Source organism: Nitrosovibrio sp. Nv4 (assembly GCF_900215485.1).
In the GTDB taxonomy this organism is placed as follows: domain Bacteria; phylum Pseudomonadota; class Gammaproteobacteria; order Burkholderiales; family Nitrosomonadaceae; genus Nitrosospira.
The window spans coordinates 805,177-1,035,862 of record NZ_OCMZ01000002.1 but is presented as its reverse complement, the minus strand read 5'-3'; the positions used below and the strand labels follow the sequence as shown (position 1 = coordinate 1,035,862).

Genomic DNA, 230,686 nt, shown 5'->3' with positions numbered 1-230,686 from the left:
AGTATTGTCCACTTGCTCTTCCGCACGGCCCAGATAAGTCAACGTGGCAGCAAGGGCGCCAGGCGTGGCATAGCCTGAGGCGTTGACCGCTACCAGGGAGCCTGCATAAATCTTGACGGCGGCGGCAACGGAGACGGAAATCAGCTCGCCGTCTTTCATCGGTGTGTTGCGATCTGCTGCGAGAGCTGCCATGTGATTCTCCTTTTTCTATTGATGGATAAATGCGGCCAGCGCCGCTTCCCCGGACGCGATCAGCCTTGCGGCTGAGCCTGCAGGGTTTTCTTGAAGTCGTCCTCCGAAACGCCCATCGCCTTGCATACAGCCAGCTGCGATTCGGTTAATTGCTCACCGTCTCCGCTGTCGCCGGGTTTCTTGCCGCCGGTCTGCGTGCCACTCAGGGCCGCAACCGGTTGCGCGATGTCGAGATAGCTTTTCAGTGCCGCGATATCCTTGCCGCCCAGCCCACGCGCCCACGCTTCCTGCGGAGGCAACAAACGCCCGTCGGTCAGAGCGGCGGTAACCAGGCCATCCACCTCGCGTCCGTTCACGTCTGCCCGCAGCGTCGCCAGCTCGGTTTGCACGGCCTGCATCGCATCGATCGGCACATACTTGGCGGGATCTGGCGCGGCAGCCCTGAGTGCAACGATTTCCGTGTTCCGCGCTTCGAGCAGTGCCGGCAGGCTGAATCCAGCTGCAGCCGCTTCCGGATTACCGTTTTTGATTACATCGGCAGCCTTCTGCAGCTCCGCAGCAATCTCTTCCGGCGTTGCCAGGAGCGGCAAGTTCAAAAGCCAACGGATGTTGGCCAACAGCTCATCGAGGTTCATAGTTAAAAGCTCCTGTGTTTCAGTTGAAAAACGTGTAGCGGCAGCCTGGGCTGTCACCTCATCCATTCCATCGAGGGCAGGGTTATTGGTCAGCGCTGCGTTAATGATTGATTTGATCGCGCCGGTTTTTTTGTCGTAGCTGAAAACCGGGGAAATGTAGAGATACTCCTTGGCCTCGATCATGGCGGCTGCGCGTTGCGTCCATTCCACGTCGATAGCGTAAAGGCCATCTGCCTCGCGCCACTCCAGCTTTTTGAACCAAGCGGCGGCCGGGGCGGGTTGGCCGTTGCTGACGGCCAGCAGGGATTGATGCTCGTAGTCGATGACCAGGGAATTGTTCAGCCTGGCAATTTCGGCAATGATGATTTCGGCCAGCGCCGCATCGATATACCAGTGCGGCACATCTTTGGGGCGGCCGTCCTTGGCGCGGAATTGTCCGGCAGGCAGCAGCTGCACTTCCTTGCTCGCGGACAAGGTGAACGCGCACACGGCAATGCCGATTGCGGAACGAGATAGTTTGTGCTTGCGATTCATGCCGCCATTGTGCGGGCGGCTGGGAGAGGAGTTAAGGCGGAAGCATTTCCTCCCGGAAACGGGAGAAGAGTTAAGTCAGATTAGCATTGCAAAACATGAGTCGTCAATTGAAGGATGTGAATTTACACTCGCCTATGCTAATCACACTCCATATCAATTGTTACGCGCATTCGAATTCATTCAAGTTTAAGCAATCCAGGCCGTAATTGCTAAATGAGTTGCAGCGTTGCTATATCAACTGTTGGATAGGATCGTTCACCGAACAGACAGGGCACTATGATCTGACATGCATGCCAAAACTCATCCGTTATCGACACAAGTCATGTAAGCTACGTGTCTCACATATAGCCATGATGCCCCCGAGGGCTCTGGGGAGGGAATAAGCAAATGCAGGTTGATATCGCTGGGCGGGTAAATAATCTCCAACTCCCGCTGACTCAGCCATTCCTCCCACTGTTCGAATGTCTAGTTAATTCAATTGAGGCCATCGAAGATGCGAAGGCCGCTGATGGGCGTATCGATGTTCATGTCGAGCGAGATCTCTCCCAGGCGGCCCTACCTGGCTCTGGCTCCGAAGAGATCAATATTGCGCCGATTCGAAACATCTCCGTCTTCGACAATGGAAGGGGATTCGACGACGGCAATGCGCGAGCGTTTTTCCTCTCGGACTCTACAGGCAAAGCTACCCGTGGCAACAAGGGCATAGGACGTTTTACTTGGCTGAAAGTTTTCGATAAGGCGATTATCGACAGTATCTTCCATGACGGTGAAGCTTGGACGCGGCGTACATTTGACTTCGTAAAGACGACGAATGGCGTCGAGAACGAGCGGGTGGAGCCCTCATCAACACGCCACCGCAAGACCGCCGTGAAGCTCACCGGGCTACGCCTTGAGTATCAGAAGCACTTCCCGAAGTCGCTTGAGACCATTGGCCATAAAGTAATAGACCATTTCCTGATCCATTTCGTCAGCGGATCCTGTCCGCAAATTGCACTTCACGACAATACTGGTCACTCGATCAACCTAAACTATGTGTTCGCCGAGGAGGCCAAGCAACGCGCGCAGGACGTGGAGTTCAGCATACGTGCACAGAGATTTAAGGCAAAGATCCTGCGGTTTCAGTCCAGTTCCAAGAAACACCACACTGTCTCATATTGCGCGAACCAGCGTGAAGTACTTGAGCGGAAAGCAGCAAAATCCATGCCAGAGTTCGATGCCAGATTCACTGACGAGCATGGTCAGTCATTTGTCTTCAAGGCGTATGTTTCAGGATCTTATCTCGACGCTCGAGTTAATTCGGAACGGACAGACTTCATGTTCCTACAGGATGCGGACCTTGAGTTTCCGGGCGAGATGACACGGGCCGAGCTGGACGCTGAAGTCGCCAACGTTCTCCGCACTATAGCTGAGCCATACACGACCGCGCTTCAGCAGGAGAAGCGCCAAACTATTGAGGCCTTTGTGCAGCAGAAGGCACCTCAATTTCGGTACGTTCTGCAGGAGCGCCACAGTGCCCGGCTTGCGAAGATTCCTCCAAATCTTACTGATGAGCAACTCGACGTTGAGCTTTACAAGACGCAACAAGACATCGAGGTCGAACACCGACAACTGGCTGCGCAAATTAAGGTACCGCCTCCAGAATCCGCTACGGGCGCCCTCGAATATCAAGCTCTCTACGACCAGTATTTGCACGAAGAGAACGAATTGGGGAAGGCAGCCCTGGCGAAATACGTTGTGCACAGGCGGACAATTCTCGAAATGCTCGACAGTGCTTTGAAGCTCCAAGAGAGTGGTGCCTACGCCCGGGAAGACTTTGTGCACCAACTTATTTACCCGATGCAAAAGACGTCGGACGATGTGGAGTTTGAAAAGCAGAACCTATGGGTTGTTGACGAACGATTGGCGTATCACTGGCACCTAGCTTCCGACCTCCCGGTTAGTCGATTGAAGGTGATTAACGTCGACGGCGGAGATGAACCGGACTTGGTGGTCTTCAATACGCCACGGGCGTTCTCAGACACGCGGAGTCCCTATCAATCGGTCGTGATCGTGGAGTTCAAGCGCCCGGAGAGGAATGAATATCCTTTGAGAGAGGAGGATCCTGTCGGCCAAGTCCTGCGCTATGTCAGTAAGATCAAAGACGGGCTAGCGAAAGACAGAGATGGAAAGACTCTCAACGTTGGGGCAATTCCGTTCTACGCGTATATCCTGTGCAGTCTTACCCCCCGCATCCGCGCAATCGCAGAGAGTCGAGACTTCGTAAAAACTCCGGACAACGAGGGATATTTTCAGTATCACAAGCACTCGGGCTGCTATATTGAAATATTGTCCTATGACAAAGTGCTGAGTGATGCCAAAAAACGAAACAGGTCGTTCTTCGAGCGCCTCCAGATTCCGATACTTTGAGCAGGAGCAAGCGCGCGAGTTGCGGTCCTAGGCTGGGGTTCGCTTGTGTGGAATCCTGGCGACCTACGTCTAAAGGGGACATGGCAGTTAGGCCGAACCGTACTGCCCATTGAGTTTGCTCACGCCAGGAGCTTGGATTGGCAGGCGGCGTCGAAGGTTTGAATGCCCTTCCAAGCGAATTTAACGGGGGTCTAACGCGGGTAACAGGACATTCCCGCTACCTATGCCACCACTAAGGCGGGCCAGGCTCCAAAACCGCTTATTTTGTTTTATCGATTTTTCCCTGAAAATCCTCCGGCAGTTTCTCGATCTTCTCTGCGAGCATCTTGTCCAGGCTCTGTTGGCGCCCGCCTGGAGGGTAATGAAACGCAGGATCGACTCCTTGGGGAATTTTCTGCACCTCGCCGCTCCTCTTATTGATGTACGTGTATTGCGGCACGACAGGCGTCTCACCCACACTCAAGCCGCGCCGGTCGAGCATGCCCTGGCTCATCTGTATTACCCGACATTTGCAACCCCATGCCTTGACCGGCATGTGCGCCTGGTAGAAAGGGTCGTCGGCGGGCAGTATCAGCCCGTCCCACGCCGCATGCTGCAAACGCGCGTGCTCACTGTTGTTGCCGGAGTACTGCAGATAGGGAAAACTGGCCTTGCTTGCCTGGATGCGCTCCCACTGGCCCTCTGCGTGAGCAGTACGCAGATTGGTATCGTAGATCGTCTTTAGGCGGCGCGTGCTGCCAAGCTGAACAGCCTTAGCCTCGCCTGTGGCCGGATCGGTCATTTCCGCCTTGCCCCACCAACCCTTCTGCACCAGCAGCGGTTTCAGGTTCCTGCGGAAATCGGCAAACGTTGTGCCGTTTGCCAGAGCATCATCAACACCAGCCCGAATGTCGCGCAGGATGTCGAGCTGCATGGCCTTGGCCACCGTGAAGGCCGCCTGGTGTTCCTGCTGCCAGACATCTTCCCAGCTAAAACCAATCTTGTAGCCCTTCTGCCGGAAATACCCGATCGACTCTTTCGGTGGCAATGCCTTGAGATCAATTCCCGCCATTGACCTTGCCCCAGATACGGGCCGCGAATTGTCCCTGCGCCAGGGTTTCCGCCAGTATTGCCGGGTCCATGTCATGGATCAGTTCCGGCAGGCGCGCCTGAAATGCCTCGAAATCATCCACCTCGGCCGCCAGGGCAATTATCGGAGCAATTAGAGGATCTGTGACGCGCTCCCAGTCGCCGGCCAGCTCATCGGCAAGAACGTCAAACTCATCCGCATCGGGAGGCAATGCAGACAATGCGGCAGTAGCCATCGTGGACGGTTGTCCGGCCCCGCCCGATTCCGGACGCGCTCTGACCAGCACCGCTTCGCCCTCTGCCGGCTGCGGGATGCGCAATTTGTCGCTCACCCAGTTAACCGGGATCTGCACGCCCACGTCCACCAGGCCGGGTAGCGACTCGGCCATCATCTTGAAGTCTTCCGGCTCACGCATATCGAACACCAGGCGTGAAGCTCGGCGAAGATCCTCGACGCCGCCGACGTTAAGCGCCTGCACCGGATACACCAGATCGCGGGTTAATGTTCCGGCAAGCTGGATGGCATCCGATACCTTGAGATCGTGCCGCACCTCGTTATGCACCTGTCCCAAGGCATTGGTGCTGCTTTTGCCATCAGCTTGGCTGGTCAGCGTCCCGCCCAGGATAGCCTTGCTCTGGGTGCGCTCGCACCAGTCCATCATCGCCTGGAATGGATCATGGCTGCCCTTTGCGGCTTCCTTGAAATCGATCATCATCCCTTCCGGAATAATTCCGGCCGCGTCGTGGCCGATCTGGGTCACCGCGCGCAGCAACGTGCCTTTCTCATCGTCACTACTGCCGGTCGGATACGTGCCCAGGCGCAGGGGAAGGCCGTAGATTTCGAGGAACTCGGCCAGATCCCGCACACTGTAATTTTTGAACAGGAAGGGCCAGGCCAGCACACGGTGCAGTCCCGCGCGGGAAAGGAAGCCTGATTTGGCTTTATGCACATGAGTGATCCAGCCGAACGGCTGCAACTCGGCTCCATCAAGCGACATATCGCGCAGCCGGATCTGCGAGCGCGTTTCACGGTCGGTCTGAAACCAGCTTTGTGGGCGATGGCTGATCGTTTTTGGGAGCCACTCCCGCCCCAACATCTGCCATTGGATCTCCTGGCATGCAAAGCCGTGGCCGATGGCATCGAGCGCATCCAGGATCACATCCTCGAAATTGGGCACGTCGGTGAGCAGCTCCTTCACGTACGCGGCCGCCTTCTTTTCCCTGGCGCTGGCGTTGCGCGGCGGCACGATATCCCAATCGACCGTGAGCAGCGCGCGCTTGCGCTTGCTCATCTCGGCGTAGATATGGCCGTCCTTCTCCTCCATGTCCAGGAACAGATCGTGCTGGGCGCGGATATCGCCTTGCTCGGCGGATTCCATGATGCGCGCCAGTTTGGCGGGGGTGAGGCCACGGCTGGGGTGGCCTGCGAACTCATGTCGAAGGGCTCCAACCCTGGCGCTTTGCGCTTCCTTGATCAGTCCGGTATTGATTGGATTGCCGTTGACGTCGACGATGCCTACCATGCGCCTGCTCCCGTTAATTCATCCTTATTGCTGCTCCGCGCGCCCTGGTAGGCCATGCCCGCACCGCGCGTGACCGCCGCCATCCATAGCATGTGCAGGGCATCCGGTCCGTCATCGTGGTCGGCCTTGGGGAAATGCCTCAGCTGATCGATCAGCGTGGCTTGTGACGGATGCAGCCGAATCAGACCGTTGGCCATGTGTGGCTGCAGCGATTCGATGCGCAGCAGTTTGTCGGCGTGCGGAATCACGGGGCGGGCGGGAACCGGGATGCCACGCTTCGCGCTACGCTTGACAAGTTCCGTCCGCAGGAACTCCTGAAACTGGACAGTCTCGACCACCCATAAGCGGCAGTGATATTGCACTTGCAGCGCGATAATGTCTTCTATGATGCGGTCCGGCAGACGCTTCTTGATGAGCGCTTCGACCACGTCCAGGATGCCAGTGAGCCGGTTAAAGCCGCCTATCAGCAACGCCGAAGGGTCGCGGCTCGCGCCATGCTTACCCAGGCTAGGGTCGCATGCGCCATAGAATGACCACTCGCTCAGCCGATTCACCCAGAAGCTGATACAGTTGGCAAAGGGCGCATCCTCGCCTGAGATCGGGTCGTTCTGCTGTTCTGAATCGAAAGCCGCCCGGCCATCCCTGGCGCGTTTTACCATGAGTTTGTAGAGTGGCTGCGCAGCTGGCCAGCTCACCACGGCACCTGCTTCCATCTCGGTCGAGTGCGCCGCATAGAAAGCCCGCGCCTCATCTTCTCCGGTATTGAGCAGCAGCTCTTCCCATTTGTCCCACAGATCCATTCTGTGCGGCCATGCGATCACCGCCTTGAACTTACGCGACTTCCATAACAGGTTTTTGAGCAGCCTCGCCAAGACTGAGTCATAGTGCAGGATGGTGCCGATCGCGATCACGTCCATGCTGTCATCGGCGGGACCGAGCGATAGCACGGTTTTTTTCAACCAGGACTCCAGTTTGTCGCGCTGTTCGGGGCTACGCACGTTCTCGTCGTTTTCGAGGTCATCGCAGATCGTTAGGTCAGGGCGATGCGGTCCATGCCGCAGGCCGCGCATTTTCTTGCCCGATCCGAATGCCTGCACCTTGGCATCGTTGGCGGTAATGATCGTGCCGACCTGCCACACGCGCCCCTGACCGGTTGCCTCTGGATAATCCATCGCCAGGCGTGGATTAAACGCAAGTTCAGCCTTGATCGCTTCCAGCATTGGCAGCGCCTGGTCAAGCGCATCCATGATGATTACTGGGAAGCGCTTCCGCCCTGTAACTACACAGAAGATCACGAAGATCTGCGTGACGATGGTCGACTTGGCATTGCCGCGCGGCGCCGCGATCGCGTCATGGTCGCCCACGCCGTTGTCCACAATTTCCAACAGGCGTTTGTAGAGGAATTCGTGCAGCTGCGCGTTGGCGTGCTTGACGTAGTGCGGGAAATACGTCCGCGCGAAATACTCCAGATCGTGGTTGGCCTTCTTCACTCGCTTCTGGCGCGCAGCCGGATCAGGCGCGAAACCATCCACGCCAGCCTCGATCTGGCGGCGATACTCGGCAGCAAGATTGGCAATGCCGTCAAGGAATTCCCGGCGTGCTGAGCGATTAGCCATAGCTCTTTGCGATTTCCTCGCCAAAAGGCTCAAGAATTTCCCCGAACGCGTTGGCATGCTTGGGGTAGTGCTGCCTGACGAACTCCGCGAGTGCCTGCAGTACCTCCATGGCCACCGCCAGCTTGTTGAGCTTGGGGTTACCCTTGGCAACTGCGCTCATAGTCTTGTTGTAGGCATCGGACAAACGGCTGATCACCTCCGCCTTGGCCAAAGCTTTGATCTGTTTGTCTGCCTTTACCTCGGTCAACGTGCTCTGAAACAACAGCACGAAATCCTCCAGCACAGCCTGGGTGACCGCTTCCGCACCCTGGCCCGATAGCCGTGCCGCTGCGCGAGCACGGTCCCAGTCATCGCCATCAGCAAGCGCAGCTTTTTTCCAGCGTGCGAGCGTGCCGGCAGAAACGTTACATTTCCGCGCGATTGCGTCCATGGTTAACGCTTCGTAGACATACGCCCCTCGGGCGGCGCTTATCTTTTCTTGAGGATGCGCCATTTAGAGCCCAGTTACGTGCTTGCTCACCTCGATCACCAGCGCGACACCAACCGAAACCAGTCCGCCTGTTACAGCCCCGTTTGTCGCCGCCTTCATCTCGACATCACGAAGGCGTCCGTCCATCTTTCCCAGGCGGGTATTCGTATCCGCATGCTGAGCAATCAGCATATCCAGTTTCCCTTCGATGCGCCCCAGCGAGCGCGATTGATCATCACTCATCTCCTGCCTCTGCGTTTGATTTCAAATTCAAAAACGTTCTGGCATCCGATACAGCGCGTTATGCCGCGCGTTGCCAGGCGTCGCTCTTTCGGTATTTCATCGCCGCAATCCTCGCAGTGCGACAGCGGAGGTTTGTTTTGCTCGGCCGTCCTGGAACGTTGGCTCCGCAGGATGCTTTCCCGCTCTGCCTGTTCCAGCGCCTGCGCCCGATCGAACTGATCCACTACCACTTAGCCCAGATACCGGCACCGACAAAGTAATCCGTCCCGTTCACCACGGCGGTGCCGCTCATAGCCTGGTCGACAGATCCAATCAAGCCCAGGTGCAATCCCTTGACCTGCACGATCCCCTGCCGCGCCTGCAGCCGCACGGCCTGTTGTCCGTTCTTGATGCCTACATAGGCCCCGACCTCGCCACTGGTATCCCAAGCGAGCCACGGCAGCGGATCACGGCGCACGAATGTCTCGCTCTCGCCGGTTTCCGTATTGATGATGGTTGTGATTGTTTGCGGCCGCTCATCCGCCTTGACTTGGCTGGACGCGATGACTTCCTTGGTTGGATCGATGGTTACAACGTCCGGCAGCTTCAGTTTTTTCTTGAGCGCGCGACCACCGCTGTAGACCTGCACTGGCGCCTTGATGACAACCGGCACCTTGGGGCTGTCCTCAACCTCCGGGGCAATCTCGGCCGGCATGGAAACGTTGACTGGAGGCAAGGGCTCCAACTGAGAAACGTGCCATCCCCATAGCAGCGCCACTACTATCAGGCCAAACCCGCACAGGATTAGAGTTTTTCTCATTTACGGCACGTTGCGGTATTTCATGGAAATGAATTTGGAGACAGCGCAGTGTGAGCCGACCACGCCCAGATAGATCAATAACGATTCCGGGTCCGGCGGCGTACCAGACTTAACCACCGGATAAAGAAATGCGATGGTGCCAACCGCGTAAGCGATATTGGTCCACAGCTTGGTCTGGGATAGCTGGCCCGTGCCCGCGTCCCTGACAAGGTCAGCGAGTTTCATGGGCGGCTTGCCTCAAGCACATGTCCGGCCAATGGCGCCATATCTCCGCGAAGCCAGTCCGCCACGTTGAAGCCAGGGCAGGATTTAGCCACCTTGGGCAGATCTCGATGGCCGACTACTCGCGCCTGCGGATACCTATCCATCAGCAGCTGCACGTTGCCGCGCAGAGCGTCCCATTGCGCCAAAGTGAAGCTATCCGTACCGGCCATGCATACGCCAACACTCTTCTGGTTAAAGCCGGCCGCGTGCGCGCCAATTTCGTCGAGGTGACGCCCGGTTGCTATCGCCCCATTGATATAGACCAGGAAGTGGTAGCCGATTGCGTCAAGAGAATGGTTTTGCCGTGCGCGGAACGCTGGAGAGCGCCTGAATCCACGCTGGTAATGCCATGAGTTGACGTCTTCCACGGTCGTACGGCGACCGTTGGGCGTAGCCGCACAGTGGACAACGATTAAATTGATGAGCCTTGAGGACATGCCGCCATTCTGCTGGCGGCCGGGGAAGGAGTTAAGGTGGAAACAATTCCGCCCGGATGGGCCGGGCGGATGGGGAACAGATTATGCGGGATTTTCCCTGACGTCAACCCGGCTCATTGACATCATCATCTTTGGGAGTCTCTACCCCGAAAAAAAACCCTATCCGCTCAGTGAGTAACGCCCACAATTTCACACCGCTAACAATTTGCTTGTACGGTATTCCGTTTGGGGATGTTGTGCTTTTCTTTATCAAGTCCAGCGTAATCAGACTAGCCTCATCCTTTTCCAGATTCGGGATGACGGATCTGACGATCATCAAAGCCAAGACCATTGTTCTGGCACCCGATTCCACGGAGCCATCGCCAGTCGATATTGAGGTGACAGAAGAGAGCATTCCATCCTTTGTCACAGCGCCAATGAGTCCATTGTTTTCACCAAACTGAACATTAAAAGTATCGAATACCTCGCCTTTGCTGCTGATCGTAATATCGCCGATAGCGAACTTCATGCGCAATTCCTTAGCGACTTTATTGAATTCTGTTTTGAATTCAGCCGGAGTAATACCCAGGGAAGCTTGCTTAGGTGCAACGCGCTTATCGTCAATTACGACATTAAGGGAGGGATTGCGTTTAGCCACCAACTCTCCTGCCGCCTTGACGTCGTCTCCTGACAGGGAGCTACATTCACGATCGATATCTGACTGTGATTGAGATTCCATCGCGGCAGCACATCGCTCTTTGGGCGGAAGGCTTTCTTTTTCGCTAGCGCATCCAGATAAAAAAACAGCGATTCCTGTAACCAGCAATATCTTTAACATTTACTGCTCCTTGTTTTATTATTGATATCAGAACAACTTTTCCTGCATTTCATCAGGCTCATCCCCAGCCAGAATGTTTCGCACCTGGCGCTCTGTAAGGTTGTACTTCTGTGCCAACCGCCTTTGGCTTAACTCCGCATATTCCGCCCGGATAGCGGCGTTGCGCACGGCATTGGCAGCCGCGAGCGCTCGCGGAATATCAAAGTGAGCCTCACCCCCAAAATGCTTGATCAGTATGATTACGGCCACCGGACCGATAACCTTGACCAGCACATGATCCGGATCGAACCGCTTCGGGACATACAGCCGCACGCCACCGTAGTGCTTCACTAGCTGGAGCGTGCCAGGCAAACCGATCAGGCGCGCGATATCACGCAAGATGCCTGGCAACAAGCTTTCGTCCAGCTCAACCATGGCCCTGTCTCCGCTTGGCGTCATAACCCAACGCCGCAATAATCTTCCGCAACTGTGCAACATCGCACCAGGCTGCCTTTTCCACGGCGAACATATGCCGTGCCATACCGTCCGCGTACTGCCAAGGCCGCCCAGCCGTGTGCAGCATAGCGGCGATCTTGCGCATCAACGCCTGTTTGCTCTGCGTTGCGGATGGAGGGGTAACCCGCTTTCTATCGTTCTTCCAGCCACGGGCACGCATGTGCTGTAGCACCAGGCGCCGCCCGGCATGATCCAGCTCTGCGGACGAGCCGACGCCGGCAACCGCTTGCAACATTGCGCGGTACGTCTCATCATCCAGGCCGAGCTGCGCCTTGCCGATGTGGATCTGTGCAAGCTCGCGTTTGCGGAGATCAGGGGTTGGGCGTTTCATCTCAGTCAACAAATCCAGTTTTCACCAGTTCGATGGACTGGCATGTTTTGCGGATATGGCGGCAGAATGCTTTCGGACTGGTCCAGTATGGTTCCCACACGGAAAAGCTGCTCTCAACCATCTTTTTGTAAAAATCCTTGAGAAACTTACCCAGTCGTCGGTTGAGCAACTTCTTTTTTGCTTCACTCCGGTTCTGGACGGACCAAAGAAATCTCTTTTTCTCACAGTAAAACTTTAGGGCACGCTCATCCTTCCCGTTCATCCATTCGCCTTTAATCCAGCCATCAACATAGACCGCGATGCAGCTCTGGAGGGGCTTCAAGCGTTGTATTGATGCAGTAATCTCGTAACCGTCACAGCGCAGCTTTACGTTCCCATAAGGGCTAGATAGCTCCGTTTCGATCTTTTGCCATTGGTCTTTCGTGAGAGTGTATTTGCTGGTTGACATGGTTTCTGTTCCGTTAAAAAAACTTGATCGAAGGCGCTATGGTTAACGCCTTCTGGCAAGCATTTTTACGTGGGTTCCGACTTGCCGCCCGCCTCGCTCCAAATAAAATAGGGTCCTTCGCAGTGTGCCAGCGCACGATTCGCGTCATCTGCAATGCGGAATTTGACCTTCCTGTCCGCAAGACGACCGAGCCGGGCGGCTTCTTCACAAACGCCCCCCGCGTTCCTGTCGGAAAATGAGAGCACCTCGCGCCAAGCGCCTTTGAGGTTGACCTGTAGCTTCATGCCGTCACTTCCTGCTCAAACGGTGTAATCACAAAATCCTCGACGCCGGTAACCAACGTGATCCCAGCAACGCCACGCACCTCATCCGGTTCATTGAGGATGGCCTCTTTATTGATTTCCGCCTTCGTGCGTACGAACTTGCCGAGGCCCAGCCGCTTGAGTGTTTCAATCACGGCTTCAACACCACGCACCGAAACGCTCGCTGGCCGCTTGCGCCACTGCACCTCTCCTGTGATGAGGTTTGCGGTCTTGACCTTGCCGCCGTCCGTCAGCTCCAGCCGATGTGCTTCGCAGTAGCCTTGCACGCCATCCTGGAGGATCTGCAGTTGATTCTTGATTGCCTCCATGCGTGGCTGGAAATTTTGTGTGACGATGGCGACGGCATCATTCATTTCCGTGGCGGCACGCAGCAGCTGGCGCTGCAGGTCGCCGATCTTGCGGATATCAGCGGCAGCATCATCCTTTGTTTGCGGCACATAAGCCTGCGCCTGGGCTTTGAGTCTGGTGGCGGTTTTAGCCATGGTTTTCTCCTTCGGTTGGTAATTCGGGACGGGATTTGAATTTGTCGAGCTGCTGCCTGACGGACGTGGGCATGGCTGGGCGTTGCGTTGCGGGTTTCCTGCTGGCATCCACCAATTTCATGAGCTCGGCGCCAGCTTCGTCCACACTTAACCCTGCTTCCTTCACTACTTGCCCGCCTACTGGCGTCCTACCAGCTCGCCGGTCCTCTGACTTTGCTTCTACCTTTGCTTCTGCCTTGTCCGCATAGCCGGCAATGATCGTGAGCAGGTACCCGTGCGATTTGAGGGGCAGGGTGAGCTGGTCGCGCTTGCCCAGCATCTCTTCAAACGCCTGGCGCCAGTATTCCTGGGGAGCTGGCCAGATACGCCCACCGCGCTCGATTCGTCCCGTCTGGATCATTGGCATCAGCTCATCCAGTAATTTCACCAGGCGCGGCATTGAAAGAGCCCGCTGCGCCGGTTTGAATAGCTGCACATAGCCGATCAGCAGATCCCCGAATGGTGTGACTGAAAAAGCGCGCACCACCGCATTGCGGGCCGCGATATCGTTGATCGCGGCCTCGATCGGGAAATCGGTGTGGCAACAGGGACAGATCAGACGCACAGAAGCTCGCCTTTATCCGACACGAACTCAGCCAGCGTTTTGGCCTGCTCGCGGTCCAGCTCGATCGGTTGCGTGCTCAATCCAAACAACATGATGGTTTGGTCAGATGTAATAGCCACGCGAAAGCGAGATTTTGCGGGCGCCTCCTGACTGGTTTTAGCTGGCTCAGGCTCTGGCGCTAGCGGTGCCACAGCTTCGATCACGGCCTCACTCTCAGTGATACCGATCGGGTTCGGGCACCCTTCCAGATCAGCAATGGTGAGGTCTTCCTGTCCGCACTGAACACAAGTCCCAATAAATTCTTGGCCTAGACCTTTAGCTGATGTGCGGCGTAGAGAGTGCGTGTGGCTGATCACTTCCACAGGCGAGGTTGCCGCAGACACTGGCGTTGCACGCTTTCTTGGTGCAGGAACCAAATCCTCTGGCTTTACGCCTGGCGCAAGGCTGTAAACTTTGTCTGAGTAGCTTCCCTCGGACACTATCAAGCCGCGCTTGAAATAACCTTCCAGATACGGTTTAACGGACGCAGCACCGGAGGCCGCAATCAATTCCTTACTGGTTGCGGAACCATTTTTTTTGAGTAGATCAAGCATGATCTGGGTCTTGCTTATTGTTTGTTCCATTTGTTTCTCCTGGGTTTTTGTGATTGGGGCTTCCGCTTTGCGGTCACTCGGGGGCGGGGTTGAGACGATGTATTGCCTGCCGTAATTGATTTTCGAGATCATGCCGGTGGGCCAAAGATAGTCTTCCGTGCGGCCGTCGCGATGGATAGTCGCCCGATTGATAGCCCTGGCGTCATACAACTCCGTGAGCACGCGGAGGTAGTCGACAGCTGATAGGTCCAGCTGCAAAAACAACGCTGCCTCTGGCATAGGGTTTTGCGAGCTGCTGTCTGCTAGTAGATTCAGGATTTTTCTCTTGGCCTCCATCAACGCGCCTCCCCTTTGTCAGCGCGGACGTGATATCCGTGACCGGTACCATCCTTCGTCCATTTCCGGATCCGGTTGAGCGCCATCTTGGCGTCGATTGCGGCATCAAGGCTGTACCCGTTTCGCGCTGCCAACCGATACAACACGATCACAACATCAGCCGCTTCCTCGACCAGCTCATGTATCGGTCTGTCGCTTGTCGCTGCCCGGATCAACTCGGCCATTTCTTCATTTGCCCGGCCGACAGTGCGCGCATTGCTACCAGCTGGGCCGAATACGTGCTCGGCCCAAGCGGAGATGCTCTCTTGAGTTTCTGTCCGCATCATCAGTGCACCCCGCCTGACCCGCCTTGGGGCACCATGATTATGTTCGTGCGGATGATTTCATCGATAATCGAGTTGACGTCGCCCTTGTCCTTCTTCATGCGCTCAACCACGATTCGGGCCATACTGCTTGATATACCCATCAACACGCTCCGATGCGCATTAAACTGTTCTGACAACGTGTTTAGCTGCGAGACCAGTGTTAGCACCTGGTGATTGACGCGCTCCAACTCCACACGCAATTCCTGCTCGGTCAATGCTGCCGGGTTGGCAAGCGTCGGAAATGTATACGTGGTCATGACGATCCCCCTGGCGCAGCCGGGCGGCTGCGCATGATGCGGCCGTAGCCGCTGGTTGAGATGTACACGCAACGCAATTCTTCGCCTCCGCTCCCGCATTCGCTTTGCACCGTAGCGGCCAGCTGCTCGCCCGCCTGGGCTGGCGGGCACGTAGAGGACAAACGAGAGATTTCGTTGCGCTGCGCGTGATCGCGATCGCTGAGCACGAAGGCGCCAGCCACTACTAAACAAAGGCTGGTGAGACCTATAGCGCGGCCCAGATGGCCTGGATACCAGACTCTCCTCATGGCACCCTCCTGATAACCCACTCGACCTGGACGCCCTCTATGCTGGCGGCCATGGTGGTTTCCGTGCCGGTGTATTTGATCGGGGAGGCTTCCAGAAAGATCGGCAGCAGCGGGTGATTCTCGACCAGGACACGCGTATTCCGGTTACCCACCGCAATGTGTTTTATCGTGCATCCTGCTCGCGCAAGCCGAACGGCAGCGCGCTTTGCGCGACTTGTGGAATCGATGACGCCCTGATTTTGCTGGCCGATTGACGGCGCATTGAGTACAGGCTGTGCTGTCATGTTGCCGCCATCATGGGCACTGATGCCATTCTCCGCGTGCCGTACAGGTGGTAACCCGGACTCGGGCCGCTCCATATCCTGCGGATCAGGCGGCATATACCGGTTGTTCATAGCGGCCTCCCTTCCGATTCAAGCAACACGTGCGCAGCCTGATTCAGGGCGGCATCCCATTCTTCATCGGTTGTGGGATTGTCTTGCGCGACCTCCGCGTCGCACCGCTGCATCACGTCAGCCAGCTGCGCGATCGTGCCTAAGAGTAATTGGATTTCGCTCATGACAGACTCCTGCGCTTTGTAACCGTCCACTGGACATCGACGCCATCGTGCGACACCACCATCGTGTAATCCATGCCGCCCCGGTGCTCGTTACGGCTGATCTCCGCCACACCCAGGCTTGAGCACTCGACCTCCGGCATGATGGTGATGACCGATGCGATCGGACTCATCCGGATTTCTAGGATGCGGAACCCCCGATGCACAAGCATTAAGGCGACGCGCTTTACTCGCGCGAGGGCATCCATCATTTGATAATTCACGCCGATAGACGACGCGTTGGGAAGGGGTGGAGTTGTCATGATGCCGCTCTCACCAGTACCGATGCCGTTCTCCATGCGCCGCCCAGGGTGTAACCCAGAGCAGGGTCACTCCATAGGCGGCACGCCAGCATGATTCTTTTGATTGTTTTCATGGTCTCCTCGCTTGATTGTTGGGGCAGGTTTGGCACGCGCGCCAGTGCTTCATAGCGCGTGGGCTGCTGGTCGGCACTTGTCCCGTGTGGTAGGTCTTGCACTCGCTTAGGCTGATCTCCACCCTAAGATGCGGGCAGGTAACGCGACCATACGTCTCGATCACCTTGGTTGCGATCTTGTCGGTTTTGGCTGGATATTTGCCCGACACCACCAGGCTGATCGCGGTTCGAGAGACGCCAAGATCGCTTGCCACCTTTGCCTTATTGGTGGCGGCCACGGCGGATATCAGCAGCTCCATCCAACTCATGCCGGCCTCCCGCTGATCCGGATTTTGGCCTCGGTGTTCGGGTCATAAACGGTACCCTTGGCTACGCTCAAGACTGGCGCCCTCGGTCCCGTGTCCTTATCATCCGGCAGCCACCATCGCGCAAAACCATTGGAGGTAAGCGCTGTCCCAGCCTCTCGCCTTGGCAGTTTCATCAAATAACCGGCACGCTCCAGTCCGTGCAGGTATTTGCGGATATTGCTGGCGATGTCACGTTCGCCGCCTTGTGCTACCAGCATTTCGAGATCTGGAATGCTGAACTTGCGGCGGATGCGTATGGCGCGCCAGACTCGGGAGCGAAGGGTATCCCTGAATATCCTCGTCCCTGGCTGAGCGCCTTTCGGGCCTGCCCGCAGCGCAGTACTGCCAGCTGCAAGCGCCTCTTTGCCCGCACTGGTGAGCCGGTAGCAGCCCGGCCCCGTCAGTTCGATCAGCCCGTGGTTGCGCAGCTTGCGCTGCGCGTTGTCCACTTGCCTGACATCCAGCCCGGTGAGTGCGATCAGCCGCTCGACGGTGATACACTCATCAGGCGAATGCTTGCCGATGGCCGCTAAGAGTTGTTCGGAGATCCACGCCATTTAACGGTTCTCCTCATTGAGAGCCATGATGGTGCGCGCATGGGAATCCAGCCTTGCTGCGAAATTCAACGCGCCTTCAGGAGTGAGCTCCACATCAATGGCACCTCGTCCGGCGATCACAAAGGACAACTGAACGGTGCGCATTCCCAGATCTTCATATCGCCATACGCTCAATATTAGGTCGCCGTGAGCACCACGCTCCCCGCTCACGTGGAAAACTAAAACGTTTTCATCTATGGGATGGAGTTGCATCACCGCACCGCCTTTACGACACGGGGGCGGCGTGCTTGCCAGTCGTGGGTAAGGGTTTGGCCGGCCATTTCCTGCAGGCCAATTTTGGCGATGCCGTTGCGCTTCGCAGTACGCTCGCAAATTGCGATCGCATTCATGATTTCACGCATGCGGCCAGTGCTTTGCCTGTGGATCTCGGCAATCAATTCCGGAAGGATTTCCACCTCTGCCAACTGCCGGCATGCAAGCGCCACATCGTCAATGGTGGAAGGCTGGAACTCCACAACTTTTGCAATACGGCTGCTTATCTGGGCATGGCGCGCAATCTTTGCCTGGACCTGCTCCATGCCGACCAAAATGACCAGCACCTCAGTCAGGTCGGAAAGGTCACGGATCGCTTCCAGCACCTGAGCGTTGTCACGCAGACAATGCTCGACCTCGTCGATCACAAGCGGGGTCTGCTGCACGCCGATGTAACCGGAGATGCGCGCAAAGATATCCTTAGCACGACCGCGCGAATCGATCTTTAGATGCTCCGCCAGTTCCGTCATGAAGTAACGGGGAGTCCATTCCACCTTAGCGCGCAGATATGCGGCGCCGCTCTGTATAGCCCAATGGTCAACCGTTTCGCTCTTTCCATACCCGGCCTCGCCGGTGACCAGCATAAGGCTGGCCTCGGCTGCGCCACGATCCTCGACCGCTGTAATGCCAGTGCGGAACCGCTCATAATTGCTGGTTTTTACAAACACATTTTTCACTGTGCTACACTCCTTTTTGCTGTAGTGCGTCAAAAAGACCGTGCGGTAGCTGCAACTACCGTACGGTCACCTCTTCATCTTCCGTTCCCGAAAAGATGTCTTCCCATTCGGGGGTGGACCGATACCAGTCCAGCCATCCTTCATCTGTTGCGTTAATCTGTTCGGCGTTGGTCATCAGCCAGCGGTATTTAGCTGCATCGGTACTGAACATAGGGCGACGCTTAGGCAGGTTGACGACGCTGGCTACAGCGGTTTCGGCGACTTCCACGCCTGGCTTATCCGACTGCCTTTCCTGCTCCTCTCTGGGGTATTCAATTCGCATCGGAGCCAACTCAACTGCAGGCTGGTATTCCAGCATCTGGGGTGGGTTGAGTTCGGCCTCAGCTTCCTCGATCTTGACCTGCGCACGTTTGATGCGGCCTTCTGCTCGTTTCTGGGCGGCTTGTTCCAGGAAAGACGTCGGAAAGTAATTGCGCTTGTTGGCTTCGAACTCAGCCACACAGATCATGCGGCCTTCCTGGTCACGGACCCACACCCGGCTGGCGTCGTGGATGTCGTATCCGACGCGGACCATCTCGCCGTGGTAGGGGTCCAGATCCTGGTGGAAGTAAAGGTTGCCGAACATGCGTATTTCTGCTCGGCTGACCTTGGCTTCCTTGTAGGGGCGGAAGAGATCCTCGGCCTCATGCGCCAAAACTGGTACGGACTTCCAGCCTTCCGCTATTGCTTGCGCCCAGGCTTCGTTAGGTGTCTGATGGCGCAGCTTGCCGCCTTCGTCACGCACCTTTAGTAGGGCCCGGTGCGGCCGGCCGTTATAGTCATCGACCTGCTGCTGGCACCAACTGGTGAAGTCGTTCCAGCCCATGAGTAGTCTGGAGGTGCCGCTGGTTTTGATGTCAGCACGAGTGATCTTGTAAGCAGCCTGTTTCGCCTGGCGATCCATTGCCGCGCCCATGTAGGTCGGCAAAGATTTTGCGCCGCGTACCCAGATTGTCTGATGCGCGCGCTCGATAACACCTCGAGCCTGGGAGTTGTAAGGGAGACTATGGGTAAGCGTGATGCTCAACCGTTCCATGAAACCGGTTGCGGCGTCGGACATGGCAGCATTGCGATAACCAGAACCGTTATCGACATAGAAAATGGAGGGAATACCGCCTGTTTCGCAAGCATGGCGTAGGGCATCCAGTACTGCCCAAGTGGATTCTGCCAACCCGGCCGACCAGCCAACCGCACGACGTGTGGCGATGTCTATCACTGTCGTGATTTCAGGACGAAACGCCTTACCATGAGCCGGATGAGCCACCTCTCCATCGAAGGTGTGACCATCTGCGGTATATGCATCAGTTGGCCACATTTGAGCTGTGTCGCGTCGCACAAACGGCCGAATGGATTTAATTTCACGACTTCCCATGCGCCCGCGCTGCACGTCCACCTTGCTCATCTTTTTCAGAAACCGATTGGCGGCGTGGTAGGAGGGCGGCGTGATTGCAGATGGAAGTATTGAAGGGAGCTGTTCTATGCAGTAAGCGAGGCTTGGCTTTTGTGGCTGCTGGTACAGCTTCAAGAGATAGGGTGCCCAGACGGGCACTTCGATAGATTCGCGGGATTTCGGGGCAAGCTCCGCCCAACCTCCTTGGGCATCGTTAAGCCAGCGATAAAGGGTGCCGCGTGACAATGCGCGGTCTGTTCCGGCTTTCGCGTTGGCAATGGGTACGAGGCGCTGCAAATGCGGCGCCAGGCTGCCGCGTGCGGCCAGATCGAGCACAGAACGAATGGCTCGCTCCGTGCCGCCGACCTCGGCCAGACGGCGCACTTCGGCGCAAATTGCAGCCCGGGCCTGGGCAGTCTTCCGCTGCCAGTCCTTCAACTCGGCAGGTTTAACACTTTCTAACTGCGCTACATCAGTATCCGGCTGCAGCTGATCGATTGGCACGGCTTTAACCAGAGCCTGCACAGCCTCTTCTTTTATTCGCGTGAGCACCTTTGAAGGTACTTGGTATTCAAATCCGCCGCCACGTCCCACGCGCTCTTGTTTCTGCCATTTTTGACGTGACACCAACTCGATCCAACCTTTTTTGGTGGAAGGGAATCCGGTCAACCTCATTGCTGCCAATTCGGCACATGAGTAATGGCTTTTGAGCGCGCTCACGGCCGCTCTCCCATTACCTTTTTAAGGCGCTTAATTTGCTTGACCACTTCGTCGCGCATGTTTTCGAGCTTGCCAAGCTCCGCATTTAAGGCGTCCTTACCAACGGATACTCGCGCGCCGAGTTTGGATGCGTAGAGATTGAGTAGTGATATGTCGCTGGTCGCCATGTCGAAGGCAATGGCGGTATCCAGGGGTGGAATGTGGTCTTCCCGCGATTCAGCGGTATAGGCGTCCAGCATGTGCTTGCTGATGTCGCGGCCGAGCAACCGGCTCATGGTGGCAGAAACTTCGTAGCGGTCGTGTCCGTCCAGAGCTTCGCTCATGGTGTGCGCGATCTCTACCCTGCAGGCTAAGCTCCCGGCCGAGCGGGGAGCTGGCTGAGGGACCGTGAACATATCCTGGGTAATGATGTCGCGCTTGCGCATTACGCTACCCCCGCTTTGTTTAACGCATATACGTTGCGCGTTTTTTTAACGGTGCTACCATTCACGTTCTTGGCTTTAAAACGGCCCAGCCCGCGCTCTCCACGTCCACTGCGCGGTGTTCCATCGGCGTGATAACGGCTGGGCCAGATGATTTGAGGCGTTACGCCAAGATACTCCGCGATCAGGCGCTCGTACTTTGGGCAGGGCCCGTAAAGGGCATTGCTGAGGGCTGTGCGGCAATAGCCGATTGATAATGAGAGCTGCTGCAGGTTGGTGCCGGTTTCGCGAACCGCGCCGATGATTCGCCAGCGCTGCCAGTCTTTCGAGGCTGGTTTTTTTGTCATGTTTAACGTTGATTTGTTTATATACATGAATCGAACTGTAAACCGACTCTGTATAGCTGTCAACAAATAATTTACAGGTAACAGTTATGGTGACAGTTAGTGCAGCCATGAATTTGTCTAAGCTATTGTTTTTACGAAGTAAATACTCAAATAAAGGTACGTCTTTTTATTTTACAGTTGGTAACAGTTAGGTGACAGTTATGAGCGAAAGCGAAAAAGATCGGCGTGGAGATATGATGGAAAGCGAGCGAGGGATGATTGTGAGCAAGGAGGGAACGTATTACTCCGCAACAAAGCTTGCGGAGCTAAAGGTTCCTGGACTACCGACGACACGGGCTGGAATTTATAAAACGGCGGCTCGGGAAGGGTGGCCCCAAATTAACCGGCCTGGAAAGGGTGCAAAGGAAGGGGTTAAATTCTTTTTAGTACCGAAACAAGTTATTGATAAACTTACTGAAAAAGCTCCAGAAAAAGCGCCTGGTAACGCGCCGATAGTGCGTGATGAGAAGGATGGGTCTCGCGTTCGTTATGGTCGCCGAGCCGATGATTTCAAACATCCCCACCTGGAAGAGTTTGTCCAGGTGCCGCGACATGACCTACACGCGCGCGCCGGCGGTGGTCCTGCTGTTCATTCTGATCAGATCCTGGACCACTGGGCATTCAAGGCAGATTGGGTTAAACACAACCTGGGTGTGGCGCCCCGAGACCTGGCATTAATTAGCGTAAAGGGCGACAACATGATACCCACGCTATCGAGCGGCGATATGGTTCTGGTTGATACACATAGTGGGCGGGTTGAAAATGATGCAGTTTATGTGCTGGCGCACAACGGCGACTTGCGTTGCAAGCGTATTCACCGAAAACTGGATGACACAATGGTGGTTATGAACGACAACAAGCAGTACTCAGATGAGGTACTGGACTCATCGAGGGCCTCCACGCTGAACGTAGTGGGAAGGGTGGTATGGGCTGGGCGACGAATGTAAGTCACTACTGATTTATCAGAGTAGTTCCAAATAAATCGCAAAAGTCACCATTTTCTTATCGTTTTTTCTTATTTTGTCTCAAATGACGAAAGCGCCTTAAAATCCGCCTAAATCCTTAATCTGTGCGGTTTTCGCGCTTTTTTTTCTTCTCTCTTAATGTCTCAAACTGAACACCCCCCCACATGGGCACTGAAGGGGCACTAAGTCAGAAAACATTGCAGCTACCTCTGGCAAAAAAAAGGTTGAAGGTCAAGATTGGCTACTGCTCAAGACTTCTGCCGAGCCCGCTCGATAAAAGCCCTTACGCGCCATGACGCAAATGATTCCGGAGGTACTTGTCAAATAATCTCTGCACCTCTGTCGTGGGCAAACTATCTTCGGGCAGCTCTTTGCCATGGGACAAGTGATCACGAACGTTTTTCAGCTTACGAAAGGTCTTTATCTCTTCGGGGTTACGCTCGTCATCGAGAAACATCGAAATTACCGAGAACTTGTCTGCTAGATTGTGCTTTCCTCCCATCACTAACATGATGCGGTCAAGGTACGCGTGGAGGCCGGGGGCTTGGCTCACCTTCTGCAGTTCCGCTGCGAGAAGCTGGTGGTAGACAGGAAAGATCTTGCCGACTAGGATCTCCAGCGATGACCAAGCCGCGATGAACGAGCGATAGTTGTCGGTCGCCCGATTGAGCGATTGCGTATAGAGGCGGACGACTCGTTCGAGATTGCCGGCCTTCATGGCCGCCGGCTAAGGGGCTAAGGGGAAGACTTAAGTAAAAAAATTGATTTCGCGTTCGCGAAAATTTCCCATCCCCTGTTCCTGCTATTTCTCACTTGAATTGTTTCTCCTTGCATTCCCTTGAATTCCCGCTATTTTTAATCATGAAGCATCAGGTTATGGTCGAACGAACAGGAGACAGGGACCATGCAAACGCGACACATATACGTAAAAATCGAGGAAATACCCAATTACAGCCCGGTCGCGCCAGACGATGCGGAACATCACAAGCACCGTCTCGACTGCATGAGGAACATGGGGCATGAGGATGCCACCATTCCCCAGGCAGAGGTGGATCGGCGCACGCTCAACGCCCTGGTCTACCGGGAATACCTCGATGGAGCCTATACCATACTCAAGGACGATCCGCTCATTGCCGCCGATACCAATGAGCCGCGGGTGGAGCGGCGCATTCCGGGAACGGTGATTTACACGCAGCCTGGCGAAAGGCTCTACGTGCATGTGCTCAACGGCGACATCGAGCCGCACAGCCTGCACGTCCATGGCCTGCACTATGGCATCGACTCGGACGGATCGTGGCCCTTTGGCGTGCAGGAATATGACGGTCCCAACCGCAGCGATGCCATTTGCCCCGGTGAGCAGTGGTGCTATATCTTCGATGCCAGGGAAGATACGATTGGCTGCTGGCCTTTTCACGACCACCATATGCATATCGAGGAGGTCGTCAAGCGTGGGCTATTCGGCGGCATTATCGTCCGTGATCCCCATTGCGAGAAGGTGGACCTCGAAGTTCCCATTTTCTTCCATCGCCTTACCGCGAATGTCGATATTGCTGAAGCAGCCTTCGACAGCGATACCCTCAACCCCGGCGATACCTTTGCACACACCTTTAATGAGGAAGGCACGTTTGAATACTACTGCCGTTTTCATCCAATGCAGGGACGAGTGCGTGTCACGGCGACAGGCCCCCTCACAGCAACCATCAATATCCTCGACACACCCGCCCGTTTTGAACTGGATGACGTTACGGTGGGAGTAGGGGCGGAGGTCACCTGGAACCATGCAGGCAACCAACCGCATACCGTGACCGAGCGTGCGGGAGCGGGGCTGGAGTCCTATGCCATCAACGGCCGCACCTTCGTGGGGAATACACCCACAATCGTCGCCGAGTCTGGCAAGCGCATACGCTGGTATGTGTTCAACCTGGACATGAGCATGGTATGGCACAATTTCCATCTGCACGGGCAGCGCTGGCGTTGGGGGACGGAGTGGGTTGACACTCGCTCGCTCGGCCCTGCTGAATCCTTCGTCGCAGACACGATCGTGCCGCGCGTCATTCTCGAACCCCTTCCACTGGATTGCTGCTGCAAGCCGCGTGAGAATGGCCAGAACGGGCCCGGCCATGAACCCGAGCATGGCGCGGAAGAAGAGGGGAATCAGCAGGGAGGCCGTGCCCAACCGGCTCGTCTCGGTGCTGCGAATGCGGCAGGAGCCGGGGCACACACCCATGCCCACCCTTCCCGTTTCGAATCGGAGGCATCCGACCCATCTCCCCATTCCGGAGGCCAGCACGAACATTCGCATGAGCATTCCGGGGAATGCGACAGCGCTTATCCGGATCGGCAGAGAGAATGCAAAAGATACCAGTTGCAGGGCGATTTCCTGATTCACTGCCACGTCGAGATGCACATGATGGAAGGCATGGCGGCGATATTGCGCGCCATCCAGGAAGTGGAGTTGAGCGAGGATGAGGTGAAGCGGATCTGCTATCAGCTGCCCAATGTGCGCATGCACGAATGCCCCGAGGTGGGTCATCACCCTTGCGGGGCCGATGGCGAGGACTCCTGGGAACTGCTTGACCCCTCACCCATCTTCACGGTTCATGGCGCGCTGCTGCATACCGGCCACGTACTGCTCTTTTCCGGAGCGGCGGAAAGAAACTATCCCCTGGAAGGCCGCATCTGGGACCCGACAACGAGACAGATCATGCCGAGTGTCATTACCCTTCCGGAAGATTTTTTCTGTTCCGGCCACATATTCCTGCCGGACGGCCGCCTGCTGGTGGTAGGCGGCGATACCAACGGCGCGGGGCACACCAATAACCGCTGCTTCATCTTCACGCCGGACACGACCAATCCGGATGCCGGTGCATTCTCGGCCACGGCCAGCATGGCTCATGCCCGCTGGTACCCGACGGCGGTCAGCCTGAGCGATGGACGCGTGTTGGCTTTTTCCGGTGGCCATCCCATTGCGGCGGAAGTCGAGGTCTACGACGGCACAAGCTGGGCGCCGGTAACAGGAGTGGATCGGACCTTTGAGGAGCTTTATCCCGGGCTACACCTGTTGCCATCAGGAGAAATCTTCTACACCCGCGCAGGCTGGGCGGGCGCGACAGGAACGCAAACTGCTTACCTGACTTTGAGCGGGCCAACTAGCGGCAGCTGGACCGATTATGGGCAGGAGCAATTCTACGACCGGCAGGAGGGCATGAGCCTGCTCACAATCGACACGACTGCCTCACCGGAGCGAACCCGCCTGTACATCTTCGGCGGCGGCGTATCCGGCCCGGCCACGGCGCGCAACAATGCTACCGCCGAAGTGATCGAATTCAGCGGCGGCGTGGGAGGATCGTCCTGGCGGCGCATCGCCGACATGAATTTCGGACGAACCAATGTCAACGCGGTGGTACTACCCACCGGCCGGATACTCATCATTGGCGGCCACAGCAATGGTCAAAAATGGTCCCCCACGCCCGTGCTTCCGGTCGAAACCTACAACCCGGATACGGATGAATGGACACCCGGCGCTTCCCTGAACTTCCCGCGCCAGTATCATTCGGTATGTATTCTCCTGCCTGACGGCAGGATTCTTGCCGCCGGAGGAGTCGCGCCCGGCACGGCTGATCCCGATCAGCACACCCTGGAGTTGTATTCGCCCGGCTACCTGAGCCTAGGGGCACGTCCTATCATTTCGACCGCACCGCCCAGCGTGACCTATGGCACTACTTTCTCGGTCGAAACGCCGCAGGCAGCAAATATTGGCAGCGTCGCGCTGATTGCACCCATTTCCGTCACGCACCATACCGACGCGGGGCAGCGCTACATCAAGCTGCCCATCAACTCGCGCACGGCAACCACCCTGGAAACCGCCGCCCCAGCCAATGGCAATATTGCCCCACCGGGGTTTTACATGCTCTTTGTCGTGAACAACCAGGGCGTGCCATCGGAGGCGAGATTTGTCGCTATTTCGTGAGGATTAAATAGGACGTGAAAGGACCTTGTTCGATGGCTACTTTCCCGCATGAACTCCAGTGCCGTCGTTTCTAGCTGTGGACGAACGCCAAGCGATGATGTCTATTCCCGGAAGATTTTTTAACACTTGATACCTTCAAGTTCCTTGAGCTGCGCCTCGAAACCGGCCGTTTGATCGATAGTTGAAGTTTCTCGCGTAGCCAATGATCATTTGCTCTCACACGGATTAAAGATGATGTGATAGAGGTCCAATCAGAAGTCAAAAATGTGTCTAATGATAGGCTTTTAGGGGGGTTAAATGATCTCTCACTAGGGCTAGCCCTAGTGAGAGATCAGGTTTGTTTAACAGGCCCTACAAAGGGCCTGTTATTCCAGAGAGCTTTCGGTAGATTCTTACTGATTGAACAGAAAAAGAGATTTTCTAACTTAGCTAAAATTCCTCCTTCCCTGCTCCAAGCTTGTCGCAGACCGGGCCGATCGAGCCATCCTGTTTCTTCATGTTTCGGCAGATGCCTTTCGCATTGAGGAACCCCCAAACAAAGTCTGTTTGCATGACCAGCATTTTTGGCCCACGGTTGATATCGTTGTAAAACCAGAAGGGATTAGGAATGCCATGATGACTGCGCGCATACCCAAAATTGGTCAGGCTTCGTTCGAATACTGAGAGGGGAGGGGGATTGATTGTTTCTGCCGCTGCACCTGCTCTGGCGTGACAGCTGATACAGCTTGAGCCATCCATAAAGCCCCCCTCGGTAACCGAATTGCCCAATAGCGTCGATTGACCGACTGAGTTAACAAACTCTACTTGCGACCCCTTGAGGCGAAAATTACGCCAAGCCATATCTTCAGGATCAGGCTCAACCTCACTAGTGCTGGTGCCGGTGCCGATACTTAATTTGACAAGGAGCTCATTCCATTCTGGCCGGATCTTTTCGAGAGGATAAGTTTTTCCTGAATCGAAGATAGTACTGCTTGAATTCAACCCATCTGAACGCTGATTCGGTTTGACATAATTGGCTGCAGTCGCCGTTGGACGATTGTTGTCGCCGCTCGCATAACCGTAAGCATCATTGCAACCAGTAATATCGCAACGACCTGGCAAGTTGACGTGTTCGAAGGTGGCCCAAACCCAATTGGGAATGTCTTTTGAGGAAATATGAAATGCTACTAAGTGATGGATCCCCTCAAGGTTGCACGTCTGATCTGTCTTGCTGATGCCGAGCGCTTTCAGGTCAATCTCGGTCTGTAAAAATTTGCTAATGTACTGTTTTTGATCACTTGGCAATCCCAATGCTTTAGCCAGATCTTGGTGCAACCAGTTACTCTTGATCATTACAGCATCAGGTGGTAAATCCACCCGGTAAAGTGAACCAGGTTTTCCATCCTTAGATGATTGATTAGCACGACGGTAAGGCCTCTCCTCCTGCATATTTATCTGGTTAGCAGCGAACACCTCTAGGACGCCGTTAGCGTTATATAAATTGTTTGCGAAGAGGTAGTCATGAAATTCACGGTTACGGACCGTCAACTCAGCATTGGTCTGGCGGATGACCCTGCCAGTACTTTCCGCATCAGTGGGGTTAAATTTCTTGACGATTTCTGCTACCAGGTGTTCTGAACATGAAGTAGGTGCGGCAGTATCGCCCTTCATGGATTTGAGTCTACCGAGTCTACCAGCACGACCAATAGGTGTGAGTGAATCATGGAATGGCAAACGGGTATTACGCCGTAAGACGGGATCGCGAGCCAACTTATGCGCCTCTTCCGGTAGCCCCCGAGTCAGGCTTTTAAGTGTTGCCTCATACTGGCTACCTGGGTATACGGGACAATGAACAGAATTATTTTTAGCTCCGGCTCCGGGCATGCAACAACCAGGCTCATATGTGTCGGGGGACTGGCCAGTTTTGCAAAGCGCATAAGGCTCGCTTGGCCAATTGTTTGTCTCGTCAGCCCAGTTTGACCAAAATTTAGCGTGAATCGCCTCAGCAAAAAGTTTCCAAGAGAACATGTCTGGACAAAGCATTGCGGCATTACTCAACGCCTTGCCGGTCCGGCTGTTGATGGGAGTGAGTTCTCCCCCCGCAAGGGTCATTGAACAGTATTCAGCATCCTTAATAGCAGCCTGAAAATATGAAATAGAATCTATAGAGGTAAAGGAGTCTGTATCTTCAGCAGCATACGCAGGTAACAGCGCGCTTAAGCTAATACAGATAAAGATTAGTGCGCGAAACATTAAACCTAAAATGGATTTCATAGTTTTTCCTGTTCTTCTTGTTTAATTCAAAAGAGGGTAGTGAATTATCAAGACTTAGCTTTTCATCACATTGCCGGATTTCACTCCCCTCGACTTAGTGGGACGGGAACTGGTTTTTTTGCAATTCCCTTTAAACCTCAGCACTGTCCGCAACCGGATGGCTAGCGGCGGAAAAATATCTACTGTGCTTACGATTAATGTCACCAGTAACGGTCGTCAACTTCTCCTTCATGCAAATTCCAATTCTGCTCTTCCCTAAATCACTGCTCCATGTAAAAACTTAACATGGAGACTCACTTCAAATTGACTACCAAGATCCTAACAATCACGACAATGACATAAGACGCAGTACATTGTCGGAGATATATTGATGGAGAAATAGCTGTAAGAATTTACAGCTTGCTGAGTTTGAGTTAGAGCTTATACTCAGTTGGGCTAACGCGTCGAGTTTCCACTTGTGCTCATAAAACCAATCGCCCATGCGAAAAGGAAGGCAAACGGTGGCTCACCGTGAAAGCTTTACTTGGAGTTAGAAGGCATAACTATCTATATTGTTAAGCATTCTTTAACTGTGCAAATGCCCTAACTATCCCTTGCTGCAGCGAACATTAAATTTCGGAGCGTAATAATGTCATTAAAACCAGATAGCCCCGTAATCTCACTTCCTAAAGATCAGTATGCCCATAAAGGCGCACCCACGGAGTGGTGGTGGCACACGGGCTCTCTATTAACCGAGTGTGGACGCAAATTTGGTTTTGAGATAAATGCGACGGGCACGCCGCCTTATGGCTTCACTCAAATAGCAATCATCGATGTAGAGAGACAGTGCCACTATCAGAAAGTCAACGTTGTTGCAGCGTTGCCTTCCGGTTGGGCAGAATCCGACATCACAAAACCCTGGTATGTGAACTTGGGCGGCTCCATTGAGAAGCAGGATGATGGTGCGATATCGATGCAGGCCATCGATAACAATCCCCTAAATATGGATGTTAAGGCCACTTTTGTAGACCGTACCACTTCTACACCATGCAAACTTAATCTCCAGCTTTACCAGGAAGGCCCCCCTCTGCTTGTTTGGGGAACTGGTTGCTTTGAGGTCAACCCAGAGGGCACGACACCACTTACAAAGAACAACTACTACTATTCCCTTACTCGGCTTAAAGCCTCAGGCCTCCTTACTATCGGAGCGGAGAAATTGGCCGTCACAGGAATGACTTGGATGGATCACGAGTACGGCTTTTTTTCCAACAAAGATGGCACGCCTGTAATTTGGGTATTACAGGATATGCAACTGAGTAATGGTGTGCACCTCTCGAACTATACAAATATTGGCGTTAAGCCCATGGAAAACGTAGCAATGGGATCGAACGTTACTGTGTTGTGGCCGGATGGCAGGACCATATTTGTGAAGAGTTCTACCACGCCACTCGGATCACCTTTAATAAGCGAGAAACGCCTCGAATATTATTTGCAATTTCGAGTCGAGATTAATAGCCCCCAGTTGACCGCGTCGTTTGTAGTCACTAGCTTGATGCCGAACCAATTATTCGTAGACGATGGAGCGGATGTATATGAGGGCGTCGCAAGTTGCGAGGGCTTGTTTGATAACGATTTCGTCTCAGGCACAGCATGGTTAGAACAAAGCCTGGGTTAAGTCCTTTTAGACCATTAGGACTTTAGGCCTGGTGCGCAGGCACGAGAAGTAGCCCGCCATTACTATTCCTATAGTCTCTGCTCAAACAGGACCCGGTGCAGCAACATTCTGCTACGGTCCAGTAAAACTGGCTGTTTGCTCAACTCACGAATTTAATAACTAATAAATAACATGAATGTTACTCTTGAACTCAGAGAAGCTCTCAGAACGGCTTACTACTTAGCTAAAGTGAAGACTCCTATAATTCTTTCTCTGGAAAATAAGGAAGAAAATGGGGAAAAGTACGATGAACGCCGCGAGATTTTCAACACCAGGTTTCGGTTTATGCCAGCCGCCATTGTGCTATGTACTACTACCGAACAGGTAAGTGTGGCGGTTAAATTTGCGAGCAAGCTTGCTCTGCCCTTGCGGGTGCGCTCGGGCGGCCACGACCATGAAGGTGAATGTTCTGGTACTGATACTATTCTCCTTGATCTCTCGCCAATGAATAAAATTGGCTGGGTCGAAGTTGGTTCAAAACCTCAGGTGGTCTGCGTGCAACCCGGTACACCATTTAAGGAACTCACTACGGAACTGGCAAAAAAAGACGTCATGATTCCGCATGGTACTTGTGGCACCGTTTGCATAGCTGGTTATACGATGGGCGGAGGTTGGGGCCCATGGACCCGCAAGCATGGTATGTGCTGCGAGCGTGTGGTAGGTGCGACCGTAGTGCTTGGTGATGGCACCATACGCGAATTGCGTATGGACAGAAATTCTCATCGGGAAGAAGAACTGTCTGAGGAAGAAAAAAAACTGCTTAAGGAGGAAAGAGAACTGCTGTGGGCGATTAAGGGCGGTGGTGGTTTCAGCTATGGCATTGTTACTGAGTTTGTGATCGAAACCTTTGAGCTGCCTTGGGAGATGATCAAGTTTGAGATCCAGTGGAACGAACTGCATTATGTGCCTGAAGACAAGGTATTTGCCATACGCAGCTCAGCACCTACCTCCACTCTTACCATATTGAAAGCTTGGGAAGAAATCATTGCTTCTACCGGTCCGGAAGCCAATCAACTGGTCGGAACCAATTTGAAAATCACTGCTAAGCATGCTCCCGAAAATGCGCCATTTGATCCTCCTACCGTAAGTCACAACTGTGTGATGTATGGCTACTGGGAAGGAGATGAAAACAGCCTGACGGAGTTTAAACATAAACATTTCGGATCCGGCGGTAAGCTTGTCATTCCTGGCAGGGCCGGGAGAAAGTACAACAGTCCCAAGGGCAACGGCAACAAGCACGTGCCCTATGGTGATCACTTGATGAGCTCTTGGGATCGCTATTCGTTTCACAACGTGGATCTCCTGATGCGGGGATTGGAAGGATTGCCGTTTCCTCCTGATGAGGATCAACCAGCGCCTCATAAAATCACCTCGCGCCTCGTTGATGCACAGGGTCTTGGCGAAGAAGGATGTTATAAGCTCTTGGAGAGTCTCACCTCTCCGCTCGTACTACCCGGCAACGAAAGTTTGGGACTGTTTACCTATATTACTCTGGGTGCCATCACCGGAAACTACTATCAGCATGTGATTACCCCAGAGCAGAAAACAAAAAGCGCCTTTCCTTACAAGGATAAGCTATTCACCATACAGTACCAAACCTGGTGGAACGAAACTGATGAACAAAAGAAGAAAGACCAGAACAACGAAGTGCACACCCGTGTAAACCGTGCGCTTGACTGGGTGGATGTTTGTCGCGATTACGATATTCCCAATACCTCAGGTGCCTTTATCAGTTTCAAAGACAGCTCGGTGCCTACCAAAACCTATTTCGATAAAAGTTATGAAGAACTGGTAAGAATAAAACAAACTCATGCGAGAGATCCTTTTAATCACTTTTGTTCACGCAAAACGATTATTTAATTGGGCTAATTGGGGTAGAAGGAAACGGTCGGTCATAAAAGGAATGTGAATTAATAAACACGCCAGTAAGCTGGCTTACGCCGTAGTCGCACTAAATGGAGCCGTTCAATAAATTGTAGTAGTTCTGACCTGCTCCCAGTAATTAGCTACACGGTGCAGTAGAAAAAATGGAGATAGCGTTCGTCTAAGCCTGGGCCAACGCATTAATGATTCAAATACACATGATGGAAAACTATTTTCTTATTTGAATGCAGTTAAGTGGATTGGAAATCAAGCCAGCCATACCGATGAGTTGACGCGTGATGATATATTCGATGCGCTCGATATAATTGACCTCTAGCCTTGAATATCTATTTAGCAAGGATGGAAAACGAGTACAGGAGCTAGTAGAAACCATAAACAAGGCAAGAGGAACTGCAAAGACATGAGGCGATTCGGAATTGCCCATGCCTGATTGCTAGTTTAAAACTAATCAAGGCTAACCTAGAATGCTGTTGCATAAGGCCGATAAAAAATACGTTATCAATAATACATATTCGATATAACTACCTACCGTGGAGGGTAATCGGCGACTCCATAAGCATATGCGGAAAAATGAAAAGGCGAAGGATCTCATTTAACAAGGAATAAAACAGGTAAAAATACAGCTAAAAAGAAATAGAGAAACAGGCGATATAAGCCTGAATTGATTTCCATGTCTTTTTGAGACGCCCCTCCCGCCCCTAGATAGCGAGGTAAGCATCGGCAAACCAATGCCCCATCTGCGAGGGGGCAATGATGGGGCACTTGCCTATAAAAACCTGCAATAAAATACAATCAGTAGCAACATGCTTGATGTAATAAGCTATTGATTCAATTGTTTTGATTTGTTGCGGATTGCTGTGAAGTATTGATTGACTCCGACTCATAATCCCTTGGCCGCTGGTTCGAGTCCAGCCAGACCTGCCAATAAAACAAGGAGTTATACGCGAAGGCTTGTAACTCCTTTTTGCTTTATTGGGTAATGTAACCGTTTTGTAACCCTTAGATTCAAATCAGCCCTATTGATTCTTGATCTGTAACTCCGTTGCTCGTACATTCGGCATACTGGTCATTCATTGGTTTAAAGCCCCCGTTATATAGCCGCAACGATGAGTTGCCAAGTCGCTGGTCCAAACTGGAATCCATGGTCGTGCTTGGCATGGGATGGTAGTTCATATCCTTTTTCGACTGCTATTTCACATCCACATCCATTGCATCTATAAATTCCCGAAGCGGTAGCGATGGCGCCAGGAGCGTTCTTCAGATCGAAAAGGGGCTGACTGGATTGAATGAGAAAGCTCTGGTCTTGATATAACGCCATTGCGGTCCTTAGCTCAGCTGTGTAAGCAGTTATCACAATAGTATCGATTGGAACTAATTGCTATTGGACTGAAGTACACTTGAGAATCAGTTGGGAGACTAACTGAGGATATGGAGGTAGCCAGAGCTTGATCTAAAGCGATTGCAGGGCTTCTGGTAGAGTCTCGTCATCACTTACCCTCGTCCCATGGCCCACGGCCGGACTCCCGATGCCTTGCCGGCAGCTACAGCAGCAATAGTAGGGGTGTAGCGTGATTGCTGAGCGAGTCTCAGTTTTGTGGCAAACGTCAGAATAAGCCGGGCTTGACGCTCAATCACTGCGTGAAGCTTGCTCAGTGTCTTCAAATCGCCACTCACATCTGATAACGTCGCTTCAATCGCGTCAAACCGTATCGCCAGGGTTTCATGAGAGGGGATTGATTTAACGTAACCGGAAAGCAGCGGCGCGGTTGACTGATCAAACCAGCTTGCTGGCTTTTAATAAGAGCTGAGTATTCGGGAAAGCAAACCAAGTTCAACGCGTTGGGGGTGGACTGGAGTTTGCCCAACTCCTGGGGCAATGATTTCATATTCTGCTACTCGTGTTTTAGGAGCGTTAAGATGCGTGAACCGAGTTTGGCAGGAATATAGGTCGTTTCTGCATACCCATCGACGCCTACTAATCCAACGCGCCGTAAGATAATCAAGCGTTCTAAGATCAATAATGAAGTATTGTTAATATCTTCATGTTCATCTCATACGAAGTATGACGAGACAGTTGAGGCTTGATCTTCCGCTTAAATTACAAAACTCCTCATCTAGGACGACTCGTAGAGATTACCGTATCAAAATAAAAAAGAAAGAAGAGAAATGGGCTCAACAAATTTGAGGGAGAGGGCACATGGTCAGGTTGCTTGCTGCGGGTGCCACCGATGTAGGGCTTTGGCGTAGTAACAATGAGGATGCTTTTCTCCTCCTGCCAGAAGCCGGTCTTTTTGCGATCTCGGACGGGATGGGTGGGGCTGCGGCAGGCGAAATTGCCAGCGGATATTTTATTGAAACGGTGCAGGTCGTTCTTGGTAATCGAATTCCTTCATCCGGCCAAGTAACATGCGAACTTGTCCAAAAGGTGTTCAGGGACTCAAATAAGCGGATATCGGAGCATATCGCACAACATCCAGGTGACAAGGGGATGGGATGCACCGGTGACCTTTTGGTGTTTTCCGAAAACACATACATTATCGGCCATATTGGAGACAGCCGGGTCTATCTGCTAAGGGATGGGAGGCTGCAACAGCTCACTAAAGATCACTCCTTGGTGCAGTTGCAAGTGGATAGCGGAGCATTGAGTCCCGAAGAGGCTAAACATCATCCTCAAAAAAATATTATCCTCCGCGCCATCGGGGCCGACTCATCAGATTGCTGCGATATTTTAAACGGCCCGGTGCTCAACCATGACGTTTTTCTGCTCTGCTCGGATGGACTAACAGATATGGTGGATGATTCGGTGATCCAGGACATTCTCGCCTCTAACGAATTGATTCAACGCAAAACGAAGAGTTTGGTCGAGTCCGCGATAGCAGCTGGAGGAAGAGACAACGTCACTGTGGTTCTATGCGAGGCGGAGATATAAACAGTCATTTAATTTTCAACGGGCGAGCGGCGCCCTATGATGGGGTATCTGCAGTATCGGGCCTTGTTTCTCAGGGCCTTGTCGATCCCGGCGGGATTGCGCCCCTTCATGCAACGTCGGCAAAACTATTACGATATACTCCATTATTGAATCGCGGGGGTGGCCATGAAAATTCACGAATACCAGGCTAAAGATATCTTGCGCGGGTTCGGCATTAACACACCACGCGGCATTGCCTGCTTCAGCATTGATGAAGCGGTGACGGCAGCTGAGCAACTGGGTGGCAGCGCTTGGGTTGTTAAGGCACAGATTCACGCCGGCGGACGGGGCAAGGGCGGCGGCGTAAAATTGGCGAAGTCGCTCGACGAAGTGAAACAGTTCGCCGCGAAAATACTTGGTATGACGCTTGTTACGCATCAGACCGGCCCGCAGGGTCAGGTTGTGCGACGGCTTCTCATTGAGCAAGGGGTCGATATCGCGAAAGAGCTTTATATCGGCCTGGTGGTGGATCGCAGCAGCAGGCGCGTTTGCCTGGTAGCAAGTTCGGAAGGCGGGATGGACATCGAAGAGGTTGCCGCCGCAACGCCGGAAAAGATTCACAAGGTGTTCATCGATCCGTTGGTCGGCTTGACCGTCCAGAGTGCCGAAGATGTCGCGCGGAAAATCGGTATTGAGGACTCAGCCGTGGCAGAAACGCGAACCCTGCTGCAGGACTTGTATCAGGCCTATGACAGCACCGATGCCTCGCTGCTCGAAATCAATCCACTGATATTAACCGCTGAGGGCCGCCTCGTCGCTCTCGACGCGAAAATGAATTTTGACGACAACGCCCTGTTCCGCCATCCTGATATTGCCAAACTGCGTGACCTGGACGAGGAAGATCCGGCGGAGATCGAGGCATCCAGGCATGATCTCTCCTATATCTCGTTGGACGGAAATATCGGATGCCTGGTTAATGGCGCGGGTCTGGCAATGGCAACCATGGATATCATCAAGCTCTATGGAGGAAACCCCGCTAACTTCCTGGACGTGGGAGGCGGCGCAACCGCCGAGAAGGTGGCGGAAGCGTTCAAACTGATGTTACGCAACCCGAATCTGCAAGCAATATTGATAAACATATTTGGCGGCATCATGAAGTGCGACGTGATTGCCGAAGGGGTGGTGGCAGCGGCGCGCGAGGTGAAGCTGAAGGTGCCATTGGTGGTGCGACTCGAAGGCACCAATGTGGACCTGGGCAAAAAGATTCTCGCCGAGTCCGGATTGCCGATTATTTCGGCGGGTAATATGGCCGACGCTGCGGAGAAGGCTGTTACGGCAGCAGCATCGGCAGCGGAATCAGCGATGGGAGGAGCATAACATGTCCATCCTGATTAACCGGGACACCCGGGTGATTACGCAGGGTATTACCGGCAAGACCGGGCAGTTCCATACTCGGATGTGCCGTGATTACGCTTACGGAAAAGATTGTTTTGTCGCCGGCGTGAATCCGAAAAAAGCGGGCGAGGACTTCGAAGGTATTCCGGTATTTGCTACCGTCAGGGAGGCAAAGCAGGCGACCGGTGCAACGGTTTCCGTAATCTACGTGCCGCCGCCATTTGCTGCTGCCGCGATTGATGAGGCGGTGGATGCTGAACTGGACCTGGTAATCTGCATTACTGAGGGCATCCCGGTTCGCGACATGTTGCGAACCTGCTACAAGATGCAGGGGCGTGAGACCCGATTGATCGGCCCCAACTGTCCGGGCATTATCACACCCGACGAAATCAAGATAGGTATCATGCCGGGCTACATTCATAAGAAGGGCCGCATCGGCGTGGTGTCGCGCTCTGGAACATTGACATACGAGGCGGTGGCGCAATTGATGGGGCAGGGATTGGGGCAGTCCACCTGTATAGGTATTGGCGGTGATCCGGTGAATGGCCTGAAACACCTTGATGTGATGAAACTGTTCAATGACGACGATGAAACGGATGCCGTTTTGATGGTAGGCGAAATCGGCGGTTCCGACGAGGAAGACTGCGCCCGCTGGGTCAGGGATAATATGCAAAAACCACTGGTGGGTTTCATTGCGGGCCTGACGGCGCCGCCAGGCAGACGCATGGGGCATGCCGGTGCAGTCATCTCGGGTGGCAAGGGCACCGCGCAGGAAAAGCTGGCGGTGCTGGAGGAGTGCGGGATAAAAGTCACGCGAAATCCGGCCGAGATGGGCAAGGTGCTCAAATCAGTGCTGCGATAATGTTGCCAGCATATTTGAAAGCGAGTTGACTTGACTACAATGGCCTTTTTGCAATGACCTTTTTTTCATTGATTTTCGTTCTCCTGCTGGAGCGATGGCGTCCCGGTAGCGATCGCAACCGTATTGTCTCGCTTTTTCTCTCCTATGCCGATTCGCTGGAGGGTTATTTCAACACCGGCCTGCGCAGACACATCATCGCTGCCTGGGTCGTCGCCGTAATCCCCGTACTGCTGCTCTCCGGCTGGATCTACTATTTATTGTATAGCCTCAGCCCCCTGCTGGCGTGGGCATGGAACGTAATAACGCTTTATCTCACCATGTGTTTTCGCCAGTTCAGCTATTCATCCAATGAAATCAGCGATGCGCTGCAGAACAAGGATTTGTTTCTTGCTCGCAAGCTGTTGTGGAAGCTGCATGGGGTGGAAGCAGACGACCTCAGCAGCCAGGAAATTGCGCGAATCACCATCGAGATGGGCCTGATTTATTCGCATCGCTATGTGTTCGGGGTTATTATCTGTTTCGCACTACTGCCCGGACCGTTGGGGGCGGTCCTGTATCGACTGGCAGAACTATTGGATGAGCGCTGGGGCGCACGTCCGGACGCATTTGGGGACTTTGCCGTGAAAGCATTCAGGATCATTGACTGGCTGCCGGCAAGAGCGACTGCCATGAGTTTTGCCATCGCGGGCAATTTCGAGGATGCGATTTATTGCTGGCGTGCACAAGCGGCATCCTGGATGGACCGCAACCAGGGCATCATTCTGGCCAGTGGTGCGGGTGCACTTGGAGTCTGCCTGGGAGATCCGTTGCGAGAGGCCGGCAGCAGGCACTATCGTCCCGAATTAGGCGTGGGCGAAGAAGCCGACGCGGATTTTCTGCAAAGTACCGTTGGCCTGGTTTGGCGCACCCTGATTTTGTGGCTTGCGCTGCTTCTGCTGCTGGAGATTGCCACCTGGGCCGGGTAAGCAAAAAGAGTGGATTTTTAATCGCGAAACCGATAATGCCAAGTCGTTGAAGTCTTGTTAAACCAATCCCGAACCCATGCCAGAACCGTTGATAATTGCTCCTTCCGATAGCGCAATCGCGCTCTTGCCCCATTTTGCCAATCGGCATGGGCTGATCACCGGGGCGACCGGTACTGGCAAAACCGTTACGCTACAGGTATTGGCCGAGCGATTCTCATCGATTGGCGTGCCCGTGTTCATGGCTGACGTCAAGGGCGATCTCGCAGGCCTCTCCGTTGCAGGTGCGGTTTCGCCGAAAATGAAGGAGCGGCTTGCGCAACTCAAGCTTGATGAGCCGCAATGGATGGCGTGCCCGGTTACATTCTGGGACATTTACGGTAAATCCGGACACCCGGTGCGCGCAACCATATCGGATATGGGACCGCTGTTGCTCGGGCAGTTGTTCAACCTTAACGACACACAACAGGGCGTGCTGACCCTCGTATTCAGAATCGCAGATGATAACGGGCTATTGCTGCTTGACTTGAAAGATCTCCACACCATGTTGCAGTTTGTCGGCACTAACGCGAAGGAGTTCACGGTTCAGTATGGCAACGTTTCAGCCGCCTCGATCGGTGCAATTCAGCGCTCGCTGCTGGAGATCGAACAACAGGGTGGCGATCACTTCTTCGGCGAATCGATGCTCGACATCAATGACCTGATACAAACCGGCGCCGGGGGTCGCGGCATGATCAATATCCTGGCAGCGGACAAGCTGATGAACTCTCCGAAGCTGTATTCGACGTTTCTGCTGTGGATCTTGTCGGAACTGTTCGAGCATCTTCCCGAAGTAGGTGATCCGGAGAAGCCGAAGCTGGTATTTTTCTTCGATGAAGCTCATCTCCTGTTTAACGAAGCGCCCAGATCCCTGCTGGAGAAAATAGAGCAGGTGGTGAGATTGATACGCTCAAAGGGCGTCGGCGTGTATTTTGTGTCTCAGAATCCGCTGGACATCCCGGAGAGTGTTTTAGGTCAGCTTGGCAACCGTGTGCAGCATGCGTTACGCGCGTTTACCCCGCGCGACCAGAAAGCAGTCAGGTCGGCCGCCCAAACCATGCGCGCCAACCCCGCTTTCGATACCGAAAAAGCAATCACCGAACTCTCGGTCGGTGAAGCTCTCGTGTCGTTACTGGACGAGAAAGGCCGTCCCGACATGGTCGAGCAAGCATTCATCCTGCCGCCTGCATCGAGAATAGGTCCGATCACCGAGGCGGAACGCAGCGCCATCATCCGGTCATCCGTTATTTTCGGCCATTACGAGCAGAGAGTGGATCGGGAATCGGCGTATGAAATAATCAAAAGTCGTACAGAACTCAAACAAGATGACGGGAGCGATGCAGTACCCCGGTCGGACAGGTCGGAAAGGACGGGCGCCAGCAGCGGCATGATGGATATGCTGGGCGATATGCTGCTCGGTAAAAATGGCCCGCGCGGCGGCCATCAGCCGGGCATTCTCGATGCGGCAGCGAAAAGTGCGGCTCGCTCCATTGGTTCACGGGTCGGCCGGGAAATCTTTCGGGGTGTTTTAGGTAGTATCTTTGGTAGTGGGCGCAGGCGCTGACGGTTACAATATTCTCTCGATGTTGTATGGGTGCGGGGCCAAGCAGCTCTCGGTATTTTCGGCTACTGCGGTCGGCCTTCATGCCGACCCGAGATGACTTGGGGTTATTTGGCAATATCCCTATCAAGTAGAGGAGGGCGGCCATGCGTTTGATCGTGGCAATTTTTCTGATGATTACGTTCGCAGGTTGCACGACCACGGGGCCGAGCCAACGTCCCGCCGGACCCTTGCCGACAACCACGCGGCCCGTTTATAACCTTGCCGGCTACTCGGCCGCCTTCAAGGACGGGTATATTGATGGTTGCGAGACCGCAAAAAAAACTTCTTACGGATTCAAGGACCAGCGCCGATTTACTGCTGATGCTCAATACCGGCTGGGCTGGAAGGACGGGTTCAGCCTTTGCGGTCGCAACCGTGGCGGCAAATGACGCGGGACAAAAGCCCGCCTGACATACCGGATAACGTGTTCCCCGTGGCTGGGCTATAATAACGTTTTTTGCAGTTTTGCCATGAAACGTTGCCTTCCCCTATTGCTGTGCCTGCTTGCCTTGCCTGTGGCTGCTCAGCAATCTCAGATCCACGTCGCGCCGCAAGCGTTATCGCTGGCCGCCAAATCGTACATTCTTACTGATTTTCAGAGTGGACAGACTTTGATCGGTCAGAATGCTCACGAACGTGTTGAACCTGCATCGCTTACGAAGCTGATGACGGCATATGTGGTTTTCTCGGCCCTCTACCAGAAGCGCATCACCTTGACACAGTCTGTGGCAGTGTCAGAGCGTGCCTGGCGCTCACAAGGGTCCCGCATGTTTATCGAGCCGAACAAATTGGTAACGGTTGATGAATTGATGCGCGGAATGATCGTGCAGTCAGGTAATGATGCGTGCATAGCGCTGGCAGAAGCTGTCTCCGGCTCGGAGAGCGCCTTCGTGCAGCTAATGAATAAGGAGGCGAGCCGTTTGGGAATGAAGAACACTCGTTTCACCAATTCAACCGGGCTGCCGCATGCCGAGCATTACAGTACCGCTCACGATCTCGCCTTGCTGGCGGTAGCCATGATCCGGGATTTTCCCGAATACTATCCGCTTTATTCTCTGCGTGAGTATACCTACAATAAAATTACCCAACCCAATCGTAACCGCCTGCTGTGGCTTGACCCCAACGTGGATGGAGTCAAAACAGGACATACGGAAGCCGCCGGCTATTGCCTTGTTACTTCAGCCAGACGCGGCGAGCGGCGTTTAATTTCCGTAGTGATGGGAACCGCATCCGAAGCTGCGCGCGCTATGGAAAGCCAGCGCCTGTTGAATCACGGTTTTCAGTTCTTCGACACGATCCGCCTGTATCCGAAGGAGCATGAGGTGATTGCCATCCAGCTATGGAAAGGCGCGCAGGACAAACTCAAGACAGGGTTCGGTTATGATGTTTACTTTACGCTTCCCAAATCTGAGGCGGATAAACTGAAGGCGAAGATGGAATATAAGCAACCCTTGGTGGCGCCCATTAATGCAGGACAAAAAGTAGGTGTGGTGAAGTTCACGCTCAACGGTAAACCCGTGGCCGAACATCCGCTGGTAGCATTGGAAACTGTGAGTGCCGCCAACTTTTTTGGCCGCGCCTGGGATAGTTTGCGGCTGATATTTAATTAGCGCAAACTAGTGTGGACGCGTTTCAGTACCGATTATGAACAAGGCTCATCATGATCTATCTCAACGGTGATTTCCTGCCTATCGAGGAAGCACGTGTTCCAGTGCTGGACAGGGGTTTCATTTTTGGTGATGGGGTATATGAAGTCATTCCTGTTTATTCCCGCAAGCCTTTTCGGCTGGCCGAGCATCTACTCCGCCTGCAGCACAGCCTTGACGGCATTCGTCTGCAAAACCCCCATTCCGACAGCGAATGGAGCGACATGCTGGAACAAGTCATCGCGGGCAATGAAGGTGATGACCAGTATCTCTATTTGCATATCACCCGCGGTGTGGCGAGGCGGGACCATGCCTTTCCAAAAGGCGCCGTGCCGACCGTATTCATCATGAGCAATCCTCTCCTGGCGCCGCCGAGAGAATTACTCGCTACCGGTGTGGCGGCGATCACGGCCAGTGACAACCGATGGCTACGCTGCGACATCAAGGCAATTTCGCTGTTACCCAATGTACTGCTGCGTCAAATGGCGGTTGATGCAGGTGCAATGGAAACAGTATTGCTGCGGGAAGGTTTCATGACCGAGGGCGCAGCCAGTAATATTTTTGTGGTTAAAAACGGGATTCTGCTGGCGCCGCCAAAAAATCATCTGATGCTGCCTGGCATTACCTATGATGTCGTGCTTGAGTTGGCGGCTGCCGAAAAGATTCCATGTGAAGTGAGAGAGGTTTCGGAATATGAGGTGCGTACCGCCCAGGAACTGCTGCTTACCTCCTCAACTAAAGAAATAATGCCTATCACCCGTCTCGATGACAAACCGGTGGGAGATGGGAAGCCGGGAACGATGTTCGCACTACTGCACCGCCTCTACCAGAGCTATAAACAGACTACTATGCGGGGCGCCCCTTCAATATCGTAGGAAACGGCAACCTGTGAGTTCGTCCGACCAAACCACATTGATCGAATACCCCTGTGATTTTCCTGTAAAGATCATGGGACGAGTTGGCTCTTTGCCGGGTTCTCTATCCAGTGCCGCCACGCTGGAGCATCGTCGGCAGGATTTCACTCAAGCAGTGCTGATGATTGTGAAACACCATGCCCCCGATTTTGACGACACCAGCCTGGAGGTCAGGATCAGCAGCAAAAATAATTATCTGAGTCTCACCTGCACCGTTCGGGCCACTTCCCGCGAACAACTGGATGCGCTATACCAGGAACTGTGCGATCATCCCGCGGTGGTAATGGTACTTTAACGAATCCCTTATAATTTGGGGCTACGCTTTTCGACCATGTGCCTCATAGAGATCAAATCAGGAGCGGATACGTCAAATATCAAGATCAGATATTCAGGCGCGACGGATTATCTTGCCGCCTGGCATGCGATGCAAGACTTCACGGCGTCTCGTACGGAAATAACTCCAGATGAAATCTGGTTGCTGGAGCACCCGGCTGTTTACACTCAAGGTATCGCAGGCAAGCCCGAGCATCTGCTCTACAACAATGGGATTCTTGTGATTCGAACGGACCGTGGCGGTCAGATTACCTACCATGGTCCTGGTCAAATTATCGCATACCTGCTGCTGGACATGCGGCGTCTTAAGCTGGGCGTGCGCGAGCTGGTCAGGAAAATGGAAGGCGCCGTGGTAGACTTGCTACGTGACTATGGCATCGACGCTGAAGGCTCCGCCGATGCGCCGGGCGTGTACGTGGGCGGCGCAAAAATCGCCGCACTGGGGCTGAAAATAAAAAAAGGCTGCTGCTATCATGGACTGGCTCTTAACGTACACATGGACCTGGTTCCATTTGCCGCAATTAATCCCTGCGGCTATTCCGGGTTACAGGTAACTCAAACCAGAGATCTTGGAATAACCGACGAGCCGGGAATACTGCGTAGAAAACTTGTGGAAAAATTACAGATCAGGCTTTTGGGTAGTTAAGCTGGGTAGTTAAGTTTGGTGGCTAAGTTGGTTTAAGCATATCGCAATCCCGACAAGCCCATGTGTCGCGATCACCCAAGAATGTTCACGCGGCGCTTGATTGATATACAGGAAATATATTGCAACACTGTGTCCGGCGCGGTACAGCATAACGGGAAACCGGACTGCAAGCCGCAGGAATAAGTTTTTTCATATTGTCTATCTCTAGAAATCATACCCCTTAGCCATGACAACTGAAACCCGCCAGAAAGGCGTAGCAAAGACCGCACGCAATCCCATCAAGATCGCACCGCAATCTACCACCGAGCTGCTCCGTAAACCTTCATGGATACGGGTACGTTCTTCCAACAGCCAGGAATTTTACGAAGTTAAACGGATCCTGCGGGAGCAGAAACTGCATACAGTGTGCGAAGAAGCTTCCTGCCCGAATATCGGTGAGTGCTTCGGTAAAGGTACGGCTACCTTCATGATACTGGGTGATCTCTGTACCCGTCGTTGTCCATTCTGCGACGTGGCGCATGGCAAGCCGTTACCCCCGGACGCGCAGGAGCCGTTGCATCTGGCGCAATCAATCGCCGCCATGAAACTGAAATATGTTGTTATCACCAGTGTTGATCGAGATGATCTGCGTGACGGCGGCGCTCAACATTTTGTGGACTGCATACGTGAAGTTCGGAATCATTCGCCGCAAACAAAAATAGAGATTCTTGTACCGGATTTCCGTGGAAGGCTGGAAGTTGCTCTGGAAAAATTATTTGCCTGTCCGCCGGACGTACTGAATCACAATCTGGAAACCGTTCCACGGCTCTACAAGCAGTGCCGGCCGGGCGCCGATTATTCGCATTCCCTTAAATTACTGAAAGACTTCAAGGTACGTTTTCCGGAAATCCCTACAAAATCCGGATTAATGCTGGGTTTGGGAGAGACGGATGAGGAGATTCTTGAAGTGCTGCGCGATTTACGCGCACACGACGTCGAGATGCTCACGATCGGGCAATATTTGCAACCCGGCATCGGCCATCTACCCGTGTTGCGCTATGTGCCGCCGGAAGGGTTCAAAGAACTCGAGCGGGCTGCAATTGAAATGGGTTTCAGCAATGCTGCGTGTGGGCCGATGGTGCGATCCAGCTACCATGCGGACCAGCAGGCGCATGAGGCAGGTATCAGATAACAGCGGGTATCAGATATAAGCGAGTATCGACAACGGCTGATCGAAGTACCGGCTCTATTCAACAGAGTGATTTTCACGGCCAGTAAGCAATGGACATCCAACAGGAGCGGCTCCCATGCGTATCATTACTGTATTTTTTGTTTGGCTTTGCGTTTCTATCTCCGCCTGTGCTACGGGAAGCGACCCTCTTTCCGACGAGGATACCGCCGGTGGCCTGAAGCAAGCACTCACTCAAAGCGCCAACATAGCGGTAGATAAACTGGGGGTTGAGAACGGATTTCTCGAGAATCCCAAGGTTAAAATTCCACTGCCCGGATCACTACAGAAAGTGGAAGGTCTCATGCGCACGCTGGGCATGAGCAAGTATGCGGATGGCCTGATTGTGACAATGAATCACGCTGCGGAAACGGCGGCAGCCGAAGCTAAGCCGCTACTGATGGACGCTGTGCAAGAGATGTCAGTGGATGACGCCAGGGCGATACTTACCGGTGGTAATGATGGGGCAACACAATACTTCCGTAACACGACTTCTGAAGCGTTGACTCAAAAGTTTCTGCCGATAGTAAAGAACGCGACCGATCAGGCTGGTCTGGTTAAAAAATACAATGAGTTCGCGGGAAAGGGCGCGAAATTTGGCTTAGTGGCGGAAAAAAATGCAAACATTGAAAACTATGTCACACAGAAAACGCTCGACGGACTGTATCTCATGATGGCGGAGGAGGAGCGGGCCATCCGAAATGATCCGATGGGTCAAGGTAGCAAACTGCTGCAGCGGGTATTTGGCTCACTGAAGTAAAGATTGCAATACGTTGCCAAGAGCAGTGATTCTCCGCGCTCTATCTTTCCGTTCAGGCGTGATTAACAATGCTCCCAGGCATGGCTCTGAAATGCCTTCTTCTTCGATTCCTTCTTTTCGGCACTTTTATTGATATTCATCTGAAATTGTTTGGGCCATTCCGGGATTTTGATTTTCCCTCGGTAATTCGTTGATAAGCCAGCCGATCAGATTTCCAATCAGTTTATCGCTTGCTTCTGTGAGGGCGCGTACTGCGCCTTGGGCATTGGCTGCAGGCGCAGCCTGCTCCATACTGAAACTGCGCTGCGCCAGCAACAGACGCGTGCCGGACTCGACGAGGCTCGCACGAAATTTAATTACGGCACGGCTTTGGTCGACGGTATCGAATACCTGAGTAAATTCTTCAAGTTCAAGACGTAGCATATAATCGGCCCGCGCACCGTCGGCAGCGCTCACCACTGCGCCATCGTTGATCTCCGCAATTCGGCTCCTGATGCGCTGGGTAAGTAATATTGCAGGGGTAGCAGCCCAGCGATTGTTAGCATAAGCATGCGATTGTGCCAAGTCATGATATGCCAGACGGTAATGAATCGCCGTGCTGTCCAGCCACCCGGGTGCTGCCGCATCCGCCACAAATAAACTTGCCTTCAATCGCCTGTTCCCCGATGTTTCTGCATTGGATGCGGTTGCAAGTCGTTGCAGGCCGAAGTCATATACCGCTATTGGTGTTTGTGCCCGAGGCGTGACACAGCCTGCGAGTGCCATCAATGCAAGAACCAGCAATTTTCTCATTTCAATTTTCCCCAGGTGGTGCGAAGCCATCTTCTCCCGGACCGGGCGGCGGCGGCAGTCTGCCAAACAGCAGGCTCCGCGGCTGCTCTTCCAGTTGCAGAAGAACGCGATCAACGCTGCGGGAATTGCGCTTGATTCCCTCAGTTGCTTCTCGCAGTTTATGCATGGTGGCGGTAAGCTCTCCGGCAGTTTGAGCAAAGCTGTCGATAGTTCCTCCCTGCTGGTTCAGTTTCGCCGTTATCTGATTAAGGTCGAGTACCAGTTGGTCGGTATGCTGCAGTACTGAACTTGCGTCGGCAGCCAGTTCCGGCAACGTTTTCAGCCCAGGCTCCAGCTGACTCACGACGCCGCGTAAACGCCCGGTCACCGACTCCGTATTCTCCAATATATGCTCAAACCGTGTTCGGTTCTGATCGTTAAGAAGGACATTTAATCGCTCTACCAATCCATTCGCATTACTGAGCAGGCGCTGTCCCGAATTGGTGATGCTATCCAGTGTGGACGGACGCAAGGGGATCTGCGCGAGATCGTCTCCATCAGTTTCCAGTCTCTCAGCTTCGCCACCTTCGTCATTCAATTGCACATACGCAAGACCTGTCAAACCTTGATAGCCGAGCTGCGCATAGGCATTCTTGGTCAACGGCAGATCCCGATCCACGGCAATCCGGATGAGAATGGTATGCGGGTCTTGCGGGTCCAGCCGGATATTCTCGACTTTGCCGACAGTGACGCCGCGGTAACGCACGGTCGCTTGGGAGTTGAGACCGGTAACGGGGAATTCTGATACCAGCAGATATTTGTCACGCGTCATGGTGTCGCCGCTGAACCACATGGCAGCGACCGCCACAGCTGCGGTTAGAAGAATTACGAATAAACCCGCCGCAAGGGCATGGGCACGGTTTTCCATAATGCTACCCCTGTAAAATACCGCGATTGTTTTCTAATATCCTCTTGCCACGCTCACCACAAAAAAAGCTGGTAATAAATGGATGCTTCGCGTTGATCACTTCCTGCAGAGTTCCAAGCGCCACCATACGCTGTTCAGCTAGAACTGCCACCCGATCGGAGAGTGCGACCAGCGTATCAAGGTCATGCGTTGCCATGACGATGGTGAGTGGTAATTCGTGACGCATGCCCTGGATCAGCTTGACGAACGCATCACTCAGTTGCGGATCAAGACCGGCAGTGGGTTCGTCCAAAAACAGCAATTCGGGATCCAGTGCCATAGCCCGTGCCAGCGCAATGCGCTTGATCATTCCCCCGGACAGCTCGGCGGGCATTTTGGTAGCATGCCTGGTGTCGATATCGACCATTTTAAGTTTTAGCATTACCAGACGGCGTATTATGTCTTCGTCAAGTGTTCGCAGCTCGCGCATAGGCAGCGCTATGTTGTCATATACCGATAGTGCGCTGAACAATGCACCTTTTTGAAATAACACGCCGCAGCGGTTGCGCATGTATTGCAATTTTTTACGGTCCTGGCCATGCAGGGGTAGGCCGGAAAATCGAACCTTCCCTTGTGCCGGCGTCTCCAGACCCAGCATCTGCCGCATCAATGCGGTCTTGCCGCTGCCGGAGCCGCCTACCAGCCCCAGCACTTCCCCGCGGCGTACGCAGAGATTGATGTCTTCGTGCACGACGTGGCTGCCGAATCGTGTATAAAGTCCCTCGACCTCGATAATGCATTCTCCGTCTGCCATCAGGTTATCATTTCACCTTAATCCAACATTGGAAAAAACCACGGCGAAAATTGCATCAATAATAATAACGACGGTAATAGAGGTTACGACTGAGTTTGTCGTTCCTTCACCCAGGCTTTCGGTATTGGATTTGATCCTCAGCCCGAAATGACAGGAAATCAGCGCAATCACCATGCCACAAACAACGCCTTTCCCCAACCCCAGCCACAAATTCGCAATGGCTACGGCATCCGGCAGCTTGCTTAAAAAAAATTGATAGCCCAGCCCCAGTTGAATTTCAGCAACGACCATTCCTCCTATCAAGGCGACTGCGCTGGTCCACAATACCACCAGCGGCATCGCGATGCCGAGCGCTATGACCTTCGGCATCACCAGCCGCTGACTGTGAGGTATCCCCATCACGGTCAGCGCATCGAGTTCCTCTGTAACCCTCATCACGCCCAGTTGCGCCGTCATGGAAGAACCGGAACGTCCCGCGACCAGTATTGCTGCCAGCACCGGGCCGAGTTCGCGAATAACGCTTACACCAAGAATATTAATGATGAATATGTCCGCGCCAAACATCTGCAATTGCCTGGAAGAGAGAAAGCTCAGCACGACACCAATGAGAAATCCGACCAGCGCAGTGATACCCAGTGCCTGCGCACCGGTCCGGTATAGATTCGCGGAGATTTCACGCCATGGAACACGCGCAGGGTGACCGATCAGATACATCGCATCGAGCAATAACTGGCCAGAAAGTGCTATCAGGCCGATCAAATGGTCCCACAACAGGAAAACCGCTTTCCCAAGAACAGTGATCGGCCATAGTCGATCTCGTGCTATGGGCGCGGGGGGGGCGGGCATTTTTTCCAGGCGGCAGAACAATCTCTCATGCTCAGGCTGAAGCAGCAAGTGCCGGGGGCGGTGTTCGGCCCAGGCCCGCCACAGTAGAACCGCGCCCGCGTCATCCATTTGCGTAACCCCAGTAAGATCCCACTGTAGTTCCGGATCGGCTGCGTGCGCAGCAAGTTCACCGACGAGCGGCTGCAGTCTCTTCCCAAGAGCGGTCAGCGTGCAATTTCCGGCAAGCACCAAACGAGACGTCCCGTCCTCGCTGGTTACGCGACGCAATACTATCGATGAATTGCTGCCTTGATTCTCCGGCATCGTGATTTCCCTCTGCGCGACACTAACGACAGGATAAGCTTTCACAGCCTTGTTCAGTGTTCTCTATTCTATTCCTCTTGTGAGTGCGTTTCCGTGAGGATTGCACGAAAAGGGCGCGCTTCCCTCTTGCCCAGTCAGGGGGTTATCGCGTGCAATTGATTCTCCCACTAGTAGAACTCATTCAAGGTTTTTGTCAAGCACCGCATGTCCCAGCAGGGGTTGGGAAAACCAATATTGCGTAACTACCTGGTGCCGCCCCTTCGGCTTATCGTCTGCAGTCCACAACCACTTTCGGGGCAATACAGTAATTTTTCTTGCCTATTGGTATGGCAATTCGGTATGGCAATTCTGGTTGAAGCGCCAAGATTATGGTCTTGCGACGATGATTGCCGAAAATTCTTACACTCGCATGATGGTCATTGGAGATTTTATTACAAGCTTTTGTTTACATTTAAATAATCATATATGGCACAGTATTTGCTTTCAGTTCGAGTGGTCGCCTCATGAATGTTGCGACAGTGCCACGAAGAGAAAATGAAAAGTGGCAATGGTGGGATAGGTATTACAAGTTCTGGATTGACCGCCATCGCGACGGCATCGCCAATAACAAAAGGATACGAATTCGGGTCGCGCTGGATGAGCCGATCAGACAAACTTTGTTTCGTCCGGATGTTTCAAAGTTTGCTTGATAGTAGCAGAGGAGGGTAGTACCAATAACAATAACTACAATAATAATAAATAGTGAATCAGGGTCAGGGCGACACCTTCTGCAAATGAAGATATTGCCCTAACTCTGATTATTTTTTTGCGCTCCGATCAGCTTTACTGGCGCTGTTACGGCTGGATGTACCGGCAATTACGATTTGAGAAAAATCGGTTTTTAAGCGCTAATAGCGTCCGGTAATCTCCAGATCCCGAGGAAATACGCTCTGGAGCACCTGATCGCTGGGCAATTGTTCGCTAATGGTGAGGATGGTGCAAGGAGGGATTCATTCCCAGGGCAGCCGGTTGCTCCGTAATGCGAATTTGATAATTGTCGTGACATGCGCCGCATTTTTTCAGGGATTCACTTAATTGCTGTAGCGTGTGCTTGGGATCTTTCAAGGATTCCGCATCAACTGCTATCTGATCGAAAGCCTTGTGTACCGACATGCCGAGTTGCATGAATTCCTTCGGCAGCACTGCTTTGAGATGATCCTCGCCCTTATGGGCCATGCCCATGCCAAGCGAGCGGGCGTGATCTGCTACCGCCGCCATATCCTCCTTGTAAAGCGCATCCAGGATGTTCTGCGTTCCCGCTAGCAGAGCACGCATTTCCGTTAGTACGTGGTTTCGCTGAAGCTCACTAAGGGGAAGGATCTGGCGTTTATCAATTTCAGCCGCTGTCGCGGTCGCGGTAATAAACACCAGCGCAATTACAAGGATTTTTTTCAACTCAATCTCCCGTGTAGATTTAATGCCAGGCTTTCGCATTATTTTTTTGGTCGCCGCCTGTCGCAATGGTGCTATGAGTTTCCCTCATACCAACGCTTCCCACCGGGGTCCGCTGGCTCGGCGGTACAACTCGCAGGAGGGTTGGAACAGCAGGTTAGCCTTGCCAGTCTTGCAAGCCTTTTGCTCGCAAATCATGCTCGTTGGACCCAACAATTTCAACCTTCATAAACCCGCCTGGTTTCACGTTTTTCACGTTGCTGACATAAACCACGCCATCGATTTCCGGCGCGTCTGCAGTGCTGCGCGCAATCGCTGTGTTTTTGCTTACTTCATCCACCAGCACCGTCATGTGTTTGCCTATTTTTCTGGCAAGGCGCTCGGTACTGATTTTTTCCTGAACCGCCATGAAACGGCCGCGCCGGTCTTCTTTCACCTCTTCCGGAATGTGATCGGATAGCGCATTTGCCGCCGCGCCCTGCACTGGAGAGTAGGCGAAGCACCCCACACGGTCCAGTTGCGCTTCCTGAAGGAAATCCAGGAGTTGTTCGAACTCTGCTTCGGTTTCGCCGGGAAAGCCGACGATGAACGTACTGCGCAGTGTGATATTCGGGCATTTTTCGCGCCAGCTATGGATACGCGCCAGGTTGTTCTCGGAGCTTGCCGGGCGTCTCATTGCTTTCAGAATACGTGGGTTGGCATGCTGAAACGGTACATCGAGATACGGAAGAATTTTACCATCGGCCATCAGCGGAATCACTTCATCAACATGCGGGTAGGGATAGACATAGTGCAGCCGGACCCAGACGCCCAGTTCACCCAGGGCGCGAACCAGTTCGGTCATACGGGTTTTCAACGGCCTGCCTTGCCAGAAGCCGGTGCGGTATTTGACGTCCACACCGTAGGCGCTGGTGTCTTGTGAAATTATCAGCAGTTCCTTGACTCCCGCGTTGACCAGATTTTCCGCTTCCTGCATGACATGGCTGACTGGACGGCTGACCAGATCGCCCCGCATGGAAGGGATGATGCAGAATGTGCAGCGATGATTGCATCCTTCTGAAATCTTGACGTAAGCATAGTGTCTGGGCGTAAGCTTTATTCCCTGTGGCGGGATCAAACTGGTGTAAGGGTCATGTGGCTGCGGCAGATGCATGTGAACCGCCGCCATGACTTCCGGCAGCGCTTGCGGACCCGTCACCGCCAGCACCTGCGGATGGGCTTGTTTGACCACCTCGCCACCGTCTTTTGCGCCGAGGCAGCCGGTGACGATGACCTTCCCGTTTTCTGCCAGTGCCTCGCCGATAGCGTCCAGCGATTCCTCAACTGCGCTGTCAATGAAGCCGCAGGTATTGACGACGACGAGGTCAGCGTCCTCATAAGTGGAGGATGTTTCATAGCCCTCGGCACGCAACTGGGTGAGAATTTGCTCGGAATCCACCAACGCCTTGGGGCAACCGAGCGAGACGAAACCGATTTTGGGAGGCAGTTGTTTGAGAGACGCCATATGTAATATTGAAATGGTGAAATGAGTATCGGAACCCTGTATTTCTCGAAAACAGGAAATATCCGATTCAGGAGTGAAGGAGGCCCAAAATTTTTAAACTCATGCAGGGTGAGTGAACAGGCTGCCGGCGAGCCAGATGGAGCTGATCCCCAGCGTAATGAGCGCAACTTGCTGTATCGTGGCCCCGATTTCGGGACGCCTGTGCAGGCCGGGAATCAGATCCGACATGGCGACATAAATCATGCTTGCGGCGGCCACTCCCAGTAGCGACGGAATGAGGTGATTCATATCCTGCAACATCAAGTAGGTCGCCATGCCGCCAAGCAGAGTGGCAACGCTCGACAAGAGATTGAATAGCAGCGCCTGCTTCCGGGTGTAGCCGGAATTGAGCAGAATCAGAAAATCGCCTGCTTCCTGCGGAATCTCATGGGCGATTATGGCGATAGAAGTGACAATGCCCAATTGTACGTCCGCCATGAACGCTGCGGCAATGAGTATGCCATCGACAAAATTATGAAACGTATCGCCTAGCATGATCATCATGCCGCTGCGGCCATGATCATGCTGATCCATGGCATAGCCTATGGGTCTAGGCGGAATCGCAACGATGGTGGCGGCATGCAAAGGATCATGGACTTCGCATTCCTCTGCATGACAGTGGCGCCACAATACCAGTTTTTCGAGAATGAAGAATAACAGGATGCCAAACAGCACCGTGGCTGTCATCTGGGCAGGATCTTTCGAAAGCTCGAGCGCCTCCGGCAATGCATTGAGAAAAGCTGCCCCCAGCAGCGCGCCGATGGCATATGAAATGAGCATCTGCACCCATGATGTTCGGGTATTAAGCGTCAGCGCGGCGGCAAACAGTACACTTAACGTTCCGCCAAACAGGCTGGTGACGATGATCCAGGCAAGAATAGACATTTACGGCGAACAATGGAAAATGCGGGATTATACGCTCTTGCAAGATGCAGATTCAGGCAAATAGCGCGGTAGCAATTGGACCGTGACAGCTCGTGGCGGGAACATGAAAGACCGTAAATGACAATTTCCGGTTTGCTTCAGTCATAGTCCTGCCAATTCAAATACTGACTTATGGTACTAGCCAGATCAAACCGGCCATACGTCCGGTATGGCCATCGCGACGATAAGAAAAAAATCTGACCGGGTCGCCATAGGTACATTCGCCCCCACCATAAATCCCGGTGACGCCCGCATCCACCAATCGCTGTCGCGCCAGCAGAAAAAGATCTGCGAACCATTTGTCATTATTTCCGGGGTGTGGAAGGAAGGCGAGAGCGGCTTTCCTGTCGTGTTTGATAAAAGCCTGGCGTACCTCTTCACCGACCTCAAAATGATCGGGTCCGATTGCCGGACCGAGCCATGCCATGATAGGGGTATCCACCGCACCTATCGCCGATACCGTGTGTTCGATGACTCCCCCAGCCAATCCGCGCCAACCGGCGTGGATCACCCCAACGGCGGATCCTGCACGATCGCACAGTAGTATCGGCAGGCAGTCGGCTACCAGTACCGCACACACATTTCCTGGATGCCGGCTGAACGCCCCATCGCCCTCAATCGGGGCCGTGCAATCATATCCATCGATACTTACGGATATCGTGCCGTGTACCTGCTTGAGCCATTTGGGCTCTCCCGGCAGAAAGCGGCGCAGCAGGGCGCGGTTTTGTTCAACCGCTAATGGATCGTCGCCAACATGATCCCCCAGGTTGAGGCTGGCATAAGGTTCATTGCTGACGCCGCCATTACGCGTGGTGAACAGGGCTTTCACATTACATGGTGCGGGCCAGTCGGGTGTGATCCAATTATTCATACTGGAACCGATTTGGTCGGGAGCGGGTTTTCATCACGGCATTGGCGAAGCATCAGCAGGAGATTGTTCATATCCTGGGGCAATGCTGCTTCCCACGTCATTCTTTTTCCGTGTTGTGGATGGGTCAGTTCCAGCCTTTGCGCATGCAGGGCCTGTCTTGGAAAACGAGCAAGCAGTGATCCCGTGTTGTGTATGCTCTTTTTCGGCTTGCCCCCATATACGGGATCTCCCAGAAGGGGGTGACCGATGGAGTGCATGTGCACGCGGATCTGATGCGTGCGTCCTGTTTCGAGACTGCACTGAAGCAAAGTGCAGTCATCAAACTTTTCCAGTACCCGATAATGGGTACGCGCCTCTTTACCGCTTGCAACGACAGCCATTTTGGTACGCTGTACCGGATGCCGTCCTACCGGTGCGTCAACCCATCCATCAGTCGAAACCCGGCCCAGCACCAGTGCCAGATAATCGCGCTTCACGGTGTGGTTTTGCAGTTGTCGCACCAGGCTGGTTTGCGATTCCAGCGTTTTCGCCACAACCAGCAAGCCGCTTGTATCCTTGTCCAACCGGTGAACGATCCCAGCGCGAGGTATTCCACTCAATTGCGCGGCGTGGTGCAATAATGCGTTCAGCATGGTTCCCCGCCAATTCCCGCTGCCGGGATGCACCACAAGCCCCGCGGGCTTATTGATGACGATGAGCGAATCGTCCTCGTAAACAATGTTCAGCGAAATAGCTTCGGGCGCATGACCGGTTTCAATGGGATGATACGATGGCTTGACCTCGATCTTTTCTCCGCTCCACACCTTCTGTTTGGGAACAGCCTCAGCTCCATCCACGCTTATCCGTTTGTCGCGAATCCATGCCTGGAGGCGGGTGCGAGACCAGTCTGGCAGCAGCTGCGCCAGAGCCTGGTCGAGCCGTGCCCCGGCAAACCCCTGGGGTATTATCAGCTCGATGGTGGTTTCAGCCGAGTCAGACAGTACGGGCTTTGCGCTATAATGATCAAATCTATTTTTAGCTTCAAACGAACTCATTATGTCGCGTAGTGTAGCTCTATTTCTGGTATTGCTGCTATCAGCATGCGGTCTGTTCCCCAAGGAGGTGCAGGATTCCAAGAGCTGGTCGGCAAGCAAATACTATTCCGAGGCAAAAACGGAATTGAATGATGGAAATTACCAGGGCGCCATCAAATTATTCGAAGCGCTGGAAGCCCGTTATCCATATGGGCGCTATGCGCAGCAGGCGCAACTGGAGATTGCCTACGCGCATTACAAGGATAGCGAACCTGCCTCGGCTATTGCTGCCGCCGATCGTTTTATCAAGCTTCATCCCAATCATGCAAACGTGGATTACGCTTATTACCTTAAAGGCCTGTCGAATTTCAATGACGATCTGGGGTTGATGGGCATCGTATCAGAAAAAATTCTGGGTCAGGATATGAGCGAGCGCGATCCGAAGGCGTCTCGCGAATCATTTGAAAATTTCAGAGAACTGGTTAGCCGGTTTCCCAAGAGCAAGTATGCGCCTGATGCGGTGCAGAGAATGAAGCATCTGGTTAACGTGGTAGCGCTGAACGAAGTACAAGTCGCGCGTTATTACATGAAACGGGGGGGCTACGTCGCTGCGGCCAACCGTGCTCAATATGCCTTGAAGGAATATCCGCAGACCCCGGCAACGGAAGAAGCACTATTCATTATGGTGAAAGCCTATGACGCATTGGGAATGACTGACTTGCGCGACGATGCGAATCGCGTGATGATGAAAAATTTCCCCAACAGCCGGTTCTTCGCCGATTCCACCGGAGTGGATGGCGAACCCTGGTGGCGATTCTGGTAAAAACGGGGACGGACAGTTACCGGTTCTGGAAAGTATCGAAGTATTCCCGGGGCCAGATGCGATCCGGGGGATTCAACCTGAAGGACTGAGCGTGGCTTTCTCCAGCAACGGTTCTCTGTCCGTAACCTCATCCTGCAAACGAATTGCCATGACGTCACATTTGGCATGCTGCAGGACGTCACTCGCGGTTGATCCGAGCAATAAAGCGAGACCATGACGGCCATGGGAGCCAATAACTATCAAATCGGCATGCTCCTTCTCGGCAATCCGGACAATTTCCTGTCCAGGCACACCCCAAACCATCCATCGAAGGGTCGGTTCCACTCGTAATTGATCACCGATTTGCTTCAACTTGGATTTTTCCGTTTCCAGCAATTCATATGCTGAATTTTCATTCAGGGGAATGATGGTTCCATAGGCTGTATCCGGCATCGGGATATTGTCCAATACATGAATAATGCTCAATTTTGCATGAAATACTCCTGCTAAATACGCCGCTTTTCGGGTGACATGATTTCCGTGCTCCGAAAAATCCACTGCGAGTAAAATATGGTGATAGTTATCCATTCGTTTTTCACAGATACTATGGAGTACAAATCGGAAAAAGGAAAAGACCGGGTAAGTTACTCAAGGGCTCCAATATTGAAACCGAACGGCATGGCGCGAGCTCATGAAACGGAAAATCATCCTTTGGATAGCGCGAAATAGCGAATCCCCGTGAAGTTTCAGCCGTTGCCGGCCGCAACGGCTTGCTGAGGTTTAAGCATCGTCTTCAAGACTTTCCAGATATTCTCGACGATTTTTTCTTGCGCCTGGGCGGTTGGATGTATCCCGTCCGCCTGAAAAAACTCCCGTTTGCTCCCGAAGCCGTCCAATAGGAACGGTACGAGTTTGATCCCGTGACGTTTAGCCAATTGCGGGTAGATATCCTGAAACTTTTGCGTGTATGTTATGCCATAATTAGGCGGTAATTGCATCCCGGCCAACAGGACAATGGCTTTATTTCGCTGGCAGGCTTCAATGATGGCTTCGAGATCCTCACGGATGGATTCAATGGATGCTCCGCGTAATCCATCGTTGCCGCCAAGCTCGACAATGACAATGTCCGGGCGATGGGTTTTAAGCGCTTGCTCGATGCGGGCGCGTCCACCTGCCGCCGTTTCGCCACTGATGCTGTTATTGATCAGATATGTCTGTGGTTGCGTTTGCAGCTGCCTCTTCAGCAAACTGACCCATCCGGCATCGCGCGGCAGGCCATAGCCTGCGGATAAGCTGTCGCCAAATACCATAATAGTAGTGGTTCCGGGTGTGGCCGCCGATCCCGGCGGTGCTGCTGTGCCAGGGTTGGCGGCTCCGGCAGTTAATAGGATAGAGAGAATAATCAGGAAATTTTTCATGACAGATAACCTTGTTGTACGGCCCATTGTGCAGGCAATCGGGTTAACCAAGCAAGTAAGCACCGGTAACGAACAGCTCACGATTTTGGAGAATATCAATCTGGAGGTAAATGCAGGTGACTCTGTCGCCGTTATTGGAGCATCGGGTTCGGGTAAGTCGACTCTGCTGGGACTGCTGGCAGGATTAGATACTCCTTCGGCCGGTAAGGTTCATCTTGATGGAGAGGATATTTTCTTGCTGGATGAAGATGCGCGCGCGGCGGTGCGCGGACGCATGCTGGGTTTCGTGTTTCAGTCATTTCAACTGTTACCTGCACTGACTGCGATTGAAAACGTAATGCTGCCACTTGAACTTGCCGGCGCGAGCAATGCAAGCACCGCCGCATTGGAACTGCTTGAAAGGGTCGGACTCGGCATGCGTCTGAAGCATTATCCCAGACAACTCTCCGGCGGGGAGCAGCAACGTGTCGCTATTGCACGCGCATTTGTGACGCAACCGCAATTAGTCCTGGCCGACGAACCGACCGGCAATCTGGATTCCACCACGGGCGCACAAATCATAGAACTCATGTTTGAACTGAACCGCGAGCGTGGCACCACCCTGGTTCTGGTGACTCATGACGAGGCCATTTCCAGCCGCTGTGCATGGCGGATACGGTTGGCCGGGGGAAAGATCGTAGATTAGGGGCAGTTAAACAACTCCCAGACAATTCCCACGTGGAACCTCTGACAATTCCTCAGTGGAGGTATTGCGGCAAGGATACATGATCCAGAAGTGGACGCGCAGGTACGTTAGATTGGGTGCCGGCCGAACTCAAACGTCAACACTTTACATGATGCATCGGGATTCGTGCCTCGCCCGCTACACTTGCTTGTTCACGGTTTCCTGATATGCTCCTCCACTTTTTGCCTACCGGTTCAACAGTACCTGGTAAGACTTTTTAATGGAAGCTATTTCTCGAACAAAGCCGGCAGCACCTGCCCGGCGTCGCCTCAGGCTCGCGGCATATTGGATTTTACTCGCCGCCCTGATCGCTGGGGCCTGGGTCTGGCGCAATCCGAGCGGTGTGACCGAGGCGAAGGACAGGCCAGTTGAGGCGACACCGGTCGTGACCGCTGTGGTTGCACAAAACGATGTACCTGTCACACTTACCGCAAATGGTACGGTATCCGCTCAACAGACGGTGGCGGTACGGCCGCAGCTGAGTGCCGTGATTAGCGCCGTCCACATCAAGGAAGGACAGTTTGTGCAGAAAGGGGAGAAGCTCTTCTCCCTTGATGCGCGCACGGAGGATGCCAATGTCAGCAAGACCGAAGGGCAGCTGGCAAGGTCCCGCGCCGATCTGAGAAATGCCGAGCGCAACCTCGAGCGCCAGCTTGAACTCTTCCGGCAAAACTTTATTTCACAGGCTGCGCTAGATGTGGCGGAGAGTCAGGTCGAGGCGCTGCGCGGTCAACTTGCCGTGGATCAGGCCACGGTGCAGGCAAATCGCATTGCCCGTGGTTTCAGTGAGATCATTGCTCCTATTGCCGGACGCACCGGCGCCATTCCGGTATACCAGGGCAGTCTGGTGCAGCCGAACGATATCCTCGTCAATATCACGCAGATTGATCCGATCAACGTCAGCTTTACCTTGCCGGAACGAGAGTTTATACCTTTGCAACAGGCGCGCACAAAAGGCGAAGTGCCCGTTAATGTGGAACTAGGGGTTACGGGAAAGCAAACACGAAAAGGACGCTTGATATTTATCGATAATACGGTAGATACGGCAAGCGGCACAATTGGTCTTAAAGCCGAATTTCCCAACTCGGATAAACATCTATGGCCCGGAATGTTTGTCAGAGTAACGCTCGCGCCGCGCACGCTGACGGGGGCGCTCACCGTTCCGGTGCAGGCGGTTCAGAATGGTCCAGAGGGACAATTTCTGTATGTTATCGGTGACAATGATCAAGTAACTTCTCTTCCGGTGAATGTGCGTTTGGTACAGGATGGGCTGGCCGTAATAGAGGGAGAAATTATTACTCAAGGGATGCGGGTTGTCCTGGAAGGCGCGCAGAATCTCAGGCCAGGCAGTCTGGTAACAGAGGACGGGTCCAAGGGTGTCGAGGCTGACGCTGATGGGTAGAACCAGCTGGATGAACATATCAGCGTGCCGGAGCATCGCCGGCACGCTCCGTAGAGTGGTGGCATGAATCTATCCGAGTTGTGTATCCGCCGCCCGGTCATGACGGTGCTGCTGTCGGCTTCCGCGGTTGTGGCTGGCATCATTGCTTACGGCGGCTTACCCATAGCGGCACTGCCCAGTTACGATTCGCCAACTATTTCCGTGACTGCGGTCCTGCCGGGTGCAAGTCCCGACACGATGGCCTCTTCGGTGGCAACGCCACTTGAGCGGCAGTTTTCCACTATCTCTGGCTTGTCGGTAATCAGTTCGACAAGCACGTTGGGCAATACTGCGATTACGCTGGAGTTCGACCAGAACCGCGATATCGACAGCGCTGCCATAGACGTGCAGGCGGCATTGCTGCGTGCGGAGCGGTCGCTGCCCCTGGAAATGACCACGCCGCCATCCTATCGCAAGATCAACCCGGCTGACGCGGCAATCATTTTTCTGGCGCTGATGTCGCCCTCAATGTCACTGCCGGAATTGAACAGCTTTGCCGAAGACCTTATCGCTCCGACGCTATCAACACTACCTGGCGTAGCGCAGGTAAATATTCATGGACAGAAAAAATATGCGGTGCGCGTACGCGTGAACCCTGACGCATTGGCCGTCCGCAACCTTACACTCGATGACATCGCCAACGCGCTACGTACTGCCAACGCCAATTCTCCGATTGGGACGCTGGAGGGGCCGCGTCAGGCGCTCACTATCCAGGCGAATCGCCAGCTCAACGATGCCGCAGCGTTTGCGAAGCTGATCGTTGCGACGTCTCCCAGCGGAAACCCGGTAAGACTCTCCGAAGTTGCGCAGGTTGAAGACAGCGTGCAATCACTCAAGACCGCAAGTTGGGTTAATGGGGAGCCCGCGATTAGTCTATCGGTGCAGCGCCAACCGGGTGCCAATACCGTCGCGACCGTTGATGCTATCAAGGCAGCACTACCAGGGTTGGTTGCCCAAATGCCATCATCTGTTCAGCTTAAACTGACGAGCGATCGTTCCGTTTCCATCCGTGACTCTATCCATGATGTGCAGGTCACGCTGGCGATAACAATCATTCTCGTCCTGCTAGTGATTTTCCTGTTCCTGCGTAAAGCCTCTGCCACATTGATTCCTGCAATGTCCCTGCCGATCTCGCTGCTGGGGACAGTGGCGATGATGCACGCCCTTGATTACACCCTGGACAATATTTCCTTGCTTGGCATCACTCTCGCGGTGGGACTGGTGGTCGATGATGCCATCGTAATGCTTGAGAATATCGTTCGCCATATCGAAAAGGGTGTGCCGCCTCTGCAGGCTGCGCTGCAAGGCTCAAAGGAAGTCAGTTTTACCATCATTTCGATTTCCCTCTCGCTGGTTGCCGTCTTTATCCCTATTTTTTTCATGCCCGGTGTGATTGGTCTGCTTTTTCATGAGTTTGCTGCTGTCGTGGGAATCGCGGTTTTGATGTCGGCTGTTGTATCGCTTACATTGGTGCCTGTAATGACCAGCCGTTATCTCGCCGGGCATGACGCCGACGTCCTCAGTCTGAGATGGACGGAATGGTTCGACCGTGGGTTCAATAAAGTTCTGGGAGGATATGAACGCGTACTCGATTCGGCACTGGTTCACCACCGCGTGGTTTTGGGTATTGCATTTGCCACTTTCCTTGCCACGGGTGTTCTGTTCATGGTCTTGCCCAAAGGTTTTTTCCCCAATGAGGATATTGGTCAGGCGCTGATTACCGTGGAGGCGGTCGAGGACATTTCCTTTCCGGCCATGTCAGAGTTGCTGCAACGTACAAGTGATGTGATTCGCGCCCATCCCTCCGTCGATTACCTGAATGTCTACGCCACTGAAAGCAATAGTGCCCGCGTGTACATGACCCTCAGGCCGCGCAGCGAACGCGCGCCCCTCGAAGAAATAACGGAAGAGCTGCGACAGGATCTTCGCGCAATCCCGGGAGTAAACGTCTTTATAAACCCCCTTCAAAATCTCAGGCTTGGCGGACGCACCAGCAAGAGCCGCTATCAGTACGTCATGCGCAGCGTGCGAGCTGAAGATCTGCGCCCCGCAGCGGATGGCCTCATGTCGCGCATGCAGGCGGACCCCATCTTTCGGGATGTCACCAGCGATTCGCAATTGAGGGGTCTGGAGGCTCGTCTGAATATCGATCGGGACAAGGTCAATCTTTTGGGCGTGCAAATTGGTGATATCCGTTCCGCCCTCTATAGCGCCTTCGGCGAGCGCCAGGTCTCGACGATATATACTTCCAGCGATAGCTATTATGTGATTTTGCAGGTCGCCGCCGAACATCAGTACGACGAGAGTGCTTTCAACAAGATTTATCTGCGTGCCGCGAATGATACGCTGGTGCCGTTATCGAGCGTTGCAACAGTCGAGCGCGAAGTGGGGCCGATTGCGATCAATCATGCGGGCCAACTGGAAGCGGTGACGATAGCGTTCAATCTGGCTCCCGGTGCCGCATTGGGCGAGGCTTCCAACCGTATCGAGCAGTTCAAGCGCGAGCTTAATCTACCAGCGAGCATTCTGACCAGCTACGCAGGCGATGCGGCGGCGTTCCAGTCTTCTCAAACGAGTCAGGTGGTGTTGATCGTTGCTGCGTTGCTGGTTATCTACGTATTGCTTGGCGTACTGTATGAGAGTTACATTCATCCGCTCACGATACTCTCCGGGCTGCCTTCCGCTGCGGTCGGTGCGCTGGCGATGCTGTGGCTGTTCGATATGGAGCTCTCGATCATCGCCATGATAGGTATCCTGATGTTGATCGGCATTGTCAAGAAAAACGCAATCATGATGATCGACTTCGCGCTCGACGCGCAACGTAATGATGCCATGGAGTCGCGTGAAGCAATCCGAACCGCTTGCCTGCTGCGGTTCCGGCCCATCATGATGACGACGCTGGCTGCATTGATGGGCGCGTTTCCCATCGCCCTCGGACTGGGGGCGGGTGCCGAGTTGCGCCAGCCGCTGGGCCTGGCGGTGGTGGGCGGTCTGCTATTTTCGCAAGTGATCACGCTTTTCATTACACCGGTAATCTATCTTTACCTGGATCGCTTTTCCGGCAGCGGACCGTTGAAGCTGGAGACGGATCATGAATTAGCCCGGCGGCAGAGAGCATAGTCTGCCATGCGTAGGTTGGATAGGTTGGGGTGAGGCACGAATCCCAATCCATTGTCTATTGGAAATAAACGTTGGGGTTCCCGTGTCACGCCAGCCTTGTATGATTCAGATGTCAGTCGTAGGATGGGCGGAGCGAAGTGCAACCCATCGAAACGATGTTGGTATGGCTATGGGTATGGCCTGGCGCCTCCACCCATCTTGCGCCTAAGGATTTAGGGTTAGTTACTTCACTTTCATGCCCGGCCGCGCGCCTTCATCAGGAGAGAGCAGATAAGGCCCATCTCCGTCACCTGCGGCCAATACCATTCCCTCGGATAAGCCGAACTTCATCTTGCGGGGTGCAAGGTTGGCCACCATGATAGTCAAACGGCCCTTGAGCTGTTCCGGATCATAGGCAGATTTTATGCCGGCGAATACGGTACGGTGATCCGATCCGATATCCAGCGTGAGTTTGAGCAATTTATCCGCACCTTCGACGTGCTCGGCATCGACGATTTTTGCCACTCTCAGATCGATCTTGCCGAAGTCATCAATTGTTATTGTTGCCGCCGTGGTGCTTTTGACATCACCTTCATCTTTTGCAGGAGTGGCGGACGGGACGACAGAACTTTTTTCCATGGGTTGCACATTTTGTCTGGTTTGTGGTGGCTGCACTGAAGGCTCGAGGCTTTCCTTATTGGCATTGATCAGCATCTCGATCTGTCTGGAATCAATACGGGTCATCAGATGCTCGTACTCATTGATCTGATGCCCTTCGGGTAACAGCCGGTTTTGCGAATTGGCATCTTTCCAGGTGAGAGGTTCAAGGCCAAGAAATCGTTCTGCTTTTGCAGCAAGCCTCGGCAGTACCGGTTTCAGGTAAACGGTAAGAATCCGGAACATGTTTAAAGTAACACTGCAAACTTCATGCAATTCCCGATCGTTCTCACTATTTTTTGCCAGAATCCACGGTTTCGTCCGATCCACGTATTGATTGGCCACGTCCGCCGCCAGCATTATTTCCTTTATCGCTTTGCCGTACTCCCTGCGATCGTAAAAGTTCGCAATGGAAATATGGCGGCCGAGGAAAGTATCTCCCTCTCCGAGTTGACAGAAAAGAAATTGATTGAACCATTTTCTATTGGCTTCCGAAATGGTGTGCGTCAGCTTGCCACCAAATTTTTTATTGATGAAACCAGCGCACCTGCTGGCAATATTGATGTATTTTCCTATCAGATCGCTATTAACGCGCGCAGTGAAATCATCGAAATTGAGATCGATGTCTTCCATACTATCGTTGAGCTTGGCAGCGTAGTAATAACGCAGCCATTCCGGGTTCAAGCCTTGCTTCAAATAGCTTTCCGCAGTGATGAATGTCCCGCGGGATTTGGACATTTTTTGTCCGTTGACGGTAAGGAATCCATGGGCATAAATCTGGGTGGGCGTGCGGTAGCCGGAGAATTCCAGCATTGCCGGCCAGAACAGGGCGTGGAAGTAAAGAATATCCTTGCCGATGAAATGCACCATTTCAGTACTGCCGCCGGGCCGAAGGTATTCGTCGATCTCCGCTTGCGATCGCTGCTGTTGCTTGAAGTAATTCCTGAAGCTGCCGAAGTAGCCCACGGGAGCATCCAGCCAGACATAGAAAAATTTCTTGCGGGCAGTCCCGGGAATCGGAAAGCCGAAATAGGGCGCATCGCGCGAAATATCCCAATCCGCCAGGCCGGCTGAAAGCCATTCATTCATCTTGTTGGCCGCTTCGGGCTGAAGCCGGGGTTTCATTTCCAGGGTTGCGCCAGATTGGCTCGAAATCGATTCAAAGACCCACTCTTTGAGAAAAGCCCTGCAGCGAGGATCCGAAAGCTTGAAGAAGTGGTGTTTCGAAGCGCGGCGTTCCGGCTTCGCCCCGGAAACGGCAGAGTAAGGATCGATCAGATCGGTTGGCGAATACGTGGCGCCGCAAGCTTCACAGGAGTCGCCGTATTGATCTTTGGCGTGGCAGTTCGGGCATTCACCTTTGATGTACCGATCCGGTAAGAACATCTGCTTGACCGGATCATAAAACTGCTGAACCGAGCGTTTCGCAATCAAATCCTTTGCTTCAAGCTGGCGATAGATGTCTTCGCAAAATTCCTGATTTTCAGGCGAATCGGTGGTGTAGTAGCTATCAAAATCAACATGGAAGCCATCGAAATCAGTCTTGTGTTCCTGCCATACGCGATCTATCAATTGCTTGGGTGTAATGCCTTCCTGTTCGGCACGTAGCATGATCGGGGTGCCGTGAGTATCATCCGCACACACGTAATGCACCTCGTGCTCTTGCATTTTCTGAAAACGAACCCAGATGTCCGTTTGTATGTATTCCACCAGATGGCCAAGATGGATACTGCCGTTGGCATACGGCAAGGCGGAGGTAACCAGGATTTTTCGCTTGCTCATCAATCGGCTATAAAAGATTCGAAACGTGATTGTAGCAAACTGTAGGCCCTGACGGTCTGTTGAACTAAAGGAAACCAATCGTAAATTCGAAAGGTATGGTTCTCCGCTTCTTGCCAACGTTTTATTCAAACTGGATTGCTGACCCGCAGGACGTACTCGGTTTATCACGTCGCCAGACTCTTGGCCCCGATATTTGTTAATATTCGGTCTTCATTTGTGCCGCAGATAAAGGAGTGCAAAAGTGCCTATCACGGAGCAGCAAATACAGTCCGCCCTCAAGGAAATTACCGACCTCAGCACCGGCAAGGATTACGTGACCAGCAATGAGGCGCGTAACATCCAAATAGCTGGCGATAACGTGTCACTGGATATTGTGCTGGGTTACCCGGCCAGAAGCGTAATAGAAAGTATCCGTAAACAGGTGGAGGACAAGCTCAAAAGCATTCCCGGGATTGGCAGCGTGAATGCCAATGTCACCAGCAAGATTGTGTCGCACAGCGTGCAGGGGGGGGTAAAGCTCATTCCGGGGGTAAAAAACATAATCGCGGTGGCATCCGGCAAGGGCGGCGTGGGTAAATCCGCCACGGCGGTGAATCTGGCGCTGGCACTGTCAGCAGAGGGCGCTTCCGTCGGGATTCTGGACGCCGACATTTACGGACCCTCGCAGCCACAGATGCTCGGGATTACAGGCCGCCCCGAGTCGCCGGACGGCAAGAGCATGGAACCGATGAAAGCGCATGGCGTCCAGGCTATATCCATCGGTTTTCTGATCGACGCGGAAACACCCATGGTCTGGCGAGGACCGATGGTCACGCAGGCATTGCAGCAGTTATTGAACGATACCCGATGGAATGATGTGGACTATCTTATTGTGGACATGCCGCCTGGAACCGGTGATATCCAGTTGACACTCGCGCAGAAAGTGCCGGTAACGGGCGCTGTTATCGTTACCACCCCTCAGGATATTGCACTTCTTGACGCTCGCAAGGGGCTCAAGATGTTCCAGAAAGTAGGTATCCCCATCGTCGGTATTGTCGAAAACATGAGCACCCACATCTGTTCCCGGTGCGGCCATGAGGAACATGTTTTTGGCACTGGTGGCGGTGAAAAGATGTGCAAGGATTACAATGTAGAGTTCCTGGGCGCCTTGCCCCTCGATATAAAAATCCGTGAACATACCGATTCCGGCACGCCGACGGTCATCGCGGAACCAGAGGGACGGATAGCAGAGACATACCGCAGCATTGCCCGTCGCCTCGCAGTCAGGATCGACGAATTGGCGCTGGATCACTCAGCGCTATTTGCGAAGATTGTGATTGAGGATACCTGATTATCATCGTACACCTTGAGGAGAAAGGAGAACCAGCCGAAATGGCTGTGTTGGCGTCTGTGGGACAGAGTATGTTCCCATTTCCGACGGACATTCGCTGAGATTCTCATCCTTTAAAAAATGACAATAAAATCAGACAAATGGATTCGCCGAATGGCGACCGAATACCGGATGATCGAGCCTTTCGAGCCCAATCAGATCAAGTATGCCAATGGTCATAAAATCGTTTCATACGGGACCTCGAGTTATGGCTATGATATTCGCTGCTCGGATGAATTCAAGCTGTTCACCAACATAAACTCCGCCATCGTCGACCCCAAGAATTTTGATTCCAACTCTTTCGTCGACGTGAAGAGCGATGTTTGCCTGATCCCGCCCAATTCCTTCGCGCTTGCGCGCACTGTTGAGTATTTTCGCATTCCGCGAAATGTACTCACTATTTGCCTTGGAAAATCCACCTATGCCCGTTGTGGCATTATTGTGAATGTCACCCCACTCGAACCGGAGTGGGAAGGTTACGTCACGCTCGAGTTTTCCAACACCACACCGCTTCCCGCAAAAATTTACGCGAATGAAGGAGTGGCTCAAGTGATTTTCTTCGAATCCGATGAAGTCTGCGAGATTTCGTATAAGGATAGAGGAGGGAAATACCAGGGTCAGCATGGCGTAACCTTGCCGAAAATCTGATCATCACCCGCGCTGACAGCAAAACGTTCGCTACAACTTTCTCATCACGCGCACATCCGGTTTTTCAGCCTTAAAAAAACACAAAGTGTGCTCGATATGCTGTATTTACTCCCCAATATATTCCCACAGTCTTCTCTCAAAACCAGAAACGCCAATACGATACGGAGTCGTTTTTTTTGTCGGAACTTAAGGCGGAGTGCGAGGTCTTTTTTTCATTCAAAAAAAACGCTTGATTCCAGCGGAATCACGTCTATAATCCGCTTTTTTTTGACGTGCAATTAAATAAGGAACAGGAGGTCATCATGACAAGCAAAGCAAACTATTTCGCGCCGGCTGATCTGGTAAACATTCACACTCCCGTAACGTAGCGCCTCCTTCAGAAAGGACGACTCTCATGCAAATGCGTACCACCGCTCTACGGCGCGACGTAGAAGCCGAAGAAGTATTCGACACCCATCCCGAAGTCAGACTGGATTTTGAACATGTCCAGGCAGCCTTGAAAAAAGGCTACAGCAAGCCGTTCCTGCTGGTTGACACCGATATTATTCGCAATAAAGCCCGCCGGTTCAAAGCAGCTATGCCACAGGTGCAACCGCACTATGCGGTCAAGGCCAATCCGGATCCGCGCGTACTGAGAACGATGATCGAGGAAGGCGTTGGATTTGAAATCGCCTCGATTTCGGAGCTGGATCTCCTGCTTAGCCTGGGCGTGCCCGCGGCGGAAATCTATTACAGCAACCCGATGAAGTCACGTGCCTATCTGGAATATGCCGCGTCCAAAGGCGTGGAATGGTATGTGCTGGATAGCGTCGAGGAGTTGCGTAAAATCGCAAGCGTCAAGCCGGATGCAAAAATGTATTTGCGCATTGATACGCCCAACATCGGCAGTGATTGGCCGCTGGCTGGTAAATTTGGTACGCATACTGCCGAGATCGACGGTATCGTCAGCGAAGCGGCGAAACTCAATGCCGATCTGGCGGGCGTGACTTTCCATGTGGGTTCGCAGTGCCGTAACCCGCAGAACTGGCGAGTAGGTATCGAACGGGCCAAAAAAGTTTTTGCAGATATGCGCCGAGTTGGCTTGAACCCGCGTTTGCTCAATATCGGTGGCGGATATCCGGTACGTCATGTCAAGCCTATTCCGTCGATAGAAATAATAGCGGATGTTGTAAATGAGGCGATTGCGGACTTGCCGAAAGAAGTTCGCGTCATGGCCGAGCCAGGACGTTACCTTGTGTCGGACGCAGCTTACTTTGTCTGTCGGGTAGTCGGTACGGCAACGCGCAATGGCAAACGCTGGATGTATTGGGATGCGGGCATGTTCGGCGGCGTGATCGAGGTTACCGAGGGGCTGCGTTATGAAATTCTTTCCGACCGCAAGGGACAGAATATTCCCTGGTCCGTGGGCGGACCAACGTGCGATTCGGTGGATATTCTAATGCGGGACGAAATGCTGCCGGAAGATATCGAAGAGGGCGATTTCATCTATATCCCGAATGCGGGGGCTTATACCACCGCATATGCCAGCAACTTCAACGGATTCCCGTTACCGGACGTGGTTGTTCTGTAACGGATCCATAATGACAATTGCAAAATAATAAATGGGCGGAGGCCAACGAATGGTCTCCGCCGGGAATGGCCCTCGCCCATTTATTTTTCAGAGTGATCCGGAATAGCCGCCACGATAAGTTCCTTTGCCTGTTTCCCGATCATATACCACAAAATGGTATTCCAGCCCGTTGTCATCCCCCCAGCAGTATTTTTCACGCGAGGTTTCGCTCCATTCCTCATGGTTGAATTCGGGAAACAGCACATCACCATCGAAATCTCTCTGAATTTCTGTAATATATAATCTGTCGCATAATGGCAATATTTGCCGGAATATTTCAGCGCCCCCAATAACAAAGCTTTCAGAATCATCGGTCGTAGCATATCTGTCGGGGTTTTGTCTGTGGTCCTGGCAGACTCTTAACGCTTCCGCTATCGAGTTCACGACGATGGCGCCCGGGACTTTATATTCTGTCTGACTTGTAACGATAATACAGGTGCGCCCCGGAAGCGGCTGGCCGATAGATTCATAGGTTTTACGTCCCATGATAACGCGATGCCCCATGGTGAGCGCCTTGAAGTGCTTAAGATCCGGCGGCAACCGCCACGGCAATGTATTGTCCTTGCCGATCACGCGATTTTTTGCCATCGCTGCTAACGCGGACAGTTGCGTGGTCATACCGCCACCGGCGCCGAAATAGCTGGATGAGGATCATAACCTTCCAGCCTGAAATCTTCGTACCCGAAATCAAAAATGCTGAGGATCGCCGGATTCAATTTCATTACCGGCAGGGTTCTCGGTTCACGGCTTAATTGCTCTCGTGCCTGCGTCAGATGGTTCAGGTAAAGGTGCGCATCGCCCAATGTATGCACGAAATCGCCCGGCCTCAAGTGACAACTTTGCGCCACCATCAAAGTAAGCAGGGCATAGGAGGCGATGTTGAATGGCACGCCAAGGAAGATGTCGGCGCTGCGCTGATAAAGCTGGCAGGAAAGCTTGCCGTCCGCCACGTAAAATTGAAACAAGGCATGGCATGGAGCCAATTTCATCTCCCGTAATTCACTCACGTTCCAGGATGACACTATCATGCGCCGCGAATCCGGGGTATTCCTGATCTGTTCGATTATTTGCGTAATCTGATCAATATGGCCTCCGCCCATGCTCGGCCAGGACCGCCACTGGCGGCCGTATATCGGGCCGAGGTCGCCGTTCTGGTCGGCCCATTCATTCCAGATGGAAACTCCATTTTCCTTGAGGTATTGAATATTAGTATCGCCGCGTAAAAACCATAGCAGTTCGTGGATGATGGACTTCAAATGGCACTTCTTCGTGGTTACCAGCGGAAAGCCTTCGGATAGATCGAAACGCATCTGGTGCCCGAATATGGAAAGGGTGCCCGTGCCTGTGCGATCCGATTTCCTGTGTCCGTGGTCGAGCACATGTTGCATGAGTTCAAGATACTGGCGCATTGAGTGTAGATGAGGAGCAACGATAGAAAAGATAAGGAGCGATATTGAAAAGTCCGGATCAGCGAAACTGTATTGACGAATCTAAAAGAATCAAATGTATTATAGTATCATTTTCCATAATTGTGATTTGAGGTAGGCTGATGCTCGCGTCATTGAAACAAAATGCTTCACCCCTAGGTCCATCTGTCAAGGCAACTCATATTCTGGTCATGCTCCCGCAGGTCGGGGCTTCAACCGGGAAACCATCGGATAAGCCATCGGTTAAGCTTCCGGCTAAGCTGGATTTTCTGGGTAAAGGCGTTTTGGAAGTCCTGCTGTCGAGGCGCAAGATGCAGCCTGGAGAAATTGGCGATACCCCACTGGCAGCAAATCTCGAAAGTGGTACTTTATGCGTTTGGGTGACGGTGGACTTGAGCAAGTCCCTGTTCGAGCAACAAACATCCGTGCGCAAAGCCGTGCATTTGTTGCTGGAAGAAAATCCGGCGGAAATACATCTTGCGATTTATGGTGATAACAGTCAAAAGCGCGCCTTTGCGCAATTGGCGGTATATGCCGCATGGATTAACGGACCGGCTTTGCCTTTACGGAAAACAGGAAACAAGAACGCGCGGGCGCAGTCGCTCGCTCGAATCGTGCTGCATGGATATAAGGACCCGGATAATTTTGCGTTGCTGCATGCTAAAGCGGAAGGCAATCTGCTCACGCGTGAATTGACGATATTGCCGCCCAACGAATTGACACCGGAGCTTTATCGCAAGCAAATCAAAAAGCTGGCTGTCAGTGAAGGGTGGAAGTATCAGGATTTCGATGTCAAGGCATTGCGTAAGATGGGTGCCGGAGCATTTGTTGCTGTGGCTCAAGGCAGCGATCCGGAGGATGCTGCTATCGTGCATTTGCGACGGCGCGTCCAAAATGCGAACAAAACGGTGGCTCTTGTGGGAAAAGGCATCTGCTTCGATACTGGAGGTCATAATTTGAAGCCGGCCCGCCATATGCACGGCATGCACGAGGACATGAACGGCTCGGCTGTCGCGCTGGGCATCCTATTGGCTGCAACTCGTGCCAATCTACCGTTAAATATCGATTGCTGGCTCGCCATCGCCCAGAATCACATCAGCCCGCATGCTTACAAGCAGAACGACGTCATAACGGCGTTAAATGGCACCACTATCGAGATTATCCATACCGATGCTGAAGGAAGAATGGTGCTGGCGGACACGTTGACGCTGGCCGCAAAGCGGAAGCCCGACGTAATGATCGATTTCGCGACGTTGACCGGGAGCATGCACGTTGCGCTCGGATCGCATTACAGCGGGATATTAAGCAACCGGGAGGACTTGGTACAGAAGGCATTAACAGCGGGTAAATCCGCTGGCGAGAGAGTCTGGGCATTTCCCATGGATGCCGACTACGATGCGGAACTGGAAAGCAAGATTGCCGACGTCAAGCAGTGCACACTGGAAGGCGAGGCGGACCACATTCTCGCTGCTCGCTTTCTCAGCCGGTTTGTGGATGACATACCTTGGCTGCATATGGATCTCTCCTCCAGCAACAACAAGGGTGGGCTGGGGGCGGTGGGAAGCGATGTCACCGGCTTTGGCGTGGCATGGGGAGTCGAGATGTTACGCGAGTTGCAGGCGTAGCCCGGATAGGCAGACTGATAGATAAACCCGCAGCTGGTTTATCGCCTGATCAAACAATTTGCAGCACTATCTTGCCGGTGGTATGTCCTGTTTCTATCAGCCGGTGTGCCTCTGCAGCCTTCTCCAGTGGTAGTGCAAGACCAATATGAACCTTGAGGATGCCCTGCTCGAACAGTTTTGCTCCGCGCTCAAGTATCCGTGTCTGCATGACGCGCGCGGGGTGCAAGCCGAAATAGAGAGGGGCCGCCATTTGCACGTAACCGATACATAGATTGCGCAGCCGTGCCGTATTGGTGTGCTGGATATCGCATGAAGTCGAGAGCAGCGTAATCACACGGCCATACAACCGGGTCGCAGCAAAGGATCTGCAAAACGTTTCGCCACCAACCGTATCCATTACCAGTCTCACGCCCAGGCCATCTGTCCAGTTCAACGCAGCTTCAACGAAGTCCTGTCGGCTATAGTCGATCGCCAGTTCGGCGCCCAGCGATCGTACAAACTCCGCCTTCAGGGAATTTGAGACGGTGGTGGCGATTCGTGCATTAAAGTAACAGGCAAGCTGAATCGCAATATGCCCAACGCCACCCGCCCCAGCGTGTATCAACGTGGATTGGCCGTCCCTCAAATCGCCGCGATTTACCAACGCTTCCCACGCTGTGATCAGGGCCAGCGGTATACCCGCAGCTTCCAGCATGGAGAGATTTCCCGGCTTCAATACCAGATAGTCTTCCTGCACCACCGTGTATTCAGCGTACGTTCCCGGTGCGCCGCCCAAGCCATTGTTGAAAAAAAACACCTCATCACCTGGACATACGCGCGTGACGGAACTACCCACCGCTTCCACAACCCCTGCCCCGTCGCAACCCAGAATCGAGGGCAGCTTATCCGGATAGTACATATTGAGCTTGCGTACCTTCGTATCTATCGGATTCACGCCTGCGGCATGCAGTTTTACCAGCACGCTTGATGGACCGATCAGAGCAGGTATGGGGATATCCGCAGTTGCCAGGACATCCGGTTCCCCCGGCGCATTCATCAGGACAGCTCTCATGGTTTTCCTTTATTCTTGCGCCAGATATATCGGGTAAACCGCTGCCACCGGCTGATTGCTTGCTCGGCTTTATCCTGCGCGCTTTCCTCTCGATCACGAACTGTGCTCAGTTTTACCTGTTCATGAATCTGGCGTAAGGTCAAACCGCCGGGACCTTTTATCTTGTCGGGATCAGGTTTCTCCATTGTCGGATTATTGTGGAAATAGCGAGGTATGGAGGATATGTTAAACTTCAAGCCTTGATTTTGCGAGAAAAATAAAATGTCAGGCAATACCCTCGGCAAGCTTTTTTGCGTTACTTCTTTTGGAGAATCTCATGGCCCCGCCATCGGTTGCATTGTCGATGGCTGCCCGCCGGGGATGGAATTGTCTACTGAGGATATCCAGCAGGATCTGGACCGGCGCAAGCCCGGTACGTCGCGCTACGTGACCCAGCGGCGCGAATCAGACACGGTGGAAATCCTTTCCGGGGTGTTCGAGGGCAGGACTACAGGTACGCCCATTGCGCTGCTGATCCGCAACGAAGACCAGCGCAGCAAGGATTACAGCAAAATCATGGATACCTTCCGTCCGGGACACGCAGACTATGTTTACTGGCAAAAATATGGGATACGCGATTACCGAGGTGGCGGTCGTTCCTCCGCGCGCGAAACGGCAGTGCGGGTAGCGGCAGCCGCTATTGCCAGGAAATGGCTCCATACAAAATATGGCGTCGTAATACGTGGTTTTATGGCCCAGTTGGGACCCATGGAGATTCCGTTCAAACAATGGGACGCAGTGCGCCAGAACCCATTTTTTGCTCCCAACCCTGATCTGGTGCCCGGCCTGGAAGAATTCATGGATAAGCTGCGCAAATCCGGTGATTCCGTCGGTGCAAAAATTTGCGTAGTGGCGGAAGGCGTTCCGGTAGGCTGGGGCGAGCCCGTATATGATCGCCTGGATGCGGAGATCGCTTACGCCATGATGAGCATCAATGCGATAAAAGGTGTGGAAATTGGTGCCGGGTTCGCTGCTGTGTCCCAGAAGGGCACCGAGCATTCCGACGAGATGACACCGGAAGGATTCCTGAGCAACAATGCGGGCGGCATAGTGGGAGGAATTTCCACCGGGCAGGATATCGTCGTGAACATTGCGGTTAAACCGACGTCGAGCATCCGTCTAGGACGACGCTCGGTAGACAAGACTGGCAAACCGGCGGTAGTGGAAACGCATGGCAGGCACGATCCCTGCGTGGGTATCCGCGCGACGCCTATCGCCGAGGCAATGCTGGCCCTGGTGCTGATGGATCATGCCTTGCGTCACCGCGCGCAAAATGCAGACGTGGTGTGCACAACGCCAAAAATTCCCGGCAAGGTCGGGTCTCAAGGCAGAAGTTCGTCCAATGCCGGGGAAAAACCGGAATTGAAGGAAAACCCTGATCCCGATGAGGCCTGAGGGTTACCCTTAACCCGTCCATGTCTACGCCCGGCAGTGGCAGTTTATGCCCATTTTCCGGTTTAACCACGTATCCACCCGTTATTGCTCCAGCATTCGTGTTCGATGTGAGTCCGAATGCAAGGTCGTCAGCTTAGGTCTGCAGAAAATCCTTGAATGGCGAATCACAAGCGGGCATGGGTAATCCTATCAAAAAACCTTGTGCATAATCTATCTGCATTTCCTCCAGAATGGAGAGCGTTGCAGCGTTCTCAACGAACTCGGCCGTTGTTTTCTTGCCAAATCCTCTTGCCACATCACATAAGGCTTTTACCAGAATTTGATCGTCGGGGCTATCGGCCAAGTTTCGTATAAAAGAACCGTCGATCTTCACAACGTCAATCGGTAGTTGTCTTATGTAATAGAAGGAGGAGAAGCCGACACCAAAATCATCCAGGGTAAAACTGCAGCCAAGTGTTCTGATCATTTCCATGAGTTTCCTTGCGGCAGGCAAATCTTCCAACGCTGCCGTCTCGGTTATTTCAAACATGAAGTTCGAAGGATCGGCGTTATATTGAGTGAAGGCCTCCCTCAACATAGGTAATAACTCCGGATCATGAAATGCGTGAGCTGACAGGTTTATGGAAAAACGAACACGGTGACCCCGGTGCTGGATTTCCGCCGATTGTGCAATGGATTTCCGTAACACCATATGATCGATGGCATGAATAAGGCCGGTTTGTTCTGCTGCGGGTATAAAAAAATGAGGAGCAAGTATGGTTCCATCATCATCGAGCATGCGCAACAGTACTTCGTAATGGTCGATGGTCTTGTCCGGGATATGCATGATAGGCTGGAAATAGAACAGGAACCGTTCATGCAACAGCGCATACTCGATCTTTTCTTTCCAATACACGAGGGTATGCATGCGTTCGCGGGTCTTCTCCTCATTGGAAAACAGATGCCAGCCCCCGCGCCCTGCTTCCTTGGCCTGGTACATGGCCAGATCCGCTGCCGCCAGTAGATCATGCACGTTGTTTCCATGCTCGGGAAAAAGGGCAATACCAACGCTGGCTGAAGCTTTATGAGTTCGGCTGTTTATCGCAATCTTTCCCTGGTTCAGGCAAGCAAGCGCATTTTTCGCGACTTCTATTGCTCCCTCCGGGGTAGTTTGAGGCAGTATCACTGCAAATTCATCGCCGCCCAGCCGCCCCAGTATATCGACACTGCGAATGCTGCCATGCAACATACGGGCGACCATCTTCAGTAACGCATCACCCGCCTGGTGTCCGCTTGTATCGTTTATATACTTGAATTGATCCAGGTCAAAAAAGAGCAGTGCGCCGGAATGCCTGTAGCGTGCAGCCAGATTCAGCATCTGCTCCAGTTCTTCCTGAAAGCGGCGCCGGTTGAATAAATCGGTCAACGGGTCATGGTCGGCCAGCCAGGCCAGTCGACCCTCCGTACGCTTATGCTCGGTCATGTCCAGACCTACCGATAGCATCGCAGGATCGTCCTCGGTATGTCGCGTGAGGCGGGAATGCAGCCAGAGAATATGCCGTACCGATGCATCCTTGCACAAGACATTGGCTTCGTGACGCAATTGGTCTCTTCGTTCAGAACGTACTTCCTCCAGATGGCCGGGTAGATCGCGCAGATCTCCGTCAAGAGCAAGAAGATCGAGAAATTGTGTTCCTTGAAGCTCTTTTTCCGTATATTGAATGAGCGTTTCCCCGTGGGCGTTAAGCGTAAGAATTTCGCCATCGGCATTTTGTGTGATCACGATCACTTGCGCGATATCAAGCAGATTTGTGATGAAATCCCTCTCCTTGCTTAATTCCTCCATTTTCCTTGCCAATATCGCGGTCCGGTCGGCGACCTGATCTTCAAGTTTCTCGAGTTGATAAGACAGAGCCGCCGCTGTTTCATCGAGCATGTCAATTTCATCTTTTAGCCATCGTTTCTGGCCGACGGAATGTAGCTCCGAACGGAAGTTCTTGAAACTGCTGCGGGCCAGGAGCGGCAACGTAAAGACAATGTGCTTGAGCCGCGAGAGTGGCTGGGAAAGTATGACAAATAATAATAGCTCCGAGAGTATGAGTCCCATCAGTCCTATTATCATATTCCGCTGTGTCGAACTTTGAATAGTGTGGATGGTGGAGGTGATATCGGTGACGACTATAAACTGGGCGTTATCAGATGCGTTCATCTTTCCCAGGGAAAGCGGCTTGATTTGCAGGTACTGGTTTTCCCAGAAAACCTGGATGCCCTTTTCCAGCTGGTTAAAATCTGGGTATTGCAACGCGGCCTGATCGAGAATCGCAAGATTCATTTCTCTGCTGTGCGCCGCGATCCGGACATCCCAACTGGGAATTCTCTTTTCGTTATTCTTGGGCGTATTGCCTGGTTCCTGGATAAGCAAACCGATATCGGCCCCGGAAATATCCTTGAACCCCAGGACGGCGTCGACCAGGGGTGCGCCTATGACGACAACGCCAACGCTATTGCCCTCTACCAGCAAGGGCGCCACTATGAATTGCATACAGCTTTTCCGGCAGCTTAGCGGGCTGACAGGCTGTTCTCGGGCATTGACCTTGCGAACCCAATTCAGCATTACGTCGTCATGAGTATCAGACTCTGAGGCGCCCCAGCTCGCGAGCAGCTGATTCGAGTTGTCATAAAAACGTATCACCTCGAAGCCCTTGGTAAGCTGCATTGGCGCCCAATACGGGTCGAATGCTTCAGCGATGTTTTTTCCGTCATGCACCAGCAGGCCCGTACCCATTCCTTCCAGAAAAGGGATCAATTCAGCAGACTGATGCAAATTTCTCGAAATCTGATCTATTAAACCTTCAACCTCACTGGCATAACGCCGGTGCTGCGCATTTCGCTGGCTCTCAAAATCATCCATCAAGCTGACATAAATAATGCCAGTGAATGAAACCACAATGGTGATCAAGATCAAACTGCTTAGCAGCAAGACCTTCCATTTCAGGCTCAGAAATTTGGGTGGTCCGGAATTGCCCGTGCCGTCAAGCTGAACCGCGTTTTTATGGAGATTCTTTTCCATCAGGGTTATCGCTAGAACCGGTACGAACCGAGGATTGAAAAGAGATCCCAGTGCTGAGACCGGTCAGCGGGATTTGAATTATCCAGCGTCGAGAGCCAAGCGGTGCCATTGACGCGGTGATATTCGGCCCGCAGCATAAACGACGGCGTGATATTCCAGCGCAGGCCGACAGTAATATCCTTGGCGAATCGATTATGCGCTGGGCGTCCGTTGGCGGACGCCCATTTTTTCCCATCACGATCATCGCTATCGATGTGCAGAACATCGTAGCGAACCATCGCTTCCCATTCCGGGGTAATACGATAGGCTCCTTGAAGGTAATAGCTCTCCCCAGTGAAATCCAGGTTGAGTGGAGCTACCCCAAAATTCTTGTACTCGAGGTGGCGTCGCGCATATTCGGCAGTGAGGCTCCAGCGCTCGGCGTTATATTGAGCGGAGAAAATGAGCGGCGTGAAGCGAATAGTGGCCGCTTGAATTATATCCGCTGCCCCCGGGTTATAACCTAAATTGAGCTGCGACCCGCTGAGTGCGAAGCGAAGTTTGCCTTCGTCGAGTTCATAAATTACGCGGCCGATATACGACACTTTCGGGGTAAAGTGACCGGGAAAATCATGTCCCAGGAAGGCCACCTCGGTTTCTGCGCCTCTAACTAATGGACGTGCCGCCCCAAGCTGAAAGGAAATTACTCCCATACTGGAGCGGTGCTCACCATACAAATGTGCGCCGTCCGCGGCGATCGCGAGCTTGCGTGTGCGATCGAAATATATTGATTGCGGTAAGAGTATGCTTGGCCGCGTGAAGGGAACGTCACGCGTGTCATTGTAGAAGCCGAGCGGATTTTTCATTCTGCCCAGTCGTATTCCGAGTTGACTGGTTTCGCCAGAGAGAAAAGTGTAGTCAATAAATCCATAATCGAGCCGGATGTTGCCGGGGCTGCCTTCACCTGCCGTGCGTGATAGCATCTGTGCCGAAAACTGCAGATTGGTCAGAGGGCGCATCGAGGCGTTCAGCCCCAGTTCTCTAAAGTCAAAGCTGCCACTATCAGAAGCACTTTTTCCGAAAACATTATTCTCCGAGCTCTTTAACCATCCCTGACTCGCAAAACCGTGTATCTGTAGGTTCTGCGGCAGCTTTTCGGCTTGAGCAGCAAAACTCCACAGGAAAGCCGGCACGACAACGAGCCTGACAATCCATGGGGAACGGGCGGGGCCGCTATTTGATATGGAGTACATTGACTCTGCCATCCATCATGGATTTATTCAAATAGCCGATTGCTCCAGGCGTGCTGGCAACCCTGGCAAGCATTTCCTCGGGAGAAGCTACCGTATAGGGCGCTTGACCCGTTCCGGAAAATACCAGCCGATCCCAGGCCGAGCGAAGCTGGTACGGAAAGACATTGAGCTTTTCCTTGGAAAAGGCAGTGTGTAAAGGCGCATCATCCGGCATCACAAACACTCGGATTGCCGTACCATCTGGCCACGTATGAAGGCGCATGCCAAAGATGGCACGCAAGGAACCCTTGGAAAGCGTTTTTTCGTTGACGCCGGTGTGGGTTATAATCTCATATTGATCCGTTGCCCGAGCCATGCTTATGGCATATAGCATACTGAGCAACAAGCACACGAATACGATAAAACGGCCAGTATTTTTTTTAATTGCCACGATTTATATTATTGACCCGTCATTTCGTGAGCTGCATTGCAGCCTGGCTGAGGCACCGAGATAGCTAATAGAGTCAACGACAATCTTTGAAATGCACGGGGTTGTGATCGAGGTCGATTTGCTTCTAAGCGATCGCTACTCTGGGGTTTAGCTTCTTAATATTTTGTGCTGATAATTGTCCAATCGGCTTTGTCGGTCCTAGCCGGACCTTGCCGTAATCGGTTATCAATTCCCAAATATCGTGATTATCTACGTAAGTCCTTTCCAGCATCTTGATCAAATCGATGAAGTAAGGCCGGCGTGGACCGTGATAGTCAATCAAGGGTCCAATAGCATCAAATTGCAGGCCGTAGGGGCCCAACAATCTATTCAGTGAGGGATCCATTACCGAGAAGCAGTGTGTAATATTGTTCTGAGCGGACATGCGTATAATGCCAACAACAAGCGCTAGGAGGGGATGAGGGAAACGCCGCTGTTTTTTTCTATCGGTCCCTTCAACAGCTATTTCACTTCCAAACTTTTCGCAATCACCCCTGCGCCGACTGAACCGGCGCACAATTAGTAAGCGCGATATTTCGGCTGCATGTTGTCGAAGAAGCGTGTTGATATCAAAAAGCGCGGGATCAAACCGGGTATGCTCCTCAATGGGAAATGGTATTTCCAGATTCAGCGGAACTGGAAGTATCAAACGCGCAGTTCCTACAAAATCACCAGAGGGGCGGTGACGAAGAAGAATATGAGATGAATGATCGTCATAGCTGTCGCGTTCGTACTCTTCCGGATAGCATGAGGCGTCAAATCCTGGCAGACGCTGCTCTATACACAGCACCCGGTAACGCAGACGAAATACTTCATGCAATAATTCCGGGGAATCGGCATCAATAACTTCAAAGTATTCGTTAAAGGCGGCCACTATGTCATTCATCAGATGAGCTCAGGTAACTTTAATAGAAATCCGCAGATTTTGAAATCGCGTCGCTGTTTATCCACTTCAGTGCACTAGGCTGACCCGGAAACATCTTTGCTTGACTACCGTTTTCTCCAGTTGGAAGCGCTTTTATCAGAAGTCATTACTAGTAGAGCAGAGCAGAGCGGACCGACAAAACTACGTTGTCTTTACGTAGAAAAAAATTTAGAAAAAAACCGTGTTCCCTTGTTCCCTTGTGGAGGCAATAGTACGTATTTTTTTGGCTTGTCAAGTATAACGGCACAAACTGCCTCATCTTTTGCCGCTGGTTGCACAGCAATGGCGTTGCCTGCGTTTTCCGCTTATTTTCACCGGGCGAGTTGTGCGGCATGACTGGCCTTCTCTCTGCCATGGATCGTTGGATTCTGCATCCGCCCGCGCTGTTGCTGGCATGGCGCCAATATAACGGCGTAGCATAATGAGTAGAATGTTCGGGATAAGGGGCTTGGGAAGCGCAGGGCCGCGAAGTGCGTTGCTCATTATCGGACAGGATTGTGTTCTGAACTCAAGTTGATCAATGCGTGCCATAACGCTTCGATAGTCGGCATTTTAGTGGCCTGGAGTCAGATTGAAGCATGGACGGCATAAGCTTTCATCTCTCGGAGGACGCATGTTTTCAGCCATCTATTATTGTTGATCGGGGAATATGCTATGAGACAATGGATTGAGTTTCATGAATAGCTGTAAGATTTTACAGCTAGGAATTGCTTGAATCGGCGGTAATCAACCACTGTGGCTGATTCAGGGGAAATGCGGGATTATCCGTGCAGGATTTCTGTTTAGCTGCTAAATTGATAAAGGGCCACCCAAGACTGATGCATTTCTGCCCAAATCGAAGCTGGCACGAATGTTTTTGTCGCAGCATCGTCAGTTGCACGATATATCAGCCCACGTCGGCATGGCAGTACAAGTACTCAACTCTTATTCGATACCCGACTGTACTGCCTGCTATAATTTTAACGCCGAACTGATACCACAAATGAAAAACGGCCCAGTTCTGGGCAAATGCGGATTCCCCGAATTTGACTGGAATGCGTGTTCTGAATAGTGGTGCCCAGAAGAGGACTCGAACCTCCACAGTGTTGCCACCGCTAGGACCTGAACCTAGTGCGTCTACCAATTCCGCCATCTGGGCAATGGTGCGTCTTGTCCGGATATGGGACAGAGGCGCAATTTTATAGGAAATCATCGCTTTGTCAATTAAGAAGAAACGTAAACTCCGCGATCTGGATCCTGAGCTTGAGCGCGAAAAGGCCCGCTACGGCCATGCGCTGCCGAGCAGAGAATTTATACTCCAAATCCTGGAAGAGCAGGGCGTTCCGGTAAACGAGAAAGCGCTGCAGAGCCTGCTCGAAATCGCCGAGGAAGAACACGAAATTTTCGGTCGCCGTATTTCCGCGATGTTACGCGAGGGTCAGATCATGCGTAACCGCAAGGGCGATATCTGTGTGGTCGAGAAGCTCGATCTTATCAAGGGGAAGGTTCAGGGGCATCCGGATGGTTTCGGCTTCCTGATGTCCGACGATGGCAGTCCGGATTTATTCCTGAGCGCCAAGGAAATGCACAAGGCGCTGCATGGCGACCGCGTAATGGTGCGAGAAATCGGTGTGGACAGGCGTGGACGCAGGGAAGGAACTATTGTTGAGGTGTTGGAGCGTGCTGTCACGCAGCTGGTCGGGCGATTGCACGACGATCACGGAATTCTGTTTGTGGAGGCCGAGAACAGACGTATCAGTCAGGATATCCTGATACCCAGGGAAGAATCCATGAACGCGAAGGCGGGCAAGGTGGTGATGGTCGAAATCATCCAGCAGCCAAGTAAACACGCTCAGCCCATTGGCCGTATCGTCGAAATTCTGGGTGAATATACAGCGCCTGGAATGGAGATCGAAATTGCCCTGCGCAAACATGACCTGCCTCATCAGTTTCCGCCGGAAGTGGAAAAACGTTCCGCCAAATTCCCCGACAAAGTGCTGAAAAAAGATCTGATGGAGAGGGAGGATATCCGGCATTTGCCGCTGGTGACAATAGATGGGGAAACCGCGCGAGATTTTGACGACGCGGTGTATTGCGAGCGTGACGGAAAGAATTACAAACTATATGTCGCCATCGCTGATGTCAGTCACTATGTGAACTCTCGTGATGCGCTCGATCTGGAGGCATTCAATCGCGGTAACTCAGTCTATTTCCCTCGCCGAGTAATCCCGATGTTGCCGGAAGCGCTTTCCAATGGTTTGTGTTCGCTTAATCCGCAAGTGGAGCGTTTGTGCATGGTATGCGAAATCAATCTCGATGCAACCGGCAATTTTCGCGAGTACCGTTTCTATCCAGCGGTGATGTTTTCCCATGCCCGGCTCACGTATACCAAAGTCGCGGCCATGCTGGACAATCCCAAGGGTGAGGACGCGAAGCAATATAAAAGCCTCCTGCCGCATATCCAATTGCTCTACAAGTTATTTAAAGTGTTGTTGAAAGCGCGAGGTAAGCGTGGCGCAATCGATTTTGAAACTATTGAAACCCAGATGATTTTCAACGATCAGGGTAAAATCGAGCGTATTCTCCCCGTGAAGCGCAACGATGCCCATCGTCTGATCGAGGAATGTATGCTGGCCGCCAATGTATGTGCGTCGGATTTCTTGCAGAAGCACAAACAGCCTACGCTTTATCGCATTCACGAAGGCCCCACGCCCGAAAAGCTGGTTGCCTTGCGTGATTTCCTCAAGGAATTCGGCGTGCAGCTAAGCGGTGGCGATGAGCCCCACGCCAAGGACTATGCCAAGACGTTGACCAAAATCAAGGATAGGCCGGATGCGCAACTGTTGCAGACCGTAATGCTGCGGTCCTTGCGTCAGGCGGTTTACAGTCCGGACAACGTTGGCCATTTTGGTCTTGCATACGAATCTTATACCCATTTCACTTCGCCAATCAGGCGTTACCCCGACCTGCTGGTGCACCGCGCGATCAAGGCCGTGCTGAAGGAGACAGTATATTCCCCCGGAAACTGGCATGAACTGGGCGCGCATTGCTCCCAGACGGAGCGCCGTGCGGATGATGCCAGCCGCGATGTAGAGATATGGCTTAAATGCTATTACATGCAGGATAGAATCGGTGAATCCTTTGACGGCGTCATCAGCGCCGTAACCGGTTTTGGCCTTTTCGTGGCGTTGGATGGCATTTATGTGGAAGGGCTGGTGCATATTTCAGAGCTGCCCAGCGACTATTTCCATTTCGATGCCGCCAAGCATAGATTGTTGGGCGAGCGCAGCGGTAAGCGCTATCGCCTGGGCGACCGGCTCAGGGTCACACTGGTGCGAGTCGACCTTGAATCCAGCAAGATCGATTTTGTCCTGGCCGAAAATCGCGGACCGGATTCAGCGGATTCAGAAGCCAGGAGCTAACGATGAGGCGTCATATCGCCTCGTGTTCTTGATCGGTCAGAGTACGGCATTCTGGCCCATTCAGTTGTTCAATTGTTCTCTTTTGTATGTCCAACACTCGTTTTATATTCGGCTTCCACGCCATTACAAGCCGCTTGCGGCAGAATCCAGCCAGCATCAAGGAAATTTTTCTTGATGCTGGCCGGTATGACCAGCGTGCGCGTGATCTGGCGAAGCTTGCTGAAACCCAGGATGTGCGGTTGATCCCATGCGATAACGCAAGGCTTGCTGCAATGGCGGGCGACGCGCGCCATCAGGGGGTTGCAGCATGTGTAGACGCTTCCCGCAGTCATGTGGATATCGAAGACGTACTCGACACGCTCACCGAACCGGCATTGCTGCTGGTACTGGACGGTATACAGGACCCGCATAATCTGGGTGCCTGCTTGCGCGTGGCTGATGCCTTCGGCGCTCATGCTGTAGTCGCGCCGAAAGACCGCGCTGTCGGACTCACAGCGACAGTACACAAAGTGGCAAGTGGTGCGGCCGATGCCGTGCCCTATATTTCCGTGACCAATCTTGCCCGTACCTTGCGGGAACTGAAGCAGTATGGCGTCTCGATAATTGGCGCTACTGCCGATGCGGACAGTAGCCTCGACTCGGTCAGGCTTGGCGGACCTATCGCCTGGGTGCTTGGCGGGGAAGGGAAAGGGATACGCCGACTGACACGTGAAACTTGCGACCAGCTTGTTTCCATTCCCATGCTGGGCAGCGTGGAGAGCCTTAATGTCTCTGTCAGTGCCGGCATATGCCTTTTTGAGACACGCCGGCAACGCGGTGCGCGTACATGAAGCGCCCGGGCCCCTGAAAGTACCTTCGCAAAGCTCCCGTCCCGCTTCCTGCAGGACTTATTCGCAGTTTCTTGATGCCGCTTTGAAATATTTGCAATTGATATTCTTTTCCCGGTTGAGTATAGTACTGGCTCTTCAACCCCTTGTCTCACCGTGTTCGCATCACGGGAGGCTTTACCCATAAGGAGACTGCATGCGACATTACGAAATCGTTTTTATTGTCCATCCCGATCAGAGCGAGCAGGTTCCCGCGATGATCGAGCGATACCGCGGCATAGTCACGGCCAGGAATGGCCAGGTTCATCGCCTGGAGGACTGGGGGCGCCGCCAGCTCACCTACCTGATCCAGAAGGTTCACAAGGCACATTACGTTTTGATGAATATCGAATGTGATCAGGAAACACTGGACGAACTGGATCATGCATTCAAGTTCAACGACGCGATATTGCGTCATCTCACCATTAAGATGGATGGACCGGTCACTGCTCCATCACCGATGATGCGCGAGGAAAAGGCCAGGCCAGCTTCGCCGGCAACCGAGGAGCTTAGAGAAACCACGCTTGCAACCTGAGCTGGCAGGTTAATTGAACTGTAACCAGACTGTAATTTGCGGCAAGCTTATCGATATCAGTGGTCTGCGGTACACACCAGCAGGCGTGGCCGTAGCCGAACTCAGGATCAGTCACGTCTCGCGTCAAATCGAAGCAGGTAAACCGCGTCAGGTAGAGTGCGAGATCCCCGCAGTGGCGCTCGCGCAGATGGCTGAAACCATCGCCCGCATAACGCCGGGTACCATGGTGAAGCTGGCCGGTTTTCTGGCAAAAAAGAGCCGCATGAGTTTGCAACTGGTGTTGCATGTGAACAAGATCGATTTTATTTAAATGTAGATATCATTTAAAGGAACAGGAAAAATTATGGCTCGTTTTATATCAAGACGTAAGGATGGCAAGGACAAAGACAAGGACAAAAAGGCCAGCCGCCCGTTATTCAAGCGCAGGAAATTCTGCCGTTTCACTGCAGAAGGCATAAAGACGGTGGATTACAAGGATATCGAGTTGTTGAAAGACTTCATCAACGAAAATGGCAAAATCATTCCTGCTCGCATTACCGGCACCAAATCGCGTTATCAGCGCCAGCTGAGTACGGCTGTAGAGCGTGCGCGCTTTCTCGCATTGCTTCCTTACACCGATTTGCACTGAGGAGCGATAATATGCAGATCATACTAATGGAAAAAGTTGTCAACCTCGGCCAGTTGGGTGATGTTGTCAAAGTAAAAAACGGATACGCGCGAAATTTCCTTATTCCGAAAGGCAAGGCAAAGCGGGCAACGCAGGCAGCTATTGCCGAGTTCGAGGCAAAGCGAGCAGAATTGGAAAAAACCCAGTCGGAAGTATTGGCTGCTGCTCAGGCTCGTGCAGCTAAACTGGACGGCTTGATGGTGCAGATTACCCAGAAAGCCGGGGTAGACGGCAAACTGTTTGGTTCGGTCACTAACGCTGATATCGAGGAGGCGCTGAAAGCCCAGGGCTTCGAGATTGAGCGATCAATGATACGTATGCCGCAAGGGTCGCTAAAGCAGGTGGGCGACCATCCGGTGACTATTGCATTGCACAGTGAGGTGCTGGCAAACATTGTGGTCTCCGTTCTGGGCGAAGCCGCTTCCTGAAATCGGTTCCATTCAGCAAACGATAAAAGGGCTGTTGACAGCCCTTTTTCGTTTTTCCCATATTGTCATCTCGCCCGGATGGTAAAATCCTTATCGACTTTGTAACATCAACTGGATCCCCCATGGCTCAATTCCTCACCGCGGCCACCAACGACCAGGCGCTTGAATCCTACAAAATGCCGCCGCACTCGGTTGAAGCGGAGCAATCTGTACTAGGCGGGCTGATGCTTGATAATTATGCCTGGGACAAGATAGCTGACGTCATCACCGAGGATGATTTCTACCGGCAGGATCATCGGCTCATTTATCGCCATATCTGCAAGCTGGTTGAACACAGTAAACCCGCGGACGTGGTGACAGTCGCTGAGTCGCTCGAAATATCAGCCGAACTGCAAAACGTAGGTGGATTGGCTTACGTTGGGGTGATCGTTCAAAACACTCCGTCCGCAGCCAACATTCGGCGCTATGCAGAAATCGTGCGCGAGCGGGCAGTGATGCGCAAGCTTGCTCAGATCGGTTCGGAAATCTGCGACTCTGCGTATAATCCGGCCGGGCGATCCGCAGCGAATTTGCTGGATGAAGCCGAAGCCAGGGTATTTGAGATTGCCGAGGCGGGAGCACGGGGAAAGCAGGGCTTTGTCGATATTCAGCCACTCCTCAAGCAGGTCGTGGAGCGTATCGAGACACTCTACAATCAGGATAATCCCAGCGATGTCACTGGAATCGCTACCGGATTTCACGATCTCGACCAGAAAACGTCCGGCTTTCAGCCGGGCGACCTGGTCATTGTCGCTGGCAGGCCGTCCATGGGCAAGACCGCCTTCGCGCTTAATATCTCGGAACATGTCGCACTGATGCTGGAAAAGCCGGTCGCGGTGTTCAGCATGGAAATGGGCGGGGCGCAGCTGGCAATGCGGATGTTGGGCTCAGTGGGACGCCTGGATCAGCACAAGGTGCGTACCGGCCGTTTGCAGGACGAGGATTGGTCCAAGCTGACCCATGCACTAGGCAAGCTGAGCGATGCACCCCTTTTTATTGACGAAAGTGCGGCATTGAATGCGCTGGAATTGAGAGCGCGGGCCCGACGGCTTCATCGTCAGCACGGCGAACTGGGATTGATCGTAGTGGATTATTTGCAACTCATGTCCGCCACCGGCCAGGGCGAGAATCGGGCGACCGAAATTTCAGAAATATCACGTTCGCTCAAAGCACTGGCGAAGGAACTCCAGGTGCCCGTCGTCGCGTTATCGCAATTGAATCGCAGCCTGGAGCAGCGCCCCAACAAGCGCCCTGTGATGTCGGATTTGCGCGAATCCGGCGCTATCGAACAGGATGCCGATCTGATTCTTTTCATCTATCGGGACGAAGTCTACAATCCCGATACGCAGGACAAGGGAATCGCCGAAATCATTATAGGCAAACAGCGGAACGGGCCGATTGGGAAAGTCGACCTTACCTTCCTGGGCGAATACACCAGATTTGAGAGCTACGCCAAATCGGGGCATTATTAGGCAACGCCTGAATCAGTCCCTTGTGTATGGGCGTTTGATGGGTCATCAATACTTGGAATGAAAACCGTTACAGTACCTCCGCCGCATAATCCGCCAGCCTGGAGCGTTCGCCGCGTTGAAGGGTCACGTGCCCGCTGTGGTTCCATCCCTTGAACCGATCCACCACATAAGTCAATCCTGAGCTTCCCTCGGACAGATAAGGCGTGTCTATCTGGGCAATATTGCCCAGACACACTACCTTGGTCGCGGGACCGGCGCGGGTAATGAGTGTCTTCATCTGCTTGGGCGTGAGGTTTTGCGCCTCATCGATTATCAGAAACTTATTGATGAAAGTGCGGCCACGCATAAAATTGAGCGACTTGATTTTGATGCGTGAGCGAATCAGATCAAGCGTGGCGGCGCGCCCCCATTCTCCCGCACTGTTGTCCGTCTTGTTGAGTACATCCAGGTTATCCTCCAGCGCACCCATCCACGGCGTCATTTTTTCTTCTTCGGTGCCTGGCAGGAATCCGATATCCTCACCTACCGGCACCGTAACACGCGTCATGATGATCTCGGAGTAAACCTTGTGCTCGAGCGTTTGCATCAGGCCGGCCGCAAGCGTAAGTAACGTTTTGCCTGTACCGGCCTGTCCCAGCAGCGTGACAAAATCCACGTCCGGATTCATCAGTAAATTCAGCGCAAAATTCTGCTCACGGTTGCGCGCGGTGATTCCCCAGACGTTGTTCTTATGGTGTGTATATTCCTTGAGAGTTTGCAGAACCGCGGTTCTGCCGCTGTGCTCTTTGACCTGGGCATAGAACGGCTTGTCGTGCTCCAGGTAAACAAACTGGTTGATCATGAAGTTCGCGCATAGCGGTCCGTTCACGCGATAGAACGTAGAACCGGATTGCTGCCATGACTCCATTTCCTTGCCGTGCTTGTCCCAGAAATCTGCCGGTAATTCCTGTATTCCTGAAAAGAGAAGATCAGTGTCCTCCAGGACCTTATCATTGAAATAATCCTCTGCCGCCAGTCCCAGTGCACGCGCCTTGATACGCATGTTGATGTCTTTGGAAACCAGTGCAACAGTCCGGTTCTGATAGGTTTCGTGCAAGAACTTCACCACGCCGATTATTTGATTATCGGCACTGCCACTAGCCAGTCGCATGGGCAAAACACTGCTGATCGCCTGGGTCTGAAGGAACAATCTGCCGGTTGCGCTCTTGGTGCCATGCGATTGCAACGGAATGCCCTCGTCAATGTCGGTTATGGCACTACTGACGATCTCGTCCAGAAAACGACTGGTTTGACGGGCGTTTCGAGCCACCTCCGACATTCCTTTCTTGTTATTGTCGAGTTCTTCGAGGATAACCATGGGAATATAAACATCGTGTTCCTGAAAACGGAACAGGCTGGTGGGGTCATGCATCAGCACATTGCTGTCGAGTACGAATAGCTTGGGATTGGTTCTTAAATGCGTAATTGTGGAAACGGAAGAGGCTCGGGGAGAAGTCGGTTTTCTAGGACTCATGACTTTCTCTGGGCAAGGTTTTCACGTACTCCAGCACTTCCTGAACATGGCCGGCGACCTTGACTCCTCGCCATTCCCTCCGCAATATTCCTTTCCCATCAACTACGAAAGTGCTGCGGTCGATGCCACGGACCTGCTTGCCATACATGTTTTTCATCTTCATGACGTCGAACAGCTTGCAAGCCGTTTCGTCAGCATCGCTCAACAGTTCGAAAGGGAAACCCATCTTCATCTTGAAATTTTCATGTGATTTGATGCTGTCTCGCGAGATACCCACAATATCGCAGTCGAGTTTGGTGAATTCCGTGTAAGCATCACGGAACTCCTGGCCCTCGGTAGTGCAACCGGGCGTGTTGTCCTTGGGATAAAAATAAATTACCAGATTTTTTCCGGAGACTGTGGATAAGCGGAACGTCTTATTATTGGTGGAAGGAAGCTCAAAATCGGGGACAGGTTGATTTAGCATGGAAAAGGCTCGTTTTTAAAAAGACTTGCTTGCGGGATTTTTTTCATTTTTCATGTTAACAAAAAGATGGCATAAAGCAAATGTCAGGCATCAGGTCAGCCCTTAGCAAAGCTGCACCGTAAAACCCGTTGGCCGAACAATTGTCTTTTACCTTGATGACATAATCTGTCCTCGCACTGCATCCGCCCAGCAATTAGGTGTTTCAAACAATCGTACCTGCTCCAGTCTGAGGTGGTTCCCATAGATATCCTCATAAGCTGCATCGAGTATACGAAACGCGGTGAGAGCGAGATTTTCGGCTGTAGGCGGCGTATCCAGCACTACTGTTTTATGGTTCTCCAGAGATTGAAGGAATTCCAGCAACCTTACGTCTTCGGAATACACGAGAAATGCATGGTCCCATTTATCAACCAGCGCAGTGTTGGCAATGCGTTTGACTTCCGAATAATCCATGACCATTCCTTGCTCGGAGACGCCGGCCTTATTGATAATATTCCCCGACAGGGTAATTTCAATAGCGTAGCGATGCCCGTGCAAGTGACGGCATTTGCTATTATGGGAAGGTATGCGATGGCCGGCATCGAATTCCAGCCTGCGTGTGATTAACATTATGGGAATTGTAACATTGCAGCGAACTTCTAAACTATTGCATATCACCGACCACAGCCGTGACATTGCGGGAATGACCTATATCTATCCCGTCGTGTCGCGCCGCGCCGGCGGCGTCTCGATAGGCATCAATCTTAATCCCAACAATGCCTGCAATTGGCGTTGTATCTATTGCCAGGTTCCGGAACTCAAGCGCGGCACGGCGCCGGCGATTGATCTTGCCAAGCTCGAAACGGAATTAGGTACGTTTCTGCATGAAATTCTGTACGGCAGCTTCATGCAGACGCACGTGCCGCCGGAAGTACGGCGCATTAATGACATTGCGTTTTCGGGTAACGGCGAGCCTACCAGCGCCCGCGAATTCGAACAGGTGGTGGAGTTGATCGCGCGCATCAAAGCCGATTACGAGCTGCCTGAGGAACTTAAACTGGTGTTGATCACGAATGGCAGCCTGATAGACAGGCCCGGCGTGCAGGAGGGATTGCGCCGCATGGCGGCGCTTAACGGCGAGGTCTGGTTCAAGCTGGATAGCGTCACCCGCGAAGGCAGGCAGCACATCAACAACACCCGGATGAGCTTGAAGAAAATGCGTAATAATCTTCAACTAGCTGCGTCCCTATGTCCTACCTGGCTGCAAACATGTGTGTTTCAAAAAGATAATGCGCCGCCGACCAGGACGGAGTCAGACGCATATTTGACATTTATAGAAGAGTTTTTGCAGGAGGGAGCGCCACTCCAAGGTGTGCTGCTATATGGCCTTGCGCGTCCGTCCATGCAGCCGGAAGCATCAAGGCTCACAAAAATCAGTGGGGAGTGGATGGAGGCGTTTTCAGCGAAAATCGAGGCCCTCGGACTCGCTGTCAGGCTTAATCCGTGACTTGCAATTTTTCTTGCCTGCTCGATTCTCCAGTTGATACTCAACGAAGACGATAGCGACGCGTGGGATCGCAGCGAATTTTTGCCAGTTACTTCGCTTTGGCAGCTTTCTTCAGGCTCTTGTACCGGTCAGGATCCTGACTTTTCAGCAACGCGGCTACAGCCAGATCGTCTTTTCTGATTTTTGTGAGATCGATGTGCTCAATATGCACGAGTCGTACAAGCTCCCTTACCGGCCTTGGCATATTTCGTCCGCTCTCATAGCGGGAACCACCGCTTTGAGTGACGCCGACCTTGCTCCAGAAGTCATGCTGATTAAGACCCAATTTGCGGCGAATTTCACGAGGATTGGATATTTCTTCGAAGAGTTTCATGATCAGCTCTCAATAGGTTATTAGTTAGGGTTATGTTATAGGATTATTGCACATACATAAATTTAATTTGTTTTTTTATTCTATGCAAGTATTAGCGCCTTGCTTTCCGGTTTCTGCCAGAATTATCCCAGCTCCGGTGCTTATCATATTGCATATCCGGGAATCTCTGGATAAGGTTCCGGATATAGCGGCAATACACGTTCTATGGGATTTTGTTCGGCGGTTCCCCGATTTTCTTTTCGGTTATGAGGTAAAATCCGGATGTGGAATTCATATTTCCTCAGGCAATTATTAATTTTAGCTGCTTACTGTACTAAATTTTAGCCGCTCACCGTACTAAATTGATCCGGCATATAACCTGTTTTGCCGGACAGGTTCGTTGTTATCAACATGGAAAGCGTCGGTAATCGTGACACTTATTGTTCAAAAATACGGTGGTACATCGGTAGGCAGCACCGAGCGCATTAAAAATGTCGCCCGCCGCATAGCAAAATTTCAATCGCATGGCCATCAGGTCGTAGTGGTGGTTTCGGCTATGAGCGGAGAAACCAATCGCCTCATTGCCTTGGCGAGGGAATTCCAGGCTCATCCGGAACCGCGTGAACTCGATGTTATGGTTTCAACCGGTGAGCAGGTTTCCGTTGCGCTGCTGTCGATGGCACTGATGGATCTGGGCATCAAAGCGAAGAGCTATACCGGAGCCCAGGTGCGGATACTGACCGACAACGCCTACACCAAAGCGCGCATCCTCAGAATCGACGAGGATAAAATACGTGCCGATCTCAACGCGGGATATGTAGTGGCGGTCGCCGGTTTCCAGGGAATGGACGAAACCGGCAGCATCACGACTCTTGGCCGCGGTGGGTCTGATACCACAGCTGTTGCGCTAGCGGCAGCGCTTAAAGCCGATGAGTGCCAGATTTATACCGACGTGGATGGCGTTTATACAACCGACCCGCGTATCGTGCCCGAAGCTCGCAGACTCAAGACCGTTACCTTCGAGGAAATGCTTGAAATGGCGAGCCTGGGTTCGAAGGTGCTGCAAATTCGTTCGGTCGAATTCGCGGGAAAGTACAAGGTCAAATTGCGGGTGTTGTCCAGTTTCGAAGAAGAAGGCGAGGGCACCCTGATTACTTTCGAGGAAGAAGAGAACATGGAGCGAGCGATTATTTCAGGCATCGCATTCAATCGCGACGAGGCCAAGATTACCGTGCTGGGCGTGCCGGACCGCCCTGGTATTGCTTATCAGATTCTCGGCCCGGTGGCTGATGCCAATATTGATGTGGACATGATCATTCAGAACGTCGGCCATGATGGTTTGACTGACTTCTCGTTTACCATAAATCGCAGTGAATTCGCCAGGACCATGGATATTCTGGAAAATCAGGTGCAGGCCCACATTGGCGCACGGGGTGTCATTGGCGGGGAGAGAATAGCGAAGGTATCGGCAGTGGGTGTCGGAATGCGATCGCATGTCGGCATTGCCAGCAAGATGTTTCGCGCTCTGGCGGAAGAAGGCATCAATATTCAAATGATTTCCACCTCCGAAATAAAGATCTCTGTGGTAGTGGACGAGAAATACATGGAACTTGCCGTGCGGGTGTTGCATAAGGTGTTCGAACTGGACCAGGCATCCTGAATCACGGTGACAGGTGTTCAGCCGGACATACCATATATTGCTCGCAATCCATCGTTTGACCGAAGAGTTGTAAACCGCTATCCTAGTGTGGTTTTGCGGAGAGATGGCCGAGTGGTCGAAGGCGCTCCCCTGCTAAGGGAGTATAGGCTCAAAAAGCTTATCGAGGGTTCGAATCCCTCTCTCTCCGCCAGTGAATGCTGTAATACTCTGATATTAAATAAGATTTAATTGTATAACTTATGTTACCTACTCTCTAGCCCCCATTTCAATAGCAGGGTTCCCCGGTAAAGTCATGGCCCTCAAAGAACATACCAAGCATTAATCTTGATTAATGCCTCTGTTTCTGGCGCAAGGTTTCTCTGCTCTGCACTCCTCAAGCTCGTGTTTAGCGTCATTTCCCACTACTTACGCTACTAATCCCTACAGGAGAATCAGCTTGTCCATTGACAGGTCTGAAGTTGAGAATCTGATCGAACGAAGCGGGTTTGTACGCTCACACGAAACGAAAAAGGTTGTGGAGTACCGCTCATCTCATAACGGAAAAGTGTTTTACTTTCGAACAGAGATTGGACTTCCCGAGTACATCAGACTTGTGGTCCATCCACATGAGGAAATAGCAGGCCTTATTGCACTTACCGGCGTAACAGCAAACTCTCCTAAAGAATTTCAGCACGGCAGCAATATGTCGCGCTTCCCCAAGAAAATGAACCGAGGGAAGGATGAGATCCATTATGGCAGGGCACTTAATGTGTCATCGTTGACTGCACTCAGCGACCTTGCATCCGCTTTTCATAAGCTGTAAATACCAGAGGTTACACTATCTGGAGCGACTGCTCCCTTCCATGCCCGGTCATGCCGCAACTAGGCGCTATTGCCGCTAGAGGCCAATGTTGACCATCTGCTATCGGAAAACGGAAGTGTCTTGATCCGCCGAGAGGCGGCATGTCAATATCATGGAATGACGGCTTTTCAGTCTGCAGGTACTCTTTCAAGCTCGACTAATTAACAATAACACCTATTAGCCTAGAGGAGGTTAAGTTGCAGGACAACGACGAGGATGCTCGCCGGCCCCGACCGGAAAATATAGGGACATCGCTCGTGAAATCAATTCTTTCTCCGAACGTACTGGATATTGCGAGTGATATTACTGAACTCGTTCTTGATTCCTCTTTAGATGAGGGTGTCCTCAAGGAAATACCGGTGGTTGGTTGGGGGATAAAATTGTGGGGTGCGGCATCAACTGTAAAAGAACGTATTTTTCTCAATAAAGTCGCGAAGTTTCTTCAAGCCAGTGCGGCTATTAGCGAAAGCGGATAGGGAGGAATTTACTCAGCAGCTTGCATCAGACCCATCATTTTTGCGAAAAGTCGGTGAAAATTTAATTCTCCTATTGGACCGACACGATAATATGGACAAACCTCATCTACTTGGTAAGGTGTTTTCCGGTTACCTGAGGAAAGAGATTGGATACGAGGCTTTTTTGCGGCTCGCCGCGGTTATCGACCGGACATTCATCGGAGACCTGAAGAACCTAGAATTCCACTACCAAAAAATACAGTCGTACGATCCTAAGTTGCGCGAACCTTTTAGCGCGTTCCTGGACAACGATACCACTCAAATACTTTATAACGCTGGACTTGTACGCTCCGAAGGCCTTGCTGAAAACATCTATCACGTAAACGACCTTGGAGCAGAATTCATACGTTTAATTAAGTATTAACCCTCTGCACCTACAACGAATTACGCCTTGAACTGGAACATTTATTTAATCAACCGCTGATCCCTAGGATCTCTAGTAGGTAAGTTCAACAAAGATACGAATTGGACGGTAAAACGCCCACCGATTTTCTATACCGCCATTTATACAGGGAAAATAATGGACGAGGGGGATTTGATGTTAATCCGCGCCCAAGTATTGCACGACTTGGGTGAGTTGGCGCCGGATTACTACGAGTGGGCCGTTGGCAAGATAGGCCAAGGTCGGGCAGATTGGATGCTGGGAAGAATGCTTGCCAAGAAAAAGTCTTCAATGACTCACCGTCAAGCATTAGCTTGCCAAGTATTGCTGATGGTCGGTTTGTACCGCGTGACCGCTGATGCATTAGCTGAAAGAAATGAGTCGAGAGCCTCAAGACAAAGCCTGCCAGAGGAAAGGGCAGGTGAAGAAGCTGAATTTAGAAAATTGACTAATAACGCCCTTTTTTTTGAATATCAGCTACGGGAATATTTGACGCTATATGCAGCGCAGCTTCCAAAAAATAAAGGACGCTCCCTTACGTCACTTATCGTAATTGAGGGCTACGAACCAGGTTCTATCGCTTTGGGCGGATCAAACCATGTTCCAGTTACGGCTCCCGCAGCGGACCCCGTTGAGTCACGCCTTGCTGAGCTGTTTGATCCGTTATCGAGAGCAGGAATAGCAGCGTTGTTTAATATGATCGACAAAGAAACATGGAGGGCATATTTCGAAAGAGCCGCTCGAAATGGACTAATCTACGCTAGGCAACTAGGTCCGACGGCGATTTGCTATAACCCTTTTCATGTGGGGGAATGGCTGATCAAACACAACGCGGATTGCACACAGAGCCAAATCGATCGGAAATTAGCAAATAACCTTCCACGGCGCAGTAAGGGCATGAAAGCGCTCTTTACTGGAGAGGTTGATTGAAGACCTCCGGACGGGAATGTATTGCTGTGACAACAACAATATTGACCGAGGAATAATTTGTAGTAGTCGAGATTTCAACTGACAAGTAATGTTAGATTGACGTCACCGTTATTGATACAGAACGGACCACCATCTTCTGCAATGCCGATGCTCAAGAAAAGCTCACCCTCAGTCTAACGGCATAGCACCCCACGTGATCTCACTGCTTGCGCGTATGGATCGCAGGCTCGCTCGTACAGGCGGAAGCTCTTCTTCCCTGCCACTTTTTCTATACAGTGCTGCCATATTTTTAAGGCTCAAGGCCACATCGGATGATCAGGGCCGAGCGGCAGCCGTATTTAATTCACCCGATGTTTTCGCCATTTGTCGCCCCCTCTGCTTATTTTCTAAGCAAATTTCCGCCACGTTTCCGCCAAAACCCGCCGCTTTACGCCATTTTTGAAATCTCAATGCGAGCGACGGAAACTGCCTCTATTCCCAAGCGACACCTTGAGCTTGCTTGGTAATCTATAGGAGGCATTGTGAAAGACCAACTGAAAGAATTATGTCCCGCTATCGGTGTTCCCGTACAACGGTCGCTAACAAAGAAGGCTTCCTCTGCGCGGGAGCCCAGCGATTTTGATACTGGCAGTCCTCAGAACACTTTGAACAAAGGAATGGAAGTAACAAACATCCTCGTTCCCCCGGCCTACGATGCAGTTTACCGGATGGGCAGAGTGATCCAACTCACCGGCCTGTCGCGTTCTTCCATTTACAGACTCGAAGCTCTCGGCTTATTTCCAGCCAGGATCAAACTAGCTGCGTCAGCAAGTGGCTGGCGCAGTAAAGACGTGCATAGCTGGATTTCCAATCGCCCTCTCGCTGCTGCAACAAGGGGGATGAAATGAGAACATCTTTATACGTACCCCATCTGCTGCGCTTCACGCCTCCAGTTGCGAGACGATTTGGAATCCAGATTTACCCTGTTTTTAGCCTGTTCACAGAAATCCCAGCCGACAGGAGGATTTGCCGTGCATAACTTTATCCAAGTGCCGGAAGGCACAACGCTCCTGGACCTGCTGGGGGCAAAGCGCGAACTGCCTTCAATAGGCAAAAAGTCTCACATTTGCGCATCATGTTTTAAACCATTCAACGCCTCGCGCCGGATAGCTGGGCATTTAAGAACTACTTCGGCTGAGCTGTTTATACCTGTCATCTTCATCTATCCGCTATGTCGAGGGTGCGCAGAACAACTGAAACAAGGCGGGAAAAAGGAGGACGCAGTCCTCGCCGCTGTGGAGAAATTCATAAACGGCGAGGTATCGCAATGAGCCCATTCTTACCCCCTGCCCTGATCGAGTTCATGCACCAGCACGGATATCGGCCGAACCCGCTGAAATCAAGTGGAAGCGGATTCCTCCGCTTTCCCGTCGGCAAGGAGGCGAACGGCAATATGAGCGGTTACGTCAAACTCTTTCCCGAGAGTGAAGGAGCGGTCGTCGGTGACTTTAAATCCGGGACGCAACTCATCTGGAGCGCCAGAGATGTAAAAACGCTTCTGCCGGCAGAGCGAACCGCTCACGAGCTTGCATTAAAGAAGGTCCGTGAGGAGCTAAAGGAAGAGCGCTGCCGACTGCATGCAGCTGCGGCAGTCAAGGCGGCCGAAATCTACGCAGGTACAAATAGTGCCAAAGCCGATCACCCGTACCTGGTCAGGAAATGCATCAATCCGTGCGGCGCGATCAGGCAATCGGGAAGCCAGCTGCGCCTTCCCGTATACGTCGAGGACAAGCTTACAAGCCTTCAATTCATCGAAGAGGATGGGACCAAACGGTTCCTCACCAACGGCGAAATCAAAGGCGGCTGCTGCGTTCTGGGTACGCCTGGAGAGGTCATCTGTATCGCCGAAGGGTACGCCACTGGTTGCAGCATATGTGAGGCTACGGGCCATGCGGTAGCAGTGGCTTTCAATGCGGGCAACCTCATGCACGTGGCCCAAGCCATGCGTCAACGGTACAAGCGAGCCACCCTCATCCTCTGTGCCGACAATGACCAGTGGACGGAAGGCAACCCCGGCCTGACCAAGGCAACGGAGGCTGCCATAGCAGTCGATGCATTGCTAGCTGTGCCGGACTTCTCAGGGTGTGATATGAGCGGCAGGCCGACCGACTTCAATGATCTGCATGTGCTGGCGGGAAAGGAGGCAGTAAGCAAGGCCATCTCTACAGCCGGAAAAGTCGATGTCGGACGGGCTGATTCACATGTCGAGCTCCTCCAACATCTGGAGGCAGATCCGACGCTCGAACCATTTAACAACGCAATCGTTATAGATGAACAACAACCTGATCTCCAGTCCGGCACTGCTGCGGAAGCGGCAGCCAAATCTGTGACATCGGAGACAGGAATGCCAATGGAGGAAAAAGATATGGTAATGCAAGTCAAGGGAAACAACCTGAACCCTGCCAAACAGGAGGACGCGTCTGCCACCGAGGACTCTGGTCCCCTGGCCCCTCCTAACATGCCCGATGCAGGTTTTCCCCCGCTCATGCGTGACATCGTCGAGGCTGCATGCGACAGCAGCGAAGCTCATCCGGTCGCAGTGGCGGCAAATGAGCTGGCCTACTTCAGCGCAATGATCGGGCGAGGGATCTATCAGCGTATTGGAGATGTCGTGATCCACTGCCGGCCCTTTCCGCTTATCGTCGGCAAGAGCGGAAAGGCACGCAAGGGGACGTCAGAATCCACAGTACGCAAGATCTTCAAGCGAGCTGATGCGATCCTTTGCAAGCGAAGAGGTGTTAAAGAAGGTCTGCGCTGCCATACTGGCGGCCTCTCCACAGGTGAGGGCATTGCCTGGGCCATTCGCGATCCAGTCGAACCCGACGAAAAAAACAGGGGTAGCGACCCGGGTGTAACAGACAAGCGATTGCTGGCCATCGAGAGTGAATTTGACAATGTTCTTTCGCAGTTGCGGCGCGACAGCAACACCTTGTCGGCCGCTATCCGCAATCTCTTTGATGGCCGCGACCTTGAGCCGCTCACCAAAACCAGCCCCACACGGGCAACCCGGCCTCACGTGTGCATACTTGGTCACATCACCGGGCATGAACTGCGCGAAAAAGCGACTGCAAACGATGTCGCAAACGGGCTGTTGAATCGTTTCCTCATGCTCTATGTTTCCCGGCCCAAGCTCGTCGCTTTGCCTCGTCCTACTCCGGAGGCGAGGATTGAGGAGCTGGCGCAGCAGGTAGCGGATGCAATCATGGCTGTCACCGAAGGCAAATTGTGGGCTGATAATATGTATGAGAGTACCTTCAGCGATCCTGCCCGTGACTTGTGGGTCGAACACTACCCGGCCATCACACGCGACCGCGAGGGCAAGGCAGGAAGCCTGCTTGCGAGATCGGAAATGTATGCGCGGATGCTTGCGATGGCCTTTGCTGCAATGGACGGGCGGCTCATTATTGAGCCAAAAGATCTCCGTGCCGCTTTTGCCTGGGTGGAATACTGGAGCTCAAGCGTAAGCTACATCTTCAATTGTGGAGATGATGATGGTGCACTCGACCCCGAAGCTGCCAAGGTATTCGAGATCATCAAGGTCGAACCCGGTATCACGCTCAGCGAGTTGCAGCAACGCTGGAACAACAAGTCTACGAAAAAGGTGACGAACGCGTTGAAGGTATTGCTCGATCTGGCTCCGCCACTGATCGAAGAGCGCAAGCGGGAAACCGCTGGGCGGCCGGCCCGTACCTATTTCGTCTATGGGAAATAAGTAAGATAAGGTAGAAAAGCTTATCCATGCGGTCTGCAGCACGATTTAAGGGGTGGAAAAGGGTGAGAAAAGGATGAGAGGCAGGATCACAACAGATGGAGGTTTTTCCTCATCCCCTGCTTAATTTACCTTTTCTCACCCTTAGCAATATGGCTGAAACCCAGTAGCCATGCCTTTCTTGCCTTATTTACCTTTTCTCGCCGTATACATATAAACCTACGCTGGAAGAATGATGACCACAGCTCCTGTGATGGGGGTGCGCGGGTCAAAACTCAATGACTTTTGAGGTGGAACCCGATTGCTTAGTGAAAAAATCGGGTGCGCGAAATTGGCAGAGGGGGGGTAGGAGGGGCAGTGCGCGTTTAGAGCCGAAATCGATTTATATACTCTGTTTGCCACGGCTCTCCGCTCGCCCAATAGGCTCGTAGTTCTCCGTCTCCTTAGGGATTGACTCCACAATAAATCTTGCTCGTTCAAAGAGCTCGTCGAACGTGATGATCTCAGGCGACATTGTGTTGCGTCTAAAGAGTTCAAAGGACGAGTATTTCTCTTCGTTGATGCCATGCTCTGTTTGAAATTCAGATAGCGAGCCCACGACGATGAAGCACTTCGGCTGATAAAGGAAGAGCTGTTCGCCTGTTGGTGCTCCGCTTGAGTCTGTGATCTCTGTCCTTGATCGGATATTGGCTAACGAGACCTGTACCGACCGTTGTACCTGCCCGATGCCACCTGCGAGTTCGTCAGATATCTGCCAGCACTCTTTTCTGTATGGCGACGAGATCTGCTTTAAAAGATGAGTTGCGTGCGTCTTGATCTCGCCAAAGGATAAGGCGCCAATGAGTCCTTGTGTCTTGAGTAAGGCATCGACACGCTTGCCAGAGCCGGTTAGATCGTGGCCCTTGACTACCTGTTCGAGCTTCTCGTTGTCCAGTGGGGAGTTTAGGAAATAGTTCAGTCCGTAGCCGAATATCCAGGTGTTCTGTTCAAAGAACCGTTGCCAGACGTCTTCGTTTCTCTTTCCTTGCCCTAGCTCAGGCTTGCGTTTTAAGAAGTGGGAGTCGTCGAAGAGCAAAGACTCGAACTCCGCAACCTGTTTGCGGCGGTGACCAAGGACGGCAACATCCCGGGCAGTTATCTGATGGCGGGTCAATTCTTCAAAAAGTTGAGGTTGTTGGCTCAGAAGACGCAGCGCTTGTTCCTTTGTAAGGACTAGGCTCTCGACAAATTTGTCGTCAAGCTTCGTGCTGTGTTCGTCCTTGATAGGCAAAAATTCAATGTTCCTGAGGAAATTGTAGAGTGATGAGATTTCGTCACCTATGAAGGTGAAGTAGCATTTATGAGGTGAACCCCCCTCGACCGTATACTTTTGAATCTGTAGAGTTGCGACATCGCGCGTGTCTTCGTAGAACGTCGCTTTGATCTCCTGCCTCTGACCCTCCGTAATGCGAAGTGACACTTGCTTTCCGTCGCGAAAGAACTGGTGTGATTCAGCACAGCCGATGATTTTAGATACGATACGAAATGGACGTTCAAACTCCTCAACTTCGCCATCTGTTGTCTTTCGGTATGACTTCTGGCTTAACGACCGGCTGAGGTACACTCGGTCATCGCGCTTGTTTCGGAAGTATTCGTAGTCGTCTGTCATTCGCGTTCTCTAGCCGGTATCAATATCCAGGAGACTTCGCCAATATTCTGCAAATGTCGCGCCTGAATAACGCGTCCACTAGACCGTAAAAATCAAATTGGAATGGTGGACCATAGTTATTCAGCAGTTTGGCTTAGGTAGAAGCCCGATGGTACGCGACTTCATCGCACAGGGTCCGTGACGTTGGCGAAAAAGCGCGTAGCCATTGTTTTATCTGTTGTTCGAGGTTGCGGTGTCGAAATAACCAGACGGTGACGAGGCGGTGCATCAATCCCCAAAACGGATAGCAGCGTCCCTCGGGGGCTAAGAAATTAGCGCAGCAATTTTTGCATAGAACTCGCCTCCAGATTGTCAGCGTCGCGTCCGTAGTAGCTTCTCTATTGTGGTGGGCGCAAAGCCCAATTACGTTCTCTACCTTATCGGGCACTCTTTTCCGAGAGCAATGACGTGATGCGTCTCTAGATAGAGACGTCCACCCGCCAACTCGAATCCCGTTGCCCCAAAATACCCGTAACCACCTCTTGCCCGTCTAAGCTCTGTCGAACTTCGTCATCCCGTCGGTACCCACCACCTACTCCCTTCACACGGTCAGGTCGTTCCACGCCGGGTGGAGACAACCCGACGTCATCGATCGCACTGAAAAAAATCTTCTATCTTTCCTCTTGTACCATTAAACACTCCAGCGACGGACACTTTACCTTGAACCTAGGCTACCAAGCCGGCGCGCGTGCAATGTTACTCTGCAGTAACACGGCCGGTCAAAGAATCTAGGATTAGAACAAGTCCCCGGTTTTAACGCGTTTTTAGTTGAGTGAAAATAGCGTACGTCCCTGGTACTGGAACCGCAACGAAATACTTTTGAGTCGGATTTAATTACACAGAATGCAACAGTCACAAAAATTGCTCTTGATTTCTGATCAGTATCAGCTAATTTTAATCTACGCGCTTCCACCCAAGAATTGTAAGACCTATAAACCAGGCCTGACGAATGTTAATTTTCGTGGATCACACCGAGCGAAGAATACGAAAAAATAAAAGCTCGAGGGCAATATATTCATGAGCTCGAAAGGCGCCGACTGGGTTTCACTTATCGAAGCGAGCTACAATCTGGAAGGGTCCGATTCCACCTGGCTAAAACGGGTTCTTGATCGAGCTTCACCTCTCCTCGGCCGTGGCAATGAGCCCGTTGGCTGGACATTCAACTGCACTCCTACTTCTTTCTCCCTTGGCAGTTTTTCCGAGGGAACTTCCAAGGCATTAGTTTATGCTGCACGCATGTCACATGCACTGTCGACGGAAAAATCGCTAGATTTGACTTATCGTACGGGGGTTGTCATTGCGACCGCCAGCGAACTCGTGTTTCCCCGGTTGCCGGACATGCACAAGATGTTCATGAAACTGCTCAGAGGCCGGGTACAGGACCTGCTGGTCATCAATTGTCAGTCGGGCGAAGGGAGTGGTGTATCCGTTGGAATGCTGCTTAAGGAAACGTCGAGAGCGACCGAAGAAGAAAGACGGCGTTGGCCCCGGATCGCCGCGCATGTGGGAGCGGCGATCCGGTTGCGCACTAAGGCTGCCGCTCTGTCCGTCGATTCACCCGAAGTCGAGGCGGTACTCGATTCTGGCGGCAGACTGCATGATGCTCGCGGACCTGCTAAGGACAATGACGCCAGAGAGAATCTACGTGAAACTGTTCGCCGTATTGAGCGGTCGCGGACTCTTGACGGACGATCGGAAGTGGATGAAGCATTAGGGAACTGGGAAGGCTTGGTTAGCGGGCGCTGGTCGATGCTCGACCGTTTCGATAGCGACGGACGCCGTTTTGTCGTAGCCGTCAAAAACGATCCAACTCATCCTGATCCGCGTGGCTTGACGATACGTGAGCGGCAAGTCGCCGAGTATGTGGGGCTGGGGTATGCCTCGAAGGAAATAGCGTATACGCTGGGACTTTCAGACTCGGCCATCACCAATTGCACTGCCCGTGCACAGGATAAGCTGGGCATGGCTTCCCGCGCCGAACTGGTCGCATTCTTCGCGCCGAGCGGACTGAGGCGCAAGCTGGCCGAGACCTCGGTTGCTGGAGAACAACTGCTCATAGGTAACTATCCCCTGGTCAATACCCGTCATATCGCCAACCTGTCCGAGACCGAGCGCGAAGTGGCCGCGCTCATGATTGCCGGATCCACTAATGCCGATATCGCAAACCGAAGGGGAACGAGCGAACATACGGTCGCTAACCAGGTGCAATCCATTTTTCGTAAGCTGGGTGTCCGCTCCCGTAGCGAACTCGTGGTACGGCTGCAGGCTGCAGGCAACGGGTTGATGTTCCAATCAATGTCGTCGACATATTAAATTATGTGGACGATGTGTGAAATTAACTATTGTTGGATGCTGTTTATCGCAATAATCTGATCGCTAATTAACCGGTTTTCAGAAAAAACAGCCCGCGGAATTCGGTTCAGGATTTGTTGTATCAAATCTATGACATACCCAAGCAGTTCTCATGGGAGATTTGAGTGGAATATCAAACCGACAAAAATACCCCCAAGGGGAAAGAAGCTCAGGATGATAAGTTCTCGCTTTCCGCTCCGCAGATAAGCCTGCCCAAGGGCGGCGGCGCCATCCGTGGCATGGGCGAGAAATTCGCCGCCAACCCGGTGACGGGCACCGGCTCCATGTCGGTTCCCATAGCAACCAGCCCGGGGCGCAATGGCTTCGGCCCGCAGTTATCGCTCTCCTACGACTCGGGGGCCGGCAACGGACCTTTCGGTTTCGGCTGGAATCTTTCGCTGCCTTCGATCACCCGCAAGACTGACAAAGGTTTACCGCAGTATTTCGATGCCGAAGAGTCGGATGTTTTCATTCTCTCGGGTGCAGAAGACCTGGTGCCGATATTCAAGAAGGCTGGCGAGGAGCCTGAAGAGTGGGAATTGGATGAGAACGGCAACCACAAGTTCGATGAGTTTCTGCATGAGGGCTACCGTGTTCGCCGATACCGGCCCCGCGTCGAAGGCTTGTTTGCCCGCATCGAGAGATGGACGAACAACTTAGACCCGACAGACGTTCATTGGCGCTCGATTTCAAAGGACAATATTCTCACACTCTATGGTAAGGACAGCAATTCGCGCATCTGTGATCCGACCGATTTCCGGAAAATTTTCAGCTGGCTGATCTGCGAAACGCGCGACGACAAGGGTAATGCCATCCTGTATGAATACAAGGCCGAAGACGGGACGGGTGTCGGCTCGTCTCAAGCCAACGAGCGAAACCGTGAGCGTACGGCTAATCGCTACATCAAATACATTCGCTACGGTAATCAAAGGCCATTGCTGGATGCAGGCCGGCGCCCGCGCTTCCTGTCTCCCGAGCAAATCGGCCAAACCAGATGGCTATTCGAAGTCGTCTTCGACTATGGCGAGGACCATTACCGCATTCTCCCGCTTGATGCCTCGCTTCCGGTAGCCGCTCAACACCCGAGCGCTGAAGCTGCGGCGGAACCAGAAAGCCAACCCTGGGCAGTGCGGCCAGATCCGTTTTCCAGTTACCGTGCCGGCTTTGAGCTTCGCACCTACCGCCGCTGCCACCGCGTGCTAATGTTCCATAATTTTGCTGAGCTGGTCGTTCAGCCGTATCTCGTGCGGTCCACCGAGTTCGAGTATGCCGATCTAGATTATTCCGCCAATCCATCAGTCGAAACCGAACTCGACCACGACGGTAGCACGCGCTTTGCCTCCTTCATCCAGAACGTAGCCCAATCTGGGTACCTCATCGACGCTGCCGCGCCGGAAAATAGCGAGCCTACGGAGGATAGATACAGAAAGCATACCTACCTCAAGAAATCGCTGCCACCGCTACTATTCACATACAGCAAGGCAATCATTCAAGATGATATTCGCGAACTGGACGCAGCAAGCCTGGAGAACCTGCCTATCGGACTGGATGGCAGCACGTATCAGTGGGTGGATCTGGATGGCGAAGGCGTCGCCGGCATTCTCACCGAACAGGCGAATACCTGGTTCTACAAGCCCAATCTGGGCGAAGGGAAATTCGGACCCATGCAGCAAGTGTCACGCCAGCCCTCACTGGCGGCACTGAGCGGCGGACGCCAGCAATTGCTCGATCTGGCGGGAGACGGCCAGCTTGATCTGGTGGAATTCAGCGGGCCTACGCCAGGGTTTTATGAACGCACATTTGATGAAGACTGGGAGCCCTTTTTATCATTCAAAGCGCTGCCCAACGTACCATGGGACGAGCCCAATCTGCGTTTTCTCGACCTCAATGGCGACGGCCATGCCGATGTGCTTATCAGCGAGCATCAGGTTTTCACCTGGTATCCGTCAATGGCCGAAGAAGGTTTCGGTCCGGCGCGGCAAGTCTCACAGCCATTGGATGAAGAGGATGGCCCCCGGTTGGTTTTCGCTGACGGCACGCAATCCATTTATCTCGCGGATATGTGCGGGGACGGACTTACCGCGCTGGTGCGCATCCGCAATGGCGAGGTCTGCTATTGGCCCAATCTGGGTTATGGACGGTTCGGCGCTAAAGTGACCATGGATAACGCGCCATGGTTCGACAATCCCGACCAGTTCAGCCAGCAGCGCATTCGCTTGGCCGATATCGACGGCTCCGGCGCCACCGATATCATCTACCTGCACCGGGATGGCGTACGTCTCTACTTCAATCAATCCGGCAACCGCTGGAGCGCGCCCCGTGCCCTGCGCCAATTTCCTGCGGTCGATAATCTTTCCTCCGTGATGACTGCTGACCTGTTGGGCAACGGTACCGCCTGCCTGGTGTGGTCGTCACCCTTGCCCGGAAGCGTAGCCCAGCCGTTACGTTATATCGACTTGATGGGCGGAAAAAGGCCTGATCTACCCGACCTGATGCGCGGGCAAAAGCCTCACTTGCTAATTACAGTAGAAAACAACCTGGGTGCAAAAACGGAAATTCATTATGCCGCATCCACTAAGTTCTACCTTGCGGATAAGGCGGCAGGCACACCCTGGATCACCAAGCTACCTTTTCCCGTCCACGTCGTCGAAAAAGTGGTCGTCAGGGAGAAATGGCGGGGAACCGCCTTTGTCACTCGCTATAGCTACCATCATGGGTATTTCGATGGAGCAGAGCGGGAGTTCAGGGGCTTTGGACGGGTAGAGCAGGAGGATGTGGAAAATTACGGGGAATTCATCGGGGGCAACATCAACAGCCCCTACATAACCAATGATCGCATGCTTTACCAACCCCCGGTCAAGACCGTAACCTGGTTTCACACGGGAGCCTTCCTGAGCCGTGAGCGCATTCTCAACCAGCTCCAGCAGGAGTATTTCCCGCAACCCGATGTTTTTCTCGAAAACGCCTTGCGTGCGCCTGACCTCGCAGCACTGGATCTATCAACAGAAGAGTGGCGCGAAGCGCTGCGCGCCTGCAAGGGGATGATGCTTCGGCAGGAAATTTACGAGCTGGAGGTGGATGCGCTGGAGGATGGCGAAGAAAAACGCGTTAAGCTGTTCTCCACCGCTTATCACAACTGCCATATCCAACGGTTGCAACCCCGTGCCCAAAACCGCCATGCCGTCTTTCTCGTCACCGAAAGCGAAGCAATAGCGTATCACTACGAGCTCGATTTGCGCGATGAGGTGCCCCGGCCCTTGCAACCAGACCCCCGCATCGCGCATGCATTGAACCTCCGTACAGACAAGTACGGCAATGTGCTGGAATCGGTGGCTGTCGCCTATAGACGTCTGGGCCAGCATAACGAAACCGGTGTAGCACCGCTGCCGGACGGCACTCTGGAGCTGATCGCGAAAGTACAGGACGAGCAGCATCTGGCTTACACCGAGAATCGGTTTACCGATGACATAAGTGATTTCCTTGGCCCGGATAATTTCCGGCTGCCCCTGCCTTGCGAAGTCAAGACCTATGAACTCACCGGCATTAGGCCGGAGAGAGGGTTTTACTATTCATTAGCAGAGTTGCGGGAAGCAAACATAAAGAACGCCGAGAACGCCGTCACTGAGGATGCCGTCATTGAGATCCTCTACCATCAGCTTGCCAATGACGCCACGCCACAGAAACGTTGCGTTGAGCATGTGCGAGTCCTTTATTTCAACAACGCGCTGGACGCGGCATTGGCCTTAGGCGAACTTGGCGCATTAGGCCTGCCGTATGAAACCTACAAACTGGCGCTCACCAATGATTTGCTGGAAGCCATCCTGGGCGAAAAACTGCAAGAGTTGCCGCTGGAAGCGGGAGAAACAGACCGAGACAGGGTGCTTGACCGGATTTTGCAAGAGGGCGGCTATCATCAATTCACGGGTGAGACTGATAAGTGGTGGATCCGCTCCGGCATTGCGGGGTTTGATGACAACACTGCGGCAACTTTTTATACACCCAACCGTTATACCGATCCTTTCGGTAATACCACCGAGCTGACCTACGATAGCGATTACCATCTATATATCCAGAGCAGCAAGGATCCGATAGAAAATGTAACCGAAATTGATGCATTTGACTTCCGCGTCCTGGCACCCAGCCTGATGCGGGATATCAATGACAATCTGTCCGAGACTACCTTCGATATTCTCGGGCTGCCTGCCGCCATGGCGCTCAAAGGCAAAGGTAGCCAGAGCGATAATCTGGAGAATGTTTCCGCCGACCCGGACACCGGCACACTCATCCAATTCTTTACTGGTGGCTACGATAACGAAGGCGAAGCGGATGCCCGCGCGCTTCTGGGTAACGCCACTGCGCGCCACGTTTATTACTTTGGCGAACAATTTACGGATGGGCGTCTCACCTACGGCAGCCATCCTGCCTGTGCTGCAGGACTCAGGCGCGAAACACACTTTGCGGCCCCAGGCGGCGCCAACAGCGGACTGCAGACAGTTTTTGAGTATAGCGACGGCACCGGGCAGTTATTAATGGCAAAGGTCAAAGCCGAAGGCGGGCCTATTCCGAGATTCGCGCCGGACCCCTCCTTGCGCTGGATTACCAGCGGAAAAATGATCCTCAACAATAAGGGAAAATCTGTAAAGCAATACGAGCCGTACTTCAGCGGACATCACCGGTGGGACAACGAAGAAGCTTCACAGGCCGTTGGCGTCACGCCCATCCTGTATTACGACGCCGCAGGCCGCCTCATTCGCACTGAAGCGCCGGACGGCAGCTACAGTCGGGTGGAATTCACGCCCTGGCATGTTTACACGTATGATCAGAATGACACGGTACTTGAAGGGGGCAATGCCTGGTACGCGGCGCAAGATCCGCTCGATCCGACAAGTCCATTGCCCACTAATGTAACTGGTCAGTTGCTGGTCACACCGCAACAGCGTGCTGCCTGGTTGGCGGCGCAACATGCCGGCACGCCCGCTGCTGTTTTCCTGGATAGCTTAGGTCGGGAGGTGATCAGTGTCGCTCATAACCGGTATCAGGATGGTGACGGTGTGAGTCGTGACGAAAGATATGCCACCTATACCCATCTCGATGCCGAAGGCAAGCCGTTGTGGATACGAGATGCACGCGGCAATAGGGTCATGGAATATATCAAGCGCAACGCATCCGGTACGGGGTCGGAATATTTCCCCGCCTACGACATCGCAGGCAATTTACTGTTCCAGCACAGTATGGATGGCGGCGACCGCTGGATGCTAATGGATGCCACCGGGCAGCCGCATTACGCGTGGGACAGGAATGAGCGCATAGTCGAAGAGAGTCGGTTGCAGGAAGAAAGCCGTCTCTACCACACGGTCTACGACCCACTGCGCCGTCCCTTGGAACAGCGCTTGCGGATAAACAGAGAAACATGGCTTGTGACCGAACGATTTGTCTATGGTGAAAGCGTTTCAGAATCCGAGGCAGAAGCAAAGGCACGTAATCGGCGCGGACAGGTTTACCAGCACTACGACCCCAGCGGCTTGATCACGAATGAATTCTTTGACTTCAAAGGGAACCTGCTCGAAGTGACGCGACAGTTCGGCAGCGCCTATGCCGCTTCTATCATTCATTGGCCGGAAGATCCGCCACCGGCTGCGTTTGAGCACGAGACCTTCACCCAGCGCACCCAGTACGATGCGCTCAGCCGAATGACAGAACTGCAGAACTGGCATCGTGAAGGCCGGCCATCGGCGCTATACGAGCCGCAGTATAACGCGCGCGGGCTGTTGCAAAGCGAAGCCCTCACCGTGCAACGGAGAGTTATCCAAAACGCGGTTCTCAACATTGAATACGATGCCAAAGGTCAGCGTACCCGTATCCAGTACGGCAATGGCACGAGCACCCGTTATCATTATGACCCACTGACATTCCGCCTGATTCAGTTGCGCGCAACGCGCACGAGTCCGGGAGAAACACTGCCGATGCTCCCCAGTGGTCTGAACGACGAGAATGTGTTTCAAAACCTTTACTATGCCTATGACCCCTCCGGCAATATCACCGAAATTCACGATGATGCTTACCAGCCGGTATTCTTTCGCAACCAGGAAGTTGGGCCGAGCAGCCGCTATACCTACGACGCACTCTACCGGCTGATCGAAGCCACCGGACGTGAAAATTATCATGCAGATGGTCCGCCGCTGCAACGTCCGCCTGTACCTGCATCGGTGAATTTCTGGTTAGATGGCAACGTATTGCGCCACTACACCCAGCGCTACCATTACGACAGCGTGGGCAACATTCTGCAAATGCGCCATACCGCCGATCGTGGCAACTGGACGCGCAACTACCAGTACCACCTGCACAGCAACCGCCTGCTCGCCACACAAAACGGCAGCAGTCTGGTTTATGCACCTTACGTGGCAGCGGATGAAGCCACTCTCAGTGAGCAGTACAGCTACGATACCCACGGTAGCATGCGCCACCTGGCTAATGTGCCGGACGAATTTCGTCTGCGCTGGGATACGCGCGACATGATCCATACACTCGATCTGGGCGGCGGGGGCTGGGCCTATTACGAGTACGACAGCAACCAGCAGCGTACGCGCAAGCGCGTCGAGCGCAACAATGGCGGCCACACGGTGGAAGAGCGCTTTTATCTCGGCGGCATGGAATGGTACCGGCGCTGGCACGATGGCGGCTTGGTGGAAGAGATCGAAACGCATCATCTGTTCGTGGACGATCAGCGCGTGTTGATCATAGAGGATGTTATTGAAACGGATGCTGGCTTGCCAAAGACAGTATTGGATCGCTATCAGTACAGCAACCACCTCGGTTCGGTAGGGCTGGAGCTGGATGGCGCAGCACAGATTATTTCGTATGAGGAATACCATCCCTATGGGACGACGGCGTATCAGGCACGCGGACGGCGTGTGCAGGCTATCGCCAAGCGCTATCGCTATACCGGGATGGAGCGGGATGAGGAGAGCGGGTTGAGTTACCACAAGGCGAGGTATTATTTACCTTGGTTGGGAACGTGGGCGAGTTGCGATCCGATAGGGGTTGGAGATGGTCTCAATTTATATTGCTACTCAGCTCAAAATCCCATATCCAACAGTGATCCAAATGGACAACAAGCTCGAAGGTGGCAACGTCTCGATCCTGCAGATGTAGTCCAGGGAGAATCCTGGGAAAGTGGTGCCCCAGGAGCGGCACTTGGGACAATAATCGCAAACTGGTTGTTTGGCGATATGCCTCCTAATGCTCATGATTTTAGCGTGTTTGCTCGTGCTGCTGCAGATAGACAAATGGATAGAGCAGCATCACGAAGCCCAGCTACTCAGGTACCTGATGCAACGCCTCATTCATCAACCTCAACTTCTGTGCAAACTCCAGCCCACGTAGCACAATCTGCTGGTGTGCCTCCACCTCTTCAAAGTCCTGATGTTCCTGCTGCGACTAGATCCCCGAGCGTACCTGCGCATCCGTCAGTTCCAGACACCCAACCTTCAACTCTCCCTCCCCCTTCGCATCATACAAGATTAGATAGTAGATCTTCTCGTGATGCTTCCACAGTTCACGACGTTAGCAGCGATAGCGCTGATAGTGGGGGTGGCGGTAGTGGCAGAAGAGGTGAGCACGATGATGTGGAACCACAAGTATTACCACGAGAGCCAGTATCTGCTGAAAGCGCGTCCTCCGAGGCATCAGAGATAATGCAGAGAATAGAGTTGGTTGAACGAATGGGAGCAGTTGTTCGTGATAGTGGCGAGGTAGCAAGGCAAGCAGTAAGGTCAGGTGATCGTTTAACACTGGAGGAGCATCTTTTACCCAGTGAGGTGACCGAGATCCTAAATGGTAGGCCGCGTGCAGCAATGTTAATGGGAAAATTTGTAGAATCGCATGTTCGGCTTAGGTTTGCACTCGATCCCACAATTCAACCTCATGTTGAAGGGGGAGCTCGGTTACCTGCGAGAGGAGCCGTCCGACGCGGAAGAGTTAGAGATGGTGTGGCAGATTTCTTTGGAACGGATGGAGGACTGCTATCGAATGTGGTGATCGAAGTGACGACCATTAGAAGTCAGGCAGAGCACATGCTACGTGGATATATGGAACACGCCCTCGTTCTTACGTATTAGCGAATCACCCTGCGGGGTCCCCTACGTGAAACCGATTTTGCCGGATGGGAGCGGGAAATGATTGAGGAAGGAGTGAATGGCGATTAAGAAGGTGGATGAGGGTAACTGAACAACAACCCATGTACAAAATCGACAAGGCGGCTTAGAAGGGGGCTACCACATAGGGAGATTCAGTATGAAAGCTACTATCATATTCAAGGAGCCGACGAATAAACTCGCCATTCTCAAAGCATTCCTGGATTTCGTCCGGGACATGGACGAGATTCCGCAGCCTGTGCTGGCTCGGGGTTTGTTGTTCGAAGGGCTTAGCGCCAGCGAGGTCGGAGCACTGGAGAAAGCGCTTAAAAGTCTAAAGTATTATGACTATACCGCCAAGGAGGATTTTCTCCGGCTGATGATAGCCGACGGCACGCCCGAATATTTATTCAGACTGACCGGAGCTGACCCTGATTCTCAAAACGACTTTGCAGAGATGTTTTGGAAGCGGGGTTTCACCATTGAAAATCTTTCTTCCGATCAGGGTAGCGATTTCAAGAAGAAGCTTGATGACATCGCTACCGTCACACTTGACTCGGATAGTTCTGATACCTCCCCAGTGGTCACCTATTCGGTCAGCGGCCAAATCCGCAGACCCGACAATACCGCCTTCCTGGGGAGTGATTTGACCGTTCATGTCCTGGATGCGCTCTCCGCTAACAACTTTCTCGAGCTGGGCAGAGCTGCACCCAATCCGAAGGCTAATTATCATTTAAGCTATTCGTGGCAGCCCGACGCCCGGAAAGGTCCGAATCTCGTTGTTCGCGCCGTCACTCCGGAGGGCCGTACAGTCGGGGAAGTGCGGCAATCCGTTGCCCCTGAGTCAGTAACGTTGAATATCACCGTCAAAAATGCCGAGCCGAAGAGCTTCATCCTGACCGCAACCGTCAAGAACAAGGCAACAGGAGAGGTTCTACCTAGCGTACAAGTCGAAGCTGAGTTTCGCACGAGCGAGATAGTGCTGATGACCCAATTGGGCACGACCGATGCAAAAGGCGTTGCCTTGTTGCCTTTCGACGAGGCCCTATTTAGCAAGATTTCAGCGGGCCACCAAGTGGAAGTCACCTTTCACATTCAGCAAGCAGATAAAACCCTCGATACCCATACCACCATTTCAAATCTTCAGTCCAAGAATCAGGAAGTAGAAATTCTGGTAACCGTGCCGGAGGTCGCACCAAACGCGCCGCTGCCAGCTGGCAGCCGCTTCGTAGGGCGCGTATCCGGAACGATTGCGCTCGACTATGGTCCAGCCGCTGCCGCGATCAATGTACGAGTCTATCAGCGCGGCTTCGGCGGCGTTCGCACGCTGCTCGGTGAAGCATCGACTGACGGCGGTGGAACGTACACGTTGTCCTATACCGCTAAGGGAACGCCAAACATTGAAGTCTATGCGGTGGAGCCGAACGGGCAGGAGGTCCAGCTCTCGCGAACCAAGTTTGGCGCGAATGCGGACGAGCGGCTCGACCTCATCGCGCCGGCCGCAGTGCAGCCTGCAGCGTCGGAATTCTCACGATTGCGCGCAGCGGTCAGCCCGCAACTGGGGGGCAAGTTCGACGCACTGAGGGACGCGCTTGAACGCGGCCCACGCCACGACTTCACACTGCTTTCCAACTCGACCGGGTGGGACGCCACCGCGCTGGCGCTCGCTTCCGAGGCCGTGGATGGCGAGGCGCGCACTGGCATTCCTGCAGAGGGTTTCTACGCTCTCGCACGCTCTGGCTTGCCGACAAACACCAACGCGATCGCCCACATTTCGAAGCAGACGGTTGCCAATGCGCTGAGGCAGGCCGCGCAAGCCGGCATCGTCGATGACGCGGTCGTCAGCAAGGGGCTGGAGGCGTTCACCAATTTCGCGGCCGACTACAAGTTCACCACGGGCATCTCGGGCGCGCCGTCGAGCGCGAAAGACTTCGTTGCAAAAGCGCGCATCTCTGACGCTGATCGTGCAGCCTTTGCGAAGGTCGTGCGCGACGACGAGCCTAGGGGCCTCTGGGAACGCGCGAAAAATGCCGGAGTTTCACAGGGTGCAATCGACAAGCTGCAGTTGCAGGGTAAGCTGGCCTACCTGACTTTTAACAATGCAGAGCTGGTCGAGGTTCTGGTGGGAAAGGTCGGCGACAACGTTCTTGCCCTCATCGACCTCGGGTACGGCGACGAAGACACGTGGAAGGTGACAATTCGTGATCTCGCATCAGACGACAATGCGAAGCTCGCCGCTCTGATCCCGTTGTCATTCACCGGCCGCGATCAGGACGAGCGACTCGATGTTTATGCGGCTGAGCTCGCCCGTCGTGTGCGACAGATGGATCCTCACGCCGTCACGGTCCAGAGGATCGCGAGCGGAAAGCTCGCGGGCGTGGCGGAGCGCGACGGCATCGCTGTGTTTCTCCGGAACGCCGTACCCGTGGGGTTCCGTCTCGGCCAGACCCCTCTCAGTACGTTCATCGCGGGGAACGAAGCGGCGGTATGGAACGGCATACCTGCAGAGAAACGCGACGCCGTGCTCGGAAGCGTGAAAACCCTTTCATCGCTATACGCCGCGAGTCCGACGGATGAGGCACTCAGTGCGGTTCTCCAAGCCGGCTTTCGCTCGGCGACTGCGATTGCAAAGGCTGACTTCGCTACTTTCTCGCACCGTGTCGCGCCCTACCTTCCCAAAGGTAGCCGGACGCGCCAGACGTCGGTCAGCCAGTTCGTCTACTGGAAAGCGCAGCAGCAGTCTGCGACGGTCTTCAACGTCTTCGACGGATTGAAGCGGATGGCGACGCCGTCATACGCGCCGGGCTCCACGCCCGAAGATGTGCAGCGTCGCAGCGATCAACAGGCTGTCGCGCGCCAGAAACTCAGTGGGATGTTTCCAACGCTCGAGACGCTTTTCGGGTCGGCAGACTACTGCGAGTGCTCGACGTGTCGATCAGTGCTCAGCCCCGCGGCCTATCTGGTCGACATTTTGCATTTCATCGATCCGAATGAAGAGGACTGGGCGACTGCGAAGGGATCGTATGAAGCACGCACGGGGGCCTCCTACACGAAGAGCAAGCCGTTTGACGCACTGAACCGCCGCCGTCCCGACATAAAGAACATCGCGCTGACTTGCGAGAACACGAACACAGCGCTTCCGTACATCGATGTGGTCAACGAAGTACTCGAACAACTGTTGGTTGCTGACGGTGTGGACGTGCCGGATCTGTACGCCTACGACGTCGGTGACGCTTCGAGCGCCGATCTCATCGCCGAGCCCCAGAATATTCTGTGGAGCGCGTATGTGGGTGAATCCGGATTCAAGGGGCTGCGCGATCGGGTTTATCCGCTCGCGCTGCCGTTCGATCTTCCGCTCGAAACCGTACGTACCTTTCTGAGGCAGCTTGATCTGCCGCTTTGGCGGTTGCGGCAGTGCATCGCACGCCCGACCACACTTTTGGCCACCCGCAATGATCGTACCGATGGCTGGACTGATGTGTGGTTCGAGCGGCTCGGGCTCTCACCTGGGGACGTCGCGGCGATTATGGGCTCCGATGACTGGTTTGCGCTGTACGGATTCGGCAGCGAGGACGAAGCGCTGAAGACGGAGATGGCGAACAGTGTTTCGCGCCCCGCCGCGTCGAGCTTGCGTAATGCCAAAACACTCTCGCGGCGCCTGGGTGTATCCTACGAGGAACTGGTCGAGATCCTGCGCACGCGCTTCATCAATCCAGAGATCGAGAAACTCATTGCATTAAAGCGCGTCGGCGTCGATCCGAACACTATTGATCGCTACTTCGGCTCGGGGGACCCTCTGAATGAGGCCGACAAGTCCGGGCTCGAGGCAGATCTGCTCGCGCAGGGCCTGCGACCGGCAGACCTCGCCCCACTTCGAACGGAAGCCATGCGCAACGCGACGCTGGTGCTAAGCGCGCCTGCTGCGGGCTGCGATTTTGCTCAGGCGACGCTTGCGTTCGATCTGGCGCCGGCGGCGCCCGATGCTGCCATGGCACTTGTGCTGCTGAAGATGAACGCGTTCGTCCGGCTGCAGAGAAGGCTGAGTTGGGAGATCCACGAGCTCGACCGTGCGCTCATGGCTCTTGTACCCGGGGTCGGAGCGCTCACGATGACGTCGTTTGCAGATGCCATGCGGACCGCACTCATCTATCTCGCGCATGTCGAAGAGCTTCGCGAGCGATTTAACGATCGCGTGTCGCGGGAGGAACTGCTGCTGCTGTGGAGTGATATCCCGACGACAGGCACGGACTGCCTGTATGAGCGCCTCTTCACCAGCGCCGGCGCCATGGGGCGAAATCCCACGTTTGACAAACGCCTCGGTCAAGTGCTTCAGGACGGCACAGCACAGATTAGCGACCACGTGGACGTTGTGCGTCAGGCGCTGCAACTGGCGTACGAGGAAATAGAGCCGATTCTAAAGTCTGCACAGGCGGGGGATCGTTTGCTGTCCATCAGTAATCTTTCGATGCTCGGGCGCTATGGCGTACTTGCTCGCGGACTCGATCTTCCGATCGCCGATCTCTTGTCGCTGCTCAGCCTTTCGGAGCACAAGCCTTTCACTGCGCTGCCGAACATGCCGCTCACAGAACTGGCTCAGGACACGCCATGGGTTCAAGCTCTTGCGTTTGTAGATGAGGTGGCGCTGCTCGGCAAAGCAGGCATCGGTGTTTCGTTCTTGGACAGACAGTGTCGGCATCGCGGTGTCTCGCCGCCGCCCTATGCCGCGAGCGACCCCGCATCGCTTGCGCTCGCTTTGTTGCCGGCTGCTGATCAGGCGGCATCGGAGAAGCTTTCGGCGTTGATCGTGCAAACGCTGGCTGGACAGCTGTCCGCGCCCGTTCCGCTTGTGGAGGCGCTGGTCAGCAAGGTTCTGAAAGACGCTGGCGGCAAATTCATCAAGGAAAGTGGCTTCTCTGACCCTGAGCACACTGTCTACTCATTGCGCAAGCTGCGCAAAGCGCTTGATCTCATTCAATCGTTGGAGGTCACGGCTGCGGAACTGGATTACCTGATGAATGTACCGGGGGCCGTGAACCCGAACGATCTGCCGCTCGATGAGGTTGTAGACGACGCTCGAGCGCAGGCGCTGCGCAAGGGACTAGCCCCGTGGATCGATTTTGTAGCCATTCGAAGGAGCACAGGTCGCAGTGAGCGGCTTCTGGCAGTGCTACGAGCGGCAGAGCAACCCCTGGACGTGCAGAACACAGTGGCCGCGCGTGAGGCTGGGCTGCGTGACGCGTTCGGCGCGCTTACGGGTCTCAAGGTCGATCTCCTGCCTGCATTGCTGGTCGCCATCGGCGCGACACCCACCGCGGGGCCGACCTTCAGTGTCTTAGTAATGAAGGATCCCGCGCGGTTGCGCGAGTCGCTGGAAGCAATCAAGTGCTGCATGCGGCTGAGTCTGAGGCCCGAGGCGATTGTCGACCTTGCCACGGTGTACATTGACGAGAAGGTGGCGCAGAAGCTGCGCACCGCCGTCAAGGCTCGCTACCCGCGCTCCGCGTGGCGCAAACTGGCGCAGCCGATATTCGATAGACTGCGCAAAAAGCAGAGGGATGCGCTGGTCGTCCATCTCACTCACGTGCTAAACGCCGAAGGTCAGCCCCGCTATGGCGAGACGATGGAGAAGCTCTTCGAGCATCTGCTGCTCGACCCAGGCATGGAGCCGGTGGTGCTGGCGTCACGCATCCAGCTTGCTATCTCCTCGGTGCAGCTGTTCGTCCAGCGCTGTCTGATGAATCTGGAGCCGGACCGCGTCGACCCGCAAATCATAGACACCAAGCGCTGGGAATGGATGAGGCGATATCGGGTATGGGAAGTGAACCGCAAAATGTTCATCTGGCCCGAGAACTGGCTTGATCCAGAGTTCCGGGACGATCGCACGCACTTGTTCCGGGCGCTGGAGGGCAATCTGCTGCAGGGGGACGTGAATGACGATCTGGTGCGTGCCGCGCTGTACGAATATCTCAAGGGCCTCGAAACGATCGCACGCCTCGAAATGCTCACGATGTACTTCGAGCCAGGCATCAGTGCGGATGGCAGCATCGTGCACCTCGTCGGGCGAACGCCGAGCGCGCCTTTCACCTATCTCTATCGAAACATTTCGCACGGTATCTGGACGCCGTGGGAGCCAATCGAGATGCACATCGAGGGCGAGCATCTCGTGCTCGCTCCTTGGCGCGGCCGCATGCATCTGTTCTGGGTGACGTTTCTTGAACAGACATTGCCAATTGATCCCCCTCCAATATTCACACCGGCGAGCGACACGGTCGATACGAGGAATTTGCGTGGACCCACGTACGTCAAGGTGCAATTGCACTGGGCCGAGCGCATTGACGATAAGTGGACGAATCGAGGCTCCACATCGGGGTTCGTGGATACTGCGTTCATGGATTGCAAGGCGACCTCGGATGAGGAAAAACGAGGCTTCTTCGTACGGACGGTGGTGATCGAAAACGAAGCTGGAGCGCAGGACGACGATCTGGAGATCCACATCACGAACGAAAACAAAGGACACAAATTCGTGTTCTTCAGCAAGCTCGCGCCACCCCGCTCGGAGTCCGACTCGTCCGCGCCGACTCTGCCGCCCTTCGATGCGATTTCCCCGAAGGCTACGAAGTGGGTCTCCAACGAGCAGCAACCGTTGAGCATCACATTCGTTTCAGCCGTCTCCAAGAGCTCCGTCGCGGAGCGAGACATCCTACAGCGCGATACATCTCCCATTCTCGACGCCGCACACAATTTCTCGCTGCTATTCCCAACGAACGAGACGCTGCCGGTGCCGTCTCGCACGCCGCCAGCGGGAGTGGGCCGACCTCACGGCTTCGTTTTCGAACCGCAGAACGCGCAGCATGTGGTGTATCGCGGTGGAGACGGCAGCATCTACGATATGTTCGGCGATCGTACGGGATGGTTTTACCAGTCTCCAAGCCTTGAGGCGGCGGGCTCCAGCACGCTCGCTGACGCCGAATCCGCCGCCTCCGATCCTTACGGGTATGGAGTGGATGACCGCGGCATGCTGTGCATTGCCTATGCCGGCGAAACGCGCATTCACGAGCTTGTCTGGTCGCAACTTGACGCCGATATGGGGGATGGGAGATTTCTGGGCACGGAATGGCGCGTTGACACCCTCTATAGTGCCGTCACTGCAAACGACCGCCCGCAGGGCCGCCCACTTGGCGGCATGTACCTGCCGAATCGCGGTGTGGTGTTTCGGACCGCCGATGGCCGCTTGCGCGCTGTGGTGGAGTCTACTGCCGACGGCACGTGGGACCTCCGAGAACTCGGTGTGGGCGCGCCCAAGCCCGCGAGCGATCCGGCCGGGTTGCTGATGACCAAAACCGAGCTGGCGATGACGCGAGTGACCAGCCGCCATCTCTTCTATATAGGCGTCGACGGCCACGTTCACGAGTTGCGGAGCGACAACGCGGGACTCGTGTGGACCTACACCAACATCACGCAAGCAATGACCGGTGTGGTGATGCCGGCCCCAAACGCCTCGCTCTCGGCCTACGCATTTCTCCTGCAGAACACGTTGCATGTGGTTTATCGCGGACGCGACGACAAGATTCACGAGCTGTGGGGTTTCCCGGGCTCTTGGAACTACAATCCCATCGGTACGCCGTTCACGAAGGCAAAGGGTGATCCGTTCGGCTACGTCATCGAATGGGCTGGATCACAACACGTCGTCTACCGCGGCGAAGGCGACGAGCTTGTCGGACTACAATGGTGGCGAGGAGCGTGGTACGAGAACGTGCTTACGCATGTGGTGCCAGGCGCGCTAAAGGTGGGCTCGGACACAACCGGCTACTCATTCGAGTCCAGCAAGCAACAGCACGTTGTCTATTTCGACGAGAGCGGCCGGCCGCGGGAACTGTATTGGGATGGCTCGTGGTTCGACAGCGGCTACCCACTCAGCAACCCATTTCCGGACTCGCTCAGCGCGCTCGCTGCGCCGTTCTTCTACGAGGAGCGGGGATCTCGTCCACACACGTTCTTTGTCGAGCCTTCTGTCGTCGAAACAACCGTGCACGAGTGGACGGAGTGGATAGTCACCAGGCGCGAGCGTATTGAGTACGTGCAACCGAAGACACTCGCGCCGCTGCATCCGGAAGCGATCGCTGTGACTCCGGACCCCACCGGCATTTTGCGCAATGCGGACCGCGCCCGGAAATACGTGAACGACATTCCCGTCATCGTCCGAACCCCGCGAGGCGTGATCGATCCGCGTACCGATGTCAGCACCAAGGGCGTGGCGCGAGTCACGGCAGAGGCGTCCGCATCGCCATCCTCGCACTTCTCTCCGAAGCTGGTAGATGTGACAAAGGGGGTAAATGTACAGGTGACGCGAGACGCTGTGGATCTCGCCAGACTGAAGGGAGTCTTCCCATGAGCAACTCACGCATCTTTCACGGCGCGTTCGATACCTATTCTGCACGCCTCCCGCAGTGGCGCATTGTAAGCCAGGAGCGAAAGTACGCGCATTCCGTCCAGCATGCTCGCCGGCTTGTCTATAAGTTCAGCGGGCACACGCATCCGTACGCGCAACTGCTGATGAGCGAGTTGATCGGCAAGGATATAGATGGTTTGGAGCGCCTGGACACCGAGGTCGATCTGCGCAGAACGTATTTCCAGAGGGACTATGCGCCAAACAAGGTAATCGAGCGGGTTGATCCTGCCCTATGCGGCTCCGACGTGACGGCCGTCGTTGCCCCGCACAAGGAGGGATCCACTGTAGCTGAAGACGGGCTGCCGGTCGAGGACCTCGATTTCGACTACCAAAATGGCGCGTACTCGGTCTACAACTGGGAGCTGTTCTATCACGTGCCGTACACGATCGGTCTCCACCTCAGTCGAAACGGCCGTTTTGCCGAAGCACAACGCTGGTTTCACTACATCTTCGATCCGACCGACAACACCAATCCGGCGCAGGGGCCGAAGCGATTCTGGAAGGTGAAGCCGTTCCGTGTCGATGAGGTCGAGCATGTAGAAAACGTGCTTTTCAATCTCGCGACGGGTGACGATCCGCTGGCGCGGGATGCCACCGTACGCGCGATCGCGGCATGGCGTGACAGTCCATTCCGTCCGCATCTCGTCGCACGCACGCGCCCCACCGCATACATGTACGCAGCGGTCATGGCATACCTCGACAACCTCATCGCCTGGGGTGATTCGCTCTTTCAGCAGGACACACGAGAGAGCATAAATGAGGCGATGCAGCTCTACGTTCTGGCTGCGAATATCCTTGGACCGCGTCCGCAGCAGGTGCCCGCCAGCGGCCAGAATCGCAAACAGACCTATGCGAGTCTGAAGAACAAGCTCGACGAGTTCGGTAATGCCGCCGTCGCGCTCGAAGCCGAGATCGCGTTCGATTTGTTTCCTCCGCCCCCTGAGGCGGAGGCCCGGACGCAGCAGACCGTGCTTGAAAGCGTCGGCCGGAGCCTCTATTTCTGCGTGCCTCGCAACGAAAAGCTGATTGGCTACTGGGATACGGTCGGCGACCGGCTATTCAAGATCCGGAACAGCCTGAACCTCCAGGGCATCTTCAGGCAGTTGCCGTTGTTTGCTCCGCCGATCGACCCGGCGATGCTCGCTCGCGCGGTGGCTGCGGGCGTGGACGTCGGAGCCATCATCGCTGGAACCGCAGGTGCCATTCTGCCGGTGCGCTTTCAGGTGATCCAACAGCGGGCGATGGAGCTGGCGCAGGAGGTGAAGTCACTGGGCTCGCAGATTCTTTCCGCGCTGGAAAAGAAGGACGGCGAGACGCTTGGTGTACTGCGCGCTCGGCACGAGCTCCGCATGCTGGATCTCGGCGAGACCGTGAAATACGCGCAGTGGCAGGAGGCAATCAAGGCGCGGGAGGGCGTTACTGTCAATCTCCAGAATACCTTTCAACGCTTTCGTCACTATCACCGCCTTCTTGGTACCGACGACGGACAGATCAAGCTCCCGGACTACGCAAACTTTGACCGAGCCCAGTTCGAAGGGCGCAACGCCTCGCTTGACGAGCCCACGGTCGACGCGGCAGACCCGGACGTGCGCATCGGCACCAGCTCCCGCGACGGTGGGCACAAGGTGTCGGACGAGGAAGCGCACGAGCTGGATCTGCTCGAAGCTACGCAGATCGCGCAGGAGGTGGCTCTCGCCATCGAATCGATCGGCTCGTTTCTGAACCTGATCCCGGATGTCGAAGCAGCGGCAAAACCGATGGGGGCAGGGGTGTCGGCGCGGATCGGCGGGCGCAATCTGGGTCCGTTGTTTCAGGCCCTCGGCGGAATCGCTCGCGGCGCGGCAGGTAGCCTCGGACATAAGGCCAGCATGGCCGGTCGCATGGCGTCATTCGGTCGCCGCGAACAGGAGTGGGCACTGCAGCGCAAGGCGGCGGCCGGCGAGCTGACGCAGCTCTACAAACAGTATCGCTCCGCAGAGATTCGTGAGTACATCGCAAAGCGCGAGCATGAACACCACCTTACGCAGGTTCAACAATCCAGAGACGTGCTTGAGTTCCTCACCAACGAGCAGGACCTGTTAAGCGGCGACCGGCGCAAGACTACGACAGAGGATTTCTATCTGTGGATGAAACGCGAGGCTCAGGGCCTGCACACTCGCTGCTTCCAACTCGCGCTTGAAACCGCGCGCAAGGCCGAGAGCGCTCTGCAATACGAACTCGGAGACTCCAGCTTGCACTTCATCCAGACAGGCTACCTAGCCGGGAAGGAGGGGCTCTTTGCGGGGGAGCGGCTCTGGTTCGACCTCAAACGACTCGAGCTCTCGTTCGAGGAACGCAATCGACGCGAGTACGAACTTACCCGGCATATTAGCTTGCGCGAGTGGTTCCCGCTACAGCTCATAGCATTGCGCCAATCTGGTAAATGTCAGATCGAGTTGTCCGAGCAGTTGTTCGACCTTGATTGCCCGGGACATAGCTTCCGACGTATCAAATCCGTGGCACTGTCCATTCCCTGTGTAACAGGGCCGTACGCAAGTGTGAATTGCGCTTTGACTTTGGGAGAAAGCTTCGTACGGCGCTCCGCCGCAGGCTATGGCAATGATCCGCGGAGTGATGATGCGAACTTTACTCCCTATCAGTCGGCGGTGAAGGCAGTTGTAACGAGCACCGGGCAGGCGGACGCCGGTCTGTTCGAGGCCAACCTGCGCGACGAGCGCTACCTTCCGTTTGAGGGGTCTGGCGTGATTAGCGCCTGGTCTTTGGAGTTGCTCGGACAACCGCCGTCGTTCGATTACGATACGATCGCCGACGTGGTGCTCACCATGCGCTACACGGCTCGTCCAGACGGAGATCGCGCGAAAGCCGAGGAGAGCGCAAAACGGTGGCTGGAGGCGCACGCTGCGCGGGTCTTCTCGATGAGGCACGAGTTTGGCACTGAATGGGCTGGGTTCAAGCGTCAGCGTTCGGAGGGAGAAGGCCGCCCCATGTTGAAATTCTCACTTGCACCCTATCATTTCCCGTTCCGGATGGAGGAGGTCACTGTGCAGCCAAAGCGCTTGCATCTATTCTTCTCGGGCACTGCCGACGGAGAGGTCGAGTTGCGAAGAAACGGCAGCTCGCTCGGCGGCAAGGTCGCTCTTGGGAATGGGATGACCTTTGCGTCAAACGCGCTGCAGGTGAGCGGGGACTATGAGCTGCAATTTGAATCCAACACGCTTGAGGATCTGTGGATAGTCGTCGATTGGCAAGCTGATGAGACGTAAGTGGACATCTTTTCGGGGAATTAGTCTACGGCCTGTTAACACAATTGCCCATATTATTGTTATAAAAGTTTTCTTCTGGTCCGAGCATTCTAGATAACTGCTTACGTCAAGTGGTTACTTTAAAAGTGTTAACAGGCGCTAGTTGTAAATGTAGGGATAACTTGAGGTGCGCGATAGCTTGAGATAGTTTCCACTCGTCTTGTCGCCCCGCTGGTTATATAAATTTGTTTGATAATAGAAATTCTTCTGGTGATGTAGCGTTAAATGTTGCCGCGATTTTAGATAGTAAGTCCCATATTCTTATTAATGGTTTTTATTTTACTTCTTGATCATGGATTATCCCGCCGTGTTTTACAGTGAACGCTTGAAGGAAACTGCTACTCTCAAGCGACGGCAGCGCGTGAAGCTTAAGAATTTATCAGTACCGTCAGTTGACCGCATATATTCATTTTACTACTCCTGTCCTCATCGAACCGCAAGACCGCATACGCGCACCTAGGTGACACGTTACTGGGTCTTACAATGAGCTTCCCATTCTCTCATCAAATTCCGTCGCTTCTCGACCAAGTCCCCACGGCGATACGCTGCTTCAGCCTGATTAGCTATCGTGTGAGCCAGTGCCATCTCGCACACGTCTCGTGGGAAATTTGTACACTCTGAGGCCCAGTCGCGAAACGATGAGCGAAAGCCATGTACCGTCAAGCCAGTCCTTTCCATGCGCCTGAGCAGTTCCAGCATCGCCATGTTGGTTAGTGGTTTACCTTCCTTCTGCCCCGGAAATATGTAGTCGCTCTGCTTGATCTCGCGGAGTCCCTGGATAATTTCCAGTGCTCTCGTCGATAAGGGCACACGGTGTTCTACGCCAGCTTTCATGCGCGAAGCTGGAATAGTCCAGATTCCTGCCTTCAGATCAAACTCTTCCCACCTTGCCCCAATCGTCTCGCCGGTCCGTGCTGCAGTAAGGATAAGGAACTCCAGTGCTCTGGCTGCAACGCCTTCCTGTAGCCGGAGTGATTCCATAAACTCACCGATCTGATTGAAGGGAAGAGCGGGGTGATGTTTCACCCGCAGTTTCTTGTTAAGCGAGGGAAGCAGGTTCTCCAGGTGTCCTCGCCAACGCGCGGGATTCTCCCCCTCGCGATAACCACTGACCGTGGCCCAATCAAGTACCGATTCAATTCGTCCGCGTAAGCGGCTTGCCGTCTCAGGCTTTTCGGTCCAGATGGGCTCAAGCACTTTCATGACCGATCCCGTATCCACTTCCTGTACGGACAATGGTCCAATCACCCGCCCACAATAGGTCTTGATCGTATTGGCCCATTGATCGGCATGCTTTACGTTTCTCCAGCTGGAGCGGTGGGTTTTGATATAGGCAGTGGCACACTCTGAGAAAGTCATCGATCTTGCAGCTTCAAGCGATTGCCGGGCATGCTCAGCATCTCGCGCTGTGATGGGGTCGATCTTCTTCAGTAGCGACTGGCGGCAGAGGACGGCAGCGTGACGTGCATCAGCAAGAGATACGGTATGAAATGGACCTAACCCCATATGCCGGTTCCTGCCGTTCAAGGAATAGCGGAAGATCCACGACTTGCTGCCTGAATCGCTCACCTGGAGATACAGTCCACCGCCATCACAGTAGTACCCAGCTTCTTTCTTGTTAACCACTTCTTTTACTGATAACCTAGATATACGTCGTCTCATTTCTACCCTCGTTTCTACCTACATTTTAGACTGGGATAGTATGAGACTTTTAGACTGGGATAGTATGAGACAACCTGAAACACGTCAATACAAAAAATGAAGTGAAAGCTAAGCTGGGTAAGGGTTTACGAGACTTGCTGGGATATGACAGAACAGCAGTCTGGAGGACTCTCTCTCCGCCACTGAATCCTACTATATTGATCTTTGCAAACCGCAGGTCGGGCACTTGGAGTCAGCTCAGTAAAAGAATGGTCATCCCCCCAAACAACTGGCTACTTTGGCCCTGTGATGACTTAAAAACCATCCCGTCAACGAATCCATAAAAGACATCGTAGCCTTTTGAAGTGCATCTTTTTGGCAAAGTATTTTGCTGTCAAAGAATGCCCGCTATGTTGAAAATATTTCCCCTGCGACAAAGTCGAGTGTGCCATGCTCTTCCAAGTATCCCCAGGGGAACTCCGGCTTTCGAATAGCTCGGTTCCGATTGTCGGCTCGTTTTTTCATTCCATGCAGTAAGAGGCGTTACCGAATACCCTTTCGAAATCTCGACTGATGAGACTGGCATTGTAGAAGCAGACCTGATCTTCTTTCTCCAGGTGCTCGTAAATACCGCTCCTGCGTTCTCATGACTCTTCAGCGCCATGGAGGAAAGGTTTGGTTCTGACTCGGTGATCCGTCACTAGTAATCAGTCTCATTGCCCAGTAGTCCCGCAGCTATTCATAGTATCTGAGAGCATCGAAAGTTTCTCCACCGTTTTGTCGGTGGTCTGCTTTAACCCAGAGCGGTTTTGAAGCGCTTTTAGTTCTGTACTCTAACCAACTCATCAGGACGGCAAGGCATAGCCGAACCAATCAGCCCGCTCTTAGTAGAATTTCCACTCCCGGCTCGGTTCCCAACCACTGACCAGTCCGAGCAAGCTGTCGCTGTCATCGAACAGCCGAGCCGCGCGTTAATGAAGTTGAAGCGCGCCCGTACTCATATTCATATTCGCGCTGCTCGTAATTATTACGACCTTTCCTGGTCATAGGAGCTCCACGCATAACAGGCTTAAACCAGCGCTGCCATGAAAAAGCTCAAACTATTATGTTTTTCATGCTTGATCGTCGCCTTGCTCGGGCTGATCCTCGGGGGAGCGGCAATAGCTTTTGACGGGGATGATGGCGGGTTCGATGGAGGGTTTGATGGCGGAGGGGACGACGCGGGGGACGAAGGCGCTAACAGCGACACTGACAGCGACGGCATGGAAGATGATGATGGCGGACAGGATGATCATCAAGGAGAGGACCGGGATAAAGACGGGCGTCCCGATGGACATGGCCATCACGGCGGTCATCGACACCACGGAATAGGCCATCATACCCATATTATCCACGGATGGCCCGCGTATGGGTTCGGCCCGGCTTTCGGCTTTGGTGCCTTCGGCTATACGCCAGCGCCGTATTATGGATATTCCCCCGGAGGTTTCCGGCCCACTCAACCGGGCGTCGTGTATGTCGAAAAAAAAGACATCTCCCAGTGGGCTCCTGAACCGCAAACTAATAATTGGTATTACTGCCGGGAAGCGGAAGGTTACTATCCCGAGGTGAAGGAATGCCCCGGTGACTGGGAGCAAGTGCCGCCGCAGGCAGAACATGATAATCAGGAGTAAGTTGCTGCCGCACATCTCCCAAGTTTTATGAGCCATTCATCGCTCAGACTGCAGAACTCATCGCAACCGAAATTGCAAAGCCAAGGCCCAACAATAGGTTCTTGAACCTCACTTTGCCACTCAAGGTGAAGCGGAAGATCCAAGACTTGCTGCCGGAATCACTTACCTGGAGATACGGCTCACCGCGTCACAGTAGTAGCCGGGCTTTCTTGTTAACTGCTTCTTTTACTGATAATCTAAACATTCGACGTCTCATCTCTACGCTCGCTTCTACCCACATTTGAGACTGGGATAGTATGATTACCTGCCTGATCGATACCGTTTGTCTGCGGGATACCAGTGCTTCCCCCGACCGCAGTATTCGCCGCAGTATTCGCGGTAGGAAACGTAAGCCATAGTCATCGCATGGCATAAGTCAAGGCGGATGCAACCCGATGCCGCTGGTCTCGGTGACGAGCTTGCAAATGCCTGTTAGAGGAGAAGTGCGTTGGAGTTCGCCTACCCCCGGCCACAGATGCAGCGCTCGAACTGGACTTCGCTCAACGGCACGTGGCGTTTTTGCTATGACGACGCGCGCGAGTTTGCGCTGCCTTCCCAAATCAAGACCTGGCCATTAAGGATTACCGTGCCCTTTCCGCCCGAATCTGAAGCGAGCGGGATCGGCGATCGAGGCTTTCACCCGCTGTGCTGGTACGAGCGGGACTTCGACTGCGAGCCATCTCCCGGCCGCGTGATTCTGCGGTTCGGCGCGGTGGACTACGCGGCGCGAGTATGGATCAATGGCTGTCTGGCTGTCACGCACGAAGGCGGGCACACGCCTTTCTGGGCAGATATCACTCACATGCTGAACTCGTCAGGGAGCCAGAGGGTGACGGTGCAAGTGGATGACGACCCGCATGAGCTGGCCAAGCCGCGCGGCAAGCAGGATTGGCAACTGGAGCCTCATGCTATCTGGTATCCGCGAACGACGGGAATCTGGCAGACAGTCTGGATAGAGCGGGTGCCGGATAACTATATTGAAAAAATCCGGTGGACGCCCGAGGTCGAGACGTACGCCATCGGTTTTGAGGCCCGGGTCATAGGAGAGTGCGCCGCCGACCTTACTGTGGATGTCTGCCTGCGGAATGGCGAGCAGCTGCTTGCGCATGACCGTTACCAGGTGGTGGACCGCGAAGTCGACCGGCTCATTGTGCTGTCCGACCCCGGTATCGATGATTATCGCAATGAATTGCTGTGGAGCCCCGAACGTCCGACATTGCTCGATGCGACCGTGCGGCTCATGCGAGGTGAAGAGGTGGTGGACGAATTCACTTCGTACACCGCACTGCGATCAGTGCATATTCTGCGCGACCGCTTCATGCTCAACGGACGGCCATATACCCTGCGACTCGTGCTTGACCAGGGCTATTGGCCCGATACCCTGCTGGCTGCGCCCGGCGACGACGCGTTGCGGCGAGATGTGGAGCTTGCGAAGGCGATGGGATTCAACGGCGTGCGTAAGCATCAAAAGGTCGAGGATCCGCGATATCTCTACTGGGCGGACAGGCTGGGACTCATGGTGTGGGAAGAAATGCCCTCGGCCTATCGTTTTACGCGCAGTGCTATCAAAAGGACGGTGCGCGAGTGGACAGAGGTTATCGAGCGTGACTACAGCCACCCCTGCATTATCGTTTGGGTTCCTTTCAACGAATCCTGGGGCGTACCCGAACTAACCGCGGTGGGCAAACAGCGCCACGCTGTCGAAGCGCTGTATCATCTGACTAAAACGCTGGACGCCACTCGCCCCGTAATCGGCAACGACGGCTGGGAAAGCAGCGCCACCGACATCATCGGCATTCACGATTACGACGCTAACATCGAGCACCTGCGTCAGCGTTATGGCGCAGAGGTCCAACCCGAGCAGTTATTCGACCGGAGGCGGCCGGGCGGCCGGATTCTGACGCTCGACGGCTATCCGCATCGGGGTCAGCCGATTATGCTGACCGAGTTCGGCGGCATTGCTTTCGCCATGTGTCCACAGCCGGGCGTCGAGCATTCGTGGGGCTACACGGAGGCCACAGACGCCGATGAATTCGCGCGGATGTATGGCGACCTGATGCTCACGATCATTCATACCGCGCTCTTCAGCGGTTTTTGCTACACCCAGTTTGCTGATACTTTTCAGGAAGCGAACGGATTGCTCTGTGCGGATCGCACGCCGAAAATTCCCATTGAGCAAATTGCAAAGTTGACGCGCATTTCACGCACACATATACCTGGAGGTGTCTAGGTGTATTCGCTCGATCTCATCAAGCCGGATGGTCGACGGCTGACCCTCTACGCGCGTCAGCAGATAGACCCGGAAATCACCGCGCCGAGCCCATTCGATGCGCCGCTGAACGCAAGTCCACATTTGCGGTGGCATCCCCTTCGCGGTGAATGGGTGACGTATGCTGCCTATCGTCAAGGGCGTACCTTCTTGCCTCCCCCCGAGTACAATCCATTGGGGGTGACCACGGATCCGGTTCACCCGACGGAAGTACCGGCTGGAAATTGGGATGTGGCGGTGTTCGATAATCGTTTTCCATCACTCGGCGGGGTCAGTGCAGCGCCGCCCGCTTTGATCGTGCCGAGCAAACACGCGGCGGGGCACTGTGAAGTGGTTGTGTTTACGAAGGATTCGGCGGCGTCCCTCGGGGCGCTACCGCTTGCTCACATCGAATTGTTGCTACAAGTATGGGGAGATCGTACCGACAGGATGGCACAGCGGCAGGATATCGCCTACGTGTTGCCGTTCGAGAACCGCGGAGCGGAGGTTGGCGTGACCTTGCACCATCCCCACGGCCAGATCTATGCCTACCCCCTGGTGCCGCCGGTGCCAGCACGCATGCAGCAGGAAGCACAACGTTATTACGGAGAAAAAGGGCGCGGGGTCCTGCAGGATCTCATTGTGGCGGAGCGCCGTGCTGGTTTGCGCATGCTTTACGAAGGTTCCCATGCCGTAGCTTTCGTTCCTGCATGCGCGCGCTACCCGTATGAAGTGTGGGTCGCCCCCATCGAGCCAGTCGAAAGTTTTATTCGACTCACCTCCGATCAGCGCGCCGACCTGGCACGGGCGTTAAAGACGGTATTACTGAAATACGATGGACTATGGCAGAGGCCTTTTCCGTATTTGATGGCTTGGTACCAAGCGCCTGCTGATGGTCAGGTTCACCCTGAGTCGCATCTTCATGCGGAGTTCTATCCGCCCTATCGCACCCGCGACCGCCTCAAATATCTTGCCGGAACCGAAATAGCAGCGGGGTTTTTCGCGATGGATGCGCTGCCGGAAGAGAAGGCTCTCGAGCTTCAGCAAGTGGAGGTCGCTCTCGAATGAATTCCGTTCCCGATCGCGCCAGCACCAACCGCCAGCCCGGTGCTGAAATGCGAGGATACGGGCGGCGCCACCTTACTCGTCTGGAGGCCGGATGAGCAGTTTCGAGGCGGTGTTTGGCGGGTTGCCGGAAGTGGTGGCGCGAGCCCCCGGGCGGGTCAATCTGCTGGGCGAACACACGGACTATAATGACGGCTATGTGTTGCCAATCGCTATCGACCAGCAGACGAGTGTCAGCATGCGCCGCAATAATGAAGGTAGGTATGTGCTGCGTTCCGAGATGCTCGACCGTACAGTCCGCTTCACGCTTGATTCACCCCCCACGGAACATTTCGCCACGTATGTTTATGGCTGTCTCGTGGAAGCGCATGCTGCAGGAATCAAAACTCCGGCCTCGGATATATATATTCAATCAGATGTACCTATGGGAGTGGGTTTGTCTTCCAGCGCGGCGCTCGAGGTTGCCACACTTCGGGCTGTGCGTACTTTGACCGGTAAGCCCGTGGATGACGTACTTATAGCGCAGCTTGCGCAACGCGCGGAAATCAAACACGCGGGTGTCCGCTGCGGCATCATGGATCAGATGGCTTCAAGCCTTGCCGGAACGCAAAGCGCCCTGCTTCTCGACACTCGCACGCTGGAGCGTCGGCTCATCCCATTGCCGCCTGGATCGGCGGTACTGGTACTCGATTCGGGGTTAGCCCGCACCTTGGCGGGCAGTGGCTATAATCAACGCCGGGCCGAATGTGAAGAGGCGGCGCGGCGGCTAGGCGTGATCTCGCTGCGTGATGTTAACGATATCTCGGTTGCGGATACTCTACCTGACCCATTGTGCCGCCGGGTACGCCATATCGTGAGCGAAAATGAACGGGTGCTTCTGGCGGCCGCCTGCAGCGGCGCAGAAGAATTTGGCGCCCTGATGAACGCATCACATGCCAGCCTTCGTGACGACTATGAGGTCTCGGTACCCGAACTTGATCGGTTGGTGGCACTGTTGCAGGCACATCCTCACGTATATGGAGCACGCTTGACCGGGGCCGGATTTGGGGGCGCATGCGTAGCCTTGTGTGAACCGCAAGCATTGCCGGAAATTTGCGAAGCGGTATTACGCGATTATTCCAGAGCGGGTTTCAGCGGTCGTATGCTTGTGCCGTCAAGCATCCCTGACCGGTCAGTTCGGCAATAATCGTAATTACTGATTTTGTATCGAGAGTCTATGCCAAACGATGCCATGTACGCGATGGTACTGAACGTGCCTGGACAAATGCTTCAAAAACGCTCGCTGTCCCGTCCACGACCCGGTCCTGATGAACTGCTGGTCAAGGTTGCAGCATGCGCTGTTTGCCGTACTGACCTGCATGTGGTGGATGGCGAGTTGCCCTATCCAAAACTGCCGATTGTTCCAGGACATGAAATTATAGGGCGAGTGGCGGCACGTGGAACAAACGCACGCCATTTTTCTGTGGGTGAACGGATCGGTATTCCCTGGTTGGGCTGGACCTGCGGTGAGTGCCGCTACTGCCGTAGCGGACACGAAAATCTGTGTGCAAACGCCAGATTTACCGGTTATCAGATTGATGGAGGCTACGCTGAATATACCGTAGCCGACGCCCGCTATTGTTTCCGTATTCCTGATACTTATGGCGACATGGAAGCGGCTCCCCTGATGTGTGCCGGATTGATCGGTTACCGCGCACTTAAGATAGCCGGCGATGCTGAGCGAATTGGAATTTACGGCTTTGGCGCCGCGGCTCATATCGTTGCGCAGATCCTGCGTTATCAGGAGCGGAAATTATTTGCCTTCACGCGGCCTGGAGATACTGCGGCACAGGATTTTGCCGTCAGGATGGGCGCTGCCTGGGTAGGCAATTCAGATATGATGCCACCGGAAGAACTGGACGCCGCCATTATTTTCGCCCCCGTGGGCGATCTCGTTCCTGCCGCGCTACGGTCAATTCGCCCTGGCGGAATCGTCGTCTGTGGGGGCATTCACATGAGTGATATTCCTGCTTTTCCCTATGACATTCTCTGGCGCGAAAAACGCCTGGTATCCGTTGCCAATCTTACCCGCCAGGATGCCGAAGAATTTCTGACATTGGCCCCGAAAATACCCATCAGGGTGACTACGGAATCACTGCCGCTCAGTGAAGCAAATACAGCTTTAATGAGGCTGCGTGAAGGGAAACTGACGGGCGCGGCCGTGCTCATTCCCGATTTTTAAGCCGTATGAAATTCTGGATATCCTGTGAGCTTCCCGAGCCCGCGTTTCCACATGAGTATTTTTTAGTTTCGAGAGACAATAGCAGCGGTTGGAGCTCGAAATTGCTTTGACCCTTGAGCCCATCGGTCTGATATAATGATGGATGGGCAATTTTTAATATTCTGAGCAAAACTTGATCAGCCGAAACTTGACCAGCTTTTAGGCGCCCGTAGCTCAGTTGGATAGAGTACTTGGCTACGAACCAAGGGGTCGTGGGTTCGAATCCTGCCGGGCGCGCCATTAAAAAAAGGGGTTAGGCAATAAGTCTAGCCCCTTATTTTTTTCAGACTCCAGCCGCTTATCGTCAAATGCTGGGAATGCGTACAAGGAAAACTATCATGCCTACCAATATCTATTGCTACCATTGTCACGTTCAACATTCACGCGATGAAATGCGTCTGGTTGTCACAAAGACGGGCAAGCGCTGGCGGTGCGAGCGCAGCATAAAGAGCGCTCAGGCTGACAGGAAAACGAGAGATGCATTTGGGCGCAGCATTTCCGCCCTCAATAAAGCAGAAGCTCAGGCAAACATCAGGATGAGGTCGAAAGACTGAGCAATTAAAATGTTGGACAGATGCAGGTGTCGGCCGGATATAGGTGGAAGGTTACCTCAGTGTGCCTGCTTGGGAGGGCGGGTATATCGCGGGTCCGCCGCTGCGAAGCACTAGGCAAGGCAGGTACACATGGTGTGACTGCCCGATCACGACCCTTTTATCCTTCTTGAATTGACTTTCGTTCAGGATAGGATAACGGTCAGTCGCGCGTTACGACTCGCTCCACCCATTGCCCCTACTGCCATTCTGAACGGGAGCGGAATGTTCCGCAGTTGATATCATTTTGAATTAAGCGGTAGGTTTTTTTGAGAAAGCTATCGTACTCGTCATCCGCGGAATGGAGTAGGCTGGAGTTCGTCGAGAAGTTACTTCACGCGACGCAACAAATCCCGTCAATTTAGATTCCGAGGCTATGGCAGGATTTGTGCGGATGAGAGCCGTTTGCTCGGTCATGCAGACTCTCTTCCAACCAGAGAAAGGCTCGCGTCCGCTGTAAGGCTCCCTAGAAAGCGCTGGAATTGAGTATCTCCTGGCAGCACAGCACGGACATCGATTACAAGACGTAAACGTCCGCTTTTCAATCTCACGAGCTTCATATAGCTTGGAAAAGCATGGTGTGCGGGTACCGCAATACCATTGCCCGGGCCATCGGCGGGATAGCTCACCCACTCGGGCACCAGGCCTGACTCGCGTATGGCGGCTTCCGACTCTTCGAATATATATGCGGTAATGCCGATTGCAGCGCTCGTCCAGGAACTGATCGGTTTAAGCGGTTGCGTTGTTTCAGAACTGAAATTGTCAACTTGCGGGGCTTGGCGCTTGGGTTTGGCATTCATACGAAAATTCCTTTAGACAACGCACCTGATAAATGGTTCAAAAATCTCTCTCTCGCCATGGAGTGGAATGACGGGATCGGCGTCCTGATAGGGAAGAGTGACGGCCGTCCGAATGCCATATAGCGCAAATTATCCAGCGAGATGTGCTGCGTATTTTATGGCTTTTTAAGCTTGTTGCCCATTGGACTTAAGTACACCCTACCTCTATCGCGCCACCCGAGGTATATCTGGAAAGAACCTAACAGCCCACAACGCATGTGCTGTTTATAGTCAGCCGCGTACATTGTCATTACCTGACAGCTCGTCCAGCGGGCCTCAATGCATTTGCCACAGCCAATGGCAAGGGCGACAATTGTCTGCATGAGTCCGCTGCGATCAATTCCCCGGAAAGTCCGGCGGTAATGATGCCTCGAGTGCCATGACCGAGACTGGTATAAAGCCCGGGCAATAGCTCGCCTACGAGTGGTATTGCGCCTGGAACGGAGGCTCTCACCGATGCACGACCAGATAGTTGTCCCACATCCAACGAATCAATATTCATTGCCTTGGCTAGTGCCGGAGATATTTCCGCGAGTCTGGACAAGTTTTCGACATGATCGGATGCGCGCAAGTCAACCGACTCATCGTTGAAGCTGTGCGTTGCTCCCACCATATGCAGGCCGGAAATGGGGGGAACCAGATAGCCGCCGGCACACACGATTGTTCGCAGACTTTCGCTGTAAGGTGTGGCCGGTAATACGGTGATCTGTCCGCGCACCGGCGTCAGCGGCAGGTTTGCCCAAGGCGCAAATGATTTCAACTGGTATGCAGTGCAGACCACCGCTACCTGAGCCTCATAAGACCACCATGCCTGGTCACGCTGGCCTTTTCCTTCCACGCGCCATCCGCCCTCCACTGCTTTCAACGATTCCACAAGGTGCCCAGTATGTCGGACGATGGCCGGACTGCTTGCCAATGCCGCGCACAGCCGTGATGGGACGATCCATCCCCCAGCAGGAAACCACAAACCCCCGTGCGCCAGCGCGATACCAGCCAGACTGGAAGCTTTAGCTGCATCAACTCGTTGCAAGACATGAGGCGGCCAGGAAAGCACGGCCAGCTTGTTGATACGTCTTGCCTCTTCTTCGCAAAATGCCAGCTGCAACTCGCCGCATTCCGCACGAATGACGCCGTCTACCGGCAATTTTTCATCAAGCACGGCAAGCGCGTGCCCGTAGGATGCCAGCACGAAGCGTTGCAGCGAGTTCATGCCTGCGCTCAGGCGAGTGTGCAGTATGCCCCTTGGATTGCCCGAAGCCCCTGTAGCCAATGCCGGCGCGCGCTCGATCAGTTTAACGGAAACACCGCGCGCTGCCAGTGCCGAGGCCGCGGCGCAGCCGGCTACACCTCCGCCGATAACAATGGCTGTTGTCGGAGTGGTTCGCATCGGGGGCAAGCCGGGAAGATAGCCTTGCAGCATCTCGCGTTTGCGGCCGAAGCCGGGCGATTTACTAACCTCAAAGCCGCTTTGCGCCAAACCCCGCCTTGTTGCGGCGGCACTGGTGTAGGTCGCAAATGTGGCGCCGGGCCGCGAAGCGCGCAAAACGCTCTGGAAGACCTGTTGTGTCCACATTTCAGGATTGCGCGCCGGCGAAAAGCCATCGAAAAACCATGCGTCGATGCTGCCAGGGATTTCAGGGAGCGCTTCGGTTACATCGCTTATCACCAGCGTCAGGCGCACCCGTCCTTCGGCAAAGCTCCATCGATTCCAGCCGGGCACGCGGCGCCGCCAACGTGCGATGAGATTATCGGCGTACCCCCGCAATTCCGGCCAAAGCGCCAGCGTGTCGCTCAGTTCGCGTTCATTAAGAGGATATTTTTCGACACTGAAAAAATCAAGGCTGCATTTGGATGAGCGGGCAACCTCATCGAATAGTTTCCAGGTGCATAAAAAACTCAACCCCGTGCCGAAGCCCGTTTCGCCGATGGCAAGATTGTCTCCGGCCCGCAATGATGCAAAACGCTCAGCCAGCCGGTTGCCTTGAAGAAAAACATGGCGTTTTTCCGCCAACCCGGAATCGCTTGAGAAATAGACATCGCCGAAACGGGAGGAAAAGGGTTGCCCGTTCTGCCAGTCAAGCATCTACGATAGGTTTGACATATGGTTTTGTTACAGATCGCTTTTGTGACTTGGCCAAATTATTCCATTATGTTCAAACTAAGCGTGAAGGGGGACGTTTGAAGCGCTCATCATTTCCCGCACCGGTTCAGAGCTGCGACGTAATAGAGGTTGCTGAAGCCGTTCGTTGATGTGTTAAAAGAAAGCGCACAAATGAAGACTTGGGAAGGTGCAGGCTGGGCAATCAGTCGATGTTACTGATGTGCCTGTGTAATTTGACGGTATCCCTGCTTTTTTTACGCATCCGAAGATTGAGAAATTCCACACCGACTGAAAATGCCATCGCAAAATAAATATAGCCTTTCGGGACGTGTATATCGAACCCCTCGACTATCAGTGTCATTCCTACCAATATCAGGAAGGAAAGCGCAAGAATCTTGATGGTGGGGTGGGCTTCTACGAAATCGCCGATGGGCTTGGCGGCCATCAGCATAACCAGTACCGCCAGAACAATGGCAATGGCCATCAGTGACACATGCTCGACCAAACCGACAGCCGTAATGACCGAATCCAGCGAGAACACAATATCCAGGATGGCGATCTGAAGCAGCACCATTCCCATGCCTGTGACGACAACTTTCTTGTCGCTTTCTTCCACACCTTCGAGACTGTTATGTATTTCGTGTGTCGCTTTATACAGCAGAAACAGGCCTCCTCCTATCAGCACGACATCGCGTCCCGAAACCGAGTTGCCAAATACCGAAAACCACGGTTTGGTTAACCCCATCACCCATGAAATGGAGAACAGTAAACCGAGCCGGGTAAGCATGGCCAGACCGAGCCCCGTCCTTCTGGCGAAATTACGCTGAGCTTCGGGGAGACGACCGACAAGAATCGAGATAAAAATAATGTTGTCTATGCCTAGAACAATCTCCAGCGTGGTTAACGTCACTAACGCTATCCACGCTTCCGGGCTAGCCAGCCACTCAAACATCGGCTTCTCTCATTTCAACTCATTTTTCAAGGCAAGGCAGCTTTAGTTTGAAACGTAATATAGTTTCGTTCTCGCTTTCTATAATAATACCGGATGTTGTGACAAAACTGACTCATTGGCCTTTCGAGTTTGGATCTTGCAGATTATCGTGAGAGAGCACCAGCAGCACTGATGGGGAAACAATCTGTAAAACATGTCAGGGTTTTATATTATCACGCCCAGGCTTAACGCAAACCAGCAATCGGAATCTGTCCAGGTATGTTCCACTTCGAAGCCGCTGCGCCGGAGCAGATCCTTCATGCGCCCAATCGTATATTTGTAGCTGTTTTCCGTATGAATACGCTCACCCTGATGGAACCGCAGTGTCGTATCAAGCGCATCCACTCTTACTGACTGGGGACGCCGGCTTTCCAGGTGCAGCTCAATCCGCGATTTCGCCTCGTTCCAGAAAGATACATGGCAAAACGCGTCAGGGTCAAAGTGTCCTCCAAGTTCCCGATTGATGCGAACGAGAAGATTCCTGTTGAACGAAGCGGTAATTCCGGCACTGTCATTATACGCCGCATGCATAACAGCGATATCCTTCACGAGATCCACTCCAAGCAGTAGCTGGTCTCCGCTTGATAAGTGCCGCGCAACATTTTGGAGCAGAGCGATGGCTTCGTGGTGTTCCAGATTACCAATACTTGAACCTATGTACAGAACCAGACGTGGTCGGGGCTGTAGTTCGAGGAACGTCAAGTCTTCGAAATCCCCAACCTGGGGATGCACATTCACCGCCCGCAATTCTCTTTCGACTTCCTCTTTCGCCAATTGCAGAGCAGCATCGGAGACGTCAAGTGGAAAGTAATTTACACTGAATTGCCGGCGCAGCAACGAACGCAACAAAATGCGCGTCTTGGTCGCGGTCCCGGCACCGAGTTCGCCGACGGAAACGTTTCGGCCGAGCCGGGCGCATATTTCGTCGGCATGAGTCATCAATATGGCGGCTTCCGTCCGTGTCGGATAATACTCTGGTAAACACGTAATCTGTTCGAATAATGCCGAACCTCGTGCATCATAAAGCAACTTCGGCGGCAGGCTTTTAGGCGTGCGGGAAAGCCCTTCCAATACGTCTCCCGCTATATCCATGGCCGGAATCGAGGGCGGGACGGATACTCGATTCAAATATTCAGATCTGATCATGAGCCACCCGATCGTGAGCCAATCTTATGCCGGCGAACTGCCAGCGCATCTGGGGAAGAAAAAAATTACGGTAAGATTTACGTATGTGTGATTCGGGCGTGACGCATGACCCGCCGCGTAACACCATCTGGTTACACATGAATTTGCCGTTATATTCCCCTTCGGCGCCTGATGGTGCGCAATAACCTGGATATGCGGAGTAGGGGCTCGCGGTCCACTCCCACGTGTCCCCGAAGATCTGTTGCAAGTCCGTCTCTTGCGACTCCGCCGGATGGAGCGGTCGCGGATGGTATGTTTCGCTCTCCAGCAGATTTCCTGATATCCTGCCTGCGTTTTTAGTCGCATCGGCGGCAACCTCCCATTCGAACTCCGTGGGGAGCCGCGCGCCTGCCCATCGGGCGAAGGCATCGGCTTCGTAGAAGCTGACGTGGCATACCGGTTCGTTAGGGTTTAACGGCTGCATGCCTCGGCAAGTAAACTGAGCCCAGTCATCCCCCGCTTGTTCCCAGTAGAGCGGTGCTATCCATCCATGCTCGCAAAGATGATCCCAGGCGTCGGAGAGCCAAAGTTCCGGGCGTCTATAACCGTCGTCGGCCATGAATGCCAGATATTCTTTATTCGTAACAAGCCGGGAGGCGATACAGAACGGGTTTATATAGGTGTAATGCCGCGGCAACTCGTTATCAAACGCAAAGCCCCCCATTTCATGCCCTACCTCATAAATACCATCGTCGAAACAACACCAGGTCAACGGCGGCTCAGCAGGAGCTTCAACAACACGAATCTGGCGGGACTGGCTGGGCTGGTAAGGGGGACGCAATGGATTGGTCCAGAATGCGTGCTTGATGTCGGTAACGATTAACTCCTGATGTTGCTGCTCATGGTTCATCCCTAGTTCCAGCAATCGCAAAACTTCGGCTGAAGCACCGCGATTGAGTAGTTCATGAATGTGGTAATCGACATGCGTACGATAAAGGCGAACCTGATCGAGGGTAGGGCGGGAAAGCGTTCCCCGTATGGTGCGATGGGGATGACCTCCGAGCCGCTTGTAGTACGAATTGAACAGGAAGCTGAAGCGCGCATCGAAAGGCACATAGTCACGCACGTGTGGTATGAGGATAAATGCTTCAAAAAACCAGGTTGTATGCGCGATGTGCCACTTTGTCGGGCTCGCATCCGCCATGGATTGCACCATCTGATCATCCGGCGTGAGCGTTTCGACCAGCTTCAAGGTTTGATTGCGCACTTCATCGTATTGCTCCACGCACTTATGCGCCAACGAAGATTCGATATGTGGATTGGAAGTTCCGGGCATGATTATCTCGTCTGTGAGTTCTTCACGGCTACGGGTTGCGAAACCAGTTCCAATAGTCGATGGCAAACTGTTTCTTGACGGCCATGTCGCATGAATCGTTCGCTTGAGTTAAAGATTTGCCTAATTAGCCAATTAGCCAATTAGCCAATAAGCACTATTCTTACCATGGATTTTCCATAGACGTGAGTGGATGCTCTGTGCGCTGTCAGACATACGGCAATCAAATGGCGCCGGATTCCGGTCGTCGCTGGCTGGTCGTCGCCGATAATATTTGGTGATTGAAAAAAGAGCTCTTTGTACGTTACCGCACTGACCCGTTTTCATGATTCAAGCATTCTGTAGACGTCTGAAGCACTTCGGAAATGGAATCGAAGCGGCCAGGTATAGAATCCATCGGGCGTCAAACAAAGCCTATAATTCAACTACTTTCACAGGAGATAACCATGAGCTACGAAGATCGTGATACCTACGGCATGTACAAAAGCGATATGTACAAAAGCTATGATGAAAAGGGACCTGGACCTCGGCTGATGGGCGCTGACACACTCATTGGAGAGGATGTTTACAATCAAAAGGATGAGGACCTTGGCGACATCAAGGAAATCATGCTGGACATGAACAATGGCAAAATTGCCTACGCCGTATTGTCATTCGGTGGATTTATGGGTATTGCCAACAAACTTTTCGCGGTGCCCTGGAGCGCGCTCAAGCTGGACACGGGAAACAAGCGTTTCATCCTCAACGTGGATAAGGAGCGCCTTGAATCCGCACCTGGGTTCGATAAGGATGACTGGCCCGATATGGCGGATCCGACCTGGCAGAGCACGATCCACTCCTATTACGGAGCAAAGTCATACACTGACACAAGCTACACGGACACGAAGTCCACCAAGGACTATACGACACCGGCTCACAGGAACGACGAAAGAATCATTCCAGTGGCGCCGGTTGGCGCCGATCACGTCAAACGCGAGTTGGACTGATCGCATTAAAGGCAGCAGAAACTGAAGATATCCATAGGTAAGCGCCCGGAACTTTAGCGCTATCAGCCGGACTGGATTTTCTGTAACAGAAAAGAGAGGCAGGTTTATCTTGCCTCTCTTGTTTTATATCGCTCAACTTTCCACCAGCCTGGTAATAGACGAAGCACTTCAAGCCGTGTAAACCTGTCATCGATAAGGTAGACAATGCCCTGATCAAGTTGTGTGCGAATGACACGACCTGCAGCTTGCACCACCTTTTGTATGCCCGGAAAGAGATAGGTATAGTCATAGCCGGCATTGAACCTTGTGCTCATACGTTGCCTGACTTGCTCGTTGACAGGATTGATCTGCGGTAGCCCGAGTGTTGCGATAAATGCGCCCGTGAGGCGACTGCCGGGAAGATCAATGCCTTCGGCAAAGGATCCGCCCAGCACGGCAAATCCGATGCCTTGGCCCTCGGTAGTGAATCGTGCCAGAAATTCGTCCCGCTCAACCTCTCCCATTCGGGGTGTTTGCTCCCAGACCGGAATTTCCGGATATCTCGCTCTAAACATGAGAGTAACCTTTCGCAGATAGTCGAAGCTGCTGAAGAATGCCAGATAATTTCCGGGCTTCGTTTTGTATTGCCGGATTATCAGATCGACAATAGGCGAAACGGAATGCTCACGGTGTTGATAACGCGTAGAAATATCGCAGACGAGTTGTATCGACAATTGCTCGGCTTTGAACGGCGACTGTACATCGATCCATGCGGTGTCCTCAGGCAGACCCAAGGTGTCACTGTAGAAATGCCATGGTGTCATTGTGGCCGAAAATAGCACAGTCGACTGAGCGGATGCAAAACGCTGTGCTAGAAACGCCGCCGGGATAATATTTCTGAGACAAAGCACAACGCTTGCCCGGGCATTTTTCGAGACGCCTTTCCTGGCATTCCTTTTGGGATTCCTGATTATCTTCGTTAAATCGAACAGCGAGTGCTCATCAAAAAGCTCAGCCATTCGGGAGAAGTGCAATGCATCGAAGTAGAAGCGTTGCAGTTCCCCGTTTACGCCGGTCGGATTATCGGTCATAAAATCCGTGATCGCGGCGAGTGCTCGCTCTAATGCCGTTACGAAATTGTCCGGTACGACTGGGTGAACCTGGTAAACATGCTCCTGACCCTTGTACAATTCATTCCAGCAGCGGTTGACGCGGTCAAGGGCCCTCTTGAGCGTCACCGGTGCCGATCTTCGTGCTGCGTTGAAAGCTGCCTGATCCAGCTCTGCCGTATACATCATCTGTGCACGCTTCAGCAGATTGTGCGCCTCGTCCACCAGAATACTGACATCCCATTGGTTTAACATCGTTAATCCGTACAGCATTGCGCTCCGGTCGAAGTAATGGTTGTAGTCGCCCACGATCACATCACACCACTGGACTAAATCCTGGCTGAGATAATAAGGACAAACCTGGTGTTGCCGAGCGACGGCGCGCAGGGAATCCTTGTTCAGCAGCGCCCTGCCGGTCTCGCCCGCCTCGCCCTTCGCATCGACCGCCAGTGCTGCGCTTCGTGCGTGCGGCAAACGATCATAAAACCCGCTCGCAAGTGGACATGAGTCCCCGTGACATGCCTTGTCCGGATGCTCACATACTTTGTCCCGTGCTATCAGTTCGAGCACTCGCAGAGGTAATGCCGGGTCATTATTTTTGAGCAAGGCGAGTGTGTCGAGCGCAAGTTTGCGGCCCGACGTTTTTGCTGTCAGGTAAAAAACCTTGTCCAGTTTTTGCCTGGGGCAGGCTTTCAGGAGAGGGAATATGGTGCCGATTGTCTTGCCTATTCCGGTGGGTGCCTGGGCGATCAGGCAGCGGCCAGCAGTGGTGGTCTTGTAAACGGCTTCAGCCAAGTCTCGCTGGCCTTGGCGAAACGACGCATGTGGGAAGCGCAGTGCGTTTAATGCCTGGTCACGGGTCGTGCGGTGAGTCAGTTCCTGTTTGGCCCAATGCAGAAAGTATTCGCACTGGTTTTCGAAGTACTGCTTGAGCGAATAAGCATCCTGGGTCTCGCTGAGCAGGATTTCCTTCTGGTTGACAATATCAAAATACACGAGTGCCAGGCGAATCTTCGACAATTCCAGTTTCTGGCAGAGCAGCCATCCGTAAATTCTGACCTGCGCCCAGTGTAGCTGACGATGATTTTCGGGCAGGATGCCGAGGTTGCCCCTGAATGTTTTGATCTCTTCGACCTGATTCTGGGCTGGATCGAAGCCGTCGGCCCGGCCACGAATGAGCAAGTGTTTATATTCGCCGGTCAGGCTTACTTCCGTCTGGTAACCGTCCGGACGGCGCGATGCAACGATCCGATGGCCGATGATGCCTTCTTGCGCCGAGGGCGCAGGGGTGAAGCGCAGATCGAGATCGCCCTGTTTGGCAGCGAACTCGCATAAAGCACGAACGGATACCGTATATTTTGTTGGACGTTCTGGCCCAATCCCGGTAAACCCTGGCCTACCCTTTGCCAGCTGCATGCCACAGACCAACCGATTTAAAAATCAAATGACCACCGTGCCTCGTTGCAATACTTGGTTGCGTTAACAATCTGGCATAACCTCAATTGCTCATCTTCAGTCGTTCCGCTGTTCTATTAATGAAGCGGCACCTCATTATATACCGGCGAATCGTCGCGCTTCCCAAAGGAACACCTCTCTCGATCTGCCAAACGGTAATATTGATGTTTGCATCAAGGATTGCAGTATCGATCTCTTGATGAAGGGTTGCGTTTTTCGTGCCAGCGCTCATAACGTTTCGTTGAAGGCAAATTTGGATTCATGCCCGTAACCTGGTAATGGATGAGTTTCCGCAGCCCGTCTGCCTACTGAAGGTGTGTGGTTCCGTACCAGCGTTGGGTTAGTGGATGGGCGTTGGATTTGACTGAGAAACGTTGCCTCTTTCGTCAGCTGTTGATCGTGGTAGCCTGGCTGTTGTTCAGTAGCCTGTTAGAATTAGCCTGATGCATCCTATTCCCTACTGGCGTCTTTCCGGCTTTTATTTCTTCCATTTCGCTTTTATCGGTGCCTTTGCTCCTTACTGGAGCCTTTACCTCAAATCCCTTTCGTTCGGCGCCTTTCAGATCGGCGTACTGATGTCGTTGCTCCATGTAACGCGTATTTTTGCGCCGGCTGCGTGGGGCTGGCTTGCCGATCACACTGGTAAACCCCTGCTGATCGTGCGATGGGCGGCAATTACTGGATTGATAAGTTATTGCGGTTTTTTCTTTGGCGAGTCGTTTGCCTGGATATTCGCGATCATGGTGCTGATGAGTTTCTTCTGGAGCGCATCGTTGCCTTTGATCGAGGCAACGACGCTTTCTTATCTGGGTGAGAGTACTACAAAATATGGACGTATTCGAGTCTGGGGTTCAGTGGGGTTCATTTTCGCGGTAACCGGTGTCGGCTATTTGCTGGATGCTACAGATATAGGGTCGCTGTTATGGGCAGTACTTGGGTTCAAGCTGGGTATCGTATTTTTTTCACGCCAGATTCCCGAAGCCGAAATAGTGGTTCACGCTGCCGACGGGCACTCCGTACGGCAAATATTCAAGCGGCCGGAAGTGCTGGCTTTTTTTGCAGCCTGCCTGTTAATGGCGCTTGCTCACGGTCCTTATTACACTTTTTATTCTATTTATCTGGTCGAGCACGGTTACAGTAAGAGTACGGTCGGCTGGCTGTGGGCCATAGGCGTAGCTTGCGAAATCGGCATATTTTTTCTGATGCCGCAACTGATGCACCGATTCCGCCTCAAACAGATTATGACTTTCAGCTTGAGTTGCGCGATAGCTCGTTTTTTGATGATCGGCTGGGGAGTGGACTTGCCGATTATAATATTGCTCGCGCAAATACTTCACGCTGCGACCTATGGAGCCCATCACGCTACAGCCATGATGCTGGTGCATCAATTTTTTCGCGGACGCCATCAGGCCAAGGGACAAGCGCTCTATACGAGTCTTACATTTGGTCTCGGTGGCACGTTTGGGGGTATATTCAGCGGCTATGCCTGGGAGTGGCTGGGGCCGGGTCTGACGTTCACGCTGAGCGCAGCTGCAGTTTTGGTCGGGTTGGGGCTGGTGATCTGGAAGATGGACGTTGACGAGCAACGTAAATTGTAACAAGGACGAGGATAGTGCCGTTCTCGCTGTCTCTTGATGTTCCGTTATGGGATAATTTCAAATTCCATAAGGAATTCAAGTTCAAGTTCGAATAAATCCGAGTTCAGCAATATGCAAACGTTATACGACAAACTCTGGCAAAGTCATGTGGTTCATGAAGAATCCGACAAACCGGATGGCATGACGCTGCTCTATATCGATCGCCATCTGGTGCACGAAGTTACCAGCCCGCAGGCATTCGAAGGGTTGAAGCTGGCCGGCCGCAAGCCTTGGCGGCTGAATTCCATTCTGGCCGTGGCGGACCACAACGTGCCCACTACCCGGCGCGACCATGGCATCAGCGATCCGACTTCGCGACTCCAGGTGGAGACGCTAGACCAGAATTGCGAGGAATTGGGTATTACCGAGTTCAGGATGAACGACCTGCGCCAAGGCATTGTCCACGTAATCGGCCCGGAGCAGGGCGCTACCTTGCCAGGCATGACAGTGGTCTGCGGTGATTCGCATACCAGCACCCATGGTGCGTTCGCCTGTCTTGCTTTTGGTATAGGCACATCGGAAGTGGAGCATGTGCTCGCGACACAGTGTCTATTGATGAAAAGAGCAAAAACGATGCAGGTTGCGGTCGAGGGCGAACTTGGTCATGGCCTCACTGCCAAGGACATCGCGCTCGCCATCATTGGTGAGATTGGTACGGCCGGAGGCACAGGCTACGCTATTGAATTCGCCGGTAGTGCCATACGGGCGCTTTCCATGGAAGGACGCATGACGCTCTGCAATATGGCTATCGAGGCCGGTGCGCGCGCCGGCATGGTAGCGGTGGACGATACCACTGTTGAATATCTCCGCGGACGCCCTTTTGCACCAAAAGGTGATTTGTGGGAAAAAGCGGTTGCTTACTGGCGCACGTTGAAAAGCGATGAGGGTGCGAGCTTCGACAAGACCCTGTCCCTGGATGCGGCGAAGGTCAAGCCGCAGGTAACCTGGGGAACATCTCCGGAAATGGTAACGACCATTGACGGAAGGGTGCCCGATCCATCGCAGATTACCGATATCGTGAAGCGTCATGATATGGAGCGTGCTTTGAAGTATATGGGACTGGCTCCTAATACGCCGATCAGCGAAATTCGGCCGGACAAGATATTCATCGGTTCCTGCACAAATGCGCGCATAGAAGACTTGCGGACGGCGGCGGAAGTGGTCAAAGGCCGACATATTGCCGCCAACATCAAACTGGCGATGGTCGTGCCGGGTTCCGGTTTGGTCAAGTACCAGGCGGAGCAGGAGGGGCTTGACAAGATATTTCGTGATGCAGGATTCGAATGGCGTGAACCGGGTTGTTCGATGTGTCTTGCGATGAATGATGACCGGCTTGAGTCGGGGGAACGTTGCGCGTCCACTTCCAACCGTAACTTTGAAGGCAGGCAGGGTCCCGGCGGCCGCACTCATCTCGTGAGCCCGGCAATGGCTGCAGCGGCTGCGGTGGCGGGACATTTTGTGGATATAAGGGAAATATATTAGAATTTGAGTGCAACAAAAAATGAGTTGTATTTTTTTACTACAAAAGGGGATTATGATGAGAATGCTGACGATAACGATTGCCTTCATTGCTGCTTTTGGTTTGTCCGCCTGTAATACCATGCAGGGCTTGGGCAAGGATGTTCAGAGTGGCGGTGAAGCGTTGGAGAAACAGGCAAAATAGGTACCGATTAATTAACGAGTGAAAAAATTTGATTTCTGCGACGGATTGGTGGCGCCGCTCGATCGCGCCAATGTGGATACCGACGCCATCATTCCCAAGCAGTTTCTGAAATCCATCAAACGATCCGGTTTCGGACAGAATCTGTTCGATGAGTGGCGTTATCTGGACCATGGCGAGCCTGGCATGGACGCAACCCGACGTAAGATCAACCCGGATTTCATACTCAACCTGCCGCGATATCGTGGCGCGCAAGTATTGCTTGCCCGCGCAAATTTCGGCTGTGGTTCGAGCCGCGAACACGCGCCCTGGGCGCTTCAGGATTATGGCTTTCAAGTAATTATTGCACCGAGTTTTGCCGACATTTTTTTCAACAATTGCTTCAAGATCGGTCTGCTTCCCATTGTGCTCGACGCAAGTAACGTCGATCAGCTTTTCCGCGAGGTAGAAGCAACGGAAGGCTATCGGTTATTGGTCAATTTGCAGGATCAGTCTGTGGCGACGCCCGGCGATGAATCTTTCCTGTTCGATATCGATCCATTCCGCAAACATAGTTTATTGAATGGTCTGGATGAAATTGGACTGACGTTGCAGCATGCGGACAAAATCAAGGCATTCGAGGAAAAGCGTCGTGCAGCCCAGCCATGGCTGTTTGCATGAAGCATTGTCACCGGCCTAAAAGGATTTTATGAAAATAGCGATCCTGGCCGGAGACGGTATCGGCCCGGAAATTGTCGCTCAGGCGGTTCGAGTTCTGGAAGCGCTGCGAAGTGACGGGTTAAAGTTTGAACTGGAACCGGGGTTATTAGGCGGATGTGCGGTAGACGCAGCTGGCGAACCATTTCCAGAGGCGACACGCAGGCTTGTCACGGATGCGGACGCTGTGATGCTGGGCGCTGTAGGGGGTCCGCAATATGACACCCTGCCGCGCGAACAACGACCGGAGCAAGGTCTCCTCAGTATACGCAAAACGCTGAACTTGTTTGCCAATCTTCGTCCGGCGGTACTTTATCCTGAACTCGCCAATGCGTCGACGCTAAAGCCAGAAGTCGTGATGGGACTGGATATTCTCATTGTTCGCGAGTTGACCGGTGATATCTATTTCGGCGAACCGCGGGGTATTGAACAGCGGCGTGGGCAACGTGTTGGTTACAATACGATGATTTATAGCGAAGCCGAGATTCGCAGAATTGCCAGAGTGGCTTTTAAGGCCGCGCGCAAACGTAATCGCAGGCTTTGCTCGGTGGATAAAATGAATGTGCTCGAATGCACGCAATTGTGGCGCGACGTAGTGACTGAGACAGCGAAAGACTATCCGGACGTGGAGCTGTCGCACATGCTGGTGGATAATGCCGCCATGCAATTGGTACGCAACCCCAGGCAATTCGACGTGGTGGTGACAGGTAACATGTTCGGCGATATTTTGTCGGATGAGGCTTCCATGCTCACCGGCTCAATCGGGATGTTGCCATCGGCATCGCTGGATGATCGGAACAAGGGCCTTTATGAGCCTATCCACGGGTCCGCGCCCGACATCGCTGGCAAGGACGTGGCAAACCCCCTGGCAACAATATTGTCAGCGGCGATGATGCTGCGCTATACGTTCGATGAGGAAGCGGGAGCATGCCGCATCGAGAGTGCGGTAAAAAAAGTGCTGGCTAGCGGATATCGAACCCCGGACATTTACGAGCCGGGAACCAAAAAGATCGGCACTGTGGCAATGGGCGACGCGATTCTGGCGAACATATGAATATGGATCAGACATGGAAGAGACCAGGAACAGTTATCCTGGAGAGAGGCGATCGATGAAACGAGTTGGTTTTATTGGCTGGCGCGGCATGGTAGGTTCAGTACTCATGCAGCGAATGCGGGAAGAAAATGATTTTGCATTGGTTGAGCCGGCATTTTTCTCTACGTCCCAAAAGGGGGGCAGAGGTCCGGATATCGGCCGGGAAACGCCCTCGCTAAAGGATGCGCACGATATAGACGAGCTCAAGTCGATGGATATCCTTATTTCCTGCCAAGGCGGGGACTACACCAGCGCTGTTTTCCCAAAGTTGCGTCAGGCGGGGTGGAAGGGTTACTGGATCGATGCGGCCTCTACATTGCGCATGGGACAGGATGCGATCATCATACTCGACCCCGTCAATCGGCCGGTTATTGAACAGGCGTTGCACGATGACGTAAAGAACTACATCGGGGGCAATTGCACGGTGAGTCTGATGCTGATGGCAGTGGGCGGCTTGTTCGAAGAAGATATGGTCGAATGGATGAGCGCCATGACTTATCAGGCGGCTTCCGGTGCGGGCGCCCAAAACATGCGGGAATTACTGCTGCAGATGGGTGAAGCGCATCGCGTGGCTAAAAATTTGCTGGACGATCCGGCTGCGGGAATACTGGACATCGACCGCGAGGTTGCGGGAACACTGCGCAACGGGAGTTTTCCGACCGAGAACTTCGGCGTGCCGCTGGCAGGCAGCCTCATTCCCTGGATAGATAAGGATCTTGGCAATGGGCAGACGCGGGAAGAATGGAAAGGCCAGTCCGAAACGAACAAGATCCTGGGACGCGCTGGTCATGCGATTCCCGTTGATGGCATATGCGTTCGTGTCGGCGCAATGCGTTGTCATAGTCAGGCGCTGACCGTCAAGTTGAAGAAGGACGTTCCGCTGGATGAGATCGAGGATATTCTTGCCGCTTCCAACAATTGGGTGCGGGTTGTTCCCAACGACCGTGAGAACACCTTGAAAGAATTGACACCAGCCGCGGTTACCGGGAAGTTGACCATACCAGTAGGGCGGTTGCGTAAGCTTTCCATGGGAGGGGAATATCTTTCGGCATTCACAGTAGGAGATCAATTGCTGTGGGGCGCGGCGGAACCGTTGCGCAGGATGTTGAGAATCCTTGTGGAAGCCTGAGTATAGATAGAAGTTTTTTCGTTGCTTAATAAAAAGAAGCGTGATAATTGCGGTGAACTCTGCTGATTAGCCGATTCACTGCTTGCTGGTTCTGCAGCAATACTTCTTCTTGCGGGGGCCAAGGCTTGGTCATAAAACTTGCCAATACGGTTAGTAAAAAGACAAACTTCAGCAAAGTGTTACTTCTTGTCAGTTCTGCTACGACACTAATCCATACGCCTTCTTGAGAGTACTGCTGTGTGGAAGCCTGTTTCTTCTAAAGCGTGTTTACTTTTAATTGCGATCCTGTCGCCAGGAGTGGTGTATCCGGCGGGTTTGGGCAGGCTAACCATCATCTCCGCTCTGGGTCAGCCTTTCAAAGCCGAAATCGATCTGGTTGCGGTAAAAAAAGAAGAGAAATATTCTCTAACGGCTCGTCTTGCCTCAAAAGATACCTTCCATGAGGCAGACGTAGATTATTCGCCCCTGCTTTCTACATTTAAAGCGAGCATCGAAACCCGTTCCGACGGCCAGCCCTACGTCAGGATTATTTCTCCGCAGCCAGTCGCCGAACCATTGCTGAACATGCTGGTTGAATTAAGCTGGTCGTCGGGACGGTTGTTGCGCGAATACACTGTTCTACTCTCTTCGTCGGAAAATGACGGGTATTCGCCGGCAGGCGCGGCAACTCAAGCCGTACCGGCTATCTCCGGTAAAGCTGAACAGGCTGTGGGCAAATCAGATCTGTCAATCAAGCGCGACGGGACGCCAGGGTCAGCTTCGGTCAGCAAGGCTCATACGGTATATGGTCCGGTGAAGCCGGGTGATACCCTGGCCGAAATAGCGAAAAATATCGCTCCCCCGCCTGGGGTCAGTTTTAACCAGATACTGGTCGCTCTACACCGCGCAAATCGCAACGCTTTCATCGGCAACAACATGCACCAGCTCAAGACAGGGCCAATTTTGAGGATACCGGATAAGAGTGAAATCGGTACGATAAGCCGAGCGGAGGCTAATCAGGAAGTAAAAATACAGACCGCGGATTGGAGCCGCCGGAGGTCTGGAGATATGGAGGGCATGGTCGAAGAACTGAATCAAACAGCTGCCGGAAAGGTCGATGCGCCTGCTGAGGTAGATCCACTTTCAGCGCAAGACCCGCCCCGGGAGGTATTAAAGCTTTCCAAAGGCGAAGCGATACTTGATGCTGCAACCAACCTGGGTGGTTACGTGGACGACAGCGTAGATGGTAAAGGTAAAGCGCGCGGAAAGGTAGATGGACAGGACGGATTAGTGGCGATGGAAGAGGATGCCATAGCAAAGCACGGATCAATCCGCGAAGCCAATGAGCGTATTGCGTTGCTTGAGAAAAATATTGAGGAATTACAACGCCTGCTGGAGTTGAGAAACCCTGCCTTGGCGGATATGCAGAAGCGGGCAGAAGCTATCAGGCTTCTCAACCCTGCTGATCCGGGTGCGGCGACATCAACCCTTTCTCCTGCTTCGGAACGCCAATCCGCATCCCTGGATACCCAAACCGGCCACATGGAGGAATTAACAATAGCTTCGGCCACGGATGAACCGGTGGAGATCGCCAAATCCATGCAAGCAGCCGCCTCGCCGTCCCATGAGCAAGGGGATGACGCTCACCGTAGGCCGCGCACATATATCAAGAGTATGGCCGATGACCTGACTGCGAATATCGAATACCTTGGCGGCGCGCTTGTTCTTCTGATTACTGGTATAGTTGGGGTCTCCATGGCACGTGGCCCGAGGGAGGCAGGGTCTGATAATGACAATGAGAATATAATCTCTCCTATTCTCGACTCTGGGGTGCATGATAAAGCGGTTGCCCCCGTCATGAGCCAGGGAACACACATTGCCGAGCCGACTGATGGAGCAGGTCCGGCCGCTAAATGCGGAACTTATTATCCAGACGATCACGACACTCAAACCATGGAAACTGTCGAGGATGCCTCGGTAGACGATCCTGATCAATCGGAGAAGCCCCGGACACCAGGTGGTTCATCGGAACAGGCTCCATTGGAGTCTGCTCCCGCTGGCCTGGAAGAACGCTGCTTGGCTGACATTAATTTGAGTATGGACGACGCAAACTTTGCCAAATCGTATGATCCGGCGAAAAAAGGGTTTGCGGCAGGAAGTCCTTACTGGCATGAAATAGTTTCCAAGATTGATCTTGCCCGAGCTTATCAGGAAATGGGTGACAAGGATGCCGCGATGCAAGTTCTTCAGGAAGTGATGCTGGAGGGTGACGCACGGCAGCAGAATAGTGCAAGACTGATATTGGCGAATTTCCGGGGCGCAGTATCAGAATAACGAAAAATTGGATTGATTGCTTCCGACGCCCAACCTCCCATCTGTTCGATTCCCTCTGTTTCTGCCGCAAAATTTGCTTGGGGAAACTCAGAATAAGCTCATGCCGGCCCCATGGTTATAATAACTATTATGATGCCTGTACAGTGAGAATCGCGCTGGTGCTGGAGTATGATGGCAGCAATTTTTGCGGTTGGCAAAGCCAGCGGTCAGGCGGCTCTGTGCAGGATACTGTGGAAGCGGCGTTATCGAAAATCGCTTGTCATGATATCCGGGTGGTTGCAGCGGGACGCACCGATGCCGGGGTTCATGCCTCGTATCAGGTGCTGCATTTCGACACACATGCGGAGCGGCCGATGAGCGCCTGGGTTCGTGGCGTCAATGCGCTGATACCTGGCAGTATTGCAGTTCAGTGGGCATCGCAAGTTCCGGATGAATTCCACGCTCGCTATTGTGCCTTTGAACGATGCTATCTTTACCTTTTATTGAATCATCCCATCCGCCCCGGGCTTTATTGCGGCAAGATTGGCTGGTTTCACCAGGTTCTTGATCTTGAATCCATGCGGGCTGGGGCGAAGATGCTGTTGGGCGAGCACGATTTCAGCGCCTTTCGGGCCGCCGAGTGCCAGGCCAAGTCTCCTGTACGAAATCTGACGAAATTGGAAATCACGCGGCAGGGAGACATCATTCTGTTTGAATTACGTGCCAATGCATTTTTGCATCACATGGTACGCAATATCATCGGCTGTCTGATTTATGTCGGCAAGGGCAAATATCCCGCGGAATGGATAGATGCCCTGCTCAAGGGCCGTAAGCGGATCGATGCCGCCCCGACCTTTCCTGCGGCGGGCTTATACCTGGCGGGAGTCACCTATGATGCCAAATGGAAGCTTCCCGCCTTTGTCGATTCGCCGCTTGCGGTGGCGTTGCCAAGGATGAGCGACTCCGCTAATTGCGTCGTCACCGGTATGCCACATGGATGAATCAGGTCTGGAAACCAGAGAAGCAAAAGTTACCGCTATGCCAATCCGAGTAAAAATTTGCGGCATAACGCGTGTTGAGGATGCGCTGGCAGCGGTACGCCTTGGCGCAAGTGCCATTGGGCTTGTATTCTGGCGGAGAAGCGCGCGTCATATCACGCCGGCAAAAGCTCGGGAAATTGTCGCCGCGCTTCCAGCCTTCACTACCGCCGTGGGTGTTTATGTGGACCCGGACGGAGGGTGGGTAGAGGAAACCTCTTCCGTGGCGGGGCTGAATTTGCTCCAATTTCACGGCAGCGAATCTCCGGAATTTTGCCAGCAATTTACACTGCCTTATATAAAGGCAGTGCGAGTCAGAGAGGGGGTAGATTTGCTACAATACGCAACCCGTTACACCGGAGCCAGAGGATTGCTGCTGGATACCTATGTTGAAGGCGAATCGGGTGGAACCGGGCATGCATTTGACTGGAATTTGATTCCCCGACATTTACCCCTGCCGCTGATTCTTTCGGGGGGGCTGCACTCTGGCAATATTACAGAGGCGATCCAGCAAACCCACCCGTGGGCGGTGGACGTATCAAGCGGTGTGGAATCGGCCAAGGGTATCAAGGACGTCGAAAAAATTTCTGCTTTCATGCAAGGAGTTCGAATCAGTGAAAGTTTATGATCTTCCGGATAGCCGTGGTCACTTTGGGCCGTATGGCGGCACATTTGTTGCTGAAACGCTGATTTCAGCGCTGGAGGATTTGCGCGTTCAGTATGACCGCTATCGAAACGATGCTGATTTTCAGGCCGAATTTGCTTATGAATTAAAGCACTACGTGGGACGTCCCAGTCCTATCTATCATGCAAAAAGATGGTCGGCACATTTGGGTGGTGCACAGATTCTACTGAAACGGGAAGATCTGAACCATACCGGCGCTCATAAAATCAACAACGCTATCGGGCAGGCGCTCCTGGCCAGGCGCATGGGTAAATCCCGGGTGATCGCTGAGACGGGTGCAGGACAGCATGGCGTCGCCAGCGCCACGGTGGCCGCGCGCTATGGCATGAAATGTATCGTTTACATGGGCTCCGTGGATGTGGAGCGACAGGCTGCCAATGTTTATCGGATGAAGCTTCTGGGAGCGACCGTGATCCCGGTCGAATCGGGTTCGAGAACATTGAAGGACGCACTCAATGAGGCCATGCGCGACTGGGTAACCAATATTACAGATACGTTTTATATTATTGGCACCGTTGCGGGACCGCATCCCTATCCTATGATGGTACGTGATTTTCAGGCTATCATTGGACGCGAGGCAATGGCGCAGATGCAGGAAGAATACGATCGCCAGCCTGATGCGTTAATTGCCTGCGTAGGCGGCGGATCGAATGCCATTGGCTTGTTTTATCCCTATCTGGACAGCGATATCCGCATGATCGGCGTGGAAGCGGCAGGGCGCGGCATCGAGAGCGGCCAGCACGCTGCTGCCCTGACACAAGGGAGGCCGGGTGTATTGCATGGAAATCGCACCTATCTGATTCAGGACGCGAATGGACAGATTATCGAGACCCACTCCATTTCGGCCGGTCTGGATTATCCGGGTGTCGGACCGGAACATGCGTGGCTCAAGGACAGCAATCGTGCGGAATATATCGGAATAACCGACGACCAGGCGCTGGAGGCATTCCATGCCCTGTGCCATTATGAGGGTATCATACCGGCGCTGGAGTCAAGCCATGCGCTGGCTTATGCCGCCCAGCTCGCGCCCACGCTCGCCAGGGATAAACTGCTGTTGGTGAATCTCTCTGGACGCGGAGACAAGGATATGACCACTGTGGCGCAAGCCTCCGATATTACCTTCTGAAACCGCCACTCATGTCCCGTATTACCACCGTATTTGACAAGCTGCGCCAGCAAAACAGGAAGGCGTTGATTCCCTTCATTACCGCGGGTGATCCCCAACCCGCCTTGATGGTGCCGTTGATGCATGAGTTGGTGAAGGCCGGCGCCGACATCCTCGAGCTGGGGGTTCCGTTTTCCGATCCCATGGCTGATGGGCCAACCATCCAGCGGTCTTCGGAACGGGCGCTCAAGTACGGGGTTGGCTTGAAGGACGTGCTGTCAATGGTGGAGGAGTTCAGAAAAGACGATACCCACACCCCAGTGGTGCTGATGGGCTACGCTAATCCAATAGAAGCGATGGGTTATGAAGCATTCACGGCAAGAGCAAAAGGGGCGGGCATAGATGGGGTGTTGACAGTGGATTATCCACCGGAAGAGTCTGGGGAGTGGGTCGAATATCTCAACCGTCAGCAAATCGACGCAATTTTTCTGCTTTCTCCCACGACCCCGCAGACGCGCGTCGAACAGGTAGCGAAAATGGCGCAGGGGTATGTATATTATGTTTCTCTCAAGGGCGTAACCGGTGCCACAAATCTTGATCTGCGCGACGTAGCCGATAAATTGATCCAGTTGCGTTCCCGTATCTCCATTCCCATTGGCGTTGGTTTCGGCATACGCGACAGCATGACAGCCAAGGCGGTGGCAGAGCTCGCCGACGCAGTCGTGGTAGGCAGCCGTATTATCGAAGAAATAGAAAACTCGGCCGAAGAAAATATATTGACGAATGTATATCGTCTGGTAACAAGCCTTCGTAGCGCCATCGACGAAGCCGGTTCTAAACACTAGTTAGCTGTCATTAAACTCCCCAATCTATGAGCTGGTTTCAGAAACTTCTTCCGCCGAAAATCAAGCGCAAGGAAAGTGGCGAAAAAAAGGCAGTACCCGAGGGGCTGTGGAGCAAGTGCGCATCCTGCGAAGCGGTGCTTTATTATTCCGATCTGGGAAACAATCTCAACGTCTGCCCCAAGTGCAATCATCACAACCGTATTTCCGGCCGAGTGCGCATGGATCTGTTTCTTGACGCCGAGGGACGTCATGAGATCGGCCGGGAAGTTCATTCTCTGGATCCGCTCAAATTCAAGGATAGCAAACGCTATATTGACCGGTTATCGGAGGCAAAAAAAGAAACTGATGAAGATGACGCCCTGGTAGTGATGCAAGGCAGCGTCAAGACCGTACCTTTGGTGGCAGCGGCATTCGAATTCGGTTTCATGGGTGGCTCAATGGGCTCGGCGGTGGGCGAGCGCTTTGTGCGTGGGGTACAGACGTGCGTCGAGCAGCGCCTGGCTTTTGTATGTTTTGCCGCCAGCGGTGGCGCGCGTATGCAGGAAGGGTTGCTATCGTTAATGCAAATGGCCAAAACAACGGCGGTGCTTACCCAGTTGAGCCGGGAACGGCTGCCGTTTATCTCGGTGCTGACAGACCCCACCATGGGCGGAGTATCGGCCAGTTTTGCTTTCATCGGTGACGTGGTAATCGCCGAACCAGGGGCGCTGATTGGATTTGCGGGCCCGCGTGTTATCGAACAGACGGTGCGGCAAACCCTGCCGGAAGGGTTTCAGCGCGCCGAATTCCTGTTGGAACATGGAGCGATAGATATGATAGTGGATCGGCGGCGTATGCGCGACAAGATCGCCAACCTCTGCACATTGCTGATGCGCGCCTCTCCGCCGGCATCTTGACGTCTCCTCAAATTCAGGCCGGGGTATGGCGATGGGAATGAACGTGCCCCATCCGGAATCCAGAACGCTTTCCGATTGGTTGCTCTGCCTCGAAAGCATCCATCCCAGGACTATCGAGATGGGACTGGAGCGAATAAGCCGCGTCAGGGCCGAGTTGGGTCTTGTTCCCTCGTTCCCCATCATTACGGTGGGCGGCACTAATGGGAAAGGATCTTCCTGCGCCATGATGGAGGCAATTCTAAGCAACGCAGGATATCGCGTGGGCTGCTACACCTCACCGCATTTATTGCGTTACAACGAACGGGTGCGGATAGGCCGCCAGGAAGCAAGCGACGAAGCGTTGTGTAATGCCTTTCAAACGGTCGAATCGGCACGAATCCGCAGCGATGTTACTCTGACTTATTTCGAGTTCGGCACGCTGGCGGCGATGCAATTGTTCAGCCAGGCCGAAGTGGAGATCGCGATTCTGGAGGTGGGACTGGGCGGGCGGCTGGATGCGGTTAATATTTTTGACGCCGATTGCGCGGTGCTCACCAGTGTGGACTTCGATCATATGGATTATCTGGGCAACACCCGCGAGGAAATCGGGTTCGAGAAGGCGGGTATTTTCAGAAGCGGAAAAGCCGCGGTCTGCGCAGAACCGGATATCCCTGAAAGTGTGTATCGTCATGCGAATGCGAGCGGTGCAAATTTAATGCGTATCGGCGAACACTTCGGGTACTCCGCCGGTATTGATGCAGCCGGATGGAGTTATTGGGGGAGCGGCGTAAAGCGCCACGCGCTTCCCTATCCTGCCTTGCGAGGGACCTATCAGCTGCGCAATGCCAGTGCCAGTCTGGCTGCGCTGGATTCTATCAGGGATAGTATGCCGATTACAATGAGTGACATACGCCAGGGTTTGCTTGACGTGGTATGGCCGGGGCGGTTCCAGGTATTGGCTGGGCGGCCGGTAACCGTCCTCGACGTGGCGCATAATCCGGGTGCCGCGCATGCATTGGCTTCGAGCCTCGACAGCGTGGGGCGCTATCAAAAAACTTATGCCGTATTCGCAATGCTCAAAGATAAGGACATCGTTGGCGTAGCGCGGGCGCTTGGGAGTAGAGTGGATATATGGCTGGCGGCGGGCATCAGTGCGCCACGCGGCGCTACGGCCGATGAGGTGGCGCAGGCCTTGGAAGAGGCGGGTGTAGTGAAGGAAGGGGGAGAGGAGGCGATGCACCGATTTCCCGATCCTGCCGCAGCTTATGCATTTGCCTGTGAGCAGGCAACCAGAGATGATAGAATTTGCGTTTTCGGCTCATTCCATACCGTGGCGGAAGTATTGCGGTACCAGAATACGCGGCACCGGAAAACGGTTGAGCACGGTTAGAATCAAGCAAGTTCAAATGGCAAAGACCGTCAGCGAAGAAGAAATTCAGCTAAGGAAACGCGCCAGAAGGCGCCTCGTCGGTGCAATTACGCTGGTGATCGCAGCGGTTGTAATTCTGCCGATGGTACTCGATAGCAAACCAGAGCAGCGAAGCCACGAGATTGACATTCGCATACCTTCCGAAGACTCGCCAGGCGAACTTGCTCCCGAAACCGTCCCCACCACAGAAGCACCGGTTACAGCCATCCCCGGAAACTCTGCTGCAACTGGAATACAACAGGAAGATCAGATAGCTTCCCGGTCATCAGCAAAACCTGCCCAATCCTTGAAGGAATCCGTAAAGAAGCAGGATGCTGTTACGGAAGGGCGAAATTCCGAGCCGAAGGTTGAATCAGGAACTGCCAAAACTGGCGTAGCTACCGATGATGCCAGCCTGTTTGTCGTACAATTGGGCGCTTTTTCCGACCCGGTAAAGGCGAGGCAACAGCTGCAAAGCCTGATATCGAAGGATATCAAAGCGCAGACGGACGCCAAGGCCTATACTGAAACGGTTAAGGCTGGCAAGGGGGAAATAACGCGTGTGCGCTTGGGCTCTTTCCGTACACGCGAGGAAGCGGAAAGTACACGCGAGAAACTGAAGAAATTGGGATTCGAAGGCGTAGTGACAGAGAAATAAGCATCATGATGAGATTACCCAACAGGCAAAAGGCACACCACGCTTTGTAAGTTTTCATGTTTACGGATGACTTGACGATCTTCGACTACTCCGTCCTTGCCATACTGGTTCTATCAGTTTTGCTGAGTGTGGTGCGGGGTGTAGTGCGTGAGATATTATCGCTGGCTGGCTGGGTCGTTGCATTCATGGTGGCGAATTCCTTTTCAGCCGCATTGGCGCCAATGCTGCCTTCCAGTATCGCAGGCGAATCACTTCGTTTATTGCTGGCATTTGCCGCTTTGTTTCTTTCGGCATTGCTGGCAATGGGCCTGATTACCATGTTGATGTCGGCTTTGGTAAGAACCGTGGGGCTCGGATTTACCGACAGATTCATGGGTTCATTGTTCGGTTTTGCGCGTGGTTTGTTGGTAGTGTTATTGATGGTACTGGCTGCGGGATTCACCGCCTTGCCCCAGGAGCCGTTCTGGAAGAAAGCCGTGCTGAGCAAGCCGCTGGAAACAGCGGCGATGATGGTGATACCCTGGCTGCCGCAGGATCTGTCAAGTCGCATCAGCTATGTGAAACTGGAGCGTGAGTAGCAGCGGATGGGCCGTCCGGGTAAAGTAAACGCGGGCCGGAAAAACTTATTCTTCTGTGCCAGTGTATAAACATCCGGGAAATCTCTTTACCGTTTTTTGTGTAGCGTTAACCTAAGCGATCTTTGCGGAGCGCAATCATGTGTGGAATTCTGGGTCTTGTTGCACAAACCCCTGTCAACCAGTTGCTATACGACGGACTGCTGGTGCTGCAACATCGGGGGCAGGATGCCGCCGGCATCGTTACCGCCATGGATAATACTTTTCATATGCACAAGGGCAGCGGGATGGTGCGGGATGTGTTTCGCACCCGGAATATGCGTGCTTTGCTTGGCAACATGGGCATTGGCCATGTGCGGTATCCTACCGCCGGCTCCGCCGAATCGCCGTCGGAGGCACAGCCGTTTTATGTCAACTCGCCATTTGGCATCGTGCTTGGGCATAACGGCAATCTCACGAATGCCGCACAACTCAATGAGGAGTTGTTCCGGGAGGACCTTCGTCACGTCAATACCAATTCGGATTCAGAAGTATTGCTCAACGTACTGGCCCACGAGTTACAAAGAAGCACGAAAAACCATCAGCTCGATCCCGCTGCCATTTTCGCGGCAGTATCGCGGGTGCACCAGCGCTGCCGGGGCGCCTACGCAGTGGTAGCGATGATTGCAGGATATGGCTTGCTTGCGTTTCGCGATCCTTACGGCATTCGTCCGTTGGTGTTTGGTTGTGCCGAGACCGAGCATGGGATGGACTACCTCGTGGGCTCCGAGAGCGTGGCGCTCGATACACTTGGTTTTAAGCTGGTGCGCGATGTGGCGCCGGGGGAAGCGATTTTTATCGACGAGAGCGGTAATTTTTATAATAAACAATGCGCCGACAACCCAACGCATAATCCTTGTATTTTCGAGTATGTTTATTTGGCGAGGCCGGATTCCGTGATAGACGGTATTTCGGTATATGAAACCCGGCTTAACATGGGTGAGAGTCTGGCTGACAAAATTGCCGCAACCATGCGGCATCTGGACATCGATGTGGTGATACCCATTCCCGATTCGAGCCGTCCCAGTGCCCTGCAGCTTGCCAATCGTCTGGGATTGAGCTTCCGTGAGGGATTCGTCAAGAACCGCTATATTGGACGGACCTTTATCATGCCGGGCCAGCAACAGCGGCGCAAATCGGTTCGGCAGAAACTCAATGCCATGAGCGTTGAATTTCGCGGTAAAAATGTACTGCTGGTGGACGACTCGATCGTGCGCGGCACCACTAGTCGTGAAATTGTGCAAATGGCGCAGGAGGCCGGCGCCCACAAGGTATATTTTGCGTCCGCCGCGCCACCGGTGAGATATCCAAACGTTTACGGGATTGATATGCCGACGCACCAGGAACTCATTGCTACAGGCCGGAACGAAGATGAGATCTGCCGGGAGATCGGGGCCGACCACCTTGTATACCAGGATATCGATTCCCTCATAAAAGACGTGTGCCGAGTCAATCCATCAATTACTCATTATGAAACTTCATGTTTCGATGGACGTTACATTACCGGGGATGTCACGGCGGAGTATCTGGCTATTCTTGAGGCGCAACGCAGCGGGGGAGTGCCCATGTCACGAGTTCGGTCCAGCACCCAGCTGGACTTGAATCTCGTGACAGCCGATTAACGGGGATTTGACAAAAACGATTACCGGGCGTAACTTAATTACGAGTGTTATTTGACATCATCTTGCATGCGCCGATTTGATATTCAGCTTGCGGGCGCGTTATAAATTCGGCTAAAGCGGGAAAAAACCCGTTTTAGCGAATGCTGGACGGGTTTTTTTGAAGGAGATTCGCATGTCTGATGATTTTGAGCTGGAAACCCTGGCGTTACACACGGGAATTCACCGCAGCCAATTCAATGAACACTCGGAGGCCTTGTTCCTTACCTCAAGTTTCGTATTCGATAGCGCTGCTCAGGCTGCCGCACGCTTTTCCGATGCCGAGCCGGGCAATATCTATTCGCGTTTTACCAACCCCACAGTCACAGCTTTCCAGGAGCGGCTAGCCGCGCTGGAAGGGGCGGAAGCCTGTGTGGCCACTTCCTCCGGTATGTCAGCCATCCTCGCCTGTGTGATGGGGCTTCTTTCCGCTGGGGATCACATCGTTGCATCGCGCAGCCTGTTCGGCGCGACAGTGAGCCTGTTCAACAATATCCTCAAACGTTTCAACATCGACACAACGTTTGTTTCCGCCACGGACCTTGCGGCATGGGAGGCGGCGGTGAAACCTGGCACAAAACTGCTGTTTATAGAAACGCCGTCGAACCCGCTTACTGAAATTTCGGACATCGCCGCGATTGCCGCCGTGGCAAAAAAAGTGGGCGCATGGCTTGCAGTGGATAACTGCTTCTGTTCCCCGGTGCTGCAGCGGCCGTTGGATTTGGGCGCCGATCTTGTGATTCACTCGGCGACCAAATATCTTGAGGGCCAAGGGAGGGTGTTGGGCGGTGCGGTCCTCGGCAGGCGTGACCTGGTGATGGACAAAGGAATATTCGGCTTCCTGCGCACTGCCGGGCCGAGCCTGAGCCCCTTCAATGCGTGGGTAATTCTGAAAGGAATGGAAACTCTCAAAATTCGTATGGACGCCCATTCCGCAAATGCCCTGCAAATTGCTCGCTGGCTGGAAGCACAGCCCAGCGTGGCGAGAGTTCATTACCCTGGCTTGCCTTCGCATCCTCAGTATGAGCTCGCCAAGCGCCAACAGAAAACCGGCGGCGGAATTGTCTCATTTGAGCTGAAGAATGGAAAAGAGGCGGCATGGCGAGTGGTGGATTCTGTTCGCCTGATTTCGATCACCGCCAACCTGGGCGATACGAAGAGCACACTTACCCATCCCGCCACTACTACCCATGGCCGTATCAGTCAGGAAAACCGGGATGCTGCGGGGATCACCGACGGTTTGCTGCGTATTGCGGTCGGGCTGGAAGCGGTGAGGGATCTCCAGGCTGATTTGGCAAGAGGGCTGAACGCGTAATAACGATGCAACGGCGTATTTACGCTCGTCGTATCGCAGATCGCATACCGCGACTTTGGCCTATGCCTGGTGATTCAATTGCTTTGTCGGAAAACTTGTCTTGCAGCAAAGTAGAAATCACAACGCTATCCGAACCGCATCAGGTTTTACACAACCTGCAATGGTAATTCAGCTTCAGCGGCGCGTAGCTTCATAGAGCGGCATAACGGTTGGCAACAGGGACTCAACCTGCTGGACCCGGGTTGAGTCTGCGGGATGGCTGCTCAGGAATTCGGGTAGCTGCCCGCCGCTCTTGGCATTCATCATTTTTTGCCACAATGTCACCCCCGCACGCGGATTGTAGCCCGCGCGGGCGGTTAGTTCTAGACCGATACGGTCCGCCTCGGCCTCGTCGGTACGGCTAAAATGGGTCGCGATAAAGGCTTGATAGCCAATGCCGGCAAGGTCGGCTGCGGTCTGACTGAGGCCAAACACTGCGGAGCCTACCCCCAGCGCTGTCTGCGCAGCGATTGCCTGCGATACCTGCTCACGCGAGTGTTCGCGTAGCGCGTGGGCGATTTCATGACCCATCACAACCGCAATTTCCTCATCTGTGAGTTTAAGCTGATTGATCAGTCCCGAATAAAACATGATCTTGCCACCAGGCATGCAGAAAGCGTTGAGCTGATTGCTGTCGATTATATTGACTTCCCACTTCCAGCCGGGCGCATCCTTTCGGAACACGGCTGTCTGCGGTTCGATCCGGCGGGCTATCGCCCGCACCCGCTCCAGCATCTTTTTATCCTTATTCAATTCACCCTGCTCCGCTGCTTCCGACTTCAGCTGGTTATAGCCTTGCGCGGCCGTTTGCTCCAGTTGTTCGGAGGATATGAGCAACAGTTGAGAGCGGTCTGCACCGACCGCACCGCCCGTAGTGGTCGTCGCGCACCCTGTTAGAATGACTAAACAGAGACTAACGGATACTGCTGTAAGGAAGCGAAAAGTGGACATGATTTTTCCCCAATGACAGAATTAGAAATTCTTCCCGTGATCAGCACCTTTTATTCGATTGCTCAAGAGCGGTTGTACATCACCCTCGCCCGATAATGTTGCCTTCAACGGCAACACCGTGTTCTTCCTCGTGTTCGGTACTCGTTGCCCGGCTGGGTGCTCTGGCATGGGAGGAGTACCGGCAGAGATACTTGATTAAATCATAGCTGATAAATGCGAACAAAACTATGCCTGAGCCAGGTGCTGTATACCGGACATCGGCCAGGTCTTTGAATACCTGTTGGGATATCGGCATGTCGGCATGTCGGCATGTCCGCGCTCGGATTGCCGCAGTAACAATTTTTACCGATTTGACGGTAAGGCGACAATCCGGTCCGGGTTTAGTAACCCATAACGTCTGTGCTGCGGGAGGCCAAGAGCCGCCTCAGGCATCAGGCAACCCCCTTCGTACTGCCTGGAGTCAACAACACGCATAATGATGATAGACAAAGGCGAGGATGTTTCGACTATTTGATGTTCTGGCCCATGGACTGGATAGTTGTGCTTACAATTGGGAGTGGGAGCTCCCCCAGCTGTCAACATCAGTCGCTCCTACCCGGCATCGAGAACGAGTTTGAGCCTATACCCCTCGAATCGGGAAGCAGTGCTCTCAGAAGCCCTCAATGAAGGTGAGCCCCATACCACGCACTTCGCGTTTTCATGCCGATCTATACCGCTGGCGAACCAGGGCTCCCAGTGGCGATGTTAGTGATGTGCCTAAACCGCCGTGTCACGAATCCTCTTAAACTACTTCCGCCTTCTCCAATATAACGTTTTCCAGCGGCACATTCTGATGACCGCCTCGGTTGCCCGTCTTCACTTGTCTGATCTTGTCCACCACATCCTGGCCTTCCACCACCTTGCCGAACACGCAGTAGCCGAACCCCTGGGAAGTGGGTGAGCTGTAATCAAGAAAACTGTTGTCTGCCACATTGATAAAAAACTGCGCAGTGGCAGAGTGTACGTCGGATGTGCGGGCCATGGCGACAGAATATTTCTCATTTTTCAGGCCGTTGGCAGCCTCGTTCTGAATCGGAGCACGAGTCGGTTTCTGATTCATATCCGGCTCGAATCCACCGCCCTGGATCATGAAACCGTCAATAACCCGGTGAAACACCGTATTATCATAATGTCCGCTTTTTACATATTCGATAAAATTCTGAACGGTTAACGGGGCTTTTTCGTTATCGAGTTCCAGCGTGATGAGGCCGTGATTGGTGTGCAGTTTGATCATGTTTTTCCTTGTCTGGCGGCTTAATTTTACCAATTTACCGATGGGCTAATTATCAATGTGCTGCATCGGGCGAAGGCTCTGTTGTAACGCGTTTTATTTTTTCAATGACTACAGTCACGTTAGGCACATCGGATGGGAAGGGGCCCGCCGGTCCTGTGGGCGCCTCAGCAATCCTGGTGACAACTTCCATTCCTTTTACGACTTTTCCAAACACGGTATAGCCATATCCCTGGGCTGTACGTGCAGTATGATTGAGAAAAGCATTATCGGCGACGTTAATAAAAAATTGTGCCGACGCTGAATGAGGGTCCGACGTACGAGCCATCGCAATGGTCCCGGTCTCATTCCTGAGGCCATTAGCTGCCTCGTTCTCGATGGGTGGTCTTGCCGGCTTTTGTTTGAGCGTCTTTTCGAACCCGCCCCCCTGGATCATGAATCCCGAGATGACACGATGGAATACCGTCCCAGTATAGTAGTCATCCTTTACGTAGCTCAAAAAATTTTGCACCGTTTTAGGCGCCTTATCGGGGTAGAGCTCCACCACTATACTACCCAAATTGGTCTTTATTTCAACCAGCGGATTGGCGGCGTAAGTGGCGGCGCTAAAGAAAAGAAGTGAGAACACCGCGAGAACTTTATTGATGGGCATGGGGGTTTCCTGTAAGGGGAAAAAGAATAAATGATGAACTTAACGGCTATATCGCGCTTTCATAGATAATTTTCCACGGGCCTTTTTTGTTTTCCCTCATCCAGTATTGACGTTTTTTTATTCTGTTTGAAAGGTTGTTACTGGAATATTCCTGGTCGAAATTGACGACCATCAGATCGTCTCTTCCAGGATAAAGAAACATGCCGATATTCCTGATTCCTACTTTGATCCAGTTTTTGGCGGAATTGACCTGGCGTTTGTGCTGCGACCATTCCGCCAGATTCCGGTTTCCACTAAAAAAATCCTGTCCGTAGTTTCCGATATAAGCCTCGATATTTCCGCTTTCCCAATCACGCCGCCAATTTTCCAGGTGCTTGATCAGCTTGCTGCGCAGGACGGCTGTGTCGTCCGGCTTTATCCACTCTATTTTGTCACTTATGATCACCGGCGTTATGCCAACTTGCAGTCGCTTAGCCACAGTTTGCAAATCCTCATTGGCAAGCACTACGCAGCCGTCGCTGGCACGCGGTGGACGGCTGTAAGTATCCGAAGGGGTTCCGTGAATCCAGATGCCGAAACCGCTGCGTCCGTTACGCCTGTCCCATTCATTAGGATAGTTGATGGGAAATGCCGCCCCGCCATAAAAATCAGTAAGTTTCTCCCGGGGTACGTTAGCGGTCACAAAATAAACGCCAATCGGGGTCTTCTTGTCTCCTTCCTTCAGTTTTTGCGACCCGTTCTTGCCGCTGCTGATGTAATAATCAGCGAGATAGCGGGGCCGGCCACCCACATTCTCGTATATATACAACCGGGATTTGCCGGTATCGGCAATGATCGCATAGTTCTGTTCTGGCGGCATTTGCACAAGATACTTGGGCGTCATATTACGTGAAACGGGTTCCCGGTGGTGCTGCACTCGGGCTAGCGCTTCTTCGCGTAAATCAGCAATGTGCTGTTGCGAGAGCCCGGCAGTATCGCCCATGTTACTGATCGGGCGCGAGCGAGCCAGCAGCAGATCGCCTTTGATCAGGTGGGCAAGTCGAAAGTTGGGGTTGGTCTTGAGTAGTTGTTCGACTCCGCTCAACGCGGAATCCATGCGGCTCTCCGTGATTTCCTCCAGGCTTTTGACGAGCAGCGTTTCCGGTCCGGTCACGGATTCAGGTAAAGTCAAATGATCGTTGGCCAGTGCGCCAGAGGCCAGGAGGCCGAATGCGGCTATTACCGACGTGAGAATCGTAGCTGTAATAAATAATCTGCTGTATTCAGGGCGTTTATGAGTAATCAGGCTGTCGGCCGATTTCATCGCCCGACCCGTTCCTGCTGTATCAGCCATTTTTCCCCTGTCTTGACCATCTCAAGTGTTTTGGCCGTATTACTCTTGATCGAATCGGAGTGATAGGACTGTTTGAAACTTACCTTGGCATGGGTAGCGTCAGTAAAGCTGACTTTGGGACTGGCGATGGCGACATGGATGGATTTTGGTTTGCCGATGCGCTCCCGGCGGGTTTTTTCCCAAGCCGCGCGCGATGAGACGCCATGAGGACGAAAGCTGCTTGCATAGAATGCAAGATATGCAGCGGTATCCTTATCGGACCAGGCCTTGGCCCAGGCGTCCACAGTCTTGATGATCTCATCCGAGTTGTCCCGAACCAAGGGGGTTTCCTCAGCCGGTTTTTCAGCAACGGCGGACTTTTCGGTCTCGGGCTTCTCCACTTTTTCTTCGGACTGCTCCGGCGTTTTTCCCGTCGCTTTTTCCGGAACGGTTGCCGGCGAATTGACGGCCGGCGCCGAGGAAACAGACGGGGGTGCGGACGCGGTTTGTATTTCTCTGGATTTACCTGTGAACAAGTCTTTGATCATTGCGAGTTTGGTCTGCGCAGCGGCATTATCCTTGTTCAGTTGTAATGCCTTGCCATACGCCTGACTTGCCATTTTTGCATAAATGTCACCGAGATTCTCATGCGCCGTAGCATAGCTTGGATGGGTACGTATCGCCGCTTCGAGCGCACCCTTGGCCTTGTCATATTGGCCCTGGCCGGCATAAAGTACCGCGAGGTTGTTATGCGGCTCGGGCAGATCCGGATATTCTTCCGCGAGTGAAGAAAATATACTGATGGCGTCGGCAGTCTTCTTTTGCTCGGTAAGTATCAGGCCTTTATTGAAGCGCATTTGTGCATCCTTTGGCTTGAGGGCGAGGTATGCATCTGCCTGTTCCAGCGCTTTGGCCAGATTGCCCTGCTTGTAGAGCTTGGCAACTTTATCGTTTTCGTCGGCGAGTGCGGCGGAGCTCGACAGCAGTAGCAGCGCGGCGGCTATGGATGCGCTTATCCGGCGAAAGTCCAGCGTTTTCATTGTGCTATACTGCTCCGATTTTTGTTGGGTTATCCAGAATCCTGGGGATTCTACCAAGAAGCCTATCCATATCACAATCTCGCCAGATGCTCAAAATCCATAACTCGCTCGCCAGGGAAAAACAGGACTTTATCCCTCTGAATCCAGGCAAGGTCAAAATGTATGTCTGCGGCATGACTGTCTACGACTATTGCCATCTGGGTCACGCACGGATGATGGTGGTATTCGATATGGTACAACGCTGGCTTCAGGCGAGTGGTTTTGACGTTACCTACATTCGCAATATAACCGATGTTGACGACAAAATTATCAAACGTGCACAGGAAAACAATGAGTCCATCGAAGCGTTGACCACGCGTTTTATCCAGGCTATGGAAGAAGACGCCGCCGCGCTTGGTGTGGCCGCGCCTTCGTGTGAGCCGCGAGCTACCCGGCACGTGGAAGACATGATTGCCATGATCCGCATTCTGGCGGATAAGAACCTCGCTTACGCGGCTTCCAACGGCGATGTGTATTATGCCGTACATAGATTCCCCAGGTATGGAAAGCTTTCCGGAAAATCACTCGATGATCTGCGCGCGGGCGAGCGAGTAATCATTGATCCCAACAAAAATGATCCACTGGATTTCGTGCTATGGAAAGCGGCCAAACCCGGTGAACCGCAATGGGACTCGCCCTGGGGTAGGGGACGCCCCGGTTGGCATATCGAATGCTCGGCGATGGGCGAGCGTTATCTGGGCACACACTTCGACATACATGGGGGTGGTCAGGACTTGCAGTTTCCTCATCATGAAAACGAGATTGCACAAAGTGAAGGCGCGCATGATCATCCTTTCGTCAACTACTGGATGCATAATGGTTTCGTGCGCGTCAACGATGAAAAGATGTCCAAATCGCTGGGCAATTTTTTTACCGTGCGCGAAATTCTTGCCCGCTACCAGCCGGAAGTGGTGCGTTTCTTTATCCTGCGTGCCCATTACCGCAGCCCGTTGAATTATTCGGATCAGCATCTTGACGACGCCAAACGTGCGCTTGATCGGCTTTACACCTCCCTGAAAAGCGGTAAAGCCGGCGAAATTGTGGCAGCGATAGATTGGATAGATTGGGATGGGCCCTACGCATTACGGTTCCGGGAAGCGATGAACGATGATTTCAATACATCCGATGCGATAGCGGTACTGTTTGATATTGCCAACGAGGTCAACAAGACCGCGTCACCGAAGGATATCGAATTGATGAAAGCGCTGGGCGGCGTGCTGGGGTTGCTGCAACAGGATCCACAGCAATATTTGCAGGAGGGCGGATTGGCAGGAGATTCTGCATTCCCGCCGGAACGCATCGAGCAGATGATTCAACAGCGTCTCCTTGCCCGAGCGGACAGGAATTATAGCGAAGCAGACCGCATTCGCAAGGAATTGCTGGATGTCGGGATTATCCTGGAAGATGGCTCGCAGGGCACGACCTGGCGGCGGGATTGAATTTCCTTTTCTTCGGGAGTCATAGCATGGAGAAAATGTGATAACAAATAGAATATAGAAAAGAACGCGCTATTAATCAGACCTTTAATAATCTATCTTTACTACCTTCTGTTTCTCGCCCGCACGAAATCCCTGCTGATTCGCACGTGCCAGTTTACGCCTCGCTGCATTACGAGATAAACCCCATCAGATTTTTCTTGCTCAAACGTGTACCGCTTGGGCCGGTATTCACGATCCCGGCTTGTCATGGAGAGTGAACGCTGCGCCAAAGTGCATTTTCCGCAAGACCTCCCTCATTGCTGTTTTTGCTCCATCCGTCCATTCGTCTCCAGCTAAGCCCATCAAACGATAGCGCTTTTCCTACAGGCTTGTTAAATTCCCGAGGCCACTTCTAAGGCTTATGATAGCCTCTATCTTCTGGAGCTGATTGATAGAATAGGCTATGACAGTTTTTCTGTTCTATCCGAACATAAAGGAGATCTGAAAAATGGAGTTGCATGTTAAAAGAACAGATTTTTCTGAACAGAGTACGTACGATTGGCGAAATGCCGGTGGATGGCAAGTTTGAGTGCTGCACGCTGGAGGATAAAGTAAGACCCGTCAAGATAACGGGGGCATACTGGGTGGCGAGACAAAAGAGGAAAATTTTGTCGGTCGGAGCAAATCGGACTCTTAATCGATTGTTCGAAAAAATGAAGGCAGCATCTGAGATCAAAAAAATATTTATAGAGATAGTCTAAGCTATGGATAAGGAATGCGTAAACCGTGTGAGGAATGTATTGGAAAAGAATGGGCGGGTCATCATCGAACTCAAGGGGAGCATTTTAATTTTCAACTGCTGTAAAGGTTGAGCCTACATTTACCGCCGAGAAGAAGTTTAAGAAAGGAGAATGCGTGGCCCGAGTATTCGAAGCGTTTTCGCGCGGTTTTCGTGATTTGTTCCAGTTTCAGGTCTTGTGGATCGTGATCTGGCCCATGTTGGCAGCGAGCTTGTTGTGGTTGATTCTGGGTGTGACATTCTGGAGTACTTTCTCAGGATGGATAGCGAGCGGCCTTACGGCGATCGGTATTCAAACCTGGCTGGAAGGCGTGGAACCGAGATGGATCGCGTATGGAATTCAGGCGGTTGCGCATCTGATTCTGTTTGTGCCGCTGGTTTTTGTTACAGCGCTGGTGATTACAGCGCTATTTGCAATGTCCGCGCTAATTCGTCTGGTGGCCAATCGCGATTATCCGCAGCTTAAACGCGAGAGTGGTGGCGGTCTCGTTGGCAGTCTGCTCAATGCTTTGATCGCTCTCGGCATCTTTGTCGCAATTTGGGCGGTCACCCTTCCCTTGTGGTTGGTCGGCGCTGGCGTGGTCATCCCATTTGCCGCTACCGCTTATCTGAATCAGCGCCTGTTCCGCTATGATGCACTGAGTGAACATGCCAGCCGCGCGGAAATGCAGGCGATATTTTCCGCTCATCGGCCATCACTGTGGGGCTTGGGGCTTTTGACCGGCCTGGTACAATTTATACCATTTTTAAACCTGTTCGCACCGGTGCTGGCCGCGCTTGCCTTCATTCATTTCGGCTTGGCGCGCTTGGCGGAACTGCGTAATCCAGCTATCCGATAGCAAACTAACGGTTGTCAAGGAGGTAACGCCCATGCAAACCCATATTCGTCATTTCACGATGCTGGGATTAGTGCTGGCGATGAGCGGCGTTACCGCTACGTTTGCCCAGACGGAAGAGCCGGCTTCGGCAACCAGGGGGCGAGCTCATGCGCATCAAGATCAGACGAACAAGTCCGATGCCGGCAGTGAAGCCGCTCCAAAGCTGCTAAACCTTGGCTCCCATACATTTCCGGTCAGTACGCAAAACAAGCTGGCGCAGCAGTACATGAACCAGGGGCTGAACCTCTCGTACGCATTTAACCATGCCGAGGCAGGCCGTGCCTTCCGGGAGGCGGCACGGCTTGACCCTTCGCTGGCGATGGCTTACTGGGGGCAGGCACTCGTGCTCGGCCCCAACATCAATGCGGCAATGGAACCAGAAGATGAGATGCCGGCGTTGGAGCTTGTGCGAAAGGCCGCGTCGCGGGTGGCAGGTGCTTCGCCACGCGAGCGTGCGCTCCTCGGCGCGCTCGAGAAGCGTTATAGCGGCAATCCCGAGCATCGCAAGGCTAACGATAAGGCTTACGCCGATGCGATGCGGGATGTGCACCGGCGTTTTCCGAACGACCTGGATATTGCCATGCTCTATGTAGAGTCGATGATGGACCTCCAGCCCTGGGGCTACTGGATGCGCGACGGCTATCCGTTTGAGGGTACCGCTGAAATAGTCGCACTTACGGAGGAGGTGATGCGGCGCAATCCGAAACATCCGGGGGCGGTACACCTGTATATCCATCTCATCGAGCCGACCGATACACCCGAGCGGGCTGAGAAGGCAGCCGATACGCTGCTAACATTAATGCCGGATGCAGGGCATCTGGTACACATGCCGTCGCACATTTACCTGCGGGTGGGCAGATATGCCGATGCAATAAAAAGTAATCAGCTCGCCATTGCGGCTGACGAGAGGTATTTCTCGCAGCGTCATGCTCGGGATCAGGCGTCGCAGGAACAGGAACTTTATCCGGTAATGTATTTTACCCACAACATGCACTTTCTCTGGGCTGCCGCTACCGCGGACGGCCAGAGCCGTACTGCGATAGCGTCGGCGCAGAAGGTGGCGAGCATGATAGACGATGCCGTGCTGAAGGAGGTGCCGGGAACAGCGATATTTCGTGCCGTCCCCTACTGGGCCCTTGCAAGATTCGGGAAATGGAACGAGATTCTCCAGGAACCTGCGCCAACATCAACGAACGCGTTTCTGAAAGGCGCATGGCATTATGCGCACGGCCTGGCTTTTGCCGCCACGCGGCAGTTGCAGCAGGCTGAGCAGGAGTTGGCGGCGCTGCGGGAGATAATGAAGGATAAGTCGCTGGACGCAGCGCTCCTTTCACCCAACACCGCGCGCGCTGTTCTGAGCATTGGCCCCGAAGTGCTCGCCGGCGAGATCGCCGCGGCCCGGGGACAATTCGATTCCGCCGTCGCGCATCTCGACAGCGCGGTTCGCCTTGAAGATGCCTTGGCTTATACCGAGCCGCCGGAATGGCAATCGCCTCCGAGATTGACGTTGGGTGTTATTCTGCTGGAATCGGGGCGCCCAGCCGAGGCGGAGACTGTATATTGGGAAGAACTGCGGCGCAATCGTAATAATGGATGGGCGCTTTATGGTTTATTGCAGGCGCTTCGCGCGCAGGGCAAGGACGAGCGCGCAGCGCTGATCGAGGCGCGCTTCGAGAAGGCATGGACGAGGGCGGATGTGAAACTCGGCGCCTCGCGCTTCGGATGCATTGCAGCACCGCCGGCAGGAAAGGCGCAATAACAGTGGGTAAATTGCAAGGCTAGCATATGGCAGTATCCGCTCTCGTGAAACCGGATTTTGTCGGCATTCCGTAGAGCTGGTTTTCAAGTGGCTTGGAGTTTCCCATATCAGGTTTGCCGATACCACGAGCAGCAACTGAGCGAGCGAAGCAAACATTATGAAAAAGCATTCAGCACTGGAACCGTTGATATGCACGATCGGGCATTCGACGCATTCATTGGATGCGTTCGTCAGCCTGTTAACGATTAACGAAGTCACGCATGTTCTTGACGTCCGCACTATGCCGCGTTCCCGGCAGAATCCGCAATTCAACAAAGAAACCTTGCCCGGCTCCCTGCAAGCGGTTGGAATCAAATACACGCATCTACCGGGACTTGGCGGACTGCGGCACGCCCGGAAGGATTCGATCAACGGCGCCTGGCGCAACGCGTCTTTTCGAGGATATGCCGACTACATGCAAACGCCGGAATTCAGCGACAATGTGCAGGATGTCCTGGAGCTTGCTGCGCACGAGCGGTGTGCATTGATGTGTGCCGAAGCGGTACCATGGCGTTGCCATCGTTCGTTGATCGCCGATGCGCTTACATTGCGCGGTGCGAGGGTGGAAGACATCATCAACGCCCAGGGACGGAAGCTGCATTTGATGACGCCGTGGGCACAAACAGACGGCTTGAAGATTTGTTATCCTCCCCAAGCAACGGCAGCCGTGGGCGATAAGCAATCCGATAAGTAAGCAGTTTTACGAGTTGATGATTCAAGGTTAATTTTATCAATAACTAACTTAATACTAACAGTACTTAACAGCAAAGGAGCCGCACAATCATGAAAGTCACATGTACCCCGTGCGCAGCACTTATCGCTTTTGTCATGCTGACACCGCAGCACGTTATCGCATATGAGGACAGCCCATTGGGACAACAAGAGCCGGCAGCGCATCAGGCAAAACAGCGAGGACAGAAAAATGTTCCGCCAAAGCCATGGGAGTCGAGGCCGTGGGCGTCCGCTTCGGAAGAGTTGAAGCCCAAGGAATCGAGACCCTGGGAGTCCGCTTCGGAAGAGTTGAGGCCGAAGGAATTGAGACCGGGAGAGCGGCAAGCAACGGAGGAGAGGCGTCGTGTAGGCAGAAAAGCCCGGAAGGAGCGGCTTGAGAGAAAGAAGGAAAATACGGAAAATACGAAAAATACGGAGGAGCTTGGGGGATATCAGGATCGCCTTAAGCAACGCCAGGGTAAATGGCGGAGGCACCAGATGGAAAGCGAGCGGTACTATCCTGTAGGTATGAGATAGTTCGCAGACGGGGCATAATATCTTTCCGGATATGACCAGAGCGATGGGTTGCTTTCAGCGACTGCCAATGGATTAAAACAGCAGTCGCATGATTTATTAACCCAAAGACGAGCCAGCGCAGTGGAAGGCGCAAATAACCGGTCGTCCTTCTTGCTCGTCAACCTGTGCCGATCCAGCACGGACCGGTAAAAAAGGTGGACGCTCCCTAATCCCATTCTCCGGTATACTTTTATATCATGATGTCCGCAAACTTATTGATTATTACTTCTGCTGCGGTCCTGCTTGTCACGATGGCTTTTCTGGTGATCAGACTCGGCATGCTCTCAACCCTGGTGCGCAATCTGCTGGGACAGCAAGCGAAGCTGATGGAAGACAAGCATCGCGACATGCTCAAGGATTTGCACGAGGGCCTGGCCAATCAGGGTGAGCGGATATCAGGGACGCTCGGCAAAACTTCCGAGCAATTACGTGGGACGGTGGAAGCGCGATTAGACCAGATCAGCGGCCATGTCGCTGAACGGCTCGATGAAGGGTTCAGGAAAACGAATGAGACTTTCACCAGCGTCATGACGCGGCTCGCAACTATTGACGAGGCGCAGAAGAAAATAGACAGTCTTACCACCAACATGGTGAGTTTGCAGGAGCTTCTGGGGGACAAACGTTCCCGTGGCGCATTCGGCGAGGTGCAACTGGAAGCACTGGTACGCAACGTTTTACCGCCGGCTGCATATACGATGCAGCATACGCTTTCCAACGGCAACCGCGCGGATTGTGTGTTGCGGCTGCCGCCGCCAACCGGAATGGTCGCGGTTGATTCAAAATTCCCGCTGGAAAATTTCCATCGCATGTTTGATCGCCAGGCGGATGACGCCAGCCGGGCATTGGCCCAAAAGCAATTCAAGGCGGATGTGAAAAAACATGTGGATGACATAGCCAGCAAATATATAGTGCCACCGGAAACCTGCGATGGGGCGGTAATGTTTGTACCGGCAGAGGCGGTTTTTGCCGAAATCCATGCCTGTCAGTACGATGTGGTCGATTACGCCATGCAGAAACAGGTATGGATAGTTTCGCCTACAACGCTAATGGCGGTGCTGAATACAGCCCGGGCCGTGCTGAAAGATATTGAAACCCGCGAGCAGGTGCATATCATCAAGAACGAGCTCTTCAGGCTTGGCAAGGATTTTGCCCGCTTCGACGAGCGCATGAAAAAACTTTCCGATCATATTCGGCAGGCTAATCAGGATGTGGAAGAGGTTCATGTCTCGAGCCGCAAGATTAGCCAGCGCTTTGCCCGGATTGACGCGGTGGAACTGGAATCGCTGCAAGTGGAAACCTCTAGGCTGGAGCCCGATGATGACTGATTCCGAGTCTCAATGCTTTCCAATTTTAAAACCTGGTATCGCCGCCGCATCCTCAAGAATGATTCAATCCCTGATGATGTTTGGCAAAATGCGGTAGCGCGGCTGCGATTTCTGCGCAACCTGAGCCCCATTGAACTCGCGCGCCTGCGCGAATGCGCCATACTGTTCCTTCATGCGAAACAAATAAGCGGTGCGCATGGATTGATTGTCACCGATGAAATGCATGTGCTGATCGCAGCGCAGGCTTGTATTCTGATTCTGAATCTCGATCTGGATTATTACGATGGCTGGGTCGAAATTATCGTTTATCCGGGCGAATTTATTCGCGATTATGAGTATGTGGACGAAGATGGCGTGGTGCATCTCGGTAGTGAGCCGGCATCAGGGGAATCCTGGCTGGGTGGGCCCGTGATTCTCTCCTGGGAGGATACCGCCGCTGCTGGAACCGGGGTGGGCTATAACGTCGTGATACATGAATTTGCCCACAAGCTTGACATGCTGAATGGCGACGCCAACGGATTTCCCCCGCTGCATGCGGACATGAGCAGGCAGGCATGGAGCGAAGCATTCAGCAAAGCCTATGCGGATTTTTGCATGAGTATTGACGCAGATGAGGTGACAGAGGTGGACTCGTATGCGGCCGAGAATCCTGCCGAGTTCTTTGCGGTGATGAGCGAGGCTTTTTTTGAAACACCCTTGTCGGTAAAACTCCATTTTCCTCTGGTTTACGAACAGTTGGCGTTGTTTTATCGGCAGGATCCCGCACAATGATGGAGCGAACTTTGACCGGATACTTGATCAGTGGCGATATTGGCGGAACCAAGACCTTGCTGCAAGCATCGCAACTGCAAGACCGCAATGTTCAGGTGTGTTGCGAACGTCGCTATGCCAGCCGCGAGTATTCGAGCTTTTCGGACATTCTCAGGGATTTCCTGAATGATACATCGACGTTCGGAGCTGGCTCCAGTGTGGCCAGCGCCTGTTTTGCAGTGGCAGGGCCCGTCGCAAAGCAGGAGGTAACTCTCACCAACTTGCCTTGGGTGATGGATAAGGAGGACATCGCGAGAGAATTTTCCATTCCGAAGGTTAAACTCATTAATGATTTCGAAGCCGTGGCGCTGAGCGTTGAAGTCCTCTCCGTCAGCGATCTGGTGACGCTGCAAACTGGTAATCCTCATGCCGGGGGAATGCGAGTCGCGCTTGGTGCAGGTACTGGCATGGGGGGTGCGTGGCTAGTATGCCAAGGCGGCCGTTATATACCGTTAGCAAGTGAAGCCGGGCATATGGATTTCGCTCCCGCGGATGAGTTACAGGCCCGGCTACTGCAATATTTGCGGAAGATATTTGGGCATGTATCGGTCGAGCGGGTATTGTCCGGGCCGGGGCTGACGAATATTTTCAATTTCCTGCAAACCGATCTGAAGGGTCCTGCTGGGCTGGTGCAGGTGCGCCTTGAGGAGGATGGCGCGGCACAAGTCGCCGATCTCGCTTTCAACCACAGGCATCCAATCGCAGTGAAAGCGATGGATTTATTTGTTGAGGTTTATGGCGCTTATGCGGGAAATCTGGCGCTGGCGGGACTGTGTCGTAATGGCGTGTATGTGGCTGGCGGTATTGCGCCCAGAATTATCGGCAAGTTGAGGGAAGGCGGCTTCATGAAAGCATTTCTCGACAAGGGACGCTTTTCCTCATTGATGGGAGAGATGCCTGTGCACGTGGTGATGAACCCCAAAGCCGGATTGCTCGGCGCGACTGAGGAAGCGCGGCGGATGCTGGTTGAAAACGACTAGGGGGCCGTCATGTCACACGGGCGGGAACGAGGTATCCGGGATGTGCAAACACAGTATCGTAGGTTTTGGCTGGATTCCGGGTTGAGTCGTAATGACAAAATTCACGAATTTCTTGACGGATAGACAATTCATCGACTGGATCGGCAGTGTATATGAGTAAGGCATTTACCAGGGAAACCGAATCGGATAACGATCCTGGCGAAGAAAAGGCTGCCAGTTCCTCGCCTCCTTTGCCCACAGGTAGCAAGAACTACATCACCCCCGGAGGGCACAAACGGTTAATGGACGAGTTTCTGTGGCTGATGAATAAAGAGCGCCCCAATGTGACAGCTACGGTGTCATGGGCCGCCGCCAACGGTGACCGTTCGGAGAATGCGGATTATATCTACGGCAAGAAGCGTTTGCGGGAAATCGACCGGCGTATACGTTTTCTTACCAAACGGCTGGATATAGCCGAAGTCGTGGATCCTGCAGCACCGAGGGAAAATGACAATCAGATCTTTTTCGGTGCCACCGTTATTTTTGCCAATCAGAAAGGCGAGGAGAAAACAGTTTCTATCGTCGGCGTTGATGAGATCGATACCTCCAGAGGCTATATAAGTTGGGTTTCGCCGTTGGCGCGAGCGTTGATAAAAGCGCGGGAAGGCGATGTGGTGACACTGCATGCGCCAGGTGGAACTGAAGAGCTGGACATTCTGGAGGTCGAATATCGGACGATTCCGATGGAGCCGTTCGGGGAAACGGGCGGGGCTGAGGTGGATAGAGCTCACCCCAGTAGCTGATAGTTGATGAAATTTATCACTTCTCGCGATAATCCAATCTTCAGGCAACTGGTTAAACTGAAAGAATCAGCCAGGCAACGTCGGACGGCTGAGCAAACGCTACTTGACGGCGTTCACCTGATAGATGCCTACAATCTTGCGCTGGGACCGCCGCAAGCGCTTATCGTGAGCGAGTCGGGTCTTGAGAATGCGGAGATAAGGCGCTTGCAGGCGGAGCAGTCAATCAACGCAGGCACGGAGGTGGTGGTGCTGAGCGACGCCTTGTTTCGCGAGGTTTCTCCGGTAAAGACACCCATAGGTGTCATGGCGCTGATATCTATTCCCGAGTCGACCATCCTCATGTGTAAGGGAGGGAGGGGCGAAAGTTTTTGCGTGCTGCTCGAAGCTATACAAGATCCAGGAAACGTTGGTTCCATACTGCGTTCTGCTGTCGCTGCAGGCGCAAGTGATATCTACCTGTCCGATGGTTGTGCTGATGTCTGGTCGCCCAAGACGCTGCGAGCCGCGATGGGTGCGCATTTTTCAATTTGTATACACGAGCAATCCGATCTGGTGGAAGTCGCACGGGCATTTAACGGCAGGGTAATTGCCGCTTCCCTGAAGGCGAAAAATAGTCTTTATCAGACCCGGCTGACTGGGCCTGTCGCCCTGGTGTTCGGTAATGAGGGAATGGGCCTGTCGGATGCGATGCTGCAAGCAGCCAGCGAACAAATCAGCATTCCCATGCAGGGTCGAACAGAGTCATTGAACGCTGCTGCTGCGGCGGCGGTGTGTTTTTTTGAGAGGGTGAGGCAGATAAAACAGCCGGAGTGTAGCACTTGGTTTCGGGTTTCCTAATTCCGCCAGAGTTCGATTCACGCGGCTTTCGACACTGCAAGTCATTTCAGCCTGCACGTGTCTGTTCCAACCAGTTCTCCAGACCCTGCGCATTAAGCTCGACATCCAGGCTTAGCAAATTTCGAATCTCTTCCTCCGGCAATTTGCAGCTGTGTGCGAGTACTTGTTGCAACAACAGTTCTCCAAGTTTCTCTACCAGTGCCGCGTGCCGGTTGGGAACGTGATTCTGCAACTTCCTGGCTATCGACACATGCGCATCGATCAAATCGTGCATCTCGATCGCGTGGCGCGGCAAATTGCCGATGCGGCCGTAATGCGTCAGAAAGGCGTATGAGGGGTTGTAGCTCATGAGCCGGTCCAGTGAGGCGTGCAATGCTACGGGGTCGAACTGTACCGGAGTGGTGGTGGGAAATACGAACTCCATGCCGTCCACGTCGAATTCACGATAGGAAATTCCAAAAGTATCTCCGGTGAAAAATGACCGGTATTGCTGGTCGAAGATACAGTAGTGATGGCGTGCATGGCCCGGCGTATCGAGGAATAGTAATGGGCGACCGTTGAAATCCAGACTGAACCCATCTGGCGCTTCGATAATGCGGTTTGCGTCCACCGGACGGATGGCTCCGTATATGCGTTTGAATTCGGCTTCCCCATAAACCGTCATTGCACTTGCGATGAGCCTGGCGGGGTCGGCCATATGCCGAGCGCCGCGCGGATGCACTACCAATTTTGCGTTGGGAAAATGATGCATGAACTCTCCCGCGCCGCCTGCATGATCGAGATGTATGTGTGTGACAAATACATAAGTCATATCGTCGGGGGCAAGATTCTTTCTTCGCAGCGCTTCCATTACGCCAGCAACGGAAGATGAGGTTCCGGTATCTACCAGCGCCGCTTTGCCGCCTTCGACGATGAGGTGAATCGCAGCCAGCCCCTGGCGCAAATAATCCGCGTCAATGGCACTGATGCCATTTTCGTAATCGGTAACGCGGGGCCGGGCTGGCTGGGTGGAAGGGGTTGCAAGCGCTTTCGCAGGGCGAGACAAGTCGTCATCCATAAAACAATAAGGTCTGATTTCAGGAATTATGCTATCGGTTGCTTCAGTTGCTCGAGAATTGCGGGGTTTTCCAGTGTAGAAATATCCTGGGTCAGTTCCTCGCCCCTGGCCAAGGTGCGCAGCAGGCGCCGCATGATTTTACCGGATCGGGTTTTTGGAAGATTGTCGCCAAAGCGGATCTCATCAGGTCTGGCAATGGGACCGATTTCCGTCGACACCCAGTTACGCAATTCTGCCGCGATATCGTGAGCGCTCTCGCCTTGCGGACGTGCGCCCTTAAGCACCACGAACGCGACTATTGCTTCGGTTTTGATCTCGTCGGGTTTGCCCACCACTGCCGCTTCCGCGACCAGAGGACTAGCCACCAGCGCGGATTCGATTTCCATGGTTCCCAAACGGTGGCCGGAGACAGTAAGCACGTCGTCAACGCGTCCCATGATCCAGAAATAGCCGTCGGAATCGCGATTGGCCGAATCGCCCGCCAGGTAATACTTCCCGCCAAGCTCTTCGGGGAAATATGTTTTCCTGAAACGCTCCGGTTCGCCCCACAGTGTGCGCGCCAGGGAGGGAAACGGACGTTTAATGACAAGAAAACCTCCCTTGCCGTCAGGTATGTCTTGTCCCGCTTCGTCCACGACTGCGGCCACAATGCCGGGCAATGGCAAAGTGCAGGAACCGGGCTTGAGCGGTACGGCGCCAGGCAGGGGAGCGATCATGTGAGAGCCCGTTTCTGTCTGCCACCAGGTATCCACTACGGGACAGCGGGATTGGCCAACGACGGTGTAGTACCACATCCATGCTTCCGGATTGATCGGTTCGCCTACCGAGCCTAGCAGGCGTAATGATGAAAGATCGTATTTTCCCGGAAAATCCGGCCCGAGTTTTATAAGCGACCGAATTGCGGTCGGTGCGGTGTAAAACACCGTAACCCGATGGTCCTGTATCATTTTCCAGAAGCGGCCGGCGTCGGGATAGGTGGGAACCCCTTCGAAGATGACCTGTGTAGCCCCTAGCGCCAATGGACCATACGTAACGTAGCTATGCCCGGTAACCCAACCCACATCGGCTGTACACCAGAAAACATCGGTGGGCTTGTAATCGAAAACCCATTTCATGCTCGTGATTGCGCCTAGCAGATAACCTGCGGATGAGTGCTGCACGCCCTTTGGGTGACCGGTGGAACCTGAGGTGTAGAGCGTGAACAGCGGATGTTCGGCATTGAGCCATTCCGGCTCGCAAGTATCATTCTGGTCCCGGGTCAGTTCGTGCCACCAGACGTCGCGCGAGACCTGCAACTGCGCACTGCCGTTACCACGTTTATAGACCACGACGGATTTCACCGAATCGGTTTCCCCCCTTGCCAGCGCTTCATCCACCACGGCTTTCAATTGGTTAATCTTGCCGCCGCGCCACTGCTCGTCGGCGGTGATAACAGCCACCGCTCCTGCGTTGAGGATCCGTTCGTGCAGGCTTTTGGCGGAGAAACCGCCAAATACCACTGAATGAGTAGCGCCAACGCGGGCACACCCCTGCATTGCTACCACGGCTTCAATGCTCATCGGCATGTAGATAACCACACGGTCACCTTTCCTGATACCCAGCGCCTTGAGTCCATTGGCAAACCGACATACCCGGCGATGGAGATCGCGATAGGTGGAACGGGTAATGGCGCCGTCATCCGCCTCGAAAACGATTGCAGTTTTGTCCGGTTGAGTGGCGAGATGGCGGTCGAGGCAGTTATAAGAAACGTTCAGTTCACCATCGTCAAACCACTTTAGAAAGGGATGATTTGTTTCATCCAGCACCCGAGTGAACGGTTTATGCCACAATATATGTTCTCTCGCCAGTTTTCCCCAGAACGCGGGAAGATCTTTTTCTGCTTCTGCGCAGAGGGCATGGTAAGTTTCCATGCCGGACACATTAGCTTGTCCAATGAACGCCGCGTCGGGCGGGAATATGCGAGTTTCATGCAAGATCGACTTGATCGTGGCCACGGGTACCCTCCGGTTAATTGTTTTTGGGAATCGTGAAATTGTATCACTCGACGATTCCCTGCATGAAAATTGCATCAGGCCATACGGAAGAATCTTTGATTGGGCTACATGTAGTACCGCAAGGAGGCATGAATAGCCTGGGGCAAAAACCCGGGTGGCAGATTTTTTACGTGCCGCAACTGGCTTCGAAATCGGATTTGCGACACGTCTGATAGCGAGCGTAACCGGAAAAGTATCGGCTAACGCAACCATTTATAATTATGAACCTCTTAGTAATGGGAGTAACGTTTCGATATTTGCGGCAGGGGCGCCAGGATACTTCGCAATTGGACGCCCAACAGTGAGGGAGGCGGATACAAATGGTAATGGCCATCCGTCGCCAGAATCCTGGAAGGGGGAGTGCCCTGAAATTTTGGCGGGGCGCAATCCATGTGTTCGCCGTGGTTCGCGCAGGGAGTTTCCTGGCAAGCATCTATTTCATTAATTATAAATTTTTGCTAAAATAGCCATCGACTATGGGCTCTTTTTAGCCCATTTTTTGTTTGTGTCAATGCTATGGATCTGTATGAATTACTCGACTCGACTCTGGCGGGACTGGGCTACGAGCTGGTTGAAGTGGAGCGGTCATCCCGAGGGAGACTGTTGCGGGTGTTTATCGACAAATCTGATGGTGTCGGTGTAGATGATTGTGTCGCGGTCAGTAATCATCTGAGTCGGCTGCTTGCGGTTGAGAACATCGATTACGATCGGCTGGAAGTATCATCGCCCGGCTTGGACAGGCCACTGAAAAAGGTTTCGGATTTCATCCGTTTTGCGGGAGAGTCGGTTAAACTGAGGTTGCGTGTAGGGTTACAGGGTCAGAGGAATTTTGTCGGAATCCTGCGTGAAGTGAATGATGGCGTGTTGAAGCTGGAAGTGGACGGAAAAATGCTTGATCTCGAGTTGAATAATCTTGAGAAGGCTCGTCTGGTTCCAAAATTGTGATTATCCGAGGAATTGGCTGGAGGTAACATGACCCGCGAGGTTTTGCTATTGGTGGATGCGCTGGCGCGCGAAAAAAATGTCGAGAAGGACATTGTTTTTGTCGCACTCGAACTGGCGTTGGCATCCGCTACAAAAAAGCGTTTTCACGAGGACGCTGATGTGCGCGTGTCGATTGACCACGAGACGGGTGATTATCAGTCGTTGCGCCGTTGGCAGGTGGTAGCGGACGATATGGTTGAGGACCCTGCCCGTCAAATTCCCTTGAGCGAGGCGCAGCAGCGCGATCCGGAAATCAATCTGGATGAATTCGTTGAAGAGGTGTTGGAACCGTTGGAGTTTGGACGCATTGGCGCCCAGGCTGCGAAGCAGGTGATATTCCAGAAAATAAGGGATGCGGAACGGGAGCAGATCCTGAACGATTTTCTCGAACGCAAAGAGTACATGGTCACGGGGACCATCAAGCGCATGGAACGCGGTAACGCGATCATCGAATCCGGAAGGGTGGAGGCTGCTTTGCCCCGTGACCAGATGATTCCCAAGGAAAACCTGCGGGTCGGCGATCGTGTGCGCGCCTATCTGTACAAGATCGACCGAAACGCGCGTGGCCCGCAGCTGATATTGTCGCGGATTGCACCGGAGTTTCTGATAAAGCTGTTCGAACTGGAAGTGCCGGAGATTGAGGAGGGCCTGCTGGAGATCAAGGTCGCGGCAAGGGATCCAGGTTCACGCGCCAAGATTGCAGTCAAGTCAAACGATCAGCGTGTTGACCCGATAGGTACCTGTGTTGGTATGCGAGGCTCCAGGGTACAGGCGGTGACGGGTGAGTTGGCAGGAGAAAGGGTGGATATCATTTTGTGGTCGGATGACCCTGCCACATTCGTGATTAATGCGCTGGCCCCTGCCGAAATCAGCAGTATCCTGGTGGATGAGGAAAAACACAGTATGGACATCGTGGTGGATGAGGACAACCTTGCCCAAGCCATTGGGCGCGGGGGTCAGAATGTCCGGCTTGCCTCGGAGTTGACTGGTTGGGAGCTCAATATCATGACAATGGAAGAGTCACAGGCGAAAAATGAAGAAGAATTTTCCGTTCTTCGTCAGCTCTTCATGGAAAAACTTGATGTGGATGAGGAAGTGGCGGATATCCTGGTACAGGAAGGTTTTACGACGCTGGAAGAAGTGGCTTACGTGCCGCTCAGCGAAATGCTGGAAATCGAGGCATTTGACGAGCAAACGGTCAACGAACTTCGCACTCGGGCTCGTAACGCTCTTCTGACTGAGGCGATCGTCAGTGAAGAAAAAGTAGAGCATATAGCAGAAGACCTGCTTTCGCTCGAAGGTATGGATGGCCATACTGCGCGGGAACTTGCGGCTAAAGGGGTGAATACCCAGGAAGACCTCGCCGACCTGGCAGTGGATGATCTCGTTGAAATGGTCGAGATGGACGCCGAACGAGCCAGGCAATTGATCATGACGGCGCGCGCGCCGTGGTTTGCCTCTGCAGATAAGGCATAGGCTATTTAAAGGTTATCAATGTCTCAAATGAACGTAGAACAATTCGCTAGTGAACTGGGTGTGCTTCCAGCAGTACTACTGGAACAGCTTCAGGCTGCGGGGGTACGCAAGCATCTGACTGAGGATAGTTTGACGGAGAAGGATAAAACGCAACTTCTTGATTATCTCCGCAAAATTCATGGCGCTAAAGAGGAAAAAGGCAAAATTTCCCTTCCGCGTCGCCAGACTTCTGAAATCAAGAAATCGGATAGCGCCGGCAAACCTCGCAGTATCCAGGTAGAGGTGCGCAAAAAGCGTGTATTTGTAAAAGGTGATTTGACAACAGTCGCGAGCAAGACGGTCGAAGCCGCAGTCGTAGCGCCTTCTGTTCCTTCAACGGCCGCGCCGGTTCGTGCCCCGGTCATAGATGCTGCGGAGCAGGCATTGCGTGAAGAGGAAGCAAGAAAACAGGCCGAATTGATTGCAAGGCAGACCGCAGAACTCCGGGAGAAGAAGCAGCGGCAAAAGCCTGCGGCAGATGTCAAGGAAGAACCGGTTGTGGCGGTGGGTGAACCCGCGGCGCCTGCTGAACCCGCGCCTGCCGTTGCACCTGCCGCTACCCCATCCGTAGCTCCTGTAACAGAAACGGCTCAGCCGCAGCCTGTTCCGACCGAAGGGACCTTGCATAAACCGGTCGTCAAGCCTGAAGACAAGGCAGCTAAGGCCGAAAAGAAGAAGAAGCAGGCCAAGCAGGTAGTTTGGAAAGACGAAAGGACCGACAAACGCGGACTCAAGGCGCGTGGCGATTTATCAAGCGTGAAAGGATGGCGCACACGCAGGGATAAACACGGTAGACCCTCCGCCGAAGACCAGGGCGCCCATAGCTTTTCCGTGCCGACAGAGCCGGTTGTCCATGAAGTTATGGTACCGGAGACCATTTCCGTTGGGGCGCTAGCCCAGAAAATGTCAATCAAGGCCGCAGAAGTTATCAAGGCTCTGATGAAAATGGGAAATATGGTAACTATCAATCAAATGCTGGACCAGGAAACTGCCATGATCGTGGTGGAGGAACTGGGCCATGTAGCCAAATACGCAGCGCTGGACAGTCCCGAGTCCTTTCTGGCGGATACGGAGTTACCAGGAGTGGAATTCAAGACGGAGCCGCGTGCACCGGTAGTCACCGTAATGGGGCACGTCGATCATGGAAAGACCTCCCTTCTTGATTACATACGCCGTACCCGTGTGGCAAGTGGAGAAGCAGGTGGCATCACCCAGCATATCGGCGCCTATCACGTGGAAACTGAGAGAGGAATGGTTACGTTTCTGGATACACCTGGCCATGAAGCGTTTACAGCCATGCGCGCTCGGGGCGCAAAGGTTACCGATCTGGTCATATTGGTCGTGGCGGCCGATGACGGTGTAATGCCTCAAACAATCGAGGCCATACATCACGCAAAGGCTGCCAAAGTGCCAATCGTGGTGGCAATGACAAAAATAGACAAACCAGAAGCTAATCCTGAACGCATCAGGCAAGAACTGGTGACGCAGGAAGTGGTGCCGGAGGACTGGGGTGGCGACACCATGTTCGTCGAGGTTTCCGCCAAGACTGGCCAGGGTATCGATGCACTTCTGGAAAGCGTTTTGCTTCAGGCTGAAGTGCTGGAACTCGGGGCGGCAAAAGATGCGCCCGCCAGAGGTATTGTCATCGAATCCCGCCTTGATAAGGGTCGAGGTCCGGTGGCAACGATACTTGTGCAGTCTGGAACCTTGAAGCGCGGCGATATACTGCTGGCAGGCGCAGTATTTGGCAGGGTGCGGGCGATGCTCGACGAGACCGGCAAACCTGTGGAGCAGGCGGGGCCTTCCATTCCGGTTGAAATTCAGGGTTTATCAGAAGTCCCGGTGGCGGGCGAAGCGGTAGTGGCGTTGGCGGATGAGCGTAAAGCCCGTGAAATTGCGCTGTTTCGTCAAGGCAAGTTCCGGGACGTAAAGCTTGCCAAACAGCAGGCAGCCAAGCTGGAAAATGTGTTCGAACAGAAAGGCGAGGTCAAAGTGCTTGCGCTCATCATCAAGGCCGATGTGCAGGGGTCTTACGAGGCGCTGGCGCATGCACTTCAACGACTTTCTACCGATGAGGTCAGGGTTAACATTATCCACAGTGGTGTGGGCGCGATTACTGAATCCGATATCAATCTGGCGTTAGCTTCGAAAGCGGTTGTGATCGGCTTCAATAGCCGCGCGGATGCAGTCGCGCGCAAGCTCATCAGTTCAACTGGGGTGGATGTGCGCTATTACAGCATTATTTACGAGGCTGTAGACGAAATCAAAGCAGCACTGTCAGGCATGATGGCGCCGGATCGCAAGGAGAATATCACCGGATTGGTGGAAATCCGTGAAGTATTCCGTATTTCCAAGGTGGGGGCGGTAGCTGGTTGCCTTGTACAGGAGGGCATCGTCAAGCGGGGGTCGCTAGTGAGACTGATACGTAACGGCGAGGTGATCCATACTGGCGAGCTTGAGTCGTTGAAACGCTTCAAGGACGATGTGAAAGAGGTGAGGGCGGGTTTTGAATGTGGCTTGTCGCTGAAAAACTTTAATGATATTCAGGTGGGCGACCAACTTGAAACGTACGAGATCGTCGAAGTCGCACGCAGCTTGTAACTGCAGGCCCTGTAGGGACCGTTATGCCTAAAGATTATTCTCGTTCGTTGCGTATTGCCGACCAAATTCAGCGTGAACTGGCCGATCTGATCCGCAACGAATTGAAGGATCCCCGTATTGGCATGATCACGTTAACCGGTGTTGAGGTGAGTCACGATTATACGCACGCCAAAGTTTTTTATACGACGCTGCGTAGTGAAAGTGACAATTTTCTCACCGCTAAAGGGTTGGAGCATGCAGCCGGATTTTTACGTAGTCATCTGTTGCATCGATTGAAGCTTCGGGTTGTACCGCAACTCCATTTCATTTATGACGAATCGATAGAGCGAGGCGTGCGTCTATCACAACTGATAGATGAAGCCGTGGCGCTGGAGAGTCCTGCAAAAGAACCGGATGGTAGTTGATCTGCCGACGGTTCAGTTCGCGGTTCAGTGCCTGGATTGAATCCGCAAATTTTAAAGCCTAAACCCATCAAACGCGAGATCAGTGGCGTTTTGCTGCTCGACAAACCTTCCGGCATCTCGTCCAATAACGCGCTACAAATTGCCAAACGCATCTTTGCCGCGCGCAAGGCGGGGCACACAGGCACGCTAGACCCGATGGCAACCGGGCTATTGCCAATTTGCTTTGGTGAAGCTACAAAGTTTTCGTCGGCGTTGCTTGGCGCAGACAAGACATATGAAGCGGTCCTGAGACTCGGCTATATCAGTACTACCGGGGACGCCGAGGGTGAAATTTCAGTTGCGAGCCAGATAGAGCCCCGTTATTTGAAATTTACGCTGCCACAAGTTGAAGCGGTACTGGCAAGCTTTACCGGTGCAATCAAGCAGGTACCGCCTATGTACAGCGCGCTGAAGCATCGGGGAAAACCCATGTATATTTATGCCAGGGAAGGGGTGGAAATCGAACGGCAACCACGTGATGCCTTTATACACGATCTGCATATCAACTCCCTTGAGGGTAACGAAATGCGCATCCTGGTCAAGTGCGGTACAGGTACTTATATTCGCACGCTAGCTGAAGATATAGGCAAGGCGCTCGGATGTGGTGGAGCGTACCTTACCTTTTTGTGCAGAAGCACTCTTGATAATTTCGACTTGTCGCATACCTATACGCTCGATGCGCTTGAAGCTATGTCCTTGCCGCAGCGGGACTGCTGCCTCCTCCCCACTGATACTCTCATGCGAGGTTGTCCCGCCGCTACGCTGGACGCCGCAGCAGTAACATCTTTGCTACAAGGACGAACGATCCGGGACTACTTCTCTACGGATAGCTTGCAGGAGGGACAAAAGATTCGATTGTACGATCAGGACAACCGTTTCTTAGGTCTGGGAGAAATGACTGGAGGCGGTGAAATAATTCCCAAAAGGCTCATGTCGGCATCGTCGTCATGAATGCTGCTTGGAACGCATGCTGTCGGTAACATCTTTTCCTATCCCACGATAGCCAACGAAACGGCCGGACGAATCGAACATCGGCTCGCCGCTAACCATCAAATATTGTTCGGTCCCATCAGATTTGGTCCGGCTGTAAACGAAATCGATAAACGGCCGTCTTGCCGCGATGTTAGCCTTGAATGCGTTGTATTCAGCCTTGTTCCAGTGCGCTTTATGGTCTATGGGCTCACCCATCAAGTTGTCAACTGTGATTCCGAGCATTTCAAGGACCGGCCCATAAACTTTAGTAAAATGGCCCTTTTCATCCTGCTCCCAGTACCAGTCAGAGGCCAACTCGGTCAGGCGACGAAATCGCGCCTCGCTTTCGCGCAATTCCGCGGTCCGCTCCGCCACGGTCTGTTCCAGTTTTTTATTGTAATTCTCCAGTTGTTTGTATAATAAACGTACTTCCAGCATATTGTGGATACGTGTCTGGACTTCAATCAGATCAAATGGCTTGCTGACGAAATCCTTCGCGCCCGCCTGTAGCGCCCGAAGCTTATGGCCCGGCTGGGCGGTGATCACGAGTACCGGCAAGTAGTCTCCAGGTGCGATTTCCTTCAGGGCTTCCAATACCTGAAAACCATCCATGCCCGGCATTTGCAGGTCGAGAAGAATCAGGTCATATTGGTTCCGGCGATAGAGTCCACTAACGTCGCGGGGATTCATTGTCGAGGCGATACAGGTATAACCAGCATCGCTCAGCATTTGCTCAAGCAGCCGGACATTGGCTTCCTGATCGTCAACAATCAGGATTTTAGCGTTAAGAATGTCGGGTTTGCTAATCATTATTCTTGTCCTATTTCACTGGCAATTGATCAATTCTTTACAAGTTGACAAAGATATCGTATTGGTTCTAAAGATGATATGCAAAAGCGGTTATTTCTGTGTACTGGCTGTATTATTTTTCCCGATAACAGAAAGCTACCGCATTCCGGTACATCATTCGGGGCAAATGGCAGGTTGTTGAGTGGGAGTAAGGCTGCGATGGAGGGCTCTCCTCATGTGATTGCCGTGAACTATCAAGCCCAAGTAGAAAATGAGCCCGCGAGAGTCTACGGAAAATATAATTCGGCATTAGGAATACGCTTGCTCTGAAATTCTATAGGTATTTTTGTTCGCTTGCTTGGCATCCAGGAGAGCCGCATCTGCGTTCTTCAACAGCGTTCTCACATCTCTGCCATTGACAGGATAAAGACCGATACCGGCGCTTGCGGTCAGACTGATATTGTTCCCCTGAATAGTATAGGGCTGCGATAGCGCCTTGATTATTTTTTCTGCCGCAAGGGTCACACCGCCGATATTACTGACATGCGGCATTGCGATCACAAATTCGTCGCCGCCAAGGCGTGCCGCCGTATCTTCCTGTCTGACCGCGGCTACCAGGCGTGCTGCCACGAGTTTCAGAAGCAGATCCCCGACATCGTGACCCAACGTATTGTTGATCTGCCTGAACCCATCCAGATCCAAATACAAAACCGCCATTATGCTGCTGTTCCTCTTTGCATGGATAATAGCCTGGGAAACCCTTTCTTCCAGGAGTCGTCTGTTGGCAAGTCCCGTCAGCGGATCATGCAACGCCATGAATTCCTGGGTTTTGGCATAGCTGCGTGCTCGCTGATGCAAGAGGCGTACTTCCAGCAGGTTATGAACGCGCGCAAGCACCTCGGCCATATCAAAAGGTTTGCTGATGAAATCCTTTGCCCCGGATTGGAGCGCGCGCAGCTTACAGTCCGGATTGGCTGTAACCACCAGTACCGAGAGGTATCCATCCGCTTCAATCTCCTTCAGAGCGTCCAGCACCTGAAATCCGTCCATGCCAGCCATTTTCAAATCGAGCAGGATCAGGTCGTAATGATTCCGCCGGTGCAGGTCATATACCTGATATGGATCCATCGTCGAGCTGACGGAGGTATAGTTTGCAGCAGCCAGCACGCCTTCCAGCAATTGGACGTTTGATTCCTGATCATCGACGATCAGGATTTTTGCGCTATGAATATCCGTTTCAGTGATCATATTGTTTGCATATTCATCCGGACCAAACTGCCCCTCAAACCTAACCATACTCGGCATATTGCTGAGCTTAACCAGGTCAATTGCCTGAGAGAACAGCGAATTTTAGGGAGTCCTGTTCGATATTCAGACACGCACGCTTTAAACGCGCATATTTTGCCGCTATTTTGCGTGTGCCTCTGTGCGCTAACTCTCATAAGAAAAACAGGAAGCGATTCTATTCCTCCAAGATGTGGCTCATCGGTTCTGTAGGCGAGCTTGTCCAGAGAAATCGATTTTCCCAACAGCACAATGCCGGAGCCATCCAGATACTTATGGAGGACTTATACAAACCCGGATGGGATGATATATGGAATACTCATTTTCTACATCATTGCGAGACCTGCTCCGGTAACTAAAATAGGAAAACCTTTATCAAAAGGCACCTGTAGAATGTCTGAGGTTAGCCCCAAAGAAATTGCCTCGACCAGAGCTTGCACCGGAATAATATTTGACCTTGGCACACTCTCCTTATATAATTGCCCCCTCTGACGCGGGGTGGAGCAGTCTGGCAGCTCGTCGGGCTCATAACCCGAAGGTCGTAGGTTCAAATCCTGCCCCCGCAACCAGGTCATTAAGCCATTGATTATCAACGTGATCAGTGGCTTTTTTCTTATGCGTCCAGCAGGGACGCACTCTTGCGAGCGCAAGTCCAGCCGTAAGTTGAATCCACGTACGAAACGAAGTGCATCTGCATGAGGGTGACCGGAGTGTGGCGAGTTTTCGCGCCCTGGAGTTCTCCCTCTCATGACCTCATCTTCTCGAATCGCGCAGATGCGCATGCCGATGGTGTGGCATAGCGAAGTCCAATGGACCGTCCCTATGCCAATTTATCCACTCAACCTGTATCTGCCAATCTCTTCTGGACAAGTTTTTTTGTAACAAGAGTTTTCTTAGGGTGACCTGCTCCCAGGAATGAGCCACATAGCGCAGCAGCATTCTGGTTTGCAGGTTGGTAGCAGACTACCATGGCGCCATACTTTGCTTTTCATTTGTAATAGGACGCATCGGAAAAACCACGCTTGCGGCACAACTTAACCGCATGTCCATATCTGCTTCCTTCAAAAAATCCAATAATCTGTTCCTTGCCAAAAAAATCGCTTCTTCATCGGCCGCACCTTTTCCAGGAATCAAATTCTACTTCGTCATGAAGTTAATAATTAGAGGCCAGCCAGGGGAGACGCACGGGGCAGAATTCCATCTAATGCATGACCTCGGTAGCTCTGCGGGATGACACTCGACCAGAGAGACTCTGCCGAATGAATATGGACCACCACTGGACAAGTCCTCGCAAGATATGATTCCAAGTTACCCAGGCCGCATGCACAGGGAACTTTACTGAAGAGGCTGAGTCGAATGAGGACTGGTAGTCCCTTTGGGACGATACAGGTATTTCTTGATTATCGAACAGGAGCTAACAAATGATAACGACAATTGGAAATTACGGGTTACAAGAAAAGAGTCACCGTTCGGTCATTGCCGATCGCGCAGCCGGAACTTTTGTGAATTAATTTGGTCTAATTTGAACTGGTAGTTTATGTATTAATTTTTATCAACCTCACAGGAGTTTACGATGGTTTTCATTATCCCGAGTGGGAACCCGGTGGCTACCGAAGAAATCCTGGAACCATATTGAAATTTATTTGATCTAAATTCAACTGGTAGTTTATATATATTTTTATTAGTTCGTAAGTCTTTGATTAAAATAGGAGTTGGCGATGTCAACAACTACACTTGGTAACAAAGCGGTAGATCAAGCGAAGGCAAATATTACCTCCTACGATATATCGGAATGGTATGACTCGAAGTATTACAAATTGGGACTGTTACCCATATTGGGGATAGCAATATTCTGGGTCTGGTTCCAGCGCACCTATGCCTATTCCCACGGAATGGACTCAATGGAGCCCGAGTTTGAACAAATCTGGATGGGTCTATGGCGATTTCAAATGATGCTCTGGCCCGTTGTAGCGCTGATTGTATGGGGTTGGGTATGGAAGACGCGCGATACCCAGGAGCAGCTGGCCAACTTACCGGTGAAGAAGGAAATCAAACGGTACTTTTATTTCCTCATGTGGCTGGGTGTTTACTTGTTCGCTGTGTATTGGGGGTCAAGTTTCTTTACTGAGCAAGACGCCTCATGGCATCAGGTGATCATTCGTGATACCAGTTTCACGCCAAGCCATATTCCACTTTTCTATGGCTCTTTCCCGATGTATATCATCATGGGCGTTGCGTCTCTTCTGTATGCAACCACCAGGTTACCGCTATATGCAAAAGGCACATCGTTTCCCCTGGTGATGGCTATTGCCGGCCCGCTGATGAGTCTGCCGAACGTGGGTCTTAACGAATGGGGACATGCCTTCTGGTTCATGGAAGAACTCTTCAGTGCACCGTTGCACTGGGGCTTCGTGGTATTGGCCTGGGCGGCTCTGTTTGCGGGTGGTGTTGCAGTACAAATCATCGCACGCTTCTCGAATCTTCTGGATGTGCAGTGGAATAACCAAAGTAGAGCCATTCTAGATGACGTTATCTAAGTCTCGGTTGTAGCTGTGACCGCTCCGCCCTCTGCCAAACACAGGGGCGGAGTCACGCGTAGCAGCAGAAGCAGCAAATATAGCCCGGCATGTTGTTAAAAATCCCATCCAAATCTGCCGTATCAACTGCATAAGCGCATTATGTTCAGATGGCATATTCCAGATAATTTTTAACCGATTCGGGACGTAACGCCCCATTAGCCATTAGCAGCAATTAGAATTGTGATTAAATCTTAATTAATTCCTGTGCTATACGTCGGAAAGCCGGTTTTGATTGTCCCTTTTCGCATACTTGGCCGTAAAGACGTTCTTGTAGCATTGCGGGCTGTGCAGGCAGTAATCCATTGCATAAAGAAATCATTGGGCAATATTACCATTGGCAAATTGCAAGTAGTCGTAGCGTGCCGCCGATGGGCGCCGGACCGAGGCCGATAACGTTTTGACTGGATCTCACTGTGCTCTCAGACCTAGAATTCATTGCCGTTCGAATTTCTGGACGCTATCATGGAGGCGTAATGGATGATGTGCCAGGTTGGGATGCTCGGTATTATGATTTCGATGTCTAGAGAATGGCGAGGAACTGCTGGCACTGAGCGAAAAATCAGGGATTCAGAGTTTGCCGGACTACTTCTGCATAAGCAGGATAAGGCCGCTGCCCATGCATGTTATAATTTTTATTTTGGCGTTGTTTGACTTTCAGTTTTTATGGCGGGCCTCCCCGCATTGCATAATAGTGAACCTGGTCAGGTCCGGAAGGAAGCAGCCACAGCTATATTCTGCAAGTGCCGGGGGTCAGGCTCGCCACCCCTTTGCTTGCATAGAGAGATGGTGCAGATGGATGGCCTGGTGGAGCCGGCGTCAAGCCGGTTCTACTTCACCTCGAGATTGTTAAGCACAACAGATCCTGCATTCTTTTCAGCCTTCAAATTCATTCCATAATAGTCGTCGTTCAATATCGTGTCCCAGACTCAGGTTCTTGCCCGCAAATGGCGCCCAAAGCGCTTTTCCGAACTGACCGGACAGGATCACGTGGTAAGAGCGCTTACCAATGCGCTTGAACAAAGGCGGTTGCATCACGCATACCTGTTTACCGGCACACGTGGCATCGGCAAGACGACTATTGCACGTATTTTAGCAAAGGCTCTTAACTGTCAGGCAGGCATTACGCCAACACCTTGCGGCGTATGTTCCGCCTGTACCGAAATTGATGGTGGTCGTTTCGTTGATTTGATCGAGATGGATGCCGCCTCCAATACGCAGGTGGAAAAGATGCGTGAACTGCTGGAAAACGCACTTTACGCCCCTACAGTAGCCCGTTACAAAATTTATATTATTGATGAAGTACACATGCTCTCCAAATCGGCTTTCAATGCCATGCTGAAGACCCTGGAAGAGCCGCCGGAACACGTCAAGTTCATACTCGCCACTACCGATCCGCAGAAGATTCCCGTAACCGTTCTATCTCGTTGTCTGCAATTCAACCTGAAGCAGATTCCGCTGCCGCTGATCGCTGCGCACCTCAAGCATGTGCTGGAACAGGAGCATATAAGTTGCGATGCGACATCGTTACAGTTGCTGGCGCGTTCGGCGCAGGGAAGTATGCGTGACGCCTTGAGCATCCTGGATCAGGCGATTGCTTTCGGAGAGGGCAAGATAGAAGAAACCGGGGTGCGCGACATGCTCGGTGCTATTGATCAAAGCTATCTTTATGATCTGCTGTATGCACTGGCACTAAAAGAAGGCGCCCGAATGCTAGAGATTGCCGATGCGATGGAAACCCGCAGTCTATCATTTGATACGGCCCTACAGGATCTGGCAACGTTATTACACCGTCTTGCTCTGGCGCAAATCGTGCCGGAAGCCATCGGGGAGGATGCCCCGGAGCGTGAGCAGATTTTCGCGCTGGCAAAAATGTACATGCCGGAAGATATTCAGTTGTTCTATCAGATCGCCATACACGGCCGGGATGACTTGAGCCGGGCACCGGATGAGTATGCCGGTTTCACGATGACGCTGATGCGGATGCTGGCTTTCATGCCGGACAGCATATCGAACGTATCGGAAGCGATGGGGAAGCCCGATGCAAGGATGAATCTCCCCTCGACCTCAATCCCAAAGCCTTCACGGGCTGCGGAGAGCGCAAAGGCCGCACCGACCATAGATATAGAGATAGCAAAGACACAAAAGGCACCAGAAACAGTAGAGATTGCAGCGACCGCAGCGGCAGCAGAAACATTTGACAAACCGGACTCTGACATAAGCTCATTCAGCAGCGACTGGGTGGCGATGGTAAACCAGTTAAAGTTGAGCGGCATGACGAAAATGCTGGCTCAACACTGTGAAGTGAAGAATGTTTCACCGAACGAAATCGAATTTTGTGTGCCGGAGATGCATAAGCACCTGCTCGATAAAGCCTATCAGGACAGAATGCAAGCTGCGCTGAGGGAACGCCTGGGTAAGCCGGTTCGGCTGAAGTTCTCGGTTGGGATCGTCACAGGCCATACCGCTGCGGAGCTGGAGGATCGTGAAAAGCGGGAGAGGCAGTCTCAGGCGGTCGCGGCCATCGAATCAGACCCGTTTGTTCGGGACATGGTGGAGCACTTCGATGCAAAACTGATCGTTTCTTCGATCAAACCCATTCAATAGCGGAGGAAAAAATGATGAAAGGCGGCTTGGGCAATCTGATGAAACAGGCTCAGCAAATGCAGGAAAACATGAAAAGCATGCAGGAGAAATTGGCTTCGATAGAAGTCGAAGGGCAATCCGGGGCCGGGATGGTCAAGGTAGTGATGACTTGCCGCTATGATGTGAAGCGCGTCAACATTGACAGCAGCCTCATCGGCGACGATAAGGACATGCTGGAAGATCTGATTGCCGCTGCGGTAAACGATGCCGTGCGACGGGTCGAATCCACCACTCAGGAAAAAATGGCGGGCTTCACCTCGGGCCTGTCCTTGCCGCCAGGGATGAAACTGCCATTTTAGTTTTATCTGAACGATATAACACATTCCAGTGGCACCATATTCCCTATACCGGCAACGGCCATTTTCCGCCACAGGATATCCACATTTCAGTGTTTCTCCTTGTTTCGCTTAAGTGAAAGCGCCAACCAGCCTCGATGAACTGATCGATGCTTTACGCTGCCTGCCGGGCGTGGGCCCCAGATCAGCCCAACGTATGGCCTATCACCTGTTGCAACGCGATCACGCCGGGGCGCAGCGCCTTGCCAGTTCGCTTGATTATGCGCTGGAGCATATCAAGCATTGCGAGAAATGTAACAACTTCACCGAAGACATAATATGTGAGTTATGTCGTTCCCCACGACGCGACGCGGCATTGCTATGTGTAGTTGAGATGCCCGCCGACCTGCTGATGATGGAGCAGGCACACTGTTACAAGGGTATGTATTTCGTGCTGATGGGCAGACTTTCGCCATTGGATGGTATTGGCCCGAGGGAAATTCATCTTGATCGGCTGGTGAAGCGGGCTCAGGACGATGTAGTAAGGGAAGTTGTGCTGGCCACCAATTTCACGGTGGAAGGCGAGGCAACCGCCCATTATATCAGCGAGCTTCTAAGTAATAAGGACCTGAAAATAACCCGCATTGCGCGTGGATTGCCGGTGGGAGGGGAGCTGGAACACGTGGATAGCGGTACACTGGCGCAGGCCGTCTTTGAACGCAGAGAGATTTCGTGATTATTTTATTGTCATTCCTGGCTTGAGCCCAGGATCCGCCCCAAATCAATCCTGACGTGTTTTGTATGCCATCGTACAGGCCTTCACCGGTATTCCGTTTGTATTATTCGTTGCCGAACAATGAACGCAGACATTGCAGAGCTTGAAAGTGAGATATAGATGAAAGCCATGCTATCGAAGCCCTTAAAGCACTCCAAGTCATCGAAGCCCCCGAAATCGGCAACGCCGCAGCCGAAATCACACTCGTCGCCTGGACCGATAAGGAAGAAAACGCCCGCGGTGGCCCGCTCTATCGACGGCCCCGCATCCCCTCCAGCCAAAACGCAAAAACTGCATAAACTGCTGGCGCAAGCCGGGCTGGGCTCGCGCCGCGAAATGGAGGAATTGATCGCTGCCGGACAGGCAACCATCAACGGAAAGATTGCGAACATAGGCGACCGTGTTGGGCCCGAAGATATTGTACGGGTGGGGAAGCGCACCATTCATTTGAAGTCCAGCGGGCGTCTGCCGCGGGTCATGCTTTATCACAAGCCGGAAGGGGAAATAGTCAGTCGCGATGATCCTCAAGACCGTCCTTCAGTATTCGATAAGCTGCCGCAACTGCGGTCATCCAAATGGATAGCTATCGGTCGATTGGATTACAACACCAGCGGATTGCTGATTTTTACCACTGACGGGGAATTGGCTAACCGCCTAATGCACCCGCGTTTCGAAGTCGAGCGCGAGTATGCGGTGCGGATTATGGGTCGTCTGACTCCGGAAGTAGCGGAACGGCTGACTACAGGGGTGGAACTGGAAGACGGCCCAGCAAAATTCGATTACTTGTCGGATGAAGGTGGCGAGGGTTCCAACCACTGGTATCGAGTGATATTGAAGGAAGGCAGGAATCGTGAAGTACGCCGCATGTTTGAAACGGTCGGGATGACAGTAAGCCGACTGATGCGAGTTCGCTTCGGTCCGATAAATCTGCCCCCGCGCTTGAAACGTGGAAAATGGATGGAGTTGGACGAGACCGAGATAACGCGGCTCCTGGAACTGGTTGGTTATTAATTCCGCAGGATAGAAATTTGGTTCTACCCGATTGACCCGAAATCAGCCTAAACAACTTACGATTCCGGTTTGAACCGGAATCGATCCAAATCATTCGTTATTCCAGGTCCTTGACCCGGAATCCAGTTTCAAAACAATCAACGAATGGGGTGCCCCCCACTTCTTCGGATACCCGATTCCCCAGGTATGACATTTATATAGCAGCAAACTTGATCTACGCTAATTCCTGGGTACCTATTGAGGAAGCTGATCTCGTTTCAGCAGGAAAACAAATTCGTCCCCAGCGCTGGTCTCGAGCCAGGTGAAAGGCGTATGTGGGAAAGCGTGTTCCAGAATTTTCTTGTTGTGGCCAATCTCGACGATCAGCATTCCTCGATCGGTTAAGTGGTTTGCTGCGCTTCGTAATATTGCCCGTGTTGTCTCCAGCCCATCTTCGCCGCTTGCCAAGGCATTACGCGGTTCATGAAGATACTCTTCGGGAAGCACCATCATTGCTTCTGCTCCGACATAAGGCGGGTTGCTGATAACAAGGTCGTAGCGGCGTTCCGCCAGGTCAGTGAATAAATCGGATTGAATAAGGCTGATTTTATGCTCCAGGTTATAATCCATTACATTTTTTTGTGCGACCTGGAGCGCCTCATGCGAGATGTCTATGGCATCTATCATGGCGTTTGGAAATGCATGGGCAAGCAATATGGCAAGACATCCTGAACCGGTACAAAGATCAAGCGCGGAGTGGACGTCATCGGGTTCTTCTACCCATGGAGCGAGCTGGTTTTGCAGCAATTCCGCAATGAAGGAGCGTGGGATGATCACGCGCTCATCCACGTAAAAACTGAAGTCTCCAAGCCATGCTTCATTGGTGAGGTAAGCGGCAGGAATTTTTTCTGTAACGCGGCGTTCGATTATTCTCAGCACCTGCTCCAGTTCGGCTGTAGTGAGACGTGCATCAAGAAATGGTTCCAGTCGGTCAAGCGGCAGGTGCAATGTATGGAGAATGAGATAAACCGCTTCATCATAGGCTGACGCCGAGCCATGGCCGAAAAACAGGACGGCCTCATTAAAGCGGCTTACCGCGAAGCGTAGAAGATCGCGGATGGTTTCCAGTTGGGTATTGGCCTGAGTGAACATGAAGTTTATTAGAGAGTATCCTAACCCGCAGCGAATGCGGGAACAGGGATAATCAGTATACCCAGGCAAAAACCGGTTTTCATTTATTCACCCTCATCTATTTGAAATGTGCCTTATGCTCAAGCTGACGGCTGTTACGTAATTTAACAAATGTTGCATGGCCTCCCGCTACTGAGGTAATAATGGGACGCGGGACGGCTAGCTGCTGCCATGATATTTTCATGAGTGATTTCATTACCGGGTTGGCGACGGGATTCGGGCTGGGCCAGCTCCCCCTGTTTCCTGGTACCTTTGGAGCCCTCCCTGGCATCGTTCTGGCGTGGCTTATCCTGCGCCAGTCACGACGAGTACAACTGTTCATGTCCGCTGGCCTGATTATACTCGCTGTGTCTCTCTGCGCCTCCCACACGATGGGAGGAAAAGATGACAGCCGGATCGTCGCCGATGAATTCCTCACATTTCCGGCTGCCGTGGCCGGCCAGGCAATAGCTCGGCACCCACCGATGCTGATCGGCGCCTTCTTCACCAGTCGAGTACTGGACGGTCTCAAGCCTCCCCCTACCGCTCAAATGGAAAGTGTCGCGGGAGGCCTGGGAATCGTGCTCGACGATGTGGCGACCAATCTCTACACCTGGCTGCTGCTCACCGCTACCTACGCCATTTACCGTCGGCTACGCGTGAAAGGCTCGCGAAGGAAATAAACAGTAAGCTGATTATCGGTCCCGCTATCCCTGTCGATTCATCAATAGTTGGGATGTCGATCATCAACCCAATAACAAATCCTCCAATACCAAACGGTAAATTTGCGGCAGCTGTTCCAGATCCTCTACTTCCACGTATTCATTGAGCTTGTGGATCGTAGCGTTGCGCGGACCCATTTCCACTACTTGCGGGCAGATGTCGGAGATGAAACGCCCATCGGAGGTTCCGCCAGACGTCGAAAGTTGGGGCTCGATTCGTGTCACGGTTCTGATTGCGCGGCTTACCGCTTCGACCAGATTACCCCGGGGAGTGAGGTATGGCTTGCCAGAGGGTTCCCATAGCAGGTGGTAATCCAGTTTTTGCCGATCAAGAATTTCATGTACTCTGGCTTGCAGCGATTCAACCGTGCTGGCGGTGGAGAAACGAAAATTGAACAGTATCGTGACTTCGCCCGGAATAACGTTAGTGGCGCCAGTGCCTCCGGTAATATTGGAAATCTGCCAGGTGGTGGCCGGAAAATATTCGTTGCCCTCATCCCATTCGGTTCGCGCCAGTTCAGCAATGGCTGGGGCCGCCAGATGTATCGGATTTTTTGCCAGATGAGGGTACGCAATATGGCCCTGTATGCCCCTCACGGTCAATGTGCCGGATAAGGAGCCGCGTCTGCCGTTTTTAATCGTGTCGCCAAATTTGTCCACGCAGGTCGGTTCACCGACGATGCAATAATCGATGCGTTCGTTACGCGCTTTGAGGGCTTCCACCACCCTGACGGTGCCGTCCACGGCCACGCCTTCCTCATCGGAGGTGATAAGCAGCGCAATCGAGCCGTCATGGTTGGGGTGTTCGGCAACAAAAGCTTCTATTGCCGTTATAAACGCCGCAATTGACCCTTTCATGTCGGCCGCCCCTCGGCCGTAAAGCCTGCCATCTCGAATCACCGGGTCGAATGGATCACTGTCCCATTTTTCGAGTGGCCCGGTTGGCACGACGTCGGTGTGGCCTGCGAAGCACAGCAGTGGAGCGCCCGTTCCCCGCCGTGCCCACAGATTATCGACCTCCCCGCAGCGTATTCTTTCGATGTTGAAGCCGATTTTTTCGAGGCGATTAATCAGAATTTCCTGGCAGCCGTTATCGAAGGGGGTCAGAGACCGGCGGGCGATTAGCGCCTGTGCGAGAGCCAGTGTGTCGTTATGCATTGATATTTTCCTGAAAAGAAACTGGTTCCTGATGAGAGGGAAATTGAAATACCGTACGCTGGTCGGCCATTGATTCGCTGGACAACACCATAGCTGTCATACCCGCGCAAGCGGGTATCCAGTGGCGTGCTAAGCACGCCATCCCTGATGGGACTGGATTCCGGGTCAAGCCGGAATGCCGAAATTCATGATGTTTTGTCTGTCAAGTAAGCAATAGGGATAGAGGCGCACGACTGCCGAGAAAAATGACAATTCGCCGGTTAAATCCCGCGCAGCAGTTCGTTGATACCGGTTTTTGCACGGGTTTTGGCATCCACCTGCTTAACGATGACAGCGCAATAAAGGCTGTATTTTCCATCTGAAGAAGGCAGGTTTCCTGAAACCACCACTGATCCGGGTGGAATACGGCCGTAGGTTATTTCGCCGGTTCCCCGGTGATAAATTTTGGTGCTTTGGCCAATATAGACGCCCATGGAAATGACCGAGTTTTCCCCAACAACCACGCCTTCGACAATTTCAGAGCGTGCGCCAATGAAGCAGTTATCTTCAATGATAGTGGGATTCGCCTGCACTGGCTCAAGCACGCCGCCTATCCCCACACCGCCCGAAAGATGCACATTTTTACCGATCTGCGCGCAAGAGCCCACAGTAGCCCAGGTATCGACCATCGCACCTTCATCAACATAGGCCCCAATATTGACGTATGAGGGCATCAGAACTACATTGCCGGCGATGAACGAGCCTTTTCGCACTGCTGCGGGAGGTACGACCCGGAAGCCGCCGTTACGAAAATCCTTGGAACTGTAATCCGCAAATTTGGAGGGCACCTTATCGAAATAATTGGAAAAGCCGCCCTTGATAAAGCTGTTATCCTCCATTCGAAAAGAAAGCAACACGGCTTTTTTGATCCATTGATGTGTCTTCCACTCGCCGTCGGTTTTTTCCGCTACCCGCAGTTTGCCGCTGTCGAGCATTTCCAATACCTGCGTAACGGACTCCTTGAGTTTTGCCTCGACATTACGTGGAGTGATTTCAGCACGACGTTCAAATGCTTCTTCAATGGTGCTTTGGAGCTGATCCATGGTTTTCCTTTGAATTCCGGTTATTCTGATTCCGCAGCTATAGAGAAGATACCAGCATTTTTATCCGCTCGACCGCGGCTACGCATTCCGCCAACGGGGCGACCAAGGCGATGCGAACGAAATTTTCGCCAGGATTAATCCCATGCGCATACCGCGCCAGATAACTGCCCGGCAAAACCTTTACATTATAATCACGATAGAGCTGGCGGGCGAACTCGATGTCACTAATCGGCGTTTTTATCCACAAGTAAAAGGCTGCGTCAGGCATGGAAATTTGCAACGTTCCCCTCAGCAGCTCAATCACCGCGGCAAATTTCTCCCGGTAAAGGCGGCGGTTCTCGATAACATGAAGCTCGTCGTCCCATGCCGCCTCGCTGGCGGCCTGCACTGCCGGATTCATGGCGCTTCCATGGTAAGTGCGATAGAGCAGGAACTGTTCCAGTATCGCTGCGTCGCCTGCTACAAATCCTGAACGCATCCCCGGCACATTGGATCTTTTCGAGAGACTCCCAAATACGACAAGCCGGGAAAAGCCGCTGAGGCCAAAATGATGAGCAGCTTCGAGCGCGCCAAGGGGCCGCCCGTTTTCGTCGAAATAAATTTCCGCGTAGCACTCGTCCGAGGCAATAATAAAGCCATGACGATCTGAAAGCTCGAACAACTGTCGCCACTCATCCTTCGACATTACTCTGCCAGTGGGATTGGCCGGTGAACAGACATACACAAGTTGTGTGCGCGACCATACGTCCTCGGGCAGTTGCGCATAGTCGAGTACAAAATTATTTTGTGGGAGCGTATTCAGGAAATAAGGCGTGGCCCCTGCCAACAAGGCCGCGCCTTCGTATATCTGATAAAACGGGTTCGGACAAACTACAATGGCTTCTGAAAGTGACGGATCAATCACTGTCTGGGCAAAAGAGAACAGTGCTTCTCGGCTCCCGTTAACGGGCAGAATCTGCGTGTCCGGATCGATCGCAGGCAACTGATAGCGCTGCATCAACCAGGTTCCGATACTTGTACGCAGCGACCTTGCTCCAGCCGTGGTGGGATAGTGGGCCATTTTCGCGAGGTTGTCCGTTAGAACCTGGCGAATGAAGTCGGGAGTTGCGTGCTTGGGCTCGCCAATGTGTAGATTGATGGAAGAAAAAGCCGGCTCCGGCTCGATTCCCTCGAACAACTTGTTGAGCTTCTGGAAGGGGTAGGGTTGCAGGCGGTCGAGATTGGGATTCAATTTAAAGGCTGGAGAAGGCTGGTACTGAAACCATTATTCCCGAAGTTGAGTCATTGATCGAAGCAGGATTATAAAGGGCAGGCGCCTTGCCAACCAATCAAAATAAACAAAATGGGCAAAACAGCCAAAATGTCTTACCGGTGGCAGCTCTGCTCATCGGTGCCGTTATCTGGGGTCTGCTGTGGTATCCGTACCGATTACTTGAACAAGCCGGGATAAGTGGGCCGGTTGCAACCGCGATCACCTATGTTATGGCCTTGCTGCTGGGATTGGTCGTATTTCGGAAGCACCTGCGGAAAACGCAGATGCCTGGCAGCGGCGGATCCCATTTGTTGTTCGGCATAGCGTTGTTCGCAGGCTGGACCAATCTCGCTTACGTGCTTGGGGTGATCCACGGCGAAATCATGCGGGTCTTGCTGCTATTCTATCTCGCGCCGCTGTGGACTATCGTATTTGCACGCTTCCTGCTGAACGAGGTGTTGAGCCTGCATGGGTATCTGGTTATTGCTTTTTCTCTCGCCGGCGCGATAATCATGTTGTGGCAGCCCGACAATGGTGTTTCGCTGCATTCCTCCTACGGTGACTGGATGGGGCTGTCAGCCGGTTTCACGTTTGCGCTCTCAAACGTGCTGAGTCGCAAAGACCAATACCACAGTGTTCAATTGAAATCGGTGGCGGTGTGGATCGGAGTTGCACTGATAGCATTCGGGTACAGCCTCTTTCTGGCGGACCTGCCCGTTTTGAGTGATATCTCTACCAAAACGTATCTGCTCCTGCTGGGAGTAGGACTGGTGGTGTTTGCGCTGAGTGTGATTGTGCAATATGGTCTCACACATACTCCCGCGAATCGGGCTATTGTAATTATGTTGGTCGAACTGGTCGCCGCGGCGGTTGCGGCGTATTTTCTGACTGACGAGGTAATGGCGCTCAGGGAATGGCTTGGCGGCGCGATGATCGTTTCGGCCAGTCTGCTTTCCGCAAGGATGAATCGAGAGTAGGAGGTTGCCTTGCTGGCCCCGTAAGTAACAAATTGCAATTGCCGTATCGGCTTCTCACAGACCTGAAAGAGAGCAGATGAACATGAATCATCACGTAGTGTTTCTGGAACGGGATTCGCTGAAGGTGGAGGTGCGCCGGCCGAATTTCGAACATACTTATGAAGAATATGCCCAAACCGGTCCCGATCAGATCGTGTCGCACCTTCAGCGCGCGACGATCGCAATTATCAACAAGGTTGGCTTGAGCGAGGGAACTCTCGCGCAATTACCCAGGCTGAAAATGGTTGCCATCGCCGCAACGGGATATGACGCCATCGATATTGCGGCCTGCCGAAGGCGCGGCATTGCCGTGGCGAATATCCGCAATTATGCAATTCATACCGTGCCGGAGCATGTGTTCGCAATGGTGCTCGCGTTACGCAGGAATTTGTTGGCGTACCGGCAGGAGATTGAGCAGGGGGCGTGGCAGAAATCGGAGCAATTCTGCTTGTTTACGCATGACATTGGTGAATTGTTCGGCGCGACCATGGGCATTGTCGGCGAGGGCGCCATCGGACGTGGCACCGCAGCCATTGCACGCGGCTTCGGCATGCTCGTGCTGTTCGCGTATCATGCCTCGTCCAAGAAAAAGGACGTGGTACTCACGCCGCTTGATCAGGTGCTTGCCGAATCGGATATACTCTCGCTGCACTGTCCATTATCCGCCGCAACGCGAGACATGATCGGCATCAATGAGCTGCGCAAGATGAAGCGCAGCGCGCTTCTGATCAATACCGCCCGCGGCGGATTGGTCAATGAGGCTGCGCTGGTTCAGGCGCTGGACGAAGGTCTCATCGCCGGCGCCGGTTTTGACGTGCTCACTACCGAACCGCCGACGAATGGCAATCCCTTGCTCGACCTGCGCCGCCCCAATTTCATCCTGACGCCACATATAGCCTGGGCCGCAGCCGAGGCAATGCAATTTCTCGCTGATCAGCTGATCGATAATATCGAGGCCTGGGTGGCGGGCAAGCCGCAGAATTTGGTTACCTGATCAAAAACTGGCTTGAGCCCATGAGCGGCTGTAACGAAAATTCCGCTTTCCAGCCTGTCGCGTTGCGCTAATTCGCTCATCGGGGATCTACTCAAGAGTTACAGAGATGGTTCGCGACAATTGCCGAGATGGGAGTCCGAAGGTTTTGATCCTGCAAAACTGCCTGGACATGAAGCTCCTGGCTACTCGGCCATCATTTATGTGCCACGCTGAATCCAACTTGCTTCGGCATCTCGCCCTTCGGCTTGATACAAGATTCACATACCAGAGAGTCGAGAGCGGTACGCGCGGCAGGATTCAGACCAAGGTTTTATGTGCGTCACGCCACATACTATCCTTTTCTCACCCGATATTATCTAGATTTAAAGTCGGCATAAACCGAAATCAGGAGATGAAAAATGAAAAAAACCGGAATATTGGCAGCTTTGCTGACACTTATGCTTGCAATTGGGATAAGCACAGCGGCCACCGCTCAGGAACAAGACCAATTTAAAAACAAAGACAAGAACGAGGCCCTGGCGCCGATTATCATGCTAGTGCCACCGATTTTTGCAATCGACTCTCAGCGTGCAGGCGGATGCTGGGCGCGACTTTATCCAAGTGAGAACTACAAGGGTGATGTGCTTTTACTGGCAGGGCCGATCGACGTTCCCAAGGCGCGTGTTGGGGATTTCGATTGGGGTCGTAAATATGATAGCCTCGTCGTGGGACCGGATGCGACTCTAACAGTCTATGACAATGAGTTCTTCAAAGATAAAGTTGCGACTTTTGAACAGGGTCACCGCGCGCCCAACCTTGATAAAAAACTCGGACTTTTTGAAACCATCCGATCGCTCACGCTTTCCTGCGCAAAGTAGCTCCCGGTACTTACGAGCAGCAGTTGTTTGGCATCACTCGCCTTAACCGTGGCGCAGTCATGATGCAATATCCTATACATGACCGTGTACCCGGCCCTACATGAATACGGTGATAACAAATATGTTATCGATAATAAGCCGATGTAATAAGGCCGCGAGCCGGACGGTTGACAAGTCAAGCCTCCTTCGATAGTCTCATATGGTTTAGCTGGCTGATATCAGACAGCTTGTTTTCACACGATTTTGGCCGAGCGGGATCCGGGAAGTCCCGCGAAAGCCTGATCAGTTTGACCATTGGCAACTTGAACTAACAGGAGGAAATACATGGAACTTAAAGGATCTAAAACTGAAGAAAACTTGAAAGCAGCTTTTGCCGGAGAATCTCAGGCAAACCGCCGCTATCTCTATTTCGCAAACAAAGCGGCTGTTGAAGGTCAGGACGATGTGGCAAACATATTCCGCACTACGGCTGAAGGGGAAACCGGGCATGCCCATGGTCATCTGGAATATCTGGAAACTTGCGGTGATCCCGCTACGGGCATGCCTTTCGGCTCATCTCGAGCCAATCTGCAAACAGCCATAGCCGGCGAAACGCATGAATACACCGATATGTATCCCGGTATGGCCAAGTCTGCGCGGGAGGAGGGTTTCGATGAAATCGCCGACTGGTTCGAGACGCTAGGCAAGGCCGAGCGTTCACACGCCAACCGTTTCCAGAAGGTATTGGATAATCTGATCGAGTAAGGGTAAGCCGGGATAAAGAGCCGGATTGAATGCTTCAATTCGATCCGGCGGTTTTAATACTCCGAATTTCCGTCTATTTTATTTCCCATCTTATTTCCCTATCGCCATGGCCCAAGAAGGCAGCCTGGAGCCACCAAAGCGTCATCCGATCGACTGGGAGAACCCGGATTTTTATGACGAGCCCTTGCTATTCAGCGAGATGGAGCGCGTCTTTGACATCTGCCATGGTTGCCGCCGTTGCGTAAACCTGTGCACGGCGTTTCCGCGGTTGTTTGATCTCATCGATGAGGGAACGACCGGTGAACTGGATGGGGTGGAGAAGACAAAATACTGGGAGATAGCGGACCGTTGCTATCTTTGCGACATGTGTTTCATGTCAAAATGCCCTTACGTTCCCCCTCATCCATGGAATGTTGACTTCCCGCACCTGATGCTGCGCGCCAAAGCGGTCAAGCATAAAAAGGGCAACGTCCGTTTCCGCGATAAGCTGCTTTCCAGTACCGATGCGGTTGGCAAGCTTGCCAGTATTCCAGTAGTGGTGCAGGCGGTAAATGCCTTTAACAAGGCGCCCGCTGCCCGCAAGCTGATGGATAATGTGCTTGGTATTCACTCGCAGCGGAAACTGCCGGATTACGATAGCCATAAGTTCCGTCCGAATGCCCGGATCAATTCATCACATGAAGTTCGCGACGGCGACCGGACATCGGGCAAAGCGGCAATTTATTCCACCTGCTACGTCAACTATAATGAGCCGGGCATAGGCCACGATTTATTGAAAATACTTGACCATAATGAAATTCCCGTGTGCCTGGTGGAAAGGGAAGCCTGTTGTGGAATGCCAAAGCTGGAACTGGGCGATCTGGACGCGGTGAAAGAACTTAAAAACAGGAATATTCTTCCGCTGGCGAAACTTGCCAAAGAAGGGTACGCGATACTTACGCCTGTACCTTCATGCACGCTCATGTACAAGCAGGAATTGCCACTTATGTTTCCTCGGGATGAGGATGTGAAAGCGGTGGCGGCGGCAATGTTCGATCCCTTTGAATACCTTATGTTACGGAATCGGGACGGCCTGTTGAAGACCGATTTTAAAAAGTCCCTCGGTAAAGTTTCCTACCACATCCCCTGCCATTTGCGCGTGCAGAATATCGGGCAGAAGACCAGGGACCTGCTCCAGTTGGTTCCCGACACGAAGGTGAGCGTGGTGGAGCGCTGCTCCGGCCATGACGGCACATGGGGCGTAAAAAGCGAATATTTTGACGATTCCATGAAAATCGGCAAACCCGTGTTCAGGCAAATGGCGGCGTCCGACCCTGACTACATCAGTTCTGATTGCGCCATCGCAGGGCGCCACATTCAGCAAGGCATGGGTGAAACCACTGCGCAAAAACAGCATCCGTTAACGCTCATCCGGATTGCTTATGGACTTGATTCAAGCACCTGACTGAACGGCTGGGCGAGCAATCGACGCAGTCGAATTTCCCTTTTACCCTGCTTATCACATTATTACAGCAAAACACCATGCCTCAGATTACCCGCGACAGCCTGATGACCCTGGAAGCTTATTCCAAAGCACGGCAGGAATTCCGTGCCAAAGTGATGGCGCATAAAAAAAACCGCAAGGTTCATCTGGGAGAAAATGTAACGCTCATTTTCGAGGATGAATTGACGGTACGGTATCAAATTCAGGAAATGCTGCGGGTCGAAAAGATTTTTGATGAAGCAGGCATAAACGATGAGCTCGATTCCTATGGGCCCCTCGTTCCGGATGGCACGAACTGGAAGGCGACCATGATGATCGAATACCCGGACCCGATCGAGCGCGCCGCGAAGCTCGCGGAATTGATCGGCATAGAGGACAGGGTTTGGGTTAAAGTGAATGGCTCTGATCCGGTTTATGCGATTGCTGATGAAGATCTGGAGCGGGAAACCGAAGAAAAAACCTCGTCGATCCACTTTTTACGGTTCGAACTGGCTCCCGAGATGATAAGGGCACTGCGCCGGGATGCACCCTTGAGCATGGGCATCGACCACCGCGCCTATGAGGTTCCGGCTGAAGAAGTGGCCGAGGCGGTGCGCGACGCTTTAGTTAAAGATCTGACGGTGGACTGATACGTAATGAGCAGATTCCTTGTATTGCTGTGTTTCTTGCCGGCTGTCGTTTGTGCCCAGCAACAAAAATTCGAGTATGAATTTGATCACGAGAGACCCTGGGTCGAGCTGCAGGCACAGTTGCCTGCTTATCCCAAGGAGGAAAATCTGCTGCAGTTCGATGCCGGCCCCGTCAGCACAAATCTTCATTATGTTGACGCTCCATCCATTACAGTGGGAGAGGACGGCGTAGTGCGCTTCAGTCTCGTGGTCAAGTCACCCACGGGCGCGATGAACGTGAGCTATGAGGGAATACGCTGCCAGACCGCCGAAAAGAGAACCTATGCCTATGGCCGGAACGACGAAACCTGGATGCGGGCAAGATTGTCGAAATGGATTGATCTTGAAGATATTGCCCAGAACTACGCCCACCGTGCACTCTACAGATACTTTTTCTGCCCGCTTGGCATTCACAGGGTAAAGGATGCGGATGAGGCTATTGACGCGTTGAAAGCGGGCGTCCACCCGAAGGCGGTCCGGTATTAGGTGGAGGCAAAGCCTCATTCCCGAGTTTACCCCTGCGGACTGTCGGTCATGTGTAGACAATAATTCTGCAGATTGTCGGGCAGGTCATCCGGACAAATACCGCACCGCCGGTTTCCCGGAACCGCGTAATCGATAAACTTCGGCGGTGGCAGATCGAGGGTTGCCATGATCTTTTCGAACTCCTCCAGAGTATGGCTGATTCCCAGGCGGGGATTACGCTTCTTTTCCTGTGCAATAGAAGAGACCCGTTTGTCGTTATAGTCATGCGCGGGATATACCAGACAGTCATCCGGCAAGGAAAACAGTTTTTCCCTTACACTCTTGAACAAGGTTCTCGCATCCCCGTTTTGAAAATCGGTGCGGCCGCATCCATCGATAAGTAAAGCATCCCCGGTAAATACCCGTTCATTGCATATATATGCAAAGTGTCCATCGGTATGCCCGGGCGTGTGCAGCGGCTGCAATGTTATACTTCCTATCTGGAGGAGCTTGCCTTCTTCAATGCCAAAATCCGTGCAAGGTAGCCGGTCGAAAGCAGGCCCGGCGATTTTGCTGCCGGCCTGCTTTTTCAGTTCGAGTGCGGCGGTGATGTGATCTGCGTGGATATGTGTTTCTACACTATAGGCCAATGTCAGCCCGAGGCGTTGTACCTCGCCCAGATCGCGCTCCAGTGACGTAATAACCGGATCAATCAACAAGGCCTGCCCGGTTTCCTCGCACCCCAGCAGATAGGTGTAGGTGCTGGATAAAGGCTCGAATAGCTGGCGAAATATCATGGCGCCCCTTCTTATCCCGTTACTGCCGTGGCATAGTATAAGCGGGATAAGCGGTCATAGCGGCCATAGCCCCTGTGGCTGCCTTACCTTGCCAAACCCGGGCTCTGCTTTCTCACCGCGCTCGCTCATAGAGCGTCTTCGAGCGAATTCCAAGGCGGCAATACCCCAGGATGGGGCCGGGCAGTTCGCTGACAAGCATTTTGAATTGAGCGACGTGTGCCTCATTTATTTGTCCTGGCGCGACCGGCAGATAGCCGAATTCGATGCCCAGTTTTTTTGCTTCTGCCTCGAGCAGATTGTGATCCGGGTGAGCGCCACCGTCCTCATTATCCGGTCGGTTACAGATCACACTTCTGAAACCGGCCGCTTTGATATCAATCAGATCCTCGACGCTGATCTGTGGACTGGTCGAAAAATTATCGTCAATTGCAGTGCGCGGCTTCATTAAAATTCCTCAGAGTAATATTGGACACCGTAAATATTCTACGTCAGTTCCTTACAGCAGAACCAGGTTATCCCTATGGATGAGTTCGGGTTCACCAACATAACCCAGGATAGCCTCGATTTCGTTACTTGCTCGCCGCAGAATTCGCCGGGTTTCCGCAGCATTGTAATTAACAAGCCCACGCGCGATTTCCCTTCCGTGGGGATCAAGGCAGCCGACGACTTCTCCGCGTTCGAAATTACCGCTGATATTTACCACACCTATCGATAGGAGGCTTTTGCCACCGGCGGCGAGCGCTTCCACCGCACCTTCGTCGAGCATGACATTTCCGCGTATTTGCAGGTGATCGGCAAGCCATTGTTTGCGAGCAGCCAGTGTCATAGTCTCCGCCAGCAGTTGCGTGCCAATGGTTTCTCCCTGAGCGAGACGAATCAGGACGTCAGTCTCATGTCCTGATGCAATCACGGTATGGGCGCCGCTGCGCGCCGCGCGTTTGGCAGCCATCACTTTGGTCAGCATGCCGCCGCGCCCGATATCGCTCCCCGCGCCGCCTGCCATGGCTTCGATGGCAGGATCACCAGCCCTGGCCTCATCCACCAGTCTGGCTTGCATGTCCTTGCGCGGGTCGGCGGTAAATAACCCGCCTTGATCGGTGAGAATCACCAGTACATCCGCCTCTATCAGGTTGGTTACCAATGCGGCCAGGGTATCGTTATCGCCAAAACGGATTTCATCGGTTGCCACCGTGTCGTTCTCATTGATGACCGGGATCACATTCAGGCTTAGCAGTGTAACCAGTGTCGAGCGGGCGTTAAGATACCGCTTTCGGTCGGACAAATCCTCATGAGTAAGCAGCACCTGCGCAGCATGCATTTCGTGGCGGCGAAAACAGCTTTCATAGGCCTGTACCAGCCCCATTTGCCCGACGGCGGCAGCGGCCTGTAGTTCGTGCAGCGCATGAGGGCGTTTTTTCCATTTCAGGCGCTGCATACCTTCCGCTATCGCGCCTGAAGAGACCAGCACGACCTCCTTGCCCATTTTCTTGAGCTTGGCGATTTGCTCCGCCCAGCGTGCGAGCGCGGCATGATCCAGCCCCTGTCCCTGGTTGGTGACGAGGCTGCTGCCAACCTTGATAACGATACGCCGCGACTGTTTTACGATAGGTTCCATATCTGACTCTGCACCATGAGTACGTGACTCACGCTCTGACTTCTGAATAAATACTCCGGATCATTTCGAGTGTGGGACATTGGGCTGGCAACAAGAATCTGGTCAAACCAGGCAGGCAATCAAATGGGAAATCACGTGGGGGAGGTGAATAGTATAAGCCCTGCCATTCTCTTTATAAAGACGGCCTCGAGCGAAGGGGCAAACTGGACGGTGACAACCATGATTTCTCTACAATTGCATAGCAGACAGGCGTCAGTATCAGGCTGGCGGTCATGCCAACCAATAGGCCAACGGTTAAGGAGAGGGTCATCGGGACCAGAAACTGGGCCTGCTCACTGGTTTCCAGCAGAATGGGGAGAAACCCGACAAAGTTGGTGAGGAACGCCAGAAGGATGGGCCGAAAGCGAGCGGTACAGGCTTCGAGGATGAGTGTTGCCACCGGTTGACCCGTGCTTTCGCGTTTCTGGACATAATCCAGCAGTACAAGACTATCATTCACTACTACACCGCTGGCGGCGATCATGCCGACCAGGGATTCCATGGACAGTGGCAAGCCGATCAGCCAGTGCGCCCACACTGCGCCGCTCCAGGCAACGGGCGCGCCCAGCAGGAAGATCAGCGGTTTGACATAGGAACGAAATGGAATCGCTATCAAAGCATAGATTACCGTCAAAGCCGCAGCGGTAAACAATACGAGCGTCCGGGCAGTGTCCTCCTGCTCCTGGCGTTCTTCACCGATGTTGACATCCAGTCCGGGAAACTGCCGCTTTATCTGGGGGATTTCTTCCGCTGCCAGACCGGCATAGATCGCATTGACGTCTGTCATCCTGGGGTCCACCTGCGCCTGGATTTTCAGGATGCGCTGCCGGCTCTGGCGGAGGAGCTTTGCCTGTCCAGGCATCAGATCAATTTCTGCAAGAGTCCCCAAAGGGGCCTGTGCCCCATTGGGCAGGCGAATCGGAAGGCTCTGCAGATCATCCAGAGACTGTCTTTCACTTCGAGGCAGCCGTACCATCACCTTGACTTCGTTACGCCCTCTTTGAAACCGGTGCACCTCGTCACCGTAATAGGCATGCCGCATTTGTTCGGCGACGTCTTCCAGGCGCACCCCCAGGCGTTCGGCTTCAGGCTTCACGCGGAGGCGAACTTCCGGCTTTCCGGGTTCGGCGGAATCCACCACATCATATACACCCGGGTAGCTCGCCAGCTTCTGTTTGAGCTGTGCTACCGCCGAGCTCAAGACCGCTGAATCAGAATGGCCCAGATCGAATTCAATATCGTAGGGAAGATCGCCTTCCTTGTAGAGGAAATCAATCTTGGCGCGACCGATGTCGCCGATACGCTTGCGCCATTCCCTGATGAAATCCTCGACGACGATATGCCGACGTCCTGCTGGCGACAATTCGGTCCAGAAACCGGCACTGTGCTCCGAGATTATCGTTTCTATACCGACGATCACGCTTTGTTGAATGTCCGAATCATGAACCCTGGCTTTTCTGTCGACTTCGTCCCGGATTTCCAGCAATGACCGTTCCACTTTTTCCGCGATCCTGCGGGTTTCGCTGTATGGCGTATCTTGAGGTAATTTCAGATAGACCCAGAAGCTGCCTTTTGTCACGTCTGCCTGCAAGGAAAGCCGGACGTGACCCCCGGCCACCAGTGCGGCCGCGAGCATCAGCAGGGCGGCAAAAGCGGCAATGGTGAGATAACGCCAAGCGAGGGCTTTTTCAAGTAACGGCTCATAAACCCGGTGAATAAAATTCTGCAAACCATGATTGAGAGCCCGGCGCAGCCGCATCAGTGTAGTAGGGGATGAGGGCGGTTTTGAGGGTACCGCGAGATGAGCGGGCAAGATCAGGAGTGCTTCAACGAGGGAGAATACCAGGGTCAGAATCATCACCAGACAGATCGGTCTCATCATCTGGCCAGCCCATCCGGGCAGGAACAGGCCGGGCAGGAAGGCGACAAGGGCGATCATCACAGCCAGGACAACCGGCAGGGCAACCTCGCGGGCGCCCAAAACGGCGGCCTCAAGATATGCCAGATTTTTCAGGGTTTCAGCCATAAAAGGCGACTCCTTGCCGGATTCCGGCAAGCCGGCGGCATCCGCCGCTTCCTGTTTTGCATAAATGGATTCTCCGATGATAATGGCATCATCCACCAGAATTCCCATAGCCAGCAGGAAACCGAATAACGATAGCATGTTAAGGGACACATCCAGCGCCGGCATCAGCCAGAAAGCGCCGAATATCGAGGTAAGGATCCCGATGCCAGCCCAGATGGCCACCTTGAGATGGAGGAATAGAGTCAGTATGAGGCAAACCAGCACGAAGCCGGTCAGCCCATCCTCAAGCAAGGTTCCGATGCGTTCTTCATATGCCTGGGAGTCGTCCCACCAGGTGGTCAGCCCCACACCCCGTGGCAGTTCCGCCTTCTTTTCCGCTACATAAGCCTTGACTCGCCGCGCCACTTCAACGGTATCTTTTTCCGCATGAATTTCCCAGCCTTGCGCCGTTTCCCCGTTATGGTGCCATTCCGACAGACGCTCTTCCAGACCGTCCTTGACGATTGCCACGTCGCGAAGCAGTATCCGGCTGCCATCGGCATTGGTGCGAACTACCAGGTTTCCCGCTGAAACGTTATCCTGGGCCTTACCTTTAACGCGAAGCAATAGTTCGCCCATCGGATTCTTCATGACTCCGCCAGGCAGATCTATCGAAGCGCGCCGGACTGTCTCGGTAACCTCATTCAACGATATACCGTATTGGCGCAACCGTTCCGAAGAGACCTCGATAGCAAGCTCATAAGGCAGATCATAATAATTATGCGCGCGGGTAACACCCGGGATTTGCGACAATTCATTCTGAATTCGATCGCTGAGGCGCTTGAGGGTAAGTTGATCGGTGGGGCCATGTAGCGCCACCCAGATCACGCCATCGTCACCGATGCGGTTGGCGGGCTGTACGTCTATTTTTTCCAGGCCCTTAGGCAAACGCTGTACGGCTTGTACTCGCCCGCGCACTGCGTTCATGACCTGATCCTTATTGTAACTTGGCAATACCGCCAGCTTGACGGTGCACTCACCCTCGATAATTTCCGAATTCAGCCGCTTTACACCCGGTAAATCGTAGATTGCCTCCTCGATCCGGATGCAAACCGACTCCTCGATTTCCAGGGGTCCCGCCCCGGGATAAGTTGCCTTGACTTCGACCTGATGGGGCATGAAACGGGGAAACACTTCCTTGTCCATCAGCATCAGGCTGCCGGCTCCACCAAGCAGTATCAGCCACATCAGCAGATTGGCGGCAACAGGATTGCCGGCAAACCAGGCAATTGGCCCGGATGAAGGCGAAGCGGAAGTCATTTTCTTCACTTGAAGAAATGCCCGCTGAGCAAACCGAGCGGGGATAGCGGGAAATGGCTCACGGCGTTCCGCCGGCGGTGGATGTGGCGGTTGCGGCCTTTTCAAATTTTTGCTCTGGTCTTGCAGCCTGGATCTTCACTTTCATGCCTTCGATCGGTATGTCGATCCCGGCAATCACCACCCGGTCGCCGGTGTTCAGGCCACTTTTTACCAGGATACGATCCGGCTCGTTACGCAGGATGTCGAGGCGGCGAATATGCAGCCGATCTTCCGCATCGACCCACAATGCCTCCCGCGCGCCGTTGACAGCGCCCGGCGGTAGTACAAATACATCCGATTGTTCTCGTCCTTCGATTTCCGCCTTAACGAACAATCCCGGCATGAGCGGCGGCTGGCCTGTTTCTCCTGCATAAGGATTATTTATCTCGGCCACGGCGTGAAGCAGTCCGGTTTCCTCATCCAGCGCCCCCTCGGCACGGACGATGCGGCCTTCCCAATGCCGCAGGGCGCCGGCCAGCTCTGCGCTCAAGACGACTTTCGGACCTGTTTCCGGTTTGCTGTTGCGATGGTCCAGGAGGAGATCGAGATATGCTAGCTGATCGGTAGCAAGCGGCAGACGCACCTGGGCGACATCAATGGCATAAAGACGAGCCAGTTTTTGGCCGGGCTGAACGTATTGCCCGAGACCGATATGCTTGTTCCGCACTCTTCCGGTAAACGGTGCACGCCACTCGCACCGGCTACGCTGTAATCGAGCCTTGATCAGATCGGCTTGCGCAGCCTTCAATTTGGCGTGTGCTTCCGCCAATTGCGGCTCGCGCAGGGTCAACGGCGTAGGTTGTCCTTCGCCAAGAACCTTCCATTCGTTGCGCGCCTGCTCCGTCTGGGCTTCTTCCATGGCAACCTGCCGCTCGGCTTCGGCGATCCGGGCAAGCGCCTGCGCGATTGCATAGTCATAATCGCGCGGATCTACCGTGATCAATATATCGCCGGCTTCGAAAAACCCCCCCGCCACGAGGCTGGGGTGGAGTCGGATGATTTGCCCCGCTACCTCGGGCACCAGGTCGATCTCGGTACGCGGCACGACGACGCCCTGTGATTGAATGCTGAGTCTGAGTGTCCGGGGCTCGACGCTGATTACCTGAACCACCGGCGTGTCACTCCCTGGTAACTCGGATTTTGCTTGCGGGCGATGAATGACAATGGCCCATGAAATACTGATGCCGGCCAATACGACAAGAATGGGAATAATAACTTTGAGCATGCTTTTTCTTGTCAAATTTTTCAGCACACCTGATTCCCTAATTTTCAAATGCCGCCTCCCAACGCCAGAAAAAGATTGATTCGATTGCTGAGAAGTTGTCGCTTGACGGATAGATGAGCACTCTGCGCAATCAGGGTGCTACGATAACTGTCCAGCAATGTAAGGATTTCGATATATCCTAGCTGGTAGGAATAGACCGCCAGTTTGCGGCTGGCTTCGGTTTGCTCAACGGCTTTTCGCAAAGCCTTTTCCTCTTCCCGCAACCACTCATCCGCGGCAAGTACCTGCTCCACCTCCCTGAAGGCGTTAAGTGCCGCATCCTTGTATAGATTAAGCGCTTGCTCGGCTTGAGCTTTATTAAGCTGAATCTCACCCTGAATTCGCCCCCCGGTGAACAACGGTTGGGCTAAGCCAATAATCACATTCCAGGCCAGCGCCCGGGGGTCGACCAGGTCGGTCAACGCGGCGCTGCGCATTCCTCCAGCAGCAGTCAGCGCAACCCGAGGCAGCAATAATTTCCTTGTACCTTGCAACCGTGAGTCGGCCGATCGCAGGCGATCAAATGCCGCGACAAGATCGGGCCGTCTTTCCAACAGTTCTGAAGGCAGTCCGGCGGGCATACTTGGAGGAGGCTCCGGCAGTTCGTATGTTTCCGGCAGGGCTCCGGTCGGATAGCGCCCTAGCAGAACCTCAAGCCCGCGCGTAATAATCTGGATCCGGTTGCGTGACTGGGTGAGTTCAGCTTCCGCGGTGGCAAGATCGGTGAGCGCGAGACGCACATCGAGCGCTTTTGTCAATCCGCGCGCAAAGCGTCCCCGTACCAGGTCGACTATAATACCTCGATCCTTCACTGATTGCTCGGCCACAGCCGCTTGCAGCCTGGCTTCGGCCAGCTCGAAATAGCCCTGCGCTACCCGGGCGGCAAGAGACAAACGGGCGCCATGAAAATCGGCTGCCGTCGCATCCGCCTCTCTTATTGCGGCTGTCTTCAAGTCATTTATTCGTCCCCAGACATCCAGCTCCCAACTCAGGCTGAATACGGCTTCGAAAACGCTGAAACGTGGCGAACCGAATCCCGCATTGCGGACCTGGGCGTGCTGGTAACCCGGAATCAGGAAAAGCTGCGGCCATCGTGCAGCCCCATCAATGCGGGCCTGGGCTACCGCAGCCTTTACCCGCGCTGCCGCGGCCTTCAGTTCATAGTTCTCCTCCAGCGCGTTATTCACCAAGGCGCTCAGGCTGGGATCCCCAAATGTTTCGACCCAATTCTCGAATGCCGGTTGGGGGGATTCGCTACTCGCGCGCCACCGGTCCGGTATTGCAGCGCCCACATTTTCGGCGTGCCGCTGCGGCGCTGTTTTGCAGCCCCCGATACTAACCAGGAAGATCGAAATAATGCTTATCGCAATTATCTTTGGCATTTCGCCTGAGCGGATTTTGAGAGGGATACGATAGCGATATTCCCTGTTAATAAACATTACCATCCGCACATTTCCGTCCGAGAATGGTGTGAATTGGACGATTGTAGCGCCAGATCAGCTTGAGCGCGCGCTCCTGGCGATGCGGCCGAGGCTTCTATCCTGTTTTATCAATAATTCCATGTAAAAAAACTAGACGAATCAACCGCTGGGCTATAGCAACTAACATCCGGCAAATTCATCCATATTGTAAAACAAAAACTGTTATATGATAATACGAATGGTTCTCGTTATTATTATATTCTAGTGAGGGATGGCAGAGATGATTGTTGAGAAGCAGGTTGAGTTAAGCGACGTGTTCATGGCTCATCGGTTGCAGCTGCGCTGGGCGGCACTGAAGATTCTGGGCAATCCGGAACGTGCCGAGGATGTCGTACAGGATGCCTACTTGAAAGTCTGCGAGGCCGCGGCGGTTTTTGATATCAAGCAACCGCTGGCGTATCTGTTCCAGATGGTTCGCAATCTGGCGATTGATCATCATCGACGCGCAGCTCTGGAAATGAATCTCTTTGAGAACGAAGACGAAGGACTGCACGTTCCATCTCTCATGGGAACCCCCGAGGCTATTGTAATCAGTCGTCAACATTTGACGCTGATCGCAAAGGCAATATCCGAGTTGCCTGAACGGACGAGGCGTGCCTTTGAGCTTCATCGCCTTGAAGGGCAAACTCATCGCGTAATTGCCGCAGAGCTGGATATCTCGACTTCCCTGGTCAACATCCTGATCCACCAGGCACTTGATCACTGTCGGGCAGCCTTCCAGTCTGCGTAATCGCACATCTTTTCTTTTTCTCCGCGCACGACGCCACATTTCTACTATACTGACTTTCGGGGCCGTTTGGCCAAACACGAAAAACCGGTGCATCCATTTGTTGGGTTTAATCGGATCAACAGCAAAGTAGATTTGTGACGGACATGCAACGAGAAGATATTGTGTGGCAAACAGCAGTGGAGTGGGTAATACGCGGACATGAATCGTTAAGTCCCGCTGATATGAAGGAGTTGATCGACTGGCTTAAGGAGGACCCGGCGAATCAGGCGGCCTACGAAGAAGCTTCGCGCCTCTGGCTGCTTACCGGTCTTGTTCCACCATCTGTCCCGCCTTCCGATAACTGAATGGCATGGTGCCTGCCTCGTTTCCTTTCATCGGTATCAGCCGGTATTTCTCTCCATTGATTCCGGTTTTTTCTATCTCGGGTTTTTCTATTGTTCTTTGACTGTCTCCCCTGACGGTAATTGACATACGGCGTATCTGCAAAAGTATTCAATGCTGTGGTGCCTCTGCCTATGGCCGAACGGCAACCCCCGCTCACGACGTCAACACTTCTCCGATCGTTCACTCCGAATAAGTTTCTCCCGCATCTTCTAAACATTCATCACTCGATTTTCCGGTTTTGGCTGCGAGTAGACGCTGCGCCGCTTGTTCAGCAGTTTTCAGGTAACACATCAATCAGTTTCCTGAATTCTTCACCCGCTGGTTCGTCTAGCTAAATAAGACTAAGACGCATTTCGCTCCTCTGAATTTTATCTGTTCATAACTTGGGAAAAATAGTCATGACGAGCTGCTTTGACCGCGAAGATGGGACATTCCGTGTTTTGGTAAACCACGAAGAACAATATTCTATCTGGCCGGCTTGGAAAGCCGTTCCGGGCGGATGGCGCGATACTGGGGTACTGGGAGATAAGAAAACCTGCCTGGAATACGTTGAAACAGTCTGGACGGACATGCGTCCCCTTAGTCTTCGGTGCTTCATGGATGAGCAACCCGTAGTTAAAGCGCCGTGATGCCTGCGCCACTAACACTATTCTGCTTGCCGTGCGCTGGCGCGAGTGCCGCCATGTATTTGCGCTGGCGACGGCAATTGCCATCCTGGCTGCAGATCCAGCCGATCGAGTTACCCGGCCGCGGCGGACGTTTGAATGAAGCGCCGGAGACGACTTTTGATGCACTCGCTCACCGTTTGTGCGATGAGCTGGAAATGTACCCGCCCCAGCGATATGCACTCTTCGGGCACAGCATGGGGGCATTGCTGGCTTATCGGATCACTCATTGCCTGCGGATGAGAAAACGCCCGCTACCTGTGGCCTTGCTGGTATCAGCCTGTGCGGCCCCTTCTCACCAGGATTGGAAACGCTATGCCGACAAGGACAGCGATGCTTCGCTCATTGCTGATCTGCGCAAACAGAATGGAACGCCGGAAGAAGTGTTTGAAAACGCCGAGCTGCTATCCATGACGCTGAGTTTGCTGGGTGCGGATTACCGCATTTGCGCAGGCTTCCATTATCGGAAGTTGCCGCCGCTACCCATCCCCATTCACGTTTTTGGCGGGCGCGCCGATGAGATCCGTCCGTCCAAGCTGGAGGCGTGGCAATTTGAAAATGACGTGAACTATTCTCTGGACTGGTTCGACGGGGGGCATTTCTTTCTCCGGCAACAGGAAGACGCCTTTCTTGCCGCTCTGGCGGATCGTTTGTCAGGCAATCCAGTCGAGGTATCGCATGTGCACAGTGCAGCGCTGGCCTCTGCCTGAGACTATTCCGCCCGGTGTTGAAGTGTGGCTACTCAAACTGGATTTACAGCTGCCTGTGCCGGATTCTGATCTATCGCTGTTAAGTGAAAACGAACGCATACGCGCCTTGCGGTACCGAAGGCAAGAAGACCAGGTGCGTTCGGCTGTGACACGGGCGGCCCTGCGAAGAATACTGGGAGCGCGGGCAATGCTGAGGCCGGACAAGCTGGACCTCGTCGTTAACTGCCATGGCAAGCCCCGTCTGCAAGACGATTTGGGGATCGAGTTCAATGTTTCACATGCCGGGTGCTTCGCGCTGATTGCGCTTTCAACCAACGGTCAGGTCGGTGTGGATATCGAAAGTCATGATGACGGGATAGACGCGAAGAGTCTGAGCCCGTATGTCTTTTCTTCGCTGGAGCGCCGATCCGGATTACGACTGGCGGACGAGGCAGAAGATTTCATTGAGCGCTGGGTGGCAAAAGAATCGGTACTAAAAGCGCTGGGGTTGGGTATTTCAGAGCATTTGCAAGCGATTTCCATCCTGCCAGGCAATGGACAATGTAATGGGCAATGCTATGAGATTGCTCACGATAATCCCGATTGGGCAGGAATAAAGGTTTGGTCCATTGAATCGCCTGTTGGTTATGCCGCCGCGCTGGCAGTGAAAAACCATGATTCATTCCTCGATTCTTGCGAGGTATCGCAGCAACATCAGGGCGCATTGTAGGGATTCAAATGCAACGCAAAGATATTGCGGTGATCAGATCCGATCTCTGCATAAGCCCCTATTATCTTAAATTCTATAAAGTAATCCAAGGATTTACATGAATGCAAGATTGATTTATCGCCGTAGTTATCCGACAAATATGGTCGCCCATCTGATGACTCTCGCGTCAGGGCGTTCCAGCGATACCGCGCTGATCGTGGTGCGTCAGGATGATACAGCGGTCGATAAAAGGATCGATTATGAAACCCTGGATCAGCATGTCCGCGCGCTGGCTGCTACCCTGCAGGAACGTTTCGAAATCGGGGAGCGGGCGCTGTTACTGCTCGACAACGACGAGCATTACGTCGTTGCCTTCTTTGCCTGTCTTTACGCAGGCCTGATTGCTGTGCCTGTTTTTCCGCCTGAGTCAGTGCGGGAGCGGCATTTGGCGCGGCTGCTTGCCATCGCTTCCGATGCCGAAGCACGTTGCATCCTCACCACAAGAGAAATCGAGCCATTGATACGTGGCGCGGCCGTAACGCCATTTACTCAAGCTGACGTGCTTGCGGTAGATGCAGTGAGCCCGGATGAAGCATCGGCATGGCGCACCTATATCCCGAGGGATGAGGATATCGCGTTCCTGCAATATACCTCAGGATCCACGTCCACTCCAAAAGGGGTGATGGTCAGCCATGGCAACCTGATGGTAAATGCCAGAGCATTTGAAGAGGGCATGTCGATCAGCGCCGACGACATATTTGTCAGCTGGCTGCCTCTTTACCACGATATGGGTTTGATTGGCGGTTTATTACAGCCCATTCATCGCGGCATTCCAGGCGTGCTGATGGCGCCCCAGTTTTTTATTGAGCGGCCGGTACGCTGGCTGGAGGCGATTTCCCGTCATCGGGCTACCGTCAGCGGCGCTCCCAATTTTGCTTTTCAGTTATGCGTGGATCGAGTCAGCAATACGCAATTGCAGGCGCTTGATCTTTCGAGCTGGCGGGTTGCCTTTTCCGGGGCAGAGCCGGTAAGGAACGATACGATGCGCGCGTTCATTGAACGGTTCGGGCCGGTGGGGTTCTCAGCAGGCACCGTTTATCCCTGTTATGGCTTGGCTGAAGCGACCCTTTTTGTCACTGGCGGCACGCGCGGCGACGGCGTGGAAATGCACCTTTTTTCAGCCGGGATGCTGGCGCAAGGCAGAGCCGAGGTAGCGGAGCAGGGAACGTCCCTGGTGGCCTGCGGCGCCCCGGCATCCGGTCATACGGTAAGAATCGTCGATCCGGAAACGTCGGTTCAGCTGGCGGATGGCAATATTGGCGAAATCTGGACGGACGGTCCAAGCCTTGCCTGCGGCTACTGGCGGCGACCTCTGGAAACAGCGGAAGCTTTTGTCAACCACGATGGTGGACGCTGGCTGCGCACCGGAGATCTGGGCTTCATCCATACCGGGCAATTGTATATTGCAGGACGGCACAAGGATCTTATCATCATACGCGGGCAGAATATTTATCCGCAGGATCTTGAACAGGTGGTCGAAGAGGAGGTCGAGGCGGCGCGGAAGGGCCGGGTAGCCGCGTTCTCGGTAGAAACGCGGGCAGGGGAGGCCGTCGCGGAGGGGATAGGCATTGCGGTTGAGATATCCCGGGGGATGCAGAAGCTGGTTCCTGTGGAAACGCTGGTGAGAGCGTTGGGCGAAGCGGTCAGTGCAAGCTGTCATGAGCCTCTGTCGGTGATTGTGTTATTGAACCCAGGCGCCCTGCCCAAAACCTCCAGCGGAAAACTGCAGCGCGCCGCGTGCCGCGAGGGGTGGCGCGAGCGCACACTCGATGCCTATGCGATTTACGAGTACGGCGGCTACGTGCTTGGGGGCGGCGATAAGCCGGCGCAGACATTAACGGATAAAACCGAGATCAGCCTGGCGGCTATCTGGGAGACTGTGCTGAATCTCACAGGGCTGGGGCCTGAGCATCATTTTTTTGCCACTGGCGGCAACTCGCTGTCCGCGGTGCAGGCTGCCGTGCGCACCGCGGATCAGTGGGAGATCGATTTCCCTGTGCGCAGCCTGTTCGAGAATCCGAGATTACGTGATTGCGCGATAGAAATAAGGCGTCGTCTCTCTGCGGGAGTTTCCGGGCGCAAGGCAAGCGTCAGTATTTTGCCGACCGGACACAGGGCCAATTCAATGCCTTTGTCTTTCGCTCAGCAGCGTCAGTGGTTTCTCTGGCAACTGGATCCGTCAAGCACCGCCTATCACATTAAACACGCATTGCGGTTATCCGGATCGCTGAATGAGCCGGCCTTGCGGGCGGCCTTCAACGATCTGACCGGGCGGCACGAGTCGCTGCGCACGATTTTTCGCGTTGGAGCGGATGGTTCGGTTGAGCAGACCATCCAGCCAGTGCTGCCGTTTGAGATTGCACACGTCGATCTAGGCGAAACCGTTGCGCCAGAGCGGGAAGCGCGGGCGGCGGAAGAAGCGCAACGCATTGTTTCAGCCCCTTTCGATCTTACCCAAGGTCCGCTGCTGCGAGTGGCGCTGATAAAGATCATAGAGAACGAGAATATCCTGGTGATGGTCATGCATCACATCATCTCGGATGGGGCGTCGATGCAGATCCTGATCGATGAGCTTGCGGCGTGTTACCTCGCTCATGTGCAAGGCGAAACCGTGTGCCTCGATCAACTGCCCATCCGCTATGCGGACTATGCGCTATGGCACCGAAAATGGTTGGAGGCTGGAGAGAAAGATAGACAGTTAGCCTACTGGCGCGACTACCTGGGCAATGAAGACACGATACTGACCCTGCCTGCCGATCATCCGCGGCAGCCGATCGCAAATTATCAGGCGGCACGGTATGTGTTCGACTTGCCGCCCGATGTATTGAACGGATTGCGCCGCTTGGCCCAGGACCGGGGAGCAACGCTCTTCATGGCATTGCTGGCTGGCTTTCAGGCTTTGCTGTACCGTCATACCGGGCAGAAGGACATTCGTGTGGGCGTGCCGATAGCCAATCGCAATCGGATCGAGACCGCAGGCCTGATCGGTTTTTTTGTGAACACCCAGGTTTTGCGGGGCCAGATACACGGCCGGATGCCACTTGCAAGCCTCCTGGATCAGGTGCGGGAAGCCGCCATCGATGCACAGGCCCATCAGGACCTGCCGTTCGAGCAACTGGTTGAAGCATTGCAGCCTGAGCGAAGTTTAAGCCATAGCCCGCTGTTTCAGGTAACGATCAATCATCTGCTCAGGGATTATCGGGCGCTTCAGCAACTTCCCTCCCTTACCCTGGCAGACTACCCATTGCAGGAGCAGGCCGCCCAGTTCGAGCTGACGCTTGAAACAATCGAATCCCCGGATGGCAGCGTGCGCGCCAGTTTCATCCATGCGTCCGAATTGTTCGATTCCCCTACCATTGAACGTCTGGGCCGTCACTACATTGATGTGCTGCGTAACCTTGCCGAGCAGCCTGGGAGGGCAATTAGCGATATCCGCCTGCTGAATGAGAGTGACAGGTTGCAACTCAAAGCCTGGGGAGAAATTGAGCCCGGATTTTCAGCGGCGGAGTTCATACACCTCTTGATAGAGCGCCAGGCGGAAAAATGTCCTGAGGCTACTGCGGTGTTCTTCGGTGATACCGAACTAACCTACGCGGAATTGAATAACCGATCCAACCGATTGGCGCATCGGCTCATTACGCTGGGTGTAAAGCCGGAAGTAAAGGTCGGCATTGCGGTCGAACGCTCTCTCGAAATGATCATCGGTCTCCTGGCTATCCTCAAGGCGGGGGGCGGATATGTCCCGCTGGATCCGGACTACCCGAGTGAGCGCCTGAGCTACATGCTGGAAGACAGCGGCGTCGGCCTGCTGCTGACGCAGACCCATATCAAGGCCCATATCCCGCTTTCGCCGGGTTTGGAAGTGCTGGAATTCGACGCCCTTGATTTGACCACGGGGGTCGATACCAATCCTCACACAGTCTTGCACGGCGATAACCTTGCCTATGTTATCTACACGTCGGGATCGACCGGCAGGCCCAAGGGTGTAGCGGTAACCCATGGCCCTCTCGCGATGCATTTGACCGCCATCAGGAAAATCTACGATGTGCGGCCAGGGGATCGGGAGTTGATGTTTTTCTCGATGAACTTTGATGCTGCCGCCGAGCAGTGGATGACCCCGTTATGCGAAGGCGCGGCGATTGTGCTGCCCTCCGTGCGTGGCCTGGCAAGCGATAGCTTCGCCGGCCTGATCGCGGCGCATCAGATAACGACGCTGCACTTGCCCCCGGCTTATCTGCGTCTGCTTTTGCCACTGATACGCAGCGGCGAATCTTCGGTTCGTACATGCATAGCAGGGGGCGAAGCGTGGTTTGCCGCAGACCTTGCAGCTACCTGGGCGGCGTTTCCGAACGTTCGGCTCGTCAACGCCTATGGCCCGACCGAAACGATAATCACACCGGCGGCATGGATAGGCAGGATCGAGGCCGACAATGCTTCGGCTTCCATGGATGGGGATTATGCGCCTATTGGAGGTCCAGTTGGCGAAAGGAGCCTCTATGTCCTCGATTCGGAACTCAATCTCGTGCCGCCGGGCACGCCGGGCGAGCTTCATGTAGGAGGCCTGGGGTTGGCACGCGGCTATCTCAATCGGCCGGCACTGACGGCAGACCGGTTCATTGCCGATCCCTTCAGCCAGAGCGGCGGCCGCCTCTATCGGACGGGAGATCGGGTGCGCTGGCGGAGCGACGGGCAACTGGAATACATTGGCCGGCTCGACCAGCAGATCAAGGTTCGAGGTTTCCGCGTCGAACTCGGTGAGATCGAGGCGCAGCTGCTGGCTCAGACCGGGGTGCGCGATGCGATAGTCCTGACGCACGAAAGCCGCAATGGCGTGCGTCTGGCGGCCTACGTGGCGGCCCACACCGGGATCCTGTTGAATGCATCCATGTTGAGGACAGCCCTCGGCGCTGTGCTTCCCGACTACATGCTTCCCACTTCATTTGTTTTCCTTGAGGCGCTTCCAGTCACGCCGAATGGCAAGATCGACCGTAAGGCGCTGCCCTTGCCTGAGCAACTGAGCGAGCAGGATTATGAAGCTCCGGCAAGCGGAATGGAAACCATGATTTCGGAAATCTGGGCGGAAATCCTGGAGGCTCCCCGTGTCGGATTGCATAACAATTTTTTCGATCTGGGCGGCCATTCGCTGCTGCTGATCAAGGTCCAGTGCAGGCTGGAAAAGCGCCTGAACACCCGCATTGCCATTATTGATCTTTTCAAATACACCACAGTTGCCAGCCTCGCGAAATTCCTCGGTCAGGAACGGACAGAGCACTTGTCGTTGCAACGCCACCAGAAGCGGGCACAGCGGCAACGGGGCACTTTTATTCAACGGAAGCAGCGCGCAGGGAGGAACAATTGATGAATCATGCAGAAGAGCTGCCGGGGAGAGCAGAGATCGATATCGCCATCATCGGGATGGCGGGCCGCTTTCCGGGCGCAGATGATGTGGAGACTTTCTGGCGCAATCTACGTGACGGCGTAGAGTCGATCACTTTCTTTACCGATCAGGAATTGCTGGCGCGCGGTATTTCGCCCAAGACATTCGATGATCCGCTTTATGTCAAAGCCGGCGCCCAACTGGAAGGGGTGGATTTGTTCGATGCTTCGTTCTTTGGCTTTACGCCGCGCGAGGCGGCGGAGACGGACCCGCAGCATCGATTGTTCCTGGAAGTGGCGTGGCAGGCCCTGGAAGATGCGGGTTACGACGCTTCCACTTGCAAAGACCCAATCGGCGTATATGCGGGTTGCGGCGTCAATACTTATCTGTTGCTGAATCTGTTTTCCAGCGGGCGTTTCTCGGACATGGAGGATATTTCCTCTCTGCAGGGATTGATGAACGGCAACAACAAGGATTCCATGACGACGACCGTCTCTTACAAGCTCAATCTGCGTGGGCCGGGAATCACCGTACAAACTGCCTGCTCCACCTCGCTTGCAGCTGTGCATGTGGCCTGCAGGGGGCTGCTCAATCACGAGGCGGACATGGCCATTGCCGGAGGCGTCTGGGTCAACCTGTTGCATGAGGGCGGCTACCGTTACCAACCCGGCGCGATCCTCTCGCCCGACGGTCATTGCCGTGCCTTCGACGCCAAGGCTGCGGGTACCGTAATCGGCAGCGGTGTCGGCATCGTGGTACTCAAACGACTGGCGGATGCATTGGCCGATGGAGACGCCATTCATGCAGTAATCAAAGGTTCGGCCGTGAATAACGATGGTTCGGCTAAGGTCGGTTACACCGCTCCCAGCGTCGAAGGACAGGCGGAAGTGATTCTTGCCGCCCAGAGCATCGCTGACGTATCCGCCGATACGATCAGTTATATCGAGGCACACGGTACCGGGACAACCTTGGGCGATCCTATCGAAGTTGCAGCATTGACCCAGGCGTTTCGTGAAAGTACAGAGCGGCGCGGGTTTTGCGGCATAGGTTCGGTCAAGACCAATGTGGGACACCTCGATGCCGCGGCCGGCGTCGCGGGCCTGATCAAGACCGCGCTAGCGCTGGAGCACCGGACTCTTCCGCCCAGCCTTAATTTTGGGCAGCCTAACCCGCAGATCGATTTTTCCTCCAGTCCTTTTTATGTGAATACCACCACCACCGCCTGGCCGATCGGTTCCACGCCGCGCCGTGCCGGCGTCAGCTCATTTGGTATTGGGGGCACCAACGTTCACGTGGTTCTTGAAGAATCCCCACCCACGGAGCCATTCGGCGCATCCAGGAACTGGCAATTGCTCACGCTTTCGGCGCGCAGCGGTAATGCGTTGGAGGCAATGGCCGCACGGTTGCACGATAAGCTGAAAGCGCATCCCGAGTTACCGCTGGCGGATGTGGCCTACACGCTTCAGACCGGGAGAAAAGGTTTTGCCCACCGGGCTATCGCACTTTGCCATGACGGTAGCGACGCTGTCAGCCTTTTGGAATACCGGTATCCGGACCGTTTTTTCACCGGGCAGGTAACGTTCGAAAACCGTCCGGTTGCGTTTCTTTTCCCGGGTCAGGGCGCCCAATACGTCGATATGGCCAGGGATCTTTACCAGGAAGAGCCGGTTTTCCGTCGGGAATTCGACCGTTGTCTCGATTTGTTGAAGCCGTATGTCGGTTTCGATCTGTTGACGCTTTTGTATCCCGGTCCGGACGAAGCTCAAGATGGAGCAGGAAAGGATGCAGCGTCCGCGCGGCTTGCACAGACCGAAGTCACGCAGCCGGCCCTGTTCATCGTGGAATATGCATTGGCACGACTGTGGATGTCATGGGGTGTCATGCCTGCCGCAATGATAGGCCACAGCGTCGGAGAATACGTCGCCGCTTGTCTGGCTGACGTTTTCTCGCTGGAAGACGCACTGCGCCTGGTAACCATGCGGGCACGGCTGCTGCAAGGCATGGAGACCGGCGCCATGCTTGCCGTCATGGCGCCGGAAGCGGAAGTCGAGCCTTACCTGAATGGAAATTGCGATCTGGCAGCCATCAACGGGCCAGCGCTTTGTGTCCTGTCCGGCCCGGCCACAGCAATCCAGGCTGTGGAAGCCGATCTCGGAAATAAAGGCGTCGTAACCCGGCGGCTGCATGTTTCCCACGCCTTCCACTCAGCGATGATAGAGCCCATGCTGCCGGCTTTTGTCGATATGGTTGCCGGGACCGAACGGCGTTCGCCGAAAATTCCATTTCTTTCCAACCTCAGCGGCGACTGGATTACGCCGCAGGAAGCGACCGATCCGAATTACTGGGGACGCCATTTGCGCGGGACGGTACGTTTTAGCGACGGCCTGAGCGAGTTGCTGAGCAATCCGGCGCGAATTCTGCTGGAAGTCGGGCCCGGTGAAACCCTGACAACCCTTGCCCAACGGCATCCAGACGCAAAATCCGAACAATTGATTCTGTCGTCCTTACCTCATCCGGGCAAGGCGTATCTGGCTCAGAAACACTTTTATCTCACCCTGGGCAAGCTCTGGTTGAGCGGTCTTGCCATTGACTGGCAAAATTTCTACGCGGATGAACGCCGTCACCGTGTTTCGCTACCGACCTACCCGTTTGAGCGTCAGTCCTTCTGGGTTAAACGAGGGTCGACAGGTACAAGCATTGAAGCTCTCAAAAAAAGGGAAAACAATGCCGAAACGGGAAACAACGCCGCGTTGCCTCTGCAGGAGGGATACGGATCGGCCATCCGCTTGCTGGATGACTGGTTTTATGCGCCTTCATGGCGACGTGCTGATGGTGTCCCACTCGACGGTATTTTTCCCGGACAAGCCGGCTCCATCATCATCTTCGGGGATGAGTACCTCGGCTCAGCGCTGATCGAGCATTTGCTGACGCAAGAGATCGAGCCTATCGTGGTTTCCGCTGGTTCTGTGTTCCGGCGTCTGGACAAGAACCACTATACCGTGCGCGCCGGGGAGCGCCATGATTATGACCTTCTGCTGCGCGGCATGCGGGATGATGGCAGAAACATTGGCCATATCTTTCATCTTTGGAGCGTGACTACAGATAACGATGCGCCCTCTCACGCCGAGAGCCAGGCAAAAAATTTCTTCAGTCTGTTTTATCTCGCCCAGGCGCTGGAAAGTGCCAAAGCGCTTATTCGCCCAGGTACATCGGTGGAAATCACGGTTATCACCAATCAGTTGGAAGATGTCACAGGCAACGAACAGCTGCGTCCGGATAAAGCGCTGCTGCTCGGTCCGTGCAAAGTTATCCCACAAGAATACTCTTATCTTGTATGCCGCATTGTCGACGTCGAACTGCAGATCGCTGACAGCCTTGCAAATATTCGGCTGGTCAAGCAGATTCTTGGAGAATCGCAGGCAGATACAGTTGCGTCGGTGGTGGCTTATCGGGGGCCGCATCGCTGGATTCAGACCTTTGAGCCCATGCAATGCCCTCCACACAGTGAGACCTTTCTCAGGCAGGCGGGGGTTTATTTCATTACCGGCGGACTGGGCGGCATTGGATTGACACTGGCCGAACACCTGGCCCGGACCCGGAGAGCGAAACTGGCGCTGTTGGGCCGGTCTCCCATTCCATCGCGCGAACATTGGCCGAAAGTGCTGTCAACTGCTGAAAAAGCGGATTCCACCCGTCTCAAGATCGAGAAGATCATGCACCTGGAGGCCTTGGGCGCAGAAGTGCTGGTATTGCAAGCGGATGTCGCAATTCAGGCGGAATTGGAGGCTGCCGTTGTCCAGGCGCATCGGCGCTTCGGCGCCATTCACGGTGTGATTCACACAGCTGGCGAAGTCGGTAGCGGGTTGATTTCGGCAAAAACAAGGGAGATGGTCGAAAAAGTATTTGCGCCCAAGATACAGGGAACGCGCGCATTGCATACCGTGTTCAAGGACGAGCCCCTGGATTTCATGCTTTTATGCTCATCGCTGGCAGCCATCGCCGGGGGCCTCAGCAAAGTGGATTATTGTGCTGGCAACGCCTACCTTGATGCGGTTGCTCGCGTTGCCCATCGCGAATCGGCGTTTCCCGTGGTTTCGGTTAACTGGGATAGCTGGCGAGATGTCGGCATGGCGGCAAATATGGCCATGCCGGAAGGCGTAGGAATTGCACCGAACGAAGGGGTCGGGGCGTTCGAGCGCATCGTGAGCGGGTTGATGCGACCTCAAGTAATCGTTTCGACCTTGGATTTGGGTGCCCGACTCAGCCAGACTCAGGAGGATCTCGTCGCTCAGCCTTTGGCATTTGCTACCGCGCGCAAGTACAAGGAACAGGAGGAGCAGGGGAGATACCCAAGGCCGGCATTGCAGACAATTTTCATATCGCCGGACAGCGAGCTGGAGAAGCGCATCGCGGAGATCTGGCAGAGCCTGCTGGGAATGGATGCTGTCGGCATTAATGATAACCTGTTCGAGTTGGGCGGCGATTCCTTGCTGGGTATTCAGCTTCTTTCCAGGGTTCGGTCCGCTTTTGCCGTTGACTTGCGTCCCGCGGACTTCTTCAGATCGCCCACTGTTACGGGTCTCGCGGCATTGGTCGAGACAAAATTGCTGGATGAGATCGAATGCTCATGATTTCACCCGTTTGTTTCGTATCCGTGATCCTGTCGGTTTGCCGTATCCATCATACTTACATGCTCGTCCAGGATCGCTGCTATGTTGAATAGCAGCGATCTCGCGCAAAGGCGTTCGCGCCTGACTCCCGAGCAGCGGGACAGGCTGGCACAGCGCCTGGCAGTTGGCAGTTCTTCGGTCCGGCAGGAACTAACCATTTCTCGCAGGGAATCCTCGGGACCGGCGCCGCTCTCTTACGCGCAGCAGCGTCACTGGTTTTTATGGCAGCTGGAGCCGTTGAGCACGGCGTATCACCTGAGCGGCGGATTGCGTTTGGCCGGTAAGCTGGATATGGAAGCCCTGCGTTCGAGCTTTCAGGCGCTGGTCGCGCGGCACGAATCGCTGCGCACAAGTTTCCGGGCCAATGCGGAAGGGCTGCCCGAGCAGATCATTGCGGCGGCAGGTAAGCTGGATATTCCGGTAATTGACCTCTCCGATGTGCCTGCTGGGCAACGGACGGCGCGCGCGCATGCGGAAGCCAGCCGGATAAGCGCCACGCCGTTTGATCTCACACAAGGTCCGCTGCTGCGGGTCGTACTCATCCGGGTTGCGCCGGAAGAGCACCTGCTCGTCGTGGTAATGCATCACATCATATCGGACGCCTGGTCCAATCGCATCGTCATTGACGAGTTTGCCGCCGGATACCGCGCAAAAGCAGGGCAGGGAAGACAGGGGCAGGAACCTTCTCTTACCCCCCTTCCAATTCAGTATGCCGATTATGCGATATGGCAGCGCAACTGGCTGGAAGCGGGAGAAAAAGAGAGGCAACTGGCCTACTGGCGCAATCAATTGGGACAAGAACACCCGGTATTGCAGCTTCCCACCGATTATCCCCGGCCATCCAAAGCGGATTATCGCGCCGCACGCCATGCTTTTGTGTTACCAGTCTCGCTGGTTGTTCGCCTGCAGCGCCAAGCCCAGAGCCAGGGTGCGACCCTCTTCATGGCATTGCTGGCGGGCTTCCAGGCTCTGCTGCAACGCTATACCGGACAAGAGGATATTCGCGTCGGCGTACCGATAACGAACCGCCATCGGGTTGAAATAGAAAATATCGTCGGCTTCTTCATAAATACCCAGGTGCTGCGCAACCGTATCGAGGGGCACATGCCGCTCAGGGCCATTCTCGATCAGACCCGCGAAGCGG

Annotated in this window: 193 protein-coding genes, 4 tRNA genes and 1 other RNA gene (2 of these 198 running past the window's edge); 110 read left to right on the top strand and 88 right to left on the bottom strand. The window is 53.5% G+C overall.

The genetic code is table 11. The features are described 5' to 3' along the window. Both CRO05_RS15910 and CRO05_RS12865 read right to left on the bottom strand, forming a co-directional pair. Nucleotides 1-192, bottom strand: the 5' portion of a protein-coding gene (locus CRO05_RS15910) for a hypothetical protein (RefSeq protein WP_235001432.1). 477 nt of this gene lie to the left of the window's left edge; only the first 192 of its 669 coding nucleotides appear in the window; its start codon is at nt 190-192; the stop codon falls past the left edge of the window. 59 nt (nt 193-251) lie between these two features. Continuing rightward, nucleotides 252-1,361, bottom strand: coding sequence for a phage protease (locus CRO05_RS12865; RefSeq protein WP_097067536.1), 1,110 nt, complete (start codon nt 1,359-1,361; stop codon nt 252-254). 387 nt (nt 1,362-1,748) lie between these two features. On the opposite strand from CRO05_RS12865, the gene CRO05_RS12860 reads away from it, so the two are divergent. Next, nucleotides 1,749-3,767 (top strand): hypothetical protein, encoded by a 2,019-nt coding sequence (locus CRO05_RS12860; RefSeq protein ID WP_097067535.1) that lies wholly within the window; start codon nt 1,749-1,751, stop codon nt 3,765-3,767. A 259-nt stretch (nt 3,768-4,026) separates the two neighbouring features. On the opposite strand, the gene CRO05_RS12855 is transcribed toward CRO05_RS12860, so the two are convergent. The 30 genes from CRO05_RS12855 to CRO05_RS12715 all read right to left on the bottom strand — a co-directional run bounded on the left by CRO05_RS12855 (nt 4,027) and on the right by CRO05_RS12715 (nt 21,306). After that, entirely contained in the window at nt 4,027-4,818 is a 792-nt protein-coding gene (locus CRO05_RS12855; RefSeq protein WP_097067534.1) for a phage minor head protein, read from the bottom strand. Next, a complete protein-coding gene (locus tag CRO05_RS12850) occupies nt 4,805-6,358 on the bottom strand; it encodes a DUF935 domain-containing protein (protein ID WP_097067533.1) in 1,554 nt (517 codons plus the stop codon). The genes CRO05_RS12855 and CRO05_RS12850 overlap by 14 nt, the downstream gene beginning before the upstream one ends. Then, nucleotides 6,352-7,974 carry a phage terminase large subunit gene (gene terL / locus CRO05_RS12845; protein WP_097067532.1) on the bottom strand — a complete coding sequence of 541 codons (1,623 nt, stop codon included), beginning with the start codon at nt 7,972-7,974 and terminating at the stop codon, nt 6,352-6,354. Before terL ends, CRO05_RS12850 begins: the two co-directional genes overlap by 7 nt. Beyond that, nucleotides 7,967-8,467, bottom strand: a complete 501-nt coding sequence (locus tag CRO05_RS12840) for a DUF1804 family protein (protein WP_097067531.1) — start codon at nt 8,465-8,467, stop codon at nt 7,967-7,969. Before CRO05_RS12840 ends, terL begins: the two co-directional genes overlap by 8 nt. Next, nucleotides 8,468-8,686 (bottom strand): hypothetical protein, encoded by a 219-nt coding sequence (locus CRO05_RS12835; protein ID WP_097067530.1) that lies wholly within the window; start codon nt 8,684-8,686, stop codon nt 8,468-8,470. After that, complete coding sequence (locus CRO05_RS16175; protein WP_200814395.1) at nt 8,683-8,910, bottom strand: TraR/DksA C4-type zinc finger protein; 228 nt, start codon at nt 8,908-8,910, stop codon at nt 8,683-8,685. Before CRO05_RS16175 ends, CRO05_RS12835 begins: the two co-directional genes overlap by 4 nt. Beyond that, nucleotides 8,910-9,485 carry a hypothetical protein gene (locus CRO05_RS12825; RefSeq protein ID WP_097067528.1) on the bottom strand — a complete coding sequence of 192 codons (576 nt, stop codon included), beginning with the start codon at nt 9,483-9,485 and terminating at the stop codon, nt 8,910-8,912. The genes CRO05_RS16175 and CRO05_RS12825 overlap by 1 nt, the downstream gene beginning before the upstream one ends. Next, on the bottom strand, nt 9,486-9,710 hold the full coding sequence (locus CRO05_RS12820) for a hypothetical protein (protein WP_097067527.1): 225 nt from the start codon (nt 9,708-9,710) through the stop codon (nt 9,486-9,488). Next, nucleotides 9,707-10,186, bottom strand: coding sequence for an N-acetylmuramoyl-L-alanine amidase (locus tag CRO05_RS12815; RefSeq protein WP_097067526.1), 480 nt, complete (start codon nt 10,184-10,186; stop codon nt 9,707-9,709). Before CRO05_RS12815 ends, CRO05_RS12820 begins: the two co-directional genes overlap by 4 nt. 103 nt (nt 10,187-10,289) lie before the next feature. Continuing rightward, on the bottom strand, nt 10,290-11,003 hold the full coding sequence (locus tag CRO05_RS12810; RefSeq protein WP_097067525.1) for a hypothetical protein: 714 nt from the start codon (nt 11,001-11,003) through the stop codon (nt 10,290-10,292). A 27-nt stretch (nt 11,004-11,030) separates the two neighbouring features. Then, entirely contained in the window at nt 11,031-11,417 is a 387-nt protein-coding gene (locus CRO05_RS12805) for a Mor transcription activator family protein (RefSeq protein WP_159462742.1), read from the bottom strand. Next, complete coding sequence (locus tag CRO05_RS12800) at nt 11,410-11,829, bottom strand: gp16 family protein (protein WP_097067981.1); 420 nt, start codon at nt 11,827-11,829, stop codon at nt 11,410-11,412. Before CRO05_RS12800 ends, CRO05_RS12805 begins: the two co-directional genes overlap by 8 nt. Nucleotide 11,830: 1 nt before the next feature. After that, entirely contained in the window at nt 11,831-12,277 is a 447-nt protein-coding gene (locus CRO05_RS12795) for a hypothetical protein (protein ID WP_097067523.1), read from the bottom strand. Between the two features lie 65 nt (nt 12,278-12,342). After that, on the bottom strand, nt 12,343-12,561 hold the full coding sequence (locus tag CRO05_RS12790; protein WP_097067522.1) for a hypothetical protein: 219 nt from the start codon (nt 12,559-12,561) through the stop codon (nt 12,343-12,345). Beyond that, complete coding sequence (locus CRO05_RS12785; protein WP_097067521.1) at nt 12,558-13,082, bottom strand: host-nuclease inhibitor Gam family protein; 525 nt, start codon at nt 13,080-13,082, stop codon at nt 12,558-12,560. The genes CRO05_RS12790 and CRO05_RS12785 overlap by 4 nt, the downstream gene beginning before the upstream one ends. Further along, entirely contained in the window at nt 13,075-13,686 is a 612-nt protein-coding gene (locus CRO05_RS12780) for a hypothetical protein (RefSeq protein WP_235001431.1), read from the bottom strand. The genes CRO05_RS12785 and CRO05_RS12780 overlap by 8 nt, the downstream gene beginning before the upstream one ends. Then, a complete protein-coding gene (locus CRO05_RS12775; RefSeq protein WP_097067520.1) occupies nt 13,677-14,615 on the bottom strand; it encodes a hypothetical protein in 939 nt (312 codons plus the stop codon). Before CRO05_RS12775 ends, CRO05_RS12780 begins: the two co-directional genes overlap by 10 nt. Next, nucleotides 14,615-14,941, bottom strand: coding sequence for a dATP/dGTP pyrophosphohydrolase domain-containing protein (locus tag CRO05_RS12770; RefSeq protein WP_097067519.1), 327 nt, complete (start codon nt 14,939-14,941; stop codon nt 14,615-14,617). Before CRO05_RS12770 ends, CRO05_RS12775 begins: the two co-directional genes overlap by 1 nt. After that, nucleotides 14,941-15,237, bottom strand: coding sequence for a hypothetical protein (locus CRO05_RS12765; RefSeq protein ID WP_097067518.1), 297 nt, complete (start codon nt 15,235-15,237; stop codon nt 14,941-14,943). Before CRO05_RS12765 ends, CRO05_RS12770 begins: the two co-directional genes overlap by 1 nt. After that, complete coding sequence (locus tag CRO05_RS12760) at nt 15,234-15,524, bottom strand: hypothetical protein (RefSeq protein WP_097067517.1); 291 nt, start codon at nt 15,522-15,524, stop codon at nt 15,234-15,236. Before CRO05_RS12760 ends, CRO05_RS12765 begins: the two co-directional genes overlap by 4 nt. Then, a complete protein-coding gene (locus CRO05_RS12755) occupies nt 15,521-15,919 on the bottom strand; it encodes a hypothetical protein (RefSeq protein ID WP_097067516.1) in 399 nt (132 codons plus the stop codon). The genes CRO05_RS12760 and CRO05_RS12755 overlap by 4 nt, the downstream gene beginning before the upstream one ends. Continuing rightward, nucleotides 15,916-16,083: a hypothetical protein gene (locus CRO05_RS15595; protein WP_159462741.1), complete on the bottom strand. Its 168-nt coding sequence runs from the start codon at nt 16,081-16,083 to the stop codon at nt 15,916-15,918. The genes CRO05_RS12755 and CRO05_RS15595 overlap by 4 nt, the downstream gene beginning before the upstream one ends. After that, the gene (locus CRO05_RS12750) at nt 16,080-16,382 is read right to left on the bottom strand and encodes a hypothetical protein (protein ID WP_143860928.1); all 303 of its coding nucleotides are present in this window, start codon (nt 16,380-16,382) and stop codon (nt 16,080-16,082) included. Before CRO05_RS12750 ends, CRO05_RS15595 begins: the two co-directional genes overlap by 4 nt. Nucleotides 16,383-16,491: 109 nt before the next feature. Next, nucleotides 16,492-16,803, bottom strand: coding sequence for a LacI family transcriptional regulator (locus tag CRO05_RS12745; protein WP_097067514.1), 312 nt, complete (start codon nt 16,801-16,803; stop codon nt 16,492-16,494). Next, nucleotides 16,800-17,399 carry a hypothetical protein gene (locus CRO05_RS12740; protein WP_097067513.1) on the bottom strand — a complete coding sequence of 200 codons (600 nt, stop codon included), beginning with the start codon at nt 17,397-17,399 and terminating at the stop codon, nt 16,800-16,802. The genes CRO05_RS12745 and CRO05_RS12740 overlap by 4 nt, the downstream gene beginning before the upstream one ends. Then, complete coding sequence (locus tag CRO05_RS12735; protein WP_097067512.1) at nt 17,400-17,651, bottom strand: hypothetical protein; 252 nt, start codon at nt 17,649-17,651, stop codon at nt 17,400-17,402. Beyond that, nucleotides 17,651-18,388 (bottom strand): AAA family ATPase, encoded by a 738-nt coding sequence (locus CRO05_RS12730; protein WP_097067511.1) that lies wholly within the window; start codon nt 18,386-18,388, stop codon nt 17,651-17,653. Before CRO05_RS12730 ends, CRO05_RS12735 begins: the two co-directional genes overlap by 1 nt. 55 nt (nt 18,389-18,443) lie before the next feature. After that, nucleotides 18,444-20,537 carry a Mu transposase C-terminal domain-containing protein gene (locus CRO05_RS12725; RefSeq protein ID WP_097067510.1) on the bottom strand — a complete coding sequence of 698 codons (2,094 nt, stop codon included), beginning with the start codon at nt 20,535-20,537 and terminating at the stop codon, nt 18,444-18,446. Continuing rightward, entirely contained in the window at nt 20,534-20,860 is a 327-nt protein-coding gene (locus CRO05_RS12720; protein ID WP_143860927.1) for a hypothetical protein, read from the bottom strand. Before CRO05_RS12720 ends, CRO05_RS12725 begins: the two co-directional genes overlap by 4 nt. A 101-nt stretch (nt 20,861-20,961) precedes the next feature. Further along, nucleotides 20,962-21,306 (bottom strand): helix-turn-helix domain-containing protein, encoded by a 345-nt coding sequence (locus CRO05_RS12715; protein WP_097067508.1) that lies wholly within the window; start codon nt 21,304-21,306, stop codon nt 20,962-20,964. A 200-nt stretch (nt 21,307-21,506) separates the two neighbouring features. Between CRO05_RS12715 and CRO05_RS12710 the strand changes: the two genes are divergently transcribed. Further along, the gene (locus CRO05_RS12710) at nt 21,507-22,292 is read left to right on the top strand and encodes a S24 family peptidase (protein ID WP_097067507.1); all 786 of its coding nucleotides are present in this window, start codon (nt 21,507-21,509) and stop codon (nt 22,290-22,292) included. Nucleotides 22,293-22,593: 301 nt separating this feature from the next. On the opposite strand, the gene CRO05_RS12705 is transcribed toward CRO05_RS12710, so the two are convergent. After that, on the bottom strand, nt 22,594-23,028 hold the full coding sequence (locus CRO05_RS12705) for a hypothetical protein (protein ID WP_097067506.1): 435 nt from the start codon (nt 23,026-23,028) through the stop codon (nt 22,594-22,596). A 186-nt stretch (nt 23,029-23,214) separates the two neighbouring features. On the opposite strand from CRO05_RS12705, the gene CRO05_RS12700 reads away from it, so the two are divergent. Beyond that, complete coding sequence (locus CRO05_RS12700; RefSeq protein WP_097067505.1) at nt 23,215-26,280, top strand: galactose oxidase-like domain-containing protein; 3,066 nt, start codon at nt 23,215-23,217, stop codon at nt 26,278-26,280. Nucleotides 26,281-26,709: 429 nt separating this feature from the next. Here CRO05_RS12700 and CRO05_RS12695 read toward each other — a convergent pair whose 3' ends face one another. Then, nucleotides 26,710-28,533: a hypothetical protein gene (locus CRO05_RS12695; RefSeq protein ID WP_097067504.1), complete on the bottom strand. Its 1,824-nt coding sequence runs from the start codon at nt 28,531-28,533 to the stop codon at nt 26,710-26,712. A gap of 628 nt (nt 28,534-29,161) precedes the next feature. Here CRO05_RS12695 and CRO05_RS12690 point away from each other — a divergent pair. The 3 genes from CRO05_RS12690 (at nt 29,162) to CRO05_RS16170 (ending at nt 32,426) form a co-directional block, all read left to right on the top strand. Further along, nucleotides 29,162-30,187 carry a lipocalin-like domain-containing protein gene (locus CRO05_RS12690; protein WP_097067503.1) on the top strand — a complete coding sequence of 342 codons (1,026 nt, stop codon included), beginning with the start codon at nt 29,162-29,164 and terminating at the stop codon, nt 30,185-30,187. A 171-nt stretch (nt 30,188-30,358) separates the two neighbouring features. Continuing rightward, entirely contained in the window at nt 30,359-32,086 is a 1,728-nt protein-coding gene (locus CRO05_RS12685; RefSeq protein WP_097067502.1) for an FAD-dependent oxidoreductase, read from the top strand. Nucleotides 32,087-32,276: 190 nt separating this feature from the next. Beyond that, nucleotides 32,277-32,426 (top strand): DUF4145 domain-containing protein, encoded by a 150-nt coding sequence (locus CRO05_RS16170; RefSeq protein ID WP_097067501.1) that lies wholly within the window; start codon nt 32,277-32,279, stop codon nt 32,424-32,426. Nucleotides 32,427-33,601: 1,175 nt separating this feature from the next. On the opposite strand, the gene CRO05_RS15590 is transcribed toward CRO05_RS16170, so the two are convergent. Then, entirely contained in the window at nt 33,602-33,772 is a 171-nt protein-coding gene (locus tag CRO05_RS15590) for a hypothetical protein (protein WP_159462740.1), read from the bottom strand. Between the two features lie 535 nt (nt 33,773-34,307). Between CRO05_RS15590 and CRO05_RS12670 the strand changes: the two genes are divergently transcribed. The 12 genes from CRO05_RS12670 to CRO05_RS12615 all read left to right on the top strand — a co-directional run bounded on the left by CRO05_RS12670 (nt 34,308) and on the right by CRO05_RS12615 (nt 45,385). Next, nucleotides 34,308-35,039 (top strand): Stp1/IreP family PP2C-type Ser/Thr phosphatase, encoded by a 732-nt coding sequence (locus CRO05_RS12670; protein WP_097067499.1) that lies wholly within the window; start codon nt 34,308-34,310, stop codon nt 35,037-35,039. A 165-nt stretch (nt 35,040-35,204) separates the two neighbouring features. Next, entirely contained in the window at nt 35,205-36,395 is a 1,191-nt protein-coding gene (sucC, locus tag CRO05_RS12665; protein WP_097067979.1) for an ADP-forming succinate--CoA ligase subunit beta, read from the top strand. Nucleotide 36,396: 1 nt separating this feature from the next. Further along, nucleotides 36,397-37,275, top strand: a complete 879-nt coding sequence (gene sucD, locus CRO05_RS12660) for a succinate--CoA ligase subunit alpha (protein WP_097067498.1) — start codon at nt 36,397-36,399, stop codon at nt 37,273-37,275. A 53-nt stretch (nt 37,276-37,328) separates the two neighbouring features. Next, nucleotides 37,329-38,240, top strand: coding sequence for a CobD/CbiB family protein (locus tag CRO05_RS12655; protein WP_097067497.1), 912 nt, complete (start codon nt 37,329-37,331; stop codon nt 38,238-38,240). Between the two features lie 76 nt (nt 38,241-38,316). Next, entirely contained in the window at nt 38,317-39,840 is a 1,524-nt protein-coding gene (locus tag CRO05_RS12650; RefSeq protein WP_097067496.1) for a helicase HerA-like C-terminal domain-containing protein, read from the top strand. 143 nt (nt 39,841-39,983) lie between these two features. Continuing rightward, nucleotides 39,984-40,268 (top strand): hypothetical protein, encoded by a 285-nt coding sequence (locus tag CRO05_RS12645; protein ID WP_097067495.1) that lies wholly within the window; start codon nt 39,984-39,986, stop codon nt 40,266-40,268. An 81-nt stretch (nt 40,269-40,349) separates the two neighbouring features. Next, nucleotides 40,350-41,489 (top strand): D-alanyl-D-alanine carboxypeptidase family protein, encoded by a 1,140-nt coding sequence (locus CRO05_RS12640; protein ID WP_097067494.1) that lies wholly within the window; start codon nt 40,350-40,352, stop codon nt 41,487-41,489. A 50-nt stretch (nt 41,490-41,539) separates the two neighbouring features. After that, on the top strand, nt 41,540-42,400 hold the full coding sequence (locus tag CRO05_RS12635) for a D-amino acid aminotransferase (RefSeq protein WP_097067493.1): 861 nt from the start codon (nt 41,540-41,542) through the stop codon (nt 42,398-42,400). A gap of 13 nt (nt 42,401-42,413) precedes the next feature. Beyond that, on the top strand, nt 42,414-42,734 hold the full coding sequence (locus CRO05_RS15905) for a YbeD family protein (RefSeq protein WP_255405903.1): 321 nt from the start codon (nt 42,414-42,416) through the stop codon (nt 42,732-42,734). A gap of 36 nt (nt 42,735-42,770) precedes the next feature. After that, a complete protein-coding gene (lipB, locus tag CRO05_RS12625) occupies nt 42,771-43,418 on the top strand; it encodes a lipoyl(octanoyl) transferase LipB (RefSeq protein ID WP_097067491.1) in 648 nt (215 codons plus the stop codon). A 226-nt stretch (nt 43,419-43,644) separates the two neighbouring features. Continuing rightward, a complete protein-coding gene (gene lipA / locus CRO05_RS12620; RefSeq protein ID WP_097067490.1) occupies nt 43,645-44,589 on the top strand; it encodes a lipoyl synthase in 945 nt (314 codons plus the stop codon). Between the two features lie 115 nt (nt 44,590-44,704). Next, nucleotides 44,705-45,385, top strand: coding sequence for a DUF4197 domain-containing protein (locus tag CRO05_RS12615; protein WP_097067489.1), 681 nt, complete (start codon nt 44,705-44,707; stop codon nt 45,383-45,385). Between the two features lie 126 nt (nt 45,386-45,511). Here CRO05_RS12615 and CRO05_RS12610 read toward each other — a convergent pair whose 3' ends face one another. The 9 genes from CRO05_RS12610 to rluD form a co-directional block, all read right to left on the bottom strand. Then, entirely contained in the window at nt 45,512-46,177 is a 666-nt protein-coding gene (locus CRO05_RS12610; RefSeq protein ID WP_097067488.1) for an ABC-type transport auxiliary lipoprotein family protein, read from the bottom strand. A 1-nt stretch (nt 46,178) separates the two neighbouring features. Next, nucleotides 46,179-47,084 carry an MlaD family protein gene (locus CRO05_RS12605; RefSeq protein WP_097067487.1) on the bottom strand — a complete coding sequence of 302 codons (906 nt, stop codon included), beginning with the start codon at nt 47,082-47,084 and terminating at the stop codon, nt 46,179-46,181. A gap of 4 nt (nt 47,085-47,088) precedes the next feature. Further along, nucleotides 47,089-47,877, bottom strand: coding sequence for an ABC transporter ATP-binding protein (locus CRO05_RS12600; RefSeq protein WP_097067486.1), 789 nt, complete (start codon nt 47,875-47,877; stop codon nt 47,089-47,091). Nucleotides 47,878-47,889: 12 nt separating this feature from the next. Further along, nucleotides 47,890-49,026, bottom strand: a complete 1,137-nt coding sequence (locus CRO05_RS12595) for an ABC transporter permease (protein ID WP_097067485.1) — start codon at nt 49,024-49,026, stop codon at nt 47,890-47,892. Between the two features lie 960 nt (nt 49,027-49,986). Next, a complete protein-coding gene (locus tag CRO05_RS12590; RefSeq protein WP_097067978.1) occupies nt 49,987-50,460 on the bottom strand; it encodes a hypothetical protein in 474 nt (157 codons plus the stop codon). Between the two features lie 154 nt (nt 50,461-50,614). Further along, nucleotides 50,615-51,961 carry a 30S ribosomal protein S12 methylthiotransferase RimO gene (gene rimO, locus CRO05_RS12585; protein WP_097067484.1) on the bottom strand — a complete coding sequence of 449 codons (1,347 nt, stop codon included), beginning with the start codon at nt 51,959-51,961 and terminating at the stop codon, nt 50,615-50,617. Nucleotides 51,962-52,060: 99 nt separating this feature from the next. Further along, nucleotides 52,061-52,885 (bottom strand): ZIP family metal transporter, encoded by an 825-nt coding sequence (locus CRO05_RS12580; RefSeq protein ID WP_097067483.1) that lies wholly within the window; start codon nt 52,883-52,885, stop codon nt 52,061-52,063. A gap of 169 nt (nt 52,886-53,054) precedes the next feature. Then, nucleotides 53,055-53,795 carry a peptidoglycan editing factor PgeF gene (gene pgeF, locus CRO05_RS12575; protein ID WP_097067482.1) on the bottom strand — a complete coding sequence of 247 codons (741 nt, stop codon included), beginning with the start codon at nt 53,793-53,795 and terminating at the stop codon, nt 53,055-53,057. Then, complete coding sequence (gene rluD, locus CRO05_RS12570) at nt 53,792-54,829, bottom strand: 23S rRNA pseudouridine(1911/1915/1917) synthase RluD (protein ID WP_097067481.1); 1,038 nt, start codon at nt 54,827-54,829, stop codon at nt 53,792-53,794. The genes pgeF and rluD overlap by 4 nt, the downstream gene beginning before the upstream one ends. Nucleotide 54,830: 1 nt before the next feature. Between rluD and CRO05_RS12565 the strand changes: the two genes are divergently transcribed. Further along, entirely contained in the window at nt 54,831-55,631 is an 801-nt protein-coding gene (locus CRO05_RS12565) for an outer membrane protein assembly factor BamD (RefSeq protein ID WP_097067480.1), read from the top strand. Nucleotides 55,632-55,703: 72 nt separating this feature from the next. Here the strand turns inward: CRO05_RS12565 and CRO05_RS12560 are convergent, their stop codons facing one another. Together CRO05_RS12560 and CRO05_RS12555 are read right to left on the bottom strand one after the other, a co-directional pair. Then, complete coding sequence (locus CRO05_RS12560) at nt 55,704-56,198, bottom strand: universal stress protein (RefSeq protein WP_097067479.1); 495 nt, start codon at nt 56,196-56,198, stop codon at nt 55,704-55,706. 158 nt (nt 56,199-56,356) lie between these two features. Further along, nucleotides 56,357-57,028 (bottom strand): arylesterase, encoded by a 672-nt coding sequence (locus CRO05_RS12555; protein WP_097067478.1) that lies wholly within the window; start codon nt 57,026-57,028, stop codon nt 56,357-56,359. On the opposite strand from CRO05_RS12555, the gene CRO05_RS12550 reads away from it, so the two are divergent. The 3 genes from CRO05_RS12550 to CRO05_RS12540 all read left to right on the top strand — a co-directional run bounded on the left by CRO05_RS12550 (nt 57,027) and on the right by CRO05_RS12540 (nt 62,313). Continuing rightward, entirely contained in the window at nt 57,027-57,713 is a 687-nt protein-coding gene (locus CRO05_RS12550) for an ABC transporter ATP-binding protein (RefSeq protein ID WP_097067477.1), read from the top strand. The genes CRO05_RS12555 and CRO05_RS12550 overlap by 2 nt on opposite strands. Nucleotides 57,714-57,972: 259 nt before the next feature. Further along, the gene (locus tag CRO05_RS12545) at nt 57,973-59,154 is read left to right on the top strand and encodes an efflux RND transporter periplasmic adaptor subunit (protein WP_097067476.1); all 1,182 of its coding nucleotides are present in this window, start codon (nt 57,973-57,975) and stop codon (nt 59,152-59,154) included. Nucleotides 59,155-59,217: 63 nt separating this feature from the next. Next, nucleotides 59,218-62,313 (top strand): efflux RND transporter permease subunit, encoded by a 3,096-nt coding sequence (locus tag CRO05_RS12540; RefSeq protein WP_097067475.1) that lies wholly within the window; start codon nt 59,218-59,220, stop codon nt 62,311-62,313. Between the two features lie 222 nt (nt 62,314-62,535). Here CRO05_RS12540 and metG read toward each other — a convergent pair whose 3' ends face one another. After that, nucleotides 62,536-64,731 (bottom strand): methionine--tRNA ligase, encoded by a 2,196-nt coding sequence (gene metG, locus CRO05_RS12535; RefSeq protein WP_097067474.1) that lies wholly within the window; start codon nt 64,729-64,731, stop codon nt 62,536-62,538. Between the two features lie 241 nt (nt 64,732-64,972). Here metG and apbC point away from each other — a divergent pair, with 241 nt between their 5' ends. The 3 genes from apbC (at nt 64,973) to CRO05_RS12520 (ending at nt 68,318) form a co-directional block, all read left to right on the top strand. Then, nucleotides 64,973-66,061, top strand: a complete 1,089-nt coding sequence (gene apbC / locus CRO05_RS12530) for an iron-sulfur cluster carrier protein ApbC (RefSeq protein ID WP_097067473.1) — start codon at nt 64,973-64,975, stop codon at nt 66,059-66,061. A gap of 120 nt (nt 66,062-66,181) precedes the next feature. Further along, on the top strand, nt 66,182-66,748 hold the full coding sequence (gene dcd, locus CRO05_RS12525; RefSeq protein WP_090878870.1) for a dCTP deaminase: 567 nt from the start codon (nt 66,182-66,184) through the stop codon (nt 66,746-66,748). A gap of 394 nt (nt 66,749-67,142) precedes the next feature. Then, on the top strand, nt 67,143-68,318 hold the full coding sequence (locus CRO05_RS12520) for a type III PLP-dependent enzyme (protein ID WP_097067472.1): 1,176 nt from the start codon (nt 67,143-67,145) through the stop codon (nt 68,316-68,318). A gap of 87 nt (nt 68,319-68,405) precedes the next feature. Here the strand turns inward: CRO05_RS12520 and CRO05_RS12515 are convergent, their stop codons facing one another. Both CRO05_RS12515 and CRO05_RS12510 read right to left on the bottom strand, forming a co-directional pair. After that, nucleotides 68,406-68,975: a dihydrofolate reductase gene (locus CRO05_RS12515; RefSeq protein WP_097067471.1), complete on the bottom strand. Its 570-nt coding sequence runs from the start codon at nt 68,973-68,975 to the stop codon at nt 68,406-68,408. Continuing rightward, nucleotides 68,972-69,766, bottom strand: a complete 795-nt coding sequence (locus CRO05_RS12510) for a thymidylate synthase (RefSeq protein WP_097067470.1) — start codon at nt 69,764-69,766, stop codon at nt 68,972-68,974. Before CRO05_RS12510 ends, CRO05_RS12515 begins: the two co-directional genes overlap by 4 nt. Before the next feature lie 140 nt (nt 69,767-69,906). On the opposite strand from CRO05_RS12510, the gene CRO05_RS12505 reads away from it, so the two are divergent. Continuing rightward, the gene (locus tag CRO05_RS12505) at nt 69,907-71,409 is read left to right on the top strand and encodes a leucyl aminopeptidase family protein (protein ID WP_097067469.1); all 1,503 of its coding nucleotides are present in this window, start codon (nt 69,907-69,909) and stop codon (nt 71,407-71,409) included. Between the two features lie 49 nt (nt 71,410-71,458). Here CRO05_RS12505 and CRO05_RS12500 read toward each other — a convergent pair whose 3' ends face one another. Both CRO05_RS12500 and CRO05_RS12495 read right to left on the bottom strand, forming a co-directional pair. Further along, the gene (locus CRO05_RS12500) at nt 71,459-72,460 is read right to left on the bottom strand and encodes a zinc-dependent alcohol dehydrogenase family protein (RefSeq protein WP_097067468.1); all 1,002 of its coding nucleotides are present in this window, start codon (nt 72,458-72,460) and stop codon (nt 71,459-71,461) included. Further along, entirely contained in the window at nt 72,457-72,696 is a 240-nt protein-coding gene (locus CRO05_RS12495; protein ID WP_235001430.1) for a hypothetical protein, read from the bottom strand. Before CRO05_RS12495 ends, CRO05_RS12500 begins: the two co-directional genes overlap by 4 nt. 25 nt (nt 72,697-72,721) lie before the next feature. Between CRO05_RS12495 and aroC the strand changes: the two genes are divergently transcribed. Next, complete coding sequence (gene aroC, locus CRO05_RS12490) at nt 72,722-73,894, top strand: chorismate synthase (protein WP_097067467.1); 1,173 nt, start codon at nt 72,722-72,724, stop codon at nt 73,892-73,894. A 133-nt stretch (nt 73,895-74,027) separates the two neighbouring features. Here aroC and CRO05_RS12485 read toward each other — a convergent pair whose 3' ends face one another. The 5 genes from CRO05_RS12485 to CRO05_RS12465 form a co-directional block, all read right to left on the bottom strand. After that, entirely contained in the window at nt 74,028-76,943 is a 2,916-nt protein-coding gene (locus CRO05_RS12485; protein ID WP_097067466.1) for an EAL domain-containing protein, read from the bottom strand. An 11-nt stretch (nt 76,944-76,954) separates the two neighbouring features. Beyond that, nucleotides 76,955-78,175 carry a porin gene (locus CRO05_RS12480; protein ID WP_097067465.1) on the bottom strand — a complete coding sequence of 407 codons (1,221 nt, stop codon included), beginning with the start codon at nt 78,173-78,175 and terminating at the stop codon, nt 76,955-76,957. After that, on the bottom strand, nt 78,156-78,605 hold the full coding sequence (locus CRO05_RS12475) for a substrate-binding domain-containing protein (RefSeq protein ID WP_235001429.1): 450 nt from the start codon (nt 78,603-78,605) through the stop codon (nt 78,156-78,158). Before CRO05_RS12475 ends, CRO05_RS12480 begins: the two co-directional genes overlap by 20 nt. A gap of 124 nt (nt 78,606-78,729) precedes the next feature. Then, a complete protein-coding gene (locus CRO05_RS12470; protein ID WP_097067463.1) occupies nt 78,730-79,530 on the bottom strand; it encodes a PEP-CTERM/exosortase system-associated acyltransferase in 801 nt (266 codons plus the stop codon). Between the two features lie 1,090 nt (nt 79,531-80,620). Then, nucleotides 80,621-80,707, bottom strand: a tRNA-Leu gene (locus CRO05_RS12465). A gap of 58 nt (nt 80,708-80,765) precedes the next feature. Here CRO05_RS12465 and rnr point away from each other — a divergent pair. The 7 genes from rnr to dnaB all read left to right on the top strand — a co-directional run bounded on the left by rnr (nt 80,766) and on the right by dnaB (nt 86,977). Beyond that, a complete protein-coding gene (gene rnr / locus CRO05_RS12460) occupies nt 80,766-82,970 on the top strand; it encodes a ribonuclease R (RefSeq protein ID WP_097067462.1) in 2,205 nt (734 codons plus the stop codon). Between the two features lie 86 nt (nt 82,971-83,056). Next, nucleotides 83,057-83,800, top strand: a complete 744-nt coding sequence (gene rlmB, locus CRO05_RS12455; RefSeq protein ID WP_097067461.1) for a 23S rRNA (guanosine(2251)-2'-O)-methyltransferase RlmB — start codon at nt 83,057-83,059, stop codon at nt 83,798-83,800. Between the two features lie 193 nt (nt 83,801-83,993). Continuing rightward, nucleotides 83,994-84,371: a 30S ribosomal protein S6 gene (gene rpsF / locus CRO05_RS12450; protein ID WP_097067460.1), complete on the top strand. Its 378-nt coding sequence runs from the start codon at nt 83,994-83,996 to the stop codon at nt 84,369-84,371. A 13-nt stretch (nt 84,372-84,384) separates the two neighbouring features. Then, nucleotides 84,385-84,681 carry a primosomal replication protein N gene (gene priB, locus CRO05_RS12445; RefSeq protein WP_097067459.1) on the top strand — a complete coding sequence of 99 codons (297 nt, stop codon included), beginning with the start codon at nt 84,385-84,387 and terminating at the stop codon, nt 84,679-84,681. A 33-nt stretch (nt 84,682-84,714) separates the two neighbouring features. Beyond that, the gene (gene rpsR, locus CRO05_RS12440; RefSeq protein ID WP_097067458.1) at nt 84,715-84,999 is read left to right on the top strand and encodes a 30S ribosomal protein S18; all 285 of its coding nucleotides are present in this window, start codon (nt 84,715-84,717) and stop codon (nt 84,997-84,999) included. Nucleotides 85,000-85,010: 11 nt separating this feature from the next. Continuing rightward, complete coding sequence (gene rplI, locus CRO05_RS12435) at nt 85,011-85,466, top strand: 50S ribosomal protein L9 (protein ID WP_097067457.1); 456 nt, start codon at nt 85,011-85,013, stop codon at nt 85,464-85,466. A 122-nt stretch (nt 85,467-85,588) separates the two neighbouring features. Continuing rightward, on the top strand, nt 85,589-86,977 hold the full coding sequence (dnaB, locus tag CRO05_RS12430; RefSeq protein ID WP_097067456.1) for a replicative DNA helicase: 1,389 nt from the start codon (nt 85,589-85,591) through the stop codon (nt 86,975-86,977). Nucleotides 86,978-87,044: 67 nt separating this feature from the next. Here the strand turns inward: dnaB and CRO05_RS12425 are convergent, their stop codons facing one another. The 3 genes from CRO05_RS12425 to queD all read right to left on the bottom strand — a co-directional run bounded on the left by CRO05_RS12425 (nt 87,045) and on the right by queD (nt 89,565). Continuing rightward, a complete protein-coding gene (locus CRO05_RS12425; protein WP_097067455.1) occupies nt 87,045-88,490 on the bottom strand; it encodes a PhoH family protein in 1,446 nt (481 codons plus the stop codon). Further along, nucleotides 88,480-88,956: a peroxiredoxin gene (locus tag CRO05_RS12420; RefSeq protein WP_097067454.1), complete on the bottom strand. Its 477-nt coding sequence runs from the start codon at nt 88,954-88,956 to the stop codon at nt 88,480-88,482. The genes CRO05_RS12425 and CRO05_RS12420 overlap by 11 nt, the downstream gene beginning before the upstream one ends. Before the next feature lie 147 nt (nt 88,957-89,103). Then, entirely contained in the window at nt 89,104-89,565 is a 462-nt protein-coding gene (gene queD, locus CRO05_RS12415) for a 6-carboxytetrahydropterin synthase QueD (RefSeq protein WP_097067453.1), read from the bottom strand. 1 nt (nt 89,566) lies between these two features. Here queD and CRO05_RS12410 point away from each other — a divergent pair, with 1 nt between their 5' ends. After that, nucleotides 89,567-90,442, top strand: coding sequence for a radical SAM protein (locus tag CRO05_RS12410; RefSeq protein WP_235001428.1), 876 nt, complete (start codon nt 89,567-89,569; stop codon nt 90,440-90,442). 88 nt (nt 90,443-90,530) lie between these two features. On the opposite strand, the gene CRO05_RS12405 is transcribed toward CRO05_RS12410, so the two are convergent. Continuing rightward, nucleotides 90,531-90,815: a DNA-binding transcriptional regulator gene (locus CRO05_RS12405; protein WP_097067452.1), complete on the bottom strand. Its 285-nt coding sequence runs from the start codon at nt 90,813-90,815 to the stop codon at nt 90,531-90,533. Between the two features lie 409 nt (nt 90,816-91,224). Between CRO05_RS12405 and CRO05_RS12395 the strand changes: the two genes are divergently transcribed. From CRO05_RS12395 to CRO05_RS12360, 7 genes are all read left to right on the top strand, one after another. Next, a complete protein-coding gene (locus CRO05_RS12395; protein WP_097067450.1) occupies nt 91,225-92,454 on the top strand; it encodes an aspartate kinase in 1,230 nt (409 codons plus the stop codon). A 97-nt stretch (nt 92,455-92,551) separates the two neighbouring features. Further along, nucleotides 92,552-92,644: transfer RNA gene (locus CRO05_RS12390), tRNA-Ser, on the top strand. A gap of 246 nt (nt 92,645-92,890) precedes the next feature. Further along, nucleotides 92,891-93,256 carry a hypothetical protein gene (locus CRO05_RS12385; protein ID WP_097067449.1) on the top strand — a complete coding sequence of 122 codons (366 nt, stop codon included), beginning with the start codon at nt 92,891-92,893 and terminating at the stop codon, nt 93,254-93,256. A 296-nt stretch (nt 93,257-93,552) separates the two neighbouring features. Then, the gene (locus tag CRO05_RS12380; protein WP_143860926.1) at nt 93,553-93,771 is read left to right on the top strand and encodes a hypothetical protein; all 219 of its coding nucleotides are present in this window, start codon (nt 93,553-93,555) and stop codon (nt 93,769-93,771) included. Between the two features lie 559 nt (nt 93,772-94,330). Continuing rightward, nucleotides 94,331-95,122: a hypothetical protein gene (locus tag CRO05_RS12370; RefSeq protein WP_097067446.1), complete on the top strand. Its 792-nt coding sequence runs from the start codon at nt 94,331-94,333 to the stop codon at nt 95,120-95,122. A gap of 521 nt (nt 95,123-95,643) precedes the next feature. Next, complete coding sequence (locus tag CRO05_RS12365; RefSeq protein ID WP_097067445.1) at nt 95,644-96,009, top strand: AlpA family transcriptional regulator; 366 nt, start codon at nt 95,644-95,646, stop codon at nt 96,007-96,009. A gap of 419 nt (nt 96,010-96,428) precedes the next feature. Next, nucleotides 96,429-98,873: a toprim domain-containing protein gene (locus CRO05_RS12360; protein ID WP_159462739.1), complete on the top strand. Its 2,445-nt coding sequence runs from the start codon at nt 96,429-96,431 to the stop codon at nt 98,871-98,873. Nucleotides 98,874-99,252: 379 nt separating this feature from the next. Here CRO05_RS12360 and CRO05_RS12355 read toward each other — a convergent pair whose 3' ends face one another. Beyond that, nucleotides 99,253-100,518, bottom strand: a complete 1,266-nt coding sequence (locus CRO05_RS12355; RefSeq protein WP_097067443.1) for a Shedu immune nuclease family protein — start codon at nt 100,516-100,518, stop codon at nt 99,253-99,255. A 1,056-nt stretch (nt 100,519-101,574) separates the two neighbouring features. Here CRO05_RS12355 and CRO05_RS12350 point away from each other — a divergent pair. The 4 genes from CRO05_RS12350 (at nt 101,575) to CRO05_RS12335 (ending at nt 122,753) form a co-directional block, all read left to right on the top strand. Next, nucleotides 101,575-102,870 (top strand): LuxR C-terminal-related transcriptional regulator, encoded by a 1,296-nt coding sequence (locus CRO05_RS12350; RefSeq protein ID WP_097067442.1) that lies wholly within the window; start codon nt 101,575-101,577, stop codon nt 102,868-102,870. A gap of 164 nt (nt 102,871-103,034) precedes the next feature. Further along, nucleotides 103,035-111,026: a SpvB/TcaC N-terminal domain-containing protein gene (locus CRO05_RS12345; RefSeq protein ID WP_097067441.1), complete on the top strand. Its 7,992-nt coding sequence runs from the start codon at nt 103,035-103,037 to the stop codon at nt 111,024-111,026. Between the two features lie 175 nt (nt 111,027-111,201). After that, entirely contained in the window at nt 111,202-119,433 is an 8,232-nt protein-coding gene (locus tag CRO05_RS12340; RefSeq protein ID WP_097067440.1) for a neuraminidase-like domain-containing protein, read from the top strand. Continuing rightward, nucleotides 119,430-122,753, top strand: coding sequence for an insecticidal toxin protein (locus tag CRO05_RS12335; RefSeq protein WP_097067439.1), 3,324 nt, complete (start codon nt 119,430-119,432; stop codon nt 122,751-122,753). Before CRO05_RS12340 ends, CRO05_RS12335 begins: the two co-directional genes overlap by 4 nt. Before the next feature lie 507 nt (nt 122,754-123,260). On the opposite strand, the gene CRO05_RS12330 is transcribed toward CRO05_RS12335, so the two are convergent. After that, nucleotides 123,261-124,454, bottom strand: a complete 1,194-nt coding sequence (locus CRO05_RS12330; protein ID WP_097067438.1) for an integrase arm-type DNA-binding domain-containing protein — start codon at nt 124,452-124,454, stop codon at nt 123,261-123,263. 1,064 nt (nt 124,455-125,518) lie between these two features. Here CRO05_RS12330 and CRO05_RS12325 point away from each other — a divergent pair. The 7 genes from CRO05_RS12325 (at nt 125,519) to CRO05_RS12295 (ending at nt 132,269) form a co-directional block, all read left to right on the top strand. Continuing rightward, nucleotides 125,519-126,103 (top strand): hypothetical protein, encoded by a 585-nt coding sequence (locus CRO05_RS12325; protein ID WP_097067437.1) that lies wholly within the window; start codon nt 125,519-125,521, stop codon nt 126,101-126,103. Between the two features lie 487 nt (nt 126,104-126,590). Continuing rightward, on the top strand, nt 126,591-128,372 hold the full coding sequence (locus tag CRO05_RS12320; protein WP_200814388.1) for a glycoside hydrolase family 2 TIM barrel-domain containing protein: 1,782 nt from the start codon (nt 126,591-126,593) through the stop codon (nt 128,370-128,372). After that, nucleotides 128,373-129,458 carry a galactose-1-phosphate uridylyltransferase gene (gene galT / locus CRO05_RS12315; protein ID WP_097067435.1) on the top strand — a complete coding sequence of 362 codons (1,086 nt, stop codon included), beginning with the start codon at nt 128,373-128,375 and terminating at the stop codon, nt 129,456-129,458. It begins immediately after the preceding gene. A gap of 91 nt (nt 129,459-129,549) precedes the next feature. Beyond that, nucleotides 129,550-130,641 carry a galactokinase gene (gene galK, locus CRO05_RS12310; RefSeq protein WP_097067434.1) on the top strand — a complete coding sequence of 364 codons (1,092 nt, stop codon included), beginning with the start codon at nt 129,550-129,552 and terminating at the stop codon, nt 130,639-130,641. A gap of 30 nt (nt 130,642-130,671) precedes the next feature. Then, nucleotides 130,672-131,676 carry a zinc-dependent alcohol dehydrogenase family protein gene (locus CRO05_RS12305; protein WP_200814386.1) on the top strand — a complete coding sequence of 335 codons (1,005 nt, stop codon included), beginning with the start codon at nt 130,672-130,674 and terminating at the stop codon, nt 131,674-131,676. Between the two features lie 202 nt (nt 131,677-131,878). Continuing rightward, a tRNA-Arg gene (locus tag CRO05_RS12300) sits at nt 131,879-131,955 on the top strand. A gap of 98 nt (nt 131,956-132,053) precedes the next feature. Beyond that, nucleotides 132,054-132,269, top strand: coding sequence for a hypothetical protein (locus CRO05_RS12295; protein WP_090878808.1), 216 nt, complete (start codon nt 132,054-132,056; stop codon nt 132,267-132,269). Between the two features lie 449 nt (nt 132,270-132,718). On the opposite strand, the gene CRO05_RS12290 is transcribed toward CRO05_RS12295, so the two are convergent. The 5 genes from CRO05_RS12290 to egtB form a co-directional block, all read right to left on the bottom strand. After that, entirely contained in the window at nt 132,719-133,105 is a 387-nt protein-coding gene (locus CRO05_RS12290; protein ID WP_097067433.1) for a hypothetical protein, read from the bottom strand. 289 nt (nt 133,106-133,394) lie between these two features. Next, complete coding sequence (gene mnmC / locus CRO05_RS12285) at nt 133,395-135,227, bottom strand: bifunctional tRNA (5-methylaminomethyl-2-thiouridine)(34)-methyltransferase MnmD/FAD-dependent 5-carboxymethylaminomethyl-2-thiouridine(34) oxidoreductase MnmC (protein WP_097067432.1); 1,833 nt, start codon at nt 135,225-135,227, stop codon at nt 133,395-133,397. A 220-nt stretch (nt 135,228-135,447) separates the two neighbouring features. Further along, on the bottom strand, nt 135,448-136,197 hold the full coding sequence (locus tag CRO05_RS12280; protein WP_097067431.1) for a TerC family protein: 750 nt from the start codon (nt 136,195-136,197) through the stop codon (nt 135,448-135,450). Between the two features lie 204 nt (nt 136,198-136,401). Further along, complete coding sequence (gene egtD / locus CRO05_RS12275) at nt 136,402-137,382, bottom strand: L-histidine N(alpha)-methyltransferase (RefSeq protein ID WP_200814383.1); 981 nt, start codon at nt 137,380-137,382, stop codon at nt 136,402-136,404. Next, a complete protein-coding gene (egtB, locus tag CRO05_RS12270; protein WP_097067430.1) occupies nt 137,369-138,697 on the bottom strand; it encodes an ergothioneine biosynthesis protein EgtB in 1,329 nt (442 codons plus the stop codon). The genes egtD and egtB overlap by 14 nt, the downstream gene beginning before the upstream one ends. A gap of 443 nt (nt 138,698-139,140) precedes the next feature. On the opposite strand from egtB, the gene CRO05_RS12265 reads away from it, so the two are divergent. Further along, nucleotides 139,141-139,680 carry a PRC-barrel domain-containing protein gene (locus CRO05_RS12265; protein WP_097067429.1) on the top strand — a complete coding sequence of 180 codons (540 nt, stop codon included), beginning with the start codon at nt 139,141-139,143 and terminating at the stop codon, nt 139,678-139,680. 104 nt (nt 139,681-139,784) lie between these two features. On the opposite strand, the gene CRO05_RS12260 is transcribed toward CRO05_RS12265, so the two are convergent. Next, on the bottom strand, nt 139,785-142,184 hold the full coding sequence (locus CRO05_RS12260) for an ATP-dependent DNA helicase (protein WP_097067428.1): 2,400 nt from the start codon (nt 142,182-142,184) through the stop codon (nt 139,785-139,787). A gap of 482 nt (nt 142,185-142,666) precedes the next feature. Here CRO05_RS12260 and CRO05_RS12255 point away from each other — a divergent pair, with 482 nt between their 5' ends. From CRO05_RS12255 to CRO05_RS12175, 17 genes are all read left to right on the top strand, one after another. Then, the gene (locus CRO05_RS12255; RefSeq protein WP_097067427.1) at nt 142,667-143,821 is read left to right on the top strand and encodes an MFS transporter; all 1,155 of its coding nucleotides are present in this window, start codon (nt 142,667-142,669) and stop codon (nt 143,819-143,821) included. A gap of 111 nt (nt 143,822-143,932) precedes the next feature. Continuing rightward, entirely contained in the window at nt 143,933-145,342 is a 1,410-nt protein-coding gene (leuC, locus tag CRO05_RS12250; protein ID WP_097067973.1) for a 3-isopropylmalate dehydratase large subunit, read from the top strand. Nucleotides 145,343-145,349: 7 nt separating this feature from the next. Beyond that, nucleotides 145,350-145,523 carry an entericidin A/B family lipoprotein gene (locus CRO05_RS12245; protein ID WP_369831626.1) on the top strand — a complete coding sequence of 58 codons (174 nt, stop codon included), beginning with the start codon at nt 145,350-145,352 and terminating at the stop codon, nt 145,521-145,523. An 18-nt stretch (nt 145,524-145,541) separates the two neighbouring features. Then, a complete protein-coding gene (gene leuD / locus CRO05_RS12240) occupies nt 145,542-146,180 on the top strand; it encodes a 3-isopropylmalate dehydratase small subunit (RefSeq protein ID WP_097067426.1) in 639 nt (212 codons plus the stop codon). Nucleotides 146,181-146,208: 28 nt separating this feature from the next. Continuing rightward, on the top strand, nt 146,209-147,270 hold the full coding sequence (gene leuB / locus CRO05_RS12235; RefSeq protein WP_097067425.1) for a 3-isopropylmalate dehydrogenase: 1,062 nt from the start codon (nt 146,209-146,211) through the stop codon (nt 147,268-147,270). Nucleotides 147,271-147,325: 55 nt separating this feature from the next. Further along, on the top strand, nt 147,326-148,438 hold the full coding sequence (gene asd / locus CRO05_RS12230) for an aspartate-semialdehyde dehydrogenase (RefSeq protein ID WP_097067424.1): 1,113 nt from the start codon (nt 147,326-147,328) through the stop codon (nt 148,436-148,438). Nucleotides 148,439-148,738: 300 nt separating this feature from the next. Next, complete coding sequence (locus CRO05_RS12225; RefSeq protein WP_097067423.1) at nt 148,739-150,751, top strand: FimV/HubP family polar landmark protein; 2,013 nt, start codon at nt 148,739-148,741, stop codon at nt 150,749-150,751. 143 nt (nt 150,752-150,894) lie between these two features. Then, entirely contained in the window at nt 150,895-151,731 is an 837-nt protein-coding gene (gene truA / locus CRO05_RS12220) for a tRNA pseudouridine(38-40) synthase TruA (RefSeq protein WP_097067971.1), read from the top strand. Nucleotides 151,732-151,768: 37 nt separating this feature from the next. Beyond that, complete coding sequence (locus CRO05_RS12215) at nt 151,769-152,395, top strand: phosphoribosylanthranilate isomerase (RefSeq protein WP_235001476.1); 627 nt, start codon at nt 151,769-151,771, stop codon at nt 152,393-152,395. Further along, nucleotides 152,382-153,578: a tryptophan synthase subunit beta gene (gene trpB / locus CRO05_RS12210; RefSeq protein WP_097067421.1), complete on the top strand. Its 1,197-nt coding sequence runs from the start codon at nt 152,382-152,384 to the stop codon at nt 153,576-153,578. Before CRO05_RS12215 ends, trpB begins: the two co-directional genes overlap by 14 nt. Nucleotides 153,579-153,589: 11 nt before the next feature. Continuing rightward, the gene (trpA, locus tag CRO05_RS12205) at nt 153,590-154,402 is read left to right on the top strand and encodes a tryptophan synthase subunit alpha (RefSeq protein WP_097067420.1); all 813 of its coding nucleotides are present in this window, start codon (nt 153,590-153,592) and stop codon (nt 154,400-154,402) included. A gap of 26 nt (nt 154,403-154,428) precedes the next feature. After that, on the top strand, nt 154,429-155,298 hold the full coding sequence (gene accD / locus CRO05_RS12200) for an acetyl-CoA carboxylase, carboxyltransferase subunit beta (RefSeq protein ID WP_097067419.1): 870 nt from the start codon (nt 154,429-154,431) through the stop codon (nt 155,296-155,298). 37 nt (nt 155,299-155,335) lie between these two features. Next, complete coding sequence (gene folC / locus CRO05_RS12195; RefSeq protein ID WP_097067418.1) at nt 155,336-156,667, top strand: bifunctional tetrahydrofolate synthase/dihydrofolate synthase; 1,332 nt, start codon at nt 155,336-155,338, stop codon at nt 156,665-156,667. A gap of 16 nt (nt 156,668-156,683) precedes the next feature. Then, nucleotides 156,684-157,343 (top strand): SPOR domain-containing protein, encoded by a 660-nt coding sequence (locus CRO05_RS12190; RefSeq protein WP_159462738.1) that lies wholly within the window; start codon nt 156,684-156,686, stop codon nt 157,341-157,343. 56 nt (nt 157,344-157,399) lie between these two features. Next, a complete protein-coding gene (locus tag CRO05_RS12185; protein ID WP_235001427.1) occupies nt 157,400-157,921 on the top strand; it encodes a CvpA family protein in 522 nt (173 codons plus the stop codon). A gap of 137 nt (nt 157,922-158,058) precedes the next feature. Beyond that, on the top strand, nt 158,059-159,579 hold the full coding sequence (gene purF, locus CRO05_RS12180) for an amidophosphoribosyltransferase (protein ID WP_097067416.1): 1,521 nt from the start codon (nt 158,059-158,061) through the stop codon (nt 159,577-159,579). A gap of 172 nt (nt 159,580-159,751) precedes the next feature. After that, the gene (locus CRO05_RS12175) at nt 159,752-160,930 is read left to right on the top strand and encodes an O-succinylhomoserine sulfhydrylase (RefSeq protein WP_097067415.1); all 1,179 of its coding nucleotides are present in this window, start codon (nt 159,752-159,754) and stop codon (nt 160,928-160,930) included. Nucleotides 160,931-161,104: 174 nt separating this feature from the next. Here CRO05_RS12175 and CRO05_RS12170 read toward each other — a convergent pair whose 3' ends face one another. From CRO05_RS12170 to CRO05_RS12145, 6 genes are all read right to left on the bottom strand, one after another. Continuing rightward, nucleotides 161,105-161,920: a M48 family metallopeptidase gene (locus CRO05_RS12170; RefSeq protein WP_097067414.1), complete on the bottom strand. Its 816-nt coding sequence runs from the start codon at nt 161,918-161,920 to the stop codon at nt 161,105-161,107. Nucleotides 161,921-161,999: 79 nt separating this feature from the next. Then, nucleotides 162,000-162,215 carry a hypothetical protein gene (locus tag CRO05_RS12165; RefSeq protein WP_097067413.1) on the bottom strand — a complete coding sequence of 72 codons (216 nt, stop codon included), beginning with the start codon at nt 162,213-162,215 and terminating at the stop codon, nt 162,000-162,002. Between the two features lie 486 nt (nt 162,216-162,701). Next, nucleotides 162,702-163,193, bottom strand: a complete 492-nt coding sequence (locus CRO05_RS12160; RefSeq protein WP_097067412.1) for a peptidylprolyl isomerase — start codon at nt 163,191-163,193, stop codon at nt 162,702-162,704. A gap of 52 nt (nt 163,194-163,245) precedes the next feature. After that, on the bottom strand, nt 163,246-163,842 hold the full coding sequence (locus CRO05_RS12155) for a peptidylprolyl isomerase (RefSeq protein WP_097067411.1): 597 nt from the start codon (nt 163,840-163,842) through the stop codon (nt 163,246-163,248). A 46-nt stretch (nt 163,843-163,888) separates the two neighbouring features. Then, nucleotides 163,889-165,175, bottom strand: a complete 1,287-nt coding sequence (locus tag CRO05_RS12150) for a murein L,D-transpeptidase family protein (protein ID WP_235001426.1) — start codon at nt 165,173-165,175, stop codon at nt 163,889-163,891. Continuing rightward, nucleotides 165,142-166,194 carry a tetratricopeptide repeat protein gene (locus tag CRO05_RS12145; protein WP_097067409.1) on the bottom strand — a complete coding sequence of 351 codons (1,053 nt, stop codon included), beginning with the start codon at nt 166,192-166,194 and terminating at the stop codon, nt 165,142-165,144. The genes CRO05_RS12150 and CRO05_RS12145 overlap by 34 nt, the downstream gene beginning before the upstream one ends. A gap of 86 nt (nt 166,195-166,280) precedes the next feature. Between CRO05_RS12145 and cysS the strand changes: the two genes are divergently transcribed. The 11 genes from cysS (at nt 166,281) to CRO05_RS12090 (ending at nt 177,147) form a co-directional block, all read left to right on the top strand. Next, on the top strand, nt 166,281-167,672 hold the full coding sequence (gene cysS, locus CRO05_RS12140; RefSeq protein ID WP_097067408.1) for a cysteine--tRNA ligase: 1,392 nt from the start codon (nt 166,281-166,283) through the stop codon (nt 167,670-167,672). 497 nt (nt 167,673-168,169) lie between these two features. Further along, on the top strand, nt 168,170-168,412 hold the full coding sequence (locus CRO05_RS12135; protein ID WP_235001425.1) for a hypothetical protein: 243 nt from the start codon (nt 168,170-168,172) through the stop codon (nt 168,410-168,412). A 154-nt stretch (nt 168,413-168,566) separates the two neighbouring features. After that, a complete protein-coding gene (locus CRO05_RS12130) occupies nt 168,567-169,289 on the top strand; it encodes an EI24 domain-containing protein (RefSeq protein ID WP_097067407.1) in 723 nt (240 codons plus the stop codon). A 31-nt stretch (nt 169,290-169,320) separates the two neighbouring features. Further along, entirely contained in the window at nt 169,321-171,087 is a 1,767-nt protein-coding gene (locus CRO05_RS12125) for a hypothetical protein (protein ID WP_097067406.1), read from the top strand. A 157-nt stretch (nt 171,088-171,244) separates the two neighbouring features. Further along, the gene (locus CRO05_RS12120) at nt 171,245-171,820 is read left to right on the top strand and encodes a DUF488 family protein (protein WP_097067405.1); all 576 of its coding nucleotides are present in this window, start codon (nt 171,245-171,247) and stop codon (nt 171,818-171,820) included. Nucleotides 171,821-171,909: 89 nt separating this feature from the next. After that, nucleotides 171,910-172,374: a hypothetical protein gene (locus tag CRO05_RS12115; protein WP_097067404.1), complete on the top strand. Its 465-nt coding sequence runs from the start codon at nt 171,910-171,912 to the stop codon at nt 172,372-172,374. Nucleotides 172,375-172,610: 236 nt separating this feature from the next. Beyond that, on the top strand, nt 172,611-173,738 hold the full coding sequence (locus CRO05_RS12110) for a DNA recombination protein RmuC (RefSeq protein ID WP_369831625.1): 1,128 nt from the start codon (nt 172,611-172,613) through the stop codon (nt 173,736-173,738). Between the two features lie 12 nt (nt 173,739-173,750). Then, nucleotides 173,751-174,509: a zinc-dependent peptidase gene (locus CRO05_RS12105; protein WP_097067403.1), complete on the top strand. Its 759-nt coding sequence runs from the start codon at nt 173,751-173,753 to the stop codon at nt 174,507-174,509. After that, nucleotides 174,506-175,528 (top strand): glucokinase, encoded by a 1,023-nt coding sequence (gene glk / locus CRO05_RS12100; RefSeq protein WP_339389684.1) that lies wholly within the window; start codon nt 174,506-174,508, stop codon nt 175,526-175,528. The genes CRO05_RS12105 and glk overlap by 4 nt, the downstream gene beginning before the upstream one ends. A 152-nt stretch (nt 175,529-175,680) precedes the next feature. Next, nucleotides 175,681-176,310 carry a transcription elongation factor GreB gene (gene greB / locus CRO05_RS12095; protein ID WP_097067402.1) on the top strand — a complete coding sequence of 210 codons (630 nt, stop codon included), beginning with the start codon at nt 175,681-175,683 and terminating at the stop codon, nt 176,308-176,310. Nucleotides 176,311-176,316: 6 nt separating this feature from the next. Continuing rightward, a complete protein-coding gene (locus CRO05_RS12090) occupies nt 176,317-177,147 on the top strand; it encodes an RNA methyltransferase (protein ID WP_097067401.1) in 831 nt (276 codons plus the stop codon). A gap of 46 nt (nt 177,148-177,193) precedes the next feature. Here CRO05_RS12090 and CRO05_RS12085 read toward each other — a convergent pair whose 3' ends face one another. Together CRO05_RS12085 and acs are read right to left on the bottom strand one after the other, a co-directional pair. After that, nucleotides 177,194-178,204, bottom strand: a complete 1,011-nt coding sequence (locus CRO05_RS12085; RefSeq protein WP_097067400.1) for an MBL fold metallo-hydrolase — start codon at nt 178,202-178,204, stop codon at nt 177,194-177,196. 26 nt (nt 178,205-178,230) lie between these two features. Continuing rightward, complete coding sequence (gene acs / locus CRO05_RS12080; RefSeq protein ID WP_097067399.1) at nt 178,231-180,198, bottom strand: acetate--CoA ligase; 1,968 nt, start codon at nt 180,196-180,198, stop codon at nt 178,231-178,233. A 555-nt stretch (nt 180,199-180,753) separates the two neighbouring features. Here acs and rimP point away from each other — a divergent pair. Genes rimP through truB form a run of 5 tightly spaced genes read left to right on the top strand, consistent with a single transcriptional unit; the run spans nt 180,754 to nt 186,731 of the window. After that, nucleotides 180,754-181,182, top strand: a complete 429-nt coding sequence (gene rimP, locus CRO05_RS12075) for a ribosome maturation factor RimP (RefSeq protein ID WP_097067398.1) — start codon at nt 180,754-180,756, stop codon at nt 181,180-181,182. A gap of 27 nt (nt 181,183-181,209) precedes the next feature. Further along, on the top strand, nt 181,210-182,697 hold the full coding sequence (gene nusA / locus CRO05_RS12070; protein WP_097067397.1) for a transcription termination factor NusA: 1,488 nt from the start codon (nt 181,210-181,212) through the stop codon (nt 182,695-182,697). A gap of 18 nt (nt 182,698-182,715) precedes the next feature. Then, complete coding sequence (infB, locus tag CRO05_RS12065; RefSeq protein ID WP_097067396.1) at nt 182,716-185,337, top strand: translation initiation factor IF-2; 2,622 nt, start codon at nt 182,716-182,718, stop codon at nt 185,335-185,337. Nucleotides 185,338-185,360: 23 nt separating this feature from the next. Next, a complete protein-coding gene (gene rbfA, locus CRO05_RS12060) occupies nt 185,361-185,741 on the top strand; it encodes a 30S ribosome-binding factor RbfA (RefSeq protein ID WP_097067395.1) in 381 nt (126 codons plus the stop codon). A gap of 36 nt (nt 185,742-185,777) precedes the next feature. Continuing rightward, entirely contained in the window at nt 185,778-186,731 is a 954-nt protein-coding gene (truB, locus tag CRO05_RS12055) for a tRNA pseudouridine(55) synthase TruB (RefSeq protein WP_235001424.1), read from the top strand. On the opposite strand, the gene CRO05_RS12050 is transcribed toward truB, so the two are convergent. Both CRO05_RS12050 and CRO05_RS12045 read right to left on the bottom strand, forming a co-directional pair. After that, complete coding sequence (locus CRO05_RS12050) at nt 186,726-187,562, bottom strand: response regulator (RefSeq protein WP_097067394.1); 837 nt, start codon at nt 187,560-187,562, stop codon at nt 186,726-186,728. The two genes, truB and CRO05_RS12050, sit on opposite strands and share 6 nt — an antisense overlap. 288 nt (nt 187,563-187,850) lie before the next feature. After that, on the bottom strand, nt 187,851-188,789 hold the full coding sequence (locus tag CRO05_RS12045) for a diguanylate cyclase domain-containing protein (RefSeq protein WP_097067966.1): 939 nt from the start codon (nt 188,787-188,789) through the stop codon (nt 187,851-187,853). A 528-nt stretch (nt 188,790-189,317) separates the two neighbouring features. Here CRO05_RS12045 and CRO05_RS12040 point away from each other — a divergent pair. From CRO05_RS12040 to rluB, 7 genes are all read left to right on the top strand, one after another. Next, nucleotides 189,318-189,394, top strand: a tRNA-Met gene (locus CRO05_RS12040). A gap of 1,149 nt (nt 189,395-190,543) precedes the next feature. Next, nucleotides 190,544-191,362 carry a methane monooxygenase/ammonia monooxygenase subunit C gene (locus CRO05_RS12030; RefSeq protein WP_097067392.1) on the top strand — a complete coding sequence of 273 codons (819 nt, stop codon included), beginning with the start codon at nt 190,544-190,546 and terminating at the stop codon, nt 191,360-191,362. Nucleotides 191,363-192,069: 707 nt separating this feature from the next. Next, nucleotides 192,070-192,168: signal recognition particle sRNA small type (gene ffs / locus CRO05_RS12025), an RNA gene on the top strand. Between the two features lie 151 nt (nt 192,169-192,319). Further along, the gene (gene dnaX / locus CRO05_RS12020) at nt 192,320-194,008 is read left to right on the top strand and encodes a DNA polymerase III subunit gamma/tau (RefSeq protein ID WP_097067391.1); all 1,689 of its coding nucleotides are present in this window, start codon (nt 192,320-192,322) and stop codon (nt 194,006-194,008) included. A gap of 14 nt (nt 194,009-194,022) precedes the next feature. Beyond that, a complete protein-coding gene (locus CRO05_RS12015) occupies nt 194,023-194,346 on the top strand; it encodes a YbaB/EbfC family nucleoid-associated protein (RefSeq protein WP_181319792.1) in 324 nt (107 codons plus the stop codon). Between the two features lie 112 nt (nt 194,347-194,458). Further along, nucleotides 194,459-195,058 (top strand): recombination mediator RecR, encoded by a 600-nt coding sequence (recR, locus tag CRO05_RS12010; protein WP_097067389.1) that lies wholly within the window; start codon nt 194,459-194,461, stop codon nt 195,056-195,058. Nucleotides 195,059-195,217: 159 nt separating this feature from the next. Then, nucleotides 195,218-196,108, top strand: a complete 891-nt coding sequence (rluB, locus tag CRO05_RS12005) for a 23S rRNA pseudouridine(2605) synthase RluB (protein ID WP_235001423.1) — start codon at nt 195,218-195,220, stop codon at nt 196,106-196,108. Nucleotides 196,109-196,342: 234 nt separating this feature from the next. Here rluB and prmB read toward each other — a convergent pair whose 3' ends face one another. Beyond that, a complete protein-coding gene (prmB, locus tag CRO05_RS12000) occupies nt 196,343-197,239 on the bottom strand; it encodes a 50S ribosomal protein L3 N(5)-glutamine methyltransferase (RefSeq protein ID WP_097067388.1) in 897 nt (298 codons plus the stop codon). Nucleotides 197,240-197,460: 221 nt separating this feature from the next. Between prmB and CRO05_RS11995 the strand changes: the two genes are divergently transcribed. Continuing rightward, nucleotides 197,461-197,940, top strand: a complete 480-nt coding sequence (locus CRO05_RS11995) for a phosphatidylglycerophosphatase A (protein WP_097067387.1) — start codon at nt 197,461-197,463, stop codon at nt 197,938-197,940. A gap of 63 nt (nt 197,941-198,003) precedes the next feature. On the opposite strand, the gene dapE is transcribed toward CRO05_RS11995, so the two are convergent. The 3 genes from dapE to dapC form a co-directional block, all read right to left on the bottom strand. Continuing rightward, a complete protein-coding gene (gene dapE / locus CRO05_RS11990) occupies nt 198,004-199,137 on the bottom strand; it encodes a succinyl-diaminopimelate desuccinylase (RefSeq protein ID WP_097067386.1) in 1,134 nt (377 codons plus the stop codon). Between the two features lie 260 nt (nt 199,138-199,397). Beyond that, nucleotides 199,398-200,219: a 2,3,4,5-tetrahydropyridine-2,6-dicarboxylate N-succinyltransferase gene (dapD, locus tag CRO05_RS11985; RefSeq protein ID WP_097067385.1), complete on the bottom strand. Its 822-nt coding sequence runs from the start codon at nt 200,217-200,219 to the stop codon at nt 199,398-199,400. Between the two features lie 37 nt (nt 200,220-200,256). After that, the gene (gene dapC, locus CRO05_RS11980) at nt 200,257-201,450 is read right to left on the bottom strand and encodes a succinyldiaminopimelate transaminase (protein WP_097067384.1); all 1,194 of its coding nucleotides are present in this window, start codon (nt 201,448-201,450) and stop codon (nt 200,257-200,259) included. Nucleotides 201,451-201,536: 86 nt separating this feature from the next. On the opposite strand from dapC, the gene CRO05_RS11975 reads away from it, so the two are divergent. The 7 genes from CRO05_RS11975 (at nt 201,537) to CRO05_RS11945 (ending at nt 207,719) form a co-directional block, all read left to right on the top strand. After that, nucleotides 201,537-202,448 carry a DMT family transporter gene (locus CRO05_RS11975; protein ID WP_097067383.1) on the top strand — a complete coding sequence of 304 codons (912 nt, stop codon included), beginning with the start codon at nt 201,537-201,539 and terminating at the stop codon, nt 202,446-202,448. Nucleotides 202,449-202,530: 82 nt separating this feature from the next. Further along, entirely contained in the window at nt 202,531-203,481 is a 951-nt protein-coding gene (locus CRO05_RS11970; RefSeq protein WP_097067382.1) for a D-2-hydroxyacid dehydrogenase, read from the top strand. A gap of 398 nt (nt 203,482-203,879) precedes the next feature. Further along, on the top strand, nt 203,880-204,338 hold the full coding sequence (locus tag CRO05_RS11965) for a beta/gamma crystallin domain-containing protein (RefSeq protein ID WP_097067381.1): 459 nt from the start codon (nt 203,880-203,882) through the stop codon (nt 204,336-204,338). Nucleotides 204,339-204,662: 324 nt separating this feature from the next. Further along, entirely contained in the window at nt 204,663-205,082 is a 420-nt protein-coding gene (locus CRO05_RS11960) for a rubrerythrin family protein (RefSeq protein ID WP_090878637.1), read from the top strand. Between the two features lie 106 nt (nt 205,083-205,188). Continuing rightward, nucleotides 205,189-206,526, top strand: a complete 1,338-nt coding sequence (locus CRO05_RS11955; protein ID WP_097067964.1) for a heterodisulfide reductase-related iron-sulfur binding cluster — start codon at nt 205,189-205,191, stop codon at nt 206,524-206,526. Between the two features lie 77 nt (nt 206,527-206,603). Further along, nucleotides 206,604-207,194, top strand: a complete 591-nt coding sequence (locus CRO05_RS11950; RefSeq protein WP_097067380.1) for a DUF3501 family protein — start codon at nt 206,604-206,606, stop codon at nt 207,192-207,194. A 6-nt stretch (nt 207,195-207,200) separates the two neighbouring features. After that, on the top strand, nt 207,201-207,719 hold the full coding sequence (locus tag CRO05_RS11945; RefSeq protein ID WP_097067379.1) for a CNP1-like family protein: 519 nt from the start codon (nt 207,201-207,203) through the stop codon (nt 207,717-207,719). 26 nt (nt 207,720-207,745) lie between these two features. Here CRO05_RS11945 and CRO05_RS11940 read toward each other — a convergent pair whose 3' ends face one another. The 6 genes from CRO05_RS11940 to CRO05_RS11915 all read right to left on the bottom strand — a co-directional run bounded on the left by CRO05_RS11940 (nt 207,746) and on the right by CRO05_RS11915 (nt 216,159). Continuing rightward, a complete protein-coding gene (locus tag CRO05_RS11940; RefSeq protein ID WP_097067378.1) occupies nt 207,746-208,495 on the bottom strand; it encodes an MBL fold metallo-hydrolase in 750 nt (249 codons plus the stop codon). Nucleotides 208,496-208,607: 112 nt separating this feature from the next. Continuing rightward, the gene (locus tag CRO05_RS11935; RefSeq protein WP_097067377.1) at nt 208,608-208,940 is read right to left on the bottom strand and encodes a beta-lactamase hydrolase domain-containing protein; all 333 of its coding nucleotides are present in this window, start codon (nt 208,938-208,940) and stop codon (nt 208,608-208,610) included. A gap of 51 nt (nt 208,941-208,991) precedes the next feature. Further along, complete coding sequence (gene proB / locus CRO05_RS11930; protein ID WP_097067376.1) at nt 208,992-210,110, bottom strand: glutamate 5-kinase; 1,119 nt, start codon at nt 210,108-210,110, stop codon at nt 208,992-208,994. 172 nt (nt 210,111-210,282) lie between these two features. Next, nucleotides 210,283-213,474 carry an efflux RND transporter permease subunit gene (locus tag CRO05_RS11925; protein ID WP_097067375.1) on the bottom strand — a complete coding sequence of 1,064 codons (3,192 nt, stop codon included), beginning with the start codon at nt 213,472-213,474 and terminating at the stop codon, nt 210,283-210,285. Nucleotides 213,475-213,532: 58 nt separating this feature from the next. Continuing rightward, complete coding sequence (locus tag CRO05_RS11920) at nt 213,533-214,738, bottom strand: efflux RND transporter periplasmic adaptor subunit (protein ID WP_181319784.1); 1,206 nt, start codon at nt 214,736-214,738, stop codon at nt 213,533-213,535. 44 nt (nt 214,739-214,782) lie between these two features. Continuing rightward, nucleotides 214,783-216,159: an efflux transporter outer membrane subunit gene (locus CRO05_RS11915; protein WP_097067962.1), complete on the bottom strand. Its 1,377-nt coding sequence runs from the start codon at nt 216,157-216,159 to the stop codon at nt 214,783-214,785. A gap of 319 nt (nt 216,160-216,478) precedes the next feature. Here CRO05_RS11915 and CRO05_RS11910 point away from each other — a divergent pair, with 319 nt between their 5' ends. The 8 genes from CRO05_RS11910 to CRO05_RS11875 all read left to right on the top strand — a co-directional run. Continuing rightward, nucleotides 216,479-216,988 (top strand): RNA polymerase factor sigma-70, encoded by a 510-nt coding sequence (locus tag CRO05_RS11910; RefSeq protein WP_097067374.1) that lies wholly within the window; start codon nt 216,479-216,481, stop codon nt 216,986-216,988. A gap of 143 nt (nt 216,989-217,131) precedes the next feature. Further along, nucleotides 217,132-217,332 carry a DUF4880 domain-containing protein gene (locus CRO05_RS11905; RefSeq protein WP_097067373.1) on the top strand — a complete coding sequence of 67 codons (201 nt, stop codon included), beginning with the start codon at nt 217,132-217,134 and terminating at the stop codon, nt 217,330-217,332. Nucleotides 217,333-217,770: 438 nt separating this feature from the next. Next, nucleotides 217,771-218,001 carry an MbtH family protein gene (locus CRO05_RS11900; RefSeq protein WP_097067372.1) on the top strand — a complete coding sequence of 77 codons (231 nt, stop codon included), beginning with the start codon at nt 217,771-217,773 and terminating at the stop codon, nt 217,999-218,001. Further along, nucleotides 218,001-218,747, top strand: a complete 747-nt coding sequence (locus CRO05_RS11895) for a thioesterase II family protein (protein ID WP_097067371.1) — start codon at nt 218,001-218,003, stop codon at nt 218,745-218,747. The genes CRO05_RS11900 and CRO05_RS11895 overlap by 1 nt, the downstream gene beginning before the upstream one ends. Further along, the gene (locus tag CRO05_RS11890; protein ID WP_097067370.1) at nt 218,716-219,456 is read left to right on the top strand and encodes a 4'-phosphopantetheinyl transferase superfamily protein; all 741 of its coding nucleotides are present in this window, start codon (nt 218,716-218,718) and stop codon (nt 219,454-219,456) included. Before CRO05_RS11895 ends, CRO05_RS11890 begins: the two co-directional genes overlap by 32 nt. Nucleotides 219,457-219,553: 97 nt before the next feature. Continuing rightward, nucleotides 219,554-224,854, top strand: a complete 5,301-nt coding sequence (locus CRO05_RS11885) for a non-ribosomal peptide synthetase (RefSeq protein WP_097067369.1) — start codon at nt 219,554-219,556, stop codon at nt 224,852-224,854. Then, nucleotides 224,854-229,503, top strand: a complete 4,650-nt coding sequence (locus tag CRO05_RS11880) for a type I polyketide synthase (protein ID WP_097067368.1) — start codon at nt 224,854-224,856, stop codon at nt 229,501-229,503. Before CRO05_RS11885 ends, CRO05_RS11880 begins: the two co-directional genes overlap by 1 nt. Nucleotides 229,504-229,584: 81 nt before the next feature. Next, nucleotides 229,585-230,686: the beginning of a non-ribosomal peptide synthetase gene (locus tag CRO05_RS11875; RefSeq protein ID WP_097067367.1), read on the top strand. It continues 2,303 nt past the right edge of the window; the window shows 1,102 of its 3,405 coding nt (coding positions 1-1,102); it begins with the start codon at nt 229,585-229,587; the stop codon falls past the right edge of the window.

Coding starts and splice junctions, on each gene's coding strand:
- CRO05_RS12295 (WP_090878808.1), top strand. CDS start 132,054: ATGCCTACCAATATCTATTGCTACCATTGTCACGTTCAACATTCACGC.
- CRO05_RS12615 (WP_097067489.1), top strand. CDS start 44,705: ATGCGTATCATTACTGTATTTTTTGTTTGGCTTTGCGTTTCTATCTCC.
- trpA (WP_097067420.1), top strand. CDS start 153,590: ATGTCCCGTATTACCACCGTATTTGACAAGCTGCGCCAGCAAAACAGG.
- prmB (WP_097067388.1), bottom strand. CDS start 197,239: ATGTTCACTCAGGCCAATACCCAACTGGAAACCATCCGCGATCTTCTA.
- proB (WP_097067376.1), bottom strand. CDS start 210,110: ATGGAACCTATCGTAAAACAGTCGCGGCGTATCGTTATCAAGGTTGGC.
- CRO05_RS12765 (WP_097067518.1), bottom strand. CDS start 15,237: ATGACCACGTATACATTTCCGACGCTTGCCAACCCGGCAGCATTGACC.
- CRO05_RS11915 (WP_097067962.1), bottom strand. CDS start 216,159: ATGCCAAAGATAATTGCGATAAGCATTATTTCGATCTTCCTGGTTAGT.
- CRO05_RS12840 (WP_097067531.1), bottom strand. CDS start 8,467: ATGGCGCATCCTCAAGAAAAGATAAGCGCCGCCCGAGGGGCGTATGTC.
- CRO05_RS11895 (WP_097067371.1), top strand. CDS start 218,001: ATGCCTGCGCCACTAACACTATTCTGCTTGCCGTGCGCTGGCGCGAGT.
- CRO05_RS12715 (WP_097067508.1), bottom strand. CDS start 21,306: ATGACAAAAAAACCAGCCTCGAAAGACTGGCAGCGCTGGCGAATCATC.
- CRO05_RS12760 (WP_097067517.1), bottom strand. CDS start 15,524: ATGAGGAGAGTCTGGTATCCAGGCCATCTGGGCCGCGCTATAGGTCTC.
- CRO05_RS12540 (WP_097067475.1), top strand. CDS start 59,218: ATGAATCTATCCGAGTTGTGTATCCGCCGCCCGGTCATGACGGTGCTG.
- CRO05_RS12825 (WP_097067528.1), bottom strand. CDS start 9,485: ATGAGAAAAACTCTAATCCTGTGCGGGTTTGGCCTGATAGTAGTGGCG.
- CRO05_RS11890 (WP_097067370.1), top strand. CDS start 218,716: ATGTGCACAGTGCAGCGCTGGCCTCTGCCTGAGACTATTCCGCCCGGT.
- nusA (WP_097067397.1), top strand. CDS start 181,210: ATGACCCGCGAGGTTTTGCTATTGGTGGATGCGCTGGCGCGCGAAAAA.
- rpsR (WP_097067458.1), top strand. CDS start 84,715: ATGGCTCGTTTTATATCAAGACGTAAGGATGGCAAGGACAAAGACAAG.
- CRO05_RS12800 (WP_097067981.1), bottom strand. CDS start 11,829: ATGAAACGCCCAACCCCTGATCTCCGCAAACGCGAGCTTGCACAGATC.
- CRO05_RS12170 (WP_097067414.1), bottom strand. CDS start 161,920: ATGTCCACTTTTCGCTTCCTTACAGCAGTATCCGTTAGTCTCTGTTTA.
- CRO05_RS12190 (WP_159462738.1), top strand. CDS start 156,684: ATGGCAAAGACCGTCAGCGAAGAAGAAATTCAGCTAAGGAAACGCGCC.
- CRO05_RS11960 (WP_090878637.1), top strand. CDS start 204,663: ATGGAACTTAAAGGATCTAAAACTGAAGAAAACTTGAAAGCAGCTTTT.
- CRO05_RS11945 (WP_097067379.1), top strand. CDS start 207,201: ATGAGCAGATTCCTTGTATTGCTGTGTTTCTTGCCGGCTGTCGTTTGT.
- CRO05_RS12370 (WP_097067446.1), top strand. CDS start 94,331: ATGGACGAGGGGGATTTGATGTTAATCCGCGCCCAAGTATTGCACGAC.
- CRO05_RS11995 (WP_097067387.1), top strand. CDS start 197,461: ATGAGTGATTTCATTACCGGGTTGGCGACGGGATTCGGGCTGGGCCAG.
- CRO05_RS12605 (WP_097067487.1), bottom strand. CDS start 47,084: ATGGAAAACCGTGCCCATGCCCTTGCGGCGGGTTTATTCGTAATTCTT.
- CRO05_RS12595 (WP_097067485.1), bottom strand. CDS start 49,026: ATGCCGGAGAATCAAGGCAGCAATTCATCGATAGTATTGCGTCGCGTA.
- CRO05_RS12420 (WP_097067454.1), bottom strand. CDS start 88,956: ATGCTAAATCAACCTGTCCCCGATTTTGAGCTTCCTTCCACCAATAAT.
- CRO05_RS12645 (WP_097067495.1), top strand. CDS start 39,984: ATGCGTTTGATCGTGGCAATTTTTCTGATGATTACGTTCGCAGGTTGC.
- CRO05_RS11970 (WP_097067382.1), top strand. CDS start 202,531: ATGAATCATCACGTAGTGTTTCTGGAACGGGATTCGCTGAAGGTGGAG.
- CRO05_RS12685 (WP_097067502.1), top strand. CDS start 30,359: ATGAATGTTACTCTTGAACTCAGAGAAGCTCTCAGAACGGCTTACTAC.
- CRO05_RS12120 (WP_097067405.1), top strand. CDS start 171,245: ATGAAAAAGCATTCAGCACTGGAACCGTTGATATGCACGATCGGGCAT.
- CRO05_RS12480 (WP_097067465.1), bottom strand. CDS start 78,175: ATGTACTCCATATCAAATAGCGGCCCCGCCCGTTCCCCATGGATTGTC.
- CRO05_RS11905 (WP_097067373.1), top strand. CDS start 217,132: ATGCAACGAGAAGATATTGTGTGGCAAACAGCAGTGGAGTGGGTAATA.
- CRO05_RS12750 (WP_143860928.1), bottom strand. CDS start 16,382: ATGACAACTCCACCCCTTCCCAACGCGTCGTCTATCGGCGTGAATTAT.
- dcd (WP_090878870.1), top strand. CDS start 66,182: ATGACAATAAAATCAGACAAATGGATTCGCCGAATGGCGACCGAATAC.
- queD (WP_097067453.1), bottom strand. CDS start 89,565: ATGTTAATCACACGCAGGCTGGAATTCGATGCCGGCCATCGCATACCT.
- sucC (WP_097067979.1), top strand. CDS start 35,205: ATGAAAATTCACGAATACCAGGCTAAAGATATCTTGCGCGGGTTCGGC.
- CRO05_RS12325 (WP_097067437.1), top strand. CDS start 125,519: ATGAAAAAGCTCAAACTATTATGTTTTTCATGCTTGATCGTCGCCTTG.
- CRO05_RS11910 (WP_097067374.1), top strand. CDS start 216,479: ATGATTGTTGAGAAGCAGGTTGAGTTAAGCGACGTGTTCATGGCTCAT.
- metG (WP_097067474.1), bottom strand. CDS start 64,731: ATGAGCAAGCGAAAAATCCTGGTTACCTCCGCCTTGCCGTATGCCAAC.
- CRO05_RS12740 (WP_097067513.1), bottom strand. CDS start 17,399: ATGGCGTGGATCTCCGAACAACTCTTAGCGGCCATCGGCAAGCATTCG.
- purF (WP_097067416.1), top strand. CDS start 158,059: ATGTGTGGAATTCTGGGTCTTGTTGCACAAACCCCTGTCAACCAGTTG.
- CRO05_RS12720 (WP_143860927.1), bottom strand. CDS start 20,860: ATGAGCGAAGCTCTGGACGGACACGACCGCTACGAAGTTTCTGCCACC.
- CRO05_RS12835 (WP_097067530.1), bottom strand. CDS start 8,686: ATGAGTGATGATCAATCGCGCTCGCTGGGGCGCATCGAAGGGAAACTG.
- rimO (WP_097067484.1), bottom strand. CDS start 51,961: ATGGCGTCTCTCAAACAACTGCCTCCCAAAATCGGTTTCGTCTCGCTC.
- CRO05_RS12655 (WP_097067497.1), top strand. CDS start 37,329: ATGACCTTTTTTTCATTGATTTTCGTTCTCCTGCTGGAGCGATGGCGT.
- CRO05_RS12520 (WP_097067472.1), top strand. CDS start 67,143: ATGCAAATGCGTACCACCGCTCTACGGCGCGACGTAGAAGCCGAAGAA.
- CRO05_RS12045 (WP_097067966.1), bottom strand. CDS start 188,789: ATGATCACTGAAACGGATATTCATAGCGCAAAAATCCTGATCGTCGAT.
- CRO05_RS12255 (WP_097067427.1), top strand. CDS start 142,667: ATGCATCCTATTCCCTACTGGCGTCTTTCCGGCTTTTATTTCTTCCAT.
- galK (WP_097067434.1), top strand. CDS start 129,550: ATGAGCAGTTTCGAGGCGGTGTTTGGCGGGTTGCCGGAAGTGGTGGCG.
- CRO05_RS12705 (WP_097067506.1), bottom strand. CDS start 23,028: ATGAAGGCCGGCAATCTCGAACGAGTCGTCCGCCTCTATACGCAATCG.
- rimP (WP_097067398.1), top strand. CDS start 180,754: ATGGATCTGTATGAATTACTCGACTCGACTCTGGCGGGACTGGGCTAC.
- CRO05_RS12125 (WP_097067406.1), top strand. CDS start 169,321: ATGCAAACCCATATTCGTCATTTCACGATGCTGGGATTAGTGCTGGCG.
- CRO05_RS12600 (WP_097067486.1), bottom strand. CDS start 47,877: ATGGCAGACGGAGAATGCATTATCGAGGTCGAGGGACTTTATACACGA.
- CRO05_RS12330 (WP_097067438.1), bottom strand. CDS start 124,454: ATGAGACGACGTATATCTAGGTTATCAGTAAAAGAAGTGGTTAACAAG.
- CRO05_RS12580 (WP_097067483.1), bottom strand. CDS start 52,885: ATGTCTATTCTTGCCTGGATCATCGTCACCAGCCTGTTTGGCGGAACG.
- CRO05_RS12030 (WP_097067392.1), top strand. CDS start 190,544: ATGTCAACAACTACACTTGGTAACAAAGCGGTAGATCAAGCGAAGGCA.
- CRO05_RS12820 (WP_097067527.1), bottom strand. CDS start 9,710: ATGAAACTCGCTGACCTTGTCAGGGACGCGGGCACGGGCCAGCTATCC.
- CRO05_RS12745 (WP_097067514.1), bottom strand. CDS start 16,803: ATGAGTTGGATGGAGCTGCTGATATCCGCCGTGGCCGCCACCAATAAG.
- CRO05_RS12550 (WP_097067477.1), top strand. CDS start 57,027: ATGACAGATAACCTTGTTGTACGGCCCATTGTGCAGGCAATCGGGTTA.
- CRO05_RS12115 (WP_097067404.1), top strand. CDS start 171,910: ATGAAAGTCACATGTACCCCGTGCGCAGCACTTATCGCTTTTGTCATG.
- CRO05_RS12515 (WP_097067471.1), bottom strand. CDS start 68,975: ATGACCACGCAACTGTCCGCGTTAGCAGCGATGGCAAAAAATCGCGTG.
- CRO05_RS12690 (WP_097067503.1), top strand. CDS start 29,162: ATGTCATTAAAACCAGATAGCCCCGTAATCTCACTTCCTAAAGATCAG.
- CRO05_RS12850 (WP_097067533.1), bottom strand. CDS start 6,358: ATGGTAGGCATCGTCGACGTCAACGGCAATCCAATCAATACCGGACTG.
- leuB (WP_097067425.1), top strand. CDS start 146,209: ATGAAAATAGCGATCCTGGCCGGAGACGGTATCGGCCCGGAAATTGTC.
- CRO05_RS12355 (WP_097067443.1), bottom strand. CDS start 100,518: ATGACAGACGACTACGAATACTTCCGAAACAAGCGCGATGACCGAGTG.
- CRO05_RS12145 (WP_097067409.1), bottom strand. CDS start 166,194: ATGAAAACGCTGGACTTTCGCCGGATAAGCGCATCCATAGCCGCCGCG.
- CRO05_RS11940 (WP_097067378.1), bottom strand. CDS start 208,495: ATGATATTTCGCCAGCTATTCGAGCCTTTATCCAGCACCTACACCTAT.
- rbfA (WP_097067395.1), top strand. CDS start 185,361: ATGCCTAAAGATTATTCTCGTTCGTTGCGTATTGCCGACCAAATTCAG.
- CRO05_RS12425 (WP_097067455.1), bottom strand. CDS start 88,490: ATGAGTCCTAGAAAACCGACTTCTCCCCGAGCCTCTTCCGTTTCCACA.
- terL (WP_097067532.1), bottom strand. CDS start 7,974: ATGGCTAATCGCTCAGCACGCCGGGAATTCCTTGACGGCATTGCCAAT.
- rluB (WP_235001423.1), top strand. CDS start 195,218: ATGAAAGCCATGCTATCGAAGCCCTTAAAGCACTCCAAGTCATCGAAG.
- CRO05_RS11900 (WP_097067372.1), top strand. CDS start 217,771: ATGACGAGCTGCTTTGACCGCGAAGATGGGACATTCCGTGTTTTGGTA.
- CRO05_RS12695 (WP_097067504.1), bottom strand. CDS start 28,533: ATGAAATCCATTTTAGGTTTAATGTTTCGCGCACTAATCTTTATCTGT.
- CRO05_RS11955 (WP_097067964.1), top strand. CDS start 205,189: ATGGCCCAAGAAGGCAGCCTGGAGCCACCAAAGCGTCATCCGATCGAC.
- aroC (WP_097067467.1), top strand. CDS start 72,722: ATGTCAGGCAATACCCTCGGCAAGCTTTTTTGCGTTACTTCTTTTGGA.
- CRO05_RS11920 (WP_181319784.1), bottom strand. CDS start 214,738: ATGCTCAAAGTTATTATTCCCATTCTTGTCGTATTGGCCGGCATCAGT.
- CRO05_RS12790 (WP_097067522.1), bottom strand. CDS start 12,561: ATGAAGCTACAGGTCAACCTCAAAGGCGCTTGGCGCGAGGTGCTCTCA.
- CRO05_RS12215 (WP_235001476.1), top strand. CDS start 151,769: ATGCCAATCCGAGTAAAAATTTGCGGCATAACGCGTGTTGAGGATGCG.
- CRO05_RS12265 (WP_097067429.1), top strand. CDS start 139,141: ATGAGCTACGAAGATCGTGATACCTACGGCATGTACAAAAGCGATATG.
- CRO05_RS11885 (WP_097067369.1), top strand. CDS start 219,554: ATGAATGCAAGATTGATTTATCGCCGTAGTTATCCGACAAATATGGTC.
- CRO05_RS12555 (WP_097067478.1), bottom strand. CDS start 57,028: ATGAAAAATTTCCTGATTATTCTCTCTATCCTATTAACTGCCGGAGCC.
- CRO05_RS12545 (WP_097067476.1), top strand. CDS start 57,973: ATGGAAGCTATTTCTCGAACAAAGCCGGCAGCACCTGCCCGGCGTCGC.
- CRO05_RS12360 (WP_159462739.1), top strand. CDS start 96,429: ATGAGCCCATTCTTACCCCCTGCCCTGATCGAGTTCATGCACCAGCAC.
- CRO05_RS12565 (WP_097067480.1), top strand. CDS start 54,831: ATGTCGCGTAGTGTAGCTCTATTTCTGGTATTGCTGCTATCAGCATGC.
- CRO05_RS12640 (WP_097067494.1), top strand. CDS start 40,350: ATGAAACGTTGCCTTCCCCTATTGCTGTGCCTGCTTGCCTTGCCTGTG.
- CRO05_RS12735 (WP_097067512.1), bottom strand. CDS start 17,651: ATGCAACTCCATCCCATAGATGAAAACGTTTTAGTTTTCCACGTGAGC.
- rluD (WP_097067481.1), bottom strand. CDS start 54,829: ATGAGTTCGTTTGAAGCTAAAAATAGATTTGATCATTATAGCGCAAAG.
- CRO05_RS12290 (WP_097067433.1), bottom strand. CDS start 133,105: ATGAATGCCAAACCCAAGCGCCAAGCCCCGCAAGTTGACAATTTCAGT.
- asd (WP_097067424.1), top strand. CDS start 147,326: ATGAAACGAGTTGGTTTTATTGGCTGGCGCGGCATGGTAGGTTCAGTA.
- CRO05_RS12150 (WP_235001426.1), bottom strand. CDS start 165,175: ATGGCTGATACAGCAGGAACGGGTCGGGCGATGAAATCGGCCGACAGC.
- CRO05_RS12350 (WP_097067442.1), top strand. CDS start 101,575: ATGAGCTCGAAAGGCGCCGACTGGGTTTCACTTATCGAAGCGAGCTAC.
- CRO05_RS12635 (WP_097067493.1), top strand. CDS start 41,540: ATGATCTATCTCAACGGTGATTTCCTGCCTATCGAGGAAGCACGTGTT.
- CRO05_RS12855 (WP_097067534.1), bottom strand. CDS start 4,818: ATGGCGGGAATTGATCTCAAGGCATTGCCACCGAAAGAGTCGATCGGG.
- CRO05_RS12805 (WP_159462742.1), bottom strand. CDS start 11,417: ATGGTTGAGCTGGACGAAAGCTTGTTGCCAGGCATCTTGCGTGATATC.
- cysS (WP_097067408.1), top strand. CDS start 166,281: ATGCTCAAAATCCATAACTCGCTCGCCAGGGAAAAACAGGACTTTATC.
- CRO05_RS11925 (WP_097067375.1), bottom strand. CDS start 213,474: ATGACTTCCGCTTCGCCTTCATCCGGGCCAATTGCCTGGTTTGCCGGC.
- CRO05_RS12755 (WP_097067516.1), bottom strand. CDS start 15,919: ATGAACAACCGGTATATGCCGCCTGATCCGCAGGATATGGAGCGGCCC.
- CRO05_RS12340 (WP_097067440.1), top strand. CDS start 111,202: ATGAAAGCTACTATCATATTCAAGGAGCCGACGAATAAACTCGCCATT.
- CRO05_RS11880 (WP_097067368.1), top strand. CDS start 224,854: ATGAATCATGCAGAAGAGCTGCCGGGGAGAGCAGAGATCGATATCGCC.
- CRO05_RS12105 (WP_097067403.1), top strand. CDS start 173,751: ATGCTTTCCAATTTTAAAACCTGGTATCGCCGCCGCATCCTCAAGAAT.
- CRO05_RS12015 (WP_181319792.1), top strand. CDS start 194,023: ATGAAAGGCGGCTTGGGCAATCTGATGAAACAGGCTCAGCAAATGCAG.
- egtB (WP_097067430.1), bottom strand. CDS start 138,697: ATGCCCGGAACTTCCAATCCACATATCGAATCTTCGTTGGCGCATAAG.
- CRO05_RS12775 (WP_097067520.1), bottom strand. CDS start 14,615: ATGGAGGCCAAGAGAAAAATCCTGAATCTACTAGCAGACAGCAGCTCG.
- rplI (WP_097067457.1), top strand. CDS start 85,011: ATGCAGATCATACTAATGGAAAAAGTTGTCAACCTCGGCCAGTTGGGT.
- CRO05_RS12670 (WP_097067499.1), top strand. CDS start 34,308: ATGGTCAGGTTGCTTGCTGCGGGTGCCACCGATGTAGGGCTTTGGCGT.
- accD (WP_097067419.1), top strand. CDS start 154,429: ATGAGCTGGTTTCAGAAACTTCTTCCGCCGAAAATCAAGCGCAAGGAA.
- CRO05_RS15595 (WP_159462741.1), bottom strand. CDS start 16,083: ATGAGCGAAATCCAATTACTCTTAGGCACGATCGCGCAGCTGGCTGAC.
- CRO05_RS12795 (WP_097067523.1), bottom strand. CDS start 12,277: ATGTCAACCAGCAAATACACTCTCACGAAAGACCAATGGCAAAAGATC.
- rlmB (WP_097067461.1), top strand. CDS start 83,057: ATGTCCAACACTCGTTTTATATTCGGCTTCCACGCCATTACAAGCCGC.
- rpsF (WP_097067460.1), top strand. CDS start 83,994: ATGCGACATTACGAAATCGTTTTTATTGTCCATCCCGATCAGAGCGAG.
- CRO05_RS12155 (WP_097067411.1), bottom strand. CDS start 163,842: ATGCCCATCAATAAAGTTCTCGCGGTGTTCTCACTTCTTTTCTTTAGC.
- CRO05_RS12560 (WP_097067479.1), bottom strand. CDS start 56,198: ATGGATAACTATCACCATATTTTACTCGCAGTGGATTTTTCGGAGCAC.
- CRO05_RS12335 (WP_097067439.1), top strand. CDS start 119,430: ATGAGCAACTCACGCATCTTTCACGGCGCGTTCGATACCTATTCTGCA.
- glk (WP_339389684.1), top strand. CDS start 174,506: ATGATGGAGCGAACTTTGACCGGATACTTGATCAGTGGCGATATTGGC.
- CRO05_RS11965 (WP_097067381.1), top strand. CDS start 203,880: ATGAAAAAAACCGGAATATTGGCAGCTTTGCTGACACTTATGCTTGCA.
- CRO05_RS11950 (WP_097067380.1), top strand. CDS start 206,604: ATGCCTCAGATTACCCGCGACAGCCTGATGACCCTGGAAGCTTATTCC.
- CRO05_RS12470 (WP_097067463.1), bottom strand. CDS start 79,530: ATGAATGACATAGTGGCCGCCTTTAACGAATACTTTGAAGTTATTGAT.
- CRO05_RS12185 (WP_235001427.1), top strand. CDS start 157,400: ATGTTTACGGATGACTTGACGATCTTCGACTACTCCGTCCTTGCCATA.
- CRO05_RS12770 (WP_097067519.1), bottom strand. CDS start 14,941: ATGATGCGGACAGAAACTCAAGAGAGCATCTCCGCTTGGGCCGAGCAC.
- CRO05_RS12860 (WP_097067535.1), top strand. CDS start 1,749: ATGCAGGTTGATATCGCTGGGCGGGTAAATAATCTCCAACTCCCGCTG.
- CRO05_RS12085 (WP_097067400.1), bottom strand. CDS start 178,204: ATGGATGACGACTTGTCTCGCCCTGCGAAAGCGCTTGCAACCCCTTCC.
- CRO05_RS12110 (WP_369831625.1), top strand. CDS start 172,611: ATGATGTCCGCAAACTTATTGATTATTACTTCTGCTGCGGTCCTGCTT.
- CRO05_RS12305 (WP_200814386.1), top strand. CDS start 130,672: ATGCCAAACGATGCCATGTACGCGATGGTACTGAACGTGCCTGGACAA.
- CRO05_RS12785 (WP_097067521.1), bottom strand. CDS start 13,082: ATGGCTAAAACCGCCACCAGACTCAAAGCCCAGGCGCAGGCTTATGTG.
- dnaB (WP_097067456.1), top strand. CDS start 85,589: ATGGCTCAATTCCTCACCGCGGCCACCAACGACCAGGCGCTTGAATCC.
- pgeF (WP_097067482.1), bottom strand. CDS start 53,795: ATGAATAATTGGATCACACCCGACTGGCCCGCACCATGTAATGTGAAA.
- sucD (WP_097067498.1), top strand. CDS start 36,397: ATGTCCATCCTGATTAACCGGGACACCCGGGTGATTACGCAGGGTATT.
- infB (WP_097067396.1), top strand. CDS start 182,716: ATGTCTCAAATGAACGTAGAACAATTCGCTAGTGAACTGGGTGTGCTT.
- CRO05_RS12815 (WP_097067526.1), bottom strand. CDS start 10,186: ATGTCCTCAAGGCTCATCAATTTAATCGTTGTCCACTGTGCGGCTACG.
- dapD (WP_097067385.1), bottom strand. CDS start 200,219: ATGGATCAGCTCCAAAGCACCATTGAAGAAGCATTTGAACGTCGTGCT.
- leuC (WP_097067973.1), top strand. CDS start 143,933: ATGCAAACGTTATACGACAAACTCTGGCAAAGTCATGTGGTTCATGAA.
- CRO05_RS12650 (WP_097067496.1), top strand. CDS start 38,317: ATGCCAGAACCGTTGATAATTGCTCCTTCCGATAGCGCAATCGCGCTC.
- CRO05_RS12865 (WP_097067536.1), bottom strand. CDS start 1,361: ATGAATCGCAAGCACAAACTATCTCGTTCCGCAATCGGCATTGCCGTG.
- CRO05_RS12405 (WP_097067452.1), bottom strand. CDS start 90,815: ATGAAACTCTTCGAAGAAATATCCAATCCTCGTGAAATTCGCCGCAAA.
- CRO05_RS12165 (WP_097067413.1), bottom strand. CDS start 162,215: ATGCCGATATCCCAACAGGTATTCAAAGACCTGGCCGATGTCCGGTAT.
- CRO05_RS12700 (WP_097067505.1), top strand. CDS start 23,215: ATGCAAACGCGACACATATACGTAAAAATCGAGGAAATACCCAATTAC.
- CRO05_RS12710 (WP_097067507.1), top strand. CDS start 21,507: ATGAGCGAAAGCGAAAAAGATCGGCGTGGAGATATGATGGAAAGCGAG.
- CRO05_RS11935 (WP_097067377.1), bottom strand. CDS start 208,940: ATGAAGCCGCGCACTGCAATTGACGATAATTTTTCGACCAGTCCACAG.
- CRO05_RS12090 (WP_097067401.1), top strand. CDS start 176,317: ATGAAATTTATCACTTCTCGCGATAATCCAATCTTCAGGCAACTGGTT.
- egtD (WP_200814383.1), bottom strand. CDS start 137,382: ATGATCAGATCTGAATATTTGAATCGAGTATCCGTCCCGCCCTCGATT.
- CRO05_RS12280 (WP_097067431.1), bottom strand. CDS start 136,197: ATGTTTGAGTGGCTGGCTAGCCCGGAAGCGTGGATAGCGTTAGTGACG.
- CRO05_RS12510 (WP_097067470.1), bottom strand. CDS start 69,766: ATGCGCCAGTATCTTGAACTCATGCAACATGTGCTCGACCACGGACAC.
- CRO05_RS12160 (WP_097067412.1), bottom strand. CDS start 163,193: ATGATCAAACTGCACACCAATCACGGCCTCATCACGCTGGAACTCGAT.
- CRO05_RS12175 (WP_097067415.1), top strand. CDS start 159,752: ATGTCTGATGATTTTGAGCTGGAAACCCTGGCGTTACACACGGGAATT.
- CRO05_RS12610 (WP_097067488.1), bottom strand. CDS start 46,177: ATGAGAAAATTGCTGGTTCTTGCATTGATGGCACTCGCAGGCTGTGTC.
- lipA (WP_097067490.1), top strand. CDS start 43,645: ATGACAACTGAAACCCGCCAGAAAGGCGTAGCAAAGACCGCACGCAAT.
- greB (WP_097067402.1), top strand. CDS start 175,681: ATGAGTAAGGCATTTACCAGGGAAACCGAATCGGATAACGATCCTGGC.
- CRO05_RS12410 (WP_235001428.1), top strand. CDS start 89,567: ATGGGAATTGTAACATTGCAGCGAACTTCTAAACTATTGCATATCACC.
- folC (WP_097067418.1), top strand. CDS start 155,336: ATGAACGTGCCCCATCCGGAATCCAGAACGCTTTCCGATTGGTTGCTC.
- dapE (WP_097067386.1), bottom strand. CDS start 199,137: ATGCATAACGACACACTGGCTCTCGCACAGGCGCTAATCGCCCGCCGG.
- CRO05_RS12810 (WP_097067525.1), bottom strand. CDS start 11,003: ATGTTAAAGATATTGCTGGTTACAGGAATCGCTGTTTTTTTATCTGGA.
- CRO05_RS12500 (WP_097067468.1), bottom strand. CDS start 72,460: ATGAGAGCTGTCCTGATGAATGCGCCGGGGGAACCGGATGTCCTGGCA.
- lipB (WP_097067491.1), top strand. CDS start 42,771: ATGTGCCTCATAGAGATCAAATCAGGAGCGGATACGTCAAATATCAAG.
- CRO05_RS12485 (WP_097067466.1), bottom strand. CDS start 76,943: ATGGAAAAGAATCTCCATAAAAACGCGGTTCAGCTTGACGGCACGGGC.
- CRO05_RS12505 (WP_097067469.1), top strand. CDS start 69,907: ATGCTCGCGTCATTGAAACAAAATGCTTCACCCCTAGGTCCATCTGTC.
- CRO05_RS12260 (WP_097067428.1), bottom strand. CDS start 142,184: ATGCAGCTGGCAAAGGGTAGGCCAGGGTTTACCGGGATTGGGCCAGAA.
- mnmC (WP_097067432.1), bottom strand. CDS start 135,227: ATGCTTGACTGGCAGAACGGGCAACCCTTTTCCTCCCGTTTCGGCGAT.
- CRO05_RS12135 (WP_235001425.1), top strand. CDS start 168,170: ATGTTAAAAGAACAGATTTTTCTGAACAGAGTACGTACGATTGGCGAA.
- CRO05_RS12050 (WP_097067394.1), bottom strand. CDS start 187,562: ATGATTAGCAAACCCGACATTCTTAACGCTAAAATCCTGATTGTTGAC.